This is a genomic window from Priestia sp. FSL W8-0001, from assembly GCF_038050335.1.
GTDB classification, from domain to species: domain Bacteria; phylum Bacillota; class Bacilli; order Bacillales; family Bacillaceae_H; genus Priestia; species Priestia flexa.
The window spans coordinates 510001-700000 of the sequence record NZ_JBBPAL010000001.1 but is presented as its reverse complement, the minus strand read 5'-3'; the positions used below and the strand labels follow the sequence as shown (position 1 = coordinate 700000).

Sequence of the window (190000 nt, the reverse complement as noted above, 5' to 3'; positions counted from 1 at the left end):
TGACGTCATCCCCACCTTCCTCCGGTTTGTCACCGGCAGTCACCTTAGAGTGCCCAACTAAATGCTGGCAACTAAGATCAAGGGTTGCGCTCGTTGCGGGACTTAACCCAACATCTCACGACACGAGCTGACGACAACCATGCACCACCTGTCACTCTGTCCCCCGAAGGGGAACGCTCTATCTCTAGAGTTGTCAGAGGATGTCAAGACCTGGTAAGGTTCTTCGCGTTGCTTCGAATTAAACCACATGCTCCACCGCTTGTGCGGGCCCCCGTCAATTCCTTTGAGTTTCAGTCTTGCGACCGTACTCCCCAGGCGGAGTGCTTAATGCGTTAGCTGCAGCACTAAAGGGCGGAAACCCTCTAACACTTAGCACTCATCGTTTACGGCGTGGACTACCAGGGTATCTAATCCTGTTTGCTCCCCACGCTTTCGCGCCTCAGCGTCAGTTACAGACCAAAAAGCCGCCTTCGCCACTGGTGTTCCTCCACATCTCTACGCATTTCACCGCTACACGTGGAATTCCGCTTTTCTCTTCTGCACTCAAGTTCCCCAGTTTCCAATGACCCTCCACGGTTGAGCCGTGGGCTTTCACATCAGACTTAAGAAACCGCCTGCGCGCGCTTTACGCCCAATAATTCCGGATAACGCTTGCCACCTACGTATTACCGCGGCTGCTGGCACGTAGTTAGCCGTGGCTTTCTGGTTAGGTACCGTCAAGGTACAAGCAGTTACTCTTGTACTTGTTCTTCCCTAACAACAGAGTTTTACGACCCGAAAGCCTTCATCACTCACGCGGCGTTGCTCCGTCAGACTTTCGTCCATTGCGGAAGATTCCCTACTGCTGCCTCCCGTAGGAGTCTGGGCCGTGTCTCAGTCCCAGTGTGGCCGATCACCCTCTCAGGTCGGCTATGCATCGTTGCCTTGGTGAGCCGTTACCTCACCAACTAGCTAATGCACCGCGGGCCCATCTGTAAGTGATAGCCGAAACCATCTTTCAATTTTCTCTTATGCAAGAGAAAATGTTATCCGGTATTAGCTCCGGTTTCCCGGAGTTATCCCAGTCTTACAGGCAGGTTGCCCACGTGTTACTCACCCGTCCGCCGCTAACGTCATAGAAGCAAGCTTCTAATCAGTTCGCTCGACTTGCATGTATTAGGCACGCCGCCAGCGTTCATCCTGAGCCAGGATCAAACTCTCCGAAGAAATGTTTGACTTGCTCATAAAAGTTTTAAAAAATTAACGTTGACGTTTGTCGCTTTGTTCAGTTTTCAAAGTTCAACCGCCGCTCTTAAGCGACTTTACTATCTTATCAAGTTATCAACTCGTTGTCAACAACTTTTTTTGTTTTTTATTTTTTTCTTAACTTACTTGTTATCTGTTCGTTAAGAACATTTATTAATATAACAAATAGAATACTGCTTGGCAATCCCAAAGTAATAAGTTTAAATTTTCAATTAGATTAAAGGGATAATTCCCCTCCCAGCAAAAAACACAAGTGAAAGCCACTTGTGTTTTTTGCTCAGATTGACGAGAAACCTGTAAGGTTCTCGTCAATCTGAGGCTCTTTTCATTTTTTATAGTGAAACAAGTAAACATTTCACAAACAAATAGTCGTTTTCCATAAAAATCGCCCATTACCTGACCTGTTTTGGTCAGGTAATGGGCGATTTTTTTCATGTTTTGACAAGCTGCCGTCAGATACGCCTGCATCTGGACAGACTTCAGCCCTCGATACCGGGCATATCGATACCCATTTAGCTCTTTTGCGTCGGCAAAGCTACGCTCAATCGTCGTGCAACGCATACGATAAAGTTGTTTACCTGCTTTTGTGCGCTTATTTAGACGCGCTTGTTCTTTGAATCTCTCCCAAATGTGACGTGTCACCACGCGTTGTTTTTGGGAAGCGGAAAAACAACCGTTTCTCATTGGACAAACGGCACAATCACTTGGATTTGATTTGTATGTACGATCTCCTGTGCGACTGGTAGTCGCATACGATAAAATGCACCCCATTGGACAAGCGAATACATCTTTTTCCTGTACGTAGTGAAACAGACGTTTTGGCACGTCTTTGTTTGACGATCCAAAACGCCGATAGCCCATCACCATAAAAATCCCTTTTTCAGAAAGGCGTTTACAAATATGGCTTGTAAAATACCCGGCATCTAATGCAACAGCTTCAACAGAAAAGCGAAACTTTTTTATTTGTATGTCAAGGCGGTCAAGATAAGGAACAGAGTCAGCCACATTGCCAGCTGTAATACAGGTGTCTGTAATAATATTATGTTTGACATCCACCGTTCGATGATCTAAATAATGAAAGCTATCTGGCTTTCCATCTCTCATCATAAAACCACTATCGGGATCCGTTGTACTGATGCGGGTTTGTTTTTGTAAGGCAACGCCTTCCTTTCGAGGACTTAGTTTTTTTTTCCGTTTTCAAGACGATCTTCGTTGACGGCTGCTTCTAACTCTTCCATATACGCTTGTCGGCGGGACTTCTTTGGTTGTTTTTCATATTTATGTTTATTTGCATTCGCTTTGATATGAGTCGAGTCTGTCATTAAAGCACGTCCACCAACCATGCGATGTTCTATCGCCTGGCGAACAATTTCATCAAAAATGTCTTCAAAAATCGTCGTATCTAAAAAGCGTGTTCGGCGATTAAAACTAATCGTCGAATGGTGAGGAACGGCATCCGTTAACGATAAGCCTAAGAACCATCGATACGCCACATTCGTTTGAATTTCTTTGGCAAGTTGACGTTCGGAACGAACGCCATAAAAGTAGCCAATAAACATCATTTTGAATAGCGTAATGGGATGAATGGAAGGACGTCCATTGTCTTCACAATAATAAGGAAGAAGCTTTTCTTCAATAAAGCTAAAATCAATTGTCGCTTCAATTGTACGCAAAAAGTGATTGGCAGGAACTAAATCTTCTACAGAAACCATCACTTGTTCATCTCGATGATTTTTAAGTGCACCCATCATGTTTCATCAACTCCAGTCTTTTTTTATCAGTGTTACCACTGATAAAAAAAGACAGACATAAAAAAGCTGTTGAGAACAAAGTTTCTCAACAGCCTGAGCAAAAAACACAAGTGAAAGCCACTTGTGTTTTTTGCTTCTTAATATTAATTACTTGTAAACTGCTCTTCTTCCGTTGATCCTTTTAGTGCTGTTGTAGATGATGTACCACCTGATACAACCTGAGCAACTTCATCAAAGTAGCCCGTGCCTACCTCTCGTTGATGCCTTGTTGCCGTATAGCCATTTACTTCGCTACTAAACTCTCTCTCTTGCAATTCTGAATAAGCCCCCATACCTCTATCTTTATATCCTCTAGCCAACTCAAACATGCTATGGTTAAGCGCATGGAATCCAGCTAGCGTAACAAATTGAAACTTGTAACCCATCTTCGCAATTTCGCTTTGAAACTTTTCAATTGTTTTTGCATCAAGTTTTTTCTTCCAGTTAAACGAAGGTGAACAATTGTAAGCTAACATTTTACCAGGGAACTTTTCATGAATTGCATCCGCGAACTGTTGTGCTTGCTCTAAATTAGGCTCAGATGTCTCACACCAAATTAAATCAGCATACGGTGCATAAGCTAACCCTCTGGCAATTGCTTGGTCCAAACCAGCTTTTGTACGATAAAAACCTTCTGCAGTCCTCTCTCCTCTAATAAACTGTTTATCAACCGGATCAATATCGCTTGTGATTAAATCTGCAGCATCTGCATCAGTACGAGCAATTAATATAGTAGGAACTCCCATAACATCTGCAGCTAATCTAGCAGCAATCAAATTTTTAACTGCCGTTTGCGTAGGAAGTAAAACTTTTCCTCCAAGATGACCACATTTCTTTTCAGAAGATAATTGATCTTCAAAGTGAACAGCAGATGCACCTGATTCAATCATACCTTTCATTAATTCAAAAACGTTTAGCTGTCCACCAAACCCAGCTTCAGCGTCCGCAATGATTGGAGCAAAGTAATCCACTTCTCCTTCTCCTTCTAAATGTTGAATCTGGTCGGCACGTTGGAGCGCTTGATTAATTCTTTTTACAACATGCGGAACGCTATTAGCTGGATACAAACTTTGGTCAGGATACATATGGCCGGATAAATTGGCATCTGCCGCTACCTGCCAGCCGCTTAAATAAATAGCTTTTAACCCTGCCTTGACTTGCTGAACAGCTTGATTTCCAGTTAATGCTCCTAATGCATGAATGTAGTCTTCTGTCTGAAGCAAATTCCAAAATTTATTGGCACCCCTTCTAGCCAATGTATGTTCAATATCAATCGAGCCTCTTAAACCAATTACTTTTTCTGCTGAATATGGTCTTTCAATTCCACTCCAACGCTCATCATCTTTCCAACTATCCTCTAATTGCTTTACTCTTAAATCGTTCACTTTAATATCCCCCTTGCGATTTTCTCTTCTTTTTAACTTCTTTACTAGCTAATAATCCGCTTACATGTACTTGTTAGAAACAACACATCAACTTTATAAGTGTGAGAGTTATAAGAATGAAAGTTGGATTTTATTCAGCGTATATTGGGATGCATCCGCTTCTTTGTTAAGTAATATGAAACGCTCCGCTATTTTTATAACTTTACATGTTATGAGAGTCACAACTCCTCCTTATCACTTTGTTATAAAACAGATAATATTTTACAATGATTATTATATAACAGTATATTCAAAAGATGAACCCTTGCTTTTACGAATTTTCTATATAAGCAAGGGTTTCACACCTAAAACCCTTGCTGTTAGTAGGTTTTTACTTATATTTACTTTCTTTATAACAGTTATTCTTCTTTATTATGCTCTTCCATAAACTCAATTCTTTCTAAAATGGTTGGATGACTATAACGAAATACTTTCACAAGAAACGGAGGGTTTACCTGAGATAGACCTGAACGACTGAGTGCTTGAAACGTTTTGACCGCCGCTTCCTTGTCTTCCGTTAACTCTAAAGCATAAGTATCTGATTGCACTTCATGGTGTCGAGATAATAAGTTTGTAGCTGGACTAACCGCAAACGTAAGAACGGAGAGCAACAGTAAGATTAGAGGTAATGATGATACATCCTGAAATGATTTAACCTTTAAGTTAGTCCCCCACTTACGCATTATCATGTCTGACAGCTTCTTTGTCATCCATAACCCAACCAAAGAAAGCACTAGAGCACTGGCAATTCCAACATAGATATGCTTTTTCACATAGTGTCCCATTTCATGAGCCATGATAAATAAAATTTCATTATCGCTTAATTTATTTAAAGTGGTATCCCATAGTACAATCCTTGAGTTTGCACCTATCCCTGTTACATACGCATTCATTGAATTTGTCTTTTCAGACATATTTACTTCATATACATGATCCGTAGGAATAGATGCTTCATCTGCTAAGTGGAGAATTTTTTCTTCTAACTGCTTATCCTTCAGCGGATAAAAGTCATTATATAAAGGGTCGATGACGACCGGCTGAATAAATGTGATAAATAGTGTAAAAGGAATTGATAATAGCCATGCATAAAGCCACCATCTTTTTGGCGACTTGTTAATTAGAGTATATAGAACAAACACGATTAAGCACATCATAATAAGACTTATCCAAAAGTCAATAGTCATATCCTTCATCCAGCTTGTAAAAGGTTGCGTTGTAATATTATAGGCCATCGATAATTTGTAGCTAATCCAATCAAGCGGGAACGTAAACACCTGTAAAAGCAATGATAGCCAGAATACGTAAATAGCAGTTTGCAAAGCACTCATTTTCGTAATGTCCTTTGCCCACTTACTAAATTTACGCGAGAATCCCAGTACTAGAACTAAAACAAAGCCCAACCATTCATATGGAACAGAGAGAAAAAATAAAAAATCTTTTATTTGTGAATATTCTTGTGCTAATACAAGTTCTCTCTCATTCATAAAAGTGGCCGGATCACCACTTGTTCCTTTTAACGCATCAGGAATAGAGGTATCGCTCCATTGAAATAAATAAAGCCATATTAATACAGCGTATACAACAAATAAAGTAAACGAACCAAGTACAATTTTTTTCATATAAACCCCTCCTTTTAAAACCATCCAAAAGTGTACAAACAGTTATCAACTATTATTATTGTAGGTTTCATTCTGAAATTTAGAACAAAATTATTGGGTTCTTTTACTTTATATAGGGAGGTTTCCCGTTATCCTTTTCCATAGAAAAAGAACTGCCGCTATCGACAGTTCTCTTTCATTCTATTTATCTTCCTTTAAAGACAGGCTTTCTTTTCTCTGCAAAAGCTGTTAAAGCTTCAATACGATCTTCTGTTGGAATCGTTAACTCATACGCTTTCCGTTCAATTTGCAATCCCGTCTGCAAATCCACTTTCATTCCTTCTTTAATAGCAAACTTTGCTTGTTGCAAAGCAATTGGTGCATTTGCTAATATGCGGCTAATAAAACCGTCAACAACATCGTTTAATTCATAGAGTGGACTAACCTTTGTCACTAATCCAACCTTTTCTGCTTCCTGTGCTAGTAACCGCTCTGCTGTTAGAATTAGCTCAAGTGCTTTTGTTTCTCCAACAATGCGAGGCAATCTTTGAGTTCCACCAGCACCAGGGATAATTCCCAAGCTTGTTTCAGTTAATCCAAGTCCTACATCCGCTGCAGCAAATCGAAAGTCACAGGCTAAAGCCAACTCCATTCCTCCACCAAAAGCATAACCGTTAATGACGGCAAGCGTAGGTTGTGGAAGCTGTTCAATTTTAGAAAACACTTCACCAATTTTAAAAATATTCCGCTTTACTTCTTGGTCAGTAAGTGTTTTTCTTTCTTTTAAATCTGCTCCCACGCTAAATGCTCTTTCACCTGCACCGATAAACTTCACCACTCGCACATCTGGATCAATACGAGCTTTTTCTACCACCTGCTCTAGTTCACATAGCATGTCGTAGTTAAATGCGTTCATCGCTTCCGGGCGATTTAAAATAACTGTAGCGACTTGTTTATCCTTATCATACACAATAGATTCCATAGTACCCCCCTATTCTGAAATCGCTTTCAGTTTTTTATTTACTTTCCTAATAACTCTTTTCGTAAAGCCTTTCGCAAAATCTTCCCTGTAGCATTTTTCGGCAACTCATCTAAAAACGTAATGCTACTTGGAATTTTATATTTCGCTAAGTGAAGTTGACAGTAATCAAGTAGGTCTTGTTCACTAACAGCAGCATCTTTAACTACAACGTAACATTTAATTTGTTCACCAAATACAGGATCTGGAACACCAAGTACTGCCACTTCTACAACGTTAGGGTGTGAATACAACACTTCTTCCACTTCTCTTGGATACACGTTATATCCACCTACAATAATCATATCTTTTTTGCGATCTACAATATAGAAATAACCTTCGGGGTCCATACGAGCCAAGTCACCTGTATACAACCACCCATCTCGAAGTGCATGAGCTGTATCCTCCGGCAGCTTATAGTAACCCTTCATGACGTTTGCACCTTTAACAATTAACTCTCCCACTTCTCCTACGGGAACTTCTCTTCCTATTTCATCAACTACTTTATTTTCGACATTCATAATGGAAGTTCCAATAGAACCAGGCTTACGCTCTTTATCAATCGGATTAAAGCACGTAACCGGAGATGCTTCTGATAAGCCATATCCTTCGGCAACAACCACTCCGAATTGTTTTTCAAATTCTTTTAATAAAGCCACCGGCATTGATGCTCCCCCAGATATGCATAAACGTAGCGTCTTCACTTTTTCTTGAGCACCCTTATTCGATTGTAAAAGGAAGTTATACATCGTTGGCACACCAGCAAAAATTGTTGCTCTTTTCTCTTCCGCAAGCTGAAAGAAAATAGTTGGACTAAATTTAGGCATCACTAAAACTGTGCCCCCATTCATCAGCGGGGCATTCAGCGCAACAGTTAAGCAAAAAACATGAAACATTGGCAATGCAGCTACTACTCGATCTTCGCCATTAATACTTAAATAATCAGCGACGTCTTTAGCATTTTGATAGACGTTTTTCTGAGTAAGCATAGCGCCTTTTGGTTTACCTGTTGTTCCAGAAGTATATAAAATTAAAGCTGTGTCATCTTCATCAAGTGTTGGGAATTTATATGTAACGTCTTGGTGTTGTACAATAGATGAAAACGAATGAATATCATTTGAAGATAGAAAATTGTGTTCTTTTTGAAGGCTACTCTCACAAACAACCAAATGCTCAAGCGCAGATATTTCTGCTTTCATTTCTTCCAACAAAGGTACTAAAAGATCAAGCGTAATAGCTACCTTTGCATCGCTGTTCTGTAAAACATACGTGATTTCCCCTTTCGTGTAGGTTGGATTAATCGGAATAACTGTAGCGCCAACTCTTAAAGCACCATATAATCCAATAATAAAATGCGGTGAGTTTCCAAGTAATAATGCAATATGGTCTCCTTTTTGAACTCCTAACCTTTTTAAACCGTTTGCAAATAAAGTGATAGAGGTATCAAGATCAGCATAAGTGACTTCTTTATCCAAAAACACGTATGCAATCTTTTCAGGATACTGCTTCGCAGTGGTATGAAGCTGTAACGACAAATTCAATTATTCTCCTCCTCTCGCCATAATGAATGAATAACCATTCATTATTTAGGCGTAATATTGGAAACTTTCTTACTATATTATACTTTTTTTTATCTATCGTTGACAAGACTCTTATAAAGATAAGACTGACTTTAAATTTTCTCCATTACAAACGATTACTGCAGCTCTTATAGTTCTCTTACTTTTTATAGCTTCTTACTATATAAATAAAAAGCAGGCTAGAAAAGAATTAAGTTCTTTTCTAGCCTGCTTTACGCTCTTAATAAATAAGATCAATAAACTCTTCTTTTTCAACGTTCCCAAAATAGTGCTTCACATCAACATTTTCTAGTGCTGCTGCAATACTCGATCTTTCGTATCGGATGTTCGTTAACTTTTCTTCGACTTCACTAACATCTCCTACTCCAAAGAAGTCTCCATAAATTTTACATTGTGTAATAGTACCTTTGCTTACTTCTAAGCGCACATCAATTTGTCCAACTGGAAAACGGTGAGCATGCTGCACGTTAAATTTTGGTGATTTCCCATAATTCCATTCCCACGTTTGATAACGCTCGTTCGAAATTTCGTTGATTTTTTCCCAATCTTTTTCAGTCAACTTATATTCTTTAATATTTTCTTCTCCATCAAAAATGTAGCGTAAGATAAGCTGTTTAAATTCATTTACGGTAATTTTATCCGTTAAAAACTCACTGATATTTGCTACGCGACTTCTAATAGACTTAATACCTTTGGATTCAATTTTATCTTTTTTTACTTTCAACGCAGATACAACATTTTCAATTTCAGAATCAAATAAAAGCGTTCCATGACTAAACATACGACCTTTTGTTGAAAACTGTGCATTCCCAGAAATTTTACGTCCTTCGGCTAAAATATCATTACGGCCACTTAATTCTGCGTTTACTCCCAGTTTTGCTAATGCTTCAATAACAGGCTCCGTGAATTTCTTGAAATTATGAAAACTTTCCCCATCATCTTTCGTAATAAAGCTAAAGTTGAGGTTACCCAAATCATGGTACACAGCACCTCCACCTGATAAACGGCGAACAACATGAATTCCTTGATCTTCTACGTATTTCGTATTGATTTCTTCAATTGTATTTTGATTTTTACCAATAATGATAGACGGTTCATTCACGTAAAATAATAAATACGTTTCGTTAATATCTAAATGCTTAAGCGCATACTCTTCGATTGCTAGATTAATTCTTGGGTCATGTATATCTCCGTTGTTAATGTATAACATTTTTCTTTTATCCTCCTACTTATTCCATTGTAATCCTGAACTTGCTAAAAAAACGTTCCCTGTAAACTCGTTTTTTGCTTCTACTACTAATTGTTCTACTTCTCCGTAGTGTGGCAGATGCGTTAGCATTAGTTCTTTCGCGTTAGCACCGTGTGCTAACTTCCCTGCTTCGGTACTCGTCATATGCCCTGCCCCGCTTCCATTCTGGTGAGCATAGAAGTTGCATTCACAGATTACTAAATCAGCTTGCTGTGAAAAAGGCACGAACGCATCAATGTAGCTAGAATCTGCTGTATACACGACAGCTTTATCTCCAGCAGAAATTCGCATCGCATAGCATGTCACAGGATGCTTTGTTTGTAAAAATGTAATGGTAAATGGTCCAACTTCTAGCGATTGATTAGGGTTATAAGAAACCCCTTTTGTAATGCCAGAATGTGTCAGCTTTTCAAACGCTGCTTGATCGTATGTATGTCCATAAATAGGTAATTCTTTCACATCATTTCCTAAGTAAGATTGAATTAATCGAGCATATTGAAGTACGCCAATATCAGCAACATGATCATGATGATAGTGAGATAAAATAACTGCGTCAAGTTCTTGTGGAGCTACGTACTTTTGCAACTGTCCAAGTGCTCCACTTCCACAATCCACTAACAACTTATAGCCATCATGTTCAAATAAATAACTAGAGGTTGCTTCTGACACGCCAGGGTATCCACCCCAAAAACCAACAACTGTTACTTTCATCCAAGTTGTCCTCCCTTTCTGAATGCCTTTAGCCCTAGTATACCCCAGGTCCATTTAAAATCTAAACAAAAAAGGATGGAACAAGAATTGACAGATAACTAACTGTTATATAACAAATTACATTTTTTTATAAAAAAGGGCTATTTTTGTTCTAAAACACAGTTGCCAAAATAAAACTGTTATAATACAATGTTAATAACAAACAAACGGAGGCGATGGAGATGTTAGAAAAAATGTCTGATTTTTTCAAAAAATTACCAACTAAAAAGTGCTTAGAATGCGGTCAAGAGATTGAAGAGCAGCATGAATGCTATGGAAATAAATGCGATAACTGTGTAGATGTTATGAAATAGTAAGCGGTTACGTCAAAAAGGCTCTGTTTTATAACAGAGTCTTTTTGACGTAACCTTCAGTATTTATGCTACTCTTTTCAATTATCAAACAAATAAAGGCCTTTTTCTAACGTATTTAAGCAATTTTAGTTGAGCCGCGCATACTCATTTTGCTTACAGAGAAAGAAAACTATTCATTTAATCACAGGAATTCTTCAATTTTTGATACAAAAAAATTTTTTTATCTAACTCCTGGCTAACTTTTAGAATCGTGCCATAAGAGTACTCATTCGTTTCCTTTGCCAAGCGATAGATAATATCTTGTAAAGCACGAATCTCCTTTTCTAACTGAGATAGTTTCATCCAGTTACTTCATCCCCTAGGTTAAATTTCAACTACTTCATAATATCATTAACACCCGCATAAATTCATAGTTTTTTTGTAATAAATGCCATAATATTAGGCTAATCCAAAAAAGGAGAGCGATTTTTTATTCTCTCTCCATTTTTTATCTAAAAACAGGAAATTTGATGCTTTAGCCCCTGCCTTTTAACTAGATGGATAACATATATGTTATCGCTTTTCTATGAAAAAAGAATATTTATAATATATAAACTTCTTAAAATACATTAATTTAATGTTGTCATACAATAGTCATATTGATAGAATGAAAACACATTTTTATACGCTTCCTTTGTATAATCGCGATAATATGGATCGCAAGTTTCTACCTAACAACCGTAAATTGTTAGACTATAAGGGAAAGCGGTACGTATGAGGTAAGACTTACTGCTGCTTTCTCCTATAGCTGGGAGGAAGCAGTTTTTTTATAGGAGGATTCCATCATGTCTTATCTTATCGGTCTACTATCACTTGTAGCAATTTTGTTTGTCAGCTGGCTTTTAAGTACAAATCGAAAAATTTTTCCTTGGCGTACGGTTCTCGTAGGTCTTTCACTCGAAATTTTATTTGTACTTTTTGTTCTTAAAGTACCTCTAGGTCAAACTTTTCTTGAAAAAACGGCATTAGGTATTCAAAAAGTTATTAATTATAGCAATGAAGGTGTTCAGTTTGTGTTCGGTGGTTTTTTTGAAAACACCAATATTACTTCTGTTTTTGCCATTAACGTACTAACCGTTATTATCTTCATTTCAGCTTTAGTGTCTGCACTTTACTATTTACGAATCATTCCTTTTTTTGTCCGCATCGTCGGAATTATCTTAGGAAAAGCTCTTGGCACTACGCAAGTTGAAACGTTTAATGCGGTTGGAAACTCATTTTTAGGGCTTGCTGAAGCTCCTTTACTCGTAAAACCTTACCTTGACAGGCTTACAAGATCTGAGCTTTTTGCTGTTATGGTAGGAGGAACAGCTTCTGCCAGTGGTGCAATTCTTGTTGGGTACTCTTTAATGGGAATTGATATGAAATATTTGCTCATCGCTGTCTTTAGCGTACCTCTTGTTTCAATTATTATTGCAAAAGTTATGTTACCAGAAACAGAAGAGTCTCAAACAAAAGAAAATGTAGCAATGGAAAAAAGCAATCATGCAAATGTGTTTGAAGCGATGGCAGACGGAACAGCAAGCGGTGTAATGCTAGCTTTAAATATCGGTGGTCTTTTAATTGCTTTCATTAGTATTCTTGCGTTGGTTGACGGGGCACTAGGCCTTGTAAACATAGATTTAGCAACCATTTTCAGCTATTTATTTTATCCTTTTGCTATTATTATTGGTATTCCTTTCTCAGATGCTTTACAAGCTGCTTCTATTATCGGAACGAAGCTTGCCGCTAACGAATTTGTTGCGTATTTAAGCTTAACTGAAGTGATGGATGAGCTATCGCCAAAGACCGTAGCAGTTCTTTCAATTACTTTATGTAACTTTGCGAACTTTTCATCAATTGGACAGCTTATTATCGGCTTAGGTTCTTTAGCCCCTTCTAGACGAAAAGAAGTTTCGAAACTCAGCTTGCGCGCAATCATTGGTGGAACATTAGCAAGCTTCATTACGGCTATTCTTGTCGGTGTATTTATGTAAATAGAAGTCTGACGACAGACGTCATACTAAAAAAAGGAGTTTGGGACATAACAAAATGATTGCTTCTAAAAGACGAACAATAGCTGTTCCAATCTTTTTGGTTTGTCTGAACACGTTCGTTCCATTGCGCTACGGCCACTCGCTTTCCGCGGGGAGGAACCTGAGCTTCCTCGCTGCGCTGCGGGATCTCAGTTTTCCCTCTCTTTCCCGCAGGAGTCGAGTGTCCTACGCTCCATTCCACCCTGTTTCCAACATTGTTTTCACAATCAACAAAAAACCTGAACGATTAAAAGTGAGAAACTCTCAATCGTTCAGGTTTATCATTAGCTGAATTACTTATGTCCCAGCCTCTTTTTTTAAACGGATAGTTGGCGGTATTCATTTGGAGTTAATCCTTCTAATTTTTTAAACACTTTACGAAAGTATTTATCATCTTGATACCCAATCATATTTGCTACTTCATAGATTTTCAGCTGCTCATTTTTTAATAAGGACTTTGCTTTGCTCATTCGAACTTTTACAATATAGTCAGAAATGTTTTCCTGAAATTCTTGTTTGAACTTTCTTGAAATGTACTCTCTGCTTAAATAGAAGCGTTCTGCAATTTCCTGAAGCTTCACGTCTCGATCATAATTCATCTGTAAAAACTGCTCAATTTCATAAATAATATCGCGGTTGTTTTTTTGCTTATCTCGCTTCACAATATTTAAAAAGCGTACAATCTCTCTTTGCTTTCGATTCATATATCTATCGAAGTCAAATCTGCCTTTCACATCAAAAAAAGCGGCCAGCGCCTTCTCATAGTGACTTTGCGCATTGTATGAAATCTCGTATTTTTTTAACCAGTGTTCACTAAGAAGCTGATACTCTTTTTCAATATGCAACAACTCCTTTAAAGATAAATAATTGGCCTGCTTCACAGCATTCTTCACTTCATCAAAAATCGTTGTAAATGCATCTATTTTGCCTATTTGCATTCCTTCTACAATCTTTGTATTGTAGTCCATCAAATTTAACAATACACTACCTCTCTTTAAACTACCCGCACTCTCATAGAACTCAACGCAACTGTCAGCTAGCACGTTGCTCGCTAACAAAGCATCTTTTGCTGTTTGATAGGATTCTAGCAATACTGAAACGGATTCAACATGACGCCCCTTAGCAAGTGGACAACATACGTTGAATGCTAAGAAAATCTCTTTGTGTAGCTTGTTCAAAAGCTGCTTGATTTCAGAGAAATGGTCCCAGAAAATCATTACGATTTCGCCCTTTTGCGATAAATAACGAAAAGCGACCCCATTCTCCTTTTCAACTAAAAGCTCATTAGCCACGTTTAAAATTGAAAAATAAGCTAAGTCACGATCTCCACCAAATGCTTGGATTGTCGCTTCGTCAACTCGAATAATAGCTACTTCATACTCACTGTTTGAGTGAAAGCCAAGCTCTTCATACACCGCATCCTGCAGCACATAGTTATTAATAATTTGTGTCAGCTTACGGTCTCGGTACATAGGCTTCATCTCATTAATTAACTGATAGCTGTTATTATGCTGTTTGCGCTCGTTCTCTTCTTTATGCCATTCATTAACTGCTCTAGTTAACGTGTCATTTAAGATTGAAGGGTCGACAGGCTTTAAAATGTAGTCGGTTGACCCAAAGTGAATGGCTTTCCTCATGTAATGGTAATCATCATAACCCGTTACAACAATGGTTTTCGTATGAGGAGTATGTTCTTTCATCCATTCCAACAGGGCAATCCCACCCATATTCGGCATCTTCATGTCTGTAAAAACGATTTGTGGTTTTTGTTCTCTTATAAGCGCAATCGCTTGCTCACCGTTTTCAGCTTCAATAATGCTTTCAATGTGATGCGTGTCCCAGTCGCCTAAGAGCTTAATTCCTTCACGAACGTGTTCTTCATCATCAACAATCAGGACTTTCATTATGATCATCTCCTTTGTTTAGCTCAAGTGGTAAAATCATTGTTACTGTAAAATATTCATTTTCTTTACTCTCAACTTCCATTTTTGCTGCGTTTTCATAGTAGATCAATAAGCGGTCTGCAATATTTTGCAAGCCTATATGCTCTCCTGTATGCTGATTAGACATCGCTAAGCTTTCATGTAAGGATGCTAATGCTTTCTCATTCATTCCTTTTCCATTGTCTCTTACGCAAATTTGAATAAAGCTTTCTTTTATTAAAGACGCTGAAATCGTTAGCTTTCCATCTCCTACTCTTGTTTCAAATCCGTGCTTAAAAGAATTCTCTACAAGCGGCTGTAAAATCATCTTTGGAACCAATGTCCTCTTTAACCTTTCGTCAATCTGAAATTCATACGAAAACTTAGAGCCAAAGCGTTGTTTTTGCAAGGCTAAAAATGCTTCAGCATGATTCACTTCCTCAGTAAGAGTTACAATATCTTCTTTCATATTCATACTGTACCTCATCATATTTGAAAGAAGTGTTAATAGCTTATAGACTTCGACCGCTTTATGTTTCAATGCAAGCGTGCCAATCGATTGAAATGCATTGTATAAAAAGTGAGGATTCACTTGGGACTGTAACACTTTGAGCTGCGTTGATTTATTTTCAATTTCCAAGCGGTACTTTCGCTTAATTAAATCATTAATCGTTTCGACCATGGATTTAAAATGCTGACCTAACATACCAAATTCATCGTTTCCTAATGTTTTAAACCGAACCACAAAGGAGCCTTTCTCAACTTCTTTCATATTTTGAATTAAAATTCGAATCGGCTCTGTAAATCGTACTGATACAATCAATGTAGCAATAATAATCATTAATAAAAACGGTAATCCAATTAAAACATTTATTAGAGCGGTTCTCCTTGCATCTTCATATAAAACACTATAAGGAATTCGCTTTACGATATGCCATCCATCAAATGGAGCTGCTAGTTTGTCATAAACGAGTACTCCAGAAAACTTTGAATCTTCCCATTCTACGCTATGAGATTCCTTGTTTTTCAATTGGTGAATCCACTTATATTTTTGTGTTGTTCCAATTGCTTTTTGATTTGATGAATACATGATCATCCCATCATCATTAATTAAATAAAAGTCTTCTTCTTCTTTATTGTATAAGCTATCCGAAGTAGATTTAATTTTAGACAAGTCAATGTCTATTGACAGAAAGCCTAACAAGTTGTTAGAAGGTACTTCATTGATCATGTGATGAAAGCTAATGACTTGCTTCGGATCAGAGTCTAAAATGGTCGATAAATTGTTGTAGCTGTATACTTTATGAGTAGGTTCAATTGATAGAAACTGCTGTTTTTCTTTTAACCTGGCATAATAAGAATGTGAATAAATATCTTCATACTTTTTCCGACTGCTAATTTTAGAATTGTATACCGTATAAGAATCTTGTCCATTTTCAATATATAAATGAAGCTGCCTAATTTCTGGTCGCGTATTAAATAAATAAGATAGCGTTCTTCGCACTTCTAATTGACTTGCCCCTAAATCATTATTTACACCTTCTTGTAATACTTTAATAAATGGATAATAGCCGTATAAACGCGGTGTAATATCAGAAATTTCCTGCAAGTATGTGCTCAGATCCTCACTACCGCTTTTGACTACTTGGTAATTCGTCGAAATAAAGCGGTTTTTCACAGTTTCTTTTGTATATTGATAGGTGAACACGTTTGAGATAATAAACGGTACAACAGTCGCAATGAGTAAAAACAAAATAAGCTTTTTGCGAATGCTCCACCCCTTCATCACACCCCTCCTTCTTCTTACTATTCGATAAATTATATTGCATTGCTATCATTATACAATAAAAGCGCTTTCAATCTACTTTTTTTTTACAGCTTCATCACAAAGAAGCCTTCTATATGTCTATCCTATACCATACAGAAGGCTTCCATTTTACATTTATTTTTTCATTTTCGCCCAAATTCCATCTAACTTTTTCAAGAACTCATCTTCTGAAATTTGATCTCCTGCATAAGACTGCATTGCTGCTCCAATTTCTTGTACAGCGCCGTCTGGATACTTAAACCAGTTCCATGATAATGTTTTGCCTTCATCAGAGTATTTTAAGATATCGTCTGATAAAGAATCGATTCCTTTTCCATCAATGCTCTTAAATGCTGGGATAAACTTAAATTCTTCTACTAAGAATTTTTGGCCTGTTTCAGATGTTACCAGCCAGTTTAAGAATTTTTTTGCTTCTTCTTTATCAGCTTCTGGAGCGTTCTTATTAACTACCCAGTTATTTGGTACACCAACTGCTAACTTATCATTTTTCTCTTTATCGTCGCTAATTGGCATTGGGATAAAGCCCATTTCCATATCTGGATTGATTTTTGTAATCATGTTTACAGTCCAGTTTCCTTGCTGCATCATCGCTGTTTCGCCCGCAGCAAACTGCGTTACTTGCGTATTATAATCCGTTGTTAACGGATTATCATTTCCATATTTTAGCGTTAAGTCAAATAAATCCATAAATTGCTTAAACGTTTCGTTACCTTCAAACTTTGCAGTACCCTCATTTAACCCTTTAATGAAAGCATCAGGATCATCCTGCTGAGCTACCGGAATATTAAACAGGTGATTTCCTAATACCCACCACTCACCGTATCCATTTGAAAATGGCGTAATTCCTTTTGCTTTTAGCTGCTTAGACGCTGCTTCTAACTCTGGTAATGTAGTTGGCAACTCTTTTATACCAGCTTTTTTGAATAAATCTTTATTGTAAATAAAACCATATCCTTCAAGGTTTAAAGGCTGACCATAAATCTTTCCATCAACTGTCATTGGTTCTTTTGCAACGTCATACAAATCATCAACCCAAGGTTGATCAGAAAGGTCTTCTAGCTTTTCTAGCCATGTTTGTGCTTCTTGGAACCCGCCGTTATTAAACAAGTCTGGCTCGTTACCAGAAGCAAACTGCGCTTTTAAAGCTGCACCATAATCTGCGCCTCCGCCAACTGTCTGAATATTAAACGTAACGTTTGGGTTTTCTTTTGTATATGCATCCGTTACTTCTTTTAACTGTTCAGCAATTTCCACTTTAAACTGGAACATATCAATTACAACTTCGTCCCCTGAACCACCGCTTGATTTTGTTGTTGACTCTGAACCAGAATTCGAGCATGCAGTTGCAAATAACAATGATGAAGCTAATACCCCAGATAACAATGTAAGCCTTTTCATTTTCATTTTATATACCCCCTTGATTGTCAGGACCCTAATTCCATTGTAACGATTATAGGTAATTTGAATAGGAGACAATATTGAACAAAAGAGTGGAAAATATTGATAACCTGTTCAAGTCACAAGAACTGTTGGCCATATTCTCTAACTCTTCTATCAATGGAAAACAAGCAATTTGAAGAAAAATCAAGACTCGTTGCGCGTTCCTTCTCTACTCCAAACCCAACAAGTAAAAGGGTTTCTTCCTACTCAAGAAGCCTGTGATTGGAACGAAGGTTGTGAGACTCCTACGGGATTAGCGAGACAGATTGAAATTCCGCAAGAGCGCAGTGACGAGGAAGTTCAACACTAGCCCCGTGGAAATCGAACAATCCTAAGTGAAAATCACTACTGATTGCGTGCCCTCTTCACTCTCCAACTCTATTTCAAACGACTAATAACCCAAACCTTTTTTCCCAGATTGTGATAATGCGAAAAATTGGATGCGATTAATTTCTTAGAACTATTCCACCTAATAACAAATTTAGACATAATTATGTTAAGATGTAAGATAGTAGATTGATAGCTCTATTTTCAATAAGTGAAGGTGTTTATATGAAACAAAAGAAAAGAAAAAGAAATCATGTCTCTTTACGCGTCAATATATTATTCTTTATTGTATTTATCCTATTTTCTGTTCTCATTTTGCGCCTTGGAATCGTCCAAATCGTTCATGGTGAAAGCTATAAACGCGAAGTCGAAAAAACCGAGGACGTCACGGTTAATACGCCTGTACCAAGAGGAAAAATGCTCGATCGATACGATCGTGTTATCGTGGACAATAAACCTTTAAACGCGGTTACTTACACCCGCTTAAAAGGCGTAAAACAAAAAGAAAAGCTAAAGATTGCAAAATCATTAGCTAAAATAATTGATCTTCCTGTCACAACAAATGTGTTTGGCGATGAGGATCAAAAAAGCGATGATAAAAATATCGTTAAGCTCACTGAGCGTGACTTGAAAGACTATTGGATTGCAACAAATCCAGAAGAAGCAAAGAAAAAGATTACGGATAGCGACTTGAAGAAAGTAGAACAAGGAAAATTGAAAGAAGAAGACCTTTATCCTCTACAGCTAAAGCGCATCACTAAGAAAGAACTCAATACCTTAAAAGATGATTTAGAAGTCATCGCGATTAAAAGTAAAATGGAAACTGGCTATGAGTTAACGCCTCAAATTATAAAAAGTGGATTAAACGACCAAGAAATGGCCGTTATTAGCGAACAGCTCTCTACTTTACCTGGCGTTGATGTGACAACCTATTGGGACCGTATGTATACATATGACAGTCTCTTAAGTACGCTACTCGGTAACATTACGTCCGCTGATGAAGGACTGCCGCGTGAGAATTTACAATACTACTTATCACACGGCTATAGCCGAAATGATCGCGTCGGAAAAAGTTACTTAGAAAAGCAGTATGAAAACGTACTGCGTGGACAAAAAGCCCGCATTCAGCACGTAACTGACCGCTCTGGAAACATTTTAGAAGAAAAAATTGTATCGGAAGGTCAACGTGGTAGCGACTTAGTCTTAACCATTGATATGGAGCTTCAAAAACAAATTGAAGAAATTCTGACTAACGGATTGCTAAAAGCAAAAGCAGCCAAACCTGGAACTAGCAAATTAGATCGTGCATTTATTATTATGATGGATCCACATACTGGTGAAATTTTAGCTATGGGCGGGAAGCAGCTTGTTTACAATGACAAAAGTAGCAAATTAGAAGTAAAAGACTTTGCGCTCGGTAATATTACTACCTCTTATGAAATGGGGTCAACCGTTAAAGGTGCAACCATTTTAGCAGGGTTGGATTCAGGAGCTATTAACTTAGGCACTGTATTTTATGACTCACCGATGTACTTTAAAGGCGGTGGCAAGAAACAGTCTTCTCACCCAATTGGATCTGCTGGCATCGGTCGCGCGTTAGAACAGTCTTCTAACGTATACATGTATAAAACCGTTTTAAGCATGGCTGGAGAAAACTATGTACCGCATGGTGCTCTTAATATTCCTCGAAAAACGTGGGATCAGCTTCGTTCATACTACAGCCAGTTTGGTCTAGGCGTCTCAACAGGTATTGAGCTAGACAACGAAACTACAGGGATGATTGGAAGTGACTATTCTTTACCTGGTAAAGCGCTCGATTTGGCAATTGGTCAGTATGACACGTATACGCCTCTACAGCTCGTTCAGTATACAGCTACTATCGCTAACAACGGGTATCGTTTAAAGCCTCAGCTTGTGAAGGAAATTCGTGAGCCTGAGCTTGATACGGAGCTGAAAGGCAGTGTACAAAAATCCGTTGAACCGGAAGTATTAAACCGCATTACAATGAGCCAAGAAGAAATCAATGCTGTGAAAGCTGGATTCCGCCGCGTAATGACAAACGGAACTGCAAAAAATGAGTTTAGTTCAGAGCCCTATAAGCCTGCCGGCAAAACAGGAACAGCTGAGACTTACAACCAAGGGGTAGCCGTTCGTAACTCTAACTTAATTGCCTACGCACCTTACGATAATCCAGAGGTTGCAATGGCGGTTGTTGTACCATCTTCTTACGTAAAAGGCCCTGGACATGCGTTAAATAGACAGTTAGGTCAAGCGGCTCTACGCGCTTACTTCGACTTAAAGAAGAAAGGTGAACAAGAGCTAGGTGAGAAAGAAAAGCAACAAGAAGAACATAACCAAACAAATGATTAACGAAAAAGCCGGACTTCAATGAAGTCCGGCTTTTGTTTATTTAGTAAATAACCCTCTCAAAAAGTACAGTTCAATTAGTTCACCAATTTGCTGCTCAGATAGCGGCTTATGCTGTTTTTCCCAATCATAAACTAACGCAATGTACATTTTCACGAGTAAAAACGCCGTCACTTCTGGGTCACAGTTTTGAATTTCACCTTTTGCAATGGCTGCTTCAATTCTATTTTTTATATACGTCAAAATTTCGTTTTCAACCTGTACCAACACGTCTTTTACAGCTGACGTACCCATTTCCTGTTCCTGAACGAGCTTGAGCATAAGCTGATGCTCTGTTCGAAATTGGAGCATGCGATAAATAGCAGCTTGAGCATTTTCAAAAAACGTGCGCTCAGAAGAGATTGCTGACTCTGCTTGTTGCAGCATATCTCGAATCATTCTAGACACAATTTCATCAAAAAGCTCTTCTTTGTTTTTAAAAAACGTATAGATAGTTCCTTTTCCAACATTCGCCATTTTAGCGACTTGGTCCATTGTCGTTGCCTTATAGCCAAACAGTGAAAACGATTTTGACGCTGCGTCTAGCACCGATTGCTTTCGATCAATTGCCAATTGATACACCCCTCTTTTTTGACCAAATGAACATTACGGTCAATTCGTACGTTGTAACTATAGCATAAACCTGTCAGCCGACGCAACTCCATGAGAATTTTTACAGAAAAAGCGAAGCAGGTTTACTTCTGCTCCGCTTTTTCTGCTTGAAAATATTTCAAGACTTGCTTCGCTGCATTCTCACCTTGTTCGATGCAGTCTGGTAACCCAAGTCCTTCATAAGAGCTTCCCGCTAGATATAAACCTTTCAGCTGTTCTTCAATGGCTTGATTGATTTCTTCTAAACGCTCTTGATGTCCAACCGTGTATTGAGGCATTGCTTTTTTCCATCGCGTCACCACATAGAATTCTGGTTTTTCCGTAATCTGCATAATGCGATTTAAATCCTCTAATACCACTTGAACAATTTCTTCGTCGGACTGATCGACAATTGCCTCATCTCCTGCTCTTCCCACATAGCAGCGTAGTAGTACTTTACCGTCTGGAGTGGAATGAGGCCACTTTTTATGAGTCCACGTACAAGCCGTAATTGTATAATCGCTGTTGCGAGATACAACAAATCCGGTACCGTTAATATCTTCTTTCACTGCTTCTTTCGGAAAAGCCATCGCTACTGTAGCAACAGAAGTAGACGGCATCTCACGAAGTGGTTCAAATATTGGATAGTGCGACAACATCGATTGAGCAGCGAAATGAGGAGAAGTGATAATGACTGCATCGGCAGTAATCTCTTTTCCATTGCTCAATGTTAAATCATATCGTTCACCCATACGGTTTACTTTTTCAACTTTAACTCCTTTGACGACCGCCAACGGATTAAGCTGCTCTTCAATTGCATCAACAAGCGACTGCAGGCCCTTTTTCAACGTTAAAAAAGCACCTTGCTTTTTTGCATTAGCATCCTCCGCTTGCTTAGGCTGAAGTTCTTTAAACTTCTTCATACCGACAATTAAACTTCGATGTCGCTGCTCTGCATGTAAAAACTGTGGAAACGTTGATTTTAAGCTTAAACGGTCAATGTCTCCTGCATAGATGCCGGAAAGCAAAGGCTCAATTAAGTTTTCAACAACCTCATCGCCTAAGCGTCTTCTAAAAAACATGCCCAGTGATTGGTCACCTTCTTGCTTTGTTTTGGGAATAACAAAATCGGCAGCGGCGCGCAGTTTACCAATCGGAGAAAATAGACCCGTTGTCACAAAAGGAGAAATCTTTGTTGGCACGCCCATCACGGCACCTTCTGGCATTGGATGAAGGTTTTCTTTCACCAATACGTAAGACTGGCCGGTTGAGTTATGAACAAGATCATCCCCTAATCCTACTTCTTTTACCAGCTTAGAGCCCGGTAATTTACGTGCTAAAAAGGAATCGGGACCTCTTTCAATTGTAAAACCATCACGGGTTACGGTTTGAATTTTCCCTCCTAATCGATGGGTTGCTTCAATTAATTGAAATTCATACGGCAAGCCTTTCTCTTTAATTACTTTTTGTAAGTAATAGGCAGCTGAAAGACCTGTTATTCCACCACCGATGATAACAATCTTTTTGTTTGCTTCCGTCATGTAATCATCGCCTTTTCATTAAAATTCAATAGAAAGAGAAGCGGCTAGGGTCATAGCTCGCTTCTTCTATTTTTATTGATTTTCAGATTCGTTATTTAATTTCTTTAACACCACTGTTGCTAATGCATCAATAAATTCTGGCTTAGCATTTGGCATTTCCGGACGATAGTAGTTTGCACCTAATTCATCCGTCACAACCTTGCATTCATAATCATTATCGTACAACACTTCAAGATGATCCGCAATAAATCCTACAGGTGTATATACGAAAGAACGGTATCCTTTATGCTCATACAAATCACGTGTTAAGTCCTGTACGTCTGGACCAATCCACGGATCTGGCGTATTTCCTTCACTTTGCCAGCCAACTTCGTAATTGCTAACTCCCGCACCTTCAGCAATAAGGTCTGCCGTTTCCTGTAGTTGCTTCGGGTAAGGGTCTCCAGCTGCAATGATTTTCTCTGGAAGACTGTGAGCTGACACGATAAGTACAGCTTTTTGTTTTTCATCGTCTGACATTAAATCAAACGTTTGTTTAACTTTCTCGACCCAATAATTAATGAACTTAGGCTCTTTATACCAGCTTTCAATTGAATGAATAACCAGGCCACCTAGCTTTTCAGCCGTTTCTTTTGCACGACCATTGTAAGATTTCACACTGAACGTTGAGAAATGTGGAGCAAGCACAATGCTAACCGCTTCTTTAATCCCATCTTTATGCATTTGTTCTACTGCTTCTTCAACAAATGGTTCAATGTGCTTAAGACCAAGGTAAGCCTTAAACTCAATTTCATCTTGAATTTCATTTAAATGCTGCTCAAGACATCGCATTTGCTCTTCGGTGATTTTCGCTAAAGGTGAAATACCACCTATTGCTTCATAGCGCTGTTTTAAGTCTTCAAGCGCTTCAGCAGATGGCTTTCTTCCTCTTCTAATATGCGTGTAATATCTTTCAATATCTTCTTCTTTATATGGGGTACCGTAAGCCATTACGAGTAACCCCATGACTTTTTTACTCATGATTTACACCTCTTTGTTAGAATTCGTCTGTTTCTACATTTTCTCACGAACAAAAATAAAAAGACAAAAAATAAGGCTCCGTTTTTTTTGACAATTTATTGTCTATTTATTGAATATTCATGAATAAAAGCAGTAAGCCTTTTTAACGTCTCAGGATTAACCTGTGGAAATACACCGTGTCCTAAGTTAAAGATATAGCCGTCTTGCTGCATTCCTTGATCAAGGATAGTTTTTGCACGTTCTTCAATAACTTCCCAAGGAGCTAGTAAAATTGCTGGATCTAAATTACCTTGTAGCGTTTTAGTTAGGCCAAGCTCTCGTGCTTCCTGAACTTGCATACGCCAATCGAGACCTACTACATCTAGCGGAAGGTCGTGCCATTCTTTTGCTAAGTGACTTGCTCCTACGCCAAACATGATAAGCGGCACATTCTTTTCTTTTAGCTCTGTAAAAATGCGATTCATTACTGGTTTAATAAAGTAGCGATAGTCTGCTACATTTAACGCGCCAACCCATGAATCAAAGATTTGAATAGCTCTTGCTCCAGCATCTATTTGTGCTTTTACATATGTAATTGTCATATCCGCTAACTTATCCATTAATGCAAACCAAGCTTTTGGCTCCGTATACATAAATGCTTTTGTCTTATTGTAGTTTTTAGAAGGTCCGCCTTCAATCATATAGCTAGCTACTGTAAAAGGTGCACCAGCAAATCCAATTAAAGGAACGTTCAGCTGCTCCGTTGTTAAAAGCTTGATTGTATCTAATACATAGGCTACATCTTCTTCAGGCGTAATATACCCTAAGTTTTCAACATCTTGCATTGAACGAATTGGGTTTGAAATCACAGGACCAATACCTGTTTTAATCTCAACATCCACTCCAATTGCAGGAAGCGGTGTCATAATATCTTTATATAAAATAGCTGCATCGACTCCGTACTGCTCAACTGGTAAGCGCGTCACATAAGCTCCTAATTCAGGCTGATGCGTAATTTCAAACAATGAATACTTTTCTTTTAAAGCACGGTATTCCGGCTGAGAACGGCCTGCTTGACGCATATACCAAACTGGTACATGATCCGTCTTTTCTCCTCGGCATGCTTTTAAAAATGTATCATTCATCAGTTGTTGACTCATGGCTTCCACCTTTCTCTATCTGTTCGTCTCAAGTACTATTTGTTTTTCCTAATCTAACTTGTCCTCAATACTAACCGCAGTTTGATAAAAACTGCGGTTTATCTCTTTTCTCTACTTGTCACTATACTCATTTCTGTATCCGTTGTATAGACACCTGCTCAAAATGTCAAAAAATCGACTAACTATAACAATTTAATCGCTAAATAATGTTGGTGTTACCTCATTAGAAGGCATTCCTTCTTCTTTCGTTTGCGAATTATAGGGAACGATGTAGTACGTTGGTGATTTAAATAGATTTATGCGTTCTACTTCATATGAGCCTTTACCTTTCACTTTTCCAATTACGTTTCGTTCACTACCTTGCTTTTCATAAACATAGTAGACAACGCGCTTATCTTCTGAAGGTTCCCACGTTAGATTAACCGTCAGCAGTCCAAATGGTTGAAATGTTAACTCTTGCTGGAGCGAGTTAATAATTGGCAGCCTAATTGGGTCAGGTAAATCTTTGACGCCTTTTGGTTTTTTAAATACTTTACCTGTTTCTTGCTTTGCCTCTGTCAAAATATCTTTGAACAATTGACTTGGATAAGAGCTACCTTTTGTAAGGTAATGCTGGTTATCCGTACGATCATATCCCATCCAAACGGCTCCCACTACACTTGGCGTATAGCCAACAAACCAAGCATCACGCGTTGCTCCTTTCACCCCAGCATAAGAAGTGGATCCCGTCTTCCCAGCCAGCGCTCCTTCGTACTTACCTACCGATGCTGTTCCATCTTTGACAACAGCTTCTAGCATTTTCGTCATATACCATGCGTTTTGGTTTGAAAATACGTTTGTAGTACCCTGCTCTGCCTTAGCAATCACGTCACCGTTTTGGTCTTTAATTTCTGAAATAAAGTACGGTTCTTTCTTTTCACCGTCTTGAGCAAACGTACTATAGGCAGATGCTAGCTGAAGAGGCGTAACTCCTTCTGTTAATCCTCCTAATGCAATTGATAGACCCTTGTCTTCCGTTTCTATGTCCAGCTTTGTTAAATAGGCTTTTGCAGTCGAAATTCCTAGCTTGTTTAAGGTCCAAACCGCTGGAATATTCTTGGAGTCTTTAATTGCGTCATACATTGTAACTTTTCCTGCATACTGCCCGTTAATATTTTGGGGCTTATATTGCCCAAAGTTTTGCTTCTTATCACTTAAGAGAGAATACGGTTTATAAAGGCTTTCCTGCAAAGCAGGTCCATAAACCGCTAAAGGCTTCATCGTTGAACCTGGTTGACGCTTTACTTTTACACGATTTAATCCTTTTTGAACGTAGTCTCGTCCACCCATTACGGATAAAACGCCGCCCGTACGATGATTCATTAATACAAAAGCACCTTGGGCTTGTTCATCCACTCCTGGAAAATAAGCAGCTTGTTGAAACAATTCATAAGCTGTTTCCTGATAGTCCCTGTTCATCGGAACAGTTACCGTATATCCGCCTCTTAATAAATCATCGCTTGAAATATGATGTTTTTCCGCTGCTTCTTCAATCACCATATCAATATAGGTTAAATAAGCAGGATTTTTCGTTTTTTGCTGTACGTCTAAACTAAGCGTACGTCCTTGCAGTCGTACCACCTCTTCTGCACTTAAAAAATCCGCTTTTTGCATCGAGTTTAAAACCACATTTCGCCGTTCAATACTCTTTTCTGGATGAAGAATAGGAGAATACGAATTTGGACCTTTGGGGAGTGCAGCTAGAAGAGCTCCTTCTTCTACGGTAAGCTCTGATACATCTTTGTTAAAGTACAGTTGAGATGCAGCTTGAATCCCGTAAGCACCGTGTCCAAAATAAATTTGGTTTAAATACATTTCTAAAATTTTTTGTTTACTATAGCGCTGCTCTAAGTTAATAGCTACCATTACTTCTTTTGTTTTACGAAGCCATGACTTATCATTTGTCAAAAAAATATTTTTAGCTAGCTGCTGCGTCAGTGTGCTTCCACCTTCTACTTTACTACCTGCTAAAATATCTTTATATAGCACTCGCCCAATTGCTTTTACATCGATGCCGTGGTGCTCATAAAAACGGACATCTTCAACTGCAACAAATGCGTTTTGCACATGTTTTGGCACCTCTTCTATTGAAACCGGATCGCGATTTTCTACATATAGCTTCGTAATCTCATCACCGTTTTGGTCAACCAACTTTGTAGCCGAATTCATGACGAATTTTTTCTCATCAATTACATAGCTCCCAAAAAACAAAATCATAATATACCCAATCAGAGCAAATAATAAAATACCCGCTACGATAGAGAATATATAAAGTGCTCGTTTGTACATGCTACCACCTCTCTTCTTTTCATTGCATAATAGCGTATGTAGTACGGCGGTCATATGAAGAAAGCATGAGCCTGTCAATATCATCTTAAAGGACGAGCATCTATTTTTGTATTTTTTTGTTTAACATTTTATAATTTTAGTATGATTAATCTCTTTAAAATGTATGCATTTTCCAATTAAGAAGGAGTGTTCAAAAATGAATTTCTTTATTACATATGGAACTGTTGAATTTTTACAGCACTTAAAAGAACAACACCCCGAAGAAAAATTGTATTTACTTCATAAAGAAGGCGACCAAGGCTGCCTTTTACATGAAACAACTGGTGAAACAATATTTAAAGAAGGTCACAATTATGAAGTGCTAGATTACGTAGGCTCGATTGCAGATGGAAAATATGTGGTGATGAACAACATTGCGGTTACAGATGAAGGACGTCCTTTATTTGAAAGTAGATTTAATCAACGTGCCCGCTTAATTGAAAAAGAGCCCGGCTTTGCTGCGATTCGCGTTTTGCGTCCATTAAGCAACGATACCTATATTATTTTAACTGCCTGGGAAGAAGAAAAAGCCTTTACGGATTGGCAAGCGTCTCAAGCCTATAACCAAGCTCATAAAAAGCGCGGAACATCAGAAGGAGTAGATAAACAGCCAGCTATTTTTCTAAGACCTTCTTACGTCACAAGCTATCATGTTATGCACTAAAATACCCCAATCTCTCTACTAGGTCAGTGTCATATGAAAACACCCATTCATATGATACTATACACTGAACTATAGGGGGATTTTTTATGGGAATGGACCTCGTTTCTCTTCATTGGATATACATCTCTTTTATTTTACTTATCTTAGGATTCATGATTATTAGACGGGATACTACGATCATTTGTATTATCGGTATCTTTCTTCTTTCATTCACTGCTACTTCTTCTCTAACAGGATCGATTAGCGGCGTGTTTTCCAGTTTTATCTATGCTATTACAGAGTTGCTGCCTACTATTTTAATCATTTCAATTATCGTTTCCATGAGTAAAGCGCTTATTACAACGGGCGTCAATGACATGATGATTTCTCCTTTTGCTCGCTTCATTAAGACACCTACTCTCGCTTATTGGGTCATTGGACTTGTCATGATGATCATTTCCTTCTTTTTCTGGCCTTCTCCAGCCATTGCACTGTTAGGCGCCGTCTTATTACCTGTTGCATTAAGAGCCGGGTTACCAGCGCTTGGTGTCGCAATGGCCATGAATCTATTTGGTCACGGGATTGCTCTTTCTGGGGATTTTGTCATTCAAGCAGCACCAAAGCTCACTGCGGATGCAGCAGGATTACCCGTTTCAGATGTTATTCAAGCAAGCGTTCCATTAGTGATTACAATGGGCGTTGTCACAACCGTTACGGCTTTTATCTTTTTAAAGAGAGATTTAAAGAACGGTACACTTCCAGTTCAAGCTTCTCCTCTTATTGAAGCAGCTGAAAATACCGAAAAGGTGCAGATGCCTCTTGTTTTGAAAAGAATCCTTGCACTTTTAATTCCAATACTATTTGCCTTAAATGTGTGGGCAATGTTTACGTTTAACTTGCAAGGCGGGGATGCAACGGCTTTAATTGGAGGCACTTCGCTTTTTATCTTAATGATTATCTCCATCATCGGACACCAAAACAAAGGGTTAGAAAAAACAACGTCTTACCTAATTGAAGGATTTCAGTTTGGATTTAAAGTATTTGGCCCGGTCATTCCTATTGCTGCCTTCTTCTACTTAGGTGACGCGGGATTCACGAGTATTATCGGAGACTTTTTACCAAAGGGTTCTCACGGAATTGTAAATGACCTTGGCGTAGCCATTTCTTCCGTTGTTCCTTTAAATGAACAGATTGCTGCTGTGACCGTCATGACCATCGGTGCGATTACCGGCTTAGATGGCTCCGGCTTTTCAGGAATTTCGCTTGTAGGATCCATTTCTCAACTATTTGCTACTGCAATTGGCAGCGGTACTGCTACGCTGACTGCTTTAGGGCAAGTTGCGGGCATCTGGGTTGGCGGCGGTACTCCACCATAAATAATATACATATAGTCTTTCTGCTTACTAAAAACAAAAAAGCACAGCGTGTATAAAACGTGCGCCAACACCTTTTATACCGTCCGCCTACTGAGGATAGGCAAACACTTGCTGTACTCTTAAATGTAGTTTAATACATTACAGGGTTCATTAGCAACGGTTTGCTATCACTGGTGAATCGTTGCTTTTTGTTTCTAAAAAGGAGACAGGACCCTATGAAGAAACGAATTGAAGTTATTGCAAGTTTAGAATCATTTAACAACCTTTCTACATTTACAGATCTTGAAGAAATGAACGAAACAGTTAGAACGTATAAAGATATGCTGAATAAGGCTATTAAGCGTACAGACGTACGCGCAAGACTTCTAGCCTTACTAGAGCTTTTAAAGCGCCACAGCTGTAAGCAGTTAGGTGTGAGCTACATGAATAAGAATACCATTGCAGCTAAGCTAGAAGTATCTTATAAAACTGTGCAGCGTTTAATGAAGAAACTTGAAGGTTTAAAGATGATTAAACAGGTGCCAATGAAACGCAGTAAAGACATGCTGCAGACATCCAATGCAATTATTATTGAGCCAATTGAAGAAATGTCCGACAAGGCACCTATTGAAAAGTCAAAGAAGTGTCCGCCCATTAAAACAACTAATCCTTCCTTAAAACAAAACATTAATAATAAACGTAATACAGCGTGCGCTTTAACTTCTAAAACTGCTAATTCTTTTTCTAAAGCAAATTTTGTACCTCATTGGGTACCAGAACAATTCACTGATCTAGTAAGCTGTTTTTATAATGAGTCCTCCACAATCTCAGAAATGTGGAAGGTTGTGAAGCAATGCAACCGTGTTATTAATCATATGACAGAAGAACGTGCATTCACTCCACAGCAAGAGTTAACTGTTGGATTAAAAGCTGTGAAAGAACTTGTGATGAAGGTTAAGCAAGAAGCGAAGATTGATAATCTGTTTGGATATTTTAATGGCATTGTAAATAATGTGATGGATAAGCTTTATTTTGATGGTGATTTTATGGGTTAGGCTCCATTAGAGTATAGTTTTGGTGGATTTCTGAACCCTTGATATAATAAACTATTGAATAAATAGAACTGTGTAAGGAGAGCTTATGATGGGTAGACAAGAATTAAAAATAGAAAAAGTCTATAAAACAAAGAAGAACCCCCGTAGCAGTAAGGTTCTCGGTGAGGCTTTATTTCTTGTTTATGCAGCTTTTCTTAATATTATCTCTTTAATAATTGTGTTATTTTAGTTGCGTTGAATTATCATTAAACCAACTTAGTTATTTAAAAATGATTATAATGTTCCTCCTCGTTTAGACATACTGTTTGATATAACAGGTGTTTGGATATAAAATATTTTTCATGCATTCCTAATATGAGCTGTAAAACACCATCTGTATTACTAGAATATAAAAAATGATTGTGTTGTTTTTTAATGTCTTTTATTGCAGTGTAGACTGTCTACATAAAAATTGTAGACAGTCTACACATTTTTTATTTTTTTGTGTATACTATAAAGTATAAGGTAACTTATTAGTAGAAGATAAAGGAAGTGGTATTAGTATGAACAGAGATATCATGGTTATAAATAAAGTAAGAAAATGGTTAAAAGAGTCAGGTAGAACGTACCAATCATTGGCGGAGGAAATTGGTGTGAGTAAATCTCTTATGGGGCATATACTTACAAATAAACGTCAATTTACACCGGAACGTATGATTGATGTGGCGAAGGCAATGGGTGTGACAATCCAAGATTTAATCTCTCCTGAACAAACGGAGGAAAAACCATATTCTTTTCAGTTACGTGGAAGTGCTGATTCACTGAATGCAAAAGAGGACATAAGAAAGATGATGTTTGCGATTGAAGATTATCTCCGAATTGAAAGAGCTAATTTTTCTAAAGAGGGTTAAATAAATGACAAAAAGACATTATCACTCTGGACTAACAGAAAGAGAAAGAGCTGAAAAGGTAGGCGAAGCTCACGCATATCAGGTTTTAAATGAACATTTCGGCTCAGATGTATTTATAGGTTCTAGTATAGAAATTAAACTACATGAACTTTCTCATGTGATTTATCGGGATGTTGATGATGAAAAATATCAAGGAGCAACCGTCACTTATACTACAGGTGAGGTTTTTGTTGTATTAAATACTCATTTGCCCTTACGTACCCGTTATTTTACAGCTACGCATGAATTATGGCATGTTCTAAAAATCAAAGACATGATTAATAATGAAATAGATGAAGAACGTGCGGCAGACCGTTTTGCGGCGGCTCTTATGATGCCAGAACCACTTGTACGCTCTTTATGGGACAACTTAGTTAAAGATATAGAACCTGAAAAAGCTGTCATTATGATTGCGGATATGTCATCTGCACCATATGAAGCCGTAGCACGTCGCGTTTTCGAATTGGATTTACCTAACGCTTCTGAACAAATGCAAAATTACAAAGAGCATGAATGGATTATATTTCGTCGAAGATTTAACCTTCCAGAAAGCCCTCTTGACCGTCCACTTCCATTTGTAAGCTTTGCAAAGTACGCAGAATCTATCGAAAATGAAATTGCGAAAGGTGAGCTAGATCACATCCAAGGCGCTACCAAGCTCGCCAATTCTTCTATTGAAAAAGCCAAAGAATTGCAAGCAAAAGCAATGGACAAAATGAGAGCTGCACCATCCGATGATGAGGAAGAAGAGGACAAAGGGTAATGAAAGAGGGGAAACGTTTAGGGAAAGTTTTTATTGATACAAATATCATCAATTATGCGATTGGTTTTCGAGATGCAGATATATTTGCTTGGATTAAAGAAATATATGAAACAATTTATATCCATCAGTCTGTATTGGACGAACTAGTTATAAATAAGCACATCGCTCAAAAGTACATAGACCAAAAAGATTGGCTTTTATTTAACCCTACAGACAATTTAACTCCTGAAGAGTTGGTGGTTTATAGCCTTTATGTAGATAGGGTTACGACAGGATTCGCAAATTTAGATAAAAAAAAGAAAAAAGAACGCAGACCTATTAAAAATACAACTAATATTGGCGAGATTGATTCCCTTGCGGGAGCATTGTATTTGTCAGCTAACCTTATATGTAGTAATGATTTCGATATTAAAGAAGTCATTGATGATGAACGATTAACTGTAAATATAACTACAGATGATGATTTCCAAGAAGTAGACGAAGAAGATATAGACCTAGATGAAGAATTAACAGAGGCGGATTTAGCACAGGCAGATACAGGTCTACAACAGCTTATTGTTCAAGATACACTTGAAGACCTTTGTTGTTATTCTGTGGCAATGGGGCTTGCTACTAAAAAGCTAGTTAGAACGTTTTTTAAAGTTTCACACCCTAATGACAAAAAAAGAAATTAGCACAAAAACTAAATAGATTAAACCAACGATTAGCAGAGCTTCCCTAATAAGCTGAATTCCTAGTTTAGATGACACCAACACGATATTTTGTGTTGGTGTCTTAATAAAAAAGCTCCTAAAAAGGACCTTCTACTTAACGTATTCTTTTTCTGATGCAAATACTGAAGAAAAATATAAAGAGGCGAAAAGTCCCCTAGTGGAATCTAATCTTAAGTAGCAATTCCAAATAGTTCATGGATGAGTTCCATTTAATTTTGGGCAGACTTGTCTCTTGAAATAAGTTGCTCTTTTTTATGGTATGTATGCATCGCTTCTACTCCAGAAATAATATATGTAGCTGTGCTAAAAGATTTTAATCCTAACATAGAGCGAAACTCATTTTTTAATAAACCGAGGATTCTATTCTACGGTGTTATTCAGATATTTGACTTGCCTTAATTGGATGCCTACAGGTACCTTTTTTTAATTCTTTAATTCTTCAATCGCCATAGTATAGGCTGGATTCTTGTCTACTGTAATCATACGGGACTTCGAAACATGACAAGACCGCAAAGCTTTCTAAAAAAAGCGCTTTTCAGCCTTTGTGTCTCTTGTTTTACTTAAATAAAAATCAATTGTATTCCCTTTAAAATCAACGGCACGGTAGAGGTACATCCACTTTCTTTTCACTTTCACATATGTCTCATCTACTCGTCAAGAATCATGGGTTGGCTTAAAATGACGCCTAACTAACTCATCTAATTCAGGATTGTATTGATGAACCTAATAATTTATTTAGTTACAGGATCAGGAGAAGAATTCTGCAAACTAATGCGTGCAAGAAGTTCACCGTGGTTTCTGTTAAGACTTCTCACTTTACCTTCAAATAGAGAATTATCGTAATCTAAAGGAAACCCCATCTTTTCTAGAGTGGCTTCATAATAACGAGGATTCTCTTTTTTGTAATACTTTAATGCATGGTTCACGTCTACGCAGATAATCATTGAACCGTGAAAATCAGACTCCATAAAGAAAAACATCCCAATAAAAAGTGCCATAAGGTCATTCTTTCCACGCCCTTTATTGTAATCTTTCTTTGTAATTCCAAATTCGTTATGTAAAGGCAAATAAAAAGGTAATTCTTCTTTTACCTTATGACTATATATTCTCCCACCGTGAGCAGCCCAATTTCGATATTTCCCGAAGATATCTAACATTTTCGCAAAGAATTGTTTGACCTCTTCATTAATTTCAAAGATAGGCATGCATAAACATCTGGAAATTAAAGATTCCTTGTCTTCTTTTTTAAATAATTTATATCACTAGCGTCGCATAAATTTTAACCGAATTTTCTGTTTTCTTATTTTTCCTTTTATAAAGAAAAACGAATACTCTTGAACAGAGGTAGTAAACATCCATTTTTTTACTATAACTGTTGACGAGTGTGACAGAGGCGGGAAACCCTTTATGGGACCGCTTTTCCTGCGATTTTTCGTAGCCATAAGTGAGCGGATTTCCATGGAGCTGCCTTCAGTAAACGACTAATTTGTAAGTACGTTCTCGAACTATTCGTGTTCAGTTGTGCCAGTACATGCAGGCAATAGACAATCATCGCGATGTACACCTGATTATGCACGCCTTGTTCGCTTTGTGCGTAGAACTTTTTAATAGTCAAGTGCTGCTTCAGCCATTTAAAAAATAGCTCGATTGCCCAGCGCGACTTATATAACTCAGCGATTTCGTCAGCGCTTAAATCAAATCGATTCGTGATCAGATGCAGTTCGTTTCCTTTTGAATCGAGCACTTTGATGAGGCGAAAAGCGTTTTCTGCACGGTTTTGTGGTGTACCAATCAAAACCATTTCATCTGAAAACACAAGCGAGTCTTCAGGCAGTTTAAATGGCTCGATTACACGCATGACAGCGTTTTTTCGTAAGCGTGACACAAAGACATACCCATCGTCTGTCATGCGGTCAAATCGTTCATAATCCAAGTAACCCCGGTCAAAGACGTACATGCATTCTTTGTCGTCAACGAGTACTTCCAGCTGACCACGATCATGTTCTTTCGCGTTTGTCAGCACCGCTTTATCTGGATAGGAACAGCCTTTTTCTGCGTAAACAAGACGTAAATGAAGCTTGATGCCCGACTTTGTTTTACGGAATTCAGCCCACTTATGGTTTTTCAAGTTCAATGGCAACGTACTCGAGTCGATAATTTTCAGTGGTGTTGTCGTTTCTCGGCGCTGCTCATAATGTGATTTCTCGTGAATTTGGGCAACTAAATCCAAAAATACCTGTTGGAACACTTCAGTCGGCACTTGATTTAATCGGCGTCCGAGCTGCGAAAAGCTAATCGCTTCTAAATGCGTCGCTTTTTGAAGGTCGTCAGAAAATAATGTCTCACTGACTGCACGCAGACTCTCGGTTTCATTGAGCTGAGCGAATACGAACAATTTCAAGAATGACGCAATGTGTAGCTTCTTTGTATAGTAATTTAATTGATAGCTTTCAACCAATTCCTCGAGTTTTGTGGAGAAAATCGGTGAAAACCATTGTTCAAATGATGTTTTTCGTGTAAACTTATCCATGCTTATTGTCCTTTATTTTGGATTTGGATGGTTTAGTACCGCCCAACCATTATAAAGGCTTTTTTATGCAAAGATAAAATTACTGAAAATTTAGATTTTTATAAAGCGTTGAATTATTTTAATGCGACACTAGTGAATTTATATATATAAATTATATTTCCAAAGGTTAAACCCTTAACTAAAATCCAAGGAGGAACATTACCATAACGAGTACGGTAATGTTTCATTGGATGCTGATCTTTAATACATATAGCTTTTAAATTTTCTAATAATACATCTCTTTGCATCCGACCATTCCTAGTTCGTTGTCCTAGTCTAAAGTTAGATGGACGAAGATAATCTTGTTGCTTATCTCCGTATTTGTCTGAAAGAATATAAGCAATGTTAGTTTGAAGTGTGCTTTCAATGTTCTCTAAAGCTGATAAAATCGAATTTCTTACTTCTACATCAAAGCGATAAAGGTTAATGATTTCATTAAAATTAACATTTTCTTTAAAACAATCATCTTCTGTAAGGCTTGTTTTTACTTTAAGGAAAATATCTTTATAACCATTAATGATAGAATAATAGCCATGCTTAGTTAATAGAAATTTGGCTCCTTCAATGTCATCAATAACTAACTTTCTACCTATTAAAATTTTAATCTGCTCGTCTAAAGTTCTAAAGGGCCTCTCCATGAAATCACCTATATTCGTTTTTTCTTTCAATTATACTACGGTATAATTTCATGATCAATAGTTATAATCTGATAACCAAAAGAAAAAAACCTCCTAATTCAAAATTAGAAGGTTTTCCCCTAGCTATAACTAGCCCAATTCATATATTATCATCATTATATCATGACTTTCCTTAATTGCAAGAGGGGAGATTTCTTTTTTATTCATATAATAATCTTAGATTTTAACACCGCCTGTAGTTTGGACTTTGTGTTAGGTCCATACACACCATCTACTTGTCCAGGTAAATGCATATTGTAGTGAATTTCCTTTCCCATTGTCATAAGAGGTAACAATAGAACAACAACTTCACTAATAAATATACTTAACGAAAAGATAATAAATTCTGTGAAATTCCATATTTTCTTATACTCCAACTTACTGTTTAATTTTTTCGAATTTTAAATACAATAATTAATAGAACAATCAAAACAATAATTACTAAAAAAAAATTGTTATAAATAAAATCTGCCATAGCTAATCACCTGCTTTTATTTTATAAAACTAGATGTTACAGATCCATTTGGCTTAATATTAACTGTCCAACGCGTATCATGGGTATTAGATGTTGGAGTATTAGCTGAAGTCATTGTGGCAGTTCCAACAGCTTGTGCTGGATTTCCTTTTGGCTTCGGAATTGTCGTTTTTTTGTTTGTATACTTACCATTAGTTATAGATATGTTATAATAGTTCCATTTTTTAATGGTTGCTGAAGTTTGATATCTATCTAGTCCTACGGTCCATTGCCCCTTAAGAGTTGCTTGGCTAATTGTATTTAACATTCGCTTATCTGTATAACCAATATTTACTTCCCTATAAAGAGAACTGAAAGTAGTGAATTGATTTGAATCTGGTTCGACATCTTCTACAGTTAATGTTCTCTCAACCACTATACCATCTTCAGTAACATATGTTGAGGTTGGATTTTCTATGCTAACAGGTTCCATATTTTCTTCAATTTCGCTTTCTACCTCTTCACTAAATAAAATTTCTAAATCACCTTCATCTGTAGAAACTTCGCTCGCATTAGCAGAAATACTTGATACAGCAAAGATAGCACCAAAAACTGACAAAAACATTAACATTTTAAAACGTTTCATAAAATCCCCTTTTCTATATTAGATTATAATGTTAATACAAGTAAACAATACAATATATTAGTTTATTTTACAATATTTATAGAAATAAATTCCTATTATTATATTTTTTCTACTATAACCAAATGTTCAACATCTTTTAAAATTAAATAAAGAGCATAAAAATATATTGTTAAAACAAAATAGATAATTAAAACTTTTTTATTGACCGTTTGATTTTAAAACAGCTTGTAATTTACTTTTCGTCCTCGGCCCATAAATTCCATCTATTTGTCCAAGTACATAAACGCTTTGAAAACGTCTTACTGCATCTTCTGTGTCATTACCATAGATGCCATCAACACCATTATTTTTTGCATTTTTATTTGGATAGAAGTGAACTGCAGCTAAAGCTGCTTGTAATTGACGTACAGATTCTCCCCGTGCGCACTTTTTAAGTACTCCTGAAGGTAATGGGTATCGATAAGTAGATTGTGGCTGTTTAAGAGTTCCTGGTTTCGGTGTGTAACAATACTGCGCTTGTCCGAGCTTAATTGTTTGACCAACTTTTAATTTAATTGGCGCTACACCAGGATTAGCAACAATTAAATCATCGACTGTAATTCCTGCCGGTCCATCTTTTTCAGCAATTGACCAAAATGTATCTCCTTCTTGAATTGTATATAAATCTGGTGGCGATGAAGGCTTTTGAGTTGCTCCAGGTGCAATTGTTTCTAAAATATCTTTAAATGCTTTGTTATAGTCATATACACAACATGCTTTCCAACTGTAACCTGGCATTTCATTGTGAGACTTATCATATTTACCGATGCCGTCTTTAATTAAGGTATTTCGCAAATCAGTAATAGATGCAATTGTTTCTTGGCTTAGTTTATCTGTACGGTAGTCTCCAATTACACAAATACCAAGACCAATTGTGTTGCTGTTCCCCACATGATAGCTTCGTTTGCTGATGTCCACACAATAATAAATAGCAGCTTTTCCATTGATGATTGTTTTTGGATCAATAATTAGGTGATATGCAATTTCTGGCCAGCCGTTTGTTCCAACGTGGAAGTTAGCAAAGGCAACAATGTTTGAGCCACCTGCAGATAACTTTGTTAAAGAATGGTGCCACACACGAGTTGTAATGGATTTAACCCCTTTCGCACGTTTATTGTAAGAACCTTTGCTTGGTAGTTTTCCTCGCTTATCAACCAATTGTGGTAACTGTTGAAATTTATAAGTCATTCTCTTTCTCCTCCTTGTTTTTAGGTATATAAAAAGCCACTGCAGAGACAGTGACTTATTGACCTTCTATTTGTTCACGAATATCTTTAATCTCATCTTGCATACCTGTCACACTTTGTTCAATACGTTGCAACGTATCTGTGGTACGCTCCACATGACTCATTAAACGATCTTCACGCTCTTTTGATTCCTTTGTAACCTTAAATAATAACCAAATAAATAATGCTGCAAATGGCCCATTTTGAAGAAGTGTATTCCAAACTTGCTCTTCAAACATAATTACCCCACCCTTTTATAAAAATAAAGAGAGGCAATAGCCCCTCTTTTTATTTGTTATCTATTAAACTACTGTTGTTTGTTTAATACGCATAATCCGCACAATTTGAGAAGCTTGTAACACAGCTTCACCAATAGCCACCATTCCACCACCAGCGCTATTAATGCTTTGTAAGACGTCTAGAGGGTTATAATTTTCTACATACACTTTGATAACCGTATTATCGTTTAACGTAATCTCAACATTCGCCTCTGGATTCTCTACTTTTGTCATAACGCGAACAACTGAATAACGTTGTGCAATAACGTCACCAATAATGACCATTGAATACTCTTGATTGTTTAATGTTTCGGCTAAAATTTGTGTGTTATACTCCTCGATAATCGTTTCAAAGTTTAATCCGTTAATCATTTTCACTTGTACTTCCATTGTTGCATTCCACCTTGATTAGGTCTTATGCAGTTTAACGTCATCAGCATAGTTATAGACGCATTCAAACACATTTATTTAGCGCTTGGATTGGCCATGTTGTTTTGTATTGTTACGATTATTTGTTTGCTGCTTTTTTAACTGATCTTTGAATTTATTTGTTTCTTTCACTTGATTCTGGTGACGCTCTTCTGCAGCTTTTACTTCTTGATCTAGTTGGATAACAGTTCCTTCTAGCTGTCGAGAGTACGCTTTGTACTTCATTAACTCTGTATTCAAGCGAAACTGTTCTTCTTGGTATTGCTGAATGATTAAATCAGAATTAACTTGTACCGCTTGTGTTTGATTTGTTTGGTTTTGTTCCATGATTAAATTCCACCTTTTTTCGTTTATGGGTATAAAAAAGAGCCCCTACAAGGGACTCCTTTATGCTGCAGAAACAGCTTTTTTTAATGCGTCAATTTCTTGGATTAAGACACCTAACACATCGTGTATATCGTTTTTCTCTTTTTCTAATCGTTCAATTTCCTCTTGCTGTTCTTGGTTTTGTTTCCACACAAGAGCCAGTGTTGTATACAAATCAATGTTGTTTTCAAACTTCATAAGAGCAGGTGTCATTTCCGTGATGAACCCTATTTTCTTATCAAAGTAATTACCACCAACGACATCAGAAATAGTGTGGTATTCATGTACGTCCACATCTTTTAACAAAGAGGTTGCTTTGAAATCTACTTCTCGAATATTCGTCTTTGAAAGAGACGTTGAACGTGTACCCACTGTTTGCACAATAATTGGTCGGTAATCTGGACTACTACTATCAATGTTAAAACTTGTATTTCTAAGTACGTGCACACTACCCGAACCACTCGGACGCAAATAAATATGCTGTGTAGAGCCTGTGTTTTCAGTAGCTGCTGTGACAGCTATATAGCCTGTTGTAGACTCTAAATTACCATTCACAATGCTGACATACTTTCCAATCGCTCGGAACTCATTCGCAGCAAAATCAGCATAATCCGTATTGGCTGCATTACGAGCATATACAGCCGTTCGGTCTTTTAAAAAGACAAGCTGCGCTCTGGCCCCTTGAACAGCAGGGTTAGAATCAGAGTCTTGTGTTTTCTGAATACGAATAAATGGATCTGACCCCTGCCAGAAGATATGCTGGCCTGAGTTGTTAATCGAGTAATAATGTCCAGCTGATTGTTTTAGACGGAATGAACCGTCATATAAATCAATACCAGCACCACCACTGCCAATATTAATAACACTCCCACTCAAGGTATCAAAGGTAGACGCTCGGATGATAACACTTCGTAGTTCTCCAGCTGTTACAACCCCTAAGTTAGCAGAAATTGAAGAAAGATTATTAACGTTTAATTTTTCGGCTGAGATTGTACCGTTAACCACCATTTTTCCAGTGTGTTTGCGAATGATTTTTATATTTTGAATCATATAGCCTGTATCTCCACCACTGGAGGGTTGGTCAATTTGAAAGTATGGTTTCCCTTGAAATGTCGTGGAATCCGTTACTTTATGATGCCATGCCACAGAAGTCCATTGCTGATAAGGAGCAGGTGTTTCCCATGAATTCATTCGCCATGGACTGGAAGTATTACTCCCATCGGGTTTTCCTTCCCAAAAACCAGCTTGCAAGCTTCTACTACCTTTATATCGATACACATCTGCTGTAATTAAAAACTCATCACCAGCTATCATGTGTATAGGTATATCATGAGCAATGTGGTCACGACTACTAAGAGGAATGGAATAATAGTTATGTGTATCATTCATAATAGCTGGCAAACCAAAACTGCCGATTTTAGGATCTAAGTTCTGATTAGGCCACAAATTCGTAAAATCTCCAACAGCAATTTGACGTACAGTAATTGTATTAGTTTCAATCTTTCCACCATTTATCGTGGTTTTACCACTTACTCGCCAATCGTTCACTGTACTAACAGCTGAACTGGCATAATTCTTAGCATTTGCTTCTGCATTACTAGCTTTTGTGGATGCATCACTTGCAGCTGCAGCAATTGCACTATTTCTAGCAGCATCCGCTTTCGTTTGCGCTCCGCTTGTGGTTTCTTTCGCATCCCAGATACTTGCTTTTGAGTCAAGCGTAGACTTAGCTGTTGTTCCAGCAGTAATTTTACTTTGGACATCACTATTAAACGTGCTGAACGTCACTAATCCGGTTAAATTTAAATTTTGAGCAATTAAATCTAAAGCCGAAGATGTCTGAACTAATTTAGAGGCAATGGTATTGCCATTAAAATCAGTTGTAGAAACCTTTTGAGCGATTAAACCAGCTTGTTGTGTGATAGTTGATTCTGCTGTCGATACCCTTGCACTTACGCTATTGATTTGTGCATCTATATCTTCTGGAGCTGGTGTCCAGTCTGTCGGTCTACTTCCTTTTTCTATCTTAGCCTCTTTATATTGAACAGTATTTGATGGGTTTGACCCAGAACTATGCCTAATTGAGTATTGAATATAAGAAATATCGTCTCGATTAGGTATTGTTAGGGTTACTATTGAATAACCCTCTGAGCCAGCTGCAATAACATTGCCTCGATATTGATTGTATGTTCCATTTGTATATCTTATATGAATCATAATGGATGCTTCATATTTACCTGGTTTTAAATAGATTCTCCCCGTTATTACGTCACCTTTTGACCAGTGTAGTAGCTGATCAGTAAAGTAATAGTCCCATCCACCAAAGGTTGCTGTTTTAAATTCATTTGAAGTCCCTTTGACAATGTTACGACCACCAATAGAAAGACTCTCAAATTCGGTTTTCGTTACTCTCGAAGCAATTTCATTGGCTTGTTGAGTAATTAAACTCTCTGCACTTGTAAGCCTTGTATTTACTGTGTTGATTTTTCCGTCTGTGTAACTTTTGGCATTTGCTTCGGCTGTACTAGCTTTTGTATTCGCATGATTTTTGGCGTTTGTTTCTGCCGTGTTTGCCTTTGTTTGAGCGCTACTGTCAGCATACGATTTCGTATTTGTAATTTCTTGTGTGAATGTAGATGATGTTACACGTTGAGCAATAGCTGCAGCTTGCTGGCTAATCGTGCTCTCTGCTGTATCCAGGCGACCACTTACAGTATCTAATTCACTCTTTTTTGCAAGACTCTTAATCTCAGTAGCTGTTTGGCTGATAGTTGTTTCTGCTGTCGAGATACGTCCATCTAAGCCATTAATCTTTTCGTCAACATCTTCTGGAGCTTCTGTCCAGCTAGTGTTTTTATTTCCATATTCCGCTTTAATTTCTCGGTAAAATACTGTTCCATTTTTAAATAAAGACAATCTTACTCTACCGTAAACAACAGAGCTATTTTGGACTTTATGAACATATACAACCCTAACCCATTCATTGTTAGGCAATGAAGTAATATTCATATCAGTTAGCGAAACATCTTTATATTCAACACGGTTTCTATTAATATCTAATAACTCGAATATAAAAGGCTTCTTTTCATCATATTGATTAAAGTCATTAACCTTTATATCCATTGATACTGTAATAGTATCACCCTTCTTCGCAAGGAAAGTGTTTGCATAAGCTGACTTTATAGAGATTGTTGAAAGTCCCGAAGCAGTAACTTTTGCTATCTTACTTAAAGGCTTATCTGCCTCAGCGCTCACAATAGAAAACCCGCCACTTACACCTGTCCAATTATCCCAACCTTTGTTAAAAGTCGAGTTTAAGACCAGGTTACGTACACCAATCGAAAGAGCATTAAATTGATCTTGTGTCACTCTTGAAGCAATTTCATTAGCGTGTACGGTTAATTGAGCTTGGTGACTAGAAACTTGATTTGACAATGTGTTAAAGTCGGTTTGTTTCGCTCGTAACGCAATTTGTTCATATGCTAAGTCGATTTCCGTCTGAAGATTTGTAATGGACTGCAAAGCGTTTGAAACGTTCTGATTGGTTGTAGTTAAAGCTGTCTTTTCTGCTTTTAGGTTGATATTGCTTTCTGCCTGTGTAATACGTGTACCATAGCTCTCAACTGTTCCTTTTAGGTTGTTAAATGTTTCTTTTTCTACCATGAGCTCAATTTTTCCATCTTGCAACACGATAGCTTGTTCAGCTGATGTTACACGTTGGGACACAGTATCTAAAGCCTGTTGCTTTGCACGTAACCCAATCTCTTTTTCATTAACTGTTAACCGGTTTTCACTACTGTCTAAACGCTGCACAATACCCGTTTTGTCTGTTTCATAAGTGGTCTTTAATACACGGCTATTCAATGCGTTGTCAACTTCTGTTTTGGTATAAACGGTTCCTGCATTTACTTTTGAAGAAAGTTGACCGTTCACATACTCTAAACCAGCTTTTCCATTTAGTGAACTCATAATCTCTTGGACTGTTGAAGAGTAATTTTCATTTGGTACCTTATTGGCTAGATCCGCAATGATTTCTTGAACCTTTTGCTCGTATTCTTCTTTTAGGACTGCACCCATTTCATCTGCATTTGTTGGACCAAGTGCACGCCATTCTGTGCCATTCCACATGTACATGGGTTGTAATGGATCACTTGTATCCACCCATAAGTCTCCGTATAGAGGATTAACAGGTTCAGTCGGTTGCCTTTTAATCACACGTTCTCGGTTAAATACGTCTTGTTGAACCTGTTCAATGGTTTCTCCAATTTCAACCACTTTACCATCCGTGTACTCTTTTGCTTCATCACGACTGTTATCTGCTTTCTCTTGAGCACCTTGAGGCGTTTCAGCACCGACCTCACTGGCTTCTGTTGGCGTGACTTTGCGCCATTGCACCCCATCCCATGTATGCAACACATGAACTGGTCGTGAGGTATCCACCCAGAGAACGTTGTAAGCCCCCTGTGGAGGCGTTGGTTGTTTGATAATACGTATACGCATATTCTTCTTAAAATCATCAAATTCGGCTAATACGTCACGCTCAGTGTATTCGATGAATTCACCAAGAACATGCTCTTTTTCAGATGGATCTAGTAAATCACGTTCAACAGATATCGTACGTGCTTCCATATACAAAGGGGGCTTATAGTGAAGGTCTTTAATACGGACCGTATCACCAAAGCGAAATTGCTCATGTTCATAACCAGGAATAGACTCTAAATCACCTTGTGAAATCTCATATTCTACAACACTATTAATGCGTTTTTTTAAAGCAGTTTCACCGAGCGATTTGAGCCGTTCAACCGTCATATCTTGGTCAGAAGACTCCGGCTCATAAATGTCCCATAGATGCTGGTTATTACGCCCCCAGCGTTGCCGTGCTTCTTCATCTTCGACAGTCGTCGTTATACGCGTACCGTCTTCTTTTTCTGGCCCAAGACATAAAAGTGCTGTGACAATCTCATCTGACTTTTCTTTTCGAACTAGCCCTAGTAGGTCTTTACCGAAGACAATTTCTTTCCCTTTAAAACGCCCAACACGAGTCACTAAATCAACAACACGACGAACAATGCGGTTGCCACTAATTTCAACACGAAACACAAGCTCTAAACCAAACTCTGAGGCAAGTTGTTGTAAAGCTAGATAAGGATTAATGTGCTTATCAAAGACAACCTTCCGCACACCAGCATGCTCAATAACCCCGGGCTCCCATTCTGTGCCGGCTAATACATACGAGGTAGCTGTCGCTGCTGTTTGGCCCGTTAAGGTAATAGGTGCAATGGCTTTGGCTTTCTTTAAATCTAAATAAGAGGCGGTTGCTGTAACTTCTAGTACATCACCGTCTTTTTCTGCAGCATCAATAATAAACTCTCGATATTGGCCGTCCTCATCCTCAATGACAGCTCTGTTGCGCTGCAGGATAAAAGCTGCCTTTTCATCAATAGCTGGCCAGGAAAAGGTGAGAACTTCTTCTAAATTACTGTTTCTTGTGTGTGTAGCTGCTTCTAAGCCATAACTTAAAAAGGCAACGATATGATCTGATTGGCTGTTTAACACATGAATCATCTAAATCGCTCCCTCCACATGGCTTTTGTTGGTAGTGCTGGACTTGTCACAATGACATTATCACCGCGTTCAAGGTGGAAAAACTCACCGCCAAACGCTTTTAAATCCATACGTGACTCGCCATTAATTAAAATGTTTTCACTTTGATGATCAAAGGTTACAACATCACCAGCACGCACAACATACGGAATTTGATTTTCCGTTAACGAATTCATTTTATAGACTCGAACATCATCCGCACGCAAAGAAGGCACCTTTCGGGTGCCGTATTGTGCAATATAAATGCCAATTTGGGTTGGTTGTCGTAAAAACTGGTTTTCACGATCATGAAACAATTCAAATGCACGAGCTGTGTGTTGACCTGTCTCTTTATTAATTTTAGCTACATAGCCTGTCCATCGTTCTCCTACTTTTTCAATTCGAAGCATACCGTAGAAGTTCCAAAAAGTGCTCTCTTGTTCACCATGTGTACTAATGACATCTTTAAAGCCAATGTCACCGCCACCTAGTCGAACATTCGCATAAATGCGCTTCCCTGCGGAATCAACATCTTTTATAGTGACTGAACAAACAGGAAGGTTGTTGTTATCTAAGAGATACACTTCAACCTTCCCAAACTTGTCCTCTCCTGTATTTAATAGCTCAAGTATTGCCTCTAATCGAAAGTCCGTTAAGGTTTGGCCTAATGTCTTTTTATAAAAAGGCCCATGCCAGCCCTCTGACATAGTTCCGAAGTTTTCAGCGATAAATCGATAACCGTCTGATTTCATGTCACCCGTAGCTCGTCCATCGATATTAACTGACCCTTCTGTTTTGGCCCAACCAAGTGCTGTGGTTAACTTATCATTTAAAATCAGTTCTTCACGAGCTGCAGCATACTCTTCAAGATTCACAATCCGACCAATACGATTAATTTGATCACCATTTGAAATATCAATATGTGTATAGTCATTGTCAACTTGTATCTCAAAGATAGGCTTTACTTTGACTGTCCCTTTATTTAAAGGTGTAACAAGTGACATACCTTCAGAAATGATGGAATGCTGATATTTAGAAACACTTGAGTATTTATAAGGATCTGGACAAATAAAATTCAGCGTTCCCATCCCTAGCTTTACGATTTCCTCAAAATCAATACTTTGGTCAACGTAAGCGTAATAAATACGGTCTGGTTCATCGTCAAAAATCAAAGGACATGGCTCATCCGTCACAAGCCATGCGGCTAAGTCCTCTTTGATTTTTTGCAAGTCTGCTAAATCTACTCCTTTAATGACAATAGGAACAGCTAGTGGTCTAGGTTCGACATCGGTGCTTTTAGGAAGTGCACCTGGTCGATTCGGAACTGTTAATAAATTTCGTTTCAGAGGCGCCCAAGCCGGACGCTCCCTTCCTTTCAATACCTTTAGATAGGGTTTACGTTCACCATTAAACATCATTCCTATACAAATCACCCCTTAAATCGTCTCTTGATGTCTTTGTGTTCATCCTGGAGTTTTGTTACGTCTTTAAAAATGGCTTTGGCTACTTCTTTATTATTTAATAGAACTGAGATAATTGGATCTTTCATTGCGATAGCTTTTAGAATCTCACTTTGTTCTTCCAAAACAGCTAAAATCTTTTGAATGAACGGATGGTCTGTTAATTGCTGATAGTTGCTTGTTTGAGCGTTATTTGATGGTGCAGAAGATTGTTGCTCAAGCTTTTTCCCAACTAACGCAAGTAACTTCATGGCATCTGTTTTTTGACTTTGGTTTGTCGATTGCACAAAGTCTTGAATGTTCGACCATACTTTTGTACCTGCAGGTAAGTTATTAAAAACAGTTGGTACATCGGGACTAAGGCCTAAACGTCCATCTGGAAGCAAGAATGGTTCATACTCCCACCCATCGCCCAACATTGCACTTCCACCAACATGAAAATTTGTGCCGTTTTTGTATTTGCGTTTTCCCCTAGGTCCCCAGCCTCGTTTTCCATAAGGAAGGTCCGTTCTCCAACGTGTATTATTGAAAAATGCTAAGAGTTGGTCATATCCGCTATAGATATTCCCATGTCCTTTCATCTTGTAAGCATTAAAGGTTTGTGGAATGTGCTGCAGTAATCCACGAGCTGGGTTTCCGTTGGCTGTGTTAATATCCCATACAGCCGATGATTGAACAATCTTCTCGTTACCACCGGACTCCCTGTGAATCTGAGCAATAATACCTTGTACCTCTTTTTCGGATACAGATTCATTCATTCGTGCTGCAGCTGCTAAAATAGCCGGTCGCCATGCTTTTGCTCCCTTACCACTAGGACTGGCTCCGCCACCAAATGGATTTAAGTCTTTCATTTTCTTCTTGATATAATCCACAAAGTCACTTTTAACCTTCTTCACTGATCCGCCAATGACATCATTAAATGCTCCACCGATGTTTGGTAACTTTGGAATAAACTTTGCGAATACCTGTTTCATCAATTCTTTTGGATTATCAAGGTATGACCATACATCAAGCGCTACATCTTTCACCTTTTGAGCACCAGCTTGAGCCGTATCAACGGCTTTGTCTTTCAATTTACCAGCACCAGCTGAAAGTTGTTGTCCCTTCTTCTTAAACCACTTTCCAACTGTACCTCCAGAATATTGAGGTATCGTACCTTCATCCATCAACTGTTTTGTTTGTGGTCCAGAAAAGACGTGTGTACCTTTAGGTAAGTTCATTAAGGTATCTCGGTCTGGAGACAGCCCCATATAGCCACTAGGTGTCACAAATAATTCTTTCATTTTCCCATCACCTAGTACCGCAAGTCCTCCGGGGTGCCCATTTGTCCCTTTGGCATATTGCGGAATCGGCCAAAGAGGAAGCTCCTTCACATTAATTTTCTTTAAAACCCAGTTCACACCACCAATGGCTCCATTGACGCCTTCGCCAAGCGTTTCGGCCATTTTGTTTTTCAGTGAAGTAATGCCACTGACGACTTTTCCAGCCATCGACTTGATTCCATCACCAATTTTTCCAGGAAGAGCTTTTGCTCCATCAACAATATCCGTAAATACTTTGGATACTGATGTTTTCATATTGGTCATGATAGTACCGACACTGGATTTCATACTATTAAATCCATTAACAGCGAAGTTTTTCACGTTCGATACGCCTGTTGAAAAAATCGTTTTTACGTTTGTCCATAAGCCCGAAAAGACATTTTTAAAGCTGGATGCAAACACTTTTCCAAAAGAAAGGATTTTCCCAAACATGTTTAGTTGAATGAAGTTCCAAATAAATTGAATGGCTCCAGAGAAAATCTGTTTCAGTCCTTCCCACATTTTTCGGAAATCGCCAGTGAAAAGACCCGAAAAAACTTTGACTAGGCCCATCAAGACATTTAGTGAACCGGAAATAACTCCTTGGATATTCCCCCAAACAGATTTGATGATTCCAAGTATAAATGGCATGATAAACTGGATGACAGAAGAAATCCCTTGAAAGATTTTTGACGCCATCATTCCTACATTCGAGAGTGCTTGAATAATTGTCGAAGAGTTGTCCTGCCAAAATTGCTTAATCACCGAAAACTGTTCAAGAAAAAACTGTTTTACCGACTCAATAGCTGGCGCTAGAAAACTTAGCACATTTTGGCCAAACTCTTGTAATTTGGATCCTAGTGATGTAACACCATTCCTAAAGGTCTCTGAGTTTTTATAGAGTCCGATAAATCCGGTGGCAAGTAGCGTGATTATTCCAATTGTGAGACCTACTGGTCCTGTTAAGGCGGTAAAACCTAACCGTAACCATTTTAAGAGACCACCAGCTTTTGAGATATTACTTATGACAGGAGCCATCCCCGATACAATGTTGCTCAGCATCATCGTAAACATGCCACCAAATGTGATAACAGGCCCCATAACAGCAGCTATTCCTGCAAATGCAAGAATGGTATTTTGCGTGCTACTATCTAAGCTGTTAAATTTATCGACAACACCTGTAATGCCTTGTGTGATTTCTGTCGCAATTGGAGTGAGCGTCGTCCCTAGCTCAGCAATGGACTGCTGGAACTGCATAGAAGCTTGTCGTGACTCCACCAATCCTTCGTTGTTTTTTCGGAACTCTTCATTCAAACCACCAAGCCCTGTATCAGCTAGCGTTTTTAACACATACTGCTCTTCTGTTCCGTTTTTAATGGCATCCGTTAAACCAGCGTTAAACGTATCAAGGTTAATGCCAGAACGCTCAAGCAACTCCGCAAAAGGCCCAATTGCTGCACCGGTTGCTAATGTTTCTTGTAACCCATCAGCTAATCCCTCAAATTTAAGTGTTTCAGAGAATTTAATGGAAGCACCAGATAATAAATCAACAGCTTGTGAAAGGCCTTGTTCACTAAACGGTGTCGCCATTAAGTTCGAAAGACCTTCTACATTCGCATTCACATCTGGTGCAATGGCATTGATTTTCTCTAACTCTTTCCGCATGACATCCACATTAAACCCTGAACTAAAGGCATTCGCATCTAATTTAGCCAAATCCCCACGCAGTTCTTCTGTTCCTTTCGTAACAGCTGCAAACGCACCAAGTACAGGAGCAGTAATGCTCATACTCATAGATTGACCAATGTCTGTTAAACTTCTACCAAATCCGTTCAGCTTTTCTCCTGCTTTTTCTGTTTCTTGACCGAACTTAGCCCAATTGCTTGTTGCCAGTCGCTGTTCTTCTTTTAAGTCAAATAAGCCTGCTTCGGCACGGGTAACAGAGCGTTGTAAGTTGTTTAAAGAGGCAGCTTGGTTGTTATAGGTTCGTGCTGCAGCTTCGGCTTGTTTAGAACCCTCTCCATGCTCTTGAACCATCTTTTCATATTCAACTTTCGCCTGTTGGACAACACGTTTATGCACTTCTAGTTTTTTATTAAGACCTTGGACACGCGTTTCATATTTTTCAATCGACTTATCACCACGATCAAACGCGGAAAGGTTGGCCTTCATTTCGCTATCTACGGTTTTTAGTTTGTCTTTTAAACCAGTTAATCCTCGCTCAAGTTGTAAGGTGTCTAAATTCAGTCCTATCGCAAGACCTTCAACTCTTTCCATTGTTCACCCTCCCTTCATAAAGCCAATAAAAAAAGACTCTCTAAACATAGAAAGTCTTCATGGCATGAACTGTTTTATAGATAAGGTTAGATTAATTCGAAGAAAGAGTTTCCTCGTTGCGGCTTGTTTTGTTCTTCCAATAGGTCTAACACAAAGTGATAAGGCATATTTAATACTTCGTTGATGTCTTTTCCTTCTTTCATGAGGGAACGGACTAATTTATCTAAGTAATCCTTTTGCTTTTCCAATGTGAAATCTTCATCACTCAGTTCTTCTTCGCCAAAAACTTTTTTGTTTCATCTGTTTGTTGACCTCGTGCAATGAACGCAATTTGAGCTTGAAGTGTTTCAACAGCTTGTGGTGCATGTAAACCGTCAATCAGATTTTGTTTCGTGAATTTCCCTTTATACACTTCATTTGCGACAAAATCTACAAGTTTATCAATCAATTCTTTTTCATTATCGGCTTTCACTTTTTGCATCTCAGCAGCTAAATCCATTGCTTGATAGACTACCGATAACGGAATAAATGGTGGTGTCAGAAAGGTTTCTGTGATAATTTCTCCTTCTTTCACATCGGTTACAAGCTCAATTGTATTTCGTTTTAAATTTGCCATTGTGTATCCATCCTTTACGTTTTTATTTTTTATATAAAAAAGAGAATAGCTTTGACTATTCTCCAATGACTTTAATAACGGGTTGTCCTAACTTATTGCTCGTAGAAGCTAACTCATTCAATCGTTCTTCACTTACTTTTTTATTTAGAGGCTTTGGGTAACGGTCTCCTCTTTGATAAACTTTCCCGTTATCTTGAACATCTTTGAACTTTTGTACGACTTCATACTTTACTTTGCTCATCATCAATTCCTCCCTTATACTTCAGGTGTTGCATCTGGATGAGGTTTACCAAAGATTAAATTGAATAAGAAATCTCTGTTCGTTGTTGACCCTTTCGCATCATAAAAAACAAACATTGTTCCTTCATCTTCATCCTCGATGCCATCTACTTTTCTTGGCATGAATTCGCCATTTACTTCATCTTTTGAAAACTCAATAGATCCATCTTCTTTTGACTTACCAGAAATAGAAGACATCGTGAAGAGCCCCTTTGCAAACCCTAACCATTCTGTCCCACCATCCTCAGCTGTTCGAGCGAACGCACAAGCCACGTGAGGCGGTGTCATATTCGGTGTATAAGCTACACCACTTCCAACCTTCTTTAACCCCAAGATTTTTATTTTATCCTCCATTGGCACTTTATGAAAGGACGTCACAACAGAAATAGGCCCATTAGCCACTGCCAATTCGGCTGTTTTATTATCTCCAGAGGCTCTTGTAATTTCTTGTGGCGTATCAACTGAAATCTCTTGAGCGAATTCAATTCGTTCGGGTGAAGTTTCTACAATTCCTGTTTCATCTTCATTTAATACACCGTAATGAAACTCTGTTAAACCAGTGAATGATTTATAATTCTTTTTTGTAACCATTTATTCCACTCCTTTTATATCTCAACAATGTATTCTTTGCCTATATAGCGTCTGGCATCGCGAAAAATGGCTGTTTCTGGTTCATATTCATCTATCCCATCTCCATATGGAGAAAAACCGACTACCTCTGTCATAATGATTCGTACTTCTTTTGCTACACGCTGTGTATCCTCTAAAGATTGTGACCAGACCTCAATTTGATAGAAATATTCATCAGTCATCGGCTTATTATCCGCATAATCACCGGGACGCGGTGTTGCTAATGGATCAATGACAATATATACACCCTCCATGTTGTCAGTGGGTGGATACTCATAAAACTTAATACGATTCTCAACCTTTTGCTGAATAAGAGGACTTGTTAGCAATGCATCGTATAGTTGATAAAGCACTACAATCCTCTCCTTACTGCATTGAGTAGCGCTGCTTGATACGCTTTTTCAGCATTGCGTAATGCTCTGGCAATAGCTCCTTTACCTTTTGGGTTAGGATTTTTAACCGTTCCCCACTCATTTAAGTGGATAATACGATACCTTCCTTTTGGGCCACGCCAATGAACTTTAATCGTTCGTGCACCCGCAATCGTCATTGGCTTCGATATGGTAATCTCTTCGATGGAGCCTCCTGTATCTTTAAACAATTCAAACTGCAGCTTTAACTCACGAACAAAGGCTTTGGCTCCTTCTTTTAATGCCTGGTCACTGATACGTTGGACAGCTGCCGGTCCATATTTTTTCTCTAAGGTACTTAATAGCTGGTTAAGGCCTGTAACCTTCACACTCATACATTTGCCACTCCTGCGACAATATCAATAAACCGCCTATCTTGAAGGTTGGGTTGTACACTTTTAATGTTGTATTTGATATTTTGATAATCGATTTCGTCAATCGCAATATAGTGCAAATTAGATGGACGGTATTCAGTCAATGGATCTCGAATGGTAATGGTGACATCTGATAATGTACCGTTTGCTTTGGCCATTTCTAAGTCTTTTAGCCATACACGGTCGACTTTTCCAAATGTACGAAAGACCTCTTCATCCTTTGACTCTCCTGGTAGTGGGCCAACATTCGGTTTATTTCTATAAAAAAGAATAGGTGTCCGTAACTCTCCGTTATGAAGACGTGGTGGCTTGTATTTAAACTCACGCATTCTCTTCACCATCTTCCAATGTCATTGTTTCTAGCACCTTATCAACACTTAAACTATTAATCTCGGTTAAGAAATTATCGTTAAAGTATTCTAAAGCATCATTGTAAACGTAACGAGAGCGCTCAAATACAAGCTCCTTAAACTCTTCGTCTTGTTCAATATCATAATCACCACAAACTCTTTTTAAAGCTGTAACGGAAGCAGAAAGGATGCGCGTTAAATTCGCATCCTCATGATTCCCTAGTCGATTTCGTTCTTTAAATTCCATTAGAATTTCATTTGTGATGGCCAATTACATCACCTCATACCTTATACAGCTGGTGTCGTATCGAATGAAATATTAAGATCATACACCAATGCTGTTTTGTTATCTTTCGGCTTTCCGTTTGCAAATTGCTTAATTGTGTACAAGGTTGCATCTTCAATGGCTAACGTTTGGTCGAACTTTTTAAGTTTATATCCACCAGCAATAGCTGCTAAGTATTCACCTTTCACAAAGAATACCGCTTTACCAACCGGTACCTCTTCTGACTCAACGACTTGAATGTTATACGGTAAAGCCATTACCCACTGACCATTAGCAGTTTGAATGGTATTTCGTGCTTGTACACCAATTGCATCAATTGGATTGACAACCATTACAATTTTGTTTAATACTTTTCGAGCTTTTCCTTTTGCATTTGTGGAAAGAGCTTTTACCACTTCATACAGCTCGCCAGCTACTGTTTCGCCATATTGAGAAGGAGCAAACGTTAATGTTCCAGAAGATTCTTTCGTTGTAATGGCACCCGTAGTAGGGTCAACATTTTTCATTAATCCTACTGGTTGACTAACAACAGCTCCACCGCCATTTACAAAACCGAACTCTAAACCTACTGTGTACGATTCAATTAAAACCGTACGAACAAAACGTTCCACCCAAACTGGCCCCAACTCTAACATATCGTTTGGAATAGCAGCAAAAGCTGTTAATTTAAGTTGACCAATAGATTCTTCTCTAAATGCTGCATTGACTTGCCCACGGATATCTCCAAACAACTCGCCCCAAGCATAAGCTTTTGTTGCATCTGAATAAATGAACTTTGTAACAGCTCCTAAGTCTTGTAGTCCAAGCGCACCAAGTAAAGGGTGTTCCGTTACTAGTTCTTCAAAAATACGCTCTTGTGTTGTTTCTGGAAGAATAGAATCATCTTTGAATCCGCCGTCTTGCACAACTGCATTAAAAAACTTTGTTTCCTCGGATGTTAAAACATTTTGGCCACGTTGTTGTAAAATTGAACGATCTAGCATTTCGCTATTTACTTGCTTACTGATATTTGATGCTACTTCTTGCTGCAGCGCATCAAAATAGTTTTGAAACGCTTCTGTTTGTTCTTGCTCTGTGCTATTTTCACTTGAAAGAGCAGCTGTTAACTTCGTCTTTGCATTTTGAAGAGCTTCGGATTTATTCGTAAATTTAATTGTCATTGGTGATTCCTCCATTTTTATAAATTTAAAAAGAGCTTACTCAATTTCCTCTGGTTAACAGGTGGAAGAGTAGGCTCTTTCGGTTCATTTCTTTTATTAAGCTGTAAATCATTTAGGATTTCTGCCTTTAAATCAGCAAGTGATGCTTGTAAATCCTCTTTTGTAATCCCTTGTCCTTTTTTCATATTGCCTTTTCGAAACCCCTCAATGACTTGTTGAGGAATCATTGCCGTGACAGCACTTGAAGCTGTTGCTTTAAATGTCTGATTCGTGAACATAATTTCATCAACAAAACCATGCTCTAATGCTTCTTGTGCACCCATCCATGTTTCTTTGGCCATCATGTCTAATAGCTCCTGCTCCTCTTTACCTGTTTTCAACACATACGCATTTACAATGGCTCTATCTGTGATTTTTAGCATTTCAGAAGCTTTATCCATTGAGCGATGATCACCACGGTTCCCCATAGACGCATTGTGAATCATAATTTGAGCTGTTGGTGAAATTAACACTTTATCTCCTGCAGTTCCAATGAAAGAAGCTGCGCTTGCAGCTAAACCAACAATATGTGTCTCTACATATCCTGGATAGTTTTTAAGAGCTGTATAGATTTCTGAACCGTCATCTACATAACCGCCTGGGCTGTTAATAGATACAATAATATCTTCTCCATTTGCATTTTCCAACTGCTCGATAATCATACGCGGGCTTGTAGCGTCCATTTCAAACCACTCATAAATCCAAGCTTCATCGTTAGAAATAATTGGCCCTTTAATATCAATGTTCATTGTCATTTTGTTTCTCACCTCCTTCATCGTGACTCATTTCAGCATAGTTCTTCGTAATATAATGCTTGTCCAGCTTCGGATCATCGGAAGGGTCATAACCTACCTCCTGACGAATTTCATTTCCTGTAAATGCACTAGAAGAAATAAGCTTATCAATACTTGTAGCAAGGTCGAAGATGCTTTGATAAGAAATGCATTTAATATCAATCTTTTGCCCAGCTAGATATTCGTCTTTCTCAAAAAACTTCACATTTGCTTCATCCGCTAGTTTTTTTAATAAAGGTTTAACGGTAAAAAGCATATAATTTTTTGTTTGCTTCTCCACATCTGCCATCTCTCCATACACCAGGCTTGTTGGAATCCCTAACGCCATTGCTACTTGATTGAAAAAACCATTTGTGACTTTATTAATTTCATCAACACTTTGGCCGGTTTTTCCTCCATTCGACTTTTCCTCATACTTAAATCCTGGTTGTTGAGGAATAATAGCTACATCTTTTTCACCAACTGCTTTATACATGTTGTCGATGAATTCTTGTAGCTTTGCTTGATGCTGTGGACTCTTGGCAGCCAACATATCCATATCTACTGTACCGCGGATTTGATTTTTGTGTTTTTGAGAATTTAAGATTCTCCCAAATAAATCTCCGTAATCAGTAAATAGGCTATCAATTAAAGGCGTTAACTTTTCGTTTCGATAACGTAAATGAATGACCTCGTTCTGTTTAAAGCTCCGCTGAAACGTATATTCTTTAACGGTGACATTAACAAAGACATCCTCATATACGGCATACTCAATATGTTGGAAGTCATCTGCAAGTAAAAGATCTCCGTCATCCGATTGGACAATTAAACATTCATTATCAAAGACAAGCTTATGAATAAACGTCTCCCAAAACGTACTGGCTGTCATGTTCTTGTTTGGTCGGACATTTAGCCGGTAGTACAGTTCGTCTTTTACATAGGAAGAACCATTCTTCACTCTAAATTCAGATTGACTAATTGTCCTGCCTAAAAATGCGATACATGTATCCAGAACTAACTTTTTCATGTGAACTCGGTTTGCCTTTGTAATAAACATTTCCACATCAAACATAAAACCAAGTTCACTATTTCGTTTAAAAATCCCATCTAGCCACCCAATTGTCCTCACCCCCTTTACATTGCATAATCTTTAGACTTTAATTACTTCAACTTGGGAAAGCCCTAGATGTTCACGGTTGCTATTAATGCGCTCTATTCCTTTCTCGCAGTATTCCTCTTCTAATTCAAAGCCGATCCAGTTTCGTTTGGTGTTGTCACAAGCTACAGCTGTTGTAAAGCTCCCCATACAATTATCCAACACCACGTCACCAGGGTTAGTGTATGTTTTAATCAAATACTCAAAAAGAGTGAGTGGTTTTTGAGTTGGGTGAAACGTTTTGCTATCTCTAGGGAAATCTAAAACACTCTTTGGATAATTTGTATACTTAGGTGTGTAGTCATTTAAAAGGCTTTTCTCATTTTTACCATAGATGCTGCTTACTGTTTTCCTCGACTTCTTACGTGCTTTCACTAAAGGTAATAATCCTTGCGGATGGTAAGTAGGGAGCTTTTTATAAAATATACAAATATTCTCATGGTTTTTTAAAGGCATTCGGTTTGCATTTGGAAAACCTGTAGAATGTCTTCCTTTTTTCCATATCCACTCATAGCGAAACAAGCGAATATTACTTGCGATGAGCTTCGTTGTAAACGGTTGGCTAGCAGTTAAGACAATAGCGCCATTATCTTTAATAATTCGCTCGTATTGTTCCCAAAGTCTACCGAAAGGAATAATCTCATCCCAACTACACTTAGTAGTTCCGTACGGAAGATCACACAAAATCATGTCGATAGACTTGTCTGGTAGTAACTCCATTCCTTTCAAACAATCCATGTTGTAAATCGTGTTGATACGCAAATTCATTTACTTTTTCCACCCCTATGCATATAATTAACAAGAACGTTTGTTTGCTTTTTTCTATAGGGAGGTTTTGGGAAACCAAGCCTCTTTTTTGTTTTTATTAAAACTTAATTCCCCCTAATATAAAGTCTGCTTCATCAACAATGATATTATCTGCTTGCCATAAGGCATGAATGAATGCCTGGAATCCATCTGTTTTACGTTTAAACTCATCTTTCTTCAAATACTCTTTGTTTCCGTCTTTTTTTATGTGTACGTATACATTGTTTGTATACCAGCGCATCAATGGGTTGTCACCAAATATAAGCTGGCGCTTCGCAAATAATGTTTCAACACGCGGAGCTAATAAGGAATGAATGGCTTTAGGGTTTCGTATATACAGCAAATGAAAACCCTCAGCCTCTAATGCTGATTTCACTAAATCTAATCTGAAGGTGTCTGCTACAATCGTTGTTACACCATATCGTTCACGCATCTCAACGAACCAGTTTACAATATGTTGTATATCAATAACCGGCTCATCCACAATCGTTAAAAGCCCATCCTCTTCCCATTCAGTTATTGGGACCTTTAAGCTAACCGTATCTAAGAATCCCTTTCGAACAAAGGAATGGGTTTTCCAAATATAGTCCTCACCGAATTTAAACAACAAGCCAACCGCTGCAAAGTCTTTAATACTGGCAAAATCAAGACCACCTACACATGTACGATGTGATAGATCAGGAAATGGGCGGTTAGTAGCTAAAATCTCTTCCCAAGATGCAACAGACTTTGTTAAATCTTTTTCTGGGAAGTTCATCCGCTTTGTCATAAAAGCAACGCGTCCATCTTTGTTACGGAATTGTTTTCTGACTTTGTTCATTAACCGCTTTGCTCTGGATGTTAAAGGCTTTTCAAATGCAGGGTTTGCTTTCTCCCACATATCTTCACTGTTAACTTCCTCTTTGTCATCAAGCTTACAAATAAACGGAAAAATTCGATCTTCTAAATCAGCTCCGCTAAGCACATCTTTACAACGAAGCATTAACTTGTCGTAAAATCCTTCACGAACAAATCCATTTGTTCCTATAAAAAATTCACGCGGGTTACGAACCTTACCAAGACCACCAGAAAATACATCGACAATTTCTCGGTCTACCATCTCATGAATTTCATCATAAATAACGCAACCTTCACGGCCACCATCTTTGGTGCCCGCATTCGATGTACGGAAACGGAAAACACTTTTTGTTTTATTTCCGGTTATCTTCAGCTTCGTTGAAGCAAACTGTTTCTTTAAAGACGAACTTTCATCAATTGCATTGTAAACTTCCTTAAAACTCATTTCTGCCTGGTCTTCGCTATTTGCAACAACTGACACATCATAATTTTTTATTCCATGCAATGGACTAATAAAATAATGAGCGAGTGTAGAGATAAAACCATTTTTCCCTCCACCACGGCCCATTGTGATAAAAAATTCCTCAAAGAACAATTCGTCATCTTCTTTAAAATATAAAAAAATAAATGGTGCAATAAATTTCTCCCACGGATCTAATTTAAAGTACCATTTCTCACTAAATTTTATATAGTTTTCGATTTGTTCTTCATCAAAGTAAATATCGTCTCGCGTCAAAACATACTTTTCGAGATAGGTAATTAAGTCGATTCTCTCCTGATTTAAAAGAATCTTTCCATCTCGATACGATTGAATGTATTGGTCCACATACTTATTTCTAATCATGTTAGATCATCTTCATCTTCATCATCTTCTACAGGAATATTTAAAGATAAGTCCTTTAATATCTGCAGCATTTGTTTGTTCACCGCTAATTGATCTTTAACAGATGGATTGTTTTTATACATCTCAACACCTACAGAAGAACGGTCTTTAAAAACAACGCCTCTTTCTTTAATATCCTTTTGCAAAGCGTTTTTGTTGTCCCAGAGATTCATATAATCATTGACTAAATCTCTATAGACTTCTCCAGAAAAACCTCTATTTTCAAGCTGCTCCAATAACGATTTCCTAATAGTCGTCTTGCCCATGCCCTCCCTCCTTTCAATATCTATTCTAAAAATCCTTATGTGCGCGAAGAAATCTGCGGAATCGAGCCCCCTCACCGGTGCCCAGGAACGAAAAAAAGGCCAAAACTTTTGACCGGGGGGTTACCACATCTCATCATGTTGCCATTTGTTCGGCTTTTTATTTTTAAAGTCTCGACCATGTTCTTTGTTGTGGCAATCCACACACACTGTTTCAAGGTTTTCCTCATCCAATGCAAGCTCCGGATAATATTCAAGCTCTTTAATATGATGGACAACCAGCTTTATCTTCTTACGCTTTGCACTTTCACTGTATTCATTCGTATCAAAGGTGAGTCTCCCCTTACGTTTACACTCTTGACATTCATAGTTGTCTCGCTTCTTTATCTTTTCACGTATTCTCTTCCAATCACCACTGTCATAGAACTTACGCTTCTGTTGGATTGTCTTGTACTCAACCATTACCGTTCTTCCTGTTGAATAACTTATTAATCCACTTATCTAATACAGTCCCCTTGTCCTTATGTTCATCAAAAGATAACAAGAGTCTAGGTTGTTCTATTACTCTTTCGTTATATCCAATACGTTTAAGATGACAACCTTCACCTGTCACCACCTGTTCGATATTAATGTATGGAGATTCAAATAGCTGTTCGCACTCATTTTTAGTAATCCACGTGAAGTCTACTCTTTGTTTCATCTTAATCTCTTCACCTTTGTAGTAAACCTTTGGTACATCGTTAATGGAATCTAACTCAATAACAAGTAACTTAGCATCTTCACCAATTGATTTCTTATTCATCACTTGTCCTCCTAGTACAAAAGCTTTCTTATATGCGCTCTTGGCTTATTACATAACACTTGGCTACCTCTACAAGTATCTTGTTTCATTACCCATGATTGACGAATATGCTTTGTTCTTTTAATATCTGCTTGAACTTTTATATACTTTCTTGCAGCTACTCTTAATCTAGATGAAAAACTCTTTATACGTTCAATAAATAAAGCTACCCCGTTACAAATTTTTTGGATAGCTTGTTGGAACTCTTCTATATTTAATCCATTCATTTACTATCACCTCTTACATGGTTTTAAAGAGAAAGGTTAATGCTGCTATGCATGCAATGGCTAAGCTGCAGTAATGTGTACGTTCGTTATTACTACTTGCCCCAATGGTTCCTAATGCTGTTACAAGTAGAACAATAATGAGTATGACTTTAAACGTTGTTAACATTGACATTCTCCTGACTGCTTTATAATTGCTCTTTATCAGCAGTTTCTTTTTTCGTAATAAAAACCACTATCTCTAGCAGGAAATAAGTATTAGTAATTAATAATCCTCTTAAGAATTGCTCTTCTTCGAGTGACATACCTATAAAGTAAAGCAATAACCAAAATCCAATAAATCGACGAAAACTCATAAATGTATATTTAATGACCAACCACTCCTTTCATAGAAATAAAAAAGCACCCCAATATACAGGATGCTTTTTACTTCATTTATTTTTTTCCATTTTTTCTTTCCTTGCTAATATATCAGATTTAAGAAATAACTTTTCTTTTGGGCTTTCGCGTATAGGGTTTATCTTACCAGTGTTAACTAGCTTATTTACATACTGACGACTAACTCCTAGCATCTCTATAGCATCGGAAGTTGTTACTACCTCAGATGCTAGAAATTCTATTAGCTGTTCTCTATTCGTGATGTGAAATGAATCACTCATAACTCAAGCGTTCCTCCTTTTTAAAACGATTATAATAATTGTCAGCACTAACCACACGACAGCTAAAATTGAAGCTGTAATGTCTAACCAATGCAGCTTATTATAATCCATCGTTGCAAAATGCGTAGCGAACAAGATTGACATTAAAAACGTAAAAGAGAAGAATTTCATATTTTTTCATGGACATGATATAATATTTAGTAAGAGGAAGGGGTTACCCCCTTACCTCCCTTGGTTATTTGCGACGTTTCTTTTTGCTAGGAGAGCGTCGCTTTTTCTTTTTCTTCGACTTCTTTCTTCTTTCAGCTAGTTCCTTCTCTATCGTCATAATTCCAACGACACTTCCAGTTAGCCAAGTTAACATTCGAAGAAGTCTTTCAACTGTTTCCATGTCCACTTTGTTCACCTCCTTTCGATACTTTAATTATACCAAAATAGATGACGTTCGTCAACTCAATTAATGGAAATTTATACAAAAATGTTTTTTATTTCAACATAAAAAGAACACTGATTTACTCAGCGTTCTCCTTATTAACTATTCAATTTAAATAACACCTGGGTCCATTGATGGCGCTACTCCACCTGGATCTAATGTCGGACCAGCACCTCCAGGGTCTGTACATAATACAGGTGAAGCGCCACCTGGGTCTAAATGACTCCAACGTCCTGCTGTACTCATATTATCACCCCCTGTACAAATTATATCGTATAAAAGATGGTAATTTGAACCTTTATCAAGTCATTGGGATACAGAACTTGTCATTGGTGTCACTTTACGGAAAACAAAGCCTCTAAAAACTATTGTTTAAATATTTTTCGTTAATACCATAATAGCACCCCTAGAACCTAATAACCTTTCGTTCTTCTTTCAAAATCCTTTCATATTTCTCTCATAAATAAAAAAGACCCCTTATGCAGGCGTCTCGTTTTCCTTATAGACTTGAATTTGTAATGCAAATGCAAGTTTGTAGAAAGCTTGCTCACGAATTCGATAATAGGTTGCTTCACTAATCCCCATTTCATTGTATACATCAAAAACGTACACTTCCTCATAAGTCATATACGTTTTTATAATTAATTCTCGTTCTCTTTTATTCAAACGGTTGACCGCGCGTTGCACGCGCTGCATGAAGGTATCACGTTTTATTTCATAGTCTACACGTTTAATAGCCGTATCTTCTGTTGAAGAATAAAATGCATTCGTATCGCTTGGAGGCACTAATGAATAGCTAGGTGTTACCTTTGGCATAATGTCATCTGGCACTGTCATCATGTACATACGATAATCCGCAAATGCTTTCTCAACGTTTATCTTTGTTCCCTTTCCATCCACATCTCTAAGTAATGTAGTTTGCGCCATAGTCATTTCCCCTTTTATAAAATAAAAAGGACACCAATCGCTACACAGTTATACTGTGTAGCGATTGGTGTCCTCCAGTTAGCTGGTAGAACTTTTATTTTGCTTTTATAGTTAAGTCTGAGACTGTAAATTCTTTAGATAACTGACTCTGGTATTTTTCAAAGAATTCCACTTCTATTCCTAATAATTTAGATAGAAATTCAATATCTACCATTAGAGTATCGAGGAGCGTACGTAATGATAAATAATCTTTATCAAAAAGGAGCTGTAAAATGCTTCTTACTTTTCCTGGTCTCATAATCTTTATTTTTTCATCAAGTGGCTCCCTAGTTTTGTATCCCAATTGATTCAACTTTATATTAAAGTATCTATACTGTTGATAATCCAACAACTCTAAAGATTGGGCACGATATGCAAGTGCTTGAATAGAAACCATCCACTTCTTCTTCAAATCAATGTAAGATTCTGGATTTGATTTTCTTGGAAGGTTATTAAAATCTTGGATAAATTCTTCTTCTGGTAATAAGAAAGCTCCTGCAAATAAATTTGCTTCTTGTTCATGCTGCCTATGTGATTTATTATCAAGAGAAGAAAATTCCACTTTATAGTGCAACAATAAATGCCCTAACTCATGGGCTAAATCGAAGTTCCGTCTTACTGCAGATTTCTTTAAATTACCTAATATAATAAAAGGTCTTTCATCTTCTGACCATAGGCTATAAGCATCGATTTTTTCTCCTATAGCTTTTTCGAAAATAAAAGCGCCTTTCTTTTCAAGCATAAATAATAAATTCAAATTACTTTTATTATCTATTTCCAAAAATTCTCTTGCCATTTTAGCTGCTCGTTGAATCTTTTTGATTCGTTCATCACTTGATGTAGTAATGTATTGAATAACCATTTCTCTTAATTTTATTATTTCATTCTGAGGATAATGAAGCTTTTTTTCAATAATCTTCAAAAAGGAGCTAATAAACTCAATGTTCTTTGCCTCACTTTGAGTCTTTTGAGCACTATTGACAATCTCAGCTCTATAAGCAATGTGGCTTTGTTGTATATTCGATTTTCCATTTCTATCAAGGAAATCTTCAGAATAAAAATATTTACTTTTCACTCTGAAGATTTTTTTTAACTCATTAACAATTTCCATTTTTGGAGACATATAACCATTTTCATATTGCCAAACAGATTGTTCAGTAACTTGAAGCATGTCAGCAAGTTGTTTGCGTGTATAGCCATGGAGAATTCGAATGTTGGTCAAATTTGTACCAACAAACATGGGTATCTACCTCCTAAATTAATTTCTAACTTTGATCACCCTTTGATTTATCTTGCTCTAACTCATCTTCATGCACAATATCAAAATCAATTGCAGCTGGTGATTCGTAATCATAATCCATATCGTCGTTTTCTAAAACCGTTATATCTATGTCCTCAAAATCAACTGAACTATTATTAATAAAACCAGTTAAATCTTCCACTAGATATGCCTTATTATCATTTGGATTAGGCATGAAAACCTGTATTTTTGAAATCATATATGCTTCGTCAATTTCGTAAGTAACAATATAGAATTTATTATAATCTTCTTGTAACTTATCTACCTCTGTGATTTCCAAAGCTCTCATGACGTTATCATCAAAAATAGACATAAATTCAGTATCTTCCGTCTTAGATGGAAATAGTGACAACTCTTCTGGAAAATCAACTGTTCTATTGATTTTAGAGAGCCTCTTTAAATAGTTATCCTCATTATTACTGCGTTTTTTCTTTCCATTTATCCCCTTCCCACCTGGGAAGTTAGCAGCATTAAAATACTTAGCATTTTTAATTATGAACATGCTTTTATCTTCAGAAGAAGAAAATTGTAAATATCCCCATGTATAGCCCGCTTTAGCTTTTCGATAAATAACACCAATTTCTTCACACTCTCTGGCCGTTTGATCATCAATGTGATTTCCCTTTACCCATGCATAAGCATCACTAATCTTCATGGTTACGCGTTTATCATTTCTCTCATGAATATAATTTTTATACCCATGTAAAATACCATCGACAATCTTTTGGTTGACCGCTGAACTGAAACTATACTGTTTCATTTAATCCCTCTTTTCTATAGTTTATCACTTTTTTATAATTATATACTATTTAAAATATTTTTAAAGAAAAAGTGATAAAATTTAGAAATTTTTAAAGTTTAAAAGTCTTCTCCCTCATCAAACTTAACCCGTTTCACCTTGCCTTGATGAGTAATAATTTTTGTCTCACCATGATGTGGTAATGTTGTTAACTTGGCTTTACCACTACATACAACAATAACGAAGCTTCCTTTTTGCTCGATTATATCAACTTCCAATTTCATAGCATCAACATTTATTTTAATTTCTTGAAGTTTCATCAGAATCCCCCCAATATGGTATAATTTTATTAGGCTTAATCAGGAGAAATCCTGATCTTTTTTTATTCTAATTACGGTATAATAAAATAGTTAGTTTTTGAGACGCTCCTGACAGAGCGCCTTTTTATTTTGAACACAGGTCCAATAAAACGTTAAGGCTTTGTATGTTACACATACAAGGTGTACTGTAGGAATAGAGCTGTTTGGTGAGCCTATTCGGCTATGGGCAATCATTCCTCCTGCGCTATGTTCTCGAATTGTTCATTAAACCAAGAAACCTGATGCTACTATTTCTGGTTCATCCACACCGCAACTTGCACATTTTGTGGGCTCTTGAAAGTTTTTATCATCCCATATAATCTTGTATTCCATATCACATTCTTCACAATAAATAACTTGAAAAGATTTCATTTTTCCATTCCCCCTATTTCGCATTTTCCGTCAATTCCCTAACTTATGCTCAAGCTCTTTGCACTTACTTTTAAACCTTTTAAGTTTTCTAGCCGTTTCAACATACTGCTTCTTTAATTGATGGTTTTCAGATTGCAGGAGCTCAATTTGTTTCATGAGCTCCCTTTTTTCTACTAAGTGCTGCTTTAACTCAATCACGGTGTTTTCTCAAGTAGCTCTTGCTCTTTTTCACCTTCACTTTCAACATCATCCAATGACATCTGACCAGGACTGACATTCACATTGCCACCCTGATCCACTTGATACTCCACACCTTCATGCTCTTCATAAAACTCATCAATACTCATCTGCGATTCAACAATCTTCAACGTAACGTCTGATCCTGCTCGTTTGTAGAAATTAAACGACTGCTCGGCTGACGTATCACCTTTGACAATGAACTCAAGCGTTGTTTTCTTATTATCTTTCGTTGTTTTGCTAAACTCACAAGTAAGCTTTTGATCTACACCTTCAATTTCTAGTTCAACTACCTCACGAGTAAGCTGGTTAAGCTCCTGTTTCTTCTCGTCTTCCCCTTTCACATAAAACTGGACGAGCTCTTTCTTGCTATCCTTAGTCTGCTTGTTGAAATTTGCTTTAACAGTTACTTGCATCCTTCATCTCTCCCTTTTCTCCAAATGTCATTAGAACGCCAACCCCATAACCGTGCTCTTTAATATCACTCGCTTGCACCCATCCACGACTTTCGTGATCACGTATCAACTTATTTAACTGCGGCTCTGTCAGTGAGTAGACAATCTTTTTAAGCTGCCTTCTGTTCATGATGTCACCTTAGCTAGTACTTCTCGTTGATAACGAGTTAATGACAATTCTTGATGATGTAGGTGCCACGCAATCCTCGCTAGAATATAGGCATCAACTACGTTATCACTTGCATGCTTAAAGCTGAAATGTTGCTCAACGGCTGTCATGACTGCTTTTTTCTTTTCCTTACCAGTGAGCCGTTTTTTACTTCCTTCTTCTCCTATCCATCCGGTAACGTTCACAAACTTCTTTAAAGCATTTGGCGCTATTTCGTGATACTTTAACTTTCGCTTGTACAACTCGTTTCGTATCCCGTGATGTAGCCCCCCAGCAAACATCGCTTTTTGTGTATCAAATGGAAAACCTTCAACGCAAATGTTGTCACCGGACTGTAAGTGTAGATTAATTTCGTGAAGCAGTGTGACCATTCTTTTGGGATCTTGAGAACCTACACCTGTTAGCTCCTTCGCTTTTAAAACCTGACCATATTCGTCTAACGCAACAAAACCTGTTTTAGTTGATGGATCAATCCCCACAAACCTCATTACACCATCACCGTCCTAACGACTTTTGCTGCGTATTCCAAGCCTTGAACCTTACCTTTATAAAATGCCTGCTGTTCTGCAGGAAGCTTGTCTATAATTTCATGAATCTCAGAAGCTTTTGTTTCAAAGTCATCTACGACTCTATCAATTTCTTTTGAATCAATCGCCATTCACTCGTCCTCCTGCATCTGTTTACCAAACTTACATTTAACCGTAATGTGAATGTGCTCTAACTCTGAAAGAGTTAACTCATACAACTGCTTCCCTTCAGTCGTTTTAAAGTAGCCAAACTTCACGAGCTCATTAATCAAAAAGTCTCGTCTCTTTTGAACAGCTAGATTTAAAACTGCCATGACATCACCTTCATTTCCCTGTATTTTTTCGTGATAAATCTAATATTTTGTTTTGCTCTTTCAAGTACAATAGCTCTACTACACCAGTTGGACCATTACGCTGCTTAGCAATATCAATTTCCAAGATGTTTCGTTTATCACTATCCTTGTCGTAGTACTCATCGCGGTAAAGAAAGCCAATTACATCTGCATCTTGTTCAATGCTGCCTGATTCTCGTAAGTCGGACATCATTGGACGCTTATTTGCTCGGCTCTCTACCCCACGAGACAGCTGAGCCAATGTAATGACCGGCACTTTAAATTCCTTTGCCATAGCTTTAAGCGCTGCTGAAATCTCTGATACTTGCAAATGAGCATTTCCGTTATGATCATGTTGTGGTCGTATGAGCGTTAAATAGTCAATCATAACTAACAGGCTTTTACCTGGATAATCTTTTTGCACTTGCCTGACCTGCGCGCGCATTTCATTGACCGTTTGCCCAGGCTTATCAAAGATTTGCATCTGCATGCGCTCCAAGATGCCGATTGCTTTCACCCAGTTAACGCGGTCTTTATCATCAAAATAGTTGAATGGATTCCGAATTTTGTTACCGTCAATTCCACCAATGGCTGATAACATACGTTTAATTAAGCTATCTGCGCTCATTTCCAGTGAAAAAACACATGGTATAGTTCCTTTCAAACCAGCGTTTCCTGCAATATTTAACATGAAAGCTGTCTTACCCATACTAGGGCGAGCGCCGATAATGATAGAATCCTCATCTTGCCACCCGTCTGTCATTTCATCTAAATCTTTAAAACCCGAAGGGATACCACTTAATCCTGCTGGAACTGGGGTATCGGGTAACTCGTACAAGTCTGATAACTTTGAAGATAAATCAAAGCGCTCTTTCGTTCCTGTGGTATCAATCTTGTTTAGCTGCTGAATAATGCTTTGAATATCAACATCTTGTGTAGATCCTGATTCAAATGGTTGCAAGACATTTTGAACAGCTCGTTGCTTCCACAGATTTAAAATGACTTCTGCATAATAGTCGAAATTGGCTGTTGTCGGCACCGCGTTTGTTAGTTGCATCAAGTATGTAACTCCACCGACATTCTCCACTTTTTCATTACCAGCCATGTTTACTAGTGCTACAAAGTCAATAGGCTTCTTCATTTCCGCCAGCTGAAGCATCCAGGAATAGATTTGGCTATTCCTTGGATCATAAAAATGCTCCGGCTTCACGTTAATTTCTTGCAGAATACTTGGTTGTAGCAAAATACTCCCTAGGAGCGTGCATTCAGCTTCAATACTGTACCTCGTTTCCAAAGTCTGCATAGTAACGCTCATAGAAGTCCTCACCTCTCAATTTACGCATTTTTTCAAGGTGTGCACGGTTTACACGTGATTTTTCTTCCTGTACATAAATCTCAGAAATTGTAGGAGGAAACTTGCACTGCGACACATGTTTCTTAAGCTTGGCAAATGCTTTCTCGTAATTTACTGCTTTAAGCTGTTCGATCCATACCGCAACACGCTGTTCTGTAATATCAAAATGAGGATAAGCTTCTGCGATATAACGTAAGATGCTTATAGTTTCCTTACTGGTCATTCAGCTCACTCCATTTCGTATTTCTTAGCAATCTCATCCAACGCATCTAAATTGCTCGCTTTCTTTTTTTCTTTGTGATAGCGATCCAGTACACCTTTTTCGACATATTCGAACTTGGCGATATAATCTAATCGATGTTTCGGCTTATATTCGTCAAAAATTTTATCGATTAAGAATAAAACCTTGTCTACAGGAATATGATCTTCTAACAATCTATAAATAGCTGCTTCATCCATCTTCGATAAGACGAGTCCTTTTGCTCTTCGTTGAATAAATTTATCTGCGATTTTTTGAAAATCACTACTGTTTATCATGAGCACTTCCTCTTCTTCTTTTTTTATATCTTTTATATCTTTATTACATAGACCATTTTTTGTCTGTCTCTCGGTAAAATTTTGTCTATCTCTTGTTTCAGATAGGTCGTTTTTTACCTTTCTCTCATTAAGAGATAGACCATTTCTTGCCTGTCTCTTTGGCTTGAATTTTTTCGAGTTTTTCACATAATAAATTTCTCCGTAAGGTGCACGTTTCGTTTCAATGTATTTGTATTTCTTCAATCGATTCACATGATTCTTCACAGTGCTTTCACTCACACCTAAATCTATTGCAATTTCCGCATGCTTTATCGGCTTCCCTCCAAGAACGATACCCAGCCTTTCATCACCTTCCTGAAACTCTTTGGTTGTCTTTGAGATAAACCAGATAAACTCCCATATTGCAGCACCGATTTGTTCTCTATGCTCTGGTGATAATAGACCTGAGTGGATAGGAAAATAAAAAGGTTCAGGCATCGTCTCACCTCATTTCACTTTACAAATTACTTTATGACCTTCAATTCGAACGGGCTGTAACTCTGGATGACTTCTAGCAACATAGCCTTTAACATATTGGAGATACAGCTTTTTATTACCTTTAGCCATCCATTTATAACAGTGAGGAATTGTAATTGTGTGCTCCATTTACTTACAGAAGCGTTTCTTGCTTAAATTCCTCAAATTCATGTGTTAAATCATCAAAATTTTCTTTTTGAGCAGGCTGTTGTTTCAATTCAAAATCCAATAATTTCAGCAATCCAACAACCTCTTGAAGCGTTAATTCTTTTGGATTCTTTTTCATTTTCGTTTTGATATAATCGCTTGTTTGATTACGATTCCAACCTAACTTCTCTGTTTTGCCGTACACTTCAGTCCATTTTGTTTTTAATTCTTCATCTGGATCAATTACTTCTGTTTCGCCAACTGTAATTTGAGCAGTTGATGGAGTAATATCAACTCGACCAGATTGATAAGAGCTTACTGATTCTGTTGCAGCACTTGTCACCGGCTCGTCTTCTGCAATTTCAATACCATATTGAATTTTAGCTGCACGCTTCATAATGTGTTTTTTGAACATATCTGAGAACCACTGATTCCACATCGTTGAATTTCGACCTTTTTTCATATGTTCTACTTCTGTTGATTCCATCACTACAACCACATCGTCGAATCCTTCTCGCTTTGCGATTGCATATCCCCCAATGATTTTCCCTCGTGGAAATCCAATTTCATGTACAACTTCTTTTTTAGCAGCGTTAAATTTAAACTCATCGTTTTCATGAACGATTTGGGCATCGATCCCTTTATAACCTTCCGTTTTGCGAGCAAGAAATAAGATACCCTCAACCGCAATTTGAATGCTCATTGTTGGTCCGGCTTTTCCGTCATAAACGATGCAGTGTACATGGTTCAAGAAAGGGTTTAATCCAGAGTTAACGCACGTCTGAACAAATAATGAGAATTGCTCATTTGTAGTTCCTTTTGCAATGGTTTGCTTAATTGTATCTAGCTCCGATTGAGTGAAATTCCCTACTACTGCTTGTGTATTAACGTTTGTTACTTGATTTTTACTCATTAATTGCTTCCTCCTTTAGTGAAACACCTATAATCTCAAGCTCTTTATCTACCACTCTAGCAACAATGATTTGTCCAGATGGTTTGGTGAAATTCAAAATACTTTCAGCGTTATCGACAAATGTCGGTGTCACAACCTCTGACTGCTTAGACAGAACCTCAATTAGCTCTAATCCAGCTTTTATCTTTTCAGCCGTAGAAAGCTTGCTATATGGCTTTCCATCCCTTTCAATTTCAAAAGTTGCACGCTCTTCTCCGTTTTTTAATTGCTCATACAGTTGAACAGAAATGGTTGTAAATAAACTATCTATCTTGTGAACCATTAGTTCAGATCGTTTTGTACGGAACGATTTAATTGCATCAATAAGCACAAGCGATTCGTTACGCTCTTTACGGATGCTATGCTGATTTTCTTCAGCAGTCGCAATACTCTCAAGCAGCTCTTTTGTTCGATTTATATCACCTAGTTGATCACGTAAATTATTCAGCTCACTATATATCTTCACAAGGCGTGAAGCTTCTGCAGGATTTTCTTCAACTGGCTCTGGCAGTTCATTTAGCTTTTCATTTACATCTTTAAGCTCCTGCACCAACTTAATGCCTTTGTCAGCTTCAGTGTTATAACGCGCCTGGCGTTGCTGCTTCACCTTAGCTATTGATTTTTCATCCAATGCTTGTCCACACGTAGCACAATGCTCGTCCAGTGTTTCTGTTTTTATTGCTGTTAAAATGTCTTTTTGACGTTGAATTTCACCTTTTAATGATTCGCTTCGAAGCTCTAAACGACTTCTCTCTCTGCTTTGTTGGTGAACATTTATATTACGATTTTCGTATTCCAATAACTCTTTACTCAAAACGTCGATTTTTTCTTTCAATTCATGCTCATTTATATTGTAATCGTTATTACTCACTTGCTCTTTAAGCATAACCACACGTTCACTCGCTCGCTCTAATGCCTTATCTTGATTTTTAAAGCGATCTCGATGTAACTTTTGGTCATCTAAAGAATGTTTCTTTAATTGAGGCTCCAGTTGACTTTGAGATACACTGGGTAACTCTGCAAGTACTTCTTTATTTAAAGGCTCACTTACGTAGCTGAGTAGTTGTTTCCGTTGATCTTGCCAGTGTTGTGTAAAAAAATAGGTTGGATTAAATAACGATAGAAATAATGTTTTATCAAATAACCCTTCAACAATTTCATTAAACCGTGTTGCTTTTTCGGGCACTTCATTCACATAATACTTTGCTGTTTTCTTTTGAATACGGCCAAGGAGAATTTGTTGCTCATCTACTTTCAAGAGCAATTCTACTTTCGTTTCAACCTTATCGTCACAACCAACTGGTCGCGGATCTAGCTTAGTCCCTAATGCATCCGTTCCATATAAAACATACGTCACTGCATCCCCTATACTGGACTTACCTGCACCGTTTTTGCCTTCAATTTTGGTCATATCATTAAAGTTAACTGTGAGTACATGGTGGTTCTTAAAGTTTTCAATGCGCATTTCTAGAAAAGAAATATTCATGTGCTACCTCCATTTGCTTTTTAAGAACAATTGCTGTACTCTGAAATTGTCTAAGTTTCGGAGCAGCATTGCCTGCTTTGTGCCTTACTTTATTGAGTAAGGCATTTTTATTTTGCTACAACCTTTTCTATACCTAGAGCCTTAAAAAACTCTTCAACTTCCTTCGTTACAACTTCAGCCAGAATAAATTCCTCATCCGCCTGAAAAATCTCTTCTCCTACAAATACTTCATTACCAGCTGCATCAATTCCATATATCTGTGGATCTTTTTCAACATCAGTGACTATTGGATTCTCTACCTGTTGCATCGCTTCACCTCCCTTCAATCATGTGGGTGCTCAAGCATATAACCAACTGTGATAATCTCTCTTAGATCCGTACTGTACTCAATGCTATCCAATTTAATGTGAGTGTCACCATCAGCCACGTAGGACAGAATTTCTTTGCTAATTGTCAACTTCATCACCTCCCTTCGGTTAACTTCTTATCACTTTTGATATAACGAGATACAACATCCACATTGAACCCTTTACGCTTCATATCAGCTACAATTTTTCTATACGTTTTGATACTTGTGCTTTCATGTTGTTACTCCTTGTGAATTTTCACTGTTATTCCTCCAACAGTCATTTCAAAGATCTTAATTTCTTTCCCATATTTTCTTGAAAGAGCTTTTTCAACAATTGGTCTTATCTTTCTAATTTTTTCTTCCGTCATTTGAAATGCACTAAGATCCATAAGTGATCACCTCGATAAATCATATGTAGAAGAAATGACGGGACAAATCATAAACATTAAGTTTTAACAATAATTACTTTATAAATTAAAATCATCGTTAACAATTCTACTTAAAGTAGAATTGTCATTAAAAAAAATAAAATCATAACTAAACCCTAATATTTCACTAATCAGTTTTGCTTCACCTACTGTTACATCATCAGGGTTCCTTTCCATATTACTGTAGGTTTGCACGTGGACACCTAGCTTTTTAGCAACCTCTTTTTGAGTGAGCCCTTTTAGTAACCTTGCTTGTTTCAAAGTGAACTTCAACTTTATCACCTCACTTTTTTTCCTCACGAACACATATTAATCTACCAAAAGTAGAATGTCAACTATATAAAGTGTAATATTTTCTACATAATCTTCTTTCCCTCCTTTAAAAAGTAGAATTTTTTCTACTTTTGATTGAACACCTTCTACTTTTGGTATAATATATTGTATATAAACTAGGCCGGAGGTAGTAAAAATGAGTATAGGGAAAAATATTAAAAAATTGAGAGAGCTACATAACCTATCACAAAAAGAATTAGCTGAAATAGCTGGTGTATCTGATAAAGCTGTATCGACTTGGGAAAATAACATAAAAGATCCTAGGATGGGGGCAATTCAAAAGATTGCAGACCATTTTGGAATTTTAAAAAGTGATATTATTGAAGACAAAATAGAGATTTTATCTAAACACCCTCATACACCGAAAGTGATTGAAGGTAATTCTGTAAAGATGCCTTTATTAGGGTCAATTGCTGCTGGTCTACCTTTAGATATGGCCCCAATTCAAGAGTGGGTTAATGTCCCAGTAGAAGTAGCAGAAAGATATCCTAATGCTTTTTTAGTAACAGTTAATGGTGATAGTATGAATAAACTCATTCCTCCTAATGTCTTAGCTTTAATTGATCCTACTCAAGAAGTCCGTAATGGTGATGTGGCAGCTGTGGCAGTAAATGGCTATGATGCAACACTAAAAAGATTTTTTAAGTTCCAAAACGGTATTACTCTTGAGCCGGAAAGTTTCAATCCAAAACACAAAACCCAATACTATGATGCCAAAACGCAAGAACATACGCCTATTCATATTAAAGGGAAATTAGTTTGGTACATGCCACCCCTTGATATTAAATTCTAGGAGGATGCTCCATGAAATGTATTGTCTATGTAAGGGTATCAACTGATGAACAAGCCAAACACGGTTTTTCAATTGCTGCTCAAATTGAAAAGCTAGAAGCATATTGCATATCTCAAGGTTGGGAGTTAGTAGATAAGTACATTGATGAAGGTTATTCGGCTAAAGATTTGCAACGACCTGCTTTTGAAAAAATGATGGACACATTGAAGCAAGGAAATATTGATGTTTTATTAGTTTATCGCTTAGATCGGCTGACACGCTCTGTTATGGACTTATATAAAATCTTAAAGATACTCGATGATAATAATTGTATGTTCAAAAGTGCTACTGAAGTATATGACACAACAAATGCTATGGGACGTTTATTTATAACACTAGTAGCAGCTATCGCTCAATGGGAACGTGAAAATTTAGGTGAACGTGTACGTTTAGGTATGGAGAAAAAAACAAAGCTTGGTATGTGGAAAGGCGGCATGGCTCCTTACGGATATAAAATCGTTGAAAAGAAATTAGTCGTTAACGATAAAGAAAAAGCAGTTGTACAAGAAATTTTCAAACAAACAACAACCTTTGGCTTTTATACGTTGGCTAAACATTTAACAAACAAAGGCTTTTCAACTCGTAAAGGTGGAGAATGGCATGTAGACTCAGTAAGAGATATTGCCAACAATCCCGTTTACGCCGGATACTTAACCTTTAATCAAAACTCCAAAGACTATAAAAAACCACCCAGAGAGCAAACTCTATATGAAGGCAGTCATGAACCGATTATTTCTAAAGAAGAATTTTGGGCTTTACAAGATCTACTGGACAAAAGAAGAAATGGTGGAGGAAAAAAGCACACTAGTAATTATTATTTCTCAACCCTACTAAAATGCGCACGATGCGGTCATTCTCTTTCGGGTCACAAATCAGCTGGTAAAAAAACATACAGATGCTCTGGAAAAAAAGCTGGCAAGAATTGTACTAGTCATATTATTTTAGAAGATAATTTAACAAAAACAATTTTTAGCATGTTTGATAAACTTGTTGGAAATATATATAATTCCACTGATTCATCTAATTACTCAGATGAAAAAATCAATGAATTGACTAATGAATTGAAAAACCTTGAAAAACTTTTAGATAAACAAAAGAAGATGTACGAAAATGATATTATCGACATTGACGAGTTGATAAAAAAATCTAACCAACTTAGAGAACGAGAAAAAGAAATCAATAAAGAATTGAAAAGTATAAATCAAAGTAGCAAAACTGCCAATGAAGAAACAAAATATATTATCTCTAACATCGATACTGTATGGGAATACTCTACTGATCATGAACGAAAGCAGTTAATGAATAGCATTTTCACGCAAATCGTTATTGATACCAAAGAAGAATATAAAAGAGGAACAGGAAACCCTAGAGAAATCATTATTGTATCAGCGAAATGATTATATGTTTTTTATGGGCGGCGGTACGCTAATTCCCTGGGCATTGATCCCCGCTGCGGCTATCTGTGGTGTGAGTCCGTTTGAGCTAGCGCGCAGAAACTTAAAGCCCGTGGCAATTGGATTAGTTGTCACGACCGTCGTAGCAATGTTTCTTATTTAAATTTTACATTTTTTATAAAGCATGAGTAATACAGTTAAATTTGGATACGATAAAAATCCTGGTCTAATAATCTAGACCAGGATTTTTTCATCCCATATATTGCTTTGAATTCATTGGAGCAGTTGGTGTTAAATAAGCTTTTACTAACGTATAAAACAGCAAACCCACTGTCAGCCAAAAACCACCTAGTAAGTAGCCACCCAAAACATCTGTCATATAGTGCTCAGCTAATAGGAAACGACTGACACCAATGAATAAAATCAGTAAACTAAAAACGATAATTGAAGCCTTTCTAACCGTCTCATTCTTCACATAAAAAATAATAAAAAACAATAAAAACCCATAAAGCATCAAACCCAGCATGGCATGACCACTTGGAAAGCTGTATCCCTCTACTCCCAATGTCGGACGTAGTCGTTCAATCCATGCTTTTACGGCGTTGTTCAGTAAATAACCGCTTAAAACAAAAGCCAGTACAGTCACAGCACCTACAGTGTCACGCTTGTTGAAACCTAATACTCCAACAAGTAAAAGGGATAGAATAATAATCATTGGCTTTGAAGCAAAAAATGAAGTAACTTCTAAAATTCGAATCACCAGCTCATGATTATGTATGTTTGTAGCAATGGTTAGAAAGAACGCATCTATGCCGTGCACCGGTCCATTAATTGTCATAACGACACCTATAAACATCCCCATCAGTGCAAGTAATAATAAAAGAATAAATCGATATTTCATACGCCACTTCCTCATGTATAAATTTATCTCCTTCTATTATTCATCGAACAAAAGCAAATGTACAATCAATTTTTATTGGGAACGCTTCATTTGTTTTCATTTTCATCAAATATTGATATAATATAAAATGTCAAATAATTCTAAACTATTTATTTATTTAACAAAAACTCTACAAACAGCTATTATCAATGAAAGGATCTGACTTAATGATTTCAGAACTACACTCTTTACTAGAAAAAAGCTATGATGAAATGGTCCAAATTAGACGTTATCTTCACCAATACCCTGAACCTTCTTTCAAAGAATTCCAAACCGCTACTTATATCCGTAGCTTTTATGACAAAATTGGCGTGCCTTACCGAGCAAACGTTGGTGGAAATGGCATCGTCGCAACGATTAAAGGAGAAAAGCCTGGTCCAACAGTTGCTTTACGTGCCGACTTTGATGCTTTAGCCATCCAAGATGAAAAAGACGTACCCTATAAATCAACTGTTCCTGGCGTAATGCACGCTTGTGGACACGATGGACACACGGCTACCCTTTTGGTTCTCGCTAAATCCATTCAACAGTTAAAAGATCACTTAGAAGGAACGATTGTGTTCATTCATCAGCATGCTGAAGAATATGCGCCTGGTGGAGCGAAACCAATGATTGAAGATGGATGCTTAGATGGCGTAGATGCGATTTTCGGCACACATTTATGGGCTGTTACCCCTACAGGTGTCATTCAGCACAGAAACGGTCCGTTCATGGCGGCAGCGGATCGATTTGAAATTACCATTAAAGGCGCTGGAGGTCACGGTGCTCAACCTCACAAAACCAAAGATGCAATTGTCATTGCTTCTCAGCTCGTGGTTAACTTGCAGCAAATTATCAGCAGACGCGTCAATCCAGTTGAATCAGCCGTCATTACTGTTGGTTCTTTCGTAGCGGAAAATGCCTTTAACGTAATTGCTGATTCAGCAAAGCTTGTTGGTACAGTTCGCACGTTTAGCGAAGATGTACGCAATGATATGGAAAGAGAAATTGAGCGTGTCATTCAGGGAACCTGCTTAGCTGCTGATGCTTCCTATGACTATTCGTTTAAACGCGGCTACCCCGCCGTTGTCAATCATAGCGAAGAAAATGCGTTCTTAGCAAAAGTAGCAGAAACAATTCCAGAAGTGGAAAAAGTGGAAGAAACCGAACCGCAAATGGGTGGAGAAGATTTTGCTTATTATCTGCAGCACATAAAAGGAACATTCTTTTTCACAGGAGCGCAGCCTGAAGGCGTCGATACTCCTTATCCACATCATCATCCAAAGTTTGATTTTAATGAAAAAGCGATGTTAATCGCTTCAAAAACACTCGGTACAGCAGCAATTGAATACTTATCTAAAGAACAAAAAGCAGAATCCATTACATCTTAACTAGTTCGCCTCCATCTATTGAGTGTGGAGGCTTCTTTGCATAGGTAGAAACTTTTTGTCTCTTGCTTCGTATATAAGAAAAGCGGTTTTCAAAAAGGGGTGTCTGAATGACTGAGTATGAACAAAGAGCGTTGGCTGATGCAGAACACTGGAAGATTACGCTGTTAAAGCGTCCATCTGCCTTTCAGCGAAATGCCAAGCAGCTGCAAAACAAATTGAATAAAAAAGTACCAGAAAGCATTCATAAAATAATTACGGAAAGCATAAAAAAAATGGTAGAGACCACAATTATTGGCTCTACCATTACCACAAAGAAGGACTATAATCGCCATTTAAGCTTTGAAGAGCGTGAAGCTGAAATTAAGGCAACGATTTCTAAATATCGTAAAACTGCTGCCGTTGAGGGGGCAGGAACAGGCGCTGGCGGACTGTTGTTAGGCGCAGCTGACTTTCCTCTTTTTTTGTCAATTAAGATGAAATGTTTGTTTGATATTGCTACTATTTACGGTTTTGACGTCCGCAAGCAAGACGAACGGCTATTCATTTTATATATTTTTCACCTTGCGTTTTGTAGCGAAGAAAAGCGAACGGAAGTCTTTGCTCTTATACAGGAATGGAATCAATCGTCTCAACATAATCTCGATTGGAAAAGCTTTCAGCAAGAGTATCGTGACTATATTGATGTAATTAAAATGCTTCAGCTCATGCCTGGATTTGGCGCTTTTGTTGGTGCTTTTGCAAATTATCACCTGCTTGATCATGTCACTCAGGTTGCAATGAATGTATATCGTCTGCGGTTATTATCCTCAAACGAAAAAAATCTGCCCTAGGAGGCAGATTTTTTATGCAATGGCTTTTTTCTTAATATAAGCAGTAACAAAAAATTGAACAAATAGCCCACCTGCAACAAAAGCAAACAAACCAACAAGCAAGTTAGAAGCTGCTACCACAATACTTAAACAAGCTGCTTGCAAAAATAAGACATTTCGAATAATGCTTAAAAACGCTGCTCTTCTTGTTTGCTCTTGAAGAGGATACAGAGATAACCACAAAACTTGTTTATGATGTTTCCATAGCGGCATGATTTGAAATCCTGTTATATAAAGCGTTAACAGTACAATAACAATATTTCCATAAGCAAAAGGAGTCGCTATCAAAATTAACCCGCTAATGACCGTCAAGCGTACTAGCAGACCTAAATAATCTCCTGCGCGCAAAAACGTACGCGTATATAAATAGCGATGAGTTGCCTGCTGTTGAAACGGGATACTCTTTAGAATAGTGTCCAAGTATGCCCTACGCTTTACCTGCTCCTTTAGTTGCGGAACATCCGTAAATAAGTTAGCCAAGCGATAAAACATTGCCACTCTCCGCTCTTCAAGCTCGATCAATGTTTCCCACTTCAACGGCTTTGCTTTTACAAGGGAACGGTAATATAGGGCTAAGCCGATAATAATAGCTCCTGTAACAGCGGGGAAAAACGCATAAGATCCCACAAATAGAAAATAAACAAACACTCCATTTAACAGGAAACGTACAAGGTAATCGATCCACCTTGCGTACTTTTCTTCAAAATAAACGCTCCACCACGTCATTTTTAAATTGATTGCTTTTAAAATCAGCAAGAGAATTAAATGCGTAAAAATCGTTGAGTACGTCTGGTCCGTTACTTTTACGTGCAGCGGAGCAACAGCGGCTGTTAGTATAAGTAGCACATAAATATATGTGGAAAACGTATAAAAAAATGACTTTTTAAAATACAACTGTAGCTTTGATTCAAGCGCAAGCATAAAGACTAAATCTGGCCTTTTTAAAAACGTACGAATAGAACCGCTCGTGAGTACCAGACTCATGATTACTGCAATTAAAAACGCTGATGGAAAAGCTGGTGTTAACGTATCTAACCACTGCTGATAATAATAAGCAGCTGCCCCAATGGCAAACACGAGCACAAGCTTTAAATGATCGTTAAAAATATACTTCATATAGCGGCGCGTATCTTTTAGATGCTGCTGAAATCGCTGCTGCCACAGCCCTTCAATACTACTCATAGTCCTCTTCCTTCGTCAGTTCAATATAGATTTCATCTAGCGTTGCGTTTGGCTTATTAAACTGGGCTCTTAAATCCGCTAGCGTTCCTTGTGCTCTTACTTGACCGTTATGTAAAATAACAAATTTGTCACAATAGCGCTCTGCTGTGGCTAAAATATGCGTAGACATTAAAATGCCGGCTCCCTGCTTTTTCATATCAGTCATTAAATCTAATAATGACTGAATACCAAGTGGATCTAGCCCTAAAAATGGTTCATCAATAATATAAAGTGAAGGCTGAACTAAAAAGGCACACATAATCATTACCTTTTGCTTCATCCCTTTTGAAAAATGAGCTGGAAACCACTTCAGCTTTTTATCCATACGAAATTCTTTTAACAGCGGCTTTAAGCGAGCTTCATACGTTTTGGAATCTAACCCATAGGCCATTGCCGTCATATCTAAATGTTCTTTTAACGTTAGCTCATCGTATAAGATTGGTGTTTCAGGAATAAATGTAAATTGCGTACGATAGCCGGTTGAATCCTGTTGAAACGTTTTATTATGAATAGCAATGGATCCTTTCTTTGGCTCCATTAACCCAATAATATGTTTAATGGTTGTACTTTTACCTGCTCCGTTAAGGCCAATAAGCCCAACTAGTTCTCCTGCATTAACCTCGAAAGATACGTCCTTTAATACAGGCGTTTTTGTATATCCTCCAGTTAAATGTTGAATTTGTAATAAACTCATTGAATTCTCCTTTAAATACGTGAATTTAGTAAACAAAATAACGTGACATACGCGGTAAATGAAAGTGTTCCATACAACATAGCAATGATGACAAACCGCTCATTTTTATCTATTGTACCAAATCTTCTTCAAGGATACATTTTTTTAACCACCAAAAATAAGGATTATATTTCCAGTTTAAGTTTTTAACTACGTGGACATTCTAATTAGGGAAGAAGGAAAGCAGTTGATGTTCAACATTAGCTTTCTACATCTGAAATGAGGTGTCTACACCAGACATTAATCATGAAGCCCTATGTTAAGCGTTATAATAAGGGGATGTTAGTCATGAGCGTAATTGGAATTGATTTATAAAAGGTAGACAATATTGTTCATTTATCACTGTGTAAATGAGGTGTTTGTCAAAGACCACGAACGACTTCGTTCAATTTATTTATCCATTCTACAAATTGCTTAAATGAGGTGTTTGTCAAAGAGAAGAAACGTTTTATTCTACGTTAATGCTTGTCATTAAAATGTCGAATGAGGTGTTTGTCGAAGACAATTTACATGAATTAGGCACATTATTACGTAAATGAGGTGTTCCTTAAACGCAATATAGTGAAATAGAAGCTTTGTTTCCTTCTTCATAGCGAGGTGCATCATTCGATTGCATCTCGCTTTTTACTGTTCTCTTCTTTTTCCTCTTCTATTTATGCTAAAATTAAGTCGTACAAGCTATTTTATTTTTATGAAAGAAGGGTGAATAATATGAGTAATCTCGATGAAAACTGCATCTTCTGTAAAATTATCCGCGGAGAAATTCCGTGTGCCAAAGTGTTTGAAAATGAACATGTACTAGCATTTTTAGATATTAGCCAAGTCACAAAAGGCCATACGCTTGTTATTCCTAAAGTACATAAAAAAGATATTCATGAGCTTACGCCTGAAATTGCTCGTCATTTATTTGAAGTCGTACCACAAATTGCCACGGCAATCAAAGAAACATATGAGCCAGTTGGAATCAATATTTTAAATAATAACGGTGAAAAAGCAGGTCAATCTGTGTTTCATTATCATATGCATATTATTCCTCGCTACGGTGAAGGCGACGGCTTTGGTGCAGTGTGGAAAGAGCATACAAGCGACTACACACCTGAAAAGCTACAGAGCATCGCAGCTGAAATTTCGGAGCGTTTATAAGACAAAAGAGTCTGGGACAAAACAAAATGTTCCTTTCTAAAGGACGAATGACGCCTTTTTAAAGTAGTTAGGTTATAATAATCGGTTCGTTCCATTGCGCTACAGACACTCGCTTTCCGCGGGGAGGAATCTGAGCCTCCTCGCTACGCTGCGGGGTCTCAGCCTTTCCTCTATCTCCCGCAGGAGTCACGTGTCTTACGCTCCATTCCACTAATTCTCTAAAATTGGTTTCCCAATCAACAAAAAATCCGAACTATAAAAGAGTCGTTAACTCTCAATGGTTCGGATAGATCATTGACTGAAACACTTATGTCTCAATCTCTTCTTTAATCATATCTACGTGCGGAATCCCGTCGTCATCATACACGTTTGAAATCGCATAAAACCCAAATGATTCATAAAAATGCTGCAGGTGACTTTGTGCCTGAATTTTTACAACCTCTTCTCCCATTTGATCCTTTAAGAACGCTAATCCTTTTTGAACTAACTCTCTTCCCATCCCTGTTTTTCGATAATCTGAGTGAACAAGGACGCGACCAAATGAAGCTTCTTGATAGCTAACTCCTTTAGGCATTAAACGGATGTATGCAATGATTTGCGCATTTTCCACTTTAAATAAATGATAAGAAGCCTGGTCCTTTCCATCCACCTCTAAATAAGCACACTCTTGTTCAACAACAAATACCCTAGTACGCTCCTGTAAGATGTCATATAGCTCATGCGTTGTCAGCTGATCAAATGTTTTAATATGCCACGTCAAGATGATAACCTTCTTCCTGTTTAGATATTTTATGTATTTATCGATTTTAACACCTTTTGTCACGCATTCCTACGTTTTTTATTTTCTATACTGATTACTTAAAATTTTTCAAAAGTTTTCACACATTAAATTATTTTCATGATAGTATAGTGATATTCTTTCTGACAAAGAAGCAAGATACAGTCTGTGATGAATGTGAAAATCTGAGGAGGAATTAACGTGATTTCAGTAAAACGTGCTTACAATTTTAACGCAGGACCATCTGCACTTCCCCTACCTGTCTTACAACTTGCTCAACAAGAGCTAACGGATTTTAAAGGGACGGGCATGTCCGTAATGGAGTTATCTCACCGTAGCAAAGAATTCGAAAATGTTTTGAACCATGCAAAAGAAACATTAACAGAACTACTTTCAATCCCAGACACACATGAAATTTTATTTTTACAAGGCGGAGCTAGCCTTCAGTTTTCAATGATTCCAATGAACTTTTTAGGAAAAGATCAAGTAGGAGCATTTGTGCTCACTGGTGCTTGGTCGGAAAAAGCATTAAAAGAAGCTAAAAAAGTTGGTGAAACAACGGTTGTTGCGTCTACTAAAGAAGAAAATTACCGTTCAATTCCAACATTAGATCGCGCTGCTCTACCTTCAAACACCGCGTATCTGCATATCACATCTAACAATACAATCTTTGGCACACAGTGGGCTGAATATCCAAAATTTGAAAACATTGATTTAATCGCGGATATGTCAAGCGATATTTTGTGCCGTCCAATCGACGTATCTAAGTTCTCCTTGATTTATGCCGGTGCTCAAAAGAATTTAGGCCCATCCGGCGTAACCGTTGTTATTATTAAAAAAGACTTGTTAAAGCGAATCCCAGCAAACTTACCAACTATGCTCGATTACAATACGCATATTAAAAGCAACTCATTATATAACACGCCTCCAACGTTTGGTATTTATATGCTATCTCTTGTTTTAGACTGGATCAAAGAACAAGGGGGCGTCACAGTAGTTGCAGAAAATAATAAGAAAAAAGCAGAGTTAATCTATTCTAGCATCGACAAGTCAAATGGCTTTTACACACCGCATGCAACAAATGATAGCCGCTCACTAATGAACGTGACGTTTACTTTACCAAATGAAGAATTAACCGCTGCTTTCTTAGCACAATCAAAAGAACAAGGCTTTGTTGGCTTAGCGGGACATCGTTCTGTAGGCGGCTGCCGTGCTTCTATTTATAACGCTGTTCCACTAGAAGCATGTCAAGCATTAGCGGCATTTATGGATGAATTTGCATCCGTTCACGCGTAAACTGATTGATTCTATTTTCACAGATTTATGTTATAATTAGTCTATAAATATATGCAATAGGCACAGGCGCACTATTGGTATATTTAGAGCTTAGCTTAGAAGAGGAGAGATGAGAAATGAACACAAAAACATTAGTATCACTATCTTTATTAGTTGGAATTGGTGCCGTACTGCATGCGATTATGCCACCTGTCTTGTTTGGTATGAAGCCAGACATGATGTTAACCATGATGTTCTTAGGTATTTTACTATTCCCTGGGGTCAAAAACGTTTTACTGCTTGGATTAACAACGGGTGCTATTTCTGCCTTAACAACAGGATTCCCTGGTGGGCAAGTGCCAAACATCATTGATAAACCAATCACTGCTTTTATTATTTTTGGTTTATTACTTCTTGTTCGTAACGTTACAACAGTGAAGACACCTGTAGCTGCCGCTCTAACAGCGGTTGGTACACTTGTATCAGGCATTATTTTCTTGTCAGCAGCAGCACTTATCGTTGGGTTACCAGGTGGTTTAATGGCGCTAATTGTAGGCGTTGTATTACCTGCAACGGTTGTAAATACCATTGTTATGGTTGTGGTGTACCCGATCGTAAACTCTGTACTAAAGCGCACAAGTATTTCAGCAAAAGTATCATGATTTGAAAGGGCCTGTACCACGCGGGCCCTTTTTGTATTTAGCAGGTTTATTTCTTAACGGTTAGGAAACATAATACAGTATAAACTCTTTGACTCTTAAAAAAGTTAGATGATGTCAGTATGAACAACTTTGTTCATAAAAAGAAATAATATATAGGAGTGATTTTATGAAACGTACTACCTCCCTTTTTACAGGCATTGCGGCTGGGAGCATTGCCGCAGCGGCTGCAACGCTTTTGCTAACCCCTACTTCAGGTAAAACATTGCGCCAACGCATTGCGCAAGAAAGTCATCAAGTAAAAGAAACAAAAGAAGACATCTCTGGAAAGATTAAACATCTTAAAACGCAGATTCAAACGACTGCTAAAGATGGAAATACTATAGTGAAAAATATCGCAAAAGACCTTTCAAAAACGCTCAACGAATTCCAAAAAGACATTCGTCCACACCAGCAGTCCATCCAATCACACTTAAATGAAATTGAAGATTCACTTTCACACCTAGAAAAGCACATACAAACAACCAAAATTGAAGGGAAATAAAGGAGGTTTTTTACCTCCTTTATTTAATTTTTTAAAATTTCGTAAATTTACATCTTTATAATTTTTTATTTTATTGGCATAATAGAAGATAAATAAAAAAAGCAATTGCGCTAAAGTAGGTGGGGAGAAAATGAAAAAAACAAGTGATCAAGTGTATGATTTGAAAGAAGCACTCTTATTTAGCCAACGTATTGCCCAATTAAGCAAAGCACTGTGGAAGACCGTAGAAAAAGATTGGCAGCAGTGGATTAAGCCCTATGACTTAAATATTAATGAGCACCATATTCTATGGATTTCATATCATTTAAACGGGGCATCAATTTCAGAGATTGCAAAGTTTGGGGTAATGCATGTTTCAACAGCGTTTAACTTTTCTAAAAAGTTAGAAGAAAGAGGATTGTTGGAATTTTCAAAAAAAGAAACCGATAAGCGCAACACTTACATTCAACTAACGCAAAAGGGCGAAGATATTTTACTAGCTTTAATGGAGAACTACAAGCCATCCGAGAATTCTGTTTTTAATGGTGCTCTTCCCCTTCGAAACTTGTATGGCAAATTTCCAGAGTTTATGGAACTAATGACCGTAATCCGTAAAATTTATGGGGAAGACTTCATGGATATTTTCGAACGTTCATTTCATCACATTGAAGAAGAGTTTGTTGATAACGATGGCAAGCTAGAAAAAAGAGAAAAAATCGTGACTGATCAAAAAGAAAGCATTTCTAATTAAGAACTAGTCACGAATCCATTGCACGATATTAAAAAGCTCTGTCATTACATCTTGATACGAGCTTTGATTCAGTAAAGACTCGATTGTTTCCTGCGGGTCCAGCTTATAATTAAGCATTCCAACAAATTGTGTAAGAAGCGGAACGAAGTCAGTTAAGCCTTCCGCTTTTTGCTCAATGTACACCTCTTTAATTTCTTCGCATAGAAGTAAAACATCTTCTACTTCTCTTCTCGTTAGCTCTTCTTTAACAACGAGCTCAATAAATGGCTTTGCTTCCTGCTCAGGCGTTCCAGCTAGCAATTTTATGTAGTATTCTAAACGTGACACTCTAGATTCTAAAGTTTCCATCCTTTACTCTACTCCTTCACCGTTCATGTCCCTACTTCGTATTGTACATGATTCGAACCCTTTCTTCCAAATAATTCTTTATGTTACAATGCATTTCAACGGCCTTGTCTTTATTTCGCAAGGACATTTCGATACCCCCTTATTTTCGACAGTTCTTCCGCAATTTACAGGAAGTTTTAGCGAATCTCTATCTATTTTCCTTATTTTTTGGTAATGTTAATATTGACATTACTCGCTAGATATTACTTTCTCATTAGATAAACTACGTATAGTCCAGATAATTGACGTCGATTTTAGGGGGATTCTACTTTATGTACATATTCTTTATACCGTTTGCTTTATTTATTTTATTTTACATTAATACACTAACAAATACATTATGTCTACAAAAAGAAATTCCTGAAGAGAAGCAACCAAAGGTATTTCGTACAATTAATATTTTAATTACAATTTTATTGATCTCTTCCTATGTTGAGGTATTATTCACATAAAACGCGGTGAACCCAGTCACCGCGTTTTACTTTATTGCTTAGTATGCTAAGCCATAGCCGATGATTACTAGTAAAATAAACAGGACTACAATTAAAGAAAAGCCGTTTCCATATCCATGTTTACCCATTTGTTTCTTCCTCCTTCATCTCCTACAGTCTCTGGTGTTATTAGTAGTAACAAGCACATCCGATAATTACTAATAAAATAAATAACACAACTAATAACGCAAAACCGTTTCCATATCCATATCCATGACTCATAATATGAGCACCTCCTTCGTTTACTAATACTGCATGTTATGCATGAACACTCTAAAGCGTCTAGGCGTTTATCACGATTTTAATAATTATTTCTGCATTTCTTACTTTCAGAACGGATTTAATTAAGGGAAATAATTACTTTTTATTCTTGTTTTCACTTTATTTCCATATTCATTTCGTTAAATTTGAGAAATATGGTATAGTAAAACGTATGAGTGAACTATCATTACACTTTATATGAAAACAAAGAGTAGGAGTGTGTACATATGAAAAAAAGCTTAATTGCGCTGTCAACTGCTGCAAGTATCGTAGCATTATCAGCTTGTAGTAGCGATGCTTCAGAATCAAAAGGTGACTCAGCAAAAGTCATTGTTGAAACTGATGCAGGAAACGTGACTCAAGGTGAACTATATGAGGAAATGAAGAATTTAATTGGTCAAGACCAATTCAACACTTTAGTGCGCAATGTAGTAGATGAAAAAGTACTTAGCGAAAAATATAAAATTACTGATAAAGAACTTGATCAAGAGTTAGACAATCTTCGTGAACAATACGGAGATCAAATTGACCAAGCTATTGAGCAAAATGGTGAAGATTCCGTAAAAGACATGCTTAAAGTAGACCTTTTACGTGACAAAGTAGCAACAGCTGATATTAAAGTATCAGAAAAGGAATTAAAGGAAGCATATGAAGCGAAAAAGCCTGAAATTAAAGCTAGTCACATTCTAGTTGAAGATGAAAAAACAGCAAAAGAAGTAAAGGCTAAGCTTGATAAAGGTGAAGACTTTGCAAAATTAGCGCAGGAATATTCAACTGATACAGGTTCTGCCGAAAAAGGTGGAGACCTTGGATATTTCGGTGCTGGCGAAATGGTAGAAGCGTTTGAAACTGCTGCTTACAAGCTTAAAAAAGGCGAAATTAGTGAGCCGGTTAAATCAGACTACGGCTATCACATCATTAAGCTAGAAGATAAAAAGAAATTAGCTTCTTTTGAGGATATGAAAGCTGACTTAGAGCAAGAGATTAAGCGTTCAAAAGTTGACCAAGCTAAGCTAGAAGAAAAGCTGTTAAAAGAGCTTGAAGATGCAAATGTAGATGTAAAAGATAAAAAGGTTGAGCCTGCGTTTGAAAAAACAGATAGCACAAATGCTCAGGGTTAATAACTTAACTCAAAGAAAGGACCGTTCGAAGGAACGGCCCTTTTCTTATTCATGTGCTTAGATTGAATTGCCTTCGCGGCGCTCTTTTTCCACATTCATCCGGTCAATAAAAATTTGACCTTCCTTTTCAATAAATGACTCATCAATGTGCTTTTCTTGCTGTGCAGAGCGAATGGCCATAAATCCACTAAAAAAGATACCTGCTACAACTAAATAAATCCAAATCGGTAATGTTACCATCTCTTCATCCTCCACATCCGTTATTTACAACCACTATATGTACAAGTTGTCTCGGATATGACTGATACTTTTATTCAACTGTTGGTTTATAGAATGATCTATTGTCCAATGCAAAGATACGCTCTGTAAATTCACCTGGCTTTGTTTTGTCTAAAGCACGATCTAACATATTCATTTTAGCATCGACGTTGTCAATTAAATGGAGCATTTCTGCTTCTTTAATAAGCGGCTTTTTAGGGCTCCCCCACTCTTCTTTCCCGTGGTGAGATAGAACCATATGTTGAAGAAGCATAACTTCTTCACCTTCAATACCTAACTCTTCAGCTGTTTTCCCAATTTCATTCACCATAATTGAAATATGTCCCAATAAATTCCCTTGAACCGTATAGGTTGTTGAAACAGGACCAGAAAGCTCAAATACTTTTCCTAAGTCATGTAAAATAACGCCAGAATATAATAAATCTCGATTTAATGATGGATATAAGTCAGCAAACGTTTTGGCAAGCTTAAGCATCGATACAACATGATAAGCCAAACCTGAGACAAATTCATGGTGATTTTTTGTTGCCGCTGGATATTCTAAAAACTCTGACTGATACTTATTCAATAAATGACGCGTCAGGCGCTGAATATTAGAATTTTTCATTTCAAAGATGCTTTGTGTAATATATTCAACCATTTCTTCTCGAGATAATGGTGCTACTTCTAGAAAATCAGAAACTCGAACTCCATCTTGCGGCTGTGCTGGGCGAATGTTGCGCACCTTCAACTGATTTCTACCGCGATAATTCATTACTTCTCCTGCAACCTTTACAATCTTTTCTGCAGCATACGTTTCTTCATCTTCAGGAGATACATCCCATAGCTTCGCTTCAATATCGCCTGTTTTATCTTGTAAGATTACCGTCAAAAACGGCTTTCCGTTACTTGCAATTCCTCTTGTTGAAGATTTTATTAAAAAGTATAAATCCACTTGTTCGCCTACTTCATGCTGGCCAATTCCTTTTGCCATGTCAGTTCCTCCTTACGTTACGCGTCTATTCTCGCTGTAACCTGTCATTCCTTTACATTTATTTTAACACCATCACTTCGTTAATGCACGACTCGACCGAAAAAGGCATGAACTCACTACGATATGAGCTCATGCCTTTTTCTGTTCTTATTTTTTTATGGATTCTTTCTTTGTTAACTGAAGTGCTTTTTTAATATCTTTAAACGATGAAGATTTTCCATACATCAAAACGCCACCTCGGTAAACTCGAGCACCAAACACAGCGAGTAAGCCAATGGTTGCAACGAGTAAGCCAATGGAAAGCGCAATTTCCCACACTGGCACTGTTAGCATTCCAACACGCAAAAACATAATCATTGGTGCAAAAAACGGAATAAATGACGTGATAGTAATAAATGACGCTTCAGGCTTCCCTAAACCAAACATAGCAATCATAAATGCTGCTACAATTACAAGCGTCATCGGTGTAATCATTTGCTGTACATCTTCAATACGGCTAACAAGCGACCCCAAAAACGCAGCTAGGGTTGCAAATAAGAGATAACCTAGAATAAAGAAAACGAATGCATACACAAACGTCTGAATCGGTACATCTGAAAACCCTAGGAAATCAGAAAGTTCGCTGGAACTTCCTTGTAAAGACATATAGCCGACCGCAGCAATAATTGTAAACTGAGTCAAGCTTAATAACGCAATCCCTGTAATTTTTGCAAACATTTGCTTTACTGGAGAAACGCTGGACACGAGAATTTCCATCACTCGTGATGACTTTTCAGTTGCAACTTCCATCGCAATCATGCTGCCGTACATAATAACGGAGAAATAAATAACGAACAGTAAGACGTACACAAGTCCCCTAGCTTGACTTAGTTCTTCCTCTGTTTTGGCATTATCTACTAACGCTTCTTTTTCAAATGCAACTGGACTATAAATCTCTTCAATCTGCTGAGGGTCTAAATCGACCTTCTGGGTAGCATAAGCAACTTTCATTTGTTGAAGTCCCTGCTGTAAGGACGTCGCAACCGCAGATTCTGCTAAAGAGTTTGACTTGTAAACACCTTGTGGTAGCTCTTCGCTATTGATTGATAGCTGAAGATACCCTTCAATCTCTTCGTCTTTGACCTGTTTCTTAGCTTCTGACTCCGACTTAATTTCTTTTAGCGCTAAGTCTTCATCAATGAGTTTCATATTTTCCTTGAATGTGCTGTACGCCTCTTCGGATTCACTGAGAACTCCCACAGTCGTTTGCTCGTCATTATCAAATGCTTTAATAATTGTATCTAAGTTCGTAATTCCTAATAAAAGCAGGACTGTAATAGCAGTCGTAATGATAAACGATTTTGTCTTAAGCTTGTTTAAATACGTATGCGCTACAATGATCCAAAATTTATTCATACGAAGCACCTACCTTTTCAATGAAAATATCATTTAGAGAAGGTTCTTCTACAATAAATTTTCGCACAAATGAAAAGTCTGCCAGCTCTTTGAAAATAGCTTGAGAGACATCCTCATTCTCGATTTGCAGATTAACACCTTCAACCGTTTGTTTCATTTTGACAACTCCATCTACAGCTTCTAAGCGTTCAAATGGACCTTCTCCGTGAACGATAACATTCTTCTTACCAAAAGAGCGTTTAATGTCCCCTAGCTTGCCGTGCACAACAGGCTGACCATGGTGCATGATGCATAAATGCTCACAAAGTTCTTCCACGTGTTCCATACGGTGACTTGAAAAGACGATTGTTGTTCCTCGCTCTTTTAAATCAATGACCGCTGACTTGAGGAGCTCAACATTAACTGGATCCAGCCCGCTAAACGGTTCATCTAAAATAAGCAGTTCTGGACGGTGAATCACTGATGCGATGAACTGGATTTTTTGTTGATTTCCTTTTGACAACTCTTCTACTTTTTTATTGGCGTAGTCAGGTACGTTAAAACGCTTCAACCAATAATCCATTTCTTTTAAAATATCATTCTTGTTCATCCCTCGTAGTTTACCAAGATAAACAAGCTGATCTCGCACTTTTAGCTTTGGGTACAACCCTCGCTCTTCTGGTAAATAACCAACGATATTGCTTGTTTCATATGTAATCGGTGCACCCTTCCACGTAATGGTTCCCGCCGACTGTTCAATCAAGCCTAATACCATTCGAAACGTTGTTGTTTTCCCTGCACCATTAGCCCCTAAAAATCCAAATATCTCACCTTTTGGAATATGTAACGATAAATTGTTCACGGCTGTAAATGAGCCGTATTGCTTTGACACATCCGTCAATAACAGAGACATATTTCTCCTCCTTTTAATAAATTACTTCGCTAACTATCTCTTGAACCAACAGCCTAGTCACCAGTAAAGAAACAGGATAATAGAAATGAATAAAAAGTTTTAAACAAACCGAAGTTTAAATGTTTTTATCACTTACTAATCTACTTATCCTTGGCGACGTGCTGAAAAAATCACTCAGTTAGACCTACTTCTTATTGTATAGAAATTTTATGTAGTTGTAAACCGAAGCAGGAATTTTCAATATAAACTTCGAATTTTAATAAAGTGAACAGATATCCATTTTCTAAAGGAGAGGTCTTCATGACAATGTATACGCTAACAGTTTTTGAAAAAGACGGAGAAAAACTATTGGATGAAACGTTTGAAGCTGCAAGTGAACGTGATGCAAAAGAAATTGGAATGAGTAAACTAACGGAGCTAAATTACCATGAAAAAACGCACCGATGCGTACAAGCTAACGGGAAGCTTGTATTATTTCATCGTTAAAATAAAAACAGTTTGGGACATAACAAAATGATTGCTTTTAAAAGACGAACACTAGCTGTTCCCATCTCTTTAGTTTGTCTCAACTCGTTCGTTCCATTGCGCTACGGCCACTCGCTTTCCTCGGGGAAGAACCTGAGCTTTCTCGCTGCGCTGCGGGATCTCCGTTTTCCCTCTCTTTCCCGCAGGAGTCGAGTGTCTCACGCTCCATTCCACCCTGTTTCCAACATTGTTTTCACAATCAACCAAAAAAAAACCTGAACGATTAAAAGTTATGAACTCTCAATCGTTCAGGTATAGTAGAGGCTGAACTACTTATGTCTCAGTCTCTTTTTTATTCACTTTACAGCTTCTTTTAATTCTTTACCTGCTTTAAATGCTGGTACTTTAGAAGCTGGGATTTGCATTTCTTCACCAGTTTGTGGGTTGCGCCCTGTACGAGCTGCGCGCTCACGAACTTCAAATGTACCGAAGCCGATAAGCTGAATTTTTTCACCTTGACCTAATGTTGTAGAAATTGTGTCTAATAGTGCATCTACTGCTTTTGATGCGTCTGCTTTTGTTAATTCCGATTTTGAAGCTACTGCATTTACTAAATCTGTTTTATTCATCTTTCAATCACCTCATTAATTTCTATTATTATCTTTTGATACCACTGATGCTAATTTTTTAAACATGCTCTATCTACATGATAGACAAAAACACTTGCTTTTAAACTAGTTCACTTAATTTTCGGAAATATCTTTTGAACGCTGATTAAACACCGGCAAACGTTTCGCCAAAAACGCTTCAATCCCCTCTTGATGATCATCACTTTGGCTCATGCTAAACTGACTTCTTTTCTCTAACTGTAATACAGTCTTCAGCTCTTCAATTGACGTTTCAACGAAAATTCGTTTCGTCTCTTTTAAAGCAAGCGCTGGCTTTTTGAGCCAGTATGAAACATAATCTTCTACATGCTTCGCCAAATCTCCTTCTTTTATTTCATCAATTATCCCAATTTTATACGCTTTTTCTGCTGATAGCGTTTCCCCCCGCCAAATAAGCTGTTTTGCACGGTGATTACCGAGGCGTTTTGCTAATAAGAAGTGGCCTCCTCCATCTGGAATAAGTCCGATTCCAATAAAATTCATAGCAATCTTAGCATCTTTTTGCGCAATGATATAATCACTCGCGAGCGCAATGCTAAGCCCTAAGCCAGCCGCTGCTCCGTGAATAGCGCTAATGGTAAGCTGAGGAAGCGTGTATAACCTTAGCGTCACTTCATTGATTAAATCCATTACCTTACGAAATGAGTTTGCTCTGTTTGGATCCAGCATCATTTTGATATCACCACCTGCAGAAAATACGTTTCCTTTTCCTTGCAAGACGACAATATCTGCTTGGCTCTCTTCTACTTCTTTTAAGCATTGAACAAGCTGTTGCAGCACTTCTATATTGAGAGCATTTAATGATTCCGGTCGATTTAAAGATAAAATAGCCACGCGTTCTTCCATTTCTAATTCAACAACTTTTAAATTTACAGTCATCTTCCTTCACCCTTTCAATTCATAGCGTTCTAGTACTTGTTCACGAAGTGCTCGTTTTAGAAATTTACCGACGGTTGTTTTCGGAATTTCATCCATAAAAATCACATCGTCTGGAAGCCACCATTTCGCAAATTGAGGCGAAAGGAAAGTTAAAATATCTTCCTTGGTTACTTGTGCTGTATATCCTTCTTTTAAAACGACGCACGCCACTGGGCGCTCTTGCCATTTTTCATGAGGTACAGCAATAACCGATGCTTCAAAGACACCTTCATGCCCCATCAATGCATTCTCAATGTCGACCGATGAAATCCATTCTCCACCGCTTTTAATCAAGTCTTTTGTACGATCAACAATTTTAATAAAACCTTCTTCATCAACTGTAACCACGTCTCCTGTATATAACCAACCATCTTTAAACGCTTCGCTCGTACGGTCATCTTCATAGTATTCTGAAGCAATCCAAGGTCCCCTGAGCAAGAGCTCACCCATTTCATTACCATCCCAATCTACTTCTCCATTCTGACCGATTACTTTCATTTCAACGCCAGGAACAAGGAATCCTTGCTTAGCTTTTAACGCTAATCGCTCGGGAGCAGACTTCTCTTCTTGATAACTTTTTAATCTGGATATCGTGACAAGGGGACTGGTTTCCGTCATGCCGTACGCATGCATAAATGGAATATTAAACTTTTCTTCAAAACGCTGAATAACGCTCGGCGGTGCCGCAGACCCTCCGCATAAAAACGCACGCACATGACTGGTATCATACTCACCTTTTTCAAGCTCTTGCAGCAAACCTAGCCATATTGTTGGTACTCCAGCTGCAATCGTCACTTTTTCATTTTGAATCATCTCCGCTAAGATAGTCGGAGTGAAAAAAGCTCCCGGCATTACAAGGGTTGTGCCAAGCCAAACAGCAGCAAACGGTAAGCCCCATGCATTAACGTGGAACATTGGAACTACCGGCATAGCAATATCAGCTTCAGACAGCTCTGCACCATCTCTTAATCCGAGTGCCATGCAATGCAAATAAATGCCTCGATGTGAGTAAACAACGCCTTTTGGCTTACCTGTGGTAGCGGAAGTGTAGCAGATTCCTGCTGGCTCTTCTTCTTGAATATCTGAAAGAAAAGCAAACGTTTCATCTCCACGCTTTAGCAGCTCTTCGTAATGATAAATTGGCTTTACACTACTTTCAGGGAGCGAGGGTTCGTCAGACATAATAATATAAGCTTCTACGTGAGGTAATTCTTGGTGGATTTTTTCAAAGAGCGGTAAAAAGCACTCATCAATTAAAAGTACTTTATCTTTTGCATGATTAATAACATAAATAATTTGCTGAGGATCTAAGCGAATATTAATCGTGTGCAACACGGCACCGATTCCTGGAATTGCAAAATAAGCTTCTAAATGGCGATGATGATTCCAAGCAAACGTTCCAACACGGTCACCTCGTTCTACTCCCAGCTCTACTAGCATGGAAGACAATTTTCGCGTTCTCTTTCCCGTTTCTTCATAGGTAAAACGTTCCATACCTTTTGTGGACCTTGAAATAACCTCCTTCTTCTTAAAAAACGTCTCTGCTCGCTCCATCATTGAAGGAATCGTTAATTGTACATTCATCATTGAACAGCACCTCACTTATTTTTAGAAAACGTTTGCAACAAATTATATATTCAATCGTCTTCGACATATTTCCTTCTCTTTATGCAAATTAAAAAACTGCCATGTATTTTCGGAATAAATACACGGCAGTTTCTATTAAACATTGAATAAATCAGTTAGAATTTTAATTTTTTCTTCTGTATAATGCTTAAACCCATCATTATATGACTTCGGATCTTTCGGATTAGCAAAACGCGTAATCACACCTGTCTTTGGATGAACAAATTTACTAGAAGCCCCGCAACCTAATCCAATAATCGTCTGTTTCTCTTCCATAATCATGATATTATAGATACTCTCTTGGCCTGGAAAAGCATAGCCCACATTTTCAAGATTACCTAAAATATTTTTTTGGCGATATAGATAGTAAGGCTTATAGCCGTTTTCTTTTGTCCACTCTGTTGCCATATCCATCATTTGGCTGATTTCATAACGATCAGCCACTTTATATTTACGCTTATTTTGCGTCATTTCAGATGCACGCTTAAAGGAAAGCGTATGAACCGTCAGCGATTCAGGCAACAGCTTCTGTGATTCTTTTAACGTATGTGAGAACTCCGTTACGCCTTCATTTGGTAACCCAATAATCAAATCCATATTAATATTGTTCATGTTCATTTCACGAGATAAATGGAATTTTTCAATCGTCTCTTCAACCGTATGATGACGCCCAATTGCTTTTAACGTCTCTTGCGTATACGACTGTGGATTGACGCTAATGCGGTCGATATTCCATTTTTGCAGCACTTTTAACTTATCAGCTGTAATGGTATCAGGGCGCCCTGCTTCCACCGTAATTTCACGAATGTTTTTCACATCAGGAAAAGATTCATACATTTCTTCATACAGCATGTCCATTTCCTCAGCAGTAATGCTTGTTGGCGTCCCTCCACCGTAATAAACAGTTGTAATTTTGATATTGTTTTCTTTTAACCATTTTCCAATTTCACGCATTTCGTAGTGAAGGCCACCCAGAAATGAATTAACCGAACCTTGACGCCCGTTAATCGCATAAGCAGGAAACGTGCAGTATGCGCACTTTGTCGGACAAAAAGGAATGCCAATATAAATGCTTACTTCACCAGATAACTCATGAAGATCAGGAACAGCGGCTAGTTGGCGATCGACGATATCCTGCATCAGCTGAATTTTATCGTCCGTAATTAAATACTGCTCTTTCAACTCCTGGTGAGCTTCTTCTTTTGTTTTTCCAGCTTGAAGCTTCATATGAAGAAGCTTTGTTGGACGAATTCCCGTTAGAACTCCCCACTTTTGTACGATATTCGTATATTCTTGGAGCACAGATAAAAAGACGCGGAGGACAACATTTTTCACTTGCTTGAACTGTTCTTTTTCAGATAAACCTACTAAGTTTGGCTTTGTTAGTTCTTCTTTATATACTTTATCATGGTCTCGAGCCTTTAAAGCAATATGTGCTGAAATCTGCTCATTGACAGTTAGTGTAAACGTAATTTGTAGGTCTTCTTCTTGATTTGAAGTAAAAGAAACATCGCTCTCTTCAAAGAATAAGTCAGAAATGAGCTGAAGCGGTCGAAGAAATCGTTCGTCTTCTAACCCTTGAACATATATTTTCACGATAATCACCTTTCAATTTTAAACATAGATAAGCTTCTATCAGTTTACAGAACATCAATGACTCGGTCAATTGCTGCTAAATTAAAAAACGAATTATGCCTTTTCTAACATGTTTAGGTTATCATAACTAGTTCGTTCCATTGCGCTAGTTCTCTAAAATTGGTTTCACAATCAACAAAAAATCCGAACTATAAAAGAGTCGTTACCTCCCAATAGTTCGGATTGATGATTGACTGAAATACTTATGTCCCAGCCTCTGTGCCTTAGTTTAGTCTCGTTCCATCAAGCTGGTTTAAGTAACCTAATCGCTGCTGTTTTCTAAACAGCTCTTTAATCATATATGCCACTCCGTTTTCATTGTTTGACCTTGTGACCCAATCGGCCAGCATTTTGAGATTTGTTGGCGAATGCCCCATAGCTACACCCATACCGGCTTGCTCAATCATTTCGATATCATCATAGCAATTGCCAATTGAAACGACATCTTCCATCGGAATGCCTAGTTGACTTGCTACATAGCGAATACCCGATGCCTTATTCGCTCCTTTTGGCGTAATGTAGCATCGATTTTCGTTGGGGTAAGAAAACCATTCAATGTCCTTCACCGCAGATGCAATGGTTTGTTCTGCATATTCCTTTTCTCTTTTATCTGCAAAATACACTTCAATTTTTGGAGTCGATACTGGCTCATCCCTTAGCGCATCTCCCAATGAGTCTACAAACTGAACAGGATAAAAAAGTGGTTCTCCTGTTTTCAACATCGTTTTAGCCACGATATTATTTGGAAGCTTGACACGATTACCAATTGAAAAGCGTTCATGTAAAATTCGAATATGACAGTTAAAGTTCTCTAACAGTTGAATAAGGTTAAACGTTTTTTCTTCGCTTAATCTTCGGTCTAATACCGGCTTATCAACGGAAGAAGCGATAAACCCTCCACTGTGCGTAATGAGCATTGTTGGATGAATTTTCAAGGACCTTGCAATCTTTCGCGCAGATGGAAAATGGCGATTTGTTACGAGCGTAACGTAGACGCCTTTATTTTTGACGAACTGAATTGCTTCTTTCGTTTCTTTTGTAATACGGCCTTGACTATTTAAAATGGTACCATCAATATTTAACGCCAGTAATCGATATGTCATTGTTAAATCCCTTCCTTCTCAGATGTCTCTCAGCTTATTACCACGTTAGAACGTTGGTATTTATTAAAAAAAAACTTGATAATTAGTTATATGAGCATATGACTATAATTAGAAGGGATTAAAATGTGATTTTATCGTACGTTATAAGAGATCGTTGATGCTTTTCTGAGCAATAGCCATGTTGGAATAACTGTTAAAACGGCCAGTACCGATATTGTACCTAGGTTAGGAGTGACCTGAAACGAGTCATTTATTGTGACAAACAGTTCAACAATCCAGTCTCTTGTAGTTGAAAATAAAAACAGCCCAAATAGAAAAGCAATGACACTTACTCCTCCAATCAAACCCGTTCGGTAAAAGACGCTTCCTAACAAAAGCCCCGCTGATAGCAAAAAGAAACAAAGAATGCAGTCAAATAGAAGTTGGTTATACCAAGTAGAATTCATAGTAGTAGCTTCAATGGTACTAAAAATCCTGACCTGTGTAGATGTAATGTCAATGACTAGACGAAATAGTGCATTTACAAAAGCTTGAATAATGGATATCCCCGCCGCTAACAGTATGTTGAATAAAAAAACGCTTGTTAAAAAACTTTTTCGCGTCATGCCCATTTTAATACAAAAAGGTAGCGACTCTTTCACCATTACAAACCCTGCAATCCCGCAGAAAATAAGGATTGGTAAGCTTGGTGATACGACCATAACAGAAGTATCAGCAGCCGTCGTAATTGTTAAAATAGCCAAGATGCTCCCAATAAAAATGCTCCAAAAGATTAAAATTGACGAGCGATGATCAAGAAATAAATAATACAGCATTGCTTTTGTATCTTTAAACATAAAGCTTTCCACTCCTGTTCTCTTCTGTGAGATAAACCATCAACTGCTGAACGTTAATACTCTCAATCGTTAATCTATGCTCACGTACTTCAGCAAGGTTATATGGTCCTCCAAACAACACTGCTGATTTTCTACCTGCGATAACAGATTGATGGATGACGTTTTGGTTTTTAATAAAAGCGTCAACTACATCTTCTTTCCCGCTAATATGAAGAGCCTTATTCATCATATTTTCTGCTGTTTCATGCAGCAACTTCTGTCCTTTTTGAATAACGACTACTTCTTCAAATAAATTGCTTACTTCATCAATTAGATGGGTAGATAGAATAATCGTTCGTGGCTTTTCTTGATATGCTTCCAAAATCAAGTCGTAAAACAAATAGCGTGCGGACGCATCTAAGCCGATGTATGGTTCATCGAAAATGGTAAGCGGTGCTTGACTAGCCAAGCCAATTGTAATACCTAAAGCAGACTCCATTCCTTTTGATAAACCTTTGGTACTCATTTTGCCATTAAGATTAAAGCGTGCTAATAAGTCATTAGCAACCTCTTGTGACCAGTTTGGATACACAAGAGATGACACCTTCAAGACATCTTTAATTTTAAGCTTTTTCTTGAAGTTGTTATTTTCACTAATAAAGCAAATATTCTTCAAAACCTCACGATTTTCAAAAGGTGATAGCCCCTCAACTTTTACCTCACCATCAGTTGGCGTTATGTGTCCTGCTAGCATTTGCATAAGCGTGGTTTTTCCTGCTCCATTTCGTCCAAGCAGACCATAGATCTTATTAGCTTCTAGACTTAAACTTAAGTCATTTAATGCTTTTTTCTCCCCAAACGTTTTTGTAACGTGTTCAACCGTAATATTCACCCTTATTCCTCCCTCTTTAATAAAGACTGTAGTTCTTCAAGTTGAATTCCTAACTTTTCAGCTTCCTGCTTTAGCGGGACAATATATTGATTAAAAAATGCTTTTTTTCGCTTTTCTAAAATAATACTCTTAGCTCCATCTGCTACAAACATCCCTACGCCCCTTTTTTTAAACAAAATCTCTTGGTCAACAAGCTGATTAACCCCTTTAGCAGCAGTGGCTGGATTAATTTGATAGTACTTGGCAAACTCATTCGTAGAAGGAACGCGATCACCTTCCTGAATGGATCCGTCCAAAATACTTGTTTCAACCTGCTCTGCAATCTGCTGGAAAATCGGCAGATCCTCTCTTAATTTAAAATCCATACGACCACCTTCTAAGTTAATTGGTTAGTTACTAATGTAACTAACTATATAACATATGTATTTATTTGTAAATAAGTTCCTGTTATTTTTTTGAAATTTTTGCATGTACATGATCAAGCCCCTATCTTCTAGCAAAAAGGTACAAAGATGAGTGCTTCTTTTCCTATAACAGAAGCTGGTGATTGAAACGAAGGATGCGTGACTCCTATGGGACTAGCGAGGCTGCTTGAGACCCCGCAGGAGCGTAGTGACGAGGAGGCTCAACGCTCGCCCCGTGGAAAGCAAGCAATCCGGAGTGAAGATCAACCTTTTTGCATGTGTTCCTTCTATACAAAAAAGCGACTAGAACTAAAATTAGTTCTAATCGCTTTGATTTTTTAAGCTATTATTCAGCGTATAACTCTTCTAATGGCTTCATGATAACTTTGTTTAGCTCACCGATTACCATGCTCATACGTTGCTCAGCTTCCATTAACTTCGCGATATTTTCATCTTGTTGAACAATCGCTACTGTTTGCTGTGCTCGTTGAACTTCTTCTTCCGTAATCTCTTGACCCGTCATTTGTTTTTGCTGTAACTCCATTTGTAATGTACGAAAGCGCTCAAATAATTGTTTTGAACCTTCGTCATTGTTTACAGCCCCATACAGGCTCTTTAGATTTGTATAATCGTCGCTTTGACGAATGGCTCTTTCTAATTCATTTGCTACATCGTACAAGTTTACAGACATATAAACGTCCTCCTAAATTTTTTTACTATAATCATCTTCCCAACTACTATAACAAATTATGGCGAGAAATTCAGCTTAAGACCTTTATTTCTCAAAATCAATCAAATAAAGTAAAAGCTCAATTAGTAAGATCGTTTTTTCTCTCTTGAAGTAAATACTTAAGCAATAAACAGAGCAATAACTCCTTGAACCACTCCAATTATCCCTCCAAGTAACGCTCCTAGATACGTAATCATCTTAAACTCACGTTTTGAAATCCCTAAAATCAATTCCTCAATGCGCTCCACTGAAAACGACTCTACCTGTTCACGAACAATATCTTCTAATTTAAGCTGGCTCATTAACGAATCAATGCGCTCTACTAAAAAATCCCCTGCTTTTTCAACGACTACCGGAACAACCTTCTGCACATACGAATGAGCAGGTGCCACAAGCTCAGAAACAGGCTTCGCAAATAAGGTATCTACCGATATAGTTCGATCAACAATACTCTGAATGCCTTCTAACATTGTTTCTCTGCCAATAAACTCTTCCGCTTCATCCACCGTCTTCTCTTGCAGCTTCTTCCACTCTTTTTCAATCAAGCTTTCAAAAAGCTCACTCGTTCCTTCATGCTTGAAAAACTTAATAATTTCTGGCTGGACCTTATCGATGACTTTTGTATTTCCAAGAAACATTTGAATCATGTTTCCAAGCATCCCTTTTTTCATTAAAAAGTCATCAATCATGCGTTCTAAGCGACGTTTTCCCTCTTCGCTTTCAAAATACTCCACCGCTTTTTCACAAATTTGCTTTGCGATAACAGGAATGACTTGATCTACCTTTTGCTTTGTTCCCTCACTTAATAAAGAAGAAAGTGACTCACCTGATTTGCTCGTCATAAACTCAATATACTTCTTTTCTACAAGCTTACGAACAGCGTTCTTTGTTTTATCTTGAGCTTCTTTAATACCAATAGCGTAAAGCACCTCGGCTAACGTTTGCTTCGTTGTAAATACCTTTTCAAGCCCGTCATTTGCCATTCGTAATAAGATTTGATGAAAGGCTGGATCTTTTAACTTTCTCTTTAAACTTTCTGGTGTTAATAAATGATCAACCACCGTTTTCCCAAGCTGAACAGCAAGTTCATCTCGCCTTTTTGGAATAAGCCCAGGAGTAAATGGAATTCTTTTCCTAAATAAATATTTGGCTTCGTATGGGTGAAACAACATTTTAATAGCCAAGTGGTTCGTAACACCACCGATGACCGCCCCAATGACGGCCATAATAATGATTGTAATAAACTGTTCCATTATTTTCTTCGACCTTTCTGTAACAAATTCTCTCACATATTCTCTTTGCAAATCATACCATATATCAGCATTCGCCTATAAAATTAAAAAATGAGGACGTATTTATGAACCCTCCATGCGTAATGATTAAAGCATCTCAGTCAAAACTGGGTAAGAATCAGATCTACATGAGTCAGGGACTTTGCCAACAACTTAGCTGCGATACTCATATTACCATCACATTCGGTCGTATGCACCAAGAAGTAAGCATTATACCATTTACAAGCTCTGATTACTCTATTATGTGTTGCAAAACCCTTTTACAAGAATGGGGGCTATTTGAAGACGAAACCGTTCTACGATTTTCTTCTCCATCTAAGGAGGAACTATTAATTGGTCCCGTTATTTGTGTCGTCACGGAAATTAAGTCATCGCTAGATCTCTTTGGAAGTATAACAACCTTCTGTAAAGAGTTTGCATCTCTTAGCGATTTGGAAAACTGCTTCTTTTATGTCAGTACACTAGATGATTTACTTAACGGAACGAAAAAAGGCTATACGCTTCAATATAATTCTTGGGTACTACAAAATGTACCTCTACCAAATGTCATTCATAACCGAATCCATAATCGAAAAACGGAGCATACGGCTAAATTTCAAGAGCTTACTACAAAAGCGATTGAAAATGAAATTCCCTTTTTTAACGCTCACTACTTAAACAAGTGGAAGGTGTTCGAACGCTTGTCTCAAACAGTGCACTTAAACACCTATTTACCCGATACGTATCAGCTCCGGTGTAAGCAAGATCTATTGGATGCACTATCATCTTACCAAACCATTTTTCTAAAACCCATACACGGTAGCCAAGGTAAACATATTTTTAAAATCGCGCACGTCAATGAGCAATATCACCTTGATTATACTACGATTGGACACGAGTATAAAAAAGAATACGATTCTGCACACGACATATTTGAAACTTTATTTCACACGTTAAAAAAACAAGGGTTTATTATCCAAGAAGGAATCGACCTTCAAACATATAAGGGGTGCCCCTTTGACTTTCGTATCCTTTGTCACAAACACTCCCACTCCAAATGGAAAGTAACATCGGTTATAACGCGAGTTTCTCAAAGAGGTTGTTTTGTTTCAAATGTTGCACGTGGAGGAGAAATCTATTCACCCAAACATATACTCACTTCGTTATACGATGAGCATACTGCTAAACATATCATCGCTTTATTAAAAGAGATTGCGCTTGAAATTTGTATTAATTTACCATATCAAGACGAAATTTATGCGGAGTTTGGCATTGACTTAGCTATTGATGCCAACGGGCAGCCTTGGATTATTGAAGTGAATACAAAACCTTCTAAACAAAGTGACGAAGCTTCTCAAACGATTCGTCCATCCACTAAAGCCCTTATGAATTATTGCCTTACCATTACACGTTTTCATTAAGATGAGGAGGTCTTTCTTATGATTTCATTAGGTTTTATTACCATTCATCCCGAACAGGAAGTAGAATATGCAACCAATCTTGCAAAATACGCAGCTGCGTACAATATTGAATTTTATCGATTTACTCCCTTTCAACTTCAGCCGGTATCGCAGAAAATAACAGGATATAAATATAATTCAGAAATAAATGAGTGGCAGTACGATACATTCTCTCTTCCTATGTTTATTTATGATCGATGCTTTTATCGCGGTGATTCCCTCTCTAAAAAAGCTATACCCATTGTCAACTGGCTGAAACAAAATCCAACGATTACGTTCCTTGGATATGGTCTACCAAATAAATGGGATGTTTACACAGAGCTCATAAAAGATGATGACCTGTCTCCTTATCTTCCTTCGACAACTAAAATCACGGCTGAAGAGCAGATAACGCAGCTGTTACGCTTACATGACGCTCTTATTCTAAAACCGATTGCAGGTGCACAAGGAAAAGGAATTGTTAAGCTTGTTCAACGCTTTCGAATCATTGAAGCATCTTTTCATTCCAAAAAAGGTCTTCAAACAAAGCAGTTCACACAGCTAGCGGATTTTCATGCTTGGCTATTTAACATCATGCAAAATGCAACTTATCTCGCTCAGCCTTTCATTCCACTATTATCACTTCAGTACTCTCCTCTTGATGTTCGCGTTTTATTGCAAAAAGATGCAAGCGGAGATTGGAATGAGATTGGAAGAGGCGTTCGAAAAGGAAAAGAAGACTCATTTATTACAAATATTAGCCACGGGGCTTCTATTTCACCATTTGAAGAGTTAATGAAGCGACTTCCACCTCATAAAGCTACATTTATCACAGATGAAATTAGCAGCTTATGTGAACGAATACCGCTTGTGCTAGAAGCTCAGCTCCCTTCTCTTTTTGAACTTGGCTTAGATATTTGTATCTCTAGAGACTATAGCATTTGGCTTCTTGATTTAAATTCAAAGCCTGGAAGAAAAACAATCATTGAAACAACTCCAGAATCTACTGAAAAGATGTATGAAAATGTGATGGCCTACTGCTCATATTTGGCTACTTTACCTTCATCTCAACATAAGGAGTAGAACAATGACGAACTTACTTTTTCAATTAAAAGTGTTACCAGAACAAGAGGATGTACTCTATGTACCATCCTCTCTTTATCATCATCAACTAAACACTATTTATTTCGGTACGTTTTCTTCTATTTGTCAGGTTTACGAAGACCCTGAAGCGGTGAATGAAATCAAAATCTCACAAAACCTGTTGGACTTATTACACCTTCCTATCCATAATGATGTTCACATCTATACCGATGAACATAGCATCTATATCGGTCCTTTAATCGGCATACTATCAGCAGGATTTACCGGTTCGTTATTACGCCCAATCGGCAAACGATCTTTATTGTTTGCAAAGCTCTTGTCAACTGCTTCCATTACGGGAGGAATTCCATTTTTATTTGGCATTCATCATATTCAATGGGATTCTGGCACAATCTTAGGTTATTTTTATACATCAAACGGCTGGGAACAACGTGAAGTTCCTCTTCCAAACGTAATTTACAATCGATTACCGAATCGAAAAACAGAAAGCCTTGATGCCTTTCAAACGATTAAAGAAAAATTAGCCGATGAATATCAAATTCCACTCTTTAATCCTAACTTCTTTAACAAATGGACGGTCCACACCCTGCTACAGAAAGATGCGGCGGTAAGAAATTTCTTACCTTATACAATTGATGCACCTAGCCTCGAGCAGCTGTCTGAGATGTTAGAACAGTACGAATCAGTCTATTTAAAGCCAAAAAACGGTAGTCTCGGACGTGGTATTTATACACTTTCTTATTGTTCTACTCAGCACGTTTATCAAATTTGTTTTAAAGAAGAGAAACTCATAAAAAAAACACATGCTTCGTTAGCTGTCTTAGTCGATGAAATATTTAAAACAAACGAGCGCGACCACTACATTGCACAGCAAGCAATCCCACTATTTAAAAAGGATAACCGAATTGTTGATTTTCGCGTCCATACGAATAAAAATTTACACAATGAATGGGAACTATCTGCCATTGCAGCAAAAATTAGCGGTGGCGAAACGGTCACGACGCACATGACAAACGGTGGGGAAATTGAATCCTTACAGCGGGTTTTTACGAATCCAGAAACACGAAAGAAAACAGAAAAGCTATTAGAAAGTACGGCTCTTCTCATCAGCTTAGCATTAGATCACCAGGTAGAAGGCCTTATTGGTGAAATCGGATTCGACTTCGGCGTTGATACGAGAGGAAACGTGTGGATGTTTGAAGCTAACTCAAAACCAGGTCGTTCTATCTTCTTACACCCATCTCTACGAAAAGAAGATCAATATACAAGAAAGCTGTCGTTAGAATATGCCATTTTCTTGTCAAAGCAAGCCATTTTATCCCTTGAGGCTTCATATCCATGATTACTGTTTCTTACAGTAAAACAGACGACACTTGGTATCATCAAGAAGCACATTCCTCCTACGTATGGGGTTCACAAAACATCGAGCTTCCTGTTAAGCTTGAACCTACTGAGGCTTCCGTTTGCTTGCGAACTAGAGGAAATAAAGCAGGTCCCATAATTGGGATTGTTACGAGCAGCGCTGTTTTAAACAGCTTGAACCAGAAGCAACACCTCTACTTCAAGGAAATCCATCGAGCGCTGCAGACAACCGGAGGAATCCTTGTTTTATTTTCTCCTGAACAGTTCTATGAGCGCTACGTATATGGTGTTTATTTTGAGGAGATAAGCGGTGAATGGCGACAAGCCACGCTTCCTCTTCCTGATTTTATCTACAATCGCTTTCCCAATCGCTATACCGAACGTGAAAAACTTAAAGAATTAATGTCTCAAAGCGAGCATCTTCATATTCCTTTTTTTAACACCAGCTTTTTTTCAAAATGGGAAACGTATGAGCTATTATCAAAAAACACCGTTACACAAAAGCACCTCCCTGATACTCGGCTACTTTTATCGATTGAAGATGTACGTATTATGCTTAAAAAACATCAAAAAGTTTACTTAAAACCAATTCATGGTAGCAAAGGGAGAGGAATTTTCACCTTAACAACTCTTCAAGATGGAAGCATTCACTATGAAAGCTCTCGTCAAAAAAAGATTTATTCTTCCCTTGAACATGTGCCTCTCCCTACTCGTTCTTACATTGTCCAAGAAACAATTGAAACCGATACCCTTCAAGACATGCGCTATGACCTTCGCATACTAGCTAATCGCTTTAAGAAGCGATATATCATCAGTGGAATCGGAGTTAGACAAAGCGAGCGTCAGAGTGTAACAACTCACACATTAAATGGAGGAATTCTTAGATCTATTGAGGAGCTACCTTTTGATATAGACACTTCTTTTTTAACATCTCTAATAGATGCATGCGGTCAGCAGCTTCATCAGCATTTTCAATTTGTTGGAGAATTTTCGCTTGATATCGGAAGAACAAAAACCGGTGATTATTATATCTTTGAAATCAACGCAAAGCCGATGATTTTTGATGAACCTCACATTCGATCCATTGGAATTAAGCATCTGATAAGGTTATTCTATAAATTAACGAATTTTTAAAATAGTTGCTTTCCATTTCCTCTTCTCATGATAAGCTTATTAAAAAGCAGTGAAAATGAGAAAGGGGATTTTTTATGATTACACACTTTCGAATCAAGCCTTTGTATCAGCAAAAAGAAATGCCAGGATGGTTTATCTCCTTTTATATAAGCGGTACTTACTACGAAGCGAACTATCTAAAAACAGGAGAAATTCAGTTTAAACATCAACTCTCTCCCGCTATCAATCAAGAGGAAGTTACTTCCCTTATTCATGAACTAATGTTATTTCATGTCTATCAAGACTAGTTAAAAGTACAGAGCAGAAAGGAGTTTCATGATGGAGCAACTAAAAAGCATCTTTGGCAATAAACTACTATATTCAGATGTTCCCTACCACTTTCACCAATATAAATGGTTTCGAAGCGATGGATATCATTTTATTGGAATTGAACAAGACGCACTTTCTGAGAAGGAACTTGCTCTACTCTCAGCGTTTCTTATTCCTTACGAAGCAATGACCACCACGCTGTCAGCAGAACAATCATATTGGTATCAGCTACTATTCGAAGACAAGCCTGCGGTGATAGATGAGCTGGATAAATTCAAGCTTATTCGCTTTACTTACTTTTCAATTAAACGTTTGTTTGAACAGCACACAGAGTTTGAAGATGCCCTTTCATCCATGTATGCAACGCCCATTACCATCTTATGGGACAACTTACAAAGCGGAGTAATTATTGAAAAAGTAGCGGACTCATCAGAATTAACAAGAGATTTACAGGACAGCGTAACAATTTTATCACATGACTTTGAAAGTGATATGCAGTTTTTTGAAGGACAGCTGCACTCTTTTCCTTTCTCACCCTCTCGTGCTTTTCACATGGAGAAAAGCTGGTTTGAACAAGTTCAAAAAGTGTTTGAAAAAGAAAAGGTGATCAAGCTTTCAACGACGCTCCCCTATTGGTTGATTAAAGAGATGTCTCCCGCTGCCAAGGAACAAATGAATACCATTTTATCGTTAATAAAAGATGATGAAACTTTGCTTAACACTGTTAAATGTTATTTAGAGTGCAACCTGAATGTATCACTTGCTGCAAAGAAGCTATACATGCACCGGAACAGCTTGCAGTATCGCATTGATAAGTTTATTGACCGAACGGATTTAGATATTAAAAACTTTCAAGGGGCCGTTTCAGCTTACCTTGCTATCTTAGCAGCTGAGTCTCTAAATCAATAAAATGAAAAGGTTTTCGTAAACATGCACGAAAACCTTTTCATTTTTTTGTGCACATCTTCCATTTACCAGTTTTTCTATTCATCGTACACTATTCATACAGAAAGCGGTTTCATAATAACAAGGGCACATATTCAAGGGGGAGAATGAGAAATGGCTGAATTAAAATTAGAGCATATTTATAAAATTTATGATAAAAACGTAACGGCTGTAAAAGATTTTAATCTTCATATTGAAGACAAAGAGTTTATCGTATTTGTTGGGCCATCTGGCTGCGGTAAATCAACAACTCTACGTATGGTAGCAGGTTTAGAAGAAATTTCACAAGGTGATTTCTATATTGATGATAAGCGCGTGAACGACGTTGCTCCAAAAGACCGCGATATTGCGATGGTATTCCAAAACTACGCATTATATCCTCATATGACTGTATATGACAACATGGCGTTTGGATTAAAGCTTCGTAAACTTCCAAAAGATGAAATTGACCGTCGTGTAAAAGATGCTGCGCGCATTCTTGGGTTAGAACAATACCTAGATCGTAAGCCAAAAGCTTTATCAGGAGGTCAGCGTCAGCGTGTAGCATTAGGACGTGCAATCGTTCGTGATGCAAAAGTATTTTTAATGGATGAGCCGCTATCAAACTTAGATGCAAAACTTCGCGTGCAAATGCGCTCTGAAATTGCTAAGTTGCACCAACGCTTAGGTACAACAACAATTTACGTTACGCATGATCAAACGGAAGCAATGACAATGGCTAGTCGCTTAGTTGTTATGAAAGACGGTATTATCCAACAGGTCGGAACGCCTAAAGAGGTATATGAAAAGCCAGAAAACGTATTCGTAGGCGGATTTATTGGTTCACCTGCAATGAACTTCCTAAAAGGAAACTTATCAGATGGTAAAATTACGGTAGGCGATTCTGTTCTGGCAGTTCCAGAAGGAAAAATGAAAGTATTACGTGACCAAGGTTATGTAAATAAAGAAGTTATCCTAGGTATTCGTCCTGAAGATTTCCATGACGAGCCTGTCTTCATTGAAGCTTCAGCTGGCACAAAAGTAACCGTTAATGTTGATGTGTCGGAGCTAATGGGAGCTGAAACAATGGTTTATGCTAAAATTGGCGAACAAGACTTCGTCGCTCGCGTAGACGCTCGTTCTGAAGTAAAAGCCCAGCAAAAGCTTACTTTAGCATTAGACTTAAATAAAGCTCACTTCTTTGACGCGGAAACAGAAAGCCGCATTCGTGCAGAAAAAGAATAAGAATAAAAAAGAGAAGAGGAAAAACTCTTCTCTTTTTTATTCTTTAATGAACTTAATCTCTTCGTGCTGACATCTCTGACAATAGAAAAAATGTGTGCACATATGCTGCACGTAATCATTTGAAATGCCATTTTCAAGCTTTAATTCATCAATTTCCATATACGCGCTGTAATCATCGAAATAGTCGCTAACCTTTCCCATATCGCTTAACTCATAGCCACATACCTTACAATATTCAGATAAAGTGGACAGCCCATTGCAAAGCTCACATATATGCATCATTTCCTTACCCCTTCTTCACTTCGATAAGATATACATAATATGTGCAACTCCATTATTTCTACTCTACTGATTTTCCTTTAATTTACCAATAATTACTAATATTTTCTGATGTATAAACTTTTGAATGCTTTATCATACTACTAGTAACAACAAAGCAAACATCTACTACTGGGCTACGCCTAGGTAGGCAGATAAGTTTCTTGCTAAACTTATCCACGCTGGTTCAATTCCAGCTAGCTCAACCATACTACTATTATTTTATCTAACGAGGAGATGAATAAACATGGCAAACTACCAAAAAGCATCAAACAGCAATTCATCAAACAAGTTAGTAGCACCTGGAGCTCAAGCTGCTATCGATCAAATGAAATTCGAAATCGCAAGTGAATTTGGCGTAAACTTAGGGCCAGACACAACAGCTCGTGCAAACGGATCTGTTGGTGGCGAAATCACTAAGCGCTTAGTACAATTAGCTGAGCAACAATTAGGTGGCGGCAAGTACTAATATTTACACAATTTTATAACATGGCTAGAGCACCTCAACAGCTGTTGAGGTGCTCTTTATTTTCACGACAGTAAGATACCGTCTTTAGTCTGCTACTTCCATTTCGCTTTCGTTGTTTAACATTGACTGAATTTGAACGTTGACTTTACGAATCCGACGATTTTCAACCTCTTTAATTGTAAACGTTACGCCTTCATAACTAAAGAAATCTCCTGCAACAGGAACTCGTTCAAATTGTTCGAAAATCCAGCCGCCAAGCGTATGGTAAGAACTTTCTGGTGCCGGTACCTCAACATACTTTAAGAAATCATCAAGCGGAATTTCTGTATTAAATTCAAATTCTGTTTCACTAATTTGATCAACATAGCGAACAGCTTCATCATGTTCATCCCAAATTTCGCCTACTATTTCTTCTAAAATATCTTCAAGCGTCACTAGACCGGAAGTGCCACCAAATTCATCTACAACGATTGCCATATGTACTTTGTTCTTCTGCAATTCAGGTAGTAAAACAGAAATCTTCATTGATTCGACTACAAACATTGGCTCACGTACTAATTCACGAAGATTTACTTCTTTTTCTTGAACTAAGTATGTTAAAAAATCGCGCTCTGATAAAATCCCAATAATATTGTCAATATTGTCCTCATAAACTGGAATTCGCGAATATCGTTCTTCTAAAAAGATTTCTTTTATTTCATCAATCGGCTGATTGACCTCTATCGCTACCATATCGATTCTTGGTTTAAGAATTTGTCCAACAACAATTTCATTAAACTCTAACGAACGATGAACAAGCTCTTTTTCTTGATTATCAATAACGCCTTCTTCTTCACTTAAATCAACCATTACTTTAATTTCTTCTTCAGTAACCGAAGGGCTATATTCTTTACCTGTAAATAGCTTTGACACACCAGACTTCAGCAAAACAAAGAGATAAGAGATTGGTGTTAGTACTTTGATTAAAAAGTATAAAATACCGGATATCATCAATGTGAAGCTTTCCGCATGCTCTTTTGCTAATGATTTAGGTAATACTTCACCAAAGATTAAAATTAAAATGATCATAACTACTGTACTGATGACAAGCGCTGAATTACCGCCGAATAAATCAATTGCTACTTTCGCCGAAATAGACGATGCAGCAATATTTACAATGTTGTTTCCAATTAAAATGGTGGATAACGCTTGGTCAAAGTTTTCAGTAATCAACAGCGCTTTTTTGCTTCCTCGTCTTTTTTCATCAGCATAGTTTTTCAGACGTATTTTATTTACGCTCGAAAAAGCTGTCTCAGCAGATGAAAAGAAAGCTGATAATAAGATAAGAACTGCCAACAAAATAATTTGACTCAGGGGTAGGTCTACCAAAGGTCATTCACTCTCCTAAAAAAATAATAAAATTTTATACTACATAATTGCGTTTACCTTTTAGTGCAAAATAGTACAAATATATCATATCAGAAACCTTCTTATTTGAAAATGAATGTCAACTGCTATTACAAACCATTTTTCATTTGGTTATTTCTAGAAACTATTTTATTATATTCTATGAAAAAAGATTCATGCCCTTCGTATATTTACATAAAGGAGAGATGAGATATGAACATTGCTTTATTAGGCACAACAGGCCGCGTTGGCCAACAGCTTCTTGAACTATTATTGGAAAACAATCACAAAGTAAAAGCTTTGGTTCGGAACATACAGCGCCTATCTATTTCACATGCTAACCTCACAGTCATTGAAGGAGACGCTCGTGAAGAAAAAGTGCTGGATTGCTTATTTCACGGGCAAGACGTTGTCATTAGTACACTTGGTACAGACGGAGCTAACGTTATTTCAGAAAGCATGCCTGTTATTGTGAAAGCAATGAATAATCAAGGTATTGAACGAATTATTACTGTCGGCACAGCAGGGATTTTACAAACACGAACGGAACCTTCACTATACAGATTTCAGTCTAGTGAATCAAAGCGTAAGCTTACAAGAGCTGCTGAAGATCACCTAAAAGGGTTTCTGACCTTGAAAGAGAGTAACCTTCTTTGGACGATTGTATGCCCTACTTACTTACCTGATGGACATATTACAGAGCGCTACCGCGTTGAAAAAAACGTCCTTCCCTTAGATGAAAAAAAAATATCCACAGGTGACACCGCTCATTTTATTTATAAAGAACTGTTAGATCCTCAATTTATCCGTTGCCGAGTGGGTCTGAGTGAATAGTAAACAGCATCTCAAAAGTAGAGATGCTGCTTTTTGCTGTCATGTTGTTTTACGTAAGCTTGCGATAAGCCCAATGGTTTGTAGGTCCATGCCCGCTTCCAATTTGTAACGTGTCCTTAATCGCAGCATGAACAAAATCTGAAGCAAGCTGAACGGATTCTAGAAGAGTTGTCCCTTTAGCTAACTCGGCTGCTATACAAGCAGCAAACGTACAACCTGTTCCATGCGTATGCTTCGTATCTACACGCTTATGAACAATTTCATGAAAGAACTGACCGTCGTACACTAAGTCAACCATCTCCTCTTGTGATTTGTCATGTCCCCCTTTTATCACCACATTTTTCACTCCAAGGCTATGAAGACTTTTGGCTGCTTCTTTGCGCTGTTCCATTGTTGTAATTTCATATCCCGTCATAATTTCTGCTTCAGGAATATTAGGCGTCACGACTTCAGATAATGGTAACAGTACATCATTTAGCGCAGCAATAGCTTCTTGCTGAAGTAGTGATTGTCCCCCTTTTGCAATCATAACCGGATCCACTACTACATTTTTCAGTTCATACTTACGTAGCTTATCCGCAACAATACGAATAATATCAGAGCTAAAAATCATGCCAGTCTTAATAGCATCCGGACGCAAATCAGTAACAACTGAATCAATTTGCGTGGCAATTGCTTCTTCAGTTAACGGATACACACCTTGAACACCTAAAGTGTTTTGAGCCGTTACTGCTGTGATAGCGGACATTCCAAATACCTTACGCTCTTGAAATGTTTTTAAGTCTGCTTGAATTCCGGCTCCTCCTCCGCTATCAGAGCCAGCGATTGTCAATGCTTTTGCTACACTCATAAAAATCTTCCTTTCGTCATTTACCCGATATAACGGTGATAAAGATTCTTTGCTTCTACTGTATCTTTTGTGCCGTGTACAAAGATTCTTCCATCTTGAAACACAACAAGGCGATAATCATCAATTGCTACGGACAAAAGATACGGATTTCGGTCCACTCGGTACCCTTTACCTTTTAAATGCTGTTCTAACTCCACTATGTTAGGTGCTTTTGTTGCCTTTGCAGGGCGAATTTGTACAGTATCACGTCCGCATAGTACCGCTGTTTTTAACTGGTTTTCAAATTGAAGCGCAGGAAAAACTGGGTGTTGACCACACGATGAACATTCATCCGATTTTAGAGCATGAACATTTATGGTACGGTATTCATTTCTCCAAACGTCAAATGATACTAGCTGTGACCGTAGCGCCTCATGATCTTCTACAAGAATCTTTAGTGCCTCCGTGACTTGATGTGAAACAACCATTTGGACAGCAGGGCTAATAATCCCTACCGTATCGCACGTAACTCCACCTAAAGGTACTGATTCCAGCAAACATGCTAAGCATGGGGTTTCTCTAGGAACAATCGTATAGCTAATTCCATAGCTCCCCACACATGCTCCATAAATCCAGGGAATTCGGTGTTTTTGTGATAAGTCATTTATCACAAGCCGTGTATCAAAGTTATCCGTAGCATCGATTATTAAATCCACGTTTACCAACAGCTGTTCAATAAATTGAGGAGTCCCGTCCGCTACGTGCGCTTCAATATCAACATCTCCGTTAATTTCGACGAGCCTTTCCGAAGCAGCTACTGCTTTTGGAATACGATTAGCTGCATCCCTCTCGCTATAAAGCTGCTGACGCTGCAAATTACTCCACTCCACATAATCTCGGTCAATTATTGTTAACTTTCCAACTCCGGCTCGAACAAGCGCTTCCGCATTTCCTGTCCCTAACGCACCTGCTCCAATTAATAAGACATGCTTTTGTGATAACTTTTTCTGTCCTTCTTTACCTATTGGAGAAAAGAGCTCTTGACGTGAATAGCGCGCTGTCACCCGATGCTCATCCCTTCTGTTGGGCTACTGGCTACCGCATATTCTTTAAATGGAATGCGACCAGCTAAGTAAGCATCACGCCCCGCTTCGATTGCAAGCTTCATCGCGCGAGCCATTTTTACAGGATCTTTTGCACCTGATACAGCCGTGTTTAGTAGAACACCATCTGCACCTAACTCCATTGCTTTGGCAGCATCAGAAGCTGTACCGATACCCGCATCTACAATCACAGGCACATTAGATTGCTCAATAATAAACTGCAGGTTCAGCGGGTTAATAATTCCTTGTCCTGATCCAATTGGAGAAGCTCCAGGCATAATAGCATGAACGCCTAATTCCTCGAGTCTTCTAGCAAGTACAACATCATCAGACGTATACGTTAACACTGTAAATCCTTCTTTTAGCAATTCTTCACTTGCTTTTAATGTTTCAATTGGGTCTGGCAATAGCGTTTTATCACAGCCAATTACTTCAACCTTGACCATATCACACAGCCCAGATGCTTTTGCCAACTTTGCAATCCGAACAGCTTCTTCAGCATTTTTGGCTCCAGCTGTATTTGGTAAGAGCGTAAATCTTTTAACATCAAGAGCTTCAAGTAAGTTAGGCTGAGACTGATCAAAAATATCCATTCTTCTCACTGCAAATGTTAAAATTTCTGTTTCTGATTCTTCCACTGCTTGACGCTGCGTTGTGTAATCTGGAAACTTCCCTGTACCTAAAAGCAAACGAGATGCAAATTCATATTTTCCTATTTTCAACATAACTTTCATCCTCCTCCTACAAATGAAACAATCTCTAATAAATCGCCTTCTGATAGCAACGCTTTTTCATGATCTTGCTTTTGTAAAATTTTTTTATTTAACTCGACAATAACCACTTTCTCGTGTAAATCTCTTGATTCCAATAGTTGAGAAACCGTCTGAATTGAGGAATCTATATCAACGCTTTTCCCATTAATTATTAAGTTCAATACGTTCCCTCCATTTCTCTTTGTAAGCGAAAAGCCGTAAAAAAGGAATGTTTTGGATGTTCACCCATCATTTGTTCCGCCATAATTTTCCCTGTAATCGCACTTAGTAAAATACCGTTTCGGTAGTGCCCACAAGCTAAGTAAACATTATCTAGCTCAGGGTGCTGTCCTAAATACGGCCACCCATCTACTGTTTGCGGACGAAGTCCTGCCCATGCTTTTTCAAACGATGCATTTGCAAGTGATGGAACGAGAGAAATCGCTTTGCTAATTAGAAATTCAATAGCTTCTGCAGATACGTGCTTCGTGTAATCATGGGCGCGCTTTGTAGCTCCAATCACTACTCTTCCTCCTGCTTTTGGAACAATATAAAATCCTTCATCTAAAAAAATAGTCTTTTGAATGCTTGGCTGATTCGTCGTGAGAGATATACACTCACCTTTAATAGGAAACAGATGCTTTGGATGAATAGCGGCCACCAGCTCTTTTGTCCAAGCACCTGCACTTACCATCACTTGGTCGCTGTAAAAGTTGCCCGCTGATGTCCGAACGCCAACTACCTTTTTGTTATCGTATATAAAGTGATGGACATGACAGTTCTCATAAATTGCCGCTTGATGGTATAAAGCTCCGTGTGCCAAAGCATGAGTTAGCTTAGCTGGCATCAGCTGTCCATCTTTTGGGATGCTAATCGCCCCGTATGTATCAGGGGTTAAGAGCGGTTCAGCTTCACTTGCTGCGTCAGGAGATAACCACCTAACGTCTGAATCCCACCGTCTGTGGCGCTCCGCTTTGTCTTGTAGCACGTTTGCTTCAGCTTCAGTTGTTGCTACTTTTAACAAGCCTTTTTGAATGAGCTCAACATCAATATTTGTTTTTTCTTTTAATTCAGCTACCAGATTCGGAAAAAGTGCTCTACTTCGAATGGCTAGTTCCAAAAGAGGCCCTTCTTCATCAATTTCAGCTTGTGCTCCTAATATTCCAGCAGCTGCTCCCGATGCTTCACAACCAATCTGATTTTTTTCCAAAATGGCTACCTTATACCCCATTTTAGAAAGCTGATACGCAGTTGAAGCTCCAATAACTCCACCACCAATAACGAGCGCATCATAATGTGCCTCCATATGTATCACTCCACTTTCGTAGTTGTTCACCGTATTCCTTTGCCGCTTGTAACGGGTTTTCATCTTTAAATACACCAGCCATGACAGCGACGCCATGTGCCCCTGTACTCAATACCTCTCTTACATTGCAAGGCATAACTCCCCCGATTGCAATTACCGGTATCTGCACTGAATCAACGACTTGTTTCAGCTGTTCAAGTCCCCGAGGTGTTTGACCCAGTTTTGATTGCGATGGATAGATATGACCATAAATGACATAGTCGACGCCTGATTGTTCAGCTTCCTTTGCTTCTTTAACGCTGTGTACAGATTTACCAACAATCAATTGCTGAAAATGTGCTTTTACTCCTTGAGCACTTAGACTGTGATAAGCCAAATGCACACCTTTGACTTGAGCAGCAAAAGCTACATCTACTCGATCGTTAACAATTAGCTTTGAAGCCGGAACTTCTTTTTTCAGGTCTCCAATAAGCACTTCTAACTCTCGTGCCGTTCGCTCTTTTTCTCGAATATGGATAGCTCCTACATATGGTTCAATGTCTCTGATAATTTTCAAAAGCTGTTCAAGAGGCTGTTTCCCTGTTGACACAGCGTGTAACTTGGGTACCATAGCATCCTCACCTTTATTTCGACATAAACGTAAAAAAACCACTCTACAACGTAGAGTGGTTTGGCATGCATTAATTATGTAAACATGGCTCATCCACTTCCCTACGCTGGTACAAACCAGATCAGGTTCAAAGGGTCCGAATTTTTCGTCTCAGCCATAAAGGCTCCCCTAGTGATTTTTTCTAATATTTTCACTTTTCATTTAGAAGTATAACATATTTGTGAGTGATTACAACCTACTGGACCGTTTTTCTCATGTATTGAGCTAATAATCTTCGAGCTCTTTTTCTTTTTCCCTATGCTCTTCCCACAGAAATGAGCTCAGTAAGATGGCAAATGTTAAAATATAAAATCCGTAGAATAACAAAGCAGCTATACTGTTGACCATTAAAAAGATAAAACTAATGACTTGTCCCGCAATTGTTACAATCAATAAAATATATTTCCATACTTCACGTTTTCTCATTAAACTTATCTCCACTTTTCAAATCCTAATTTCAATGCTCTTCTCTCTATTATAACAAGTTTCGAGTATGAGTAAGGAATATCTGATCAAAATAAAACAATTGTCCCAAAAACGATAAGAGAAGAGCGTCACGTTTGTTAAAGTATCATCGGCTATCTACTTATTCCCTTTCCTTTTTACCCTTAAACTAATCATCTTAAATGTGCTAAGCCCCCTCTTCCTTTTTTAGTCTTCACCCTTTTTCTGATGGTCTACAAAGTACATAAACCCATTGAGAAAAGCCATACTATCTATTAGAAGTTTTTTTATTGACTTTTAACTTCTTCTTGTTTAATATCAATTACGCTATCAAGAAATATAATTCCTATCAAATTACTGGGGGTTTAACAAAAAATGAAAAAATCAGTTGCATTTTTATTCCTTTTATTAGCGTTCACAGTTGTCCTAGCAGCTTGTGGCTCAAATGACAAAGAAACAAATAACGCAAGTAAAAGTGATCAAGATTTATACGAAAAAGTAAAAGAGGATGGCGTTCTGACAATTGGAACAGAAGGTACGTATCCTCCATTTACGTTCCATGACGACGCTAATAAGCTAACAGGCTTTGACGTTGAAATTGCACAAGAAGTTGCAAAACGTCTTGGCGTGAAAGCTGAATTTAAAGAAACACAGTGGGATGGAATGTTTGCTGGTCTAGACGCAAAGCGCTTTGACATGATTGCTAACCAAGTTGGAATTCGCCCAGACCGTGAAGAAAAATACGACTTCTCTGACCCATACATTGAGTCTGCAGCGGTGCTGGTTGTTCGTGAAGACAATAATGATGTTAAATCATTTGAAGACATGAAAGGTAAAAAATCAGCACAATCACTCACAAGTAACTATGCTGATTTAGCAAAAAAATATGAAGCTGAGCTAGTGGGTGTTGAAGGATTCACGCAATCAGCAGAACTAATCGTTTCAAAACGTGTAGACGGTACAATTAATGATAAATTATCATTCTTAGACTATAAAAAGCAGCGTCCAAATGCACCTGTAAAAATTGTGGATGAAGCAGAAGATGCATCAGCAAGTGGATTAATGTTTCGCAAAGATAGCGGTAAGTTAGTGGAAGAAGTAAATAAAGCTTTAGCAGATATGCAAGAAGACGGCACATACGCTAAAATTTCTGAGAAATGGTTTGGTGAAGATGTTTCTCCTAAATAGTATCTTTACTGACCCTGAGCGTGCAGAGCGCTTACTCTCTATCGCTCAATCCTCCCTCTATCCAATGATAGAGGGAGCTATTCAATATACCATTCCACTAACGCTTATTTCATTTGTATTAGGCCTTATTTTAGCTATTCTTACAGCGCTTGGTCGCTTATCTTCTATAAAAATATTTACTATAATTGCGCGCGTATACGTGTCACTTATTCGTGGGACACCTTTACTTGTGCAATTATTTATTATTTTCTATGGATTGCCAACGCTAGACATTACAATTGATCCATTTATTGCTGCAATCATTGGCTTTTCATTAAACGTGGGCGCATACGCATCTGAGATTATTCGTGCTGCCATCTTATCCATTCCTAAAGGTCAATGGGAAGCCGGCTATTCAATCGGCATGACATACGCTCAAGCTTTAAAACGTATTATTTTACCTCAAGCCGCGCGCGTATCGATTCCGCCGCTATCAAATTCATTCATTAGCCTTATTAAAGATACGTCGTTAGCATCTCTTATTTTAGTAACCGAAATGTTTCGTCGAGCACAAGAGATTGCGGCCACAAACTATGAATTTTTACTACTTTATACGGAAGCAGCTCTCTTATATTGGATTATGTGTACCATTCTTTCCATTGTTCAAGGACGCATTGAAGCAAAGCTTGACCGTTATGTCTCAAGATAGATAACCGTATTAAAAAAGGAGTTTATTAGCGTGATTAACATTACGAACCTTCATAAATCATTTGATGATTTACACGTATTGCGAGGAATTGATTTAAACATAGAGCAAGGTAAAGTAGTGGTTCTAATTGGTCCTTCAGGTTCCGGAAAAACAACGTTTCTTCGCTGTTTAAACTTACTGGAACTTCCTACTAATGGTAAAATCATCATCGATAACCAAGAAGTCAGCTTTGAGAAAAATTTACCGAAGCAAAAGATAACGTCTTTTCGCAGCTTAACGGGAATGGTTTTTCAAAGCTACAATTTGTTTCCTCACAAAACAGCGCTTGAAAATGTCATGGAAGGACCTGTTATTGTAAAAGGTGTTCCAAAACAAAAGGCAAAAGAGCGCGCTGTTTCCCTACTACAAAAAGTTGGTCTAGGAGACAAAGTGAACTTTTATCCATTTCAATTATCAGGAGGACAACAGCAGCGTGTGGGTATCGCGCGTGCAATGGCTATGGATCCTAAAGTCATGCTATTTGATGAGCCTACATCTGCTTTAGACCCTGAGCTTGTAGGTGATGTGCTAAAAGCTATGAAAGATTTAGCAAAAGAAGGTATGACCATGGTCGTGGTTACACATGAAATGCGCTTTGCTCGCGAAGTGGCAGATGAAGTAATCTTTATGGACCAAGGCGTTATTATGGAGCGTGGAACACCAGAAGAGATCTTCCAAAAACCTAAAGAAGAGCGAACTCGTCGCTTTTTAAATATGATTCAGTAAAAGGCTGCTTAACCGCAGTCTTTTTCATTATCTGCATTACATTATACTTTTGACTTTTTGTCTTTTATAATAAACATAAGATTTATGATATGAAAGGAGACAAGAGGACATGCAAAATTTTAAAGCTCTTGTATTAACAAAAGAAGAAGAACAGGTTCATTCTCATATCAAAACGCTCACACTTGATGATTTACCACAAGGTGATGTCCTCATTAAAGTTCACTATTCAGGTATCAATTATAAGGATAGCCTAGCTAGCATTCCCAATGGAAATATCGTCAAAGCGTATCCATTTGTACCAGGAATTGATTTAGCAGGTACGGTTGTTACTTCGGATAACCCTCGCTTTAAAAGCGGTGATGAAGTGATTGCAACCAGCTATGAAATTGGAGTGTCTCATTACGGTGGCTATAGTGAATACGCTCGTATTCCTGCCGACTGGATTGTCCCTCTTCCCGATGGATTAACCTTAAAAGAAGCTATGATAATTGGAACAGCTGGTTTTACGGCTGCTTTATCTGTAAAGAAGCTAATTGATTCGGGCTTGAAACCACAAGATGGTCCTGTCCTAGTCACTGGCGCTACAGGTGGTGTGGGAAGCTTTGCGGTTTCTATTTTATCAACGCTGGGCTATGAGGTTGCTGCGAGCTCTGGAAAATCTTCTAGTGCCACCTATTTAACCAATCTTGGGGCTACCACTCTTTTAACTAGAGAAGATGTTTACAACGGAAAGATCAAAGCACTCGCCAAAGGAAAGTGGGCTGCTGCAGTCGATAGCGTAGGCGGTGAAACGCTCGCAAGCGTGCTATCACAACTTCAATACGGTGGGTCTGTTGCAGCTAGTGGCTTAACGGCTGGAACAGCTGTCCCAACTACAGTTTTCCCATTCATTTTACGTGGTGTGAACTTACTCGGTATTGATTCTGTCTATTGCCCAATGTCCCTTCGAAACGAGACATGGAGGCTGCTAGCAACAACTTTTAAGCCCTATCAGCTTGAAGACTTCATTCAAGAAGAAATCTCTCTTAATGATGTACCGAACCATCTTCCAACACTGCTTGAAGGAAAGGCTCAAGGTCGTATCCTCATTAAACTGTAAATACGCTAAAAGGAGAAGCGAATGCTTCTCCTTTCATTATAAGTGCTTTCGATGCACCGTTTTCCCGTCGTACGTAAATGCAATTGGCTTTTCTTCCATTACGGTTTCTAGATGCACTGGTCTCCCCCACAATTGATACAAGTATGGCACAACTTTTTCTAGATATTTAACATCCAGTTCAATTCCTTCATACCAATGTTTTAAGTATAACTCTCCATTTTTTAAGTAATCACCATTCGTGACTGTAATATATGGAAAACCACCATTTACGCGCATGTTAACAAGCTGATCTCGCACTTCTGTCCAGTCTTTATCCACAATTTTATAATCTTTCCCCTGTTTTTGAAATAAGTACATATCCTCTCTCATGACAAGGTCTTTTGTTAGGTAGTTTCGAATGAATGAAATATCAGATTCAACTTCCCTGACTTCAAACATTTTCTCTCGCCCTGAGCCTTTTTGAATGCCACGTCGTTGCATTTCAGCAGTAGGATTATCATAACGTTCTTCAATATCCTCAAAGATCTTCAAGCCTAAATAATAAGGGTTGATGCTTGTTCTGGACGGTTGGACAACACCTGCATTTAGCTTTGCAAACTCAATGGCCTCATCGCTTGTTAAGTCCATCTCACGAATGATTCGCTGATGCCAATAGGATGCCCAGCCTTCGTTCATAATTTTTGTTTCAAGCTGTGGCCAAAAATACAGCATCTCTTCTCTCATCATCGTTAAAATATCGCGCTGCCATTCTTCTAAATATGGGCTGTATTGTTCGATAAACAAAAGAATATCCTTCTCAGGTTGAGGTGGAAATTTCTTAAACATTTCTACTTGACGGCTCTTCTTTTTCCCACGTGAATCCAGGTTCCATAAATCATCGTATGGTGATGACACCTCTTCCTGTTCTTCTTCTACATCATCCATGCTCCATGACAGCTTTGCTCTCATTAAGGATGGGTCAATATGCTCTTGAACCGATAGAATGGCATCTAAGAACTTCTCCACTTCTCGCTTTCCATATTGTACTTCATATTCTTTAATACGATCTGCAGTTGCAGCCATGCTTTCAACCATATCTCGCTTCGAGTTTGCAAAACGGCTGTTGTTTTTAAAGAAATCACAATGAGCTAAAACGTGGGCTACAATAAGCTTGTTTTGAATCAGTGCATTTGAGTTAAGTAAGAATGCATAGCAAGGATCTGAGTTAATAACCAGTTCATAAATTTTGCTTAAACCAAGGTCATAGTGGAGCTTCATTTTATAAAACTGCTTTCCAAAGCTCCAGTGAGAAAATCTTGTAGGCATGCCATATGCACCGAATGTATAAATAATATCAGCTGGACAAATTTCATATCTCATTGGATAAAAATCTAAACCAAAACCTGTTGCAATTTCAGTAATTTCGTCAATCGCTCGATGTAGTTGTTTATAGTCCGCTTCCTTCACTACAACTCCCCCTTTATATCCCTTAATTCAATCTATGTCCTAATGACACAAATCATGTGTTTTGAATCAGGTTCTTTATAAGAAATTAGGAAGGTAGTGTTTTACTTTTAGAAAAAATAATCGATTCTAATTTCATTTTGGCCCCCTAACCTTTATTTATACATTGGTCTTTTGACCAACATTTACAGGGGAACAAATTTCGTAAATGTCATACACTAATTTCAACTCCTCAAAAGGAGGACTGTTAATGGACACAATTGATTATGACCGTGCTTTATATTACACGAATCGATCACAATGGGATAACTTGTTAATTTTAATGGTTCGCACTCAAGATGATTTTCTTTCAAAGAAAATCGAACATTTTTTACACGCCTACAACTTTGAACGAAACTATCGAGTAATTCAAGAAGAACTGTATTCGTTATTGCGTTATATTGACCATGCTTCAGAGCTTTCAGAGCACAACCTGAATGATTTTGTGGCAGTGGATCCCTTAACGTAACATTACCTATAGATAAAAGAAGAGGCTTTCCTCTTCTTTCTTTTTTTGTGAACCTGTATAAAAAATAAGTTGACATAAATAATCATTTACACGTACAATTTGAGTATCATTGACTATCTTACATATGAAGGAGAAGATTACTTTGAGTGGAAAACTTCGTTTTCGTACACTTGATTTAACATTAGCAGGGATGTTCGCAGCTCTCATGGCTATTGGTGCAAATATTACATCTTGGGCACCATTCTTACAGGTAGCTGGCGTTCCACTGTCTATGCAGCCATTTTTCGTAATACTAGCAGGGATTTTATTAGGAAGTCGCTTAGGGGCTATTTCCATGATTGTATACTTCCTTGTGGGGCTTGCAGGAGCACCTGTATTTGCTCAGTTTAAATCAGGAGCTAGTGTTTTATTTGGCAGTACGGGCGGCTTTTTATTATCATATATCGTTGCTGCCTATGTGGTGGGGAAAATTATTGAATGGAAAGGGAAACCTCACCTTTCAGTATTTATAAGCGCTTCGCTTGCAGGTATTGCCATTATCTATATCATTGGAACAACGTATATGTACATGGCCGTTAACTATTGGTTAGAAGCTCCAGCAATGAGCTACGCAACAGCTTGGAAAGTTATGCTTTGGTTTGGTGTAAAAGACATTATCTTTACGATTATAGCGGCGTTAATTGCGCCTCGAATTTATAAAGCTTTAACAGCTTCTCCTTATTACAAAGGAATTCATTCAAATAAAGCTGTATAGAAAAGGCTGAGCAAATAAGCTCAGCCTTTTTTTAAGCGTTCACGCGATTAATAACTTCTTCTACTTGATTCATAACGGCTTTTTGAACCTCAGCTAACTGGTTAGCGCTCGCTTGCTCATCCTTGGTTACGACACCAAAATAAAACTTAACTTTTGGTTCTGTACCAGATGGACGTAAGCAGAACCATGAACCATCTTCTAGTACATATTTAAGTACGTTTGATTTTGGAAGCTCAATATCTTCTACTTTTCCACTTTCAACAAACTGACGAGTTCCTAGCGTATAGTCTTCAAGAACAGATACTTTAAGACCTGCAATCTCTTTTGGTGGCTCATTTCTAAACGTCGCAAGAATATGTTGAATTTGTTCAGATCCTTCTTTTCCTTTTAACGTTAATGACTTTAATCCTTCTTGATAGAAACCGTATGTTTCAAAAATTTGATGAAGTGCTTCGTAAAGCGTCATACCTTGCTTTTTGTAATACGCGCATACTTCAACTGCTAACACAGCAGCTTGCACCGCATCTTTATCACGTGCAAAGCTACCAATTAAATAACCATAGCTTTCTTCATAACCAAATTGGAATTCGTATTCCCCTGTTTGCTCGTATTGCTTGATTTTTTCTCCAATAAACTTGAACCCTGTTAACGTGTCGACAACATGTAAGCCAAACGAACGAGCAATCTCAGCTCCTATTTCTGATGTTACGATTGTTTTTAATACAACACCGTTTTCAGGAAGCACACCTTGTTCTTTTTTCTGAGAAAGCAAGTAGTGAAGTAAAATTGCTCCCGTTTGGTTTCCTGTCAGCAATGCATATTCACCGCTTGAATCCTTCACAGCAATTCCTAATCGATCGGCATCTGGATCTGTAGCAATCAATAAATCTGCATCGATTTCTTTTCCTTTGTTCACAGCATATTCAAACGCTGCTTTCTCTTCAGGATTCGGTGATTTTACTGTTGAGAAATTAGGATCTGGTAACTCTTGTTCTGCAATAACAGTTACGTTCGTATAACCGATTGTTTCTAACGCTTTTCGAACCGGTTTATTAGCCGTACCGTGAAGTGGTGTAAAGACCACTTTTAATTCTGGACCTATCTCTTGTGCTAAGCTAGGATTTAATAAGATGGTTTTGAGCTTCTCATTATACGCTTCATCTATGGAAGCACCAACCATTTCAATCAAACCAGCTGACTTCAACTCTCGCTCTTCTTTTACTGACAGCTCAAGTTCGTTTTCAACAGCATTTACGTATCCTACAAGCTCATCTGCTTCTTTTGGAGGCAGCTGACCACCATCTGGACCATATACTTTATAACCGTTGTACTCAGGGGGATTATGACTCGCTGTAATAACAATCCCACCAAAAGCACCTAATTGACGAACTGCAAAAGATAGCTCCGGCGTTGGGCGAAGCTCATCAAATACGTATGTTTTAATCCCTTCAGTTGCAAGCGTTTTAGCAGCTTCCATCGCAAATTCTGGCGATTTATGTCTTGAATCGTAAGCGATAACAACTCCTTGCGTTTTCGCTTCTTCACCTGCAGCAGCAATGTAGTCTGCAAATCCTTTTGATGCTTTACGAATTGTATACAGGTTCATACGGTTAGTACCTGGACCAATTTCGCCACGCATTCCACCTGTACCAAACTCTAAGTTTTTATAGAAACAATCTTCCAGCTGTTTCTCATCCGCTTTAATGTTTGCTAACGCTTCCTTTAACTCTTCATCTAAATGTACATTTTCAATCCAAGATGTGTATACTTGCTTCCAGTTCATGAAAAAAGCCTCCTCATCAATACCTTTATGTATGAAAAGAGAAAAACGACAAATGTCGCCTTTCCCTTTAAAATGACATGTCATACCTTGTCAATATTGTAACGCAATATGATAAAAATTCGATGAAAGAATCGAATTTCCTGCTATTACTTCTTACGCAATTGACAATTTTTGAAATACAGTACTATTGTATCATGAAATATCAGCGATTTGGCTACCTTTTTCATCAACTGGCACAACTGCATCATGTAAATGTTTGTTAAGCTCTTGGCTATACTCAGACGTTTGCTGAGGCGTCCAGCTTAGCTCTTGTGCCATGTATTTAATAACGGCTTCTTTCCACTCACGAACCCAAGCAATATCAAAGAATAACGCGCCTGTACGACGGATGAATAAATCGATTGGCTTTGTCACCATCTCTTCTTCTATTCCATACTGTACTTGTAAAAATACGCTTGTCGGTAAGTTACTTGCCTTCATTTTATCCTTGTAGTCTGTCATGTAGCGATATAATACATCAATGTTAGAACCATAACGCTTAACAAGCTTTGTAGCTGCTTCAGGTGACAACCCCAGCTCTACGCCAACTTTCACTTTTTCCTCGACAAATTTCGGGAAGTTTTTAGAACCACCCACATCTCCTCCAGAAATTGGTAAATATTTTGTTTGACTTGGCTTAAACGTAGCTCCTTCTGCTTTTAACTGCTCTGCAACTGTGTTTACCACAAGCTCTGCCATTTTGCGATACCCAGTTAACTTACCTCCAGCAATCGTAATTAGACCTGAATGTGATGTCCACACTTCATCTTTACGTGAAATCTCAGATGGATCTTTTCCTTCTTCATGAATTAATGGTCGCACACCAGCCCAGCTTGATTCAACGTCATCAACAGTAATGTTTACTGTTGGGAACATATAATTGATTGCTTCAATTACGTATTCACGATCTTTCACAGTCATTTGTGGATGTCTTGCATCTTCTTTATAAACTGTATCCGTTGTTCCAACGTACGTTTTACCATCACGCGGGATAGCAAACACCATACGCCCATCTGGTGTATCAAAGTAAATAGCTTGTTGCAGTGGAAAACGCTTTTGATCAATTACTAAGTGAATGCCTTTTGTTAACTGTAACTGCTTTCCTTTTTTTGAATTGTCTTTTTCACGTAGAGAATCAACCCAAGGACCAGCTGCGTTAACAATTTTTTTCGCATGAATTTTGTACGATTTTTTCGTGATTTGATCAACAACAACTGCGCCAATAACCGTTCCGTTGTCGTAAATAAATTCCTCTACTTTTGTGTAGTTCACTAAATCTGCACCGCGACTTGCTGCTTCTTTCGCTACTTCAATTGTTAGTCGTGCGTCATCTGTCTTGTATTCAACATAATAGCCGCCACCTTTTAAGTCCTGTGACTTTACAAGAGGCTCACGCTTTAATGTTTCTTCAGCACTGAACATTTTACGGCGCTCAGAGCGTTTAACACCTGCTAGATAATCATATACGCGTAGTCCTACAGATGTTGAGTACTTTCCGAACGTACCTCCTGTATGAAACGGTAGTAGCATCCACTCTGGTGTTGTTACGTGCGGACCATTCTCATACACAATTGCACGCTCTTTCCCAACTTCCGCAACCATTTTAACTTCAAACTGTTTTAAATAACGCAGACCACCGTGCACGAGCTTTGTCGAACGACTTGATGTTCCAGATGCAAAGTCTTGCATCTCAACTAATGCTGTTTTCATTCCGCGATTTGCTGCATCTAAAGCAATTCCTGATCCTGTAATACCTCCACCAATAACAAGTAAATCATATTTTTGAGTTGTCATTTCTTCTAATTTATTTACACGCGTTTTGCTTGAAAACATTTGTCATTCCCCTTTTCTTTTTTCATTTTTTTACAGTTATCTAAAAAAAGAGACCACAAATCGCATATGTATAACATATGGATTCGTGGTCTCTCCGATTCTCCAACCAAATTATTAACTTGTCTTTAGTATAGCATAACCATGATTCATTTTAAAGGTTTTTCCTCTATCTCAGTAGGAATTTTTCAATTTTAAAACGCAAAATAACAATATTTACATTTACTTTTATTTAAACGCCATTGCTGCGTTAACTGCTTTTTTCCAACCTGCATATAAGTCCTCACGACGGCTTTCTTCCATATCAGGTTCAAACGACTTTTCCATATTCCACTGCTGCGCAATCTCTTCGCGATCTTTCCAGTAGCCTACAGCCAGACCTGCAAGATAAGCTGCTCCTAACGCCGTTGTTTCATTAATTTCAGGACGCTCAACCGGAACGTTTAACAAGTCGCTTTGGAACTGCATTAAGAAGTTGTTTTTAACTGCTCCACCGTCTACACGAAGGGTTTTTAATGTAATGCCTGAATCAGCTTCCATTGCGCTTAGCACGTCTTTTGTTTGATATGCTAATGCTTCTAGCGTAGCTCGAATAAAATGCTCTTTTTTTGTACCTCGCGTTAAGCCAAACATGGCACCGCGAACATCACTATCCCAATACGGTGTGCCCAGACCTACAAAAGCAGGAACCATGTATACACCATCTGTTGAATCTACGCGATTAGCATATTTTTCTGTTTCTTTTGCATCCTTAAACATGCGCAGCCCATCGCGAAGCCACTGAATGGCAGAACCAGCTACAAAGATACTTCCTTCTAGTGCATACTCAACTTTTCCATCTACGCCCCAAGCTAGCGTTGTTAAAAGCCCATGATCAGACTTAACGGCTTTTTCACCCGTGTTCATTAACATGAAACACCCAGTTCCATACGTGTTCTTCGCCATTCCTTTTTCATAGCATGCTTGTCCAAATAAAGCTGCTTGCTGGTCCCCTGCTGCTCCTGCAATTGGAATGTGGTGACCAAAGAAATGGTAATCAACCGTATGCCCATACACTTCTGATGATGGCTTGACCTCAGGTAACATTGATTTTGGCACTGATAAGATATCCAATAGCTCATCATCCCATTGTAAATCGTAAATATTAAACATTAGTGTACGAGACGCATTCGAGTAATCGGTTACATGAGCTTTTCCTCCAGATAACTTCCAAATCAGCCATGTATCAATTGTACCGAACAAAAGCTCACCGTTTTCAGCTTTCTCGCGTGCACCTTCAACATTATCTAAAATCCATTTTACTTTTGTACCTGAGAAGTACGCATCAATTAACAAACCTGTTTTTGAACGAAACGTATCGTTGTATCCTTTTTCTTTCAGCTCTTCACAAATGCCTGCTGTTTGACGAGATTGCCATACAATTGCATTATAAACCGGCTTACCTGTTGCTTTTTCCCACACAACTGCTGTTTCACGCTGATTTGTAATTCCAATTGCTTCAATTTGTTTAGGCGTTACCCCTGATTCTGATAAGCAAGAAGCGATAACTGATAAAATAGAGCCCCAAATCTCGTTAGCATTATGCTCTACCCAACCTGGATTAGGAAAGTATTGAGTAAACTCTTTTTGAGCAACGTGAACAATTTCTCCTTTTTTATTAAATAACATTGCACGAGAGCTTGTTGTTCCCTGGTCCAATGATAAAATGTATTTTTCCATATTTTATTTCCCCTTTTCGTATCATTTCTTTTATTTTACTCTGGCTCTGATTAAAACGCATTCATTTATTTAATAGCGCTTTTCTTTACCATTCCTGGTGCATTTTTTTTCTTTTGATAAACCATATATTCCTGCAAATACTATTACTACAATTGTTAATACAATCCATAATGCACTGCCTGTTTGGTTTTTAAATGCTGCAAGGTAAAATACTGCTCCTAACGATCCACCTATTACAGGTCCTAACACAGGTACCCAAGCGTAACCCCAGTTTGATGATCCTTTTCCCGCAATCGGTAAAATTGCATGTGCAATACGGGGACCTAAGTCACGTGCAGGGTTAATAGCATAACCAGTTGTACCACCGAGTGATAAACCAATACTTATAATAAGAAAACCTACAATTAATGGGTTTAATCCTTCTGTAAACTCGTTTGCTCCAATTGTTAATAAGCCAACCACTAGAATAAATGTGCCAATTGTTTCACTTAATAAGTTTGAAAATGGATTTGGGATAGCTGGCCCTGTTGCAAAAATACCTAATTTTGTTCCTTGGTCAGCTGTTTCTCTCCAATGCGGTAGATAGTGTAAATATGTTAATGTTGCTCCTAAAATTGCACCAATCATTTGTGCTAGTATATAAAGTGGTACTTCCTTCCACGAAAAATCTCCGACAATGGCTAATCCGATTGTTACAGCTGGATTTAAGTGAGCACCACTAATGTTACCAACTGCGTATACAGCCATTGCAACAGCTAGTCCCCAACCAAACGTAATAACAATCCAACCTGAATTTGCTGCATATGATTTTTTTAAATTAACGCCGGCACAAACTCCAGCACCTAATATAATTAAAATCATCGTGCCAATTACTTCACCTAAAAATGGACTCATATAAAAACCCTCCTTTGGTCTAATAAGAAACCGTTTACAACGATAAGAGAATAAAAAAATCCACCATACTTCCCTCTAAATTCATGTATATAAATTTAAAGAGCTATATCGTGGATCTCCTATTCTCCGTCACATGTATTAACTTGTTTACAAGTTTACTAGCCATTGAAAGCGTTGTCAATACATTTCCGACAAAAAATTCAAACTTCATAACTCTTTATTTAAATGTATTCCACAATTGTTTATTCGAAGTAGTGACTGCAGCTGCACCTGCAGCGATTGCATTCTTTACTTCTTCTTCCGTTCGAATAAGACCACCTGCGAGAACTGGTATCCCGGTTTCTTCCGCTACCTCTTTAAGAAGTGATGGAATAATCCCTGGTAGCAGCTCAATAAAATCTGGCTCGACCTTTTTAATGAGCTCATAGCTTTTCTTAAGGGCTGTACTATCTAGCAAAAAGACGCGCTGAATGGCATAAATACCTCGCTGTTTCGCTTTTAAGATCACGTTGGTACGAGTGGATATAATGCCAGCTGGCTTCAATTCTTGACATAGAAAGTCGACTGCATATTCATCTTGCTTTAGGCCATGTATTAAATCGAGATGAATAATCATTTTTTTTTGATGACGATGAACTTCTTTCATAATGCCTCGCAGTAATCCCACTTGGTTATCTAACAAAACGCCATACTCATATTCACTTGCTAAAAAACGTTCCAACTGCTTCATATCACGTACAGCAGGCAAAACGGATTGTCCATGAAAACTCATGTTTTCCCCTCACTCTGTTTATTTATTTCTTTATATTATGACAAAAGATGAGCAAAAAAAAACACCATGCATTTGCATGGTGTAAAATAATTTACTTTTTATATTTAATATTATAGACGTCATGTCTACGATCTTTTAACTGACGAACTGTTCCTGACTGGCGCTGTCTGCGTAAAATCTCAAGATCAACGTCCCCAATCACAACCATCTCAATATTTGGATTACATTCCCCTACAATACCATCTCTTGCAAACTCAAAATCGGAAGGGGCAAAGATAGCTGATTGCGCGTATTGAATATCCATATTTTCCGTTTCTGGTAAATTCCCTACTGTTCCTGCAATTACGGTGTAGATTTGGTTTTCCACAGCGCGTGCCTGAGAACAATAGCGAACACGTAAGTAACCTTGACGGTCTTCCGTACAGAAAGGTGTAAAGATAATGTTAGCTCCTTTATCCGTTGCGATACGTGCCAGTTCAAGGAACTCAATATCGTAGCAAATTTGGATCGCGATTTTCCCGCAATCTGTATCAAATACTTCGACATCATTTCCTGGACTAATGCCCCACCATTTGCGTTCATTTGGCGTAATATGAACTTTATACTGTTTCTCAATTGTTCCATCTCTGCGGAATAAATACGCAATATTAAAGATATCACCGTCATCTTCTTCAACAAAGTGTGAACCGCCAATAATGTTTACGTTGTATTTTACAGCTAACCCTGTAAAAAGCTCAATATATTCTTCCGTGTACTCTGTAAGGCGCTGAATTGCTTTACTTGGAATTTGCTCATCTAAAAATGACATAAGCTGCGTTGTGAATATTTCTGGGAATACGCAAAAATCTGCTTTTGCATCATACGCAACGTCTGTATAGTACTCCACTTGAGTAGCAAATTCTTCAAACGAATTGATTTGCTTCATCATATACTGCACAACGCAAATACGCACTGGGAATGATGTTTTAAAATGACGCTTTGAACGTCGTACATAGTCTACGTTATTCCATTCCATGAGCGTTGCGTATTTATTAGAAGCTAAATCATCTGGCAGGTAGCCAGGATTGATGCGCATCAAAGTAAAACCGTTCATTAATTGAAACGATAAAACAGGGTCATAGATTTTATGATGAATTACCTGTTCTACATATTCACGAGGGGACATTTCTCCTGAATGCTTATGGTAGTTAGGAATGCGCCCCCCAATAATAATACTCTTTAAGTTCAGTTCACGTGCTAAATCTTGGCGCGCTTCATATAGTCGTCGTCCAATTTTCATGCCTCGATAATTTGGATGAACCATCACTTCAATCCCATATAGGTTATAGCCTTCTGGATTATGATTTGTAATATACCCTTCGTCTGTAATATCATCCCATGTATGCTGGTCATCATACTCATCAAAGTTGACGATCAAGCTTGAACATGAACCAATAATTTCACCGTCAAACTCTGCGCAAATTTGACCTTCTGGAAAAATTTCTAGGTGGCTTTCTAACTGTTCACGCTTCCACGGCTCCATCCCCGGGAATGATAGTTTTTGAAGTGCTAAAATTGCATCTATATCAGAGTGTTTAATGTTTCGGATAATCATTTTTTTCTCAAACTTTGACAAATCTATTGTTGACATATTTAACAACCCTCTTTCGCACATAACTGAGAATTTAGTTTCCCTTTTTTTCATTATATTAAACAAAATTAAAAATTCTAACTATTCAACATCCTAAAAAGGAACATCCAGCGGATGCTCCTATTTTAATGATAATATTCAGTTTGAGATGAGGTCTGTGAATAGGATACAAGTAAATTTTCTCGTTCAAATAGTTCAATAGATAAAGGAAAGATAAACCCGAATTTACTGAGTATTCTAACATTTTTACTGAATCGATCACGATCACTCTTTTCAATTGGACGATGTTGAATCGATTCAACTAAAGCAATAACCGTTTGTAAACTACTAATGACTTGCAATGCTTCATCAAGTAATCCATTATATAATGGGTTAGACTCATCATGATGACCAAGTAAATAATGATTATGAATATGCTGTAGCCGTTCATCTGATACATATTGAGGTAATAAATCGTATAGAAGTTGTTCCGTTAATTCTTCTATGTAATGTTCCATCTCAGCTGGAGCTGCACATGCAATTTTCAACGTTGCCCCTCCTTTTATAAAACAAGTTTATATACGTAGGATAACATAAATAAAAACAAAGAAGGTAAGGTAGTTATTTCCTCCTAAAAAAAGGAACTTCCGCACTTGTTGAAATCTACCATAATTCATGAAAGAAAAGGATGAGATAAGCGTGAATGTACAGAGTGAATGGGTAACAATTCCCATTACTAAGCAAGACAATCAGTTAACAATTGAAGAATATTTAAAAGAAAAGTGGCATCTTCCTAAAAAAACGCTGCATTTATTTCGAATGAATAAAAGCATCAAAATAAACGGGGAAACGCTATCGTGGAATTACGTGCTACAAGAAGGAGATAAAGCCGACCTTCATCTTTACAGTCCAGAAGAGCATACGATTAAGCCGTATCCTCTGCAGCTTGAGATTTTGTATGAAGACCCTCATGTGTTAATTATAAATAAACCGCAGGGCCTGGATACGCACCCTTCATCTCCTGAGGATACTAAGACGCTGTTAAATGCCGCTGCTTATTATTTTTCTAAGCAAGGTTTATATACAAAACCCCGACACGTTCATAGGCTTGACCGCGATACGTCAGGAGCTATTCTATTTACAAAACACAGTATTGCTAGTTCTGTATTCGACCAACTGCTTGCGCAGAGAAAAATTAAGCGATCATACGTTGCTCTTGCACATGGACTATTTGCTAGAAAACAAGGAACAATTTCAGAACCAATTGGGAAAGACCGTCATCACTCTACAAGGCGAAGAGTCTCAAAATCCGGGCAAGCTGCAGTTACTCATTTTCAAGTGTTGACACAAAATAAGTCAAAAAACGAAACGCTCGTCTCACTTATGCTTGAAAGTGGACGCACGCATCAAATTCGCGTGCATTTAAGTTTTATTGGCCATCCTTTAATCGGTGACACCTTGTATGGTGGACGCAAACAAAGTGGTCAACAGCAAGCTTTACATGCCTTTAAACTAGCCTTTTGGCACCCGTTTACAGATGAACATATTTGCATAACAGCAAAAACGAATCAAGCTCCGTTAATTCCCTACAACCAGTATTTTTAAAGATAAAACAGCTTTGTTCTACACGCTTAGTGTTGAACAAAGCTGTTTTTATTTGCCCTGAACAAAATTTCCTCTTAACATTTCGTTACTCTTTCTGTATAATACATTCTTAGAAAACATTTGTACTTCACAGGAGGACATCATGAAAAAAATTGGGCTTTTACCACGGATTATTCTAGCCATTTTTGCCGGTGTTGTAATCGGAAGCTTTATGCCGGGATGGTTTGTTCGTATATTCGCTACGTTTAATGAAATATTTGGAAACTTTTTAGAATTTGCAATTCCTCTCATTATTCTTGCATTCATTGCTCCAGGAATCGGAGAGATTGGAAAGGGAGCAGGAAAGTATCTCGGATTAACAACTGCTCTAGCCTATGGATCCACAGCAATAGCTGGATTATTGGCTTATCTTGTTGCCCATAATTTATATCCGGTTATGTTGAATAACTCCATTCAATCCTCTGCGTTTGAAAACCCTGAGAAAGCATTATTAAAACCTTTCTTAGAGCTTGAAATTCCGGCTCCAATGGAAGTGATGACAGCACTTGTTTTAGCTTTTACTCTGGGGCTAGGCATGGCCGCTATTAAAAATGATTCATTAAAAAAAGTAATGATTGATTTCCGTTCGGTTGTGGAACTACTCATCGGTAAAGTCATTATTCCTTTATTGCCCATTCACATTCTGGGGATTTTCGCTAACATGACACAAGGTGGGCAAGTGCAAACAATTGTGAGCGTTTTTGCAAAGGTATTTTTGATGATTTTAATTCTGCATTTTGCTATTTTACTTATTCAATACAGTGTATCTGGCACGTTGATTAAGAAAAACCCGCTTGCTTTATTAAAAAATATGATGCCAGCTTATTTTACAGCACTTGGTACGCAGTCATCCGCTTCAACAATTCCCGTTACAATGGAACGTGTGAAAAAGAACGGAGTAAGCGATAAAGTAGCTGATTTTTCAATTCCATTACTAGCAACGATTCACTTGTCAGGAAGCACTATTACCATTGTTTCATGTGCAATGGCGGTACTGTACATCAATGGTACAGAAGTGGCGTTTGGGACAGTCTTACCTTTCATTTTAATGTTAGGTGTTACAATGATTGCTGCACCGGGTGTACCAGGTGGTGGCGTTATGGCTTCTTTAGGTTTACTGCAAACAATGCTAGGTTTTGATGCGACGATGGCTTCTCTCATGATTGCACTATACATGGCTCAAGACAGCTTCGGAACAGCGTGTAACGTAACTGGAGACGGAGCGATTTCACAATTAGTTGATCGCTTTACTTCTAAGAAACCCAAAGCTGAATCCATTCAAAAAGCTAGCTGAATTTGACACTAAAAAGCACAGCCTGTGAGGCTGTGCTTTTTAGCTGTTTATTCTGCTTTTGCGCTCTCTTCAATTTTAAATTGATGAATCATTTTCATTAGCCCTTCACTTAGCTCTTGAAGATGTTCAGCCAATTCAGACACAGTGGAAATAGCTCGAATTTGCTCTTCAGTTGATGCAGTAATTTCTTCTGTTCCTGCAGCTGACTGTTGCGCTATGGCAGCAATACTTTGAATCGATGCTACCACACCATCTTTATGGGTATCAATTTCTTGCATATTATTCATTACATCTTGAATGGATGTAACGACCTGTTCAATATTTTGAGCGATATCATGGAACGATTGCTCTGTATCCGTTACAGCTCCTTCTTGCGCTACTGAAAGCTCTTTTGTGTGATCAAATTCTTGACGAGCCACGGCAACTTCTTTTTGAATACTAGCAATTGTTTGACGAACCTTCTCTGTTGCAGTAGATGACTGTTCAGCCAATTTACGTACTTCTTCCGCCACTACAGCAAACCCTTTTCCATGTTCCCCTGCTCTAGCAGCTTCAATGCTCGCATTTAACGCAAGTAAATTTGTTTGATCTGAAATATCATTAATCGTATGAATAACATATTCAATTTCTTGCATTTTATCCGTCAGTTCATTGATAACAACTTGAACTGATTCAATCGTTTTAGCAGATTGATTCGTTTGTTCACGCAGTGACTGTACTTGATGTAAGCCATGCGTATTTGCTTGAATGGCTTCATTAGTTAGCGTATTAATCTTCGTATTTTTGTCAATTACCTGCTCAATTTGAGCTGATAAACTCATCGTTTTATGGTTGGTTGAATCAGCATCAGAAGCCTGCTGCGTCGCTCCGCTTGCAATTTCATGAATCGCTCTTCCTATCTCTTCACTAGATGCCGTCGCTTCTTCTGATACTGCACTTAAATTTTCCACAGAAACCTTGACTGTTTCCACAGATTCTTGAACGGCTGCAATCAATTGGCGATTGCGCCCTACCATCACGTTGAACAAATTGGTCAGTTGACCAATTTCATCTTTAGATTTGGTTTCAATATGAACCGTTAAATCTCCCTCTGCTACTTTCGCAACTTCTTCTTTTAATCGAACGATTGGCTTTGTCATGCTTTTTGAAATAAAGAAGATTAGTAGGATTGATAATAAGACCCCAACAGCTGCGATAATCATAATGATGTTCAGAATTTGCTTGGCACTGCTGAGCATCTCATCATAAATAAAGGCGTTTCCTATTTTCCATCCCGTGTCTTCGATTGTATCAAAAGCTAAAACACGCTCTTCTCCTTTAAACTCATAGCGAATGAAGTCTTTATCCTTTGCATAAACAGCATCCATAAACTCTTCTTGTCTCAAGTTGTTTCCTGTTTCTGTAGGATGAGCCAATGCGACACCTTGTCGGTCAAATAAAAAGCCGTATCCACCATAATTCACTTCAGCTTCTGTAATCATGCTGTTTAATGCGTTCAGCTCTAAGTCCATTGCTATAACACCCAAGCGTTGATTTGTTTTGGGATCATCAATGGTTTTAGCAATAGTCACGACAGTTTTGCCAGTAGATGCATCTTCATAAGGCTCTGTATAAATAACTTCTCCAGGACTTTCAACGGCTTGTTTATACCAAGGTCTAGCAGTTGGGTCATAGTCTGCATCATATTCTAGCGTCGGAACCGTGTACATTCCTTTATTTTCTGTTCCAATATACTGAAGCGCCATATTTGGATATTTTTCACTGACTTGCTGAAATTCCTTTTGAACCGTTTGCCAGCTAAAGTAGCTGTCTTTTTGTGGCTCTTTTTCTTCTTTTAGAAAATTAACCAGTACGTCGTTTTCACTATACTCAGCTACTTTACGACTATACATTTTCAAATAATTACCGATATTTGTTTTGAGCTCTCCCACGAGCGTTTGTGATTGTACCTGCACATCGTGTTCAATTTGCTTTTTCGTAAATTGATAAACAATTCCTGAAACCAGCAATAATAAGATGATGATAATCGATGTGAAGAATAAAATCATTTTGGTGCTTAATTTTTTCATGCTCTCACCCTTCTACATTACATTCATTAATTCACTGTCCTCTTTTATAACGGATACTTGTCTGAAAATGTGAAGAGTTTTAAAATACTTTTTTCTAACAATCAATTTTTCTCAAAAGAAAAAAGAGTGCTTTCCCTAAAGAAAAACACTCTTTTCACGTTAACTTTCTTGATACATCCGGCTCAATATGTACCAGCGTATCTTTAATTTGATACTCGTCGCTCATCATATGTTCTATCTTATCAGCAATTTGATGACTATTAATGACATCTAGATAAGGATCGACCTTCACCGTTACATCTAAAACAACGTGATTCCCTAGCATTCTTGCTTTAACATCGTGAACTTCATTAACTCCGTGAACTTCAGAAATAACTTCTTTATAATGCAACAACTGCTCTTGATCAAACCCGTCTGTAAGGGAATGTGTCACTTCTTTAAAGATTTCTACAGCCGTCTTACAAATGATGAGTCCAACAATGATAGCTGCTACCAAGTCAATCCACGGTAATCCAAACTGAGAGCCGACAATTCCAATAACAGCGCCAATGCTGACTAATGCATCTGATAAATTATCTTTTGCTACGGCTCGAAGCGACTGACTGTTTAGCTTATTAGCAAGCATAATGTTATAACGATAGACAAAGAACATAATAACTGCGGCTGCCAGCCCTACCCATGCAGCTAACAGATTAGGAGCTTCCACTTCTTTTAGAAAGATAGATTGTCCTGCATCAGCAAGAACTTGTAAACCAATAACCATCATAATAAATGACGCGATTAAAGAAGCGATATGCTCTGCACGCGAATGTCCATATGGATGATCATGATCTCGAGGCTTTTGAGAGATTTTCAATCCAACTAATACAGCGATTGAAGCAACAATATCCGTTACGTTATTTAAACCATCCGCTTTTAAAGCGAATGAACTAGTAATGAATGCAATGACTAACTTACAAATTGATAATGTAATATATGAGACAATGCTAACCCATGCACCTTTTTGAGCTTGTTCATAATAATTTTCCACACTGTTCGCAACCTTTCTCAACAAAATGAGCAAAACTAGTGTACCAAACGAGTTTCGTGTGGGTCTATAGAAACATTGTTGACTCTTAACACGTAAATAGATCCTATTAAACTATTTAGTTTTGTGGAAAAGAAGTTGTATTTGTACAACTTGAAAAGAGGCTAGGCCATAACTAAATGATTCTTTCTCAAATACGAATCATGACGTCTCTACAATAGTTAGATTGTAAGAACAAATTCGTTCCATCATGCTACAGACAATCCTTCTATTCTAATAGTTTTTTAACTTATTTTCGAAACCAACAAAAATATCCGAACTACCAAAAGGATTTACCTCTCAACAGTTTGGATATCTCATCAACTGAAATAATTATGTCCCAGCCTTTCTCATTTACTTATATCCTGCTACTCATTTCCAAATCATCCGTCATAATAACCTCTACACCTTCATTGATAAGCTGAAGAAACAAATGCTTGTCGTTAACCGTATATACGCGAAGCTCTAGTCCAGACGCTTGTGCTCTTTTTCCTTCTGCTGAAAATGCATACTGAGGCTCACAGTGAAGGCCACTTGCCTGAATAGTCAAAGCTTTTTCAACCGCTTTGTTATCGATTCCTTCAAATAGAAATCCTAGTGAAATATGTGGATGTATAGACCTAACTTTCACCAAGCTTTTGTAGTTAAAAGATGAGATAATGACTTGGTTCACAAGCTCATACTCTTCTATAAGCTCTAGCACCTTTTCTTCCAGAGCTTCATACGCTATCACATCATTTTTTAACTCAATATTAAGGGTTAACTGACTCTTTGTACTAACTATCCATTCAAACACATCTCGAAGCGTAGGAATAGCCTCCTGGTGAAACGCCTTATGAAACCAAGTTCCGGCATCAAATAAAATAATTTGCTTTAAGAAAAAGTCTTGAACATAGCCGATACCATTAGTAGTTCGATTTATTTCTTCATCATGAATAACAACGACTTCTCCATCTTTTGTGAGCTGTACGTCTAATTCAATACCACTTACGTTTCTCTGCCTAGCTTCTTCAAATGCTCGCATCGTATTCTCTGGAAATTGGCTGCTAAACCCTCTATGAGCATACACCTTTGTTTTTTTGATCATACCGATTCCCCTTATTATGTAGAATAAAAGCCCGCTTGATTTTTCATAAACGGGCCTTATACCATTTCTTATTTTTGATTCGCTGCTTCAAGAGAACGATTGGTCTCTTCTGCTGCTCGATCTAAAGCTTCTTGTGGTTTAACACCCTGATATAAACTTTCCATCCCCGATACAATTTTCTGACGAGATTCTGGGAAAACAGAAATCAGCGCACCTTGTGTTGCTGGAGACGGCTTTGTCTGGCTCAATTGGTCAACCGTTACTTTTAATTGAGGATATTTCTCCCATTCCTTTTTTACAATATCTTGCTCGTATGCTTTTGGATTAATAGCAAAATACCCTGTTTCTACATGCCATTTCGCCTGAGCTTCAGGTGTTGCAAGATATTTCATAAAATCCCATGTTGCCTTTTGCGTTTCTTCACTGATTCCATTCGACATCCATAAAGAAGCTCCCCCAATAATAACACCTTGGCGATCTTCTTCTTTTGGAACTGGTAAATAGGCTACCCCCACTTCGAACGGCGCATTATCAATCAACGTTTTGACACCTGCTGATGAATCTAAGAACATCGCAACTTTCTTCGATTGGAACGCGGCTCGAATGTCATCCCAATTCTGACCTACATTATAAAAAGTACCGTCGTTATACATATCTGAAATCAGATTAAAAGCGTTTAACCCTTCTTTTCCATTAAATACTGCTTTCTCAGCGTTACCGTTGCGTCCGTTTTCATTATCAACATACAAACCGCCTTGTGCAGCTACTAGCTCTTCAAAAAACCAACCATAATTTAAAATAGAGAACCCGTACTGCGTTGTTTGATTTCCTTTTTTCTTTGTTAATTTTTCTGCTGCTTTTTGTAGCTCATCATAAGTCATTGGTGCTTTTTCAGGATCTAACCCAGCTTCTTTAAATGCATCTTTGTTATAAACAAGAACAGGCGTTGACGAATTAAAAGGCATTGAATACTGTTCACCATCTACTTGATAGTAGCTTGAAATATTTTGTTCCCACTGAGAGGTATCATAGTTTTCTTCATCAATAAACTTCTGAACAGGCTGAATTTTCCCGCTATCAATCATATATTTTGTTCCTACTTCAAATGTTTGCATAACAGCAGGCGCATCTTTTGTGCCTGCTACCGTGTTGAATTTTGTTAATGCCTCTTCATACGTTCCTTGAAACATTGGTTTTACTTCTACTTCATCCTGTGATTTATTGTAATCGTCTACCATCGTATTTAAAACTTTTTCTAAGTCACCACTCATCGCATGCCAAAAGACAACTTCTGTTTTACCATCCTCTGTTTTCTTTGTTTCTTGTACTTCAGAACCACTACTCGAGTTTGAACACGCTGCAACAAGCATTAACATACAAGCACTAAGTATTGCTAACCATTTTTTCATCACTGTCACTCCCTTATTTAATTGCACCTTGTGTAAGACCTTTTTGAAGTCGTTTTTGACCTAAGAATAGAAGCAATAATGTCGGTAAAATCACCACAACAACCGCTGCCATCACCACCCCCCAATCAGTTGAAATCTCTTGTGTTTGCATTTGCTTTAAACCAATTTGTACTGTTCGTGCCTCTTCAGTGTTGGTAACAAGAAGTGGCCACAAGTACATGTTCCAAGTCGTTAAAAAGCTATAGACTCCTAATGTAACTAAGCTCGTCTTTGAAACTGGTAGTACGACCTTCCAAAAAAATCGAAATCGACTAATTCCAGCAACTTGAGAAGCTTCATACAGTTCATGAGGGATTGTCTTAAACTGTTGTCGTAATAAAAACGTTCCAAACGCTAAAGCAAAAAACGGAATCGTTAAGCTAAGATGGCTATTTAACCAACCAAGCTTTTGAACAGTTAAAAAATTTGGAACCATCGTCGCTTCCCACGGTATCATCATCGTGGAGATAAAGAGAAAAAATAATGCTTCTCTCCCTTTAAATGAGATAAACACAAAAGCAAAAGCAGCAAGACTGGAAACAATAATCTGACCAAACATAACTGAAATGGATACGATAAAACTGTTAACTAAATAGTTTAAAAGCGGAACTCGCTCAAAGGCCGCTCTGTAATTATCGAACGTAAAGGAAGTTGGTAAAATCTTTCCTTCTAGTACTTGTGCCCCGGTCATAAAGCTGATGGAAAAAGCGTATAGAATGGGAAATACGATAATGAAAGTCGATATAATTAGCAACGTATACGTGATAAACTTTCTGATTTTGCTCATTGATAGTGAACCTTCCTTTCGCCTAGTTTAAATTGAAGGACGGTTAAAAGCAGAATGCAAAAGAATAAGATAACAGCCTGTGCACTTGCAGATCCAACATTATAATTGATAAAGGCATCTTTATAGATAGAGTACACGATTACGTTTGTTGAATCTGTCGGACCTCCTTTGGTTAAAATGTCGATTTGCCCAAAGGTTTGAAACGCGTTAATAAACGAAACGGTAATGATAAAAAAGAGTGTTGGAGATAGCATTGGAATTGTGATTTTCCTTAGTTGATACCAATAACTTACCCCTGCAATTTGTGCGTTTTCATATAGCTTTTCATCGATATTTTGCAACCCACCAAGCAAAATTAAAAATGTAAAACCAACGTTCATCCAAATGGTTGAAATCGAAACTGCAATAAGCGAAAACTTTGGATCAAGCAGCCATTGAACTCCTTGAACCCCTACCGTATTGAGGACTTTATTTATAATGCCAATGGCCGGATTGTACATAAACATCCAAATAACAGATGATGCCGCTACGCTCATACCCATTGTCGATGAAAACATCGTGCGAAAAAAGCCAATTCCTTTTAACTTTTCATTGGCGATTAAAGCTAAAAATAAAGCGATAATAATCCCAATGGGGACCGTGTATAAAACAAATAAAAAGGTAGCTTTCATACTTTGTAAGAAATTAGGGTTCGATAGTAAATTCACAAAGTTATCCACCCCTATAAACCTTATGGGAACACCTTGACTATCTGTTATAAATAGGCTTAAATACAGCGTGCGAAGCATAGGATAGAAAAGAAACACGCCAAATAAAAGGATAGACGGCAATAAGTAAATTAAGCCTTCTAACAACGATGAACGTTCTCGAGAAGCAGGCTTTTGTTGTATCACCTCAGCATTTGATAGCTTTGGTATAGCACTCATGCTAACTCCTCCTCAACCGTATGTGACGTAATATGCTTTGTATCTTGATGCACGCATTCACCGGTTTCAGAGTGAAATAAAAAGATATCTTTCGGATCAATATAAATCGGAATCTCATCACCGACAGCAATGTTCCATTGACCATTCCATCTTGCAACCCATTGTTCAGTTGAACCAACTGTAAAAGTAATTAGTGTTTCCGTTCCTAAGATTTCTACGTTTACAACCTTTACTAACAGACTTGGCTCTTCCCCTTTTGCCAGCTTCACTTTTTCTGGTCTTACCCCAACGATTAAATCTTTGTATTCCGTCATCAATTCAATAGACATGGGGTATGAAAGTGACTGGCCCTGTTCAAAGACCAGCTGATGTGAATGCACCTGTACCGTTGCTAGATTCATAGGAGGCCCTCCAATAAATGAAGCAACGAACGTATTGTTAGGTGAATTATAAATATCTAAAGGCTTTCCTACCTGTTGGATATGTCCACCGTTTAAAATCATCATGCGGTCTGCCATTGTCATAGCTTCTGTTTGATCATGTGTTACATAAATCATTGTGATACCTAGCTTGCGCTGAAGCTGCCGAATTTCGGACCTCATTTTGGCACGAAGCTTTGCATCTAGATTTGATAATGGTTCATCCATTAAACATATGGGTGCCTGCGTAACAATTGCTCGTGCTAGCGCAACACGCTGACGCTGTCCACCAGAAAGCTGTTTTGGTTTACGGTTCAAAAGTTGGTCAAGCCCCAAAAGCTCAGCAGCTTCTTGACAGCGCTTTCTTTGCTCTATTTTAGATATCTTCTTTGTATGCAATCCAAAGGTGATGTTTTGTTCTACGGTTAAATGCGGATATAACGCATAATTTTGAAATACCATTGATAAGTTGCGCTGACTTGGTAACAAGCCATTTGCTTTTTCTTCTCCAATAAACAAATTTCCTTCTGTAATTTCTTCAAGTCCAGCAATCATGCGGAGCATCGTGCTTTTTCCACATCCAGATGGTCCAACCAAGACGAAAAATTCTCCTGCTTCAATGGTGACGTTGATATCGCTAATGACATTTGTTTTTTGATCATATGATTTTTTAAAATTTTGCAGTTGTACTCTCTTCATATCATCACTCCCTTTTTTACTTTACGGACCTAGACAATTATTCATGACTATTTTGTGTCTTCCATAACCAATTTCTACCTGTCGATACTGCTATTGCTCCACTTTGTAATGCTTGATCGATATGTCGTTGATTTTGAATGAGCCCTCCTGTAATGAGTGGACACGAGGTTTTTATTTTTAACTTTTCAATCATTTCGGGTATTAAAGCTGGCATAATTTCAAGAGCATCTGGCTGGATTTCTTCAACCACTTTCAGCCCGTTTGCTACCGCGTCGGTATCCACTAAAAACAAACGCTGAATAGCAATCAAACCTTCTTTTTTCGCAAGCTGGATTAGAGAACTCTTTGTTGTCACAATTCCGGTAGGCTTTACGAACTTTGCAATAAATTTGAGACCCTCTTTGTCATAACTAATTCCCTTTATCTTCTCCAAATGTAAAAACACAAAGCGGTCATGTTCCTTTAATAGCTCTACATACCTTTTAATGACGCTAATGTTACCTGTAAGAAGAAAAGCCGCTTTCACTTCTGATTCTAAAAAGAGCTCTAGACTTTTCGGCGTTTTAACGGATGCAATCATTCGATCTCTATTTAAATAAAATTCGAATTCATTTATTCTATCCATGCGTACAATCACCTCAGATAAAGTAAATAAAAAAGCCATAAAAAAACGGATAGATCTTTCATTCTATTGTTTTTTCATGGCTTCTCTTATTCATAACCGGTTATCTATTCACTTGTCTTTCACAGTTATTATGTTAGCTTGTCTATATAAAGCCACTGTGAAGAAAGTGTATAGTTTTGTAAAGGTGGAATAGATGTTTTGTAAACAAAAAAAGAGCGATTACAAAGATGTAATCGCCACTTTTTATAGTGCACACTCTTCAATCTCAAACCCTAAGTCTTCAATCAGCTGCCAATCTGACGTTGGCTCTTGTCCTTCTGTTGTTAAATAATCTCCAACAAAAATCGAGTTAGCCGCAAATAGCCCTAATGGTTGTAACGAGCGAAGGTTAATTTCTCGGCCACCGGAAATACGAATTTCCTTTGTCGGATTTACAAATCTCATCATCGCTAAAATTTTTAAACACTGCATCGGAGTAAGGGATTTTTGATTCTCTAACGGTGTGCCTGGCACTGAAACTAGGAAATTACACGGAATAGAGTCTGCATCTAACCTATTTATCTCAAAAGCTATATCTACTCGCTGCTCCTCCGTCTCACCCATTCCAAAAATAGCACCTGAGCAAGGAGATAATCCGGCTTGTTTTGACTTTTGCACGGTATCAACTCGATCGTCATAACTATGTGTAGAACAAATTTCATCATAATGATCAGCGTGTGTGTTCAAGTTATGGTTGTAGCGATGTACGCCTGCATCTACTAGCCTAGAGGCTTGATCATCATTTAAAAACCCTAAACAGGCGCAAATCTTCAAATCCGTTTCTTCACGAATCTGTTTTACAGCACCAATAACGTGCTCTACTTCTCTATCCGTCGGACGACGTCCTGATGCAACAATACAGTATGTACCCGCTTTACGGCGCTTTGCTTCAAATGCACCTTCAACGATTTTTTCTTGTGTTAACCAAGCATATTTATCAATTGGTGCCTCTGAAATAATAGACTGTGAACAGTAACCACAGTCTTCCGGACACAGTCCCGACTTTGTATTAATAATCATATTTAACTTTACTTTCCGTCCATAGTAATGGTGCCTAATTTGATAAGCGGCATTCATAATGTTTAAAATTTGTTCATCTGGAACAGTTAGTATTTGGTGAGCTTCTTCTTTTGTTAGGGCGTATCCTTCTTCAATAACCTGATTAGCTAGTTTTCCCCAATCCTTTATATAGGCTGCTTTCATGGCAATCCCCTCCCTCTAAATATGTTAATCTATATAAAATAAAAGTTAACATTTTCCATAGATAAATGTCAACAAAATATATAAATAAGTTAACATTTAGAAGGTTGCTATGATTCTTCCAAAATGTAATCCAATAAGATAATAGCTGAGAGTGTTCATAGCTTAAGTGCTTTAAGTTAATACTAACATGCGGAACTGCAAATAATGTGTTAATTAAATAGAGTGAGGCATTTTCTGCACTTTCATTTTCGTGCCATTGAATAATAGGTGATTGAATTGATTGATTTGGATACAAATACCGCAAATTTTTTATGTGTAAAACTACTTTCTCTCAATGGTAAATAACTAACGAAATAAAAGTACTTTTTTGCTTTAAACAAAACAAGCATGATTTATGCGCATCATGCTTTTAATCAATTCCATATCGCTTACATTTATCATAAAAGCTTGTTTTACCAATTTCTAAGAGCTTAGCTGCTTGCTGTTTGTTTCCATTCGTACTTTTTAAAGCTTTTACGATTGCTTCTTTTTCGGCTTGTGCCACCACGTCCTTTAATGATGGGACCTCATCCTTTTCTGTCATCACTAAGCCTTTGCTTTCTTTTTTTATACCTTGATTGCCTCCTTCAAGGTCTTGAAGGTATAAAGGTAAATGAGATAAGAGAATAGTTTGACCATCTAAAATATTAACAGCTCTCTCCAATACATTTTCTAATTCACGTATATTGCCAGGCCACGAATGCTTTTGTAACTGCTGTAACACCTCGTTTGATAATTTGAGATCAGGGCGATGAAAGTGCCGCTCTAGTTTTTTTAACAGCACATAAGCAATTTCAGGTAAATCTTCTTTTCGCTCGCGAAGAGGTGGGATATCAACTTTAATAACATTCAAGCGATAATATAAATCTTTTCGAAACTCACCCTTTTCCACCATTTCTTCTAAATTTCGATGGGTAGCGGCAATAATTCGCACATCAATATCGATGGTTTTTTGCCCCCCAACTCGTTCTAGCTCTTTCTCTTGTACCACACGCAGCAGCTTGCTTTGCATTTGAAGAGGCATATCACCTACTTCATCTAAAAAGATTGTACCTCTATGAGCTAGCTCAAATTTTCCTTTTTTCCCTCCTCTACGAGCACCTGTAAACGCACCTTCTTCATACCCAAACAGTTCAGATTCTAAAAGTTGCTGAGGAATAGATGCACAGTTGACTCGAACAAGCGGAAAGAAGCACCGCGAACTCGCTTGGTGAATTGCGTGAGCAAATAATTCTTTCCCAGTCCCAGATTCTCCTAATAACAAAACAGCAGATTTACTGTTGGCCACTCTTTCAGCTAACTGTTTAGCCAAGAGAAACCTTTCATTGTCTCCAATAAGATCTTGAAAACTATATTTACTTTCCGATTCGTGCTCAAGTTTTTTCTTATAATAATTTAATTCTTCTAATAGAGGCTGTATTTTTTCAGAATAAGCTAGCCAATCTTTAGCATTCCGAAACATTACCGTTCCCACAGCTCCAACTAATTCATTGTCTACATATAAAGGATATCTATTTGCAATCATCTCATTCCCTTTAATAAAATGAATGCTAGCTACTTCTGCTTGGCCTGTTTGAGTCACAATATGCATTCTTGAGTTTTCAATCACTTCTTGAACAGAGCGTCCAATTGCTTGTTCAACAGTCGTATGTAAAAACTCACAGTAAGCTTTATTTATATAAAGGATTTCACCCTGAACATTTACTACAACGATCCATTCTGTTGCTACATTTAAAATCTCTTCAAACCATTTATCAGGAATTCGATTTTTATTAGCCACCATCGCTCCTCCTATGTACACGCTTCTACTATCTATTATACCAAATTCTCCTTGTACAATTGTTTTCATTCCGGAAAAACGGATTTTTTCCGGATTTGCGGAAGTAAACATCTCTCATATTCCGGTTTTTCGGAAATGAAAATTATACTTCTCTATATTTCTATTCAAATATCCAGACTTTGTTTATTATTGTCTGATTTTTAGAAGTTGGCACAAATCTTGCAAATATATTTCATCAAGTAAACGCTTACATTTTTTTAAAAAATAAAAGGAGGATTATATCGATTTAATAAAATAAAGAACGCTATAGGGGGGATTTGAAATGGAACTAGTTATTATCCTTTTATCACTTAGTCTTTTAATGTTTGTCGCATATCGCGGATTTTCAGTTATTTTATTTGCACCGATCTGTGCACTTTTTGCTGTTGTGCTAACTGAGCCAAGCTATGTATTACCTTTCTTTTCAAATATTTTTATGGAAAAGATGGTAGGATTTATCAAGCTTTATTTTCCCGTTTTCTTACTAGGGGCTATTTTTGGTAAAGTCGTTGAAATGTCAGGGTTGGCTGAAACGATTGCTAAAACAATTGTACAAGTTGTTGGTGCAAAGCGTGCAATTTTAGCTATTGTCATCATGGGAGCGATTCTAACTTATAGTGGAGTTAGCTTATTTGTTGTTGTTTTTGCTATCTATCCGTTTGCAGCGAATCTATTTCGAGAAGCCAATATTCCTAAAAGGCTTATTCCAGGAACGATTGCATTAGGTGCCTTTACGTTTACAATGGATGCTTTACCAGGTACTCCACAGATTCAAAACGTTATTCCAACTACTTTCTTCAAAACTGATATTTATGCTGCACCGATGCTCGGTATTATTGGAGCCATTTTCGTCTTACTTGTAGGGATGAAGTATTTAGAAGCTCGTCGTAAAAAAGCAGAAGCTGCTGGTGAAGGGTACTACGGCTTTGACAACGAAACCGCAGCTGCAGCTGAGAAGCTAGAAAATGATGTAACAATGGGAGAAGAAGAAACAAGTACGAAAAGTGAAAAACCAGCCTTGCCTCGTCAAATCTTAGCGTTTGTACCACTCATTTTAGTAGGTGTTATGAATAAAGTATTTACAATGGCTTTGCCTGTTTGGTATCCAAATGGCTTTGATTTTACTGCCATTGGTCTTGACTCCTTTGGAAAAGTTGAGCTTTCATCTGTACTTGCTATTTGGTCAGTTCAAATGGCTCTAGTAGTAGGGATTATTGCGACACTACTGTATGATTGGAAAAAGATAAAAGTAAACTTTCAAGCAGGTCTTAACACCAGTATCAGCGGGGCATTGTTAGCTTCTATGAACACGGGTGCTGAATATGGTTTTGGAGGCGTTATTGCTGCTCTTCCAGGCTTTGGTGTTATTAGTAAAGGAATTTCCGAGACATTTACAAATCCACTTGTTAACGGTGCTGTGACTACAACAACATTGGCTGGTATAACTGGTTCTGCATCAGGCGGTATGGGAATTGCATTAAGCGCTATGTCAGAAAAGTATTTAGCGGCAATTAATCAGTTTAATATACCACCTGAAGTAATGCACCGCGTTATTTCGATGGCATCAGGCGGTATGGATACACTTCCACATAACGGTGCTGTTATTACGCTTCTTGCAGTAACAGGTTTGACTCACCGTCAAGCATATCGAGATATTTTTGCAATTACGATCATTAAAACGCTAGCGGTTTTTGTCATCATTGCACTTTACACTTTCTTCGGTATTGTTTAAGGTAAAAAGCATCCTTCTTAGTAGCAAGGATGCTTTTTTATCGACATATTTCCCTAGAAATAATGTTATTTCGCAGGAAATGTCTTATTATGACTCTTGTAAATTCTTTTCTTGTTCTAATCGTTCTAAGATGCGGCGTTTACGATAAAGCATCGTCCCTATTTCTCCAATGTCTCCAATCGCCTGCTTATTTACATAAGCACCGAAGATCATACCTGCTATAGGAATCATTTGAAAAAGTTTTTTCCATCCCCAGTTATCTCGATAAGTCGTAAATACCTCTCTCCAACCTTGAAGCTGCGATAAGCTTTGTTCTCGCTTCCCTTCTGATAGCTCTTCTAAAATTGCTCGCTTACCTACAATGTCAGAGGATAAGAACTGCATGCACTTTACCATAAACACACGCTCTTCTTGTTTTGTCGGGTCGTATCCATAGGAAACAGCTACTTCTTGTAGCGTTTTTAAAGTTAGCCCTAGTACAAACGGTACATCAATAGCCAGCGTGAAGATACCACCAATTCCAGTCGTAGCACCTTGAATTTTAGCATTTTTTTGACGTGCCTCCACAAAGGCATTTGCTAACTCATCCATTTCTTGAATAGATAACTGCTGAATATCCGTTAATGTTAAATCTTTTTCTTTTAAACGTTTAGATGCTTTTTCTAACGTAGCGGAAGTATTAGCTAAATATTGGCCTCCGTTATCAATGTACTTAGCAACCTCGTCAAGAAGCTTTTCTATTTTTTCGTGGATAAACCTAGGCGTGACTTTATCAAGCGCTGCAAAAGGTAAGCGAAGCAGCTTTTCCCAAAAGAATAGTCCCTTTTGACTTTTTTCCCACTTTTCAATCTTCTTTAATTCTTTAGCCAGCTGTTCAGTCGTTTCCACATGCTTTCCCCTTTCTACATAAAGCGCCCAGACAACTTATTTGCTGGGCGCTCTCTTTTCCCTTATGCTTTTTATTTCTTTTTCACATATTTAAACGTAAAGAAAATAACAATGATAACTAATAGTCCAATTCCAATCGGCTGCATATATTGAGATACAATAGGTCCAACATCTTCCCATTGTGGGCCTAACTTATAACCCAGATATACGTAAAGGGCAGTAATTGGTAACATCGCTACAAACGTGTAAATGGAAAATTGCCAAACGTTCATTTTTGCCATTCCGCAAGGAAGCGAGATGGCTGTACGTACTCCAGGAATAAAGCGACCAAAAAAGGCTACTCCTGCCCCATATTTATTAAAAAATCGATCTGCTGCATCGATTTCCTTTTCTTTTACTAGAAAATACTTTCCATATTTTAAGACAAGTGGACGCCCACCATAGCGACCAAGAGCATAAAGTGTTAATGGTCCAAACACGCCTCCAACTGTTCCCGCTAAAATAGCTAAATAAAGGTTCATGTCACCTTGATATACCCAATATCCTACGAGTGGTAAGACTAGCTCTGCTGGGACAAATTCAAACGTTAGCGCTAAGATAACGCCGAAATACGAAAGTTGCTTAAGCGCTTCTACTAGTGATAAAACAATTGTTTCTAACAAACGACTTCCTCCTTAGTTAACTTACTGCTCTATAACAAAACGTGATATTTTAAAGCTTCACAAGTCATAATTGTATATTAATCCCCTTTAATTGAAAAGTAAAAAAAGAACGAATGCTGTCAATCTAACGAATTAACGAGTCGTTCTGTAAAAAATCCCAACAAAAAACCTGAACGATTAAAAGTTATGAACTCTCAATCGTTCAGGTATAGTAAGGACTGAACTACTTATGTCTCAGTCTCCTAAATTTTAAAGTTAATTTGGATGACGCCAACTTTTCGAAGCGCATCATATAAGATGACAAGAGCTGGACCTAAAAACAGCCCCACAAACCCTAGCAATTTAAATCCAATATACAGGCTAATTAACGCAGCTAAAGGAGAAATCCCCATGTTTGTTGAAAAAACTTTTGGTTCTACAACTCTTCGAACGACGGTAATCACCCCAAATAAAATAAATAGACCAATTGCCAACGAGTCTTGACCTTGAGTTAAAGCAAATATTCCCCATGGAACTAGAACGGAACCTGTTCCTAGAATTGGTAGAATATCAACGATAACGATTAAAAGACTCAATAAAGCCGTGTACGGAACATTTAATAGCCATAGCCCAACATAAGCCATCACAAATGTTAAAAGACTCAATACAATCTGAGCTTTAATGAAGCCAACACCTGCTTGCATTAATTGCGTAATAACAATCTTTGTTTTATATTTCGTTTCATCTGTTAAAAACGATTTTACTTTTTCTTTTATGTTCGGTAGCTCTAAGCTAATGAATACTAAAGCAACTAAATAAATCAGAAATTCTAGCAGGAAGCCTGGAACGGTTGCAGCAAAGCTAATAATTAACTCAACGGTTCCTTTTAATAGTGTATCCAATGAATTAATGGTGCTTTCGATTGCGTTTTCAATGGATGAAATGACTTCTGTAGGAAGAGCGTTTGAATAATACTTCCACTTAATAATGTTAGGATAAATTGTTGTTTCATAAAGCTCTTTTACAAAAGAAGGCGTAACTTTTGAGAGAGCCACTACTTGCGTTACAATTGTACGAATAATAAAGAAACCAATTAATGTTATGGATACAACATATAATAAAAACGCTACTAATACAGCATAGATTCGACTAAACTTCAAAGAATGCTGCAACTTTTGAATAAGACCTTCTAGAACAATTGCTGTTAATAATGCAAAGACAATTGGTAAGCTATAAGGAATTAAAAAACAAGCTGCAATAATCGATACAATAATTGCTATGCGCTTCTTCCACATATGTAAATGCCTCCCACGCTTTCTTCCTAAATTCACTCACATGCCACATACTAGAGCACGCTCAGCTTGTTTATTTAAAAACATATCTGTTGTTACCTACTATAATTATAGGTTTAATTTCTTTATTAATAAAGAACTAATCAAAAAATTATCAAAAAAGCTACTTACCTGTTCATAAAAATAGAACCGGTAAGTAGCCTTATGCATTAAGCATTGTTACGAGATTAGAAGATACATTAGCTAGCTGCTTTTGCCTCTCTCGACTGTTTCATCACTTCATTAGCTTTTATAGGATTGTACTTGCCTTCAGACTTAGACATAACAATTCCTGCAATTGTGTTACCCATTAAGTTTACAACTGTACGAGCCATATCCATAATTCGGTCCACACCGGCAATGAATGCAAGACCTTCGGCTGGAATTCCAATCGTACCCAACGTTGCTAATAATACAACAAATGATGTTCCTGGAACGGCTGCCATCCCTTTTGAAGTAATCATAAGCACTAGGATTAGCGTTAGCTGTTCGACAATGGTTAAGTCAATTCCATAAACCTGTGCCAAGAAAATAGCGGCAATTGCTTGATACAGCACAGATCCATCTAAGTTAAACGTATAACCAATTGGGATAACAAACGATACAATAGCTTTTGGACATCCCATTTTTTCTAATTTGCCCATAATACGCGGTAATACCGTTTCTGAACTTGATGTGCTATATGCTAACAGCAATTCATCTTTTAAATAACGCATTAATGTAAAGATATTTACACCAGCCCATTTCGCAACCGCTCCTAAAACCACAATTAAGAAGAACAGTAAACCAGCGTGAACTAGAATAACAAGTTTCGCTAGAGACATTAATGATTCTAAACCAAACTTAGAAACAGTTACACCAATGAGAGCAAAGACCCCGATAGGAGCAACTTTCATCACCATGTTAACAACATGGAACATCGCATGAGAAACGCCGTCAAAAAATTGTAAAACAGGCTTTCCACGATCCCCAATAGCTGCTACACCTAATCCAAATAACACGGAGAAAAAGATGATGGCTAACATGTCACCTTCCACTAATGATTGGAAGAAGTTCGTTGGAACAATATGAAGGAACGTTTCTGCAACGGATTTCTCACTTTGTTCTTCACTTGTCTCTACGTACTGGTTAATATCAGTCTTTTGTGCAGATTCAATGTCCACTCCTACACCTGGTTGGAAAGCATTAGCCAATAAAACACCTATAATGATTGCAAACGTTGTGATGACTTCAAAGTAAATGATAGTCTTAGCACCTAATCGGCCTACTTGCTTGCCGTTACCAGCGCCCGCAATACCAACAATTAAGCTTGAGATAACAATTGGAATAACAATCATTTTAATCAGGCGTAAGAATAAGTCGCCCAGCGGCTGTAAATACGTTGCTACTCTTGGATCATTAAACCAAATAACACCAACTAGAATACCTAAAATTAAACCAACAAAAATTTGTGTTGCCATGCCAAACCGCAATTTTTTCATATGTGCTCTCCTCTCTGTTGTAAAGCGATTTTATTTTTTCTGAAAATTTAAAAAAGACCATTCTAAAAGAAAGAATGGTCGACAAAAAGACAATGTTCTTTCTCTCAATAAGCAGACGAGGTTAACTGTCGGATTCGGGTTTGAGAGTACCCTACTTTCACTCAGGAAAGATTCACCCCAAGGCATATGATATACCAAATTTGTGGTTCCCCCGCTCTAATGTAGACTAAGCTTCTTATTAAATTATTTTTCTGAAATATTATACAGAATTAATATTTTATTCAATAAGAATAATTTATCTGTTTTTCGAAAGCTTGTCAATTTATTTTTATGACTCAAAACTTTTTAACTATATAAATGCCAAAATATAAAACAGCCTTGGCTCTAAATGTAACCAAGGCTGTTTTAGCATTCTTAAAAGAATACAAGATAAATAGCAACTGCTAATACAATACGATAAATAGCAAAAGGTACCAATTTTATTCGATTAATTAATTTTAAGAAAAAGCGAATGGAAACAAGCGCTACAATGAAAGCACTAATAAAACCAGCAATGAAAAAAGGTAATGCATCAATTGTGAAATACTGCCAATTTTTGATTAATGATAACCCACTAGCTCCTGCCATAATAGGAACAGCCATAATAAAAGTAAAGTCAGAAGCTGCTCGGTGGCTCATACCCAAAAGTACCCCACCTGAAATCGTAGCACCAGAACGCGAAAATCCTGGCCATAGAGCGATACATTGAAACAATCCAACACCAATGGCTTGACGATAGGTCATTTGATCTACCGTTTCTGTTTTTGGAATTCTTGAAGCAAAGCGGTCTGCAATAATCATTAAAATTGCTCCTGCAATTAAGCTGACTAACACCGTGTTCAACGAGAACAAATGCTTGTCAATAAAATCTTCAAATAAGAATCCTAATACAGCTGCCGGAAGCAAACCAACGATAACTTGAGAAAGTTTTAATCGATTTGTTACCTGTTCATATTTCTCATTTTTACGATTTAACCCTAATAGATTAATAAAACGATTTCTAAACAAAACAACAACGGCTAGGATCGAGCCTAATTGAATGACAATCTTAAATGTATTAGCAACCTCTGGTGAAAATAGTTCTTTTGAATTCAGCCATAAATCATCTACAATAATCATGTGTCCGGTCGATGATACAGGCGCAAATTCAGTTAGACCTTCTACAATTCCTAAAATAATCGCAACAATAATTTCCCACATTTTTACTCTACCTTTCAAGATTACATAATTTTTTCATCTTCATAGCAAACGTGAATATTCGCTTTTTATCATAATTGTTTGCTGATAAAAACACAATCTTTATTTGAAGAACAAAAAAAGCCCAAACTGGGCTTTTTTTATGGACAATCTTATTTACTATATGATTTAACTTGTTTTGAGTGAACTACTTTACCTTTTAGATTATATAAGCTAAGAAGATAACCGCCCATAGCCCCAGCGATTGCTGGTACTAACCAACCAAATCCTGTGTTATACAATGGCAAAGTCTTTACAAGTTCCCCCCAAGCACCTAAGTTTAACCCTGACTGAAGACAAGCGTCCGTTACGCTTACAATTCCAACGAATAAAATAGATAAAGCATATACACCTTGCTTTCCTTTGATTAAAGAATTCGTTAATGATAGAACAATTAGCATAATAGCAACAGGGTAAATAGCTGTTAAAACTGGAACTGAAATTTTTAGAATCATGGTTAATCCTAAGTTTGCAACAAGTAAACTAAATACGGCAATTGTACTAACCCAAACCTTATATGATACTTTCGGTACTAATTGCTCAAAATACTGACTGCATGAGGTTAATAATCCAACAGAAGTTGTTAAACACGCTAGCGTAAATACAACTCCTAATAGAACAGCTCCGAACGGTCCAAAAAGCGTAAATACAATGTTCGTTAACGTTATTGCTCCATTTGCTGCATTGGCATGACTAACAGATCCTAAATATGCCAGCATAAGATAAATAATAGCTAGCAACGTTCCTGCAATTACTCCTGCACGAATGGATGATGACATAATACTTTTCGCACTAGTCATTCCTTTTTGCTTCAAAGCCATTGCAATGACAATTCCAAAGTTTAGCGCAGCGATTGTATCCATGGTCGCATAACCATCGGTAAATCCAGTAGCGAATGCTTTTGTGACATAATTACCTGCAGGTTGACCAGCCGGCTCAAAAGGATAAGAAAGGGCACGAATAAAAATAAGTGAAATAAGAACTAATAAAACTGGCGTTAATACTTTTCCAAAGCGGTCAACAAGCTTTGAAGGCTTTAAAGCTAACCAGTAAGCAAGTGCAAAATAACAAAACGTATATCCAAACAGCGCGGCTTTTACATTTACTCCTTCAGGTAAAAAAGGCTGTACGCCCATTTCAAATGCTAAGCTTCCTGCTCGTGGGATTCCTAAAAAAGGTCCAATTGCTAAGTAAATCATGACCGTAAATACAACGGCGAAAACTGGGTGGACTCGGTTTGCTAATGAATGAAGACCATTTGATTTTGCTACAGCAATGACACCCAGGATTGGTAGCCCCACAGCCGATAAAATGAAGCCTGTAACAGCTGGCCACAATTCACTTCCAGCAGACTGTCCTAAAAATGGAGGGAAAATTAAGTTTCCTGCTCCAAAAAATAATGAGAATAGCATTAAACTAATAAACAGTGTATCTTTTCTTGATAAAGCATTCATGTGAGTTCCTCCTAGATTGTTTGTATTTCTGATTTTTCTGTCTAATGTCAATATCACTTTCCACTCGAATCACTCCTTTTTATACACAAAAAAATACCGTCCCTAAAAAGGGACGAGATATAATTCTCGCGTTACCACCCTCGTTCTGCTAAAAACAGCAGCACTCGCCAACGTACGTGTTCATACGTGTTCCTTCTAACGGTGGACGTCCGAATATACTTACTATAAGGCTTCAGCATATTTTCTCAGAGATGATTTTCAGCTAGGAACTGTACGCTAACTTTCAGCAAACGTTAGCTCTCTGGGGAACAGTTTTCATAACCTACTCGTTCTCTTCAACGAATTTATAAGGTGTTTTAATTGAATAAAAATATTCTAACAAAACTTTTAAGATTTGTATACAAAAATTAAAATATTTTATCAATTATATTTTTTCCCATTAATAGTCAGTCTATAAAATGAAACTTCTAGCTAATTCGTTCGTATATACTACTATATTACTTAATAGGAGGCTCTTATACATGAGCGGAAATGTACGTGTTATGAAATGGCTAACGGCTGGGTATGAAGCATTTTTAGGTATTCCTCTAATTGGTGGTGCATTCATCATAAGCTTTTCATGGGGACCTTTAGTATTTGCTTTTTTCCTGCATGCAATTGCTCTATTTTTATCTCATAAAGAAGGTCGTTCAGCTTACGGAAATATTTTGGGGATGGTGACATCATTTGTCGGCGTAATCCCAGTTGTGGGAATGGTTATGCATATTATTACCGCTATTGTTATTGCATTTGAAGCAGCAAAAAGATAAATAACCGCTTGCATTTTTCCCTAATGATGGTAGAATGAAGTCGTCAATTAAATGATTTTCTACTAGGGGTGTCTGATTACACAGACTGAGAGAAGAGTTATTGTGCTCTTTAACCCTCTGAACCTGATTTGGGTTATACCAACGTAGGGAAGTAGTCTTGAAAGAACGGTGTTTTATGCTGTTTTCTTTTTTGTCTATTCCATCGGGCTCTTACATAGAGCCCGATTTTTTTGTTCGGTATAGCTTATTTTCTCAAAATCTACTAGCATAATGGAGGAATAAGTATGTCTAAAGAACAAGTAATCATTTCAATGCAACAGCCGTTTCCAAACAGTAAAAAAGTATACGTGCAAGGGACTCGAAGTGATATTCAAGTACCGATGCGCGAAATCCACCTTTCCCCCACTGTAAACGACCGCGGTGAAGAGCAAAACACCCCCGTTCGCGTTTACGATACAAGCGGCGTATACACCGATCCAGCCTATAGTGTAGATTTAGAAAAAGGACTGCCACCTTTACGCAAACCATGGATTGCAGAACGAAACGATACTTTTTCCTATGCTGGCCGTACCGTTCAAGCAAGAGATAACGGCTATAAAGAAGGCGATCAACGGAACGAAACGAAAAGCTTTCCCCTTATTAATTATTCACCACAAAAAGCAAAGGATGACAGAAACGTCACCCAAATGCATTATGCAAAAAAAGGAATTATCACGCCTGAAATGGAATTTATCGCAATTCGTGAGCAAATGAGTGCAGAAACGATTCGTGAAGAAGTTGCAGCAGGGCGTGCAATCATTCCCTGCAATATTAACCACCCAGAAGTTGAACCAATGATTATTGGAACAAAGTTTCACGTGAAAATTAATGCAAATATCGGAAACTCTGCTGTTCATTCATCAATTGAAGATGAAGTTGAAAAGATGACGTGGGCTACAAGGTGGGGAGCAGATACAATTATGGATCTTTCAACTGGTAAAGACATTCATAAGACGCGCGAATGGATTATTCGAAATTCACCCGTTCCTGTTGGCACTGTCCCAATCTATCAAGCTTTAGAGAAAGTTAATGGTATAGCAGAAGACCTATCTTGGGAGGTTTATCGTGATACACTCATTGAACAAGCAGAACAAGGGGTTGATTACTTTACAATTCATGCAGGCGTACTGTTGCGCTATATTCCACTAACTGCTACGCGAACAACCGGTATTGTCTCACGGGGTGGTTCCATTTTGGCTCAATGGTGCTTAGCACATCACCAAGAAAACTTTTTGTATACACACTTTGAAGAGATTTGCGAAATTTGTAAGCAATATGATATCTCAATCTCACTGGGAGATGGCCTGCGCCCTGGTTCAATTGCTGATGCGAACGACGAAGCTCAATTTGCAGAGCTTGATACGCTTGGCGAATTAACAACAATTGCATGGAAGCATGATGTTCAAGTAATGATTGAGGGTCCTGGACATGTGCCAATGCATCTGATTAAAGAGAACGTTGACCGACAAATGGAAGTTTGCCACGAAGCACCATTCTATACCCTGGGACCACTAACAACTGATATAGCACCGGGCTATGACCACATTACGTCTGGTATTGGAGCTGCAATGATTGGGTGGTTTGGTACAGCAATGCTTTGTTATGTAACCCCAAAAGAACATTTAGGCCTCCCGAATAAAGAAGATGTTCGCGAAGGTGTAATTACCTATAAAATTGCTGCTCATGCTGCTGATCTTGCAAAAGGTCACCCAGGTGCCCAAATTCGTGATAACGCACTTTCAAAAGCTCGATTTGAGTTTAGATGGCATGACCAATTTAATTTATCGTTAGATCCTGACCGAGCTCGAGAATACCATGATGAAACACTACCAGCAGAAGGTGCTAAAACCGCTCACTTCTGTTCCATGTGTGGACCTAAGTTCTGTTCAATGAGAATTTCTCATGATATTAGACAACTAGCGGATGAAAAACAGCTCGTTGATTTCGCTAAACAAGGCATGAAAGAAAAATCACAGGAATTTATTGAAAAAGGATCTAAACTTTATTCTTAATAAAAAGCACCGAGGTAAGCAACTACTTATCTCGGTGTCTATCGTTTTAAAATAAGTCTTTTAAAGAAAAAGAGCAGCTTAACTAAAATCCATCCGACCAGTGTTCCAATTGAATTTAGCAGAATATCATCAATATCAAAAACTCGCTCTGTTAACTCATATTGTAAAATCTCAACAGTGAAACTGATTAAGAACCCTGTGACAACCACTTGAATAAATCCGTCAAATGATTTCATAAAAAGCGGTATAAACATTCCAATTGGAGCAAACATTACAATATTCCCTATTACGTTCACGAATGCTAGCTCAAGATTTCCACTGGCCCACATGAGCTTAATTGTACTAAATAAGCTTAAGTTCATGGCTTGCCCATATACTTGCTCGTTTTCTTTAATGAGCGTGACGTAAATAAGTGTCACACCATATATAATAAACAAGAAAAGCAATCCTTGTTTTACTTTTTTCTTTGTATTATCCGTCATGTTTTTCCACACCTTCTCTGTCCTTACCGTCTGCTTTTACTTCTATCATATTGTACATGCTATGTATTTATGAAACATTCAGCTTACCTTATCCTATCACGTTACCTCTTTTTCTGGATACCAAACTTTAAAAATAAAAGAGACTGGGACACAATGAAATGATTCCTTCTCAAAGGCGAATCATTACTTCGTTATAATAGCTAGGTTGTAAGCACAAGTTCGTTCCCTTACGCTAGTTTTTTGAATTTGTTTTTGAACCAACAAAAAAATACCCAAGCTATCAAAAGCAGTTAACTTGTGATAGTTGGGGTATATCATTGTTTGAAGCACTTATGTCTCAACCTCTTGTAATTAATTAATGATTCCTCGATGAATCACTTCAACAGTTACATCTGGTTTAATATCGATTTGAGCATAGTCTTTTTTCCATTCATCTTTACCTTATCTGTCATCGTCATATATTTGTTCTTTTTATTTGATAATAATAATGCTTTTGCTTCCTCATCTTTTAACGTTATTCCCGAAAATTCCCCCCATTAAATAACGCAATTCCCTTTATTTCTACAGACATGTTTTCCATATTAAATTTTGCATAAGGTAGAGCTAACCCTTTTCCTTCATCAAATAACAATGTACAAATCGTTTGAAGAGTCTCTACTGGTACGAGTGATTGCTTTTCACCGTTAAAATTAGATCAACAGGGATAAGCTCATAGTGAAATGAAATCGTAGCAATATATAATGCTGGTAGACTGATTGCCACAAAAAAAACTAAAGATCCTCAACAATCGAAAGAAAGAGCCGTACAAAGAGCGCGTATTATAATCTTCTGGTGATTGATAGAATGTAAAAAAGCAAGAAGGCGCAACAATTGTGGATGAGTTTCCAGCTGTCATAATCACAATTCTTCCTTCTAATAAATTCCCCATCACGCGGTCCGGTCTTTCTGTATTAAGCGGCTGTGGAAAAGGTGAAAACGGTGAATTTTCAAGAGCTTCTTCAATAATACTCCCGCTTTCCACCGCGTCCACGTCAATTGATTCTAATCGTCGAAATACTTCTTCATAGTATTCTGGATTTGAAATTCCTTTAAGGTATAAAACAGCTACTCTCGTGCGCGAAATTGTACCGACTTCAAGGTATTTAACGATTAAGCTTCCATCTAAAAAACGCTGACGCATTAAGTTTATGTTTTTATCTAGATTTTCAACAAACCCTTCATGAGAACCGCGCACAACTTTTTCATCGATTGCTTGGCTAACTTCCCTAGATGCAGGAAGCGTAGCATCAATTACATATAAAATGGGTGTATCTTCAAGAAATAAAATAGCTCCTCCGCGACAGAGCAACGTAATGATTTCATGCAAATCTTGAGATTCGTTAACGGAACCGATTTGAATAACCTCTTTTGGGTCTCCTTCCTTTTCAAGAAGCATTAGTTTAATTACATGTTCGTTTAATTTCACCGAATCCATGAATGGTACAAAATACATTAAAAGCGCTTTTTTACCATTAAAAGTTAACCAGCGCTCACCTAAATCACTTGTATAGTCTAAGTACTCTTGAATATACTTTTTATTTTCTTCAATTGTTAGTTTGAGCGGAATGTTGATAGATGCTGGATCTTGCTTTGGTACGCTTGCTTGCTTTTGTTTTTTCTTTTTGGGATAACGTTTAATCAGCATCAAATCCACCTCAATTCTAAATAGTTAGACTTTCAGTGTTTCTAAATTTGGAAATATTATGTAATTTAAACATAAAAAGAAGATTTGGTGTTTATCCCAAATCTCCTGACTTATACGTTCCAATCGGTTCCCCATATTTTAATTTTGTTCCACGTTCCAATGTATTCGTTAGCTTTACCTTATCTCTTTCGAACAAAAGGACTACCGTTGAGCCAAACTCAAATAACCCCACTTCTTCTCCTTTTTCATAAAAGGTATCGTTAACAGATGTCGTATAATATTTTCCATTCTTTACATTAGTCGTATGATTTCCGTATGGTACCTGGACACTTCCAACAATAAATGCGCCTACTTTAACAAGCGCTATTGTTCCAGCTTGCGTATCCACATATGTGATCAATCGCTCGTTTTTTGTGAATAGCCCAGGAACATGCTCGACTCCGATACGATTAACCGGGAACAAACGTCCTGGTAAATATGTTGCTTTTTTGACCGCTCCTGAAAGCGGCATATGAATGCGGTGATAATCGCTAGGGCTTAAATAAATGGTTAAAAAAGTTCCACCGTCAAACCTTTCAGCTTCTTCTTTCGTACACCCAATCAGCTGCTCTACTCGATAATCAATCCCTTTTGCTTGAATAAGAGTTCCTTCCTTAATATCGCCATATTCTGCTACTTTTCCATCTACTGGACTGGAAAGAGTATATGGATCGGCTACGACTTCTCGGGCTTCTGCTTTTAGCTTTCTCGTGAAAAATGCAGTGAAATTAGGATAAGAGTCTAAAGATTGTTCCATTTCATCTAGATTAATTTTATAAATTTTGCTATATGGCTTGATGATATATCTGCTAATGCTTGAGCGTCCTAACACCCCTACTCCACGTGAAATCGCATTTTGTGGTAATATTTCAATGATTTGCTTTGCTATTTGATTAATCATTTCCTATAACATTCCTTTCATATGGCAGACCGTGTATAAAGTTTTCGAACTACAAGTATGATAAGTACGCAGCCTATGAAAGAAACCAATACCTTCCCAGTGCTTGTCCAATTCATGACTTGGTAAACAGAATAGCCTTCAATAAGAATTGAAGGAAGCTTTCCAATTGAGCTTGCTAAAATAAAAATCCCTAAAGAAGTCTTTCCAATAGCCGCAATAAATGTAACAAGTCCTGAAGGGACAAAAGGTAATAGTCTCAAAGAAAGAATAAGTAGAAATGCTTCTTTTCCCCGTGCATGTAAAAGCTGTTGAATTTTAGGAGAAGACAACCGCTTATGAGCAGTTAGCTTTCGAAAACCTTTTCGGTAGAGCCAAAACGAAACAACTGCTCCAACTGATTCTCCAATAAACGAAATAACCATTCCTTCCCAAAAACCAAAAACAACCAAATTAGCTGCTGTTAAAAATACGCTTGGTAAAACACCAGCAATGCTAATGAGCACATTCAACAAAATACTTAGTATAAATGCAATACTATCATAGCTTTCGAATAGCTGAACCGTAATTTCTTGGATATCCGCATTCATTTGTCGCTGTTCTCTCCTGTTACAACTCGATAAAGCTTGTTAGCAATTTCTTTTAGCTGCTGTGTTTCTTCCATAGATAAATGGGAATAGTAGCGCTCTATAATAAATTGATCAATTCGTTCATATTCATCAAAGTATTCCTGCCCTTTAGGACCAAGCGTTAAAAGGATTTCCCGACGATTTTCAGGATTAAGTTCTCGATGCAAATAACTTTCTTTTTCTAATTTAGTAATAAGCTGACTAACAGAGCTCATTGACAAATTATATTTTTTCGCAATCGTCTGCACGTTTACAGGTTGCATATCATAAACTGACCTCAGCACATTAAATTGCTTTGGCGTAATATCATTAATTAGCGAAGAAAAGTACGTCTTCATTAAATAATCGTTTACTTTATTAAATATAGAAATAGCTTTTTTTATATTATCAGCTTGTTCCATTTAGACACTCCTAGTTTATATACTTAAATAGTTTAACTACATAAACTATATAACGGAGACGAATAGCTGTCAACTACAAGAAGCCCCTTCTTGTATAGAAGTGGCTTCTTAAGTGATACCTTATGCATATTTTGTTCCTTCTGGCTCTTTTCTAAAAAAGCTTTTCATCGCATGAAATACATCTGCTTTTTGCTTAAGAATAAAATGGCGGAACTGTTCATCCTGAATATTCTTATATGCAGACATTAAAGTCGAATGACGATTGTATTGATTTACTTCTCCATATCCAAACATATTAGAAACCTTCATTAGTTCGTTTACAAGCTTAACACACCTTGCGTTGTCGGATGTCAAATTGTCGCCATCTGAAAAGTGAAATGGATAAATATTATAACGGCTAGGATCGTACTTTTTATTAATCAATTCAAGTGCTTTACGGTAAGCTGATGAACAAATAGTTCCACCGCTTTCTCCCTTAGAGAAAAAGTCTTCTTCTGAAACAACTTTGGCTTCTGTATGATGGGCAATAAATTCAATTTCGACAGTTTCATACTTTGTTCGTAAAAAGCGAGTCATCCAAAAGAAAAAACTTCTCGCCATATACTTTTCCCAAATCCCCATAGACCCACTTGTATCCATCATCGCAAGCACAACTGCTTTTGATTCAGGTTTTGTTACTTCATTCCACGTCTTAAACTTTAAATCTTCAGGGAAAATTGGGTGAAATGCAGGCTTACCAGTCATTGCATTTCTCTTGTACGCAGACATCATCGTGCGCTTTTTATCAATGTTCCCCATCAAGCCAGTACGTCGAATATCATTAAATTCAATGTGTTCAACAACAATGTTATCAGATTCTTTTCGCTGTAAATTCGGAAGTTCAAGCTGTGCAAACAGTGCTTCTTGTAGCTCCATGAGCGATACTTCTGCTTCAAAGTAATCTTCTCCAGCTTGATCACCTGCACCTTGACCTTTGCCAGCACCTTTTTTTCCATCACCGCCAGATCCATCTCTGGCTACCACATCTCCTACCTTACTTTCCCCATCACCTTGACCAACATGTTTATTCTTATCATAATTGTAGCGAATTCTGTACTCATCTAATGAACGAATTGGAATCTTAACAACGTCTCTCCCATTTGACATGACAATGTTTTCTTCTGTAATTAAATCCGGTAAGTTATTCTTTATCGCTTCTTGGATTTTTTCTTGGTGTCGCTTCTGATCGTCATGACCCTTACGGTGGAGGGACCAGTCTTCCTTGGAAATCGCAAAACTCTTATCAATCTCTTTACCCACGTATTTCCCCTCCTTGTTCAAGCTGCTTTTGAAAGGTTGGTTATTCTATCCTATGTCTCAAAATGGTATACTTGCTAATTAATTTAGCTTCGACTTTTAAAAAGTCCGGCTGTACACTATCATATGAAAAAGCATCTACTGTGAATGAGATAAATGCCTATTTTGCTAATATAAAAGATAAAGAAAACATGGCACATATCAGCGGTGCCATGTTTTTTATCATTCTTTATCGATTCAATAAGCTTCCTACATAGCGTAAAAGTTCGTTCGCTGAAACGGAATTATAGCCATGCTCATCAATTAAGCGAGCAACTACCTCATTTACTTTTTTCAGCTGCTGTTCGTCTGGTGTCTTCGTTGATGTGGTAATTTTCACTACATCTTTTAAGTCCGCAAATAATTTTTTCTGAATAGCTTCACGTAAACGCTCGTGCGAATTATAGTCAAAGCGTTTCCCTTTACGAGCATACGCAGAAATACGGATTAAGATTTCTTCACGGAACGCTTTCTTCGCATTTTCTGAAATGCCAATTTGCTCTTCAATTGAGCGCATTAGCTTTTCATCTGGATTCATTTCTTCCCCTGTTAACGGATCGCGCAGCTTGTTTTTATTGCAATATGCCTCAACGTTATCGAGGTAGTTCTCCATCAGCGTCTTCGCTGATTCTTCATATGAATATACGAATGCTTTTTGAACTTCTTTTTTCGCGATTTCATCATATTCTTTACGTGCTAATGAAATGTAGTTTAGATAGCGCTCACGGTCTTCTGCTGAAATAGATGCATGCTGATCTAACCCCTCTTTTAGTGAACGCAATACATCTAACGCATTAATTGATTTAATATCTTTTCGAATGATGGTTGATGAAATACGGTTAATTACATAACGTGGATCGATTCCACTCATACCTTCATCCGAATGTTCTTTCTTCAACTCTTCCACATCTGCATCGTTGTAACCTTCAACAGATTGGCCATCATATAGCCTCATTTTCTTTAATAGATCAATATCGCCTTTTTTAGGCTCTTTTAATCTTGTTAGCGTTGTAAAGATGGAAGCAATGCGCAGCGTATGTGGTGCGATATGCACATCCGATACGTCGCTTTCTCGAATCATTTTTTCATAGATTTTCTCTTCTTCACTAACCTTTAAGTTATATGGAACCGGCATGACGATAATACGTGAATGCAAGGCTTCATTTTTCTTATTCGAAATAAAGGAGCGATACTCCGTTTCATTTGTATGTGCGACGATTAATTCATCTGCACTAATTAAAGCAAATCGTCCTGCTTTAAAATTCCCTTCTTGGGTAAGAGATAATAAATGCCATAAGAACTTCTCATCACACTTTAACATCTCCTGGAACTCCATCATTCCTCGGTTCGCTTTATTTAGCTCTCCGTCAAATCGATATGCTCGTGGATCTGATTCTGATCCGTATTCAGCAATGGTTGAAAAGTCAATGCTTCCTGTTAAGTCAGCAATGTCCTGAGATTTTGGATCAGATGGACTGAATGTACCAATCCCCGTACGTTTATCTTCAGAGAAGAAGATTCTTTCGACAATAACGTCTTCAATTCTGCCGCCATACTCTTCCTCTAATCTCATTGTATTTAAAGGCGATAAGTTTCCTTCAACTCGAATGCCATACTCTTCATAGAAGTCTCGACGCAGATGGTGTGGAATTAAATGAAGTGGATCTTCATGCATTGGGCATCCTTTGATTGCATAGACAGCACCACGATCTGTTAAAGAATACGCTTCTAATCCTCTTTTTAGCATGGTAACTAGCGTTGATTTCCCTCCACTAACTGGTCCCATAAGTAATAAAATACGCTTCCGGACATCTAATCGTTTCGCTGCAGGATGGAAGTATTCTTCAACCAGCCTTTCAAGCGATTCTTCTAGACCAAACATTTGTTCACTGAAGAATTTATATTGCTTTTTCCCATTGACATCTTCAATTCCTGCATCTTTAATCATATTGTAGACCCTTGAATGCGCTGGCTGAGCAATTAAAGGCTCATCTTTAATTAGTTTTAAATATTCTTCAAATGTACCTTCCCATTTAAGTCGATTCTCTGCTTCACGGTATTTTTCAATTTTCTTTAATATATCCATTAAAGGACCTCCCCTACTAGTTCTGGTGCTAGTGAACAAGATTAATACAATCTATGCAGTAAAATGTTTGAACATGCTTTTTAAATTAAGAAATTCAGAATTTTGTCTACATTAAAGATTCACAGCGTGCCATGAATTAGCTATAATAATTAGGAGGAGCATGACAGAAAAATAAAGGAGGCTCTATCCATGAGGTTACTATTGGTTTTAGGCGTATCACTTGCTTTTTTATCAGCAATTTTTACGGCTGGGTATAATGACAAGCCTGGGGTAAAGCGCAAATAGAATGAACCTACATAGAACAGTCATCCTTGTAAAAAAAAGAAAATCCCCTTAATCAAGGGGATTTTCTCTTAATAAGTCGCCGTACTCTTGCTGTCGCAGCGCTTCATAAATTAAAATAGCTGCCGTGTTTGATAAGTTTAAAGAACGAACGTTTTTCGTCATTGGTAAACGCAAGCATCTATCCATATTCGCTTCAATGATTTCATCAGGTAAGCCACTTGTTTCGCGACCAAACACAAAGAAGTGATCATCTTCTACATTGCTATAGTCAAAGGATGAATGCGGCTTCTTTCCGAATTTAGTGATGAAGTAAAATGCGGCTTCTGGATACTTTTCAAAAATTTCTTCTAACGAATCATGATAGATAACCTCAACATAATCCCAATAATCTAAGCCGGCGCGCTTTAACATTTTATCATCCGTCGAGAAGCCTAATGGACGAACTAAGTGTAAAGTTGTGTTCGTTGCTGCACAAGTTCTCGCAATATTACCAGTGTTAGCTGGAATTTCTGGTTGATATAAAACAACATGTAGTCCCAAAATAGTCACCTCTAAATACAAATCTATTCATCATTATACCATTAACTTTTCAAAACAAAAGGGATATTTATTGATCGGTAATATGGAAAAACGTATACTTCATATTTGGCGTATAAGCTGTCGAATCTTCATAAGCCCAATAGCGCATGCGGCTATTATACGTATTAGCATTAACTAAAGGCATCCCGTCTGCATCTTTTGCCACAACGATTGTCGTGTGGTTCCATCTGCCGTCTCCTTCAAAATCATAGCAAATAACATCACCCATTGTTAACTCTTTAACTGAGCTTTTTTTAATGGCTCGCAGCCCTTGTTTTGAGTTTTGGAGATAACTGTGCATCGAGTGTGCCACCGCCCAGCTATAGCTCCAATTATCTTTACTTAGCCACCAGCCTTTACTTCGATTAGGTTGACCTCTCATAGGGGCTTTTCCTGCTCGTAAACACTGAGAGATGTAATTCGTACAGTTCACCTCAAAGTATTTATAAGCTGGATTAGGCGTATTCCAATATGTTTCTGCATACTGTACCGCTGCTAGACGGTCATAGTACCCATTTCGATCAGCTACTTCTTCCTTATCATCCATACTAAATTCTAAGTCATCTATTTCATCTATATGAATAGGAAGCAATTTATCATGAATTAGCGTATCTTTATAAAACAATGCGCACCGCTCTTCTACCTCTTCTTCTACGTAAAATAAATCATCTTGTTTACATAAAAATCGTTTGTGTATTTGATAAGTAACCTTTGTCTCTTCATTTTCATTTTGAACGTCATGAATAGCTCCTTTAACCGTACACTTCACAACCTCTACTTTTCTCTTTCTCAGTAAAGACTGCTTAAGCTCGTATTCCTGTTCGATAAACGGCTTAAAGTCCTCGCTGATTACTTGATTCACGTAGCTATTTGCTTTGGCTTTCATCAATGTATATAGGACATTTTTCTTTGCTAGCATCTGTTCACCACATTTCTCTGCTTTTACTATACGCTATGATGAACAGCTTACCTTTTAACACAACAATTTCATCTTCTATGACTTTACTAACAGCGCAATTCCCTTTTCAAACTCTTGCTTGGCTTCCTCATCCTGCTCTTTTTCTTTTAATTGTTCCAGTATAGGTAGCACCTCATCGTTTCCAATTTTCCCTAAGGCCCAAGCTGCTGTTCCTCGTATTACAGGACGTACATCTTCTTTCATTACTTTAATTAAATCAGGTATAGCTGTTTCATCCTTAAAATGAGCAAGTGCAATAATTGCATTACGTTGAATTGGTTTTTTTCCACGCCAAGAACCAGATACATGGCCATATTTTTCTTTAAACTCACGATTGCTCATTGTTAATAACGGCTTTAACTTCGGCTTTGCAATCTCAGGATCTGGTTCCATTTCAGGATGAAAGTGAAAGTCTTTACCTTTATTCTCAGGACATACCGTTTGGCACGTATCGCAGCCGTATAAGCGGTTGCCAATTTTATCTCGAAACTCATCTACCAAAAAACCTTTTGTTTGTGTTAAAAATGCAATACAACGCTGAGAATTAAGCTGTCCGCCTGTAACTAATGCACCTGTTGGGCATACTTCAACACATTTATTACAAGTACCGCACTGGTCTTCAATTGGTTGATCCGGTTCAAATGGAATATTCGTGACGATTTCACCTAAATATACGTATGAACCAAACTCCGGCGTAATAATCGCGCAATTCTTTCCACTCCAGCCAATCCCAGCTCTCTCGGCAACGGCTCGATCAGAGAGCTCGCCCGTGTCTACCATAGATTTCACTTCAACACCTTGAACTTTTTCTTTTAAGAACGATTCAAGTTTTTGGAGCCTATCTCGTAAAATGGTATGATAATCTTGTCCCCAAGAAGCACGACAAAAAATGCCTCTTCGGTCTTCCTTTGTACTTCTTGGTGCATTAGGCATTTTAGAAGGGTATGCAAGAGCAATAGCAATGATTGACTTCGCTTTTGGAACCAAAAGCGTTGGATTCGTACGCTTCTCAATATCTGGTTCTTCAAACCCTGAAGCGTAGCCTAATTCTTGTTGTCTTAATAAACGATCTTTTAACGTCTCAAACGTTGACGCACTAGCAAAACCAATTTTATCAATACCTATTTCTTTACTATAGGCAATCACTTCTTTTTTTAACTGTTGAAAATCCATTTATGCTATTCTCCTTTAAAATTCAATGCGTAGAATTGCTTTTACTATCATTTTCACTGGAACAATTCTACTCTATACATAACTCACTAATGAAAAGGTGGTATTTTATATGAACGTTATCATTTCACCAGAAATTAAAGAAAAAAATAATGATATTAAACTAGGTATTATTCATTATCGAAATATCGAAGTAAGCGAAGCTCCACAAATGTTAAAAGGAAGGTTACGACTCTTTCAAGAATCCATTTATTTTGATTTACAAGATAGAACCATCACTTCTTTTGAAGGAATCAAGGAGTGGAGATGCATATTTAAGGAGTTTGGAACCGATCCAAGCAAATATCGTCCATCCATTGAAGCATTATTTCGTCGAATTCAAAAACAAACGTATTTACCCACAATTAATTCAGCTGTAGACTTAAATAACTTCTTTTCCCTTCAGTACGAAGTTCCTTTAGGCATTTACGATAAAAGCTGTTTAAATGGAGACATTTCGTTACGACTTGGGAATGAAGATGAAAGTTACCTTGCAATTAATGGTCGAGAAGTGTCTCTATACAATAAGCTTGTATTAGCAGATGAACAAGGTCCTTTTGGAAGTCCTTATGTTGACTCCAACCGAGCTCCAGTTTCTGAACAGACATCTGAAGCACTTCAGATAATCTTCTTAAAACCTTCTCTATCTACTGAAAGCTCCTTAAAACTAACTGAATCTCTCAGCACCATGTTTACACAAATTCATGGTGGAGAAGCTTCGTATTCGCTTATCAACTAACCACAAAGACGTTTATCTAATTTAGATAAACGTCTTTTTTATTCACTATAACCCTAAAAATATAAAAAACGCAACACCTTGTTTTTGGTAAACAAGATACTGCGTTGTGATCACAATATGTATGGAGCGGGTGATGGGAATCGAACCCACGACATCAGCTTGGAAGGCTGAGGTTTTACCATTAAACTACACCCGCAAATGAAGTTGTGCTATCTCTTAACAACATTCATTATAGTATCTTTCGACATAAATTGCAACCCTTCTGTTAAATTTATGTGAAAATATTAACGAACTATTAAGTTTTCATAAACAAATAGGCTTTACAAGTTACCTTGCAAAGCCTATTTCTTAGCTATATCGATAATCTCTTAAAGCTTTTAAAACTGAAATTTCTTCTAATATCTGTTCACCTACATTTGTTTCTTTTACCATTTTTCGTTCCAATTCTTTATCAACTAGTCGCTTAACGGATAGTACATCAGCTTCGTCCAATAAGATATCTTTTTTGGAGTTAAAGTGCTTATGAGCAACTAACTGCATGCCATAAGAATTAGACAATAACGTATATCCTGCAATTCCGGTTTGTGATTGATATGCTTTTGAAAACCCGCCATCAATGACAATCATTCTACCGTTTGCTTTAACAGGGTTTTCACCTTCTATCTCTTTAACAGGCGTGTGACCATTAATGATATGACCATGATCTGGATTTAATCCAAAATCAGCTAATATTCGACGGCACATATCCTCTTTTTCACGAAGGTAATAATATGGATTTTTCTTTTCTTTATGCGTTGCTTTATCTTTAATGAAATAGCGCTCAAACGTCGTCATCGCTCGTTTTCCAAATAGAGATGAATATTCGCCCGTCCATAAATACCAGACCATGTCAGTTGCTAAATCATCCGTTTTATCCGGGCCTGCAAAAGCCGAACGCAAATACCGCTCAAACACATCTAACAGTTGACGACCTGAATAAAACTTGCCTTCAATCACCATCTTTTCCATATTTCCTTCTTCATCTAAAGGAATGCATCCATGGATGAGTAAGTTCCCATTGTATTTCAAATAGAGATTTCCTTTATTCATAAGAAAGTTCATATGTCTTGCTAGCTTTTCAGAATGTTGAACTGAAAACAATAATTTCTCAATAACCTGCTCCTCTTCTTCTAAGAGCTCTTGTGGATTTTCAGGGTTTACCGTTGCAAAGCATCCATTTTCAATAGGATACGTTTTATCTCCAAGTGTAATTTCATTTGTTTCATAATTAACTTTCTCAAGCAAAAGTCGTTCTGACATATTGAAATACGGACGTCTTTTAATAATTGGCATTTCAAGCTTAAACTGAATCATCGCAATAGCTTGATGAATTTTTGTAATCTGTAAACGTTCATGCTCAGATAGGTGCGAACCTACATTTTCTTTTGGACGGAATGCAGGATTATCATCATAATATTTTTCTGCTAGGTTTAGAAGTGGTCGTAAGTTAATACCATACGCATCTTCAATAATATTTAAGTTATTATAACGTGCACAAATACGAACAATATTAGCTAAGCATACTTTCGAACCTGCAAAAGCTCCAATCCAAAGAACGTCATGGTTTCCCCACTGAATATCGACGGAATGATAGTTAATAAGAGTTTCCATGATCTTATCAGGTTCTGGACCACGATCATAAATATCTCCAACGACATGCAAATGATCGACAACCAACCGCTGAATGGTATAAGCCAGTCCTGATATAAGTTTATCAGCTTGTCCTAATGAAATGATTTGCTGCACAATTTTATGATAGTAATGCTCTTTATTTGTAAATTCATCTGTCTTATATAAAAGCTCTTCAATAATATAAGCAAACTGCTCAGGGAGTGCTTTACGCACCTTTGAACGTGTATACTTCGATGATGCATACAAAACTAAATCAAGCATGCGATTAATCATTGTCGTATACCAATCACGTAGTTCTTGTTTGCGAGTAAAGTTTGCTTTAATAATCTTCAGCTTCTCTTCTGGATAATAAACAAGCGTCGCAAATTCATTAATTTCTTGTTGAGATAATGTATCCTTAAACAGATCTTTAATCTTTTCTTTTACGTTTCCCGACCCATTTCGTAATACGTGTTGAAAGGCCTGATACTCGCCGTGTAAATCACTTACAAAGTGTTCTGTTCCTTTTGGCAAATTTAGAATTGCTTCTAAGTTAATAATTTCCGTTACCACTTTCTCTTCTGTGTCATACTTCTTAGCCAGTAGATCTAAATAATTTACGTTCAAAACTATGTATCCCCTTTCAAACTAACTTATCACCTCAGCGTTTACAGAAGCTTACTGCGTGAGTCTTTCATCTTTAGTACTTATTGTACACCTCTTCACACTCGACTTCTAGAGAGATCAATTACATTTTGTTAACTAATTTACAATTTTTATTTAATTCAAACTTAATCAGTTGCTTTGAAAAGACTAAACACAAAAAAGACCTCAACATCTCTGTTGAAGTCTTAACATTACGCTCTTTTATGTAAAACTAATACCAGTGGTCGGGGTCGAACCGACACTCCCGAAGGAACACGATTTTGAGTCCCCAAAACAACTCGAATCTTATTTAGATCTTTACCTTCAACGTTTGTCGAACTTTGTTGTTTTTTCGGTTAACACGATTATCTTTATTATTATGCCTTGTTCCTTCAGAAAAGTCAACCCTATTTATGATTTATTTTGAGTGCTTTTGATTAAATCTTATTGAATTTGGCTTGCCCCAATTTTTTATACTCTCTTATGAGCTCCTTTTCAAATCTTCTTGCATCTTCTTCTCGATTAAACTCTCCTACAAACTTATATTCAATTTTACCATCCTTCATTAGTTGCTTATGTTCCGTGTTTCTTCTATTAGTATATCTTCTGCACCGATACCAAACTCCACTTCCTATATAAACAACTTCACCATTTAATAAATGAAGATAAACAGTATATTTGTTTACTTTTCTAAGCTCACTTGAATTAAGCTTATATTTTTTAATAAGTTGGATTACTTTTTGAAATGTAATACCATAAATACTTGCAATGTCTTGATTGGTCTGTAATCAACGATTGTAAAATACCCAATAACAACGGTTTTAAATTCCCCAAAAATAACAGATAATCGTTTCGAAACAAACATCAAAGATGGAGTGAAGAAACGGTGCTGAAGATTGGGGAGTTTTTTATGATTAGAGAGTTATTTCAGAAAGGGTGGACGAAAACAGCCATTGCAGAAGCAACAGGCTTCGATCGTAAAACGATCAGCAAATATCTAAAAAGCAATCAGTTGCCGGAACGTAAGGCAAGCGAGCAGCAGAAAGAGAGTAAGCTCGAACCCTATAAGTCCTACATCCTTCAACGAGTCAAAGAAGGAACAACCAACTGTGTCGTACTGTTAGAGGAAATTCAAACGATGGGTTACGAGGGGAAGATGACAATTTTAAGAGACTTTGTTCGTCCTCTTCGTCAACAGCCAAAGAAACAGGCAACCTTACGGTTTGAAACACCACCAGGGAAACAAGCCCAAGTGGATTGGGCGTACGTGGGAAAATACTTAGTGAATGGCAATCTGCAAGACATTTATGCATTTGTGATGATATTAGGTTATTCCCGAATGAAGTACGTAGAGTTTACAACCAACATGAATCTCGAAACCCTCATGAAGTGTCATATGAATGCTTTTTCTTACTTTAATGGGGTACCAGAACAAATTCTCTATGATAATATGAAAACCGTTGTAATCAAGCATAGTCCTGTAGAGATTCGTTTCAATCGCAAGTTTGAGGATTTCTTAGCCTACTATGGGATTGTGCCAAAAGCCTGTCGTCCTAAACGTCCGCAAACAAAGGGGAAAGTAGAAAGAACCATTAAGTATTTGAAAGATAACTTCTTTCAGCGAAAACACGAACCAACTTTACATGCATTAAATGAAGCCGTACGTACATGGTTGGATCAGATAGCTAACAAGAAAACCAATCAGACTACTAATGAGTCACCATTTCAACGATTTGAGCAGGAACAGAAGTTCCTGCAGATATGGGGAGTGAAGCCTCTGTTTCCCACTTCACATTGGGAAACCAGAGAAGTCAGTCGGGACTGTGTGGTGTCGTACCGCGGAAAAAGGTATTCAGTTCCTTACCGTTACGCTGGACAAATGGTTAAGATTAAAGAAACACTCGATCATCATTTAGAGATTTACGATGAACGTGAATGTATCGCAAAGCATCCGGTTCTTACAGGAAAAGCAACTACTCATATCCGAATGGAACACTATGATGGGCTACATACAAAAGAAAAAGGGCAGAAAGCGAAGAACGTTGAAGATTTGGCGACCGACGGTCTTCACTCTCATACCCCATCTCCAAATGTGGAAAAACGCCCTCTCGCTGCTTACGCAGCACTGGAAGAAGGTGAGTCTGTATGATGAACGAACTCTTATTGGAGCGTTTAAAGAAGCTCGGCTGGCATCATACAGCCAACCAACTTGATAGTTTACTAGAAGACGCTTCTAAGGATAATGTATCATATTCTGAGTTTCTTCACACTATCGTTTTGCATGAAACGGAGCAACAAGATTCTGATCAACTAGAAAAGCGAATGAAACGGGCAAAGCTGCCTTACACCAAAACGATTCATGATTTTGACTTTACATTTCAACCAAGTCTGAGCGAGAAAAGGGTCAAGGAAACCTTAACATGTCGCTTTATTGCCAATGGGGAAAATCGCATATTACTGGGTCCTCCGGGTGTAGGAAAAACTCATTTAGCCGTCTCCTTTGCGATTGAAGCGATTACCCAAGGATATACAGCCCTATTTTTGTCGGCCGACGACTTAGTGGCTCAGTGCCGCAAGGCCAATGATAAAGGGACACTCCAGCGACTCGTAAATCGTTGGAGTCGTCCAGACGTGTTAATTGTAGATGAAGTAGGTTATTTTCCTTTTGATGAACTAACCGCCAATGTTTTCTTCCAGGTTGTTTCAAAGCGATACGAACAAGGAGCAATGATTTTAACATCTAATAAATCGTACCTTGAATGGGGAAAAGTTTTTGGTGACGATGTATTGGCAACGGCTATCTTGGATCGCCTCTTACATCATGCGATTACATTTAACATCAAGGGTGACTCCTACCGTTTGCGAGAAAAGAAAAAAGCAGGAATTTATCCTGCCCAAACAACGATTTAGCCGTTCATAATGGGGAATTTCATTTCGTTGAAATTGGGGAAATTTGAATCGTTGTTGACAGGTCATCTTATTTGATAAATGTTCAATAATTTCTTCTTTTGTTGGTAACATAAAAAATCAACCTCCTAGAATTGTTATATCTAGAAGATTGACTTTGTAAATCGAATTTTATTATAAAATAACCATTCCACAACAAATTTAAGTTGGAGAATCAGCGGTTTTCTCTTGTTTCTCCTCTTCATCTGTTGGAATCTTTATATACTCTTTCATCTTTTCTAAAGAAAGTAATCCAAACTTATCTTTGGCTTTTGATATTTTCTCTTCAAGGTATTTTAAATATTCTGGTTTGATATATGGAGTTAATACGAATTTTATATCAATATTATCCCCCATCTTCATCCAGCCAGGAAGGGAATTCTCATAAGCAAAGACCCTCTGAGTATAAATGATTAAGGCCATTTTTTGCATACAATATATAATAGTATCTTCATTAAACACAAAATCTACATCCAAATCCGAAAAGCAATACCCCTCTAGCTTTGCCCTTGATAAATAAATATCTTCACCATTATTTTCCTTTAATTCTGCAAAAGTATCCTTTAAGATATTACCATGAGAATGATTAGTTATTAAATATTTAACTAAGAATCCTGTTACAGGATACTTGGATAACTCTATACCTTTTAATATAGACTGCAAAATGAGGTATATGATTGCTTGCTCTATATTAGAGCTTTCACTGCTTTCTATCTTAATATGAACTCCGGTTGTCCATGAAACCTCAACTTCTGTTTTACCTGCTTCAACTTCCGATTTACCCTTTTCTCCTTTGTTCATAAGCCTCTTCATAGAGTATGCAAGATGACTAAGTAAGTTTATATCTCCTTGTTCTACTGCATTTAATAGTAAATGCTTATAAATTCTTAACCCACCAATACTTGAAACATCTTGAGCAATCTCTCGGCTACAGAACTGCTCTAAAAAGTCTAAGACTGTTCGAAATAGTACGGGTTCATCTGAATCCAAGTACATAATTAATTCATGTAAAATAGTATGAAATTCTTTTTTCAGATCTTCAAACTGGTCTGATGGCTCGAAAGTAAAGAGTATTTCTATACATCGTGATATTTCGGAATGACGATTATGATCGTGTAGTGATTTTATTAATGCTACATGCTGAATTAGCAACGATTTATGTAAACTTTTATAAGCTTCTTCAGAGTTTTGTGCCTTAGAAGCTTGATATAGTAACTGAGAAGGTATGGTAATTTGTGAATTCTCCCCAAGATAATCCATCATCTCCTGTGGAATACCTTCAATAAAAAGAGAAGATAACTGCTCCAACGACTTAGAAGACTCATTATAAACTTCCATCATATTTTTCTCCACACAAACAATTAATGTTTGATAATAGGTTTCAATAGAAGCATTTAAATATTCATATAAACCTTTTCTGAATTTAAAATCTTTGTTCAAAATCATTACTTGAATAATAACAGTATTAATACTAGACATTGAGTGTCTAAGTAGTGTCCTAATGTCGATACTGTTAAGCATTTTACGAAGAGTATTAACCCCATAAAATAAACTCATACAAGTAATGATAATCCATATAGGAAGTCTTACTAAGTTTTGAGGATCTTCATAGAAATTTAACATATTGTCTTTATTAAATGGGATAGCGAAAATCTTCCCATAAATTGTATTGAAAAGGATAAGAGCTAAACCTACTATAAATCCCATATTACCAGATGCTAAGTTACTACTAATAGCAACAGATTTTCTCTCTCTATAAGCAAAAAAATAAATAGTAAGAGAAATTGACCAAAAGATTGCTAGAACGTTAGATGCTACATCAATTACTCCAATTGTATATGAAGGATACTTCTTTATTGCTTTTACAACATTTAAATTGATTTGCATAAACCATTCGTTAATATGTTGTAAAACATACACAATAGTTTTTGTATTAGGAATAGTTAAATATAAAAAATAAAATAGCCCTATAAAAATTATAGGACTAATCATTGTAGCGTAAAAATTATATTTACCTGCAACATAGATTAGTTCTTTTCTCCATATTGATATTGTGGATATAAATTTCAAAAGGGAGATGTTAAAATTCTTAAGCTTTTGATTATTTTTTCGAAATACATGCTTGGTGTAAAAAATAAAACTTTGATATGGATATATAAAATTAATTATTTTTTTCGTTAGAGCTATTATTTTCTTTCTTATTAAAAACAAAATAATCAATATAAGTATCTTACTAAAAAATGACAATTAAATTCCCCCAAAAAAATAAGGCGCAATTTAATTAGCGCCTTGCAATAGTCCACCATAATATTCTTGCATATCTTCTATTTGGATAATTTCATTCATTCCTTTACTCCAAGCATTTAACCATGGTGATTCTTTATGTGTAAGTGTTTCTAAATACTTGCCATCATACTCTCCATATAGTTTCCATACACCTTCTAATACTTCTAAATCTTCCGGATTAATTTGAAAATTAATTTTGTCCACGGGAGGAATTTCTCGAGAACCGTAATCACGATATTCACGATACAACTCACGAGACACTGGTCCATGTAACCATGCTTCTAATTCACTATTAAATACCGGACGACCATGTATAGCCATACTCCACGCCTGAGCATAATATACAAGCTTTTGTAATTTCAAATGTGTAATAGAGAAATTCCGACCTGCCAAACTCTTGTTTCTAAAGTATAGAGCCACTTGACGAACATCCATCATACATACATCCCTCCTTTAGTTTTGAAGGAAACAATGTTTTAATATTGTACTTTTTCGACAAAAAACAAGAAAAATCCTGCATAATAATCAAAAATTAAAAAATTAAAACAGTCAACATTTCTTATTATAACTAAGATTAGATAATTTTGTATAATAATTTAAAAGGATTTTCTCCTTATACTTCCTTAATACTATAAAAATAAGGAATTTAGAACAGAAATTATTGATGATTCCTATATTATTGACAGGCTACACAGAAATTATTGAGTTTACAGCTTAAAAATAAATTTTAAGCTTATTTTTATAATATCTTATTCACTATAATTTTGCTTGTGCCTGAATTAGTAATGCTTCCTCAGCAGCTAAAACTAAATTTTTATTTTTAGCTTTAATACCTTTATTTTTCATATAAATAATATAACTTTTGTACGATAATTCTACAATATTATTTTCCAGAGTGAATAATACGAAAAGAACAGGGTTGTGACCGTCAAGTAGAATGAAACAATTTTTGCTCGTTATTTTGAAACACTTTGTTCCCCAAATATGGTAGAACGATGCTTCATACGATAACTATCTTCATTTAAATGAATGATTTCTACTCGGTGAAGAATCCTATCTAGAATTGCTGTTGTTATAGCTTGATCACCCAATAATTCTCCCCATTCTTTTGGTGCCTTATTAGAGGTCAAGATAATGGAAGACTGATTATACAAGTCATTAATTAAATGAAAGAACATATTAGCTTCTTGTTGATCCATTGCCATAAACATTAAGTCATCTATTATGACTAAATCAGCCTCTCTAATTCTTTTCATTCTTGCTTTTGACTTTCGTGTGATTTCTTCTGTTTTCAGGTTATGAATTAAATCTCCCATTGATGTGAATATCGCTTTATACCCTTGGTTAATAGCCTCTATTCCTAGGCCTACGGCCAGGTGAGTTTTACCTACACCTGGTGGCCCTAATAAAATCAAATTGTACAGCTGTTCTATCCAAGTTAAATCTTTTAATCTATTTAGTTGTTTGTTGCTTAAAGACTTTTGTTCTTTTAAATTAAACTCCTCAAGTGTTTTGCTGAAAGGAAAAGTTGCCCACTTTAATCGGTTGTTTAGTTGCTTTTCTTCTCTTCGAGTTTGCTCATAAGAAGTGACATCTAACAGGAATTGAGTAAATGAAAGGTCTTTTTGCTCAGCTTCTCTGATCAAATGGGGGAGATGCTTGGCAGTTTCAACGAGTCTTAACCCTTTCATTATGTCTTGTAATTGTTGGATTTGGCTCATCGCTATTCAACCTCCATTAAAACCGTGTAAGTATCTACTTTTCTTTTGTATGCTTCTGTTTCTAAAACCCATTCTGATAGCCTGTTCAAAGTCTTAACTTCTTTCTTTTTATCAATAACTGTTTCATGTACCTGGCGCTGACGTTTCACATATGCAATGATATCGCCAAAATCAGTTGCACTGTATAATTTCCTTTTTAAACACTCTGCTAACGCTTTAGTCAGTACTTCGTTATCGATACCTTTTGTTTCGCGCAAGATGATTTGCAACTGGTCTTTAATGTAACGAGGATTTTTTTCCCTAACCTTCTCTAAATATTTAAAGGCTAGTTCTTTATCTTCAAATCTCTCAGCCACTGTATTAATGAATGCTCCAACACCTTTTGTACGATCCCTACTATGTTTTTTATCTTTTATTAACATCCCTTTCCCTTCGGGAATTGAATGTTTTGTGGATTGTCAACACTAAACTAGACAGTTTTCTTAAGGTGCGTAAATTTGTATTCCACTGGACTTAAATAATCTAAAGTACCGTGGATGCGTAGATGGTTAAACCAGTGCACATAATCTGTAAACTCTCTTTGTAACTCTTCTAAGCTATCAAAATGACGTTTCTTTACGAACTCTGTTTTGATGATTTTGAATGTTGCTTCTGCTACTGCATTATCATACGGACAGCCTTTCAAACTTAGAGATCGCTTGATGTTAAACGTTTCTAGGGCCTCATCAATGACTTGGTTCTTATATTCTCTTCCTCGGTCAGTATGGAACATTTGAACCGTATGTAAATTACCTTTTATTGACGATAGAGCTCGATAAACTAGTAGAGTATCTTTGTTCTCACCTGTACTAAATCCAACGATCTCCCGATTAAAGAGATCAACAAATCCACATATGTAATACCATTTTCTGTTGACTCTTACATAAGTTAGGTCGCTGACCACGACAGTCAATTCTTCCTCTTGTGTAAATTCACGATTTAATTCATTCGCTTGATCACTTTTATTTGGTTTATCCTTATGGGGTTTAAATTGAGCTACAGTATAAGCTGAAACAAGTCCTTGTTCGTTCATAATTCTGCCGATTCGACGACGAGAAACCAATTTCCCTCTTTTCTTTAGCTCATGCTTTATCTTTCTCGCACCATAATTTTGGCGGCTTTGATGGAAAATTTCTATGATGTCTGAAGTTATATCATCTTCATTCTTTCGTTCTTTTGCTTCATAATAATACGTACTTCTAGGGAGTTGTAGGACCTTACACATTGCTGATATCGAGTATTTATGCTGGTTGTTCTTAATCACATTTACTTTCGTCCTAGTATCAGCGCGGCTTGCTTTAAAATATCATTCTCCATCTCTAATTGCTTATTACGTTTCCTAAGTTCCTGCAGCTCTTTCTGTTCGGGGCTGAGGTTATCCTTTTCTTTGAAGGAACCAGAGGACTTACTTTGATTAATCCACTTATCAAGCGAAGATGGTGTTAACTCATATTCTCGAATGATGTCTTTACGAGGCTTTCCATTCTGATATAGCTGCACGATCTGTTGCTTAAATTCTTCGGTAAACGTTCGACGTACTTTTTTTGTCATGTAGATTCTCCTCATAACTGATTAGTATAGTTAATTCTACTTGACCTTAAAATTTCTGTCTAACTAAGTGTAGCCGATCCAACCTTGTCACGCCGACATTTGCGGTCTGTCAAACGGTAGCTAAACGATAGAGGGTATAACGTTAGAGGGCTGGAATAAAACGTAGGACACGCCGTTTACAATAGGGAGTGGAGGAAGTGTTTTGGCTAACACAACAATAACGGCGTATCCCCACTTGTTATACAATTACGGGGGTAGGTTTCGCACGTTTACCGTTAAATAAATATCGGCTACTTGTCGGCTTTGACAACGCCCGTATAAGGCTACGTAGTACATTACCCCTTTCACGCAGTTAAAACGTGACTCAACGCAACGTCGTAAGTGACAGCTAACGATTAATATTATTAGGAAGATTTTACTGAATAGAAATGATATAATTATATTACCGTAGGGAGGGAACGTAAATTGGGCGATATTAAACTATTTAGACTAAACGGGGATTCCGTTGACGAGTTAGAAGGACAGTCAGTTGCGGTTGAAAAATCGTTACAACACATATTAGAACGCCATCTAGAAACCTTTTTAGGCGTACGGTTCTTAGCTTCCGAACATAGTACGGGTAAACGCCATGCAGGCAGAATTGATACGTTAGGCATTGATGAAAACAATTCACCCGTTATTATCGAATATAAGCGGTCTGTTAACGAGAATGTAATAAATCAAGGTTTATTTTACCTAGATTGGTTGCTCGATCATAAAGCGGAATTTGAACTAATGGTTATGCGTAAATACGGTGCAACCGTTTCAGACGCTATTGACTGGAGTAGTCCTCGTTTACTTTGTATTGCAGGCGGTTTTACTAAGTATGACGAACACGCCGTACAACAAATTAACCGTAATATCGAGTTATACCAATATAAGCATTATACGGACGGTCTATTATTATTAGATTTAGTTAACGCTACAACTGCACAAACCGTACATATTGAAGATGATACGCCAGCTACTACGGCTACAAACCGTAATACACGGGTAAAAACAGTATCAGATTATTTGGAGCAAGCTAACACGGAACTTACAGATAGATACGAAACACTTAAAGCGTATATGATTGCGTTAGGTGACGATGTTCAAACGAAAATACTTAAACACTACATAGCGTTTAAACGTATAAAAAACTTTGCTTGCGTGGAGATCCACCCACAAACGGCAAAAATACTGTTATATCTGAAGGTTAAGCCCGATAGTATTACGTTAGAGCCAGGATTTACCCGTGATGTTACAAATATAGGGCATTATGGTACGGGTGATTTAGAGGTTACGATTTCTAACGGTGAGGATATTGAAAGGGCTAAACGGCTTATTAACATGGCTTATGATGTTAGTTAATGAATAACGGGCAAGCATTTACGCAAGCCCGTTTTTTGTTTTATTCATAACCGTGTTTCAATCTATGTTCTTTTAAAAATAATGGAGAAGGATAATCGCTTAAAGGCTTTGAAAAAGTGATGTTTGTTGCAATCCCTTGACCTTCAAAATTAAAATTAGGCGAATAAAGTATTATATAATCGTCAGTTAAGCTAATATATCCGTATTCAAAAAGACCATCATGCAATTTACATAAAAGTATGCTATTCGATGGATTTACCCTTTCTTCAGTAGATGATTTTGACCACGTTTTAATATGGCTAGTAATAAGTAACTTAGGATCGTTAATACTGCATAGGGCACACTTTGAACGGTAATTTTGCAGTAGTGCCTTACGTAACTTGTATTGACCTTGACGGGCTTTAATCGTACGGAGTACGTCCTTTCCGTCATTTTCAGTAAAAGTAATTTTACGGGAAATCTCACCGTCATCATGATTAGCTAAATGAAATTCTTCTAAATCTTCAACGTTAACGTTCATTAAACTTTCTTCAATCTTCTTTAACGTTAATTTAGGGTATCTAGCTTTGCTATTACCGTCAAACCCGAAAAAATGAATAACAGACCACGCCTGCCAACCATCCTCTTCATTAAGAGCGTCTATTATTTGCTCGATTTTACGGTTACTTATTCCCTCTTTTAAAAAATGGTATAAAACCTCTGCTCTTACCCTAATTGGTAAACTTTTTACAAAGTTAATTCTTCGTTGGTCTAATTTAGCCATAAAAACCTCCGTAACATTTACGCCTTAACTAGCGTACCTTTATCAAGTTGGTATTCGTATGTATTAAATAAGAACGTTACAACGGTTTTAGCAGAGTTTATTACCATTAACGCATGGTGCTTATTTACCTCATATCTACGGTGATGGGCGTCCCCGTTCTCGTTTCTTATTTCAGCTAAGCCGTTTACAATGTTAATTAACCCGCTTAATACCTGCTTTAAAGGTTTCTCTAAATTAGGGTTTTCGGTATTTAAGTTTAATTCCTTCCGCACTCTCTTAAATAACGCAGGTAAATCAAGTTTATCTTTTAAACTTTCCCCCGTAATGTTAACAATTATTTCGTTACAAACGCCCTCTACTAACGAACGGGCACTTGTAATGGCTCCCGAGTAATCCCCATCAGCGAACCTTTTATCGCACTTTGTTAAATCTTCCTTTATATGGGCAAATGTTAAACGGTCGGGCACTTCGCTTTCAACGTGAATAATTTTAACGTCTAACTGTTCTTCTTCGAGGATGTCTATGTATTCGTTAAAGCTAGCCCTAACAATATTCCTTAGCGTGTATTGGTTATCATACTCGCCTATATCTGCAGTTAAATCGGAAACTGCTTCGTCAATAGTACGGCTTGTCGGTATAAAGCTAGGTATCGTTAGTTTTCGTTCTTTGGCGATTGCTTTGATAATCGAACGACTCTCTTGGTATAATGCATCGGGTACCGACCAATCCGCAAATGGATCGCCGTTTCTGCTATCAAAATACTCGTTTATTGCATCGGATAAATTACTCTTCGTCTTTTCTAGTATTTCTATTGCGTTCAAATACCGCTCCCCCTTTTACAATATTATCCTTTAAAAATATTATATCATCGCTTTTAAGCGTTGGGGAGATAGATTAGTTAACGGTTAAAACAACTTTAAAGCATACGTAATAATGATACCGTCTAGTTTAAACTAACGGAAAGCATTCCGCTAATATAGGTAAAGTAAGGTTACGGGTTGATGGCGAAGCAGTAACGTATGGCACTACGTCTAACCCTCCGCTTTTTAAAAATCTTGTAAGCAAATTTTACGGGCTAGGCACGCTATCCGCAGACGAGATACCCCCGCCCCTCTTTGCCGTAGAAGATACCTTTGCCTACCGTTGCATACTCGCCGTATAAGCGTTGCCTTCTGCTTACGTTTGTCATGCAATTTAATGTATATTGAATACGCCATCTAGTGCGTACGATTGATTGTCGTTTGCCTACGTATACTTACGTTAAATCCTGCTACAATAACGTTTGTAGTGTACCGTAGTTAATACCGTTTATACAGTTATTTATACATGGGCGTTATACCAACGTTTAAAAGCGTGGACAGTTACATATATAACGGGTAGATATTGTATATAGTACGGCGTGTAGTAGGCGTGCATAGGGCGTACATATAACGGTATGTTTATACGGTAGTAGATAAGATACCCCCTAAGTTTGGCGTAACCCTTGCGTGCCGAAGGCGTTTGGCTAGTAATTAAGCGTAATTACAAACGTTACCCGTACGTAAACAATACGTTATTTGTTAACTTCAATACCGCATAAGTTTACTATTATTACGTACACAATAGGCGTTTATTTTACCGAATACCAATGCGGTTACATCCGTTGATGTCATTACGTTTCCAATGTATTTGCCGTATTGTGCTATCCGTACAATACAACGTTATTTTAGCAGAATTATACGGAAATAAAGTGCTTTACACGCTTACTATCTTTCCCCCGAAAATTAGCGGAAATCAATGTATTCAATATTGCGGAAATCAAACATAAACTTCCATTCTGCCTTCTTATAACCACGGGGAATAGGATTACCTTCTTCGTCCTGGTACATAAGCCTAAACGTACGATTATCCGTAACTTGCTTGCCATCTTCTTCACGTTCAAATATTAGTTCCGTTTCAACTTCGCTAATTGCAGAAGCATTATCGTAAACATTTACTAACTTGTAATCTACTAGCTTTTTACCTTCAAACACTTCACGTAACTTACCTGCTAATTTACCAACGGTTTCGTATTTCCTATTGAACTCAAGCATCATCGCCAATTTACCGTAGTTCCTAGCGGTTATATATTCCAATAGTTGCATGACTGCTTTTTCTGGCGTTTCCTCTTCGTATTCACTTAGCTCACCTTTAGCTGGCATATCTTCGCCAACCGTTATATCCCTGCGTTTCCATACGTTATTTAAATACTCGCTTTGGCGTTGGTTTTCCGCTAAACCTTCTAAACTACTTGCAATCTGTTCGGCTGATTCTTCGAGTGTTGGCGGTACAAATTCTTTATTAACGCCCTTTTTACCTTTCTTAATTGCGTCTGCCCAATCCCTTAACGCTAGTAACGTAGACAATGCTTTTGCAGATACATTAACGTTGGCATAGCCTAAATCTCTACCGTGTAAAATACCGTTTCTGTACGGTAAAGTAATTTCATCTTCGGTAGTTTTCCTACGACTTTTATTTAGTATTTTTTGTATTGCACTTAAACCGCTACTATGAGCTGCAATCGTATCCCAAACATCAAGTTTAACTTTATCGGCAAAGAAACCAATTTGTTCAACGTCATTTACGAAGCCATCTATAAGCATTAAAAATAACGGTACGCTTGCGTGATACCTTCCGCTAAAATGATCCTCCAAAGCGTTTAACATTAAGGTTCTACGTGGTCTAAACTCTTGTACGTTGTTCAGCCGTGTAACAAGGAAAGAGATTCTATCCCTATCGGTAAAATATTCGATTAATGCATCTTCGGCTTCCTTTGGTTTACCTGCTTCGGCTAGCTTTACGCACTTTTCCATTAAATCAAAACTAAGTGTTTCAAAAGCTATCCAACCTTTTTGTGCAAAGAAATGATTAAAGCGGTCAGGAACGTTCTTTATTGCACTGTATTGCTTATTTATATCTTCAAATTTCTTAAAAGCATCATCAAGATTAGGGTCACTGTAACCCGTGAGTTTCGCTAATTTATACATTGTTTGCATATCTTTAGCACCACCAAAGGTCATGTCCATTTCTTTATAACTATAATTATCTTTAATTCTAGTCTTCTTTTTGGTTTTCTTTTTAGCCACCACTATTCCCCCTTAGACAAATTCCCTATTTATATTACAAATTCTAACAATAATCAGAACCTTCTTCAATCACAGCTACCCTTTTATTCAAATAAAAAAAAAGCCTGCCGTAAGGCAAGCTAATTTCGTTCTATATTCTTTTTCTGCCCGTTACCTTATTAAGTGGTGACATTTGCTTGTGTACCTCTTGTACATCTTCGCTAAATAAATGTACGTAACGTTTTGTTATCGTAATATCTGTATGCCCCAACAACGCCATTAAGGTAAATGCGTCCATGCCTTGTATTACACATAAACGGGCGAAACTATGTCGTATTAAGTGTGGGCTTACGTTCTTACCTATCTTTTTACCGTAAGTGGCTAGCCTATTTTGCACTTGCCTACGGCTTAATGGTTTTTCGTCTACTGTAATAAACAGTTCTTTGCAGTTTACTTCGCCCCTAATGGCTATATACCGTTGCAATATTTCACGCATACGGCTTTGTATTGGTAAAGTGCGTTGGAACGTTTTGGCGTGCTTGATAACTATTGTACCGTTATGCAAATTAATATCTTCTACGGCAATACCTATCAGCTCGCTAACACGTAGCCCACATTCGATAAATAGGCTTAATATACAGTAGTCACGGTAGCCCGTAAAAGTAGTGAGATCGGGTGCTTGTAGCAACTTTGCCAACTCTTCTTCCGTTAACACTTCAATTACTTCGGCGTGTTCCCTTAGCATGGATACGCTCTTCATTGGATTAGCTTTAATATAATCGTTCTTTTCTAGATAGTTACAAAACGCTTTTAAAGCCGTTAACCTTGTGTTAATTGTAACGGGCTTAATGTCGCTTGCTTGCATATGCCTTATTACCGTTTTAATTATTTCGGCGGTTAGATTATTAATAAAGTTTATCTCCACACCTAACGCACGTAGCGTGCCTTTAAACGCATTAAATTCGTTGTTATAGTATTTAACCGTTTGGGGTCTTAAATTACGTAAATGGCAATCGTCTATAAACGCCCCAATAGCTTCTTCTAATGTTAGGTTAACGGTAATGTTTGCACCCGTAACCTTTAATTCATCCATACTTAATGCGTTACTACGTCTTTTGCTAGCCATAATATTATTTCCTCCTATGCGTACGATATTCGGTAGCTAGTAGGCACACGTTTCATACGGTAATAAATCGTGTGTATATAACGCAAAAAAACGCCTACCCGTTAAGGTAAACGTTATGTATGTAAGGTTGGTACCGAAGGTGGGACTCGAACCCACACGCCCGCGAAGGCAACGGATTTTGAGTCCGTCGTGTCTGCCATTCCACCACTTCGGCACATTTTAAGGAAATGGTGCTACGTTGGTTTTGCCGAAATGTTAACGTAATAAGGCTTACTGTACGATTTTGAGTCGTGCGCGTCTGCCAATTCCGCCACACTGGCAAAATAAAAAAGGCAGAAATAATATAAATGGTGCCGAGGGCCGGACTTGAACCGGCACGGTAGTCACCTACCGCAGGATTTTAAGTCCTGTGTGTCTGCCAATTCCACCACCCCGGCAGGACTTATTGTGAATAATGGAGGCGGCAACCGGATTTGAACCGGTGATAAAGGTTTTGCAGACCTCTGCCTTACCACTTGGCTATGCCGCCACTTTATTCAAAATATGGAGCGGAAGACGAGGTTCGAACTCGCGACCCCCACCTTGGCAAGGTGGTGTTCTACCACTGAACTACTTCCGCATATTGTATGGCTGGGCTAGCTGGATTCGAACCAACGCATGACGGAGTCAAAGTCCGTTGCCTTACCGCTTGGCTATAGCCCAATAAAAATGGGGCGACTGATGGGAATCGAACCCACGAATGTCGGAACCACAATCCGATGCGTTAACCACTTCGCCACAATCGCCGTGTTAATTGGCAGGGGTAGTAGGAATCGAACCCACACTGACGGTTTTGGAGACCGTAGTTCTACCTTTAAACTATACCCCTATAAGATGGTGGAGGGGGGCAGATTCGAACTGCCGAACCCGAAGGAGCGGATTTACAGTCCGCCGCGTTTAGCCACTTCGCTACCCCTCCAGAAAAACATGGTGCCGGCAAGAGGACTTGAACCCCCAACCTACTGATTACAAGTCAGTTGCTCTACCAGTTGAGCTACACCGGCGTGTTTTCATAAGATGGTGGCTCGGGACGGAATCGAACCGCCGACACAAGGATTTTCAGTCCTTTGCTCTACCAACTGAGCTACCGAGCCTTCTTATAATGGCGGTCCCGACGGGAATCGAACCCGCGATCTCCTGCGTGACAGGCAGGCATGTTAACCGCTACACCACGGGACCACTTTGGTTGCGGGGACAGGATTTGAACCTGCGACCTTCGGGTTATGAGCCCGACGAGCTACCAGACTGCTCCACCCCGCGATGATAAGAATATAAATGGTGGAGGATGACGGGATCGAACCGCCGACCCCCTGCTTGTAAGGCAGGTGCTCTCCCAGCTGAGCTAATCCTCCAACTATGTATAAGAATTATGGTGACCCGTACGGGATTCGAACCCGTGTTACCGCCGTGAAAGGGCGGTGTCTTAACCACTTGACCAACGGGCCATTTAAGAAATAAATGGCGGAGAGCAAGGGATTTGAACCCTTGAGACAGCGTTAACCGCCTACACGATTTCCAATCGTGCTCCTTCGGCCACTCGGACAGCTCTCCAAATGGCTCCACAGGTAGGACTCGAACCTACGACCGATCGGTTAACAGCCGATTGCTCTACCACTGAGCTACTGTGGAATCTTATAAAGCCTGGCAACGTCCTACTCTCACAGGGACAAAGTCCCAACTACCATCGGCGCTAGAGAACTTAACTTCCGTGTTCGGCATGGGAACGGGTGTGACCTCTCTGCTATCGTCACCAGACATATTACATTATACAACATTTTTGAAAGAAATCAAGACTCTTTTTAAGTTTTTATTCTCTCAAAACTAGATAACATTTTGCTGAGTACTAAGTTTACTGTCTAGCTATGGCTCCTAATTAGTCGCCTTCGCTTTTTCTAATTTGGTTAAGTCCTCGATCGATTAGTATCAGTCAGCTACACACGTCGCCGTGCTTCCACCTCTGACCTATCAACCTGATCATCTTTCAGGGATCTTACTAGCTTGCGCTATGGGAAATCTCATCTTGAGGGGGGCTTCATGCTTAGATGCTTTCAGCACTTATCCCGTCCACACATAGCTACCCAGCGATGCCTTTGGCAAGACAACTGGTACACCAGCGGTGTGTCCATCCCGGTCCTCTCGTACTAAGGACAGCTCCT

Annotated in this window: 188 protein-coding genes, 18 tRNA genes, 3 rRNA genes, 2 pseudogenes, 4 riboswitches and 1 other annotated feature (2 of these 216 running past the window's edge); of the genes and pseudogenes, 48 read left to right on the top strand and 163 right to left on the bottom strand. The window is 37.7% G+C overall.

All coding sequences use genetic code 11. The features are described from left to right. The 8 genes and pseudogenes from MKZ18_RS03765 to MKZ18_RS03730 form a co-directional block, all read right to left on the bottom strand. Positions 1–1206, bottom strand: a 16S ribosomal RNA gene (locus MKZ18_RS03765) (it extends 347 nt beyond the left edge of the window). 417 nt (positions 1207–1623) lie between these two features. Beyond that, positions 1624–2996: pseudogene (locus MKZ18_RS03760) on the bottom strand (IS1182 family transposase); the annotation flags it as partial. Between the two features lie 143 nt (positions 2997–3139). Further along, positions 3140–4420 carry an isocitrate lyase gene (aceA, locus tag MKZ18_RS03755; RefSeq protein WP_025907645.1) on the bottom strand — a complete coding sequence of 427 codons (1281 nt, stop codon included), beginning with the start codon at positions 4418–4420 and terminating at the stop codon, positions 3140–3142. A gap of 398 nt (positions 4421–4818) precedes the next feature. Beyond that, positions 4819–6078: a M48 family metallopeptidase gene (locus tag MKZ18_RS03750; protein ID WP_061786402.1), complete on the bottom strand. Its 1260-nt coding sequence runs from the start codon at positions 6076–6078 to the stop codon at positions 4819–4821. 184 nt (positions 6079–6262) lie between these two features. Continuing rightward, positions 6263–7039 carry an enoyl-CoA hydratase-related protein gene (locus MKZ18_RS03745; protein WP_061786403.1) on the bottom strand — a complete coding sequence of 259 codons (777 nt, stop codon included), beginning with the start codon at positions 7037–7039 and terminating at the stop codon, positions 6263–6265. Between the two features lie 38 nt (positions 7040–7077). Then, positions 7078–8616: a fatty acid--CoA ligase family protein gene (locus MKZ18_RS03740; protein WP_061786404.1), complete on the bottom strand. Its 1539-nt coding sequence runs from the start codon at positions 8614–8616 to the stop codon at positions 7078–7080. A gap of 259 nt (positions 8617–8875) precedes the next feature. Beyond that, positions 8876–9865: a lipoate--protein ligase gene (locus tag MKZ18_RS03735; protein ID WP_025907641.1), complete on the bottom strand. Its 990-nt coding sequence runs from the start codon at positions 9863–9865 to the stop codon at positions 8876–8878. 15 nt (positions 9866–9880) lie between these two features. Further along, on the bottom strand, positions 9881–10615 hold the full coding sequence (locus MKZ18_RS03730; RefSeq protein ID WP_025907640.1) for an MBL fold metallo-hydrolase: 735 nt from the start codon (positions 10613–10615) through the stop codon (positions 9881–9883). Between the two features lie 221 nt (positions 10616–10836). Between MKZ18_RS03730 and yhfH the strand changes: the two genes are divergently transcribed. After that, complete coding sequence (gene yhfH, locus MKZ18_RS03725) at positions 10837–10968, top strand: protein YhfH (RefSeq protein WP_064484053.1); 132 nt, start codon at positions 10837–10839, stop codon at positions 10966–10968. A 177-nt stretch (positions 10969–11145) separates the two neighbouring features. Here yhfH and MKZ18_RS03720 read toward each other — a convergent pair whose 3' ends face one another. Then, a complete protein-coding gene (locus MKZ18_RS03720) occupies positions 11146–11310 on the bottom strand; it encodes a Spo0E family sporulation regulatory protein-aspartic acid phosphatase (RefSeq protein ID WP_076513299.1) in 165 nt (54 codons plus the stop codon). A 311-nt stretch (positions 11311–11621) separates the two neighbouring features. Next, positions 11622–11723: riboswitch (purine riboswitch) on the top strand. Positions 11724–11792: 69 nt separating this feature from the next. Here MKZ18_RS03720 and MKZ18_RS03715 point away from each other — a divergent pair. Then, the gene (locus MKZ18_RS03715) at positions 11793–12983 is read left to right on the top strand and encodes a NupC/NupG family nucleoside CNT transporter (RefSeq protein WP_061786405.1); all 1191 of its coding nucleotides are present in this window, start codon (positions 11793–11795) and stop codon (positions 12981–12983) included. Positions 12984–13339: 356 nt separating this feature from the next. Here the strand turns inward: MKZ18_RS03715 and MKZ18_RS03710 are convergent, their stop codons facing one another. The 3 genes from MKZ18_RS03710 to MKZ18_RS03700 form a co-directional block, all read right to left on the bottom strand. Continuing rightward, entirely contained in the window at positions 13340–14926 is a 1587-nt protein-coding gene (locus MKZ18_RS03710) for a response regulator (RefSeq protein ID WP_025907637.1), read from the bottom strand. Continuing rightward, complete coding sequence (locus MKZ18_RS03705; protein ID WP_076513301.1) at positions 14907–16730, bottom strand: sensor histidine kinase; 1824 nt, start codon at positions 16728–16730, stop codon at positions 14907–14909. Before MKZ18_RS03705 ends, MKZ18_RS03710 begins: the two co-directional genes overlap by 20 nt. A gap of 156 nt (positions 16731–16886) precedes the next feature. Continuing rightward, positions 16887–18176, bottom strand: a complete 1290-nt coding sequence (locus tag MKZ18_RS03700; protein WP_078990221.1) for an ABC transporter substrate-binding protein — start codon at positions 18174–18176, stop codon at positions 16887–16889. Between the two features lie 169 nt (positions 18177–18345). Here MKZ18_RS03700 and MKZ18_RS03695 point away from each other — a divergent pair, with 169 nt between their 5' ends. After that, a complete protein-coding gene (locus MKZ18_RS03695; protein ID WP_186317482.1) occupies positions 18346–18522 on the top strand; it encodes a hypothetical protein in 177 nt (58 codons plus the stop codon). Between the two features lie 242 nt (positions 18523–18764). Next, positions 18765–20909, top strand: coding sequence for a peptidoglycan D,D-transpeptidase FtsI family protein (locus tag MKZ18_RS03690; RefSeq protein ID WP_144594203.1), 2145 nt, complete (start codon positions 18765–18767; stop codon positions 20907–20909). 36 nt (positions 20910–20945) lie between these two features. Here MKZ18_RS03690 and MKZ18_RS03685 read toward each other — a convergent pair whose 3' ends face one another. The 5 genes from MKZ18_RS03685 to MKZ18_RS03665 form a co-directional block, all read right to left on the bottom strand. After that, the gene (locus MKZ18_RS03685) at positions 20946–21518 is read right to left on the bottom strand and encodes a TetR/AcrR family transcriptional regulator (RefSeq protein WP_025907629.1); all 573 of its coding nucleotides are present in this window, start codon (positions 21516–21518) and stop codon (positions 20946–20948) included. A gap of 122 nt (positions 21519–21640) precedes the next feature. Then, positions 21641–23077: a protoporphyrinogen oxidase gene (hemY, locus tag MKZ18_RS03680; RefSeq protein WP_061786119.1), complete on the bottom strand. Its 1437-nt coding sequence runs from the start codon at positions 23075–23077 to the stop codon at positions 21641–21643. Between the two features lie 72 nt (positions 23078–23149). After that, positions 23150–24097, bottom strand: a complete 948-nt coding sequence (gene hemH / locus MKZ18_RS03675) for a ferrochelatase (RefSeq protein ID WP_025907625.1) — start codon at positions 24095–24097, stop codon at positions 23150–23152. Positions 24098–24192: 95 nt separating this feature from the next. Continuing rightward, entirely contained in the window at positions 24193–25236 is a 1044-nt protein-coding gene (hemE, locus tag MKZ18_RS03670) for a uroporphyrinogen decarboxylase (RefSeq protein WP_025907624.1), read from the bottom strand. A 192-nt stretch (positions 25237–25428) separates the two neighbouring features. Then, the gene (locus tag MKZ18_RS03665) at positions 25429–27564 is read right to left on the bottom strand and encodes a transglycosylase domain-containing protein (protein ID WP_341344497.1); all 2136 of its coding nucleotides are present in this window, start codon (positions 27562–27564) and stop codon (positions 25429–25431) included. 196 nt (positions 27565–27760) lie between these two features. On the opposite strand from MKZ18_RS03665, the gene MKZ18_RS03660 reads away from it, so the two are divergent. From MKZ18_RS03660 to MKZ18_RS03635, 6 genes are all read left to right on the top strand, one after another. Next, complete coding sequence (locus MKZ18_RS03660; RefSeq protein ID WP_061786120.1) at positions 27761–28267, top strand: antibiotic biosynthesis monooxygenase family protein; 507 nt, start codon at positions 27761–27763, stop codon at positions 28265–28267. An 86-nt stretch (positions 28268–28353) separates the two neighbouring features. Then, positions 28354–29622: a hypothetical protein gene (locus tag MKZ18_RS03655; protein ID WP_144594201.1), complete on the top strand. Its 1269-nt coding sequence runs from the start codon at positions 28354–28356 to the stop codon at positions 29620–29622. A gap of 215 nt (positions 29623–29837) precedes the next feature. Then, a complete protein-coding gene (locus MKZ18_RS03650) occupies positions 29838–30656 on the top strand; it encodes a hypothetical protein (RefSeq protein WP_061786643.1) in 819 nt (272 codons plus the stop codon). Positions 30657–31198: 542 nt separating this feature from the next. Continuing rightward, positions 31199–31546 carry a helix-turn-helix transcriptional regulator gene (locus MKZ18_RS03645; RefSeq protein ID WP_061786644.1) on the top strand — a complete coding sequence of 116 codons (348 nt, stop codon included), beginning with the start codon at positions 31199–31201 and terminating at the stop codon, positions 31544–31546. A gap of 4 nt (positions 31547–31550) precedes the next feature. Continuing rightward, positions 31551–32348: an ImmA/IrrE family metallo-endopeptidase gene (locus tag MKZ18_RS03640; RefSeq protein WP_061786645.1), complete on the top strand. Its 798-nt coding sequence runs from the start codon at positions 31551–31553 to the stop codon at positions 32346–32348. After that, positions 32348–33022, top strand: coding sequence for a hypothetical protein (locus tag MKZ18_RS03635; protein WP_341344496.1), 675 nt, complete (start codon positions 32348–32350; stop codon positions 33020–33022). Before MKZ18_RS03640 ends, MKZ18_RS03635 begins: the two co-directional genes overlap by 1 nt. Positions 33023–33270: 248 nt before the next feature. On the opposite strand, the pseudogene MKZ18_RS03630 reads toward MKZ18_RS03635, so the two are convergent. From MKZ18_RS03630 to MKZ18_RS03375, 52 genes and pseudogenes are all read right to left on the bottom strand, one after another. Continuing rightward, positions 33271–33784, bottom strand: a pseudogene (locus tag MKZ18_RS03630) (IS6 family transposase); the annotation flags it as partial. 8 nt (positions 33785–33792) lie between these two features. Further along, positions 33793–34266, bottom strand: a complete 474-nt coding sequence (locus MKZ18_RS03625; protein ID WP_061786647.1) for a hypothetical protein — start codon at positions 34264–34266, stop codon at positions 33793–33795. 200 nt (positions 34267–34466) lie between these two features. Beyond that, positions 34467–35591, bottom strand: a complete 1125-nt coding sequence (locus MKZ18_RS03620) for an IS4-like element IS4Bsu1 family transposase (protein WP_341344495.1) — start codon at positions 35589–35591, stop codon at positions 34467–34469. Positions 35592–35704: 113 nt separating this feature from the next. Beyond that, positions 35705–36268, bottom strand: coding sequence for an Abi family protein (locus MKZ18_RS03615; protein WP_340842933.1), 564 nt, complete (start codon positions 36266–36268; stop codon positions 35705–35707). Positions 36269–36798: 530 nt separating this feature from the next. Next, positions 36799–37407: a hypothetical protein gene (locus MKZ18_RS03610; protein ID WP_061785172.1), complete on the bottom strand. Its 609-nt coding sequence runs from the start codon at positions 37405–37407 to the stop codon at positions 36799–36801. Between the two features lie 198 nt (positions 37408–37605). Continuing rightward, positions 37606–38634, bottom strand: coding sequence for a peptidoglycan-binding protein (locus tag MKZ18_RS03605; RefSeq protein ID WP_061785171.1), 1029 nt, complete (start codon positions 38632–38634; stop codon positions 37606–37608). Between the two features lie 55 nt (positions 38635–38689). Continuing rightward, on the bottom strand, positions 38690–38911 hold the full coding sequence (locus tag MKZ18_RS03600; protein ID WP_025906981.1) for a BhlA/UviB family holin-like peptide: 222 nt from the start codon (positions 38909–38911) through the stop codon (positions 38690–38692). Positions 38912–38974: 63 nt separating this feature from the next. Then, positions 38975–39340, bottom strand: a complete 366-nt coding sequence (locus MKZ18_RS03595) for a hypothetical protein (RefSeq protein WP_341344494.1) — start codon at positions 39338–39340, stop codon at positions 38975–38977. Between the two features lie 78 nt (positions 39341–39418). Next, positions 39419–39706, bottom strand: a complete 288-nt coding sequence (locus tag MKZ18_RS03590; protein ID WP_061785169.1) for a hypothetical protein — start codon at positions 39704–39706, stop codon at positions 39419–39421. Between the two features lie 60 nt (positions 39707–39766). Further along, positions 39767–45310 (bottom strand): phage tail spike protein, encoded by a 5544-nt coding sequence (locus tag MKZ18_RS03585; protein WP_061785168.1) that lies wholly within the window; start codon positions 45308–45310, stop codon positions 39767–39769. Beyond that, positions 45307–46746 carry a distal tail protein Dit gene (locus tag MKZ18_RS03580; RefSeq protein ID WP_061785167.1) on the bottom strand — a complete coding sequence of 480 codons (1440 nt, stop codon included), beginning with the start codon at positions 46744–46746 and terminating at the stop codon, positions 45307–45309. The genes MKZ18_RS03585 and MKZ18_RS03580 overlap by 4 nt, the downstream gene beginning before the upstream one ends. Before the next feature lie 11 nt (positions 46747–46757). Beyond that, positions 46758–50366, bottom strand: a complete 3609-nt coding sequence (locus tag MKZ18_RS03575) for a hypothetical protein (protein ID WP_341344493.1) — start codon at positions 50364–50366, stop codon at positions 46758–46760. An 86-nt stretch (positions 50367–50452) separates the two neighbouring features. Then, the gene (gene gpGT / locus MKZ18_RS03570; protein WP_153301196.1) at positions 50453–50614 is read right to left on the bottom strand and encodes a phage tail assembly chaperone GT; all 162 of its coding nucleotides are present in this window, start codon (positions 50612–50614) and stop codon (positions 50453–50455) included. 17 nt (positions 50615–50631) lie between these two features. Further along, positions 50632–50982, bottom strand: coding sequence for a phage tail assembly chaperone G (gene gpG / locus MKZ18_RS03565; protein WP_025906991.1), 351 nt, complete (start codon positions 50980–50982; stop codon positions 50632–50634). A 55-nt stretch (positions 50983–51037) separates the two neighbouring features. Continuing rightward, positions 51038–51226 (bottom strand): hypothetical protein, encoded by a 189-nt coding sequence (locus MKZ18_RS03560; protein ID WP_313958285.1) that lies wholly within the window; start codon positions 51224–51226, stop codon positions 51038–51040. A gap of 11 nt (positions 51227–51237) precedes the next feature. After that, positions 51238–51852: a major tail protein gene (locus tag MKZ18_RS03555; protein WP_061785164.1), complete on the bottom strand. Its 615-nt coding sequence runs from the start codon at positions 51850–51852 to the stop codon at positions 51238–51240. A gap of 14 nt (positions 51853–51866) precedes the next feature. After that, the gene (locus MKZ18_RS03550; RefSeq protein ID WP_061785163.1) at positions 51867–52244 is read right to left on the bottom strand and encodes a hypothetical protein; all 378 of its coding nucleotides are present in this window, start codon (positions 52242–52244) and stop codon (positions 51867–51869) included. Continuing rightward, positions 52244–52636 (bottom strand): hypothetical protein, encoded by a 393-nt coding sequence (locus tag MKZ18_RS03545; protein ID WP_061785162.1) that lies wholly within the window; start codon positions 52634–52636, stop codon positions 52244–52246. The genes MKZ18_RS03550 and MKZ18_RS03545 overlap by 1 nt, the downstream gene beginning before the upstream one ends. Further along, positions 52633–53004: a hypothetical protein gene (locus MKZ18_RS03540; protein WP_061785161.1), complete on the bottom strand. Its 372-nt coding sequence runs from the start codon at positions 53002–53004 to the stop codon at positions 52633–52635. The genes MKZ18_RS03545 and MKZ18_RS03540 overlap by 4 nt, the downstream gene beginning before the upstream one ends. Then, complete coding sequence (locus MKZ18_RS03535; RefSeq protein WP_061785174.1) at positions 52997–53272, bottom strand: hypothetical protein; 276 nt, start codon at positions 53270–53272, stop codon at positions 52997–52999. Before MKZ18_RS03535 ends, MKZ18_RS03540 begins: the two co-directional genes overlap by 8 nt. Positions 53273–53313: 41 nt before the next feature. Beyond that, a complete protein-coding gene (locus MKZ18_RS03530) occupies positions 53314–54471 on the bottom strand; it encodes a phage major capsid protein (RefSeq protein WP_061785160.1) in 1158 nt (385 codons plus the stop codon). A 17-nt stretch (positions 54472–54488) separates the two neighbouring features. Then, entirely contained in the window at positions 54489–55265 is a 777-nt protein-coding gene (locus MKZ18_RS03525; RefSeq protein WP_061785159.1) for a head maturation protease, ClpP-related, read from the bottom strand. After that, positions 55249–56412 (bottom strand): phage portal protein, encoded by a 1164-nt coding sequence (locus tag MKZ18_RS03520; protein ID WP_341344492.1) that lies wholly within the window; start codon positions 56410–56412, stop codon positions 55249–55251. Before MKZ18_RS03520 ends, MKZ18_RS03525 begins: the two co-directional genes overlap by 17 nt. 21 nt (positions 56413–56433) lie before the next feature. Beyond that, positions 56434–57207 carry a DNA-methyltransferase gene (locus tag MKZ18_RS03515; RefSeq protein ID WP_061785158.1) on the bottom strand — a complete coding sequence of 258 codons (774 nt, stop codon included), beginning with the start codon at positions 57205–57207 and terminating at the stop codon, positions 56434–56436. Between the two features lie 97 nt (positions 57208–57304). Beyond that, positions 57305–58927, bottom strand: a complete 1623-nt coding sequence (locus MKZ18_RS03510) for a terminase TerL endonuclease subunit (protein WP_061785157.1) — start codon at positions 58925–58927, stop codon at positions 57305–57307. After that, the gene (locus MKZ18_RS03505; protein WP_061785156.1) at positions 58924–59232 is read right to left on the bottom strand and encodes a P27 family phage terminase small subunit; all 309 of its coding nucleotides are present in this window, start codon (positions 59230–59232) and stop codon (positions 58924–58926) included. The genes MKZ18_RS03510 and MKZ18_RS03505 overlap by 4 nt, the downstream gene beginning before the upstream one ends. Positions 59233–59352: 120 nt before the next feature. Then, positions 59353–59691 carry an HNH endonuclease gene (locus MKZ18_RS03500; protein WP_061785155.1) on the bottom strand — a complete coding sequence of 113 codons (339 nt, stop codon included), beginning with the start codon at positions 59689–59691 and terminating at the stop codon, positions 59353–59355. Next, positions 59684–60031, bottom strand: a complete 348-nt coding sequence (locus MKZ18_RS03495; protein ID WP_061785154.1) for a hypothetical protein — start codon at positions 60029–60031, stop codon at positions 59684–59686. The genes MKZ18_RS03500 and MKZ18_RS03495 overlap by 8 nt, the downstream gene beginning before the upstream one ends. Positions 60032–60042: 11 nt before the next feature. Then, complete coding sequence (locus tag MKZ18_RS03490) at positions 60043–60297, bottom strand: hypothetical protein (protein ID WP_061785153.1); 255 nt, start codon at positions 60295–60297, stop codon at positions 60043–60045. 13 nt (positions 60298–60310) lie between these two features. Next, on the bottom strand, positions 60311–60463 hold the full coding sequence (locus MKZ18_RS03485) for a hypothetical protein (protein WP_156474907.1): 153 nt from the start codon (positions 60461–60463) through the stop codon (positions 60311–60313). A gap of 262 nt (positions 60464–60725) precedes the next feature. Then, positions 60726–60953, bottom strand: coding sequence for a helix-turn-helix transcriptional regulator (locus MKZ18_RS03480; RefSeq protein ID WP_025907007.1), 228 nt, complete (start codon positions 60951–60953; stop codon positions 60726–60728). Positions 60954–61188: 235 nt separating this feature from the next. Further along, complete coding sequence (locus MKZ18_RS03475) at positions 61189–61350, bottom strand: hypothetical protein (RefSeq protein ID WP_156474904.1); 162 nt, start codon at positions 61348–61350, stop codon at positions 61189–61191. A 147-nt stretch (positions 61351–61497) separates the two neighbouring features. Further along, a complete protein-coding gene (locus MKZ18_RS03470; protein ID WP_260864962.1) occupies positions 61498–61632 on the bottom strand; it encodes a hypothetical protein in 135 nt (44 codons plus the stop codon). Between the two features lie 231 nt (positions 61633–61863). Next, positions 61864–62313, bottom strand: a complete 450-nt coding sequence (locus MKZ18_RS03465; protein ID WP_061785152.1) for an ArpU family phage packaging/lysis transcriptional regulator — start codon at positions 62311–62313, stop codon at positions 61864–61866. A 94-nt stretch (positions 62314–62407) separates the two neighbouring features. Beyond that, on the bottom strand, positions 62408–63592 hold the full coding sequence (locus MKZ18_RS03460) for a spr1629 family repressor/antitoxin (protein WP_061785151.1): 1185 nt from the start codon (positions 63590–63592) through the stop codon (positions 62408–62410). 25 nt (positions 63593–63617) lie between these two features. Next, positions 63618–64412 carry a spr1630 family ClpXP-sensitive toxin gene (locus tag MKZ18_RS03455; RefSeq protein WP_061785150.1) on the bottom strand — a complete coding sequence of 265 codons (795 nt, stop codon included), beginning with the start codon at positions 64410–64412 and terminating at the stop codon, positions 63618–63620. A gap of 98 nt (positions 64413–64510) precedes the next feature. Then, a complete protein-coding gene (locus tag MKZ18_RS03450; protein WP_061785149.1) occupies positions 64511–64711 on the bottom strand; it encodes an XtrA/YqaO family protein in 201 nt (66 codons plus the stop codon). Between the two features lie 264 nt (positions 64712–64975). Further along, positions 64976–65122, bottom strand: coding sequence for a hypothetical protein (locus MKZ18_RS03445; RefSeq protein WP_156474903.1), 147 nt, complete (start codon positions 65120–65122; stop codon positions 64976–64978). 194 nt (positions 65123–65316) lie between these two features. Further along, positions 65317–65775, bottom strand: a complete 459-nt coding sequence (locus MKZ18_RS03440; RefSeq protein WP_061785148.1) for a hypothetical protein — start codon at positions 65773–65775, stop codon at positions 65317–65319. Continuing rightward, positions 65759–65944: a hypothetical protein gene (locus MKZ18_RS03435; protein ID WP_025907762.1), complete on the bottom strand. Its 186-nt coding sequence runs from the start codon at positions 65942–65944 to the stop codon at positions 65759–65761. The genes MKZ18_RS03440 and MKZ18_RS03435 overlap by 17 nt, the downstream gene beginning before the upstream one ends. After that, positions 65941–66471: a hypothetical protein gene (locus MKZ18_RS03430; protein ID WP_025907763.1), complete on the bottom strand. Its 531-nt coding sequence runs from the start codon at positions 66469–66471 to the stop codon at positions 65941–65943. Before MKZ18_RS03430 ends, MKZ18_RS03435 begins: the two co-directional genes overlap by 4 nt. Further along, a complete protein-coding gene (locus MKZ18_RS03425; RefSeq protein WP_153301201.1) occupies positions 66471–66641 on the bottom strand; it encodes a hypothetical protein in 171 nt (56 codons plus the stop codon). The genes MKZ18_RS03430 and MKZ18_RS03425 overlap by 1 nt, the downstream gene beginning before the upstream one ends. Next, positions 66642–66824 (bottom strand): Fur-regulated basic protein FbpA, encoded by a 183-nt coding sequence (locus MKZ18_RS03420; protein WP_025907764.1) that lies wholly within the window; start codon positions 66822–66824, stop codon positions 66642–66644. A 10-nt stretch (positions 66825–66834) separates the two neighbouring features. After that, positions 66835–68085, bottom strand: a complete 1251-nt coding sequence (gene dnaB, locus MKZ18_RS03415) for a replicative DNA helicase (protein WP_061785147.1) — start codon at positions 68083–68085, stop codon at positions 66835–66837. Between the two features lie 28 nt (positions 68086–68113). Further along, positions 68114–68419 carry a replicative helicase loader/inhibitor gene (locus tag MKZ18_RS03410; RefSeq protein WP_061785146.1) on the bottom strand — a complete coding sequence of 102 codons (306 nt, stop codon included), beginning with the start codon at positions 68417–68419 and terminating at the stop codon, positions 68114–68116. A gap of 5 nt (positions 68420–68424) precedes the next feature. Then, positions 68425–69210, bottom strand: a complete 786-nt coding sequence (locus MKZ18_RS03405; RefSeq protein WP_025907767.1) for a hypothetical protein — start codon at positions 69208–69210, stop codon at positions 68425–68427. Positions 69211–69382: 172 nt separating this feature from the next. Further along, positions 69383–70309: a RecT family recombinase gene (locus MKZ18_RS03400; RefSeq protein ID WP_025907768.1), complete on the bottom strand. Its 927-nt coding sequence runs from the start codon at positions 70307–70309 to the stop codon at positions 69383–69385. Then, a complete protein-coding gene (locus MKZ18_RS03395) occupies positions 70302–71834 on the bottom strand; it encodes an ATP-binding protein (RefSeq protein ID WP_340842935.1) in 1533 nt (510 codons plus the stop codon). Before MKZ18_RS03395 ends, MKZ18_RS03400 begins: the two co-directional genes overlap by 8 nt. 107 nt (positions 71835–71941) lie before the next feature. Then, positions 71942–72142, bottom strand: a complete 201-nt coding sequence (locus MKZ18_RS03390) for a hypothetical protein (protein ID WP_025907770.1) — start codon at positions 72140–72142, stop codon at positions 71942–71944. A gap of 14 nt (positions 72143–72156) precedes the next feature. Next, on the bottom strand, positions 72157–72297 hold the full coding sequence (locus MKZ18_RS03385) for a hypothetical protein (RefSeq protein ID WP_156413449.1): 141 nt from the start codon (positions 72295–72297) through the stop codon (positions 72157–72159). A 125-nt stretch (positions 72298–72422) separates the two neighbouring features. Continuing rightward, complete coding sequence (locus tag MKZ18_RS03380) at positions 72423–72572, bottom strand: hypothetical protein (protein ID WP_167556174.1); 150 nt, start codon at positions 72570–72572, stop codon at positions 72423–72425. A gap of 78 nt (positions 72573–72650) precedes the next feature. Further along, positions 72651–72893 carry a helix-turn-helix transcriptional regulator gene (locus MKZ18_RS03375; RefSeq protein ID WP_309247692.1) on the bottom strand — a complete coding sequence of 81 codons (243 nt, stop codon included), beginning with the start codon at positions 72891–72893 and terminating at the stop codon, positions 72651–72653. A gap of 187 nt (positions 72894–73080) precedes the next feature. Between MKZ18_RS03375 and MKZ18_RS03370 the strand changes: the two genes are divergently transcribed. From MKZ18_RS03370 to MKZ18_RS03360, 3 genes are read left to right on the top strand one after another with little or no spacing between them, the layout of a single operon-like run. Beyond that, positions 73081–73737: a LexA family protein gene (locus tag MKZ18_RS03370; protein WP_061785143.1), complete on the top strand. Its 657-nt coding sequence runs from the start codon at positions 73081–73083 to the stop codon at positions 73735–73737. An 11-nt stretch (positions 73738–73748) separates the two neighbouring features. Further along, entirely contained in the window at positions 73749–75173 is a 1425-nt protein-coding gene (locus tag MKZ18_RS03365; protein WP_061785142.1) for a recombinase family protein, read from the top strand. Further along, positions 75157–75333 carry a hypothetical protein gene (locus MKZ18_RS03360; protein ID WP_186317459.1) on the top strand — a complete coding sequence of 59 codons (177 nt, stop codon included), beginning with the start codon at positions 75157–75159 and terminating at the stop codon, positions 75331–75333. The genes MKZ18_RS03365 and MKZ18_RS03360 overlap by 17 nt, the downstream gene beginning before the upstream one ends. A gap of 87 nt (positions 75334–75420) precedes the next feature. Here the strand turns inward: MKZ18_RS03360 and MKZ18_RS03355 are convergent, their stop codons facing one another. Then, positions 75421–76086: a phosphatase PAP2 family protein gene (locus tag MKZ18_RS03355; protein WP_061786592.1), complete on the bottom strand. Its 666-nt coding sequence runs from the start codon at positions 76084–76086 to the stop codon at positions 75421–75423. A 191-nt stretch (positions 76087–76277) separates the two neighbouring features. Here MKZ18_RS03355 and MKZ18_RS03350 point away from each other — a divergent pair, with 191 nt between their 5' ends. Together MKZ18_RS03350 and MKZ18_RS03345 are read left to right on the top strand one after the other, a co-directional pair. After that, entirely contained in the window at positions 76278–77480 is a 1203-nt protein-coding gene (locus MKZ18_RS03350; protein ID WP_100348058.1) for a M20 family metallopeptidase, read from the top strand. Positions 77481–77587: 107 nt separating this feature from the next. Then, entirely contained in the window at positions 77588–78310 is a 723-nt protein-coding gene (locus tag MKZ18_RS03345; RefSeq protein WP_119544142.1) for an EcsC family protein, read from the top strand. Positions 78311–78322: 12 nt separating this feature from the next. Here MKZ18_RS03345 and MKZ18_RS03340 read toward each other — a convergent pair whose 3' ends face one another. After that, the gene (locus MKZ18_RS03340) at positions 78323–79531 is read right to left on the bottom strand and encodes an ABC transporter permease (RefSeq protein WP_076513318.1); all 1209 of its coding nucleotides are present in this window, start codon (positions 79529–79531) and stop codon (positions 78323–78325) included. After that, a complete protein-coding gene (locus MKZ18_RS03335) occupies positions 79524–80264 on the bottom strand; it encodes an ABC transporter ATP-binding protein (protein ID WP_025907779.1) in 741 nt (246 codons plus the stop codon). The genes MKZ18_RS03340 and MKZ18_RS03335 overlap by 8 nt, the downstream gene beginning before the upstream one ends. Positions 80265–81014: 750 nt before the next feature. Here MKZ18_RS03335 and MKZ18_RS03330 point away from each other — a divergent pair. Beyond that, positions 81015–81446: an HIT family protein gene (locus MKZ18_RS03330; RefSeq protein ID WP_025907780.1), complete on the top strand. Its 432-nt coding sequence runs from the start codon at positions 81015–81017 to the stop codon at positions 81444–81446. 307 nt (positions 81447–81753) lie between these two features. On the opposite strand, the gene MKZ18_RS03325 is transcribed toward MKZ18_RS03330, so the two are convergent. Then, entirely contained in the window at positions 81754–82206 is a 453-nt protein-coding gene (locus tag MKZ18_RS03325) for a GNAT family N-acetyltransferase (protein WP_025907781.1), read from the bottom strand. Between the two features lie 222 nt (positions 82207–82428). Here MKZ18_RS03325 and serC point away from each other — a divergent pair, with 222 nt between their 5' ends. The 4 genes from serC to MKZ18_RS03305 all read left to right on the top strand — a co-directional run bounded on the left by serC (position 82429) and on the right by MKZ18_RS03305 (position 85432). After that, positions 82429–83520: a 3-phosphoserine/phosphohydroxythreonine transaminase gene (gene serC / locus MKZ18_RS03320; protein ID WP_174521199.1), complete on the top strand. Its 1092-nt coding sequence runs from the start codon at positions 82429–82431 to the stop codon at positions 83518–83520. A gap of 116 nt (positions 83521–83636) precedes the next feature. Further along, a complete protein-coding gene (locus MKZ18_RS03315) occupies positions 83637–84161 on the top strand; it encodes a tryptophan transporter (RefSeq protein ID WP_076513320.1) in 525 nt (174 codons plus the stop codon). A gap of 166 nt (positions 84162–84327) precedes the next feature. After that, positions 84328–84702, top strand: coding sequence for a YtxH domain-containing protein (locus MKZ18_RS03310; protein ID WP_061786419.1), 375 nt, complete (start codon positions 84328–84330; stop codon positions 84700–84702). Positions 84703–84832: 130 nt separating this feature from the next. Further along, positions 84833–85432: an HTH-type transcriptional regulator Hpr gene (locus MKZ18_RS03305; RefSeq protein WP_025907785.1), complete on the top strand. Its 600-nt coding sequence runs from the start codon at positions 84833–84835 to the stop codon at positions 85430–85432. A 3-nt stretch (positions 85433–85435) separates the two neighbouring features. Here MKZ18_RS03305 and MKZ18_RS03300 read toward each other — a convergent pair whose 3' ends face one another. Continuing rightward, the gene (locus MKZ18_RS03300) at positions 85436–85780 is read right to left on the bottom strand and encodes a DUF1878 family protein (RefSeq protein ID WP_025907786.1); all 345 of its coding nucleotides are present in this window, start codon (positions 85778–85780) and stop codon (positions 85436–85438) included. Positions 85781–86091: 311 nt separating this feature from the next. Here MKZ18_RS03300 and MKZ18_RS03295 point away from each other — a divergent pair, with 311 nt between their 5' ends. Then, positions 86092–86271 carry a hypothetical protein gene (locus MKZ18_RS03295; protein WP_025907787.1) on the top strand — a complete coding sequence of 60 codons (180 nt, stop codon included), beginning with the start codon at positions 86092–86094 and terminating at the stop codon, positions 86269–86271. A 38-nt stretch (positions 86272–86309) separates the two neighbouring features. Here MKZ18_RS03295 and MKZ18_RS03290 read toward each other — a convergent pair whose 3' ends face one another. Together MKZ18_RS03290 and MKZ18_RS03285 are read right to left on the bottom strand one after the other, a co-directional pair. Further along, on the bottom strand, positions 86310–86399 hold the full coding sequence (locus tag MKZ18_RS03290; RefSeq protein ID WP_076513324.1) for a YjcZ family sporulation protein: 90 nt from the start codon (positions 86397–86399) through the stop codon (positions 86310–86312). A gap of 40 nt (positions 86400–86439) precedes the next feature. Continuing rightward, entirely contained in the window at positions 86440–86532 is a 93-nt protein-coding gene (locus MKZ18_RS03285) for a YjcZ family sporulation protein (RefSeq protein ID WP_076513325.1), read from the bottom strand. 266 nt (positions 86533–86798) lie between these two features. Here MKZ18_RS03285 and MKZ18_RS03280 point away from each other — a divergent pair, with 266 nt between their 5' ends. Beyond that, complete coding sequence (locus tag MKZ18_RS03280) at positions 86799–87692, top strand: peptidylprolyl isomerase (RefSeq protein ID WP_061786418.1); 894 nt, start codon at positions 86799–86801, stop codon at positions 87690–87692. Positions 87693–87749: 57 nt separating this feature from the next. Here the strand turns inward: MKZ18_RS03280 and MKZ18_RS03275 are convergent, their stop codons facing one another. The 4 genes from MKZ18_RS03275 to MKZ18_RS03260 form a co-directional block, all read right to left on the bottom strand. Continuing rightward, positions 87750–87932 (bottom strand): sporulation YhaL family protein, encoded by a 183-nt coding sequence (locus MKZ18_RS03275; protein WP_025907789.1) that lies wholly within the window; start codon positions 87930–87932, stop codon positions 87750–87752. Between the two features lie 70 nt (positions 87933–88002). Next, positions 88003–88944 (bottom strand): 3'-5' exoribonuclease YhaM, encoded by a 942-nt coding sequence (gene yhaM, locus MKZ18_RS03270; protein ID WP_061786417.1) that lies wholly within the window; start codon positions 88942–88944, stop codon positions 88003–88005. 147 nt (positions 88945–89091) lie between these two features. Beyond that, complete coding sequence (locus MKZ18_RS03265; protein WP_061786416.1) at positions 89092–90339, bottom strand: ABC transporter permease; 1248 nt, start codon at positions 90337–90339, stop codon at positions 89092–89094. After that, a complete protein-coding gene (locus MKZ18_RS03260) occupies positions 90332–91231 on the bottom strand; it encodes an ABC transporter ATP-binding protein (protein ID WP_025907792.1) in 900 nt (299 codons plus the stop codon). Before MKZ18_RS03260 ends, MKZ18_RS03265 begins: the two co-directional genes overlap by 8 nt. Positions 91232–91531: 300 nt before the next feature. On the opposite strand from MKZ18_RS03260, the gene MKZ18_RS03255 reads away from it, so the two are divergent. Beyond that, positions 91532–91717 carry a YhzD family protein gene (locus MKZ18_RS03255; RefSeq protein ID WP_061786415.1) on the top strand — a complete coding sequence of 62 codons (186 nt, stop codon included), beginning with the start codon at positions 91532–91534 and terminating at the stop codon, positions 91715–91717. Between the two features lie 335 nt (positions 91718–92052). Here MKZ18_RS03255 and MKZ18_RS03250 read toward each other — a convergent pair whose 3' ends face one another. The 10 genes from MKZ18_RS03250 to MKZ18_RS03205 form a co-directional block, all read right to left on the bottom strand. Beyond that, positions 92053–92325, bottom strand: coding sequence for an HU family DNA-binding protein (locus MKZ18_RS03250; protein ID WP_025907794.1), 273 nt, complete (start codon positions 92323–92325; stop codon positions 92053–92055). Between the two features lie 114 nt (positions 92326–92439). Then, positions 92440–93243: an enoyl-CoA hydratase gene (locus MKZ18_RS03245; RefSeq protein ID WP_061784686.1), complete on the bottom strand. Its 804-nt coding sequence runs from the start codon at positions 93241–93243 to the stop codon at positions 92440–92442. 6 nt (positions 93244–93249) lie between these two features. Next, positions 93250–94869 (bottom strand): long-chain fatty acid--CoA ligase, encoded by a 1620-nt coding sequence (locus MKZ18_RS03240; protein WP_061784687.1) that lies wholly within the window; start codon positions 94867–94869, stop codon positions 93250–93252. 135 nt (positions 94870–95004) lie between these two features. Continuing rightward, on the bottom strand, positions 95005–96504 hold the full coding sequence (locus MKZ18_RS03235; RefSeq protein WP_061784688.1) for a coproporphyrinogen III oxidase: 1500 nt from the start codon (positions 96502–96504) through the stop codon (positions 95005–95007). Positions 96505–96767: 263 nt separating this feature from the next. Beyond that, positions 96768–97646 carry a Cof-type HAD-IIB family hydrolase gene (locus tag MKZ18_RS03230; protein WP_025907798.1) on the bottom strand — a complete coding sequence of 293 codons (879 nt, stop codon included), beginning with the start codon at positions 97644–97646 and terminating at the stop codon, positions 96768–96770. A 131-nt stretch (positions 97647–97777) separates the two neighbouring features. Then, positions 97778–98482 carry a hypothetical protein gene (locus tag MKZ18_RS03225; protein WP_061784689.1) on the bottom strand — a complete coding sequence of 235 codons (705 nt, stop codon included), beginning with the start codon at positions 98480–98482 and terminating at the stop codon, positions 97778–97780. After that, positions 98475–99353 carry an ABC transporter ATP-binding protein gene (locus tag MKZ18_RS03220; RefSeq protein ID WP_061784690.1) on the bottom strand — a complete coding sequence of 293 codons (879 nt, stop codon included), beginning with the start codon at positions 99351–99353 and terminating at the stop codon, positions 98475–98477. The genes MKZ18_RS03225 and MKZ18_RS03220 overlap by 8 nt, the downstream gene beginning before the upstream one ends. A gap of 2 nt (positions 99354–99355) precedes the next feature. After that, positions 99356–99718, bottom strand: a complete 363-nt coding sequence (locus tag MKZ18_RS03215) for a GntR family transcriptional regulator (RefSeq protein ID WP_025907801.1) — start codon at positions 99716–99718, stop codon at positions 99356–99358. Between the two features lie 385 nt (positions 99719–100103). Next, positions 100104–100448, bottom strand: coding sequence for a YlbF family regulator (locus MKZ18_RS03210; RefSeq protein WP_025907802.1), 345 nt, complete (start codon positions 100446–100448; stop codon positions 100104–100106). Positions 100449–100606: 158 nt separating this feature from the next. Continuing rightward, positions 100607–101740 (bottom strand): DUF445 domain-containing protein, encoded by a 1134-nt coding sequence (locus MKZ18_RS03205; protein WP_061784691.1) that lies wholly within the window; start codon positions 101738–101740, stop codon positions 100607–100609. 104 nt (positions 101741–101844) lie between these two features. On the opposite strand from MKZ18_RS03205, the gene MKZ18_RS03200 reads away from it, so the two are divergent. From MKZ18_RS03200 to MKZ18_RS03170, 7 genes are all read left to right on the top strand, one after another. Beyond that, positions 101845–103179, top strand: a complete 1335-nt coding sequence (locus MKZ18_RS03200) for a YheC/YheD family endospore coat-associated protein (protein WP_061784692.1) — start codon at positions 101845–101847, stop codon at positions 103177–103179. 18 nt (positions 103180–103197) lie between these two features. Next, complete coding sequence (locus MKZ18_RS03195) at positions 103198–104280, top strand: YheC/YheD family endospore coat-associated protein (RefSeq protein ID WP_025907805.1); 1083 nt, start codon at positions 103198–103200, stop codon at positions 104278–104280. A gap of 4 nt (positions 104281–104284) precedes the next feature. After that, positions 104285–105643, top strand: coding sequence for a YheC/YheD family endospore coat-associated protein (locus MKZ18_RS03190; RefSeq protein WP_025907806.1), 1359 nt, complete (start codon positions 104285–104287; stop codon positions 105641–105643). Next, positions 105640–106797 carry a YheC/YheD family endospore coat-associated protein gene (locus tag MKZ18_RS03185; RefSeq protein ID WP_061784693.1) on the top strand — a complete coding sequence of 386 codons (1158 nt, stop codon included), beginning with the start codon at positions 105640–105642 and terminating at the stop codon, positions 106795–106797. Before MKZ18_RS03190 ends, MKZ18_RS03185 begins: the two co-directional genes overlap by 4 nt. 74 nt (positions 106798–106871) lie before the next feature. Further along, positions 106872–107084, top strand: a complete 213-nt coding sequence (locus MKZ18_RS03180; RefSeq protein ID WP_025907807.1) for a DUF5342 family protein — start codon at positions 106872–106874, stop codon at positions 107082–107084. Positions 107085–107112: 28 nt separating this feature from the next. Beyond that, positions 107113–108015 (top strand): PucR family transcriptional regulator, encoded by a 903-nt coding sequence (locus tag MKZ18_RS03175; RefSeq protein WP_260864956.1) that lies wholly within the window; start codon positions 107113–107115, stop codon positions 108013–108015. Positions 108016–108165: 150 nt separating this feature from the next. Further along, complete coding sequence (locus MKZ18_RS03170) at positions 108166–109275, top strand: ABC transporter ATP-binding protein (protein WP_025907809.1); 1110 nt, start codon at positions 108166–108168, stop codon at positions 109273–109275. Between the two features lie 36 nt (positions 109276–109311). On the opposite strand, the gene MKZ18_RS03165 is transcribed toward MKZ18_RS03170, so the two are convergent. After that, positions 109312–109554, bottom strand: coding sequence for a hypothetical protein (locus tag MKZ18_RS03165; protein ID WP_025907810.1), 243 nt, complete (start codon positions 109552–109554; stop codon positions 109312–109314). A gap of 172 nt (positions 109555–109726) precedes the next feature. Between MKZ18_RS03165 and MKZ18_RS03160 the strand changes: the two genes are divergently transcribed. Continuing rightward, positions 109727–109802, top strand: a tRNA-OTHER gene (locus tag MKZ18_RS03160). 38 nt (positions 109803–109840) lie between these two features. Then, the gene (locus MKZ18_RS03155) at positions 109841–110062 is read left to right on the top strand and encodes an alpha/beta-type small acid-soluble spore protein (RefSeq protein WP_025907811.1); all 222 of its coding nucleotides are present in this window, start codon (positions 109841–109843) and stop codon (positions 110060–110062) included. Positions 110063–110146: 84 nt separating this feature from the next. On the opposite strand, the gene MKZ18_RS03150 is transcribed toward MKZ18_RS03155, so the two are convergent. Next, positions 110147–111430: a hemolysin family protein gene (locus MKZ18_RS03150; RefSeq protein WP_340842937.1), complete on the bottom strand. Its 1284-nt coding sequence runs from the start codon at positions 111428–111430 to the stop codon at positions 110147–110149. A gap of 231 nt (positions 111431–111661) precedes the next feature. Between MKZ18_RS03150 and MKZ18_RS03145 the strand changes: the two genes are divergently transcribed. Continuing rightward, positions 111662–112282 carry an NAD(P)-dependent oxidoreductase gene (locus MKZ18_RS03145; protein ID WP_025907813.1) on the top strand — a complete coding sequence of 207 codons (621 nt, stop codon included), beginning with the start codon at positions 111662–111664 and terminating at the stop codon, positions 112280–112282. 49 nt (positions 112283–112331) lie between these two features. On the opposite strand, the gene thiD is transcribed toward MKZ18_RS03145, so the two are convergent. The 7 genes from thiD to MKZ18_RS03110 form a co-directional block, all read right to left on the bottom strand. Next, positions 112332–113132 (bottom strand): bifunctional hydroxymethylpyrimidine kinase/phosphomethylpyrimidine kinase, encoded by an 801-nt coding sequence (thiD, locus tag MKZ18_RS03140; RefSeq protein WP_061784695.1) that lies wholly within the window; start codon positions 113130–113132, stop codon positions 112332–112334. 20 nt (positions 113133–113152) lie between these two features. After that, positions 113153–114175: a thiazole biosynthesis adenylyltransferase ThiF gene (locus MKZ18_RS03135; protein ID WP_061784696.1), complete on the bottom strand. Its 1023-nt coding sequence runs from the start codon at positions 114173–114175 to the stop codon at positions 113153–113155. Then, positions 114172–114939 carry a thiazole synthase gene (locus MKZ18_RS03130; RefSeq protein ID WP_025907816.1) on the bottom strand — a complete coding sequence of 256 codons (768 nt, stop codon included), beginning with the start codon at positions 114937–114939 and terminating at the stop codon, positions 114172–114174. Before MKZ18_RS03130 ends, MKZ18_RS03135 begins: the two co-directional genes overlap by 4 nt. Positions 114940–114944: 5 nt before the next feature. Next, entirely contained in the window at positions 114945–115148 is a 204-nt protein-coding gene (gene thiS, locus MKZ18_RS03125; RefSeq protein WP_025907817.1) for a sulfur carrier protein ThiS, read from the bottom strand. After that, entirely contained in the window at positions 115145–116272 is a 1128-nt protein-coding gene (thiO, locus tag MKZ18_RS03120; protein ID WP_025907818.1) for a glycine oxidase ThiO, read from the bottom strand. Before thiO ends, thiS begins: the two co-directional genes overlap by 4 nt. Continuing rightward, the gene (gene tenI, locus MKZ18_RS03115; protein ID WP_025907819.1) at positions 116256–116882 is read right to left on the bottom strand and encodes a thiazole tautomerase TenI; all 627 of its coding nucleotides are present in this window, start codon (positions 116880–116882) and stop codon (positions 116256–116258) included. Before tenI ends, thiO begins: the two co-directional genes overlap by 17 nt. Before the next feature lie 81 nt (positions 116883–116963). Then, a riboswitch (TPP riboswitch) is annotated at positions 116964–117062 on the bottom strand. Between the two features lie 84 nt (positions 117063–117146). Further along, entirely contained in the window at positions 117147–117347 is a 201-nt protein-coding gene (locus MKZ18_RS03110) for a hypothetical protein (protein WP_035319942.1), read from the bottom strand. Between the two features lie 393 nt (positions 117348–117740). Between MKZ18_RS03110 and MKZ18_RS03105 the strand changes: the two genes are divergently transcribed. The 4 genes from MKZ18_RS03105 to MKZ18_RS03090 all read left to right on the top strand — a co-directional run bounded on the left by MKZ18_RS03105 (position 117741) and on the right by MKZ18_RS03090 (position 121105). Further along, positions 117741–118553 carry an amino acid ABC transporter substrate-binding protein gene (locus tag MKZ18_RS03105; protein WP_061784697.1) on the top strand — a complete coding sequence of 271 codons (813 nt, stop codon included), beginning with the start codon at positions 117741–117743 and terminating at the stop codon, positions 118551–118553. Next, complete coding sequence (locus tag MKZ18_RS03100; protein ID WP_061784698.1) at positions 118537–119241, top strand: amino acid ABC transporter permease; 705 nt, start codon at positions 118537–118539, stop codon at positions 119239–119241. The genes MKZ18_RS03105 and MKZ18_RS03100 overlap by 17 nt, the downstream gene beginning before the upstream one ends. 30 nt (positions 119242–119271) lie before the next feature. Next, positions 119272–120006, top strand: coding sequence for an amino acid ABC transporter ATP-binding protein (locus MKZ18_RS03095; RefSeq protein ID WP_025907822.1), 735 nt, complete (start codon positions 119272–119274; stop codon positions 120004–120006). Positions 120007–120115: 109 nt separating this feature from the next. Then, positions 120116–121105, top strand: coding sequence for an acrylyl-CoA reductase family protein (locus MKZ18_RS03090; protein WP_061784699.1), 990 nt, complete (start codon positions 120116–120118; stop codon positions 121103–121105). A gap of 36 nt (positions 121106–121141) precedes the next feature. Here MKZ18_RS03090 and MKZ18_RS03085 read toward each other — a convergent pair whose 3' ends face one another. Continuing rightward, the gene (locus tag MKZ18_RS03085; protein ID WP_025907824.1) at positions 121142–122551 is read right to left on the bottom strand and encodes a SpoVR family protein; all 1410 of its coding nucleotides are present in this window, start codon (positions 122549–122551) and stop codon (positions 121142–121144) included. Positions 122552–122798: 247 nt separating this feature from the next. Between MKZ18_RS03085 and MKZ18_RS03080 the strand changes: the two genes are divergently transcribed. After that, complete coding sequence (locus tag MKZ18_RS03080; protein ID WP_061784700.1) at positions 122799–123056, top strand: YhdB family protein; 258 nt, start codon at positions 122799–122801, stop codon at positions 123054–123056. A 190-nt stretch (positions 123057–123246) separates the two neighbouring features. Beyond that, the gene (locus MKZ18_RS03075) at positions 123247–123810 is read left to right on the top strand and encodes a biotin transporter BioY (protein WP_224840310.1); all 564 of its coding nucleotides are present in this window, start codon (positions 123247–123249) and stop codon (positions 123808–123810) included. Positions 123811–123841: 31 nt separating this feature from the next. Here MKZ18_RS03075 and MKZ18_RS03070 read toward each other — a convergent pair whose 3' ends face one another. The 7 genes from MKZ18_RS03070 to MKZ18_RS03040 form a co-directional block, all read right to left on the bottom strand. After that, entirely contained in the window at positions 123842–125593 is a 1752-nt protein-coding gene (locus tag MKZ18_RS03070) for a phospho-sugar mutase (RefSeq protein WP_061784701.1), read from the bottom strand. Positions 125594–125785: 192 nt separating this feature from the next. Beyond that, on the bottom strand, positions 125786–127465 hold the full coding sequence (locus MKZ18_RS03065) for a glycerol-3-phosphate dehydrogenase/oxidase (RefSeq protein ID WP_061784702.1): 1680 nt from the start codon (positions 127463–127465) through the stop codon (positions 125786–125788). 225 nt (positions 127466–127690) lie between these two features. Next, positions 127691–129181: a glycerol kinase GlpK gene (gene glpK, locus MKZ18_RS03060; RefSeq protein WP_025907829.1), complete on the bottom strand. Its 1491-nt coding sequence runs from the start codon at positions 129179–129181 to the stop codon at positions 127691–127693. A 69-nt stretch (positions 129182–129250) separates the two neighbouring features. Continuing rightward, a complete protein-coding gene (locus MKZ18_RS03055) occupies positions 129251–130075 on the bottom strand; it encodes an MIP/aquaporin family protein (protein ID WP_341344491.1) in 825 nt (274 codons plus the stop codon). 217 nt (positions 130076–130292) lie between these two features. Then, entirely contained in the window at positions 130293–130847 is a 555-nt protein-coding gene (locus MKZ18_RS03050) for a glycerol-3-phosphate responsive antiterminator (protein WP_025907831.1), read from the bottom strand. Positions 130848–130938: 91 nt separating this feature from the next. Then, on the bottom strand, positions 130939–132477 hold the full coding sequence (locus MKZ18_RS03045; RefSeq protein WP_341344490.1) for a GNAT family N-acetyltransferase: 1539 nt from the start codon (positions 132475–132477) through the stop codon (positions 130939–130941). Between the two features lie 125 nt (positions 132478–132602). Beyond that, positions 132603–133004: a DUF5365 family protein gene (locus MKZ18_RS03040; protein WP_025908490.1), complete on the bottom strand. Its 402-nt coding sequence runs from the start codon at positions 133002–133004 to the stop codon at positions 132603–132605. A gap of 151 nt (positions 133005–133155) precedes the next feature. Between MKZ18_RS03040 and MKZ18_RS03035 the strand changes: the two genes are divergently transcribed. Then, positions 133156–134061 (top strand): RluA family pseudouridine synthase, encoded by a 906-nt coding sequence (locus MKZ18_RS03035; protein ID WP_035320212.1) that lies wholly within the window; start codon positions 133156–133158, stop codon positions 134059–134061. 142 nt (positions 134062–134203) lie between these two features. After that, complete coding sequence (locus tag MKZ18_RS03030; RefSeq protein WP_061784703.1) at positions 134204–135394, top strand: dicarboxylate/amino acid:cation symporter; 1191 nt, start codon at positions 134204–134206, stop codon at positions 135392–135394. Positions 135395–135441: 47 nt separating this feature from the next. Here the strand turns inward: MKZ18_RS03030 and MKZ18_RS03025 are convergent, their stop codons facing one another. The 10 genes from MKZ18_RS03025 to MKZ18_RS02980 all read right to left on the bottom strand — a co-directional run bounded on the left by MKZ18_RS03025 (position 135442) and on the right by MKZ18_RS02980 (position 147584). Next, entirely contained in the window at positions 135442–137463 is a 2022-nt protein-coding gene (locus MKZ18_RS03025; protein WP_341344489.1) for a methyl-accepting chemotaxis protein, read from the bottom strand. A 154-nt stretch (positions 137464–137617) separates the two neighbouring features. After that, the gene (locus MKZ18_RS03020; RefSeq protein WP_025908484.1) at positions 137618–138493 is read right to left on the bottom strand and encodes a cation diffusion facilitator family transporter; all 876 of its coding nucleotides are present in this window, start codon (positions 138491–138493) and stop codon (positions 137618–137620) included. A 394-nt stretch (positions 138494–138887) separates the two neighbouring features. Next, positions 138888–139616, bottom strand: a complete 729-nt coding sequence (locus MKZ18_RS03015; RefSeq protein WP_061784705.1) for a glycerophosphodiester phosphodiesterase — start codon at positions 139614–139616, stop codon at positions 138888–138890. 68 nt (positions 139617–139684) lie between these two features. After that, the gene (locus MKZ18_RS03010) at positions 139685–141025 is read right to left on the bottom strand and encodes an ABC transporter substrate-binding protein (RefSeq protein WP_061784706.1); all 1341 of its coding nucleotides are present in this window, start codon (positions 141023–141025) and stop codon (positions 139685–139687) included. A gap of 13 nt (positions 141026–141038) precedes the next feature. Then, entirely contained in the window at positions 141039–141851 is an 813-nt protein-coding gene (locus MKZ18_RS03005; protein WP_061784707.1) for a carbohydrate ABC transporter permease, read from the bottom strand. Beyond that, entirely contained in the window at positions 141848–142777 is a 930-nt protein-coding gene (locus tag MKZ18_RS03000; RefSeq protein ID WP_025908480.1) for a carbohydrate ABC transporter permease, read from the bottom strand. The genes MKZ18_RS03005 and MKZ18_RS03000 overlap by 4 nt, the downstream gene beginning before the upstream one ends. Next, positions 142774–143895 carry an ABC transporter ATP-binding protein gene (locus tag MKZ18_RS02995; protein WP_025908479.1) on the bottom strand — a complete coding sequence of 374 codons (1122 nt, stop codon included), beginning with the start codon at positions 143893–143895 and terminating at the stop codon, positions 142774–142776. Before MKZ18_RS02995 ends, MKZ18_RS03000 begins: the two co-directional genes overlap by 4 nt. A gap of 37 nt (positions 143896–143932) precedes the next feature. Further along, the gene (locus MKZ18_RS02990) at positions 143933–144520 is read right to left on the bottom strand and encodes a glycerol-3-phosphate responsive antiterminator (protein ID WP_061784708.1); all 588 of its coding nucleotides are present in this window, start codon (positions 144518–144520) and stop codon (positions 143933–143935) included. Positions 144521–144763: 243 nt separating this feature from the next. Beyond that, positions 144764–145762 (bottom strand): biotin synthase BioB, encoded by a 999-nt coding sequence (gene bioB, locus MKZ18_RS02985; protein WP_025908477.1) that lies wholly within the window; start codon positions 145760–145762, stop codon positions 144764–144766. Between the two features lie 409 nt (positions 145763–146171). Then, positions 146172–147584 (bottom strand): sigma 54-interacting transcriptional regulator, encoded by a 1413-nt coding sequence (locus MKZ18_RS02980; protein WP_061784709.1) that lies wholly within the window; start codon positions 147582–147584, stop codon positions 146172–146174. A gap of 319 nt (positions 147585–147903) precedes the next feature. Between MKZ18_RS02980 and MKZ18_RS02975 the strand changes: the two genes are divergently transcribed. Then, a complete protein-coding gene (locus MKZ18_RS02975) occupies positions 147904–149352 on the top strand; it encodes a GntP family permease (RefSeq protein ID WP_061784710.1) in 1449 nt (482 codons plus the stop codon). 87 nt (positions 149353–149439) lie between these two features. Here MKZ18_RS02975 and MKZ18_RS02970 read toward each other — a convergent pair whose 3' ends face one another. The 6 genes from MKZ18_RS02970 to brnQ all read right to left on the bottom strand — a co-directional run bounded on the left by MKZ18_RS02970 (position 149440) and on the right by brnQ (position 156422). Beyond that, a complete protein-coding gene (locus tag MKZ18_RS02970; protein WP_025908473.1) occupies positions 149440–150240 on the bottom strand; it encodes an EcsC family protein in 801 nt (266 codons plus the stop codon). A 71-nt stretch (positions 150241–150311) separates the two neighbouring features. Then, positions 150312–150902: a DedA family protein gene (locus MKZ18_RS02965; RefSeq protein ID WP_035320210.1), complete on the bottom strand. Its 591-nt coding sequence runs from the start codon at positions 150900–150902 to the stop codon at positions 150312–150314. Positions 150903–151144: 242 nt separating this feature from the next. Then, positions 151145–152176, bottom strand: a complete 1032-nt coding sequence (gene ytvI / locus MKZ18_RS02960; protein WP_025908472.1) for a sporulation integral membrane protein YtvI — start codon at positions 152174–152176, stop codon at positions 151145–151147. 236 nt (positions 152177–152412) lie between these two features. Beyond that, the gene (locus MKZ18_RS02955) at positions 152413–153693 is read right to left on the bottom strand and encodes a cation:dicarboxylate symporter family transporter (protein WP_025908471.1); all 1281 of its coding nucleotides are present in this window, start codon (positions 153691–153693) and stop codon (positions 152413–152415) included. 96 nt (positions 153694–153789) lie between these two features. Then, a riboswitch (cyclic di-AMP (ydaO/yuaA leader) is annotated at positions 153790–153936 on the bottom strand. 171 nt (positions 153937–154107) lie between these two features. Further along, positions 154108–154932: an undecaprenyl-diphosphate phosphatase gene (locus MKZ18_RS02950; protein WP_025908470.1), complete on the bottom strand. Its 825-nt coding sequence runs from the start codon at positions 154930–154932 to the stop codon at positions 154108–154110. Positions 154933–155081: 149 nt separating this feature from the next. Beyond that, positions 155082–156422: a branched-chain amino acid transport system II carrier protein gene (gene brnQ / locus MKZ18_RS02945; RefSeq protein ID WP_025908469.1), complete on the bottom strand. Its 1341-nt coding sequence runs from the start codon at positions 156420–156422 to the stop codon at positions 155082–155084. Positions 156423–156527: 105 nt separating this feature from the next. Then, positions 156528–156770, bottom strand: a binding site (T-box leader). A 173-nt stretch (positions 156771–156943) separates the two neighbouring features. On the opposite strand from brnQ, the gene MKZ18_RS02940 reads away from it, so the two are divergent. Further along, a complete protein-coding gene (locus MKZ18_RS02940; RefSeq protein WP_025908468.1) occupies positions 156944–157231 on the top strand; it encodes a hypothetical protein in 288 nt (95 codons plus the stop codon). 54 nt (positions 157232–157285) lie between these two features. Beyond that, positions 157286–157398, top strand: a riboswitch (TPP riboswitch). 117 nt (positions 157399–157515) lie between these two features. Further along, a complete protein-coding gene (gene thiC, locus MKZ18_RS02935; protein ID WP_025908467.1) occupies positions 157516–159282 on the top strand; it encodes a phosphomethylpyrimidine synthase ThiC in 1767 nt (588 codons plus the stop codon). Positions 159283–159320: 38 nt separating this feature from the next. Here thiC and MKZ18_RS02930 read toward each other — a convergent pair whose 3' ends face one another. The 11 genes from MKZ18_RS02930 to queG form a co-directional block, all read right to left on the bottom strand. Further along, complete coding sequence (locus MKZ18_RS02930; RefSeq protein ID WP_025908466.1) at positions 159321–159764, bottom strand: VanZ family protein; 444 nt, start codon at positions 159762–159764, stop codon at positions 159321–159323. 654 nt (positions 159765–160418) lie between these two features. Then, positions 160419–160490, bottom strand: coding sequence for a hypothetical protein (locus tag MKZ18_RS21035; RefSeq protein WP_445936763.1), 72 nt, complete (start codon positions 160488–160490; stop codon positions 160419–160421). Continuing rightward, positions 160474–161448: a spore germination protein gene (locus MKZ18_RS02925; protein WP_061785569.1), complete on the bottom strand. Its 975-nt coding sequence runs from the start codon at positions 161446–161448 to the stop codon at positions 160474–160476. Before MKZ18_RS02925 ends, MKZ18_RS21035 begins: the two co-directional genes overlap by 17 nt. A 91-nt stretch (positions 161449–161539) precedes the next feature. Then, positions 161540–162388, bottom strand: coding sequence for an archaetidylserine decarboxylase (gene asd / locus MKZ18_RS02920; RefSeq protein ID WP_061785570.1), 849 nt, complete (start codon positions 162386–162388; stop codon positions 161540–161542). A 17-nt stretch (positions 162389–162405) separates the two neighbouring features. Continuing rightward, entirely contained in the window at positions 162406–162963 is a 558-nt protein-coding gene (locus MKZ18_RS02915) for a TVP38/TMEM64 family protein (protein ID WP_061785576.1), read from the bottom strand. A gap of 8 nt (positions 162964–162971) precedes the next feature. After that, positions 162972–163415: a MarR family winged helix-turn-helix transcriptional regulator gene (locus MKZ18_RS02910; RefSeq protein ID WP_025908461.1), complete on the bottom strand. Its 444-nt coding sequence runs from the start codon at positions 163413–163415 to the stop codon at positions 162972–162974. 120 nt (positions 163416–163535) lie between these two features. Then, positions 163536–164714 (bottom strand): sporulation protein YhbH, encoded by a 1179-nt coding sequence (yhbH, locus tag MKZ18_RS02905; RefSeq protein ID WP_025908460.1) that lies wholly within the window; start codon positions 164712–164714, stop codon positions 163536–163538. A gap of 226 nt (positions 164715–164940) precedes the next feature. Continuing rightward, positions 164941–166836, bottom strand: a complete 1896-nt coding sequence (locus tag MKZ18_RS02900) for a PrkA family serine protein kinase (protein WP_025908459.1) — start codon at positions 166834–166836, stop codon at positions 164941–164943. A gap of 333 nt (positions 166837–167169) precedes the next feature. Next, entirely contained in the window at positions 167170–167670 is a 501-nt protein-coding gene (gene trmL, locus MKZ18_RS02895) for a tRNA (uridine(34)/cytosine(34)/5-carboxymethylaminomethyluridine(34)-2'-O)-methyltransferase TrmL (protein WP_090752733.1), read from the bottom strand. 58 nt (positions 167671–167728) lie between these two features. Then, positions 167729–168619 carry an amidase domain-containing protein gene (locus MKZ18_RS02890; RefSeq protein ID WP_061785571.1) on the bottom strand — a complete coding sequence of 297 codons (891 nt, stop codon included), beginning with the start codon at positions 168617–168619 and terminating at the stop codon, positions 167729–167731. Between the two features lie 75 nt (positions 168620–168694). Continuing rightward, the gene (queG, locus tag MKZ18_RS02885) at positions 168695–169831 is read right to left on the bottom strand and encodes a tRNA epoxyqueuosine(34) reductase QueG (protein ID WP_025908456.1); all 1137 of its coding nucleotides are present in this window, start codon (positions 169829–169831) and stop codon (positions 168695–168697) included. Between the two features lie 109 nt (positions 169832–169940). Between queG and MKZ18_RS02880 the strand changes: the two genes are divergently transcribed. Beyond that, positions 169941–170606 (top strand): B3/B4 domain-containing protein, encoded by a 666-nt coding sequence (locus tag MKZ18_RS02880; protein ID WP_025908455.1) that lies wholly within the window; start codon positions 169941–169943, stop codon positions 170604–170606. A gap of 122 nt (positions 170607–170728) precedes the next feature. Here the strand turns inward: MKZ18_RS02880 and MKZ18_RS02875 are convergent. Together MKZ18_RS02875 and MKZ18_RS02870 are read right to left on the bottom strand one after the other, a co-directional pair. After that, positions 170729–170802: transfer RNA gene (locus MKZ18_RS02875), tRNA-Gly, on the bottom strand. Between the two features lie 152 nt (positions 170803–170954). Beyond that, positions 170955–172883, bottom strand: a complete 1929-nt coding sequence (locus MKZ18_RS02870) for a fructose-1,6-bisphosphatase (RefSeq protein ID WP_340842939.1) — start codon at positions 172881–172883, stop codon at positions 170955–170957. Positions 172884–173787: 904 nt separating this feature from the next. Between MKZ18_RS02870 and istA the strand changes: the two genes are divergently transcribed. Beyond that, on the top strand, positions 173788–175050 hold the full coding sequence (gene istA / locus MKZ18_RS02865) for an IS21 family transposase (protein WP_251385950.1): 1263 nt from the start codon (positions 173788–173790) through the stop codon (positions 175048–175050). Then, the gene (gene istB, locus MKZ18_RS02860) at positions 175047–175811 is read left to right on the top strand and encodes an IS21-like element helper ATPase IstB (protein WP_000980839.1); all 765 of its coding nucleotides are present in this window, start codon (positions 175047–175049) and stop codon (positions 175809–175811) included. Before istA ends, istB (MKZ18_RS02860) begins: the two co-directional genes overlap by 4 nt. A gap of 198 nt (positions 175812–176009) precedes the next feature. Here the strand turns inward: istB (MKZ18_RS02860) and MKZ18_RS02855 are convergent, their stop codons facing one another. The 5 genes from MKZ18_RS02855 to MKZ18_RS02835 all read right to left on the bottom strand — a co-directional run bounded on the left by MKZ18_RS02855 (position 176010) and on the right by MKZ18_RS02835 (position 181444). Next, complete coding sequence (locus tag MKZ18_RS02855) at positions 176010–178094, bottom strand: hypothetical protein (RefSeq protein ID WP_061785575.1); 2085 nt, start codon at positions 178092–178094, stop codon at positions 176010–176012. Between the two features lie 30 nt (positions 178095–178124). Further along, positions 178125–178571, bottom strand: coding sequence for a Panacea domain-containing protein (locus tag MKZ18_RS02850; protein WP_082802723.1), 447 nt, complete (start codon positions 178569–178571; stop codon positions 178125–178127). Between the two features lie 518 nt (positions 178572–179089). Beyond that, positions 179090–179854 (bottom strand): IS21-like element helper ATPase IstB, encoded by a 765-nt coding sequence (istB, locus tag MKZ18_RS02845; RefSeq protein WP_025909801.1) that lies wholly within the window; start codon positions 179852–179854, stop codon positions 179090–179092. A 2-nt stretch (positions 179855–179856) separates the two neighbouring features. Then, entirely contained in the window at positions 179857–180276 is a 420-nt protein-coding gene (locus tag MKZ18_RS02840) for a hypothetical protein (RefSeq protein ID WP_224427545.1), read from the bottom strand. Positions 180277–180323: 47 nt separating this feature from the next. Then, positions 180324–181444, bottom strand: a protein-coding gene (locus MKZ18_RS02835) for an IS3 family transposase (RefSeq protein ID WP_340842940.1) whose coding sequence is annotated in 2 segments (ribosomal slippage) — positions 180324–181195 and positions 181195–181444 — 1122 coding nt in all. Because the reading frame shifts where the segments join, the coding sequence is not laid out codon by codon here. 465 nt (positions 181445–181909) lie between these two features. Here MKZ18_RS02835 and MKZ18_RS02830 point away from each other — a divergent pair. Then, a complete protein-coding gene (locus MKZ18_RS02830; protein ID WP_253346622.1) occupies positions 181910–182833 on the top strand; it encodes a DUF5655 domain-containing protein in 924 nt (307 codons plus the stop codon). A gap of 40 nt (positions 182834–182873) precedes the next feature. Here MKZ18_RS02830 and MKZ18_RS02825 read toward each other — a convergent pair whose 3' ends face one another. The 22 genes from MKZ18_RS02825 to MKZ18_RS02720 form a co-directional block, all read right to left on the bottom strand. Continuing rightward, entirely contained in the window at positions 182874–183596 is a 723-nt protein-coding gene (locus tag MKZ18_RS02825) for an HNH endonuclease (RefSeq protein ID WP_061786575.1), read from the bottom strand. 17 nt (positions 183597–183613) lie between these two features. Further along, on the bottom strand, positions 183614–184417 hold the full coding sequence (locus tag MKZ18_RS02820) for an abortive infection family protein (RefSeq protein WP_061786574.1): 804 nt from the start codon (positions 184415–184417) through the stop codon (positions 183614–183616). Positions 184418–185359: 942 nt separating this feature from the next. Next, the gene (locus tag MKZ18_RS02815; RefSeq protein WP_061786573.1) at positions 185360–186700 is read right to left on the bottom strand and encodes a hypothetical protein; all 1341 of its coding nucleotides are present in this window, start codon (positions 186698–186700) and stop codon (positions 185360–185362) included. A 130-nt stretch (positions 186701–186830) separates the two neighbouring features. Then, a complete protein-coding gene (locus MKZ18_RS02810) occupies positions 186831–187805 on the bottom strand; it encodes a tyrosine-type recombinase/integrase (RefSeq protein WP_061786572.1) in 975 nt (324 codons plus the stop codon). Between the two features lie 128 nt (positions 187806–187933). Further along, positions 187934–188019 (bottom strand) — tRNA-Leu (locus tag MKZ18_RS02805). A 134-nt stretch (positions 188020–188153) separates the two neighbouring features. After that, a tRNA-Leu gene (locus MKZ18_RS02800) sits at positions 188154–188242 on the bottom strand. 18 nt (positions 188243–188260) lie between these two features. Further along, positions 188261–188334: transfer RNA gene (locus tag MKZ18_RS02795), tRNA-Cys, on the bottom strand. Between the two features lie 15 nt (positions 188335–188349). Then, positions 188350–188424 (bottom strand) — tRNA-Gly (locus MKZ18_RS02790). Positions 188425–188432: 8 nt separating this feature from the next. Beyond that, a tRNA-Gln gene (locus tag MKZ18_RS02785) sits at positions 188433–188507 on the bottom strand. Positions 188508–188514: 7 nt separating this feature from the next. After that, positions 188515–188590 (bottom strand) — tRNA-His (locus tag MKZ18_RS02780). Positions 188591–188599: 9 nt separating this feature from the next. Next, a tRNA-Trp gene (locus MKZ18_RS02775) sits at positions 188600–188673 on the bottom strand. A gap of 6 nt (positions 188674–188679) precedes the next feature. Continuing rightward, positions 188680–188763 (bottom strand) — tRNA-Tyr (locus MKZ18_RS02770). Positions 188764–188772: 9 nt separating this feature from the next. Further along, positions 188773–188848, bottom strand: a tRNA-Thr gene (locus MKZ18_RS02765). Positions 188849–188862: 14 nt separating this feature from the next. Then, a tRNA-Phe gene (locus tag MKZ18_RS02760) sits at positions 188863–188938 on the bottom strand. A 9-nt stretch (positions 188939–188947) separates the two neighbouring features. Further along, positions 188948–189023, bottom strand: a tRNA-Asp gene (locus MKZ18_RS02755). A gap of 4 nt (positions 189024–189027) precedes the next feature. Next, a tRNA-Met gene (locus MKZ18_RS02750) sits at positions 189028–189104 on the bottom strand. Between the two features lie 16 nt (positions 189105–189120). After that, a tRNA-Val gene (locus MKZ18_RS02745) sits at positions 189121–189196 on the bottom strand. 18 nt (positions 189197–189214) lie between these two features. After that, positions 189215–189289: transfer RNA gene (locus MKZ18_RS02740), tRNA-Glu, on the bottom strand. 14 nt (positions 189290–189303) lie between these two features. Then, positions 189304–189395 (bottom strand) — tRNA-Ser (locus tag MKZ18_RS02735). 3 nt (positions 189396–189398) lie between these two features. Further along, positions 189399–189473, bottom strand: a tRNA-Asn gene (locus MKZ18_RS02730). Between the two features lie 10 nt (positions 189474–189483). Continuing rightward, positions 189484–189599, bottom strand: a 5S ribosomal RNA gene (rrf, locus tag MKZ18_RS02725). A gap of 142 nt (positions 189600–189741) precedes the next feature. After that, positions 189742–190000 (bottom strand): 23S ribosomal RNA (locus MKZ18_RS02720) (it continues 2676 nt past the right edge of the window).

What these genes read in the sequence shown, in the direction of transcription:
- MKZ18_RS03750 (WP_061786402.1), bottom strand. Translation starts at nt 6,078, where the DNA reads ATGAAAAAAATTGTACTTGGTTCGTTTACTTTATTTGTTGTATACGCT.
- MKZ18_RS03745 (WP_061786403.1), bottom strand. Translation starts at nt 7,039, where the DNA reads ATGGAATCTATTGTGTATGATAAGGATAAACAAGTCGCTACAGTTATT.
- MKZ18_RS03735 (WP_025907641.1), bottom strand. Translation starts at nt 9,865, where the DNA reads ATGTTATACATTAACAACGGAGATATACATGACCCAAGAATTAATCTA.
- MKZ18_RS03730 (WP_025907640.1), bottom strand. Translation starts at nt 10,615, where the DNA reads ATGAAAGTAACAGTTGTTGGTTTTTGGGGTGGATACCCTGGCGTGTCA.
- yhfH (WP_064484053.1), top strand. Translation starts at nt 10,837, where the DNA reads ATGTTAGAAAAAATGTCTGATTTTTTCAAAAAATTACCAACTAAAAAG.
- MKZ18_RS03720 (WP_076513299.1), bottom strand. Translation starts at nt 11,310, where the DNA reads ATGAAACTATCTCAGTTAGAAAAGGAGATTCGTGCTTTACAAGATATT.
- MKZ18_RS03715 (WP_061786405.1), top strand. Translation starts at nt 11,793, where the DNA reads ATGTCTTATCTTATCGGTCTACTATCACTTGTAGCAATTTTGTTTGTC.
- MKZ18_RS03710 (WP_025907637.1), bottom strand. Translation starts at nt 14,926, where the DNA reads ATGAAAGTCCTGATTGTTGATGATGAAGAACACGTTCGTGAAGGAATT.
- MKZ18_RS03705 (WP_076513301.1), bottom strand. Translation starts at nt 16,730, where the DNA reads ATGAAGGGGTGGAGCATTCGCAAAAAGCTTATTTTGTTTTTACTCATT.
- MKZ18_RS03700 (WP_078990221.1), bottom strand. Translation starts at nt 18,176, where the DNA reads ATGAAAATGAAAAGGCTTACATTGTTATCTGGGGTATTAGCTTCATCA.
- MKZ18_RS03690 (WP_144594203.1), top strand. Translation starts at nt 18,765, where the DNA reads ATGAAACAAAAGAAAAGAAAAAGAAATCATGTCTCTTTACGCGTCAAT.
- hemY (WP_061786119.1), bottom strand. Translation starts at nt 23,077, where the DNA reads ATGACGGAAGCAAACAAAAAGATTGTTATCATCGGTGGTGGAATAACA.
- hemH (WP_025907625.1), bottom strand. Translation starts at nt 24,097, where the DNA reads ATGAGTAAAAAAGTCATGGGGTTACTCGTAATGGCTTACGGTACCCCA.
- hemE (WP_025907624.1), bottom strand. Translation starts at nt 25,236, where the DNA reads ATGAGTCAACAACTGATGAATGATACATTTTTAAAAGCATGCCGAGGA.
- MKZ18_RS03665 (WP_341344497.1), bottom strand. Translation starts at nt 27,564, where the DNA reads ATGTACAAACGAGCACTTTATATATTCTCTATCGTAGCGGGTATTTTA.
- MKZ18_RS03660 (WP_061786120.1), top strand. Translation starts at nt 27,761, where the DNA reads ATGAATTTCTTTATTACATATGGAACTGTTGAATTTTTACAGCACTTA.
- MKZ18_RS03655 (WP_144594201.1), top strand. Translation starts at nt 28,354, where the DNA reads ATGGGAATGGACCTCGTTTCTCTTCATTGGATATACATCTCTTTTATT.
- MKZ18_RS03650 (WP_061786643.1), top strand. Translation starts at nt 29,838, where the DNA reads ATGAAGAAACGAATTGAAGTTATTGCAAGTTTAGAATCATTTAACAAC.
- MKZ18_RS03645 (WP_061786644.1), top strand. Translation starts at nt 31,199, where the DNA reads ATGAACAGAGATATCATGGTTATAAATAAAGTAAGAAAATGGTTAAAA.
- MKZ18_RS03640 (WP_061786645.1), top strand. Translation starts at nt 31,551, where the DNA reads ATGACAAAAAGACATTATCACTCTGGACTAACAGAAAGAGAAAGAGCT.
- MKZ18_RS03635 (WP_341344496.1), top strand. Translation starts at nt 32,348, where the DNA reads ATGAAAGAGGGGAAACGTTTAGGGAAAGTTTTTATTGATACAAATATC.
- MKZ18_RS03625 (WP_061786647.1), bottom strand. Translation starts at nt 34,266, where the DNA reads ATGCCTATCTTTGAAATTAATGAAGAGGTCAAACAATTCTTTGCGAAA.
- MKZ18_RS03620 (WP_341344495.1), bottom strand. Translation starts at nt 35,591, where the DNA reads ATGGATAAGTTTACACGAAAAACATCATTTGAACAATGGTTTTCACCG.
- MKZ18_RS03615 (WP_340842933.1), bottom strand. Translation starts at nt 36,268, where the DNA reads ATGGAGAGGCCCTTTAGAACTTTAGACGAGCAGATTAAAATTTTAATA.
- MKZ18_RS03610 (WP_061785172.1), bottom strand. Translation starts at nt 37,407, where the DNA reads ATGAAACGTTTTAAAATGTTAATGTTTTTGTCAGTTTTTGGTGCTATC.
- MKZ18_RS03605 (WP_061785171.1), bottom strand. Translation starts at nt 38,634, where the DNA reads ATGACTTATAAATTTCAACAGTTACCACAATTGGTTGATAAGCGAGGA.
- MKZ18_RS03600 (WP_025906981.1), bottom strand. Translation starts at nt 38,911, where the DNA reads ATGTTTGAAGAGCAAGTTTGGAATACACTTCTTCAAAATGGGCCATTT.
- MKZ18_RS03595 (WP_341344494.1), bottom strand. Translation starts at nt 39,340, where the DNA reads ATGGAAGTACAAGTGAAAATGATTAACGGATTAAACTTTGAAACGATT.
- MKZ18_RS03590 (WP_061785169.1), bottom strand. Translation starts at nt 39,706, where the DNA reads ATGGAACAAAACCAAACAAATCAAACACAAGCGGTACAAGTTAATTCT.
- MKZ18_RS03585 (WP_061785168.1), bottom strand. Translation starts at nt 45,310, where the DNA reads ATGATTCATGTGTTAAACAGCCAATCAGATCATATCGTTGCCTTTTTA.
- MKZ18_RS03580 (WP_061785167.1), bottom strand. Translation starts at nt 46,746, where the DNA reads ATGATGTTTAATGGTGAACGTAAACCCTATCTAAAGGTATTGAAAGGA.
- MKZ18_RS03575 (WP_341344493.1), bottom strand. Translation starts at nt 50,366, where the DNA reads ATGGAAAGAGTTGAAGGTCTTGCGATAGGACTGAATTTAGACACCTTA.
- gpG (WP_025906991.1), bottom strand. Translation starts at nt 50,982, where the DNA reads ATGGCAAATTTAAAACGAAATACAATTGAGCTTGTAACCGATGTGAAA.
- MKZ18_RS03560 (WP_313958285.1), bottom strand. Translation starts at nt 51,226, where the DNA reads ATGATGAGCAAAGTAAAGTATGAAGTCGTACAAAAGTTCAAAGATGTT.
- MKZ18_RS03555 (WP_061785164.1), bottom strand. Translation starts at nt 51,852, where the DNA reads ATGGTTACAAAAAAGAATTATAAATCATTCACTGGTTTAACAGAGTTT.
- MKZ18_RS03545 (WP_061785162.1), bottom strand. Translation starts at nt 52,636, where the DNA reads ATGAGTGTGAAGGTTACAGGCCTTAACCAGCTATTAAGTACCTTAGAG.
- MKZ18_RS03540 (WP_061785161.1), bottom strand. Translation starts at nt 53,004, where the DNA reads ATGCGTGAGTTTAAATACAAGCCACCACGTCTTCATAACGGAGAGTTA.
- MKZ18_RS03535 (WP_061785174.1), bottom strand. Translation starts at nt 53,272, where the DNA reads ATGGAATTTAAAGAACGAAATCGACTAGGGAATCATGAGGATGCGAAT.
- MKZ18_RS03530 (WP_061785160.1), bottom strand. Translation starts at nt 54,471, where the DNA reads ATGACAATTAAATTTACGAATAAATCCGAAGCTCTTCAAAATGCAAAG.
- MKZ18_RS03525 (WP_061785159.1), bottom strand. Translation starts at nt 55,265, where the DNA reads ATGACAATGAACATTGATATTAAAGGGCCAATTATTTCTAACGATGAA.
- MKZ18_RS03515 (WP_061785158.1), bottom strand. Translation starts at nt 57,207, where the DNA reads ATGAATTTGCGTATCAACACGATTTACAACATGGATTGTTTGAAAGGA.
- MKZ18_RS03510 (WP_061785157.1), bottom strand. Translation starts at nt 58,927, where the DNA reads ATGATTAGAAATAAGTATGTGGACCAATACATTCAATCGTATCGAGAT.
- MKZ18_RS03505 (WP_061785156.1), bottom strand. Translation starts at nt 59,232, where the DNA reads ATGGGCAAGACGACTATTAGGAAATCGTTATTGGAGCAGCTTGAAAAT.
- MKZ18_RS03500 (WP_061785155.1), bottom strand. Translation starts at nt 59,691, where the DNA reads ATGGTTGAGTACAAGACAATCCAACAGAAGCGTAAGTTCTATGACAGT.
- MKZ18_RS03495 (WP_061785154.1), bottom strand. Translation starts at nt 60,031, where the DNA reads ATGAATAAGAAATCAATTGGTGAAGATGCTAAGTTACTTGTTATTGAG.
- MKZ18_RS03490 (WP_061785153.1), bottom strand. Translation starts at nt 60,297, where the DNA reads ATGAATGGATTAAATATAGAAGAGTTCCAACAAGCTATCCAAAAAATT.
- MKZ18_RS03485 (WP_156474907.1), bottom strand. Translation starts at nt 60,463, where the DNA reads ATGTTAACAACGTTTAAAGTCATACTCATTATTGTTCTACTTGTAACA.
- MKZ18_RS03480 (WP_025907007.1), bottom strand. Translation starts at nt 60,953, where the DNA reads ATGAGTGATTCATTTCACATCACGAATAGAGAACAGCTAATAGAATTT.
- MKZ18_RS03470 (WP_260864962.1), bottom strand. Translation starts at nt 61,632, where the DNA reads ATGAGTACAGCAGGACGTTGGAGTCATTTAGACCCAGGTGGCGCTTCA.
- MKZ18_RS03465 (WP_061785152.1), bottom strand. Translation starts at nt 62,313, where the DNA reads ATGGCGCAAACTACATTACTTAGAGATGTGGATGGAAAGGGAACAAAG.
- MKZ18_RS03460 (WP_061785151.1), bottom strand. Translation starts at nt 63,592, where the DNA reads ATGTTTGTTGGTACAAATTTGACCAACATTCGAATTCTCCATGGCTAT.
- MKZ18_RS03455 (WP_061785150.1), bottom strand. Translation starts at nt 64,412, where the DNA reads ATGAAACAGTATAGTTTCAGTTCAGCGGTCAACCAAAAGATTGTCGAT.
- MKZ18_RS03450 (WP_061785149.1), bottom strand. Translation starts at nt 64,711, where the DNA reads ATGAAACTTCAAGAAATTAAAATAAATGTTGATGCTATGAAATTGGAA.
- MKZ18_RS03445 (WP_156474903.1), bottom strand. Translation starts at nt 65,122, where the DNA reads ATGAAATCTTTTCAAGTTATTTATTGTGAAGAATGTGATATGGAATAC.
- MKZ18_RS03440 (WP_061785148.1), bottom strand. Translation starts at nt 65,775, where the DNA reads ATGCAAGTAACTGTTAAAGCAAATTTCAACAAGCAGACTAAGGATAGC.
- MKZ18_RS03435 (WP_025907762.1), bottom strand. Translation starts at nt 65,944, where the DNA reads ATGAACAGAAGGCAGCTTAAAAAGATTGTCTACTCACTGACAGAGCCG.
- MKZ18_RS03430 (WP_025907763.1), bottom strand. Translation starts at nt 66,471, where the DNA reads ATGAGGTTTGTGGGGATTGATCCATCAACTAAAACAGGTTTTGTTGCG.
- MKZ18_RS03425 (WP_153301201.1), bottom strand. Translation starts at nt 66,641, where the DNA reads ATGGCGATTGATTCAAAAGAAATTGATAGAGTCGTAGATGACTTTGAA.
- MKZ18_RS03420 (WP_025907764.1), bottom strand. Translation starts at nt 66,824, where the DNA reads ATGGCAGTTTTAAATCTAGCTGTTCAAAAGAGACGAGACTTTTTGATT.
- MKZ18_RS03410 (WP_061785146.1), bottom strand. Translation starts at nt 68,419, where the DNA reads ATGACCAGTAAGGAAACTATAAGCATCTTACGTTATATCGCAGAAGCT.
- MKZ18_RS03405 (WP_025907767.1), bottom strand. Translation starts at nt 69,210, where the DNA reads ATGCCTGAACCTTTTTATTTTCCTATCCACTCAGGTCTATTATCACCA.
- MKZ18_RS03400 (WP_025907768.1), bottom strand. Translation starts at nt 70,309, where the DNA reads ATGAGTAAAAATCAAGTAACAAACGTTAATACACAAGCAGTAGTAGGG.
- MKZ18_RS03395 (WP_340842935.1), bottom strand. Translation starts at nt 71,834, where the DNA reads ATGAATATTTCTTTTCTAGAAATGCGCATTGAAAACTTTAAGAACCAC.
- MKZ18_RS03390 (WP_025907770.1), bottom strand. Translation starts at nt 72,142, where the DNA reads ATGCAACAGGTAGAGAATCCAATAGTCACTGATGTTGAAAAAGATCCA.
- MKZ18_RS03385 (WP_156413449.1), bottom strand. Translation starts at nt 72,297, where the DNA reads ATGAAGTTGACAATTAGCAAAGAAATTCTGTCCTACGTGGCTGATGGT.
- MKZ18_RS03380 (WP_167556174.1), bottom strand. Translation starts at nt 72,572, where the DNA reads ATGGATCTTAGTGCATTTCAAATGACGGAAGAAAAAATTAGAAAGATA.
- MKZ18_RS03370 (WP_061785143.1), top strand. Translation starts at nt 73,081, where the DNA reads ATGAGTATAGGGAAAAATATTAAAAAATTGAGAGAGCTACATAACCTA.
- MKZ18_RS03365 (WP_061785142.1), top strand. Translation starts at nt 73,749, where the DNA reads ATGAAATGTATTGTCTATGTAAGGGTATCAACTGATGAACAAGCCAAA.
- MKZ18_RS03355 (WP_061786592.1), bottom strand. Translation starts at nt 76,086, where the DNA reads ATGAGGAAGTGGCGTATGAAATATCGATTTATTCTTTTATTATTACTT.
- MKZ18_RS03350 (WP_100348058.1), top strand. Translation starts at nt 76,278, where the DNA reads ATGATTTCAGAACTACACTCTTTACTAGAAAAAAGCTATGATGAAATG.
- MKZ18_RS03345 (WP_119544142.1), top strand. Translation starts at nt 77,588, where the DNA reads ATGACTGAGTATGAACAAAGAGCGTTGGCTGATGCAGAACACTGGAAG.
- MKZ18_RS03340 (WP_076513318.1), bottom strand. Translation starts at nt 79,531, where the DNA reads ATGAGTAGTATTGAAGGGCTGTGGCAGCAGCGATTTCAGCAGCATCTA.
- MKZ18_RS03335 (WP_025907779.1), bottom strand. Translation starts at nt 80,264, where the DNA reads ATGAGTTTATTACAAATTCAACATTTAACTGGAGGATATACAAAAACG.
- MKZ18_RS03330 (WP_025907780.1), top strand. Translation starts at nt 81,015, where the DNA reads ATGAGTAATCTCGATGAAAACTGCATCTTCTGTAAAATTATCCGCGGA.
- MKZ18_RS03315 (WP_076513320.1), top strand. Translation starts at nt 83,637, where the DNA reads ATGAACACAAAAACATTAGTATCACTATCTTTATTAGTTGGAATTGGT.
- MKZ18_RS03310 (WP_061786419.1), top strand. Translation starts at nt 84,328, where the DNA reads ATGAAACGTACTACCTCCCTTTTTACAGGCATTGCGGCTGGGAGCATT.
- MKZ18_RS03305 (WP_025907785.1), top strand. Translation starts at nt 84,833, where the DNA reads ATGAAAAAAACAAGTGATCAAGTGTATGATTTGAAAGAAGCACTCTTA.
- MKZ18_RS03300 (WP_025907786.1), bottom strand. Translation starts at nt 85,780, where the DNA reads ATGGAAACTTTAGAATCTAGAGTGTCACGTTTAGAATACTACATAAAA.
- MKZ18_RS03295 (WP_025907787.1), top strand. Translation starts at nt 86,092, where the DNA reads ATGTACATATTCTTTATACCGTTTGCTTTATTTATTTTATTTTACATT.
- MKZ18_RS03290 (WP_076513324.1), bottom strand. Translation starts at nt 86,399, where the DNA reads ATGGGTAAACATGGATATGGAAACGGCTTTTCTTTAATTGTAGTCCTG.
- MKZ18_RS03285 (WP_076513325.1), bottom strand. Translation starts at nt 86,532, where the DNA reads ATGAGTCATGGATATGGATATGGAAACGGTTTTGCGTTATTAGTTGTG.
- MKZ18_RS03280 (WP_061786418.1), top strand. Translation starts at nt 86,799, where the DNA reads ATGAAAAAAAGCTTAATTGCGCTGTCAACTGCTGCAAGTATCGTAGCA.
- MKZ18_RS03275 (WP_025907789.1), bottom strand. Translation starts at nt 87,932, where the DNA reads ATGGTAACATTACCGATTTGGATTTATTTAGTTGTAGCAGGTATCTTT.
- yhaM (WP_061786417.1), bottom strand. Translation starts at nt 88,944, where the DNA reads ATGGCAAAAGGAATTGGCCAGCATGAAGTAGGCGAACAAGTGGATTTA.
- MKZ18_RS03265 (WP_061786416.1), bottom strand. Translation starts at nt 90,339, where the DNA reads ATGAATAAATTTTGGATCATTGTAGCGCATACGTATTTAAACAAGCTT.
- MKZ18_RS03260 (WP_025907792.1), bottom strand. Translation starts at nt 91,231, where the DNA reads ATGTCTCTGTTATTGACGGATGTGTCAAAGCAATACGGCTCATTTACA.
- MKZ18_RS03255 (WP_061786415.1), top strand. Translation starts at nt 91,532, where the DNA reads ATGACAATGTATACGCTAACAGTTTTTGAAAAAGACGGAGAAAAACTA.
- MKZ18_RS03250 (WP_025907794.1), bottom strand. Translation starts at nt 92,325, where the DNA reads ATGAATAAAACAGATTTAGTAAATGCAGTAGCTTCAAAATCGGAATTA.
- MKZ18_RS03245 (WP_061784686.1), bottom strand. Translation starts at nt 93,243, where the DNA reads ATGACTGTAAATTTAAAAGTTGTTGAATTAGAAATGGAAGAACGCGTG.
- MKZ18_RS03240 (WP_061784687.1), bottom strand. Translation starts at nt 94,869, where the DNA reads ATGATGAATGTACAATTAACGATTCCTTCAATGATGGAGCGAGCAGAG.
- MKZ18_RS03230 (WP_025907798.1), bottom strand. Translation starts at nt 97,646, where the DNA reads ATGACATATCGATTACTGGCGTTAAATATTGATGGTACCATTTTAAAT.
- MKZ18_RS03225 (WP_061784689.1), bottom strand. Translation starts at nt 98,482, where the DNA reads ATGTTTAAAGATACAAAAGCAATGCTGTATTATTTATTTCTTGATCAT.
- MKZ18_RS03215 (WP_025907801.1), bottom strand. Translation starts at nt 99,718, where the DNA reads ATGGATTTTAAATTAAGAGAGGATCTGCCGATTTTCCAGCAGATTGCA.
- MKZ18_RS03210 (WP_025907802.1), bottom strand. Translation starts at nt 100,448, where the DNA reads ATGTCTGTAAACTTGTACGATGTAGCAAATGAATTAGAAAGAGCCATT.
- MKZ18_RS03205 (WP_061784691.1), bottom strand. Translation starts at nt 101,740, where the DNA reads ATGGAACAGTTTATTACAATCATTATTATGGCCGTCATTGGGGCGGTC.
- MKZ18_RS03200 (WP_061784692.1), top strand. Translation starts at nt 101,845, where the DNA reads ATGAACCCTCCATGCGTAATGATTAAAGCATCTCAGTCAAAACTGGGT.
- MKZ18_RS03195 (WP_025907805.1), top strand. Translation starts at nt 103,198, where the DNA reads ATGATTTCATTAGGTTTTATTACCATTCATCCCGAACAGGAAGTAGAA.
- MKZ18_RS03190 (WP_025907806.1), top strand. Translation starts at nt 104,285, where the DNA reads ATGACGAACTTACTTTTTCAATTAAAAGTGTTACCAGAACAAGAGGAT.
- MKZ18_RS03185 (WP_061784693.1), top strand. Translation starts at nt 105,640, where the DNA reads ATGATTACTGTTTCTTACAGTAAAACAGACGACACTTGGTATCATCAA.
- MKZ18_RS03180 (WP_025907807.1), top strand. Translation starts at nt 106,872, where the DNA reads ATGATTACACACTTTCGAATCAAGCCTTTGTATCAGCAAAAAGAAATG.
- MKZ18_RS03175 (WP_260864956.1), top strand. Translation starts at nt 107,113, where the DNA reads ATGATGGAGCAACTAAAAAGCATCTTTGGCAATAAACTACTATATTCA.
- MKZ18_RS03170 (WP_025907809.1), top strand. Translation starts at nt 108,166, where the DNA reads ATGGCTGAATTAAAATTAGAGCATATTTATAAAATTTATGATAAAAAC.
- MKZ18_RS03165 (WP_025907810.1), bottom strand. Translation starts at nt 109,554, where the DNA reads ATGCATATATGTGAGCTTTGCAATGGGCTGTCCACTTTATCTGAATAT.
- MKZ18_RS03155 (WP_025907811.1), top strand. Translation starts at nt 109,841, where the DNA reads ATGGCAAACTACCAAAAAGCATCAAACAGCAATTCATCAAACAAGTTA.
- MKZ18_RS03145 (WP_025907813.1), top strand. Translation starts at nt 111,662, where the DNA reads ATGAACATTGCTTTATTAGGCACAACAGGCCGCGTTGGCCAACAGCTT.
- thiD (WP_061784695.1), bottom strand. Translation starts at nt 113,132, where the DNA reads ATGAGTGTAGCAAAAGCATTGACAATCGCTGGCTCTGATAGCGGAGGA.
- MKZ18_RS03130 (WP_025907816.1), bottom strand. Translation starts at nt 114,939, where the DNA reads ATGTTGAAAATAGGAAAATATGAATTTGCATCTCGTTTGCTTTTAGGT.
- thiO (WP_025907818.1), bottom strand. Translation starts at nt 116,272, where the DNA reads ATGGAGGCACATTATGATGCGCTCGTTATTGGTGGTGGAGTTATTGGA.
- tenI (WP_025907819.1), bottom strand. Translation starts at nt 116,882, where the DNA reads ATGGTACCCAAGTTACACGCTGTGTCAACAGGGAAACAGCCTCTTGAA.
- MKZ18_RS03110 (WP_035319942.1), bottom strand. Translation starts at nt 117,347, where the DNA reads ATGAGAAAACGTGAAGTATGGAAATATATTTTATTGATTGTAACAATT.
- MKZ18_RS03105 (WP_061784697.1), top strand. Translation starts at nt 117,741, where the DNA reads ATGAAAAAATCAGTTGCATTTTTATTCCTTTTATTAGCGTTCACAGTT.
- MKZ18_RS03100 (WP_061784698.1), top strand. Translation starts at nt 118,537, where the DNA reads ATGTTTCTCCTAAATAGTATCTTTACTGACCCTGAGCGTGCAGAGCGC.
- MKZ18_RS03090 (WP_061784699.1), top strand. Translation starts at nt 120,116, where the DNA reads ATGCAAAATTTTAAAGCTCTTGTATTAACAAAAGAAGAAGAACAGGTT.
- MKZ18_RS03080 (WP_061784700.1), top strand. Translation starts at nt 122,799, where the DNA reads ATGGACACAATTGATTATGACCGTGCTTTATATTACACGAATCGATCA.
- MKZ18_RS03075 (WP_224840310.1), top strand. Translation starts at nt 123,247, where the DNA reads ATGTTCGCAGCTCTCATGGCTATTGGTGCAAATATTACATCTTGGGCA.
- MKZ18_RS03070 (WP_061784701.1), bottom strand. Translation starts at nt 125,593, where the DNA reads ATGAACTGGAAGCAAGTATACACATCTTGGATTGAAAATGTACATTTA.
- MKZ18_RS03065 (WP_061784702.1), bottom strand. Translation starts at nt 127,465, where the DNA reads ATGTTTTCAAGCAAAACGCGTGTAAATAAATTAGAAGAAATGACAACT.
- glpK (WP_025907829.1), bottom strand. Translation starts at nt 129,181, where the DNA reads ATGGAAAAATACATTTTATCATTGGACCAGGGAACAACAAGCTCTCGT.
- MKZ18_RS03055 (WP_341344491.1), bottom strand. Translation starts at nt 130,075, where the DNA reads ATGAGTCCATTTTTAGGTGAAGTAATTGGCACGATGATTTTAATTATA.
- MKZ18_RS03050 (WP_025907831.1), bottom strand. Translation starts at nt 130,847, where the DNA reads ATGAGTTTTCATGGACAATCCGTTTTGCCTGCTGTACGTGATATGAAG.
- MKZ18_RS03045 (WP_341344490.1), bottom strand. Translation starts at nt 132,477, where the DNA reads ATGTCAACAATAGATTTGTCAAAGTTTGAGAAAAAAATGATTATCCGA.
- MKZ18_RS03030 (WP_061784703.1), top strand. Translation starts at nt 134,204, where the DNA reads ATGAAAAAAATTGGGCTTTTACCACGGATTATTCTAGCCATTTTTGCC.
- MKZ18_RS03025 (WP_341344489.1), bottom strand. Translation starts at nt 137,463, where the DNA reads ATGAAAAAATTAAGCACCAAAATGATTTTATTCTTCACATCGATTATC.
- MKZ18_RS03015 (WP_061784705.1), bottom strand. Translation starts at nt 139,616, where the DNA reads ATGATCAAAAAAACAAAGGTGTATGCTCATAGAGGGTTTAGCAGCCAA.
- MKZ18_RS03010 (WP_061784706.1), bottom strand. Translation starts at nt 141,025, where the DNA reads ATGAAAAAATGGTTAGCAATACTTAGTGCTTGTATGTTAATGCTTGTT.
- MKZ18_RS03005 (WP_061784707.1), bottom strand. Translation starts at nt 141,851, where the DNA reads ATGAGCAAAATCAGAAAGTTTATCACGTATACGTTGCTAATTATATCG.
- MKZ18_RS03000 (WP_025908480.1), bottom strand. Translation starts at nt 142,777, where the DNA reads ATGAGTGCTATACCAAAGCTATCAAATGCTGAGGTGATACAACAAAAG.
- MKZ18_RS02995 (WP_025908479.1), bottom strand. Translation starts at nt 143,895, where the DNA reads ATGAAGAGAGTACAACTGCAAAATTTTAAAAAATCATATGATCAAAAA.
- MKZ18_RS02990 (WP_061784708.1), bottom strand. Translation starts at nt 144,520, where the DNA reads ATGGATAGAATAAATGAATTCGAATTTTATTTAAATAGAGATCGAATG.
- bioB (WP_025908477.1), bottom strand. Translation starts at nt 145,762, where the DNA reads ATGAAAGCAGCCTATATAAAGGATTGGGGAAAACTAGCTAATCAGGTT.
- MKZ18_RS02980 (WP_061784709.1), bottom strand. Translation starts at nt 147,584, where the DNA reads ATGGTGGCTAATAAAAATCGAATTCCTGATAAATGGTTTGAAGAGATT.
- MKZ18_RS02975 (WP_061784710.1), top strand. Translation starts at nt 147,904, where the DNA reads ATGGAACTAGTTATTATCCTTTTATCACTTAGTCTTTTAATGTTTGTC.
- ytvI (WP_025908472.1), bottom strand. Translation starts at nt 152,176, where the DNA reads ATGTGGAAGAAGCGCATAGCAATTATTGTATCGATTATTGCAGCTTGT.
- MKZ18_RS02955 (WP_025908471.1), bottom strand. Translation starts at nt 153,693, where the DNA reads ATGAAAAAATTGCGGTTTGGCATGGCAACACAAATTTTTGTTGGTTTA.
- MKZ18_RS02950 (WP_025908470.1), bottom strand. Translation starts at nt 154,932, where the DNA reads ATGTGGGAAATTATTGTTGCGATTATTTTAGGAATTGTAGAAGGTCTA.
- brnQ (WP_025908469.1), bottom strand. Translation starts at nt 156,422, where the DNA reads ATGAATGCTTTATCAAGAAAAGATACACTGTTTATTAGTTTAATGCTA.
- MKZ18_RS02940 (WP_025908468.1), top strand. Translation starts at nt 156,944, where the DNA reads ATGAGCGGAAATGTACGTGTTATGAAATGGCTAACGGCTGGGTATGAA.
- thiC (WP_025908467.1), top strand. Translation starts at nt 157,516, where the DNA reads ATGTCTAAAGAACAAGTAATCATTTCAATGCAACAGCCGTTTCCAAAC.
- MKZ18_RS02930 (WP_025908466.1), bottom strand. Translation starts at nt 159,764, where the DNA reads ATGACGGATAATACAAAGAAAAAAGTAAAACAAGGATTGCTTTTCTTG.
- MKZ18_RS02925 (WP_061785569.1), bottom strand. Translation starts at nt 161,448, where the DNA reads ATGCTGATTAAACGTTATCCCAAAAAGAAAAAACAAAAGCAAGCAAGC.
- asd (WP_061785570.1), bottom strand. Translation starts at nt 162,388, where the DNA reads ATGATTAATCAAATAGCAAAGCAAATCATTGAAATATTACCACAAAAT.
- MKZ18_RS02910 (WP_025908461.1), bottom strand. Translation starts at nt 163,415, where the DNA reads ATGGAACAAGCTGATAATATAAAAAAAGCTATTTCTATATTTAATAAA.
- MKZ18_RS02900 (WP_025908459.1), bottom strand. Translation starts at nt 166,836, where the DNA reads ATGGATATATTAAAGAAAATTGAAAAATACCGTGAAGCAGAGAATCGA.
- MKZ18_RS02890 (WP_061785571.1), bottom strand. Translation starts at nt 168,619, where the DNA reads ATGCTAGCAAAGAAAAATGTCCTATATACATTGATGAAAGCCAAAGCA.
- queG (WP_025908456.1), bottom strand. Translation starts at nt 169,831, where the DNA reads ATGGATTTTCAACAGTTAAAAAAAGAAGTGATTGCCTATAGTAAAGAA.
- MKZ18_RS02880 (WP_025908455.1), top strand. Translation starts at nt 169,941, where the DNA reads ATGAACGTTATCATTTCACCAGAAATTAAAGAAAAAAATAATGATATT.
- istB (WP_000980839.1), top strand. Translation starts at nt 175,047, where the DNA reads ATGATGAACGAACTCTTATTGGAGCGTTTAAAGAAGCTCGGCTGGCAT.
- MKZ18_RS02850 (WP_082802723.1), bottom strand. Translation starts at nt 178,571, where the DNA reads ATGATGGATGTTCGTCAAGTGGCTCTATACTTTAGAAACAAGAGTTTG.
- istB (WP_025909801.1), bottom strand. Translation starts at nt 179,854, where the DNA reads ATGAGCCAAATCCAACAATTACAAGACATAATGAAAGGGTTAAGACTC.
- MKZ18_RS02840 (WP_224427545.1), bottom strand. Translation starts at nt 180,276, where the DNA reads ATGTTAATAAAAGATAAAAAACATAGTAGGGATCGTACAAAAGGTGTT.
- MKZ18_RS02825 (WP_061786575.1), bottom strand. Translation starts at nt 183,596, where the DNA reads ATGGCTAAATTAGACCAACGAAGAATTAACTTTGTAAAAAGTTTACCA.
- MKZ18_RS02810 (WP_061786572.1), bottom strand. Translation starts at nt 187,805, where the DNA reads ATGGCTAGCAAAAGACGTAGTAACGCATTAAGTATGGATGAATTAAAG.